Genomic DNA, 218,522 nt, shown 5'->3' on the forward strand with positions numbered 1-218,522 from the left:
ACTACGACACCGTCTCCGCCGAGGACGGCACCAGCTACAAGGTGCTGCCGCAGGGCGAGAACGCCTCCGCGATCCGGACGTTCGCCAACGAGAGCGCCGCCCAACAGTTCGTCGAGGAGGACGGCAGCGCCCAGATCGGCGGCGTCGGCTCGTTCCCGCGCGAGAGCGTGTCCGCGCTGGAGCACTACCGGCTCGTGAGCACCTCCGAGACCTCGGCGTACGCCTCCAGCCAGTACCAGCGGACGGTACTGCAGGAGTCGCAGTCGCTGGGGCTGCGCCCGTCGCTGCTGCAGCAGACGCAGCCGCAGTGGGTGAAGACGTTCGAGAAGGTGCCAGGCGCGACCGTCGAGGGCGACGGCGCCGACCCCAACGAGACGGTCACCGCGACCGTCGAGATGCGGGTACCCGAGGGCGGCTCCGGCGGCAACGCCTCGACGTTCACCTACGAGCAGCAGGTGACCGCGAACGAGGACGGCGAGTTCGAGTTCACCGTCCCGTACTCGACGGCCGGCTACGACGAGTACGGCCCCGAGAACGGCTACACCAACGTGAGCGTTCGCGCGACGGGCGCGTACACGGTCACCGGCGAGGCCGAGAGCAACGAGTCGGCGTACATCGTCCGCAACCAGGGGACGTTCAACGTGAGCGAGGGCGCCGTCAACGGCGACACCGACGAGACGGTGACGGTGACCCTCGATGAGGAAGTTCTGCGCGAGCCCGAGGGCGCGCAGAACGGCTCGGAGACGAACAACACGACCGACGGCTCCGACAACACGAGCTCGCTGCCAGCGGAGTTCGACTCGATCGAGGGCCTCGACACGGGGACCGACGACGGGTCGTCCGGCGACGCGGGTGACGGAACGCTGTCGGGAACGGACGCGGCGAGCGAGGCGGAACCGTCGGTCCGTGCCCCGATCCGCCGACCCGTCACGCCGTAGATGACGGACCCCGGCGGCGATGACGCGGTCGACGCGGCGGACGCGCAGGACGCGAGCGGATCGGCGGACGCGACGGATACGAGCGCGAGGGGCGACCCGAACGCGACAGCCGACGCGACCCTGATCGAACGCGACGAGGGACCGCTGGGAACGTACCTCAGAGGCCTCGCGATGGGGACCGCCGACGCCGTCCCCGGCGTCTCCGGCGGGACCATCGCGCTGATCACCGGGATCTACGACCGCCTCATCGCCGCGATCACGGCCGCCTCGCCGTCGCTCGCGCGCCGGGTGCTCGAGGGGCTGCTCGGCGACCGCGAGGAGCTGCGAGCAGTCTGGACCGACATCGACGGAACGTTCCTGCTCGCGCTCGGCGCCGGGATCGCCACCGCGATCCTCACCGTCACCCGAGTGTTACACGTCACGCTGGAGACGGTCCCCGTGCTCACGTACGGGTTCTTCTTCGGGCTCATCGGCGCGTCGGCGGTCGTGCTCAGGGGCGAGTTCCGCGTCGACACCGCCGGCCGGGCCGCCGCGGCCGTCGCGGGTGTGGCGCTCGCGTTCGTCGCCTCCGGGCGGGCCTCGGCCGCGCTCGGCGAGACCGCGCTCGCGACGTTCCTCGCGGGGGCGGTCGCGGTGAGCGCGATGATCCTCCCCGGGATCTCGGGGTCGCTCCTGCTGGTCATCCTCGGGCAGTACGACCGGATGACCGAGGCGCTGTCCGTGTTCGTCGACGCGCTGTTGGCGCTCGCGACCGGCGGGCCGACGGCGACGGTCGTCGAGACCGGCGTCCCGGTCGTCGCGTTCCTCGCGGGCGGCGTCGTCGGACTGTTGACCGTCGCCCACGCGGTGCGGGCGGCGCTTGCGGCCCGACGCGAGGCGACGCTCGCGTTTCTCATCGGTCTCATCGTGGGCGCGCTCCGGGCGCCGGTCGCCCGCGTCGGCGAGGAAGTGGCCGCGTGGACCGCCGCGGTCGGCGGCGAGTTCGTCGTCGCGGCCGCGGTCGGCGCGCTGCTGGTCGTCGGAATCGACCGCCTCGCCGGCGGCGTCGACCTGGACTGACCGAACTCCGGCGGCATCGACCCGGATCGAGCGGCCAGGTCGCGACCCGCGGGCGTTTTGTCCCGCCGTCGCCCAGCACCGATATGAGCGACGAGGCGACGAGTGCAACCGACGCGGAGGGGGGCGCGGACCCCGTTCGAGAGGTGACCGTCCGGGCGTCGGGCCACGAACACGTCAGCGCCGAACACGCGAGTACCTTCGAGGTGACGGGCGACGACTGGCTCACGCCCGCGGGCGACTGCATCCTGGCGGTGGAGGCGGACACGACCCCCGCGGACGTGCCGCGGTCGTTCGTCGAGGCGTGTCGCTCGCGCGAGGCGACGATCACCGCGGAGTTTCGCGCCGCCGACGCGACGGAAACCGTGACGGGTTACGGCCATCCCGACCTCACCTACGAGGGCGACCGGAGCATGGTCGGCCGGACGAGCGACTACGTCGACGAGCGGACGATCATGATCGGGGCCGACAAGGCCGCCGCGGGGTTCGACCGTCGACTCGTGACGGCACTGGAGCGGGGCGCGCCGCTGACGGTGACGCTGCGGGTCGACCCGTAGCGGAACGAAACCCGCCGACGGTCGCGGCCGAAGGGAGGGGAGTCGTCCGCGTCCCGTGTGAGGCAACGGTTCTTGTACGATGCCGCCCGAGGGCGGTTCATGAGCGACGACGAGCCGAGCGAGAACATCAGCGGCGGCGACGCCGGCGGCGGCAGCCCGGCCGCGTTCGGGGCGGCGGCGAACCCGGCCTCGCGCGCGGAGGCGGTCGTCGACGCCCTCGGCGACCTGTACTGGCGGAAGGCGTACGGCGGTCAGGACGCCTTCGAGTGTCTCGTCCGGACGATCCTCTCGCAGAACACCAGTGACAAGGCGAGCCAGCCGGCCCACGACGCGCTGATGGCGCGGTACGGGCCGGGCGGACCGGAGTGGAACGGCGATCTCGCGGCGTCACTCGCGGACGCCGCACGGGACGAGCTCGCCGAGACCATCTCCGGGGCGGGTCTGTACAACGTGAAATCCGAGCGGATACTGGCGCTCGCCGAGCGCGTCGTCGAGGAGTACGGCGGCGCCGACGGGTTCGACGCGTTCGTACGGGACGAGGACCCGAGGAGGATCCGCGAGACGCTGCTCGAAATGAACGGCGTCGGCCCCAAGACGGCGGACTGCGTCCTCCTGTTCGCCGGCGGCCGCGGCGGCGTCTTTCCCGTCGACACGCACGTCCACCGCATCTCGCGACGGATGGGGCTGGCTCCCGCCGGGGCCGACCACGAGGGCGTCCGCGAGGCGCTGGAGACGGGGGTGCCGGCCGGGAAGTGCGGCTTCGGCCATACCGCGATGATCCAGTTCGGGCGGGAGTACTGCACCGCCCGCGAGCCGGCGTGTCTGGAGGGACCCGAGGCCTGCCCGCTGTACGATCGCTGCGACCGTGTGGGTATCGACGAACTCGCGGGGGAGGCAGTCGACCCGAGCGAGGCCGTCGCCGACGAGTGAGAACGCGACGCCGTCGGCCGGACGGTTCTCACGCGAGTTCGGTCCGGATCGCCCGCTCGACCCGGTCGATCGCGTCCTGTACGCGCGGATACAGCGCCATCACGGACGAGTCGTCATAGCCGCCGAGATCGTCGCCGAACAGCACGTCGAGCGCCTCCTCCAGCGCCGCCGCCGCACGCGACAGCCGGTCGTTCGCGGACTCCGCATCGCCGCGCTCGGCGGTCACCGTCGCCGCGTCGACCGCCTCCAGCGCTGCTGAGAGCCGGTCGACGACCTCGTCGCCGCCGCGGTCCCGTCGAGCGAACTCGCTCGCCAGATCGAGCAGGGCCGACAGTTCCGCACGCAGCGTGCGCGCGAGACTCGCCTTCCCCGTCTCGATCCCCTCGCGGACCGCCTCGCCGTCGTCGCCGAAGTCGCCCGGAGTGACGCGGTACGACCCGGGGCGCCCCTCGCCATCGACGATCTCCACCGTGTACGCGCCGTCGCGGTGGACAGCGACGGCGAAGCGGTCGTCCTCCACCGGGGCTCCGTCGTAGACGACGCCGGCGTAGTCCTCGATGATTCGGATCTGCGCGATCCCGGTGGCGCTACGGCCGTCACCGCGGATCCAGCCGGCGTCCTCGTTCGCGACGACTGTCAGGTCGCCCGCCGAGCCGGCTCGGAGGAGTCCGCCGTCGTGGACGAACCCCGCCGCGAGCGGCGCGATCCCCGGCGCGTTCACGGTGAGTCGATGCTCGCCGGGCGCGACGTGCAGATAGCCGAACGTGCCGGCTCTCGTGACGGCCGCGACCGGGTCCTCGCTCGCGAGTTGGGTGCACAGCTCGACCGGCGGCCTTCCGAAGGAGACGGAGATCGAATCCGCGAGCGCGTCGCGCGCCCCCCGGCTCACTCGATCGAGCGCACCCTCGGCACCCGCACGGAGCAGCCGCACTCGACCGACGACGCGGTTTCGCAGTCCCGCCGGCGACGACCCGTCGATGTGCCGCCGGTGTGCGGGGTCGGTGACGTCCGCGAGGGGGTCGCGGAACCGCTCTTGCTCCCAGGGGATGCCGACCGACGTGATGTGGCTCGCGAGTCGGTCCTCCACGAAGCCGGGGATCGCGAACTCGAAGCTCAACTGCGGGCCGACGAAGTCGTCGATCGCGTCGGTGAGGACGTCGATCGGCTCGAGCGCGTAGGTGGCGTCTCCGTCGGTCGCGCTCTCCGGGTGCGTGAAGACGAGTCCGGGCACGCGAAGCGGCAGCGACTCCGGCGGTCGGGGAAGCCCGCGCCAGTCGGTCACGGTGACCGCCGCGTCGATGAACCCCTCCGGGCCGACCGAGAGATCCGGGTGGTCGTCGAGGCGGTGGCCGTCGAGTTCCGGCATGACGAACGGGAGTCGCGCTCCCTCGTCGCGCGGGAGGCCGTAGGCGAACCGCGTCAGGTCACCCGACGCGACGTCGACGAAGTCGTTCGACACGTCCGAGTTCCACCCGCCGCTCGCGAGTCGCTCGAACGTCGGGACGCGTCCGTTGACCTCGCTCGCGCTCGAGTGGGAGCCGACCTCCGCGAGGACGCCCGGGCGAGTGTCCCCCGAAAGATCCGGATCGAGGAACTCGTTGTTCGGGACCGACCGCGAATGCGCACTCGCCGACAGGAGCAGGGGCCGCCCGGACTCGCGGTCGACGAACACCTGCAACAGCTCCCAGTCGTGCCAGTGGAAGTTGACCGTGAACTGGTCGAACACCGAGTACTGCCAGTACTGGACCGCGTCGATGCCGTCCGCGGCCTCGACGACGTTGTAAAACACCGTCGGGGTCGGCGGCTCGCCCGTCTCAGCGAACGCGGCCGTGTACTCGTCGAGCGCGGTGAACCCGTCGACGACTCTGCCCTCGGCCGTCTCGACGACGTACGGGCGCGGATCGGTCGGGAACCACTTCTCTAGCCGCCCGTAGTAGAGGTCGGGCGCGTATCGACGGACCAGTGCGGCCGTTTCGTCGGGTAGAGTCTCCTCGGTCGGCGTCTCACCGGTCGGCGCCTCGGTCGCGTCCGCGGTCGGCGTCGAGGTCGCGAACGGCGTTTCGGCCGGCGTTTCGGCCGGCGGCGACCCGTCGGGACGCGTTGCGCCCCACGCGCCGGCGACCCCGGCGGCGCCGAGCACTCCCACACCAGCGATCCCGAGGAGGCGACGACGGCGCTCGTCGAGGCCGCTCCGCTCGGAGATATCGTCCGCGACGCCGTCCTCGGCGACGCGGTCGGGCGCGCTCGTCTCGTCGGTCGACTCCTCGACGGGCGGGTCGTCGTCCGCCCCTGGACCTGTAACCACGGCTGTTCTGCACAGTTCACGCCGGGAACCGGTATATGTCTGTCTGCGTCCCGTCCAGCTCGGAACTCGCAGCGAAGGTGCCAGTGGGACACTGAATCGACGGCGATCCCGGCGTCGGCGAGTCCGTCAGTCCACCGAGCACTCCGCCGCGGGAACGCCCTTTACGGCTGCCCTCGACTGCTCGTCGGTGGTCTCGTCGGAGATTCGCCGGGGGCCGCCGAGAGCATCGGCAGCGAGAGCGTGTCGTCGAACGCGAGCGCGAACCGCGGGAACGGGTCCGCGAGGAACGCCTCGGGGTCGTCGACGCCCGCAAGCGACACGAGGAGGGCAAACACGGCGTGTGTCAGGACCGGAGGCCTCACCGCATCGCTTCAGCGATCTGCGAGACACAGTCACCCGTGCTAGCTATTGGTCCAGCTGCTCCGGCTCGTGGCGTTCGATCCCCTCGATGAGGTACGTCGCGCTCGTGGGGGTCGTCGCGAGCGGGACGTCGTGGACGTCACAGACCCGTAACAACGCGGAGATGTCCGGCTCGTGCGGCTGGGCCGTTAGCGGGTCACGCAGGAAGACGATCCCGTGGCAGTCGCCGTTGGCGACCTCCGCGCCGATCTGCATGTCGCCGCCGAGCGGGCCGGAAGACTTCCGCTCGACGGTGAGGTCGGTCTCCTCGTTGAGGCGCTTGCCGGTCGTCCCAGTCGCAATCAGGTCGTGGGCGGCGAGCACCTCGGTGTACTCCCGGGCGAACTCGACGAGGGTGTCCTTCTGTTCGTCGTGGGCGATGAGCGCGAGGCGCATACCCGTTCCTCGACGGGACGGAACTTGAGTCCCGGCAGTGGTCAGTCGAGCTATCGTGAGCGTCTCACGACCGGTCCACGTGCGGGACCAGTCCGTGTTGTACCGCGAGTGAGGCCGAAGTTCTCGTGAGCGAAGCGAACGAGAGCACGGAGGGCGAGCGGAGCGAGCCCTCCGAAGGCCGAGCGAGCGGCCCTTTTGATCATGAACGGGTTTTGACGGGGGTCGAGCGCCCAAAGGGCGCGAGGCCCCCGTTAAAAGTGGTTCATTTGAATCGGAACGTCTCCAGGTTCTTCGGCGCGAACGTCCGCATGTTGTAGTCGTGATACAGCGCCGAGGAGAAGTCCTGCACGGAACGCTCGTCGCCGTGGACGCACAGCACCTTCTCCGGGCGCGGGTTCATCGTCTTCACGAAGTTCTCCAGCCCCTGGCGGTCGGCGTGCCCGGAGAAGCCGTCGACCGTCTCGACACCCATCCGGAGGGTGATCGTCGAGTCGCGGCTCTTGTTGCGCGGATCCTGCACGGGGATCTCCTCCCAGCCGTTCTGGATCCGGCGCCCCAGCGTCCCCTGTGCCTGGTAGCCCACGAAGGTGAGCTTCGACTGCTCTTCGGTGCCGAGGTGGCGCAGCCACGACATGATCGGGCCGCCGGTCATCATCCCGGAGGTAGAGAGAATGATGCAGGGGCCGCCGTCGGCGACCTCCCGGCGCTCGTCCTCGCCCCCGTCGATGTGATTGAACTGGTCGGCGAGGAAGGGGTTCTCGTCCTCGTGGAAGATGCGGTCGCGCAGTTCGTCGCGGAGGTACTCGGGGTAGGTGGTGTGGATCGCCGTCGCCTCCCAGATCATCCCGTCGAGGTGGACCGGCATCTCCGGGATCTTGTCGTTTCGCATCGCCTCCTCCAGCACCATCATGATCTCCTGGGAGCGCCCGACCGCGAACGCCGGGATCAACACCTTCCCGTCGTCCTCGTACGTCTCGTTGATCACGTCGACCAGTTTTTCCTCGGAGTCCTCCTGGTCGGTCTGGTAGTCGTTGCGACCGCCGTAGGTGGACTCCATCACGAGCGTCTCCACGCGCGGGAAGTCGTTGACCGCGCCGTTGAACAGGCGGGTGTCGTCGTAGTGGATGTCGCCGGAGAAGGCGACGTTGTAGAGGCCGTCGCCGATGTGGAAGTGCGAGACGGCCGACCCGAGGATGTGGCCCGCGTTGTGGAACGTGAGCTTCATATCGGGCGCGATGTCGGTCACGTCGCCGTACTCCAGCGGGATGGTGTGTTTGATCGCCTCGCGAACCTGTGCGGACTCGTAGGGGGGCGTGCGCCCCTCCTTGCTCGCCACGTCGAGGTAGTCGAGCGTGAGCAGCCCCATCAGGTCGCGCGTCGGCTCCGTGCAGTAGATCGGCCCGTCGTAGCCGTACTTGAACAGCAGCGGGATGAGCGCGGAGTGGTCGAGGTGGGCGTGCGTGAGCACGACCGCGTCGATGTTCTGTGCGCCCGCGCCCAGCGCCTCCGGCACCTGGAGATACGGCACCTCGCCTTCCGCGCCGGGCTTGTCGCCGCAGTCGACGAGGATCCGCGTCTCGGCGGTGTTGAGAATGAACGAGGCGCGCCCGACCTCGCGGCAGCAGCCGAGCGTGGTGATGCGGACCCACTGCTCGTCGGCCATCTCCTCGCGGTGGATGGTGCGGCCGACCCGCTCGAGGATGTCGCGGCGCTCCTCGCGCTCCTGTTTCAGGAAGTTGCGGACGTTCGAGACGGTGGAGGACTCGATCGGCGGCGTGCGGACGACCTCGGGCGTCCACCCCACCTCCTGGGTGATCTCCCGGAGGGTCGAGCCGCGGCGGCCGATGACCATGCCGGGCTTTTCGGCCTCGATGACGACCTCGCCGGTGTCCTCGTGGAAATCGAGGTCGGCGACGCCGGCGTCGTCGGGGATGATCTCCTGGATCTTCGCCTCCGCCTCGCTCGGCTCGGAGAGCACGTCCGGATGCGGCCGGATCGTGATACGCTTTCGGAGCTTGGAGGCGAGCTGTCGGACGAGGTCGCCGTCCTGGGCGAACTCTTTCGGATGGCGCGTGTACACCACCAGCTCCGGACCCTCGTACTTGACGTCGGTGACGGAGATGTCGTCGGGGATCTCCGATTCGATCTGTGCTTTCGTGTCGGCTAACTGCTTCTCGACTTGACTCATATGTGAGAGGATCGTCGCGGGTCCCGGAGGGCGCGGCTGTCGGACGCGACGCCCTCGGGTCGACTGTGAGTTGAAGACTGCATGCGTACGGGACGCTCCGTTGTAGCTGCCCTCGTGGGCGACGGAAAACCCGCTTATTACCCCGTATCCCCCGCGTGTTATAAAACCCTTCGCAAACCACTACCCGTGGTCGGTCCGAACGGACCCTATGCGACTCACGCCTGCGTCCGTGGCCGCCGAACGCGACCGCCTCCGCGAGCGCGCCGCCGCGGTCGTCCCCTTACTCAACGACACCCGGGCCGCGCTCGGCGAGTTGTTCGACACCGACGTCGACCCCGTCACCGACGAGCGGTACCGCCGGGAGGTGGACCGCGTGTTCGCCGACGGCGACCGCGCGGTCAACGTCGCCGCCCTCGCGGGGCTCCTGCGCGAGCTGGACGTGGAGGGCGACTATCCGGGCTTCGTCGTCGACGAGCTGCTCGGGCGGCGACTCGCATCGACTATCGCCGGCGGCCAGCCGCTCGCGCTGCTGGCGGAGGCGACGTTCCACTTCGCGGATACCCGGACACACGGCGGCCCCGACGACGCCGCGGGCGCGGACGACCTCGACGCCGCACTGGCGGCGGGCTTCCAGACCAGACTCCCGGGCTGGTCGTGGCGCGAGGGCGACAGTCCGTTCGCGGTGGAGCCACACGAGGACTAGGTCACCCCGTCGTGTGGATCAGCGTCACGAGGGGCTCCTCGTCGGGAGCGTCGTCGTCGGGGACCGCGACCGACTCGGGGTATCGCTCGAAGCCCGCCGACTCGTAGAACGGCACCAACCCCTCCCGGCAGAGGAGGACCGGGTTCACGTCGCCGAGGCGGTCGTGTGTGACGACCGCCTCGAGGAGAGCCCGACCGACGCCGTCGCCCCGGCGCTCCGTGGCGACGACGACGTCGTAGACGCGGGCGTAGTAGACGAAATCCGTGATGACGCGGGCGGCGGCGATCAACTCGTCGCCGTCGCGGAGCCCGAGCGCCAGGTCCGTGTTCGCCAGCGCGTGCGCCACGTCGTCGCGCTCGCGGTCGTCCCACCAGCCGTACTCCCGGTAGAGCGCGAGGAGATCGTCCGTGTCGTCGGCGGCGAGTTCGACTCGCGTGAGCGTCACAGCAGCGACTTCCGCGGCGCCGGTCGTAAGCGTTGGCGACGCCCGTCACCGGGTACCACGGCGGGGAAACGCACTTGTCGGCGGCGGCGATTCCGCCGAACGTGAACGCCGCACGTCGCTCCCGCGTCCCCGCTCGACCCCGCGGCGAGCGGCGCGTTCGCGCTCCGATTCCGCCGCGTGGCGGGTAGCCACGCATTCATTCTCGTTCCCTCCGCAGACACCGGCGACCGATCGCACCGAGTTTAAGACGGCAGTCCGATATCCACGAGTATGAGCGAACACGAGTCCGCCGACTCCGACGGCGACGACCAGGAGTTGGGGATCACGAAATCCAAGGAGTACGAGACCGGCGAATGGTACGCCGAGGTGGTCCAGAAGGCGCAGTTGGCGAACTACGCGCCCGAGGGGATGTCGGGGTTCATCATCACCCGGCCCCGCGGCTACGCGCTCTGGGAGCGCCTGCAGGGGTTCCTCGACGCGAAGTTCAAGGAGACCGGCGTGCAGAACGCCTACTTCCCGATGTTCATCCCCGAGTCGTACCTCGAGGCCGAGAAGGACATCGTCGAGGGGTTCGACCCCGAGGTCGCGTGGGTGACCCACGGCGGCCACGAGGAGCTCGACGAGCGCCTCGCGGTCCGTCCCACCTCCGAGTCGATCATCACGCCCTACATCAGCCAGTGGGTGCGCAGCCACCGCGACCTCCCCCTGCGAGTGAACCAGTGGTGCTCGGTCGTGCGCTGGGAGGCGACGGAGACGAAGCCGTTCTTCCGCACGAAGGAGTTCCTCTGGCAGGAGGGCCACACGGCTCACGCCGACCGCGACGACGCGTGGGACGAGACGCTGACCCGACTCGAGCAGTACGAGTCCGCATACCGGGACTTCCTCGCGATCCCCGTCCTTCGCGGACAGAAGCCCGACCACGACACGTTCCCCGGGGCGGACACCACCACGACGGTGGAGGCGCTGATGCCCGACGGCAAGTCCGTGCAGGGCGGCACCTCACACTACCTCGGAACGAGCTTCGCCGAGGCGTTCGACATCACCTTCTCCGGCGAGGACGAGGCGGAGCGGCTCGCTCACACGACCTCGTGGGGGTTCTCGTGGCGCGCGCTCGGCGCGCTGATCATGACCCACTCCGACGACCAGGGGCTCGTCTTGCCCCCGACCGTCGCGCCCACGCAGGTCGCGATCGTGCCCATCTGGCAGGAGGACACCAAAGACGAGGTGCTCGAGTACGCCGAGGGCGTCGCCGAAGAGCTGGAGGAGGCGGGGATCCGCGTCGAACTCGACGACCGCGACACGCGCAATCCCGGGTTCAAGTTCAACGAACACGAGCTCAACGGCGTTCCCGTGCGCTTCGAGATCGGCCCCTACGAGGTCGAGGACGACGAGGTCACCGTCGTCCATCGCCCCGACGGCGAGGAGACGACCGTCGACCGGAACGGCGTCGCCGAGGCGACCCGCGACCACCTCGACGAGGTGTACGCGAAACTGTACGCCGCCGCCGAGGAGAACCTCGCGGGCGAGGTGCGCGAGGCCGACTCGCGAAACGAGATCCTCGGCACCATCGGCCAGCACGGCGGCTACGTGAAAGCACCGTGGTGCGGCGACGAGGACTGCGAAGGGGAGATCAAAGACCAGATCGCCGCCGAGATCGTGATGGTCCCGTTCGAGGAGGACGACGACCGCCACGGCACCGATCACGACGACACCTGCGCCGTCTGCAACGACGACGCGACGCGGACCGCGTACTTCGCGAAGTCGTACTGAGGTCGCCGCCCCGTCGCCGCGATCGCCGCTCTCGGGGACTGTTCTCGCGACGGGACGCTCCTGTCGACCCACCGAACGATAACTCGGGATCGAGTCAGCGCACGCCCTCCGGCGATCGATATCGTTCACGGTCGTCCGAGAGGATACAGTCATCCTATAACATCCTAATATGGCAATAACACACCCTTAGCCGTTTAGGGTCAATCCTTTATTCGGGCCACGAGAACCGCCAGCCATGACTGAGCCGGACGCGTCGGCGCGCGTCGGGGGCCTGGCGGACCCCAATGACGAGCGCTCGAACTGTGGCGTGGGGGCCGTCGTCGACCTCGACGGCGGGCGATCGCACGAAGTAGTATCGGACGCGCTCGACCTGCTCGAGAACCTCGAGCATCGAGGGACGACGGGTGCAGAGCAGAACACCGGCGACGGCGCCGGCATCATGATCGAGCGGCCCGACGAGTTCTTCGAGGCCGTCGTCGGCGACCTCCCCGAGACGTACGCGGTGGGGTCGGTGTTCATGCCGACCGACGACGACGCCCGCGAGCAACTGGAGGCGCTGTTCGAGTCGACGCTCGCGGAGTACGACCTCGACGTGCTCGCGTGGCGCGACGTGCCCACCGACGCGGCGGAGGCGGACCTCGGCCGGACCGCGCTCGAAGCCGAGCCCGACGTCCGGCAGGTGTTCGTCGCGCCCGCGGAGGGCGCCGACCTCGACGAGGAGACGTTCGACCGACGGCTGTACGTCGCCCGACGTGCGGTGGAGTCGGCCGCCGAGGACCTCGCGGGCGAGCGGTTCTACGTCTGTTCGCTCGATCGCCGACGGGTCGTCTACAAGGGCCTGCTGAAGGCCGACCAGATCGACGCCTACTATCCCGACCTGCGCGACGAGCGCCTCGACTCGGGCGTCGCGCTCGTGCACGCACGCTTCTCGACGAACACGCTGGGCGCGTGGCATCTCGCGCACCCGTACCGCAACGTCGTCCACAACGGCGAGTTCAACACGATTCAAGGGAACGTCAACTGGATGCGCGCGCGCCAGTCGGACCTCGCGGACGGCGGCTTCGCCGACGAGGAACTCGACGCGGTGCGGCCGGTCATCTCCGACCCGAACCAGTCGGACACGGCCTCCGTCGACGAGACGCTCGACCTCCTGTTGCAAAGCGGGCGGGAGCTTCCGCACGCGCTGCGGATGATGATCCCCGAGGCGTACCGCAAGGACGACGCGATGAGCGAGGCCCGGCGCGACTTCTACGACTACCACGCCTCGCTGGTCGAGCCCTGGGACGGCCCCGCCCTCGTGATCGGCTTCGACGGCGACCGCGTCGCGGGCGTGCTCGACCGCAACGGGCTCCGGCCGTGCCGCTACGACGTGACGACCGACAACCGCCTCGTGATGGGCAGCGAGGTCGGCGCGCTCGAACACGACCCCAGCGAGGTGCGCGAGCGCGGGCGCCTCCGACCGGGCGAGACGTTCGTCGCCGACCGCACGGAGGGTCGCGTCCTCGACGACGAGGAGGTGTTCGCCGACCTCACCGACGACAAGTACGGCGAGTGGGTCGACGCCGAGCAGCGCGATCTCACGGACGTGACCGACGAGGCCGAGCCGAGCCCGGAGACGGGGCCGGACGACGACCTCCGCGCCAGGCAGGCCGCCTTCGGCTACACCACCGATCAGCTGAATCACCTCATCGGCCCGATGTCCGAACAGGGGAAAGACCCCGTCGGCTCGATGGGCGACGACACCCCGCTGTCGGTCCTCTCGGAGTTCGACCGCCCGCTGTTCACGTACTTCAAGCAGCTGTTCGCGCAGGTGTCGAACCCGCCGATCGACTACATCCGCGAGGAGCTGGTCACCTCCCTGGAGACGCGGCTGGGCCCCCAACGCAACCTCCTCGAGGAGACGCCCGAACACGCCCGCCAGGTCGTCCACGACTCGCCCGTCGTCACCGAGGCGGAGACGGCGACGCTCCGTGACCTGGGGACGGCGACCGACGGCGACCTCACCTCGGTCACGCTCGACATGACGTTCGACCCCGACGCGGACCTGGAAACCGCCGTCGAGGACCTCCGGGCGGCCGCGGCCGAGGCCGTCCGTGACGGCGCCGACGTGCTCGTGCTCTCGGACCGCGGGATGGGTCCCGATCGCCTGCACGTCCCGAGCCTGCTTGCGACGGGCGCGGTCCACCACCACCTCGTGCGCGAGGGACTGCGCGCGCGCGCCGGGCTCGTTGTCGAGTCGGGCGATCCCCGCGAGGTCCACCACGTGGCGTGTCTCGTCGGCTACGGCGCCGGCGCGGTGTGCCCGTACCTCGCGTACGACACGGTCCGCGACATCGTCGCCGGTCCCGACGGCGCCGACGAGGCGAAGGCGCTGCGGGCGTACCGCGACGCCGTAGAGATGGGGCTGCTGAAGACGATGGCGAAGATGGGCATCTCGACGGTCGAGTCCTACCAGGGCGCGCAGATCTTCGAGGCGGTCGGCCTGGGTTCGGATCTGGTGCGCGAGTACTTCGAGGGCACCGAGATCCGGACCGAGGGGATCGGCCTCCCCGAGATCGAGTCGGACCTGCGCGAGCGGTACGCCGTCGGCTTCGGCGACGATCCACAACTGGAGACGCAAGGGGAGTACGAGAACCGCTCCTCGGGCATCAAACACGGCTGGAACCCCCACTCGGTGAACGCGCTGCACACCGCCGTCCGGGAGGGCGACCGCGAGGCGTGGGACGAGTTCTCGGCGCAGGTGAACGACCCCGACACGCCCGCGGAACTGCGGAACCTCCTCGACATCGGCAACGAACGCGACCCGATCCCGGTCGATGAGGTGGAGCCGGTCGACGAGATCGCCAAGCGCTTCTCGACGGCCGCGATGAGCCTCGGGAGCCTCTCGCCCGAGCAACACGAGAACAACGCGATCGCGATGAACCGGATCGGGGCGAAGTCCAACACGGGCGAGGGCGGCGAGCCGCCCGAGCGCTTCGACACCGAACGGGGCTGCAGCGTCAAGCAGGTCGCGTCCGGGCGCTTCGGCGTCACCTCGAACTACCTCGCGACCGCCGAGGAGATCCAGATCAAGATGGCGCAAGGGTCCAAGCCCGGCGAGGGCGGCCATCTCCCCGGCGCGAAGGTGAACGAATACATCGCTCAGGTGCGCTACTCCACGCCCGGCGTCGGCCTCATCTCGCCGCCGCCGCTGCACGACATCTACTCCATCGAGGACCTGAAGCAGCTCATCTACGACCTGAAGGCCGCCAACCCCGAGGCCGACGTCAACGTGAAGCTCGTCTCGGAGGCGGGCATCGGCACCATCGCCGCCGGCGTCGCGAAGGCGGAGGCGGACGTGGTCCACATCTCCGGGCACTCCGGCGGGACGGGCGCGTCGCCGAAGACCTCGATCAAGAACGCGGGGCTGCCGTGGGAGCTGGGCGTCGCGGAGGCGAACCAGATGCTGCGGGCGACGGGCCTGCGCGACCGCATCACCGTCTCCGCGGACGGCGGGCTGAAGACCGGCCGCGACGTAGCCGTCGCCGCGCTGTTGGGCGCCGAGGAGTTCGCGTTCGGGACGGCCGCGCTCGTCTCCTCGGGCTGTGTGATGGCTCGACAGTGCCACCAGAACACCTGCCCGGTCGGCGTCGCCACCCAGCGCGAGGACCTGCGCGACCGGTTCCCCGGCGAGCCCGAGCACGTCATCAACTACATGCAGTTCATCGCGCAGGAACTGCGCGAGTACATGGCCGAGTTGGGCTTCACCTCGGTCGACGAGATGGTCGGCCGGGTCGACTGTCTCTCTCAACGCGAGGTCGACCACCCGAAGGCGAGCAAGCTCGACCTGTCGGCGCTCATCGCCGAGCCGAGCGACGACGGCCCGCGCCACAAGGTGCGCGAGCAGGACCACCCCGACCTGGCGGAGGCGCTCGACTGGGAGCTGCTCGACGAGCTCGGCGACAGCGTCGAGACGGGTGAGCCCGCCGCCCTCGCGGCCGACGTGGACAACACCGACCGCGCGATCGGCGCCACCCTGTCGAACCGCATCTCGCGAGCCCACGGGGAGGAGGGACTCCCCGCGGGCACGCTGGATCTCGACTTCCGCGGCGAGGCCGGCCAGTCGTTCGCCGCGTTCCTCGCGGCGGGCGTCGACGCCCACCTCGTCGGCGCCGCCAACGACTACGTCGGCAAGGGCCTGTCGGGCGGGACGGTCGTCGTCCAGACGCCCGAGGACGCCGCCTTCGAGCCCGACGAGAACGTCCTCATCGGCAACGTCGCGTTGTACGGCGCCACCGACGGCGAGGCGTACGTCAACGGCGTCGCCGGCGAGCGCTTCGCCGTACGAAACTCCGGCGTGAAGGCCGTCGTCGAGGGCGTCGGCGACCACGGCTGCGAGTACATGACCGGCGGCGTCGTCGCGGTACTGGGCGACGTGGGACGCAACTTCGCCGCGGGGATGTCCGGCGGCGTCGCGTACGTCCACGACCCGGACGACGAACTGCCCGCGAAGACGAACAAGGGGATGGTGAGCCTCTCCGAGGATCTGACCGACCAGGACGAGGCGATGGTGCGCCGCCTGGTCGAGAACCACCTCGAGCGCACCGACAGCGACCGCGCGCGCGAGTTGCTCGACGACTGGGAGTCGGTCGTCGGCGAGTTCACGCGCGTGCTTCCCGACGCCTACGCGGAGGTCATCGCGGAGGGTCGCGGCGACGACGTGCGCGAGCAGCTCCCCGACGCCGTCGAGGGCGGCGCCGCGACCGCGGAGTTCGGCGCGGGTGTCGTGGGCGACGACTGAGTCGGCTCGGACCTCCGGGAGAGCTATGCTTCCGGCTGTCGGGGTTCGGTTCGACCGAGCTCCCTCGTGGCTGCGACCGTACCAACGAGCGTGTTACGCCAGTTGTCCGGCTATCACTCCCGACAGCTTTGCCACTCCGTAGCAAGGAGCCCGTATAGCACACAGTCGTGGTACTGCCCGTCAACGAAGTCCTGTTCCCGCAGTCTCCCCTCCTCGACGAAGCCAACCTTCTCCACGAGCCGCTTCGATGCGTCGTTGAACTCGACGACCTCCGCGACGAACTTGTGAAGTCGGCGCTGTTTGAACCCGTACTCGACGAGGAGTTCGATCGCCTCGCTTCCGTACCCTTCGCCCCAGTTCGACGGGTGGATCCAGCAACTGGGTTCGGCGATACCTGCCGACGTGTCCTCGATCGAATACCCGACTAATCCGACGGCCTCCGTATCGACAGCGACGACGAAGCGAACGGCGGACGACGACTCCGGGTCGGCTGTGAAAAGCGAGCGTATCTCGTTCAGGGAGTACGGTCTGGACGGCTGCATCGTCTTCCGGATGTCCGGCGAGTTAACCGTCTCGTGAACGAACGAGATGTCCCCTTCCTCGACGGTGCAAAGGGACACCGATTCCCCCGACAGGAACGTCGGTCCTGGCATACCCAGCGTCGTCGATCGCCCGATATACCGGTTGCGATACGACCGCCACGACTTCGTCGACGGATCCGGACAAGACCGAACTTAACCCGGATGCCGCCCAACCCCGCCCATGGACAGCCTCAATCGCATGGCGGTGGAGCTGGTCGACGAGGCGCTCGATTTCGCCGACGAGCTCGAGCTCGCGGCCTACGAACTCGACTCCGGCGCGACGGTGGTCGACTTCGGCGTCGACGCCGACGGCGGCATCGAGGCGGGGATGTTGCTCGCGGAGATACAGACCGCCGGACTGGCGACCCTCCAGACCGGGATGGGTCGCGTCGACGGCTCGCCGACCCCCTACGTCGAGTTGACGACGGACCACCCGGGCGTCGCGCTGCTCGGCTCCCAGAAGGCCGGCTGGGAACTGGAGACGGAGCACTTCTCGGGGCTCGGCTCCGGGCCCGCCCGCGCGCTCGTCGGCGAGGAGCGGGAGTTCCAGGCGCTGGGCTACTACGACGAGTTCGATCTCACCGTCCTCTGCGTGGAGAGCGCGACGCTCCCCGACGACGAGGTGGTCGCCGAGGTCGCCGAGCGCGCGAACGTGAACGAGCAGGCGGTGTACCTTCCGACGACGGCCCTGGGCTCGACGGCGGGGAGCGTGACCGCGGCCGCGCGGGCCGCCGAACTCGCGGTCTTCCGGCTGTTCGAACTGGGGTACGACCTCGAGCAGATCAAGTCGGCCGCGGGCTCGGCCCCGGTTGCGCCCGTCAGCTACGACGAGACCGAGGCGATGGGCCGGACGAACGACGCGCTCGCGTACGGCGGCGAGGTCCACCTCACCGTCGCCGAGGACTTCGACCGGTTCGACGAGGTGCCCTCCAGCGCCGCTGCCGAGTTCGGCCGGCCGTTCGCGGAGGTGTTCGCCGAGGCGGACTACGACTTCTACGAACTGGACGAGTCCGTGTTCGCGCCCGCCGCGGTCACCGTCGACGTGCTCGACGGGCCGACGTACGCGCTCGGCGAGACCCGCGAGGACCTGCTCGCGGCGTCGTTCGACTACCGGTGATCGGTCGGCGGCGATGAAGTTCAAACTCGTTCCCGAACCGCCAGAAACGGTCGCGTTCGTCGCCGACGCGCAGGCGGCGGTGCCGCTGGTCCCCGGCAGCGAGGACGACTGCTGTGCCCGGCTGATGCGGCGGCTGGGCTTCCGCTCGCGTGACGTGGCCCGGACGTGGCTCACGTTCCTCCGCGCGCTCGGACTCGCCGAGGAGACCGACGACGGCTTCAAGCGACTCCGCGCGGACCCGACGCCGGAGCATCTGCGCGGGCAGTTCCTCGCGGGCGTGTACGGGGCCGGCGACGTTGCGGACGCGCTCCTCGCGGCCGGGCCGGCGGGCGACTCCGACGGGGACGCCGACGGCCTCACCGTCGACGAGGCGTTCGCGGCGTTCGTCGACCGCGTGCCGAACTGGGAGCGGTTCCGGACGAGCGACTGGGAGTCGGTGTGGCGCGAGCGCGTCGAGCGCCACCTGCGGTGGTTCGTGCTGCTCGATCTCGCGGAGGAACGGGACGGCGCGTACGCGGCGACGGGGGCCCTCCGGAACCTGCGCGACGACCGCGACCTCCGTGGCGACCGCAACGACCACGACGATCCTGACGATCACACCGAACGCGATGCGTGAGAACGTCGACCCGACGAGGCTCGCATCCCCGCTGGCCGACGCCACGGGAGTGACCTTCGACCTCGACGACACGCTCGTCTCCTATCGCCGGTCGCCCGGGGAGGTGCTCGCGGCCGCCTTCGCCGCCGTCGGCGTCGACCCGATCTTCCCCGTCGAGGCGTACTACGACCGCTTCGCCGAGTTCAACGACCGGACGGACTCAATGGCGCAACTCCGGACCGAGTGTTTCGCCGCGCTCTGCGAGGAGCGCGACCGAGACCCGGATCTCGGTCGCGTGGTGGCGGACGCGTTCGCCGACGAGCGCGACCACGCGAACGTGGCGTGGCGGCCGGGGGCGCGCGACCTGCTGGACGCGCTCGACGCCCGGGGCGTTCCCTACGCTGTCGTGACCAACGGGCCGCCGGACGCGCAGTCGGCGAAGGTCGGCGCGGTCGGCCTCGACGACCGCGCGGTCGACGTGGTGTTCGCCGGGCACGACGCCCCCGCGAAGCCCGACGTCGGCGCCTTCGAGGCCGGCCTCTCGGCTCTCGATACCCACCCCGGCGACGCGGTTCACGTCGGCGACTCGCCCGAGTCCGACGCCGCCGGGGCGATCGCGGCGGGGCTGAGGGCGGTCCTCGTCGGCGACCGCGGGCCGACACCGTCGGGAGCCGTGCGGGTGCCGTCGCTGGGTGCGCTGCTGGCTCCTGATCTCGTCGGCGACGACCCGAGGAACTGACGGCGGCTACTCGCCGGCTACTCGTCGGCGTAGGTCACGCCTGTGACGGTGCCGACGCCCTTGCTTTGGCCCTCCCGGAAGACGAACCGCTGGCCCGCCTCGACGAGGTACGGCTGGAACTTGAACCGGACCTCCGTCTCGCCGGTGTCTCCGGGAAGCAGCCGTCCGCCCTCCGGATGGAAGACGGCCGCCTCGCTGACGGTCTCCAGGTGGACGACCGGCTCGTACCCCTCCTGGATCCGGGTCGGGTGGTTGAGCACCATCACCTCCGCCTCGAACGATCGGACCGGTCGGGGGTCGCTCTCGCGCTCCACCAGCGCCATCCCGCGCTGGACCTCCGACTCGTTCACGCCCTTGAGCGCGATGCCGACGATCCGGCCCGCGCGGGCCCTGTCGACGCGGTGGTAGTGCATCTCGATGGAACGCACCTCCACCTCGCGGAACGAGCCGTCGGGCATCGGCCCGAGCAGCAGCTCGTCGCCCGCCTCCACCTCCCCCGAGCGGATCGTGCCGGAGGCGACCGCGCCGACGCCTTTCACGTCGTACGAGCGGTCGACGTACATCCGGAAGTCGCCGTCGGCGTCGTCCGCGCGCTTGGGGAGCCGCTCCAGCATCCGATCGAGTTCCGCCATCCCCTGCTCGGTCACCGCCGAGGTCCGTAACACGGGCACGACGCCGTCGCCGATCTCCTCGACGGCGGTGGCGACGCCGTGGCGATCCAGCAGGAGCGGGGTCTTGCCCACGTCCCGAAGCATCGACTCCACCTCCCGCTCGACCTCCAGCACGCGCTCTTCGGGCGGCGCGTCGACCTTGGTGATCGCGACGATCGTCGGCAGCTCCATCGCCAGCAGGATGCCGAGGTGTTCGCGGGTCGTCTTCGTCGGCCCGTCGTCGGCGGCGACCGTCAAGAGCCCGTAATCCAGCTTCTGGCCGACGAGCCCGCGGATCGTCGTTCGGAGCCACGGCTCGTGGCCGACGGTGTCGACGAACGAGACGAGGCGGTCGGCCTCCTCGACCACGCGCGCGCGGTCGGTCTTCCGGTCGGGGTTGTCCATGCGGACGGGACCGTCGTCGTCGAAGCCGTACACGCCGTAGCTGAGGTCCGCCGAGAGGCCGCGCTCCATCTCGTGTGGCTGCACGTCGAGATACGAGCGCGTGCCGCCCTCGCCGTCGTCCGCCTGTCCGGTGACGAGCGTGCCGACGAGCGTCGACTTGCCGTGGTCGACGTGGCCGGCAGTGCCGACGACGATGTGGTCGTCGTCGGCCTCGAAGGCGGCGCCCTCGCGGACGGTTGCGAGGCCGACCAGCCCGCCCTCCGTCTCGCCGGTCCCGGCGGCCCACGTCTCCACCTCGTGGATGTGCGCGTCAGCCTCCTCCGCGAGCAGGGAGAGCACGTCCATCGACTCCGAGAAGGCGGACGGCGCGATGCCGGCGATGCCGCCGTCGTCGGTGACGCCGACCACGTACAGCGCCTCGCCGTCGCCCGAGAGCACCCGGTGGCGAAGCTGTGCGGCCAGCGACTCCATGCGTCCCTCCGCGAGATGGATCTCCCGCGTGAGGCGGGTCTTGAACTCGATGTTCCCGCCCTCCTCCTCGCCGCGCTCGATGGTCCGTGTGAGCACGGCCCGGTCAGCGCCCATAGCCGTCGGGTAGCGGTGGGCGGGTATAACGGTTTTCACGCGTGTGTCACTCGATGTCACAATAGTCGGCGGGGCTCTCCGCGCCGACTGTCGGGCGGTCGCGTGAAGCCGAACCGGCGGGTCGCGTCAGTCGTCCTTGAGGGTCTCGTAGGCGCTGTTCACCCGCTTGAACTCCGCCTCGTCGCCGCCGGAGTCCGGGTGCGTCTCCTTCACGCGGTCGCGGTAGGCGGCTTTCAGTTCCGACTGGGAGGCGTCGGCGTCGACGCCGAGCGTCCGGCGTGCGTCGCCGGGCGGCATTCCGGAGTTCCCGGCCATCGCGGCACCTCCGGTCGGCCCGCGGCCACGCGTTCGCGCTCCCCCTCCGCCGCGGGGGCCGACGCGACCGCCGTCACCCATCCGGGCGCGGGCCTCTCGGGCGAACCGGGATTTCCCGCCCGGAGCGCCCTCGCCTGCGCGGGGATCCGCACGCCGCCCGGCCGCCCGCGAGCGCATGTCCTCCTTCAGTCGGCCGGACGCCTGGTACCAGAAGAAGTAGGCGGCCGCGCCGGTCGGGATCGTCGCGAGGATCACGAACGGCGAGTACGCGATCGTAAGCATCGCGAGGGTGGCCGTCAGGCCGGCGAGCACGGCGGCGATCCCGAGCAGGAGCACGTCGCGGTCCACACCCTCGATCGGCGGCGACGGACCGTAAACCCCTCGCCGTCGGTTCCCTGGAATCGGTGGAACCGCCAAACGTCCGGGCCCCGAACGAGCGGCCGAAGGCATCGATATGAGCGTCACCGGAGTCTGTCAGATCTGTGAGAGCGCGGCGGCGACCGTCTCGTGCGACCGCTGCGGCGCGACGGTCTGTCGGGACCACTACGACGCGGGTACCGGCTTCTGCGCCGACTGCGCCGCGGGAGCGGAGACGAGCTAATCGGGAGCGACGACCGCCCGATCGATCACCCCGGCGAGAGCGCGTCGGCAGCGGCGTCCCGAGCGCGAGGGTCAGTCGTCTCCGACTCCGCCCGCCCGTGTGAACCGTCGTCGCCCCGCTCCGTCTGGTTCACCAGCGCGTGCGCGGGAAGCTGAACCGTCACGGCGGTCCCGGTCGGGTCGCGGTCCTCGAAGGAGAGCTCCGCGCCGAGCAGTCGGGTTCCCCACCGGACCACCCACAGCCCGAGGCCACTCCCGTGGGACAGTGCCGTCTCTGTCTCCGAGCGGATCCCCCGGAGTTCGGCCTCGGGAATGCCCGGGCCGTCGTCGGCGACGACGAACCGGACGCCGTCGTCCTCGACGCGAACGGCGATCCGTATCGTCGCGCCGTCGCCGTGTTCGATCCCGTTCTCGACGAGGTTCGCGAGCACCACTCCGAGCACACGCTCCCGGACGACGAGCCGGAGGTCGGAGGCCACGTCGACGGCGACGTTCGCGTCGGGGGCCGACTCGCGGACGTCGCGGACGGCGTCGCGGCACACCTCGACGGCGGCGACCTCGCGGGGGTCGTCGTCGTCGTCGAGGACCTCCTCCACGTCCCGGGCCTTCTCGCCGAGCCGCTGGAGCGCCCGCCCCCGCCTGCCGATGGCGTCCGCGAGCGGCCTGTGGTCGTCGTCCACACGCTCGGTCAAGAGGTCCGCGTTGCCCACGACGACCGTCATGTCGTTGCGGAGGTTGTGCCTGAGGACGCGGTTGAGCACCTCGAGTCGCTGCCCGCGCGCCTCCCGGTCGGTCACGTCCGCGAACGTCACGGTGTAGCCGACGACGCGTCCGTGGTGGTCGTCGATGTCCGAGACCGTCGCCTCGTACACGTGATAGCCCGCGTCGGTCGTCTGCTCGATCCGCTGGGGACCCGGGTCGTCGAGGTCGACGTCGGCGACGTACGCGTCGAGCGGCTCGCCGGCGACGCGGTCTGCGGCACCGGACTCGCCCACACCGCCGCCGCAGCGGTCGCCCCGACCGTCGATCCCGAGCACCGCTCGGGCTGCGGAGTTGAACTCGATGAGCCGCCCGTCGGCGTTGACGACGACGAGCCCCACGCCCACGTCCTCGATGGCGGCTCGACGCCCGAGCACCTGCGTCGCCGGCAGCAGCCCCTGGAGCCTGAACCGGAAGAGGGCGAAGCCGAACAGGACCCCCGTGATCGCGAGGGTCAACGGCGTGAGATCAAGCGCCGGGAGCGGTGGGAGGAAGAACACCGCCTTCACGTGAGCCGCGAAGCTGACGGCCGCCCCGAGGATGAGCGCGATCCCCTGATCGCGGTAGAGGGCGCCCGAGGAGATGACCGGCCCCAGCAGGAACATCATTCCGGCGCCGATGACGACCCAGCCGAACGCGGCGTGGACGTAGAACCACACGCCCGGGTCGAACAGGACCGTCGCCGTCCCGAACGTCGGCGCGATCCGATAGTCGGTCCACATCAGCCCGTGTGACGGCGCCGTGGCCACGAGCAGGGTGGTGACGACCGGAACGACGGACATGGCCGCGATCAGCCGTCGGTCGACGTACTCGCCGCGCCCGGTGTACCCGAGCGCGAAGAACAGCCACGCGGGCGCGATGAGCGCCTTCCCGACCTCGAGTGGGATCTCGATCAGCTCACGCGTGCCGGGGTCGAGCGCCGTGAGCGCGAGCGCGTACGACAGCGACCAGACGGCGACCCCGGCCATCAGGAGCGCGAAGGAGGCCGCGCCCGGCTCGCCGCGGTTGCGCCAGGCGTACGTGCCGACGGCGACGGCGGTCCCGCCGGCGAGGAGGGCGAGGAACACGACCGCGACGCCCTCGGGTGTCATGGACCCCTCTCGCGGTCGGAGACGTAAATACGGTCCCCCCGCCGACGCCGGTTCGGACGGGCGATCTCGGGCCCGTCGACTCGTACCCCCTCAGGCGTCGCGGTGGCGGTTCAGCCGGTCGCGGAGGCGCTTGGCGGCCTGCCCCGACGCCTTCGCGAAGCTCTCACCGGCGTCCTCCCCCGCGAAGAGTATCCCCCGCGAGGAATTGACGAGGCCGACGCCGTCGGCGAGGCCGTGCTCGACGGCCGCCTCCGCGTCGCCGCCCTGCGCGCCGACGCCGGGAACGAGGAACGGCAGATCGGGGACCTCCTCGCGCAGTTCCTCCAGTTCCTCGGGCGCGGTCGCGCCCACGACGAGCCCGACGTTGCCGCGCTCGTTCCACAGGTCCGCCAGCGCGGCGACTCGGCGGTACAGCGGCTCGCCGGAGGCGAGCTCCAGGTCCTGCAGGTCCGACCCGCCCGGGTTGGAGGTGCGACAGAGGACGAACACGCCCTTGTCCGGCTTTGAGAGGAACGGCTCCAGCGAGTCGCGGCCCATGTACGGGTTCGCCGTGATCGCGTCGACGTGCTCAAGCAGCTCGGCGTACTTCCGGGCGGTGTTGCCGATATCGCCCCGCTTGGCGTCGAGCAGGACGGGAACGTCCTTGCCGTGGGCGTACGCGACCGTCTCCCGCAGACTGCGCCAGCCGTCGGCGTCCTCGTAGAAGGCGGCGTTGGGCTTGTAGCAGGCGGCGTACTCGTGGGTCGCGTCGATGATCCGACGGTTGAACGCCCACCGCGGGAGGTCCTTCTCCAGCAGGTGTTCGGGGATGCGGTCGATGTCGGCGTCGAGGCCCACCGAGACGACCGTGTCGCGGGCCTCGATGCGCTCGCGGAGGCGCTGGAAGAAGGCGTTGAGTTCTGTCATCGCCGGCGGTTCGACGCGGGGGAGCAAAACGGTTCCCGGTTCGGCCGACGCCGGAGCCACGCGGTTCGGGTCGTTCGTGACTCGCGTTGTCGCGTCCGGGGCAACAGGGTGTCGACGTGGGGTTCGGGGGGCCCCGTCAGTCCGCGGGCTCGGCCGACGGCGACGCCTCGGGGTCCGCGGGCGACACGCGCGCCAGCCGGCTCGCGTTCGCGGTGACGCCGACGGTCATGCCCGCGTCGCCCGCGAGGACGGCGAACCAGATGGGGACGAGGCCGAACGGCACCGCCGCGGCGAGAGCAACCTTCGCCGCGAGGCTGGTCCAGACGTTCTGGCGGATGACCGCGTTCGCGCGCTCGGCGAGCGTCCGGAGGTACGGCAGCGTCGAGAGGTCGTCCGCCAGCAGCGCCACGTCCGCGGTTTCGAGGGCGGTGTCGGTGCCGGCGGCGCCCATCGCGATCCCGACCGTCGCGGTCGCCAGCGCGGGCGCGTCGTTGACGCCGTCGCCGACCATCGCCACGCCGTCGTGCTCGTCGAGCAGTTCCTCGACGGCCGCGACCTTCTCGTCGGGGAGCAACTCCGCGCGCACCTCGTCGATCCCCACCTCGCGGCCCACCGCGCGGGCGGTCCGCTCGTTGTCGCCGGTGAGCATCACCGTGCGGGCGCCCGCCTCGCGGAGCCGCTCGATCGTGCGCTTCGCCTCGGGGCGGATCTCGTCGGCGACGGCGATGACACCCTCCAGATCGTCCTCCGCCCCGACGAGCACGACCGTCTTCCCCTCGGCCTGGAGCTCGGGGACCGTGTCCGAGAGGAGGTCGAGGCAGTTGTTGCGCTCGCAGATCGCGCGGGAGGTCCGGGTGACGACCCCGCCGTCGGTGGCGGCGTGGACGTGCGAGAGGTCGAAGCCCAGTTCCGAGAAGAGCCCGGGCTTGCCCGCGTAGTGGGGTGTCCCGTCGAGGCTCGCCCGCACGCCCTTCCCAGTCACCGCCTCGAAGTCGTCGACCGCGCGGTCGTCGACGCCGGCCGCCTCCGCACGCTCGACGATGGCGTCGCCGATGGGATGCTCCGAGCGGAGTTCGAGGCCGCGGGCGCAGCGGAGCACGTCCTCTTGGGAGTTGTCGCCCAGCGGAACCACGTCGGTGACGGTGAGCTCGCCCCTCGTCAGCGTGCCAGTCTTGTCGAAGGCGACCGCCTCCACGTCGCCCATGGCTTCCAGATGGGTGCCGCCCTTGATCAGGACGCCGTTGCGGGCGGCGGAGGTGATGCCGGAGACGACCGTCACCGGAGTGGAGATGACGAACGCGCACGGGCACGCCAGCACGAGGAGCGTGAGTCCGTAGAGAACGTACGTCTCCCACGCCGCGCCGACGGCCAGCGGGGGCCCGAGTGCGACGATCAGGGCGAAGCCGACGACCATCGGGGTGTAGTAGCCCGCGAAGCGCTCGACGAACTGCTCGCGCTCGGAGCGCTCGCCCTGGGCGGCCTCGACCATGTCGACGACCTGCGAGAGGGTGTCCTCGCCGGCTTCGGTCGTCACCTCGACCTCCAGGTAGCCGCCCTCGACGATGGTGCCGGCGAACACCTCGTCGCCGGACGCCTTGTCGACGGGGACCGACTCCCCGGTGACGGGCGCCTGGTTCACCGCGCTCGTCCCGTCGGTGACGGTGCCGTCGCGGGGGATCCGCTCGCCGGGCCTGACGACGACCGTCTCGCCGACGGCGACCGCGTCGGCCGGGACGACCTCCTCGTCGCCGTCGCGTACAACCGTCGCCTCCGTCGGCGACAGCTCCATCAGCTCGCGGAGGGAGTCGCGCGCGCGGTCCATCGCCGCTCCCTCCAGCAGTTCGGAGACGGAGAACAGCGTCGTCAGCGTCGCCGCCTCGAAGTACAGCGGTTCGTCGAAGCCGACGCCGGCGGCGACGGCGCCGAGGATGGCGACGCTCATCAGCAGGTCGATGTCGAGGCTGCGCCCCCGCAGCGAGTAGTAGCCGTTGCGGAAGACGGTGACGCCGCCGACGGCGACGGCCGCGAGGTACGCCAGGTCGCCGACGCGCACCGCGCGGCCGAACAGCTCGACCGCGAGGCCGGCATCCGCGGGCGCGAGGGGGTTCGCGAGCACCAACCCGATCCCGGTCAGCACGGCCGCGAGGTACGTCGCGTAGGCCCGTCGGCTCCGCCACACCGAGCGCTCGTCGCCGGCGGCGTCGCCGTCCTCGTCGAGCGACGTGGAGACGACCTCGTAGCCGGCCGACTCGACTGCCGAGACCAGGGCCGGGAGGGTCGTCGCGTCGGGGTCGAATCGGAGGAGCACCCGCCCGGTCGTCGGGTGGGCGTCGAGGTCGCGCACGCCCCGGACGCCCTCCAGCGCGCCCGTCACCTTGCCCGCACAGGAGGCACAGTCCATCTCCGGCACCGACAGCGTCACCGATTCGAGGTCGTCCTCGACGGCGTAGCCCGCGTCCTCGACGGCCGCGACGACCGCCTCGCGGTCGACGGTGCCGTCGGTGGCGACCGAGAGCCGCCCGATCGTCGGGTACGGGTCGACGTCGGCGACGCCCGCGACTCCGGAGACGCTCCCCTCCACCTTCGACGCACAGGAGGCACAGTCCATGTCCGGCACCGCGAGGTCGAACGAGGCGACGTCGTCCTCGTCGCCCTCGTCGGCGCCGGCCGCCGTCCCGGAGCCGTCGACGGGAAGGGCTCCGTCGACGGTATCGTCGTGAGTCATGGCCTGTTCGGCGGTAGCGCCCCCTCAGTTATTAACCTGACTGCCGCTAGCGGCCGTCAGATTGGTCGTTCTTACTAACGAGTCGAGGCTGAGTTATTATTCCGGGTCGCTCCGGGCGGGACGACCGAGCGCACGTTCGACGGCGTCGACCTTCTCGTCGGCACGCTGGCTGCGCGTCCGCTTGTCGTCGATCTTCAGGAACGTCGAGACGCGGTCGCCGTCGACCGCGTTGTGTGCGGCCGTCACGGCTGCCATGAGTTCCTCGATCTCGGCGGCCTCGATCACGGTTCCCATCGGGTTCGTCTCGTACTCGACGTCGAACTCGTCGAGCGCGGCGACGGCCTTCGCGACCTCGCCCGCCATACTCCCCTCGACGACCGGTGCGACGCTCAGTAGGGCGATGACTGTCACGACCGCGGGTTCGGCGTCCCCGAAGAAAAGCGATCCCCCGCGGGTCGCGACGGGGACGAACCGGAGCCGGCGGGAACCAGTGATATGGGTGTCGCTCGCGCGTCTACCGGGGGATGTTCGACACGTACGCCGTCAGGTCGGTCGTGGAGACGACGCCGACGACGCCGCTTTCCCCGTCGGTGACGGGCATGTGGTGGAACCGGTGGTCCAGCATCGTCGCGGCCACGTCCGCCAACGAGTCGCCGGGGTCGGCGGTGACGAGGTCGGTGCTCATGTACTCGGAGACGGGCGTCTGATCCTTCGGCTGTCGCTCCGCGACGATCTGCACGAAGTCGGTGTTGGTGAGGATGCCACGGAGCGTGCCGTCGTCGTCGACGACGATCACCGAGCCGATACCGCGCTCCATCATTCCCGTCGCGGCGTCCTCGACCAGCGCGTCGGGGGAAACGGTGTAGAGACTCTCGGACATCACCTGCGCGACGAACACGTCGTCTAGATCGTCCATTTGTATTCGGGGATCCGTCGGGGGCGGAATAAGCGTTGATGTCGCGGGACCCGGGAGACACCCGACCGCGGGACGGCCTCACGAGGCCCCGCCTCGTTCGTCGGTGGTCGTCCGAGCGGCTGCGCCGACGGGGAGGTGAATCACGACGAGACCGGCGCGATCGCGGCTCGCGAGGCGGTGTTCGGTGTGAACCTCGGCGACGGGGATCCGGCGGTACACCTTTTCGGCGGTCGCCCGTACTGAGGCCATGGCGATCGAAGCGACGTTCACCGCGACCTCCGGTGAGTTCCCGCTGGCTGCCGTCTTCTCGAAGTTTCCCGCCGCCGAGATCGAGTTGGATCGCGTCGTTCCGACGGACGAGTTCATCGTTCCGTACTTCTGGGTTCGGGAGGTCGAACTCGAGAAGATCTCGATGGAGAACGTCACGCACCCGGGCATCCACGACATTCGGGTGGTCGACAACGTGGACGGGGCGGCGTTCATCCGTATCGACTGGGACTTAGCGTACGAGAGCGTCCTAACGGCGATCATCGAAACCGACGTCAATCTGATCTCCGCGCTCGGGAAGGAGGACCGTTGGTCGTTCGAATTTCGGGCCGAGTCACGAGAGGCTCTGGCCGACTTCCAGTCGTACTGCCGAGCCCACGACGTTCCGCTCGAGCTCACGAAGCTTCACGCGCTCTCGCCGTTGGAATCGGGCCGGGAGTACGACCTGACCGACGCACAGCGCGAGGCGATGACGGTCGCGTACACGCTGGGGTATTATGATTCGCCGCGAGCGGCGACTCGTCGGGACGTCGCGAACGAACTCGGGATCTCGCCGCAGGCTGTCGGGGCTCGGCTGCAGAGAGGAACTCGACGGTTACTCTCGAGCACGCTCATGCGGGTTTCGGGGCAATAGTATATAAATACACTTCGAGCGAAACGGCCAGACACATCCTGCCGGCTCTCGTATTCGCAGTGTGAAACGCGTACTTAGAACCGACGAGGAACCCACAAACGAAACAGGACGAGCGACGGAACGCGGGTCGAGTCGGGACCTGACGGACACTGCGGTCATTGACGAGTTCGAGGAACACGGGGGACTCTACCGCGTGAAGTACGACACCGTTCAAGCGACGCCGAGTTTCGCAGTCGTCACGGTCGTCTCGCACATCACCGGGAGAGACTCGGTGGATCTCGACCCGTTGTACGAGAGCATCGATGGCGACGCATTGGATACGCTGTGTACCGCTGATGCGTCCTCGCTCACCCGACTGACTTTCCGGTATAGTGGATTCGAGATCACGGTCGGAACCGATGGCGTGATCGGGGTAGTGACGGGGTGAGTGGCTCAGCGATCGTTCACGTCGGGGTCCCGCCCGGGAGAACGAACCGGAGCGAACACCGAGCGAGATGCCCGTCGACCAAGACGGGGGCTCGGTCCGTCCATCCACAGGTTGATCTCGAGCCTCGAGCGGGACCGGCGATGCCGACCTCGTCGTCCCGACGAACGCGAACGGGTCAGCGAGTGTGAGACACCCGTCGTGTCGTGGGAGGTAGCGACCAACAGTCGACAGACTCACCGACCGGTGACGTGATCGATGCTGAAACTGTCCGCGAGAAACGCCGATGCACTGGCGGGGATTTGAACCCCGGTTGTGACCATGGCAAGGTCACGTGATACCACTACACTACCAGTGCGTACCTGCATCCGGGCGCCGTCTCCGGCTTTCTCCCGGTGCGCATTCACCACTAACGGCAGGGTCATATATAAATCCGTTCCTCCGGCGGCGCCGTGTGGGAACGTCCCGTGTGACCCGGACCCGCTTCGGATGACGCCACGTGGCACGTGAGTGGTTCGCACGTGAAACGCCGGTTGACGGGTGTGTGAAGCCGTGACGCCGGGGGGTGCGATTCAACACCCTTTTACGCCGCGGCTGAGGAAGGACATAGTACAGTCCGGTGCAGCGACAATGAACGGAACGACGCTCGACGTGCTCGTTCCGTCGTCGCTCGTCCGGGAGGCCGAGGACGGCCGCGAGGCCACGCGAAAACTCGGCTACGTCGCCCGCGCGGCGACGGTCTTCCGGGCGGACCGGTTGGTCGTCTTCCCCGACCGGGAAGGCGAACGTCGCAGAGGCGGCGAGTACGTCCGAACCGTGCTGGAGTACTGCGCGACCCCCGCCTACCTCCGGAAGGAGGTGTGGGAGAAACGCGACGAACTCCGGCACGCCGGCGTGCTCCCGCCGATGCGGCCCGCTCGCTCCGGCCCCGACGGGTCGGAACTACGAGAGGGAATCGTGACCGAGGTCGGACCTGAAGGCCGCGTTCGGGTCAATTGCGGAACGCAACACCCGATCTCCCTGCACGCGTCTCCCGGACGGGAGTACGCGGAGGGGGAGCGCGTCACCGTCAGGGTCTCTTCGAGAGAACCGGTCCGTGCCCGCCTCACCGACGACCCCGCACCGGGGTTTCGGGTGGCGGGCGCGGACTTAGAGGACGCCCTCGCCGCCGCCGAAACCGCGATCGCCACGTCGCGACACGGACGCGAACTGTCCGTGTCCGGCCTGGCGGACGTGCGTACACGCACGCGCGACACACACGTCGCCGTCGCGTTCGGCTCGCCCGGCAGGGGGCTCCCGGCCATCCTCGGCATGGACGCCGAGGATGTCCCGGTCGACCCCGACGCCACGGACGGCTCGGGGTTCGACCTCTGGCTCAACGCGATTCCGCGACAGGGAAGCGAGGTGGTGCGGACCGAAGAAGCGATCTTCGCCGCGCTCTCGCCGCTCACACTCACGGAGTAAGCCAAACACAATGCCACAACCAAGCAGACCACGCAAGGGTTCGCTGGGCTTCGGCCCGCGCAAGCGCGCGAGCAGCGAAGTCCCCCGCATTCGCTCGTGGCCCGAGGACGACGGCGCGGCCGGCGTCCAGGGCTTCGCGGGCTACAAGGCGGGCATGACCCACGTCGTGATGGTGAACGACGAATCCGACTCCCCGCGAGAGGGGATGGAGGAGTCCGTTCCCGTCACGGTCGTGGAGGTGCCCCCCATGCGGGCGGTCGCCCTGCGAGCCTACGAGAACACGCCGTACGGACAGAAGCCGGTCACCGAAGTGTGGGCCACCGAGTTCCACGATGAACTCGACCGCACGCTCGATCTGCCGGCCGAGAACACCTTCGAGGCGGACGCCGAGGAACTTCGCGAACTGGTCGACGACGGCGTCGTCGACGACCTCCGGTTCATCACGCACACCGAGCCGGCGAAGCTGTCGAACGTCCCCAAGAAGAAGCCCGACGTGATGGAGACGCGTGTCGGCGGCGCCTCGATGGACGAGCGCCTCGAGTACGCGCTCGATCTGGTCGAGGACGGCGGCGAACACGAGTTCGGCGACGTCTTCCGCGCCGGCGAGTACACCGACGTCTCCGGCATCACGAAGGGGAAGGGCACCCAGGGCCCCGTCAAGCGCTGGGGCGTTCAAAAGCGGAAAGGCAAACACGCGCGGCAGGGCTGGCGGCGCCGGATCGGTAACCTCGGCCCGTGGAACCCCTCGCGCGTTCGCTCGACGGTCCCCCAGCAGGGGCAGACCGGCTACCACCAGCGCACGGAGCTCAACAAGCGGCTCATCGGCTTCGGCGAGGGCGACGACGCCTCCGTCGACGGCGGCTTCAAGGGCTACGGCGAGGTGGACGGCCACTACGCGCTCGTGAAGGGCTCGCTGCCGGGCCCGTCCAAGCGCCTCCTGCGGCTCCGACCGGCTATCCGGCCGAACGACCAGCCGCGCCTCGACCCCGAGGTGCGCTACGTCTCCACCGAATCGAACCAAGGATAATGAAGGCAACAGTACGAGACCTGAACGGCGACGAGAGCGGGGAGATCGACCTCCCCGACGTCTTCGAGACGGAGTTCCGCTCGGATCTGATCCGGCGGTCCGTCGTCGCCGCGCAGGCAAACCGGAAACAGGCGTACGGCGCCGACGAGTTCGCCGGCCTCCGCACTCCCGCGGAGTCGTTCGGCTCCGGCCGCGGCATGGCCCACGTGCCCCGTTCGAACGGGCAGGGTCGCCGCGTCCCGCAGACCGTCAAGGGCCGCAAGGCCCACCCGCCGAAGGCCGAGAAGGACCAGACCAAGAAGGTGAACGACAAGGAGCGCAAGCTCGCGACGCGGTCGGCCATCGCGGCCACCGCAGACGCAGAGCTGGTCGCCGAGCGCGGCCACGCCTTCGACGAGACCACCGAGCTGCCGCTCGTCGTCTCCGACGAGTTCGAGGAGCTCGTCAAGACGAGGGAGGTCGTCTCCTTCCTCGAGGCCGTCGGCGTCGCCGACGACATCGAGCGCGCCGACGAGGGGCGCACGATCCGCGCCGGTCGCGGGACGACCCGCGGTCGCAAGACGCGCGAGCCCAAGTCGGTGCTGTTCGTCACCAGCGAGGAGCCGTCGAAGGCGGCGCGCAACCTCGCGGGCGCGGACGTGGCGACCGGTCGCGAGGTGAGCGTCGAGGACCTGGCGCCCGGGACGCACCCCGGTCGCCTGACCGTCTTCACCGAGAGCGCGCTGGAGGAGGTGGCCGAGCGATGACCTTCGTCGCACGCCACGCGAGCGACGAGGTCACGGCGGTCACCGGAGGTGACCGCAGATGAGTTCGGTCATCCACCACCCGCTCGTCACCGAGAAGGCGATGGACGAGATGGACTTCGAGAACAAGCTCCAGTTCATCGTCGACATCGACGCGGCCAAACCCGAGATCGCCGACGCCGTCGCCGCGCAGTTCGACGTGGGCGTCGAGTCGGTCCGGACACAGATCACGCCGCAGGGGACCAAGAAGGCGACCGTCGAACTCGACGAGGACAGCGACGCGCAGGAAGTCGCCTCCCGGATCGGGGTGTTCTGATAATGGGACGCAGAATTCAGGGACAACGACGCGGCCGCGGCGGCTCGACGTTCCGAGCGCCGTCGCACCGGTACAAATCGGACAAACAGCACAAGAAGATCGCGGAGGACGAAGCGGACACCGTCCACGGCGAGATCGTCGGCATCGAGCACGACCCCGCGCGGTCGGCGCCCATCGCGGACGTGAAGTTCGAGGACGGCGACCGCCGCCTCGTGCTCGCGCCCGAGGGCATCACCGTCGGCGAGACGCTGTCGGTCGGCGTCTCCGCGGAGATCAAGCCCGGCAACACGCTGCCCGTCTCGGAGATCCCCGAGGGGGTTCCCGTGTGCAACGTCGAGTCCAAGCCCGGCGACGGGGGCAAGTTCGCCCGCGCCTCCGGCGTCAACGCGACGCTGCTCACGCACGATCGCGACGTCGCGGTCGTCCAGCTCCCGTCCGGGGAAGTCAAGCGGCTCAACCCCGACTGCCGCGCGACCGTCGGCGTGGTCGCGGGCGGCGGTCGGACGGAGAAGCCGTTCGTGAAGGCCGGGAAGAAACACCACAAGATGCGCAGTCGCGGGACGAAGTACCCGCGCGTCCGTGGCGTCGCGATGAACGCCGTCGACCACCCGTTCGGTGGCGGCGGCCGCCAGCACCCCGGACAGCCGAAGTCCGTCTCGCGGAACGCTCCGCCGGGCCGGAAGGTCGGCGACATCGCCTCGAAGCGAACCGGTCGAGGTGGCGACAGATAACATGAGTTCGGAATACCGCACCGGTCGCGAGGGTGAGTTCACCTACCGCGGCCACACGCTCGACGAGCTGCAGGCCATGGAGCTCGACGAGGTCAAAGCACTGCTTCCCGCCCGCGCGCGGCGAACCATCGACCGAGGACTCGGGGTCCAGCAGCGGAAGCTGCTGGAGAGCGCCGAGGACGCCACGGCCGAGGAGACGGCGAACGATCCGCTCCGGACGCACGTCCGGGACATGCCGATCGTGCCGTCGTTCGTCGGACTCACGTTCGAAGTGTACGACGGAAGTCACTTCGAGCGCGTCGAGGTGGAGCCCGAGATGATCGGCCACTACCTGGGCGAGTTCAACCAGACTCGCAACTCCGTGGAACACGGTCAGGCCGGCATCGGCGCGACCCGGTCCTCGAAGTTCGTGCCCCTCAAGTAACAATGGGAATCAGCTACAGCGTCGACGCCGACCCGGAGACCACCGCCAAGGGGATGCTCCGCGAGCGGCAGATCAGCTTCAAGCACAGCAAGGCCATCGCCCGCGAACTGAACGGCGAGACGGTCGCCGACGCCGAGGAGTACCTGCATGCGGTCATCGACGGGGAGCGCTCCGTCCCGTTCCGCAAGCACAACACTGGCGTCGGTCACCGCTCGGACATCGACGGCTGGGACGCCGGCCGCTACCCCGAGAAGGCCTCCAAGGACTTCCTGAAGCTCCTTGAGAACGTCAGTAACAACGCCGACGAGCAGGGGTTCGACGGCGAGTCGATGACGATCAAACACGTCGCCGCCCACAAGGTCGGCGAGCAGCAGGGCCGCAAGCCCCGAGCGATGGGTCGCGCGAGCGCCTGGAACACCCCCCAAGTGGACGTCGAAATGATCATCGAGGAGGACACGTAACATGGCGGACGAGCACCAGTTCATCGAGGACGGGCTCCGGCGGAGCCAGATCAACGAGTTCTTCGAGGACGAGCTCGGTCGCGCCGGCTACGGCGGGATGGAGGTCGCGAAGACGCCCATGGGCACACAGATCGTGCTCAAAGCCGAGAAGCCCGGCATGGTGATCGGCAAGGGCGGGAAGAACATCCGCAAGGTGACCACCGAGCTCGAGGAGCGCTTCGACATGGACGACCCGCAGATCGACGTCCAGGAGGTCGACGAACCCGACCTCAACGCGAAGATCGTCGCGGACCGTCTCGCGAACGCGCTCGAGCGCGGCTGGTACTTCCGCCGCGCGGGCCACACGACCATCGACCGGATCATGGACGCGGGCGCGCTGGGCGCCGAGATCGTCCTCTCCGGAAAGGTCACGGGGGCCCGCTCGCGCGTGGAGAAGTTCAACCGCGGCTACATCAAGCACAACGGCGAGCCCGCCGAGGAGGTCGTCGACGAGGGCCAGGGCGTGGCCGTCATGAAGCTCGGCACCATCGGCGTGACCGTCAAGATCATCCCGCCGGGCGCGGTGCTGCCCGACGACTTCGAGATCGCCGAGGACGCCGACGCGCCCGAGGTCGAGCAGGCCGCCGCGTCCGGCGAGGGCGTCGAGGACCTGCTGGCCGACGTGGACGACGAGGCGGTTCCGGAGACGGAGCCCGACATCCCCGGCGGAGACGAGGACGTTCCCGAGGCCGACCCCGAGGACGTCATCGACGAGGACGTGGTCGAGGAGGTCATCGAGGCCGACGACACCGACGACGGCGACGCGGCGGAGACGGCCGAGCCGTCCGAGGCGGACGAGCCCGAGCTCGACGACCTCGACGAGGACGTCGAGTCGGAGGCCGAGGACCTCGTCGCGGAGATGGAGAGCGATGAGGACGACGAGCCGGGATCGGCAGACACGGACGACGCGGACGAGGAGGAGGAGTAACCGATGGCGATCCTTCACACCCAAGAGATCCGCGACATGACGCCCGCCGAGCGCGAGGCCGAACTCGAGGAGCTCGAGACCGAACTGCTCAACGCGAAGGCCGTGCAGGCGGCCGGCGGCGCCCCGGAGAACCCGGGGCGCGTCGGCGAGCTGAAGCGCACGATCGCGCGGACCAAGACGATTCAGCGCGAGGAAGGCGACCTGGACGACACCGACGAATAACATGGCACTCACCCCCGAAACGCTCACGCGACACGAACTCCGCGGCCTCCCGGTACGGGCGGTCGCCGCCGCCAGCGACGCCCACGTCGGGCTCGCGGGCGTCGTCGTGTCCGAGAGCATGCGCACCCTCACGGTGCGCACCGCTCGGGGGGACAAGCAGGTGCCGAAGGAGGGGACGACGTTCCGGTTCGTCCTCTCGACGCAGCATTCGGGAGACGGCGTGGGCCGCCGTCACACCGAGCCCAGCACGGGCGCGCCTCGCGAACGCGAGTCGTCGCCCGTCACATATGAAGCCGCGGGGGACCGCAAGGCCCCCGGGTCCGCGTTCGAACTTCCGTCGCTCGACTTCCCCACACTGGCCGGGAAGCGCGGGCAGTACGATACTACCGGGGTCACAGCCGGTCAGTCGGACGGTTGCGAGGACGCGGTCTCCGTTACGGTGGATGGGGCCAGACTGCTCTCACGACCCGCCTTCCGCACGGAACGTGCGGGTGATCACCAATGGCAATCGGACTGAACGTAACAGAACCGGAGGAGGCCTGCTCCGACGAGAACTGCCCGTTCCACGGATCGCTTTCCGTGCGCGGACAGACGCTCGAGGGGACGGTCGCCTCCACATCGATGGACAAGACGGTCGTCGTCGAGCGCGAATACGACGTATTCGTGCCGAAGTACGACCGGTATATGAAACGACGAAGCCGCGTGCCGGCGCACCTGTCGCCCTGCCTCGACGTCGAGGAGGGGGACCAGGTCCGCATCGCAGAGACGCGGCCGCTGTCGAAGACGAAGAGCCACGCAGTCGTCGAGACGCTCGACACCGAGGGTGATGCCTGATGGAGGCCCTGAAGGCCGACGTCACGCAGGGCCTGGAGAAGGGCTCCCTGATCGCGTGCGCCGACAACACTGGCGCGCGTGAGCTGAAGGTCATCTCCGTGTCGGGCTACTCGGGGACGAAGAATCGACACCCCAAAGCGGGCGTCGCCGACAAGGTCACCGTCTCGGTGACCAAGGGGACGCCGGAGATGCGACGCCAGGTGCTGGAGGCCGTCATCGTCCGCCAGCGCAAGGCCATCCGTCGACCCGACGGCACCCGCGTGAAGTTCGCGGACAACGCCGGCGTCGTCATCGACGACATGGAGGAGCCGCGCGGGACCGAGATCAAAGGTCCCATCGCGCGGGAAGTCGCCGAACGCTTCGGGAGCATCGCATCGACCGCGACTCAGATCGTATGAGCGAACAACCGCACAAACAGCGCACACGGACCCGAGACGCGCCGCTCCACGAGCGGCAGAAGTTCGTCCGCGCCACCCTCTCGGAGGAGCTTCGGGAGGCGTACGGCCAGCGGAACGTCCGCGTCAACGCGGGCGACACCGTCGAGGTCATGCGCGGCGACTTCGCGGGCGAGGAGGGCGAGGTCATCGAGGTGGATCTCCGGGCGTCGGTGATCCACGTCGAGGACGTCACCGTCGAGAAGGCCGACGGGGAGGAGACCCCGCGCCCGCTCGACACCTCGAACGTGCGTGTCGTCGACCTGGACCTCGAGGACGACCGCCGGGAGGCGCGTCTGGAGTCCGACGAGGAGGCAGCATAACATGAGTAACCACCAGAAGCGACTGTCGGCCCCGAACTCGTGGCCGATCGAGCGGAAGGAACAGACGTTCACCGTGAAGGCGGGCGCGGGCCCGCACGGCGAGTCCGGCGTCCCCCTCCTCATCGTCCTTCGGGACGTGTTGGGGTACGCCGACTCGCGCAAGGAGGCGCGCTACGCGCTCGATCACGGATCCGTGCTCGTCAACGGCAAGGCGGTCTCCGACGAGGCCCGCCCGGTCGGGATGTTCGACATCCTGGCCTTTGCCGAGCGCGAGGAGTACTACCGGGTGTTCCCCGGCGAGGGCGGCCGGCTCTCGCTGACACCCATCGACGAGGAGGCCGCCTCCTCGCGACTCGGGAAGGTCGACGGCAAGACGCAGGTCGCCGGCGGCGACTTCCAGTACACGCTGCACGACGGGACGACCCTCGTGAGCGACGACGGAAGCTACGCCGGCGGCGACTCGCTCGTCGTCGACAACGAGACAAAGGAGGTCGTCGCGCACTTCCCGTACGAGGAGGGCGCGCTCGTCACCGCCGTCGCCGGCGGACACGCCGGCGAGATCGGCACGATCGACGAGATCACCGTCACCGCCGGCTCCGGCGACAACGCCGTGCGGGTCGCACAGGACGACGGCGGCTTCGAGACGATCGAAGAGTACGTCGTGGTCATCGACGAGAACTTCACGGGCGACGCGGGAACCGCGTCGGAGACCCCGAGCGGCGGGAGCCGCGAGGGAGGTGACGACGAATGAGCGAGGCTGACGCGGACTTCCACGACATGCGCGAACCGCGCATCGAGAAGGTCGTCGTCCACATGGGCGTCGGTCAGGGTGGCCGCGAGCTCGCCAACGGCGAGGAGATCCTCGAGGAGATCACCGGACAGGAGACGGTTCGCACGACGGCCAAGCGCGCCATCGGCGAGTTCGAGATCCGACCCGGCGACCCCATCGGGGCGAAGGTCACCCTGCGCGGCGAGGACGCCGACGAGTTCCTCGAGACCGCGCTGGAGCTGGCCGATCTCTCCGTCTCGCAGTTCGACGACACGGGCAACGTGAGCTTCGGCGTCGCCGAGCACACGGAGTTCCCGAGCCAGGAGTACGACCCGCAGATCGGCATCTACGGGCTCGACGTCACCGTGACGCTCACGCGACCGGGCTACCGCGTCTCACAGCGGAACAAGGTCACTCGGTCGATCCCGAGCGGTCACCGGATGAGCGTCGACGACGCCGTCGCGTTCCTCGAACGCGAGTTCGACCTGGAGGTCACAGCATGAGCGACGCAGACACAGAAACGACCGGACCCGAGGAGACGGGCGAGCACGCCGCAAAGCGCACCGGCCAGGAGGTCTCGTGCCGGCGCTGCGAGCGCAAACAGGGGCTCGTCGGCAAGTACGACATCAACCTCTGTCGCCAGTGTTTCCGCGAGGTCGCCCGCGACATGGGCTTCCGGAAGTACCGATAACAATGGCAGGTAACGACCCCCTCTCCGACGCTCTCGCCGGACTCGACAACGCCGAGAACGTCGGTCATCTGGAATACACGGTCCAGCCCGCCTCGAACATCATCGGCTCCACGCTCGAAGTGCTGTACGACAGCGGCTACGTCGACGGCTTCGAGTTCGTGGACGACGGCCGAGCGGGAACGTTCGAGGTCGAACTGAAAGGCGCGATCAACGAGTGCGGCGCCGTCAAGCCGCGTTACTCCGTGGCCGCGGACGGCTACGAGAAGTGGGAGAAGCGGTTCCTCCCCGCGCGTGACTACGGCGCACTCATCGTGACCACGAGTCACGGCGTCATGAGCCACTACGAGGCCCGCGAACAGGGCATCGGTGGCCAGGTAATCGCATACGTCTACTGACAATGGCAGAACGAACAATCGAACTACCCGAGGACGTCTCCGCCGACCTCGACCACCTCGATCTCACGATCGAGGGGTCGAACGGCTCGGTGACGCGCCGCCTGTGGTACCCCGACGTGACCGTCTCCGCGGAGAGCGTCGACTCGTCGACGAACGAAGACGGCGAAGCCGTCGACGCCGTCGTCATCGCGTACCCGGACGACGCCGACCGCAAGACGAACGCGACCGTCGGTACCTTCGCGAGCCACGTGGACAACATGGTCCACGGGGTCACCGAGGGGTGGGAGTACGAGATGGAGATCTTCTACGCTCACTTCCCGATGGACGTGGACGTCGAGGGCGACGAAGTCGTCATCACGAACTTCCTCGGGGAAACGGCACCCCGCCGCGCGGCGATCCGCGGCGACACCGACGTACAGATCGACGGCGAGGAGCTCGTCTTGACCGGCCCGTCCAAGGAGGACGTCGGGCAGACGGCCGCCAGCATCGAACAGCTCACGCGCGTGACCGACAAGGACACGCGCATCTTCCAGGACGGCGTGTACGTCACGCGCACGCCCACGGGTGATGTCTAAATGAGCGACGACATCGAGTCGCTCGAGGACGTCTCCGGCGTCGGCCCGTCGAAGGCCGACGCGCTCCGCGAGGCCGGCTACGAGACCGTCGAGGACGTGAAGGCGGCCTCGCAGTCGGAGCTCGCGGAGGTCGACGGCGTCGGGAACGCCCTCGCGGCCCGCATCAAGGCGGACGTGGGCGAGCTCGAGGTCGACGAGGAGGCCGACGCGGAGATCGAAGACGAGGAGCCCGAGGCCGACGAGGAAGAGGCCGAGGACGTCGAGACGGAGCTGCGCCCGCGCGGTCACGCGGACAAGACGCCCGACCTCGACGACGAGCGCGCCCGCGCGCTCGCCAAGAAGCTCCGCGAGTCCACGCCGCAGTTCAACCGGCAGGACTACCACAAGAAAAAGCGGATCCCGACCTCGTGGCGCCGCCCGCGCGGCCAGCTGTCGAAGCAGCGCCGCGGCATGAAGGGCAAGGGCCCGAAGGTCGATGCGGGCTACCGCTCGCCGACGGCCGCACGGGGCCTGCACCCGAGCGGCTTCGAGGAGGTCCGCGTGTTCAACACGGACGACATCGAGGGCGTCGACCCGGCGACGCAGGCGGTGCGCATCGCCGCGACCGTCGGCGGTCGCAAGCGCGAGGCCATCGAGGACGAGTGTGAGGACCGCGAGATCCGCGTCCTCAACCCGACCTACGTGGAAGTGGAGGTTGACCAATGAGCGACCTGGCAGCACAGCGCCGGCTCGCGGCCGACGAACTCGACGTCGGCAAGAGCCGCGTGTGGCTCAACCCGGAGGCACAGGACGAGCTCGCGGACGCGATCACGCGTGAGGACATCCGCGAGCAGATCGAACAGGGCAACATCCGCGCCGAAGACGCCAAGGGGAACTCCCGCGGCCGGGCCCGCGAGCGCGACGAGAAGCGCTCGTACGGCCACCGCACCGGCGCCGGCTCCCGCAAGGGGAAAGCCGGCGGCCGACAGAACTCCAAGGACGACTGGATCGCGCGGATCCGCGCCCAGCGCGCACGCCTCAAGGAGCTCCGCGACGACGGGCCCCTGAACAGCACGCAGTACCGCGAGCTGTACAACAAGGCCTCGGGCGGATCCTTCGAGGACGTGCGACGACTCGACTCGTACATCGTGAACAACTACGACGTAACACTGGAGGACGACTGATGGCGACCGGACCACGCTACAAGGTACCGATGCGTCGCCGCCGGGAAGTCCGGACGGACTACCACCAGAGGTTGCGCCTGCTGAAATCCGGCAAGCCGCGCCTCGTCGCGCGCCTGTCGAACAAGCACGTCAGGGCGCAGCTGGTTTCCCCCGGCCCCGACGGCGACGAGACACACGCGGCCGCGTCCAGCGAGGACCTCGCGGAGTACGGCTGGGAGGCCCCGACGGCAAACCTCCCCAGCGCGTACCTGACGGGCTATCTCGCGGGACTGCGGGCGGTCGAGGCGGGCCTCGAGGAGGCCGTCCTCGACATCGGCCTGAACACCGCCACGCCCGGGAACAAGGCGTTCGCGGTGCAGGAAGGAGCGATCGACGCCGGGCTCGAGATCCCCCACAACGACAGCGTCCTCGCGGACTGGTCGCGTACTCGCGGCGAGCACATCGCCGAGTACGACGAGCAGCTCGAGGAGCCGCTGTACACCGGGGAGTTCGACGCGGCGGACCTGCCCGAGCACTTCGACGAGCTTCGGGAGACCCTGACGGAGGAATTCGACAATGAGTAGAAACGGCGGATGGGAGCCGCGCACGCGGCTCGGCCGGAAGGTACAGGAGGGCGACATCACCTCGATGGAGCAGGCGCTCAACTCGGGACTCCCGCTGAAGGAGTACCAGTTGGTCGACCAGCTCATTCCGGACCTGGAGGACGAGGTGCTGGACATCAACATGGTCCAGCGCATGACCGACTCCGGGCGTCGGGTGAAGTTCCGCTGTGTCGTCGCCATCGGCAACGGCGACGGCTATCTGGGGTACGCGCAAGGGCGCGACGACCAGGTCGGCGGCGCGATCCAGAAGGCCATCGAGGTGGCCAAGCTGAACATGATCAAGGTCGACCGCGGCTCGGGCTCGTGGGAGGACTCCGCCGGCGGAGTCAACTCGCTCACCCGGACGGCGACCGGCAAGGCCGGCTCCGTCGAGGTCGAGATCAAGCCCGCCCCGCAGGGGCTGGGCCTCGCGGCGGCGCCGACCGTCCGCAACATCCTCGAGCTCGCGGGCATCCAGGACGCCTGGACGTCCTCGACGGGGAACACGCGGACGACGGTCAACCTCGCGAAGGCGACGTTCAACGCCCTGCGGAACGCCTCCCAGGCGCGCACGCCCGACCGGGCGCGGCGCGTCCAGCGCGAAGCGGAGGGTGAGCACTGATGCAGGCGGTCGTCCAACTGCGCGGCGAGATCGACATGTCCGCCGCCCAGCGCGACACCCTGCAGATGCTCAACATCCACTCGATCAACCACTGCGCGCTGGTGCCCGAGGAGGACACCTACCGCGGGATGATCGCGAAGGTGAACGACTTCGTCGCCTTCGGCGAGCCCGACGTCGAGACGGTCGCGATGCTGCTCGCGCGTCGCGGCGAGCCCGACGAGGGCGACGCGGACATCGACGACGAGTGGGTCGCGGACAACACCGAGTACTCGGACGTCGAGTCGCTGGCCGAGGCACTGGTCGAGGAGGAGACGACCCTGCGCGAACAGGGGCTCTCCCCCGTGCTGCGGCTGCACGCTCCGCGCGGCGGTCACGACGGCATCAAGCACCCCGTGAAGGACGGCGGCGCGCTCGGTCGTCACGACGACATCGACACGCTCCTGGAGGCGATGCGATAATGACGAGCAAGAAACGACGCCAGCGCGGCTCGCGCACCCACGGCGGCGGCTCCCACAAGAACCGGCGCGGCGCCGGTCACCGGGGCGGCCGCGGGAACGCTGGTCGCAAGAAGCACGAACGGCAGCTGTACGGTCCGCTCGGCAAGTACGGCTTCAAGCGCCCGCAGGGCGTGCAGGACGAAGTCGTCGAGGTCTCCGTCCAGAAGCTGGACGAGGACGCCGCCCTCCTGGCGGCGGACGACCTCGCCGAGGCGGAGGGCGACGGCTACGCCCTCGACGCCCGCGACGTGGCCGAGGACGGCCACGAGGTGGACGTCGTGAAGGTACTCGGCGGCGGGCAGGTCCGCGGGGAACTGCACGTCACGGCCGACGCGTTCACCGCGGAGGCGCGCCGCCTCATCGAGGAGGCCGGTGGCTCCGCAGAACTGACGGAGCGCGCCGAGCAGGCGCAGGCCGACGCCGAGGCGTCCGAGGAGCAGTCCGACGCCGACAGCGACGACGAGTAGTCGCCGCCGTCACGACGGACCCCACGGGTTCCGACCACACTTCTTCACACACCGCGTCGCGAGCTGCGGGTGCGTCGTCTGGCCGCGAAAACGTGGACCCCGCCCGCGACGATGGAGCCGGTATCAGCCGTCGTCGGCGTCTCGCGGCGCGTTGTGCCCGCGGACCCAATCGAAGCGTTAAGGTGTGGTGGCCAACCAGATGCACGATATATGGGTTGGAAAGAGACCGCGGAACCCGTACTCACGCGGATGCCGACGGTCGAGCGTCCGGAGGGGCACGTCCCCTTCAAGCGGAAGCTCGCCTGGACGGCCGGCATCCTCGTGATGTACTTCTTCCTCACGAATATCACGATGTTCGGACTCGCGACGGGCGGGGCCGAGGGCGACTTCTACGGCCGGTTCCGATCGATCCTCGCGGGGTCGCAGGGGTCGATCCTCCAGCTGGGTATCGGCCCGATCGTCACGGCGTCGATCGTCCTCCAGTTGCTCGGCGGCGCCGACCTGCTCGGCCTCGACACGGACGACCCCCGCGACCAGATCCTGTACCAGGGGCTCCAGAAGCTGCTGGTGGTCGTGATGATCTGCCTGACGGGCCTGCCGATGGTGTTCGCCGGCAACTACCTGCCGGTCGACGGGCAGCTCGGAACGTCGCTGGGCATCGGCGCGGGCGGCATGCGGACGCTGCTGTTCGCGCAGATGTTCGTCGGCGGCGTCCTCATCCTGTTCATGGACGAGGTCATCTCCAAGTGGGGCGTCGGCTCCGGGATCGGCCTGTTCATCATCGCGGGCGTGAGCCAGCAGCTCGTCGCCGGGCTGTTCGCCGTGCCCGCGCTCGGCACCCAGGTGACCGGCTTCTTCCCCGCGTGGTACGGCATCATCACCGGGGGGATCGAGCTCGACCCGTTCGTCCAGTCGCTGCTGTTCGATCCGGGGAACATCCTCGCGCTGTTCACCACGGTGCTCATCTTCGGGATCGTCGTGTACACCGAGTCGGTGCGCGTCGAGATCCCGCTGAGTCACGCCCGCGTGAAGGGCGCCCGCGGTCGCTTCCCCGTGAAGCTCATCTACGCGTCCGTCCTCCCGATGATCCTCGTTCGCGCGCTGCAGGCGAACGTCCAGTTCCTCGGCCAGATCCTCAACAACTACGTGACTCTCCCGGCAGTCGTCGGCGTCTACTCGCAGGGCCAGCCCGTGAGCGGGCTGTTCTACTACCTCGCGCCGATCCAGTCGCGCGCCGACTGGATGTGGTTCTCGGGGGCGTTCACCGTCAGTGCCGAGCCGTGGCAGATCGTCCTCCGAGTGCTCGTCGATCTTACGTTCATGATCGTCGGCGGCGCCATCTTCGCCGTGTTCTGGGTCGAGACGACCGGCATGGGGCCGGAGTCGACGGCCAAGCAGATCCAGAACTCCGGGATGCAGATCCCCGGCTTCCGGAAGAACCCGCAGGTCATCGAGAAGGTCATGGAGCGATACATCCCGCAGGTGACCGTCATCGGCGGCGCGCTCGTCGGCCTGCTTGCGGTGCTTGCGAACATGCTCGGCACGCTCGGGGGCGTCTCCGGGACGGGGCTCCTGCTGACGGTGTCGATCACCTACAAGCTGTACGAGGAGATCGCCGAGGAGCAGCTCATGGAGATGCATCCGATGATGCGCCAGATGTTCGGCTCGGACTGATCGAGATCGACACTCGAGCGGGTCGAGACGGGTCGGTTCCGTTCGGTTCGAGGACGCTGATTTTCACCGTTCGCGGACGACCGCGGAGTTCGACGCGATACTGCTCGGAGCCCACCGGTCTTCGTTCGGTTCCGGAACGTGTCGTCGGACCGGGGCCGTGACCGCTACACACTCAAGTACCCGCGTCGTCACGACGGAGACATGCCTCCCTCGTCGTCACCGGCGCTTCCCTCCCTCGCAACGGTCAGTGACCGGTTCCTCGAGGGGGGACACGTCCGGGTCGAGGAACTCCTCGACGGGACGGTCGTAGGGATCGAACTCGGACGCGAGGGCCGTCTCCGACTCGCGTTTCCCGACACGTCGACCGACGGACGACCGGACGCCGCGTGGACCGCGGCGGACTCGGCGCCGCCGCGGTACGACTTCGCCGTACGATATCTGGAACGGCGGTTCGATCGGAACGCGTTACGGAGCGCCGTCGGCGACCCGACAGCGGTGACGGTCTGGGGGATCGCGGTCCACCGCCGACACCGGGGCTACGATTGGGACATCGCTCCGCCGGTGGTCGGGCTCGATATCGAGCATCCCGGGACGACGTTGCTGCCGCACGAGCTCGACCGGGCGTTCGACGGGCTCGGCCTCCCGACACCCCCGACGATCGATACGGAGGTACACGTTCGAGGGCTCTCCGCCGACGGCCTCGAGCCGCCGGAGACGCGCTGGGGCGAGGGGACCGCCCTCGGCGTTCTCTACCGGAAGAAGGGTGGCGGCCTGGCGACCACACGCGCGCCGGCGTATCGGGACGCGCCGCCGGAGCCCGAGCCGATCACCGAGTCGGCGGAGACGTACGCCGCGGAGATCGCTTCGCCCGAGACGATCGGGTCCGCGGCGACGGGCCTCGAGTCGGACGGGCGGTCGCCGACCGTGACGGCGCTCACCGACCGCGTCATGGACCGGACACTCCGGGATCGGTTCCTACAGATCACACACGGCGAGACGACGCTCGCCATCGACACGCTCCGGAGTGCCGTCGCCCGACGGGTGGCGGAGTTCGTCGGCTCGTCAGCGAACGAATAGCGTCAGCTAGTTGGCTCGTCCGTCTGCTGCGGTGGTTCGCGCTGTACCACGAGGACGGGACCGAGAAACCGGTCGGCGACTTGGTCCGCCGGTAGCCCGAACACGAACGTCGCCAGGGAGGGATCGGATTCGCCCATGACGACGGTATCGAACTCCTCGGCCGCCTCGACGATCGCGTCGAGTGCCCCCCGATCGCGGTCGACACGCGTCTCGATCCTCGCGGCGTCCATCCCCGAGTCCCGCAGCCGTCCCACCAGTCCATCGAGGAGTGTCTCGACGTCCTCGTCCGTTTCCTCGTCGTCCGCGACGTGGTACAGCGTCACCGATACATCCGTCTCCCCGAACAGGCCGGCGACGACACGGGCGAGGCGGTCGATGCCCACGGCACCACGGACGGCGACGAGGACGTCTTCGACCGGGCCGGTAGCGTTCGGGACGAGCGCGGCCAAACAGTCGTGTTCGGTCGTCGTCCGGTCGATCGTCTTCTGACCGTCGTGGGTGAACACGAGCCGTCGCTCGACGGTCGCTCCCGCCTCCTCGAGGATCGTTTCGTACTCGTCGAGCCGTTCGATGGCTCGGTCCTCGAACTGCATCTGTGCCTGTCCCGGTGCCGTTTGCTCCGGGATGACGTGATACCCCAGGAGGATGACGTGGGCGTTCGCGAGAAGGCCGGGAACACCCTCCGGGATCGATTCCCCCTCGAGCACGCGAATCGGGACGAGTATCGATGGACGGTCCGTCATGGTTAGATGTCCCCCTTGAGCGTGACGTCCCCAGCGTAATAACGGTACCAGAGGTACGACACGAGCATCACCACGACGCCGATGCCGATCGACGCGGGCTGCATGAACGCGATCAGGCCGAAGCTGGCGAGGGCACCCACGGCCGGGACCACCGGATAGCCCGGCACACGATAGCTGGGGGTGTACCACTCGGGATCCCGCCGTCGAAACACGATCAACGCGACACACATCAGTCCGTACATGATCAGATGGAGGAACGAGGCGACCTCCGCGAGCAGTTCGACCTGCCCGGTCGCGACGAGAACCAGGATCGGTCCGCCGGCGGAGAGCAACGCGACGTGTGGGGTGCCGTATCGGAGGTTGACCTCGCTCGCCTTTCTGGGAAGCAGTGCGTCACGGCTGAGTGCATACACCGCCCGCGAGGCACTGAGGATCGACGCGTTCGCGCTCGAGAACGTCGCCAACAGCCCGGCACCCAGGATCGCGACCGCGCCGGGCAACCCGAGGAAGTCACGCGCCACCTCGACCATGGCCGTTTCACCGAACTGTCCCAGCCGGTCGGCCCCGAACGCGCTGGTCGCGACGAAGATCGTCACGACGTAAAACACCGTGACGATCAGGACCGACCCGACCATCGCCAGCGGAAGGTTCCGACCCGGCTGTTTGATCTCGCCCGCGACGGTCGCGACCTGGGCGAACCCCAGATACGACGTGAACACGAGCGCCGCGGTCGTCAACACCGGGAAGTATCCTCGCGAAAAGAACTGTTCCGGAACGGTTCCACCGCCGAACACACCCACGGCGTCGAGAACACCGTACGAGAGAAAGCCCGTGAGCACCACGAGGAGGATCCCGACCACCACGTTCTGGATCTTCGCGGTGTTCTCCGTGCCGCCGATACTCAACGCCGTCAGTGCGGCGCCGAAGAGCAGCCCGATCCCGATGACGGGACTGAACGGGAGCGCGACACCGAGTTCGCTGAACACGGCGCTCGCGTAGTGACCGAGCCCGACCAGATAGAACGCGGAGGCGAACATCAGCCCCAACCACAGCCCCAGCCCGACGATCGCGCCGTAGGCGGTTCCCATCCCGCGGGAGATGAAGTAGTACCCGCCGCCGCTCCGGGGCATCGCCGTGGCCAGTTCCGAGGTCGGGAGCGCCACGAGCAACGCGATCAGCCCGCCGATCGCGAACGAGAGTGTGGCAGCCAGCCCCGCGTTGCTTGCCGCCAGCCCCGGGAACACGAAGATACCCGCGCCGATCATGGTCCCGATCCCGATCGCGAGCCCGCCGACCAGCCCGATCGTCCGCTCGAGTTCGACGTCGTCGTCGTGGACGGTCGTGTCATCGGTGACGGCCTCCGGCTCCGCGACGGGCACCTCGCCGGCGACGTTCTCGCCCGCCGGATCGACGTCTCCGGGCTGTTCAGTCATACGACACGAATTGTTTCAGCCATCAGATAAAACCGCCGGCCGGTCGGACGGCCGACTCGACAGCCGGGACAGTTCGGGGGGACGCAAACGACCGGTGGCCCGAAATCGCGCCGATCGGCGCTCCAGTGGTCGGATGTCGACGGCCTGCCCCACGGACTGTGGAGATGAACGGCCATTATACGTGACCGCGAACACGGTGGGCATAGAACCGACTCCATGGTCTCAACACTCGTGGTCATCGGACTCCTCGTCGCCGCGTTCGTGGGGTTCAACATCGGCGGCTCGTCGACTGGCGTCGCGTTCGGGCCGGCGGTGGGGAGCAAACTGGTCAGAAAGGCGACGGCGGCGGCACTGTTTAGCGTGTTCGCATTTCTCGGAGCGTGGACCGTCGGGCGCAACGTGATCGTGACGATGAGCGAAGGGATCGTCCCGGCCGCACAGTTCACCCCGGTGGCCGGCGTCGGCGTCCTGTTTTTCACCGGGCTCTCGCTGCTGGTTTCGAACGTCTACGGCGTCCCCGCCTCGACCTCGATGACGGCCGTGGGGGCGATCGTGGGACTCGGGCTCGCGACGGGGTCGCTCAACGAGGCGTTGATGTTCACCATCGTCTCGGCGTGGATCGTGGCTCCGCTCATCGGACTCGGGATCGGCGCCGTGATCGGCCGGTACGTCTATCCGCAACTCGACGCCCGGCTGTCGTTTACGCGCCTCGAGCGGCAGTTGCTACAGATCGACCGCTCGGGCCGGATCCCCGGCCTCCGATTCAACACGAACGCGTCGCCGCGTGACCTCGTCGGGTCGGCGTTGGTGCTCGGGATCGCCTGTTACATGGGATTCAGCGCGGGCGCCTCGAACGCAGCGAACGCGATCGCCCCGCTCGTGGGCAACGGCGCAGTGAGTATCGACCAGGGCGTGCTCCTCGCCGTCGCCGCCATCAGCCTCGGCGGGTTCACGATCGCGAGGCGCACCCTCGCGACGGTCGGCGACGGCATCACCGACCTCCCCATTCTGGCGGCCCTGATCGTCTCCACGGTGGGTGCGACGATCATCACCGTCCTCTCGTATTTCGGCATTCCGGCGAGCCTCGCGGTCAGCACGACCTGCTGCATCATCGGCTTGGGATGGGGACGGGCGAGTCGCGCGGTCACGCTCGCGGAGCTCGCCACGCCGCCGTCCGAGACGCAGCCGGGACCGGGGCTTACGACCGGTGCGCTCGCAGCGCCGTCGACCGGAGACGCGGAACCGGCGGGCCCGACTGTCGGCGACCTCGCGGCCGGAGAGACCCCGGAAACGGAACCGGCGGACCAGGGCGACGGGTCGCCGACAGTCCCCCCGATCGGCGAGGAGGACATCGAGGAACTGACTGCCGAGACCCTGTTCGACCCGGCGGCGACGACCCGGATCGTCGCGCTCTGGATCATCACGCCGTCGCTCTCGGTCGTCGGGTCGTACCTTCTGTTCGCTCTGCTGCTGTGAGGCGATCGCTCCCTCGGTGTCCGCGCCGGGCGAGTCGTTCCGGGAGCCTGAGACGGGGCTCGGGAACCGGTGCGGATCCGTCGGCTGCTCGTCGGACGAACGTTTAATCACCTCGTCTGTCAAAGTGGTCGACATGGCCGGTATCCCCGTTCGTGGAGGGCGCTGAGCGTGGCGGGACTCGTCTTCTGGGCGCTCGTCGTGCTGGCAACGCTCACCAGCCTCGCCACGGCGTGGGCGCTCGGCGCGAACAGCAACTCGCCGCCGTTCGCCCCGGCGATCGGTGCCAACGCCGTCTCGACGATGCGGGCGGCCTTTCTCATCGGCATCCTCGCGGCGCTGGGCGCACTCACCCAGGGCGGGGCGATCTCCGAGACGGTCGGGGCGGGGCTCATCAACGGCGTCCAGATAACGTCGCTGGCTGCGACGGCGGGCCTGCTGACCGCAACCGGGTTCATGATATTCGGCGTCTACAGCGGCTACCCGGTGCCGGCGGCGTTCGCGACGACCGGGGCGATGGTCGGCGTCGGACTCTCGCTCGGCGGCGACCCCGCGGTCGACACGTACCGTCGCATCGCGATCTTCTGGGTGCTCGTCCCCCCCGTTTCGGGCGGGCTCGCCTATCTCACCGCCACCCTCCTCCGACGCGACGATATCCCCGAGACCGTCGGGGTCCCGTTGCTCGCGGCGGTCGTCGGCGGCATCGTCGCAAACGTCCAACTGGGGGTCATCCCCTCGCCGCCGGAGGCGACCCAGAGCTCCATCGCGGGGTTCATCGCGCGACAGGTCGAGACGCCGACAGTCGCCGGGATCGACCCGCTCGCGGTGCTCGTGACGATCGCGGCCGCCGCGGCGGGCTTTCGGCTCATCCGTCGCCGGACCCAAGCGTCGACCGAGGACGGCATCCGGACGTTCCTGCTCATCCTCGGGAGCGTCGTCGCCTTCTCCAGCGGCGGCAGTCAGGTCGGGCTGGCGACCGGCCCGCTCGAGAACCTCTATCGGGCCGAGCTCGGGCTCCCCGGTATCGTCCTGTTGACGTTGGGCGCGACCGGCATCCTCGCGGGCGCGTGGATGGGTGCGCCCAAGCTGCTCCAGGCGACCTCCCGCGAGTACGCACAGCTGGGTGTCAGGCGCTCTATTGCCGCGCTGGTCCCCGGATTCATCATCGCACAAGTCGCCATCGCGCTGGGGATCCCCATCTCGTTCAACAACATCATCATCTCCGGCGTCATCGGCGGCGGGCTCGCGGGCGGTTCGGCCGGCGTCTCTCGCCGGAAGATCGGCGTGACGCTCGCGTTCTGGCTCATCACGCTCACCGCCTCGATCGCGATCGGGTTCGGACTGTACAAGGCCTTCGCCGCGGTGCTCGGTGGGTAAGCCGAGCCGGATCAGCGGACGACGGTCACCGTCACGGGGGCTTCCCCGACGACGCTCGTCGCCACGGTTCCGAGCAGCCGGCGGGCGATACCGCTCCGTTCGCCGCCGTGTCCTCCCATCACGACGTGGTCGACGTCGTGGGCGTCGACGTACTCGAGGATGGCCTCGGCCGGATCGCCGGTTTCCACCGCCGTGTCGATCGGCCGGTCGACCTCGTCGGCCCGTTCCTTCGCCCGTTCGACGACGCGATCGGCCCGGTCCCGTGCGCGCTCGCGACGATCCTCGCCGGGTTCGAGGACCCCACCCTCGCTCATCCCCGCGTCGATCGGCGTCACCACGTTCAGGACTGTCAGCCGACAGTCGAACTGTTCGAGCGCCTGTCCGAATGCGTCGTCAGCCAGCGGTGACCCGTCGAGCGGGACGAGAACGTGCGATGGCGCCATAGGACGGCTTGGACCCGCTTGCACATATCGACAGTGGTCGTCCGCCACACGAGTGGCGCGGAGACGGTCGGGGACGGACCCGTGCTCGCGCGACGAGAGCGCACCCTCGGGAGTTGTTGTGACAGACGAGAGTGAATTCCTCGGCGCCGTGAAGAGTTCCGTGAGTTTCCGGGCAGGACGCATACGTCCTCGGTGTGACGGGGGCCACAAGCGGCTCCTACGCGGATCAGTTCGCCCGACGACGACCGGAGATCGGCGGCGCCGTGTGCTCCTTGGCTTGCAGCGGACAGCCGCAGTGGCGTCCGGTGGGTCACATCGACACCCGTTCGGGGCCGACTCAGTGTAGGTCCACTGTACTTCGTGTATGGGTGGCGTTCCGGACGGGGACGTTCGGAGCCCAGTCCGTACGGTGGGGCTACGTGCGCCACCGTTGTGCGTAACAAACCGTCGGCGCGCGGAAGTACCGTTCGTCGGGTTCTCCCGACGCGTACCACGATGACAGCAAACGACTACGACATGGACGAACGGGTGGAGAGTATCGAGACGGCGGAGAACAGCGACGACGGCGGGTCCCGCAGGCGGTTCCTCAGTCGCTCGGCGATCGCCGGCGGCGCGCTGTTGACGCTCGGCGGCGGTGCGGGCCTCTCGCTGGCACAGGAGGACGACGAGGGGGACCCCGAGGAGGCCGAGGGGCCGCTGTTCGACGACGAGGCGGGAACCGACGTGGACGTGTTGAACTACGCGCTCACGCTCGAGCACCTGGAGAGCGCGTTCTACGGGATGGGGCTCGAGACGTTCGACGCGGGGGACCTCCTCGAGTCGGACGCGACGATCGTCTCCACCGAGGCGGACGCGGAGGTGCTGTACGGGAACCTGGAGACGATCGGCGAACAGGAGGCGGCCCACGTCGACCTGCTCACGCAGGTGATCGATCTGCTCGGCGGGACGCCCGTCGAGGAGGCGGAGTACGACTTCGGCGTCGAGGACGTCGCCGGGTTCATGTCGCTCGCGTCGACGCTGGAGAACACGGGCGTCGCCGCGTACGCGGGCGCGGCACCCGCGATCGAGAGCCCGGACCTCCTGCGTACCGCGCTCGGCGTCCACAGCGTCGAGGCCCGGCACGCGGCCGTCGTGACCGCCGCCGGCGGCGGCGACCCGTACCCGGACGCTGTCGACGACCCGGCCGCTCAGTCGGACGTGCTCGCGGCCGTCGGTCCGCTCATCGCCGAGGACGACGAGGAGGAGGAAGACGAGGCCGAGAACGGTGAAGAAGCCGAAGAGGGGGACGACGAGAACGGCACCGAAACTGGAACTCCGAACGGCACTGCGACCGGGACCCCGAACGGCACTGCGACCGGGACCCCGAACGGGAACTAACGGGTCGAGCGAGCGCTCCGATCCGACGCGGTACCCGCGGTCCTCCAGTCGCCGGTTCGGGTGGAGACGCGAGGGAATACCACGGACCGGACTCTCAGGCTCGATAATTCGAGCCGCACTGTGATATACTCGAACGTGCAACGGTTTCGCATGCACGCGAGCGACGATCTACCGAAGCTCCGGGAGCCGGACGCCCTCGAGAACCTCCCCGAGTTCGGGCTCCGGTACCTCTTCGACGACGGCTCGGACCCGAGTTCGGTGACCGTCTACGACCCGGAGCGCCTGGAGACGACGTGGATCACCGTCGACACCGACACGGCCGTGTCGCTGGAGGACGTCCGTTGATATCCTCCCCGCGCTAAAGCGCGAGGAGGACGTCCGGTAAGTCGACCCCCTGCTCGAATCGATCCGCCGCTCGAACCGTGCCGCGGGCTCGAACTGGCCTGCACAGCCGCGGACTGATCGCTCCGGCACGTGGAACCGCCACTCACGGCCGCAAGGGGAAGCGTTTACACCGATCTGGTCCGACCGACCGAATATGACCGACAGACGCACCAGCGGCGCGAACGATCCGTCCCGACCGCCCGGTCGTCGCGACAACCTCGCCGAACGCAACACCCCCGACGGAGGTATCGGCCGATGAGCGACCTGCTCTCGCGGGTCGTCGTCCCCGTCGCCTCCGACGCGGATGCGTCGGCCACGGCCGCCGCGATCGCCGCCCACGATGCCGAAGTGGGCGACGTGACGCTCGTGTACGTCGTCGAAAAGGCCGGCGGCGCCCCCGATAAGGCCGGCGTCGAGCAGCGCGAGGCGGCCGCCCGAGAGGCGTTCGACACCTTCGACGCCGCGCTGCCGAACGTGACTGTCGACCGCGAGATCGTCTACGACACCGACATCCTCGACGCTATCCTGTCGGTCGCCGCCGACGTTGATGCGACGGCGATCGTGTTCACGCCGCGCGACGGCGGCCGCTTCGTCCGGATGCTCACCGGCGACATCTCGCTGCGCCTGGTGACCGGCGCCGACCGGCCCGTGGTGAGCCTGCCGCGACCGGTCGACCACACCGACGAGTCGCCGGTGGACGAATGAGCGGCGACGAGGAACTCGCGAAGGACCTCGGTCCGCTCGCGGCACTGACCATCGGCGTCGGGACCATGATCGGCGCGGGGATCTTCGTCCTCCCGGGCGTCGCGATCAGCGAGGCCGGGTCTTTTGCCGTGATCTCGTTCGTGCTCGGCGGCGCCATCGCGATCCTGACGGCCTTCTCAGCCTCCGAGTTGGGGACGGCGATGCCGGTGTCGGGGGGTGCCTACTACTACGTGAATCAGGCGCTCGGTCCGATGTTCGGCTCCGTCGCCGGGTGGGCCAACTGGATGGGGCTGGCGTTCGCCTCGGCGTTCTACATGGTCGGGTTCGGCGAGTACGTCGTCAACATCTCCGGCGGGTCGATAGCGATCCCGTTCGTCGGGATCGCGATCCCCGTCGGCGTCAAGGCCGTCGCGCTCACGGGCGCGGCGCTGTTCGTCCTGATCAACTACGTCGGCGCCAAGGAGACCGGGCGCCTCCAGAACGTGATCGTCGTGCTCCTGGTGATCATTCTGACGGTGTTCACGATCGCGGGCACGCTCCGCGCGGACCCCGCGAACATCGCGGAGGGGACCGGCTTCGGGCCGATGCTCACGACGACCGGGCTCATCTTCGTCTCCTACCTCGGGTTCGTCCAGATCACCTCCGTCGCCGAGGAGATCAAAGACCCCGGGCGGAACCTCCCGCGGGCCGTCATCGGCTCGGTTGTCATCGTGACCGTCATCTACGCGCTCGTGCTCATCGTGATGAGCGCCGCCGTCGAGCAGGGGTTCATCGCGAACATCCCGGACGGCCAGATCGCGGTCGTCGAGGTGGCGCGGATCGTTCTCGGGCCCGCGGGGGCGATCGCGATGCTGATCGGCGGGCTGCTTGCGACCGCCTCCAGCGCGAACGCATCGATCCTCGCGTCATCGCGGATCAACTTCGCGATGGGCCGGGATCGGCTCGTCTCCCCGGACCTCAACGAGATCCACCCGCGGTTCGGAACTCCGTACCGTTCGATCGCCGTCACAGGCCTGCTCATCCTCCTGTTCATCGTCCTCGCGGACGTGAACACGCTCGCGACGCTCGGGTCGGTGCTCCACCTCGTCATCTACGCGCTGCTCAACGTCGCGCTGATCGTGTTCCGCGAGGCGAACGTCGAGGGGTACGAGCCGAGCTACACCGTGCCCCTCTACCCGGCCGTACCGGTGCTCGGCGCGATCGTCTCGCTCGCGCTCATCGTCTTCATCGAGCCGACGGTCGTGCTCATCGGCGGCGCCTTCGTCGCGTTCGCGCTGGTGTGGTACTTCGGCTACGCCCGCTCGCGCACGACCAGCGAGGGCGCGCTCGCGGACTACATCCGCTCGCAGTCCGACGCGATGCCGGACGCCGCCGTCGACGCGGCGGACGCAGTCGCCCCCGACGGCGGGGAGTACCGCGTGATGGTGCCGCTGGCGAACCCCGCCACCGAGGGCGCGCTCATCGAACTCGCCGCGCGGATCGCCCGGCAGCGCGGCGGAACCGTCGACGCCGTCCACATCGTCTCAGTTCCCGACCAGACCTCTCTGGAGTACGCCGCGGACAACGTCCGCAAGTTCGACGAGGGGAGCGACGAACTGCTCGAACGTGCACGCCTCGACGCCGAGGAGCTGGGCGTCCCGGTCGAGACGAGCACCATCGTCTCCCACCGCTCGTTCGAGGAGGTGTTCGACGCCGCCCGCACTCACGACGCCGACCTCGTCGTGATGGGCTGGGGGCCGGAGGGCCACGGCTCCCCCGGCCGCGTCGAGGGACGCGTCGACGAGCTCACGCGGGACCTGCCGTGTGACTTCCTCGTCCTCAAGGACCGCGACTTCGACCCCGAGCGCGTGCTCGTCCCGACCGCGGGCGGCCCGGACTCGGACCTGTCTGCGGAGATCGCGGGCTCCCTACGGGACGCGTACGGCTCGCAGGTCCGGCTGCTCCACGTCAACGACGACGTGGAAGAGGGCGAGACGTTCCTCGCGAGTTGGGCCGACGAGCACGACCTCGCTGACGCCGAGCAGGTCATCGAGTCCGGCGACGTGGAGGCGGCGATCCGACGCCAAAGCGAGGACTGCTCGCTGGTCGTCATCGGCGCCACCGAGCGCGGGATGCTCTCGCGGCTGGTCTCGGGGACGCTCGCGCTCGACGTGGTGAACGAGGTGGACGCGTCGGTGCTCCTGGCCGAGCGACCCAGCGACCGCGGGATCCTCGACCGGCTGTTCGGCCGCTAGCCGTCGGCGAGCACCGTCTCCACCGAAGACAACTGCGACCCCGGACCCGGACCGGCGCGGGTCCGGGTCCGACCCCGATCCCGGCAATCGCTCCGCCGAGGGGCAGCTACTTCCGATGACGCCCGGAGTTGCGATCGATGACCGACACGGACGCCTCCGGTTCGGGCCACCCTCCCGAGACGCCGCGGCGACCCGTCACCGACGAGCTTCACGGCGAGTCGATCACGGACCCGTACCGCTGGCTTGAGGGCGACGACGCCGAAGTCAGCGAGTGGACCGACGCACAGAACGAGTACGCCGAGACTGTCCTCGATACCCCGCACCGCGAGGCGCTGGCCGAGCGGTTCGAGTCGCTCGGGCGCGTCGGCCAGTACGGCCCCGTCACGCCCGCCGGCGACCGCCTGTTTCAGGAGGTGACGCACCCGGACGACGAACAGCCCGTGCTCTACGCGTACGACGACCCGGACGCCGTCGGCACCGACGAGGGGACCGTCCTCGTCGACCCGAACGAGTGGGCCGGCGACGGGACGGTCTCGATGGACTGGTTCGTCCCCGGTCCAGAGGGCGCGTGCATCGCGTACGGCGTCGCCGAGGGGGGCGACGAGCAGTACGACGTTCGGATCGTCGACGTGGCGACCGCCGAGGTCGTCGAGACGGTCGAGGGCGCCGGGCGTACCCAGGAGAACGGGTTCGCGTGGGTGGAGGCGGACGGCGAAGGAACCGACGACCGAGCAGCCACCCCCCGCGGCTTCTACTACGTCACCACCGGCGCGGCCGGCGACGACGAGAACTCCGACGCCGACGGGGGCGGCCGAGCCGACGGCCAACTCGACAAGGCGATCCGCTATCACGAGTTCGGCTCTCACGCGTCCCCCGCCGACGATCACGTCGTCGCCGACGATGTCGGTGAGACCACGTGGCCGACGCTCGCAACCGACGGCGACGCGCTGGTCGCCGGCTACGTCGAGGGGTGGGAGCGCTCGGACGTGTACGGCTATCGCGGCGACCCCACCGAGGCCGAGCTTCGATCGGTGCTCACCGGCGTCGACGCCGTGTTCACGCCGACGATCGACGGCGACCGCGACCGACTGTTGCTCGCGACCGACCACGACGCCGACTTCTCGCGTGTCCTCGCCGCGCCGCTGGACGCCGCCCTCGCCGGCGAGGCGGGCGAGCCCGGCGCGTACGACGAACTGATCCCCGAGACGGACGCCGTCCTCCGCGGGATCGAACTTGCGGACGAGCGGATCCTCGCCCACTATCACCGCGACGCCAGCTCCGAGCTCGCGGTCCTCGACGCCGACGGCGAGCGCGAGCGGACGGTCGAGCTCCCGGCGTTCCCGACGGTCGCGGGCGTCCACGGCGCCGGCGACGAGCCCGAGGCGTACCTGACGGTCCAGTCGTTCGCCGAGCCGCCCGCGGTCCGCCGCGTCGACCTCGACGACGGGACGACCGAGACGCTGTGTCGGCAGTCGACCACGGTCGAGTTCGACATCGAGGTGAGCCAGGAGTGGTTCGAGTCGGCCGACGGCACCGACGTGCCGGCGTTCGTCGTCCGCCGGAGCGACGTGGCGCCCGACGGCGACAACCCCGTGCTGCTCTCCGGCTACGGCGGCTTCCGGGTGAACCGCACGCCGACGTTCGACCGCTTCCGCCTGCCGTTCCTCGCCGCCGGCGGCGTGTTCGTGCTCGCGACGCTGCGCGGGGGCACCGAGTACGGCGAGCCGTGGCACGAGGCCGGTCGCCGGGGGAACAAACAGCGCGTGTTCGACGACGCGCTCGCGGTCGCCGACGGCATCGCCGAGGCCGGCTGGGCCGACCCCGACCGCATCGGCGTCGTCGGCGGCTCCAACGGCGGGCTGCTCGTCGGCGCGCTGATCACCCAGCGGCCCGAGCGCTGGGCGGCCGCGCTGTGTCACGTGCCGCTGCTCGATATGCTCCGGTTCCACCGCTTCCTGCTCGGAGCGTCGTGGACGACGGAGTACGGCCACCCCGAGGAGGACCCGGAGGCGTTCGCGTACATCCGCGAGTACTCGCCGTACCACAACGCCCCCGAGGCCGACTACCCCGCGACGATGTTCACGACCGCGCTCGGCGACACGCGCGTCCACCCGAGCCACGCGCGAAAGATGACCGCGCTCGTTCAGGAGCGCAACACCGGCGACGAGCCGGTGGTCCTCCGTGTCGAGGACGACGCCGGCCACGGCGTCGGCAAGCCAACGTCGATGCAGGTGCGCGAGAACAGCGAGCGGTGGGGGTTCGTGTTCGAGCGGTTGGGGATGGATACGGTCTAATCCCAGCGAATGTACTATTCGTCGGTGACGATCTCGTAGTCGCGTAGACGAAAGTCGGCATCGAGCACGTATCGCAGTTCGTCGCCCGCGAGAGAAAACGTACCCTCCACCCTCTGTGGCTCCCACTGAATGTCAGTCACCTCGTGATCCAGAATCTCCTGCCAGATGTACTCGTTCCACATGTCGATCCCACGCTCTTCGATGAAGGAATACACCGGCGGCGAAAGTATCAACACGGCCGCGATGTTCGCGTAGAGGAACCACGCGCATGACTCACATGCGGCGTGTACGTTGACTGGGGTCGAGGTCATACCGACCTCGTCGTAGAATTCCTCGGACTCGGCCAATCGAACGGTCGATCTCCCCGTACAGTACGGACAGATACCGTTGAACATGGAAAGGTAATCACGAGTCAGTTTTCTATTGAGAGCGTTCAGAAGCGTATCAGGTTCCGATTCGTCGATAGCGTTGGGCGCAACAGGGTACCTGAATTCGAGGTCACCACACGAGAGACAGCCGATGTGGCCTCTGGAATCCTCATACCACGCGTGTCGGGGCTCACCACAGCGGCACGTACCATCGATCTCGAACGGGTCGATCGACAGCGATTCCGACCGCACACGAGCCAGGATCGCCTGATACGCCCGGATCCCCGCGAGCGTCAGCGCGTACCCGCCCTCGCGCTCCTCGACGAACTCGTCGACGAGCTTCTGCAGGTGGTAGTTGAACTGCCCGTTATCTTCGACCCCCGTCGCCGCCTGTAACTCCGAGAACGCCAGCGTCGCGTACCCGCCCTCCCCGCTGGCCTCGCCGAGCGCCGAAATGATCCCGAGCCGCGTCTCGTTCGCCAACAACTCGAACGTCCGCCGCGACGCGTCGTCGTCCATCTGTCTGTACTGTTACATGGGAACGGATACGTGTTCCGCTCGTCATATCAGATCGATCGAGTGTACTGGGATTCACCTCTTGTCCGGCCTCACACACGTAGTGAACGGTGTTTCACCAAGTCGTTAAGTCGCTGTGAGACGATCGATCGTTTGCGTTGGAACGGAGGACCACAGTGCCTCTGACATGGACTCCCACTCCTCCGTTCCATCCGTCCCGTTCTACGACGTCGCGTCCGACGGCCCCCAGTGCCCGGAACCAGTAAGTCGCCCCCGAGTGTAGCCGCAGGTATGACAACCGACGAGTCGGCGCTGGCCCGGGAGCTGCGAGCCGACGGCATCGACGTCGCTGACGTTCGTCTCTCGCCGGAGCGCGTCGCCGTCGCCTACACGACGACGCTTCCCGCGGAGCGTCCGGCACACGGCGAGATGGGACGCGTCTGTAACACGGTGATCGACCTCGTCGAGGACGGCGATCTCGAACCCCTGCGCGTTGACGCCACCTCGCTGCGCTTCGAGAACGACGTGCAGGCGACGTGGCACGTCGAGGCCGAATGGCTCGACGAACTGACGGGCTACCGGATCTCCGAGGAGGAGTTCTCCGCGCGCGTGCTCGACACCGTCGAGACGGACCCCGAAGTCGATCGCGATGCCGACGCTCCGCACGCGATCGTCGTCGCGGACGACGAGCCCGGCCGGCCGGCCGGCGACGGAGGGAGTCAGTGAGCGCCCCGCTGGCGACCCCCGACCGGCCGCCGGCGCGGCGCGTGCGCGGGGAGCGCCCCTCCCGCGAGCGCTTCGCCACGCGTCGGCTCACGTTCACCGTCGACGGCGACGACTGCGTCGGGACGCTGTACCGCCCGCGCGACGTAGACGACCCCGACACGGTCGTGCTCGGCCACGGCTTCGCCGCCGAGGCCGACTTCGGGCTCGATCGGCTGGCCGAACACCTCGCGGACGTGGGCTATGCGGCGTTCGCGTTCGACTACCGCGGCTTCGGCGCCTCCGAGGGCGAGCCGCTGGTGCTCCCGACCCGCCAGATCGTCGACTGGGAGGCGGCCGTCGACCGCGTCCGCGGCGTCGACGACCTCGGCGACGGGATCGCGCTGTGGGGCGTCTCGCTGGGCGGCGGCCACGTAGTCAGCGTCGCCGCCGAGCGGTACGACGTTGACGCGGTCGTCGCGCGGACGCCGTTCGCCGACGGCCGGTCGCTGCTGCGGAGCAAGTCGCCGCGATACCTGCTTCGCGCGACCGCGGCGGGCGTTCGCGACCGTCTCGCCGGACTCGTCGGCCGGAGCCACGAGGCGAAGGTGTACGGTCGCCCCGGAGAGTTCGCGGCGCTGAACGAACCCGGCGCGCTCGACGGCTACGCCGCGCTGATCCCCCGCGACTCCACGTGGCAGAACGACACTCGCGCGCGGACGCTGCTGGCGCTCCCGCGGTACCGCCCCGTTACCGACGCGTCGGCGGTGACGTGTCCGGCCCTCGTCGTCGCCGGCACGGAGGATCGGGTCGTCCCCTACAAGTACGCCGACCGACTGGCCGACGAACTTCCAGACTCCTCGCTCGTCGCGCTCCCGATGGACCACTTCGACGCCTGGGCCGAGCGGTTCACCGAAGTGCTCGCCCACGAGGTGGCGTTCCTCGACGCCGCCTTCGAGCGACGGTAGGCGACCGATCCGGCCGGGGGGTGGTCGTGCCGGCCGATCGTATCCGAATACCATCCGGTCCGTACTACGTATTTATCTCCACGGACGACCTCTACCGGGTATGTTCACGAGATCGCTCGCCCTCGCAGTCGCAACGCTCCTCGTCGTGTCGGTCGCGATCGCGCCCGTCGCCGCACAGCCGGACCGCCCATCGTGGTCCGGCGAGGTGTTCACACAGCTCGAGACGGGCTTCGACCTGTACAACGACGCCAGCGGCGGGCTCGATCTCGGTCCGCTGGCGGGTCAGATCGAGAACAAGCGCGTGAACCTCTACGTGAGCGACGGCGGCGAAACCGCGGTCTACTCGTTCCGGATGACCGGCGACGGGACGGTCGTCGACCTCCGCGAGTCGGCACACGACGACGCGACGCTCCGGATGGAGACCGACCGCGAAACGATGTCGAACATCGCCGACGCCGAGGGCGGCGAGCAGGCGGCGAACCGCTTCGCCGACGCGGTCAGGAACGACGACATCGTCATCAAGGGCGAGCGCGGGAACGTCGTCGCACAGGTCACCTGGGGCGTTCTGAACGCGCTCAAGGGCCTCCTGATCTAGGCAGGTGACGCGCCGACCGAGCAGTCGAGCGCGGCGACCCTCGATCACGGCCGATACCGCGGTTACGGGTAGTTTTTCAGCGGCGCGGGGCACACGGACGGTATGACTGTCAGCGACGTGGTCGAACTGGAGGGCCACATCATCGACTCCGGCCTCATGGAGCGCGCGTTCACCGTCGTGATGGACCTCGGCGGCGAGTTCGACATCGAGGAGTTCGAGGTCGGGACGACCAAGACCAAGGAGTCGTACTGTCGGATGCGCGTGATCGCCGACGACGAGGAGAGCTTGAACCCGATCCTCCACGAACTGCACCAGTCGGGCGCGACGCTCGCGGCGCCGACGGACGCGACGCTGACGCCGGCGCCCGCGGACAACGTCGTCCCCGACGGCTTCTACTCGACGACCAACCACCCTACCGACGTTCGGATCGACGGCGAGTGGGTCGGGGTCGACGACATCGAGATGGACTGTGCGATCGTCGTGGACCGCGGCGGCGACGCGGTCACCGCCGAGACGAAGGTGCTCAACGGCATCGAGGCCGACGATCTCGTCGTCACCGGCGACGCCGGCATCCGGGTGAAGCCGCCCGAGCGCCCCCGCGACGCGTCGGGGCCGTTCGGCTTCATGCAGGGCGGCGTCTCCGCGGAGCGCCCCTCCGCGTCGCTCATCCGCGACATCGCCGAGGCGATCGCCGAGACGAAAGCCCAGGGCGGGAACGTCCTGTGCGTCGCCGGCCCGGCGGTGATCCACGCCGGGGGCGGCCCCGCGCTCGCGCGGCTCGTGCGCGAGGGATACGTCGACGCCGTCTCAGCGGGCAACGGCTTCGCCGTCCACGACATGGAGCGGTCGATGTACGGCACCAGTCTCGGGATGGACGTGGAGACGATGGAGCACCCGCGAAAGGGGCACAAACACCACATCTACACGATCAGCGAGGTGATCCGCGCGGGCGGGATCGAGGCCGCCGTCGAGGACGGGCTGATCACGGAGGGCGTCATGTACGAGTGCGTCGCCAACGACCGCGACTTCGTGCTCGCGGGCTCCATCCGCGACGACGGCCCGCTCCCGGACACGATCACCGACGCCGTCGAGGCGCAAAACGCCATCCGCGAACAGGCCCGCGACGCCGACTTGGTGCTCATGCTGTCGTCGCTGTTGCACTCCGTCGCCGTGGGGAACTGCCTCCCGTCGACGACGCGCACCGTCTGCGTCGACATCAACCCCGCCACGGTTACGCAACTGCTCGACCGCGGCTCCGCCCAGGCCGTCGGGATGGTCACCGACGTGGGGACGTTCGTGCCGATGCTCGCCGAGGAGCTGTTGGAGTAGTCACCGTTCCTCGGCCCGCTCGTCGGCGAGCAGGCCGAACCGCCTGATGTCGACGTGCTCGCCGTCGACGAACGCCTCCTCGCGGTGACGCCCCTCCTCGACGAAGCCCACCTTCTCCAACACCCGCGCGGAGGCGGGATTCGTCTCGTAGACGTTGGCGTACACCTTGTGGAACCGACGCGTCTCGAAGGCGTACGCGCACAGTTCGCGGGCGGCGTCGGTGGCGTAGCCGTTGCCCCAGCTGTCGGGCGCGAACTGGTACCCGAGTTCGACGCTGCCGAACGACTCGTTCGGTGCGTTCAGGCCGGCGATCCCGACGGGCTCGCCGTCGACGCACGCGAGGAGGTGCACCCCGCCGTCGTCGCCCGCCGACTCGATCCACTCGCGCTCGTCGCCTTCGCCCATCGGCGCCGTCATCGCGGTCCCGGCGCGAACCCGCGGATCGTTGACAAGCGACGCGAGGAACGCGGCGTCTTCCTCCTCGACCGTTCGCAACTCGACCGACTCGCCGCGACGGAACACGGGACCGGGCATACCGCAGCGATGACCGCGGCGACGCTTGAATCGTCCGCCACTGTGCGAACGTCCACCACGGACGGTCGAGCCTCGGCCCTACACAGTTTCCTGTGGGACGACGCGCAGCGGCAGGTTCGATCCGAGAAGGAGGTCCTGTGCGACGCTGCCGAAGACGACCTTCGCGGTGGGCGAGCGGTTTCGGACGCCGATGACGAACTCGTCGGCGTCCACGTCGTCGGCGTACGCGAGCACGTCCTCGGCCGGCGGGTTGCCACGCACGAACTGGTGTGTTTCGACCGTCACGCCGTCGACACCCTCGAGCGCGTCCGTCACAGCGTCGAGAGCCTCCTCGCCCTCCCTGACGTCCGCGGCGCTCGACTGGTCGCCGCCGTGCTGGGAGTTGATCGCGTGGACCGCGTCGCCGGCTGCCAGCCGGTCGCGGAGATACTCGCACAACACGTCGCTGGTTCGCACCGAGTTCGTCGCGAGGACGTACAACATGCGCAATGGCGCGACGGCGAGGCTGATAACCCTACCGACGGCGTGGGAGCGGGCGACCCCACAGCACAAAGGGTTTACGACGCCGCCGTGCAGTGCCGGCCGCATGTCACGAGAACGACGGCTGACCGCGGGTGCGGTCGCCGTGCTGCTCGTCGCCCTCCTCGGGGTCGCCGCGGGCCCCGGCGTCCTCGCAGACCCGGCCGCGGACGGTCCGGCCCGTCCCGGTTACGTCACCATCGCCGAGTCGCCGGCGATCGCTCCCGGGGAGGTCGACGGCGCGACGGCGACGCTGACGCTGCACACCCGGATCGGCCACCGCGGCAACCCCACGGACAACGTCTCCGTACGGTTTCGCGCATACGACGCCGAGTCCGGCCTCCTGACGACCGAGCGGACGGTCGCGTTGGACCAACTGACCGGGGACCGAAGCGTCCCGGTGAACGCGACGATCGAGGTGCCCCGCGAGGGCGGCTACGTCGTCGAGACGGTCGTCTTCCGCGACGGACAGGTCGTCGACCGCGACCGGACGCGCGTCTCCGGGCTGGAGGCGCTGGGCACGGCGGTCCGGTTCACCGAGAGCGAGGCGGTCCCGCCGCTGTCGGTGTCGGTCGCGTCCGTCGACCAGGGGGCGAATCGAACCACGCTGGCGGTCGCGGCGTCGCTGACGAACGGCGGTGCGGCGTCGAGCGAGGACCTGCGCGTCGAGGTCATCGTCCGGCAGGCCGAATCGAACCTCGTCGCCGGGCGCGAGTCGACGACCGTCGGCGGCATCGGCCCCGGCCGCACCGCCGACGCGACGACCGAGGTGACCGTCCCGAGCGACTACAACTACTACGTCGACGCGGCGGTGTACCGCGACGGCGTGCTCGTCGACACCGCCCGCTCGGTGGCGAACCTCGACCCGACCGAGACCATCTCGGCGAACGAGACCACCCGCGAGGTGGAGTTCGAGGTCGGCGACTTCGCCGGCGACGACGGAGCGGCCGACCGAGCGACCGAGGCGGCGGCCCGCACGGAGACCTCGACGGCGACGCCCGGGTTCGGCCCGGCGCTCGCGGTCGTGGCGCTGGCCGGCGCCGCGCTGCTTGCACGGAGGCGAACTCGACGATGACCGATGACACCGACGACACCACGACGACCGAACCGAGTGGAAGCGAGCCGGCGGCGTCGACCCGCGACGCCTCGGCCGGTGCAGACGCCGCCGCGGACCCGCCTTCGGAGGGCCGCGCGGGTGATACGTCGGCGGGGACGGGCGGCGACGCTCCCGCCAACGACCCCGACGGCGGTCGCTCGCGGGATGTCGTCAGATACGTGAACTACCTCGTGCTCGTCGCGCTGGTCGTGCTCGCGCTCGTCTCGGGGATCCAGTTCTACGGCGCCGTCTCCCGGACGATCAACCAGTGGGTCACCGCGGAGTACCGCTCGCTGTTCCACGGCGCGTTCAACCTCGCCGTGTTGCTGATCGCCGCCGCGGCCATCTCCCGGCAGGTCCGTCGGGTCACGTCGTGAGCGACTAGCTTCGCACCCAGTTCGGTACAGGACTCGGCAGAAGAGCCGTACACTTCTTTGGGGCCACCTACACTGGTGTGATGTTCCCTTTCATTCGTGTGTTTCGCGAGCACTCGGTCCGACTGTTCTCGTTCGAGTCGCTTCGATACGTGCCCGCAGTTCACTTCGACTGAATCCCCAGAAGGCTCTCGAATGGGCTGAACGAGTGTATCTGGGCACGTTCGGGGCAGTATCGCGCTCGGACCGACCACGTGGGCCAGTTTCGGCACCCGGGGGAGATCGAGCAGCCGGTGGCCCGACTCGCCCGTCCCCCGATCCCGGTGAGCGTCGGTCTCGGGCGCGACATCGAGGTCGTCGGGGGCCGTCGGCATGTACGAACTGCCGTAGTAGCGACGACCCTCCGCTCCGGTCGCGTACACGTCCCCGTGGACGACATCGTGTGTTTATTCTGTCATTCGCTCGGGGCAGTACGGCGCTCCTCCGAACGCATGACGCTATCGGGTAAAAGGATCTATTTACCAGCGGTCGCGGTCCGGAATCCGGGAGCGGGTCTGGAAGTCGAAAGGGTACGTTCCCGACGCTCTGGACCCCCTGCCCTGTAGCGCGGGGAGGATATCAACCGCCTAGAAAGTGCCAGATGTGTCCCCGTTCTTTCGGGGGATCGACTCCGGGGAGCTCGGCCAGCGCCGGCTGAATGGCGTTCCACCATCCCTCCGCAGTCTCGAACCCTGCGGGGTGGTCCGGGAAGACCTCCTTCAGGAAGTCCGATTTCTTCGCTTCCGGGTATACACGGAGATACTCGTAGGCGGCGACCAGTGCGTCTCGTCTCGCCTGTAGCGTCTCGCCCGTCCCCGGGAGGTCGACTTCCTCGACGGGTCCGCGGCCGAGTATGTCCTCCCCGTGCGCCTCCCGGTCGCTGTTGTCGATCGGCGTCCACCAGACCCGGCTTCGAGAACCGACCTTCCGCGTCTCGAGGATCCCCTCCTCGACGAGTTCGTTCAGCTTGTTGTGTGCCGTCCGGCGAGAGCAGTCGACCGCGTCCATGACGTCGCTGGCTGTCACCGGACGCGCGAGGTCGTCACGCCGTTCGAACACGTCGTGGACCTCGCTGACGGGGACACGGGAATCGCTCCGCGACCCGGAGCCGGACCCTGGAGGGACCGCCATCGTACGCTACGTCTGGTCCACGAGCCTCAAAAGTATTTGGTGGCCCGTTCGATGTCCGGACCACGAACTACAGACGTGTGTACCTGTGGCTGCTGGCGGCTCCAGGAGACCGTACCCGGTGGGACCGTAAGAGATATGATTGCACGTTGTTCATGCTAGATACGTTCCAGACTGTCGTCGGACCGTCGCGACGGCAGGCCGGTCCGGCCGGGCCGGAGAGGAGTCTGATCCCAGATGATGACACGATCTGACACGTATGACCGGTTCGCCGAGAGCGCGGGCGAGTACGGCGTCGAACTGACGCGGACGACCGCCGAATCGCTCCCCGGGACGATCGAATCCGTCATCACGACGCCCGTCGTCGGAGCCCCGTTACCGTGGGACGACTGTTCGCTTCCGGAACCCGTCCCAACGGATCCCTCCCCTGCCGAACTCGATGCGGCCGTGACCGGCGTCAGCGCCGCGTCGTTGGCCGTCGCCGACTACGGCAGCGTCGTCCTAGAAGCGACGCCGGGCGGGGGTGAGCCGGTCAGTCTCTTCCCGGACGAGCACGTGGTGGTCCTCCGGGAGGACGACATCGTCCCGGACATGGAGACGGCGTTCGAGTGGCTCGACGAGCAGTTCCGTGACACCGGCGGGTCGGCGATCGTCGCGACGGGCCCCTCCGCGACGGCGGACATGGGGTCGCTCGTCAAGGGTGCACACGGACCCAAGGAGGTCCACGCGGTAGTGGTGACATGAGTTCCGAGAGTCGGGCCGCCAAGGCCGCCCAGATCCGACACCTCCTGGACACGGAGGGCGACGCCGTCGCCACGAACACCCGCGGGTTCAATCGGGGGCGCTACGACTCGGTCGCCGACCTGGAGGAGTATCAGGGGCTCAAGGACGAGGCTCGCGCGATCAAGGAGGACGCCATCGAGCGCCTGCCCGAGCTGATCGACGAACTGACCGAGACGATCGAGGAAAACGGCGGGACCGTCTACATCGCCGACGACGCCGCCGACGCCAACGAGTACGTCGCCGAGGTCTGTGCCGAGCGGGACGCCGATCGGCTGGTCAAGAGCAAGTCGATGACGTCCGAGGAGATCGAGGTCAACGAGCATCTCGACCGCGAGGGCGTCGACGTCGTCGAGACCGACCTCGGCGAATGGGTCCTCCAGGTGGCCGAGGAGGCCCCGAGCCACATCGTCGCGCCCGCGATCCACAAGTCTCGCCAGGATATCGCCGACCTGTTCAACGAGCGCTTCGATCCCGACGAACCGCTCGAAACCGCCGAGGAGCTCACGATGTTCGCCCGCGAGAAGCTCCTGGCCCGGATCAAAGAGGCGGACGTGGGCATGACGGGCGCCAACTTCCTCGCCGCCGAGACGGGGACGATGGCGCTCGTGACCAGCGAGGGCAACGCCCGCAAGACCGTCACGGTCCCGGATACGCACATCGCGGTCGCGGGCGTCGAGAAGGTGATCCCGACCGTCGAGGACCTTCGGCCGTTCGTCGAGCTGATCGGTCGTTCGGGGACCGGCCAGGACATCACCAGCTACATCTCGCTGTTCACGCCGCCGATCGATTCCCCCGCTGTGGACTTCGATGACCCCGACACCCCGATCACCGACGGCGAGATCGATCGGGAGTTCCATCTCGTGCTCATCGACAACGGCCGCCTGTCGATGCGCGAGGACGACGACCTCCGGGAGACGCTGTACTGCATCCGGTGTTCGGCCTGTTCGAACACCTGTGCGAACTTCCAGTCGGTCGGCGGCCACGCCTTCGGCGGTGAGACGTACTCCGGCGGCATCGCCACCGGCTGGGAGGCCGGTATCGAGGGCCTGGACACCGCCGCGGAGTTCAACGACCTCTGTACCGGCTGCTCGCGCTGTGTCGAGGCCTGTCCCGTGGGGATCGACATCCCCTGGATCAACACCGTCGTCCGCGACCGGATCAACGAGACGGGCGACGACGGGTTCGACTTCCTCGTCGACGGGCTGACCCCCGACGCCGAAGACGAGTCGAGCCCCACGCTCCAGAAGCGAGTGTTCGGGAACTTCGAGACGCTGGCGAAACTCGGCAGCGCGACCGCGCCGGTGTCGAACTGGCTGGGCCGCTCCCGCCCGGTAGGGTGGCTGCTCGAGGAGTCGCTCGGCGTCGATCGTCGCCGGGAGCTCCCCGCGTTCCGGCGGGAGACCCTCGTCGAATGGGCCGACAGGCGTGACGAGACGACGCCGGCCGACCCGGAGCGCCGCGTCGCGCTGTACCCCGACGTCTACACGAACTACATGCTCGTCGAGCGCGGGAAAGCCGCCGTCAGGGCGCTGGAAGCGCTGGGCGTGGCGGTCGAGGTACCGGCCGCGCCGGGGACGGGACGGCCCCCACTCTCCCAGGGGATGATCGACACGGCCCGGGCCAAGGCCGAAGGCGTCGTCGAGGCACTGGAGCCTCACCTCGAACAGGGCCGCGACGTCGTGGTGATCGAACCCAGCGACCTCGCCATGTTCGCGACCGACTACGAACGCCTGCTCGAACCCGAGTCGCACCGGCGACTCGCGGACCACAGCTACGAACTGCTGGAGTACGTGTACGGGCTGTTAGAGAACGGTGGGAGCCCGGACGCGCTCTCGGTCGCCGACGGCGAGGAGCGCGTCGCCTATCACAGCCACTGCCAGCAACGGACCATGTCGCTGGAGGCCCACACCGTGGCGGTCTTCGAGGAGTGTGGCTACGACGTGACGACCAGCGACGTGGAGTGTTGTGGCATGGCCGGCAGTTTCGGCTACAAGACCCAGTACTACGACCTCTCGATGGACGTCGGTGAACCCCTCGCGGGCCAACTCCGCGACGCGGACGCCGACCACGTCGTCGCCAGCGGCACCTCCTGTACCGACCAGATCGGCGACCTGCTCGGCGTCGAGCCGCCCCACCCGATCGAACTGCTGGATCCGGGACGATAGGCGACCGGATCCGCTCGCCGGATGAGTGGGGCCCATCGCTCGGTTTCGAACCGACGCTCGAAGGTGGAGGAGTTCGGCGTCGAAGGCTCGCGAGCGGCAGCTCGGGGTCGAGGTTAGGCGACGACCAGCCAGCCGGCGAACACCGCCAGGCCCCCGAGCGCGGTGCTGGCGACGGCGTGGAGACGGAGCCGGTCCAACAGCGTGTGTGCGTCGCCCTCGTGGCTCAGCGACTCGTGGACCTCGCTCCCGATCTCACACTCCGGGAGGAAGTCCATCGCGACGTGGAGGAACACGCCGGTGGCGAAGCCGAACACGACGCCCCGGACCGCGCCCGAGGCGGGCAACGCGAGAAACGACGTGGCGACCGCGGCGACGCCGACGCCGGCCGCCGGCAGCAGGATCGCCGTCCAGTCGCCGCCGCGACCGGAGAACCGGCGGACGGCCGCGTAGCCGGCGGGACCCTTGTGCGAGATGATCGACAGCCCAAGCAGCAGCCCCAGGTCCGGCATGTTGCCGTAGATGATGCCGATGATCGCGCCGGCGCTCACGGCGTGCGCGGTCAGCTCCGCCAGCGACCGGTCCAGCGGGAGGTCCATGTGCGAGAGGCGGTGGCCGAGCGTGTGTGCGCCGTAGCCGACGAGCAGCCCGAGCGCGACGCCGAACCCGCCGTAGGCGGCGTGCTGGCCGATCGCCTGCGGCAGGAGGAAGACGGCCGCGCTCGTGATCATCGCGCCGGCGGCGAGCCCGTATCCCCACACGAGTGTCCCGGCGTGGGTGTCGGCCGTCCGCCCGGCGACCCACCCGGCGGCGGCCATCGCCCCGAACGCGATCCACGCGATCGCGAACAGCTTCGTCCGCCCCGTCGCGAGCGCGGACGCGGTCGCGGCCACCAGCGCCGCCGTGCTCGCGGCGCCGATCAGCCGGGTCCGAGCCCTGCGACGACGCTCGGTCCCGTCGGTAGTCAGATCGGCCATATTACTAACACACCGATTTCGGTTAATAACGGCTCCGATCGGCGGACAGGCCCCGGAACGGATCCGTTCGGGAACGGAGCCGTTCGGGAACGGAGCCGCTCAGGGGCGGACCGTCCGGCTCGCGCGTCCGGAGGCGCCTCGGGGATACGGGTCACGCTCGGCGGCGGGCTGGACGGTGCCGTCGGCCTCGACGGCGCGGACGACGACCTCGTGTTCGTCGTCGGCCTCGTACTCGTAGCGCCAGCCGCGCCAGGCGTCCCCGGCCGCGCCGCCGACGGCCTCGGCGTCGTCGGGGTCGGCGTCGGCCGGCGTCGGACCCGGGAGGCGGTCGGTGAGGTCCGCCTCCGACCAGGTGTCGCCGCCGTCGGTCGACACCTCGACGGCCGAAACGCCGCGGGTGCCCGCGTACGCGTGGCCGCCGACGGAGACCGTGCCGTCGGCGGTCTCGACGTGGTGGAGCTTCGCCACCGTCGAGACGGGGCCGGTGCCGTGCCAGCCGCGCTCCTCCCAGTAGCCCGTCGCCTCCTCCTCGAGGATCTCGATCTCCGTGAGCCATTTCACGTTGATCTCCCCCCAGTGACCCGGGATCAGCGCTCGGACCGGCGCGCCGTGCTGTCGCGGGAGCGGGCGCCCGTTCATCCCGTACGCGAGCAGTCCCTCCCTGAGCGCCGACAGCGGGAACTCCTCGTAGTAGTCGTCCGCGGCGCGCAACATGACACAGCAGCTGTCGGGACGAACGCCGGCTTCCTCGAGCAGGTCGGCGACGGGAATCCCTGTCCACACTGCGGTGTCGGCCTTCCGTCCGTTCACCTTGTCGCCCACGCACCGGAGGGTAACGAAGCGATGCTCGGCGGATCTGGATTCGACGGCGCCGAGGTCGACTTCGATCTCTTCCTCGACGGCGCCGGTGACCCGGAGCGACCACGTCTCGGGGTCGACCCGCGGGTCCGCGGCGTTCTTGTCCACCACGTAGAACGACTCCGAGACGAGCGGCTCCGCGCCCGCGAGGTCGAACGAGCGGTCCGCGGCGACGGCGAGCAGTCGCTCGACGAGCGGGTCGGGATCGACCGGTTCCGTCCCGTCGGAGTCGTTCCCTCCTCCACCGACTGCCCGCGCAAGCGGCCCGGCGCCCGCAAGTCCCACCGCCGTCGCCGCGACGCCCGCCGAGCGCAACAGCCCGCGGCGTGCCCGGGACACGTCGCCCGTTCCGGTCGCGACGCCGCCCGCGAGGCCCACGACCGCGGCGCCGAACGCGCCGCCGACGACGGCGGCGACCGGCGCGACCGACAGCAGGAACGCCGCCAGCGCCTGGAGCGTGCCGACGAGGAAGACGGCCTCCGCCCGTTCCCTGTCGGCGGTCCGACCGATCCGGCGGGCGAGCCACGCGAGCGCCGCGAACAGCGCCACCGAGAGCCCGGCCGCCCCGGCGACGAGCAAGGGCTGAGCCGTGCTTCCGAACCCTTGGATCCCGGCCGCCAGCGCCGCGTCGGGAAGCGCGAGCAACACGGTCTGGGCGATGCCGACGACGACCCACCGAGGGGAGAATCCGACGACGAGGAACGTCCCCGCCGTGACCGCGACGCCGGAGGCGACGGCGACGGCGAGCTCGGCGGCGGGCGTGACGCGACCGGACGAGCGAGCGCGACGGGCGTCCATTCGACTACGCAACGGCTCCCAGAGATAAAACGCGTGCGGCCGTCCCGCTCCGGACCTCGGGACCGAGCCGTCCGAGGTTCCGAACCGCTTTGTCGGAGGAGCACGAGGTCCGACCGATGAGCCACGGCGAAGAGGCGGTGAAACGGACGCGACCGTGCCCCTACTGCGGGGACTCGATGATGCACCGTCACTGCGAGTACATCTGTCCCCGGCACGGCGTCGTCTTCGACTGTTCGGACCCGTTCTATGGATGATCGCTTCGCCCGCGAGAGTGGCACTCGCGGGAGCGAAAACCGCAGGCCCGAGCCGGCACCAACTGTTATGGTGTCGGCCGCCGTACGGATCTCTACTCAGATGCGAGGACGGGACAGTGCTACCAGCGCGCGGGCTGCGCCGGGGCGACGATGGTAGACGACGACCAGATCGCCCGGAGCAAGCGCATCCAACAGCGCACGGGCAAGACCTTCCACTTCGCGACCCGGGTGCTACCCGAACGGGTGCGCGAGCCGACCTACGTGCTGTACGCGTTCTTCCGAGTCGCCGACGAGATCGTCGACGGCGCGGAGACGGGGCCGCCCGAGGAACAGCGCCGGGAGCTGGGTCGTCTCCGCGACGCCGCGCTCGGCCGCGAGGAGAGCGACGACGCCGTGCTCTCGGCGTTCGCCGAACTGTGCGACGAGCACGGCATCGCCGACGAGGACGTCGAGACGTTCATCGACGCGATGCGCTCGGACATCGACACCGACCGCTACGAGACGTACGAGGAACTCGAGGCGTACATGGACGGCTCCGCCTCGGCGGTGGGTCGAATGATGACGGCGGTGATGGACCCCGACGAGCCCGACGCCGCGCTCCCGCACGCGACGGCGCTGGGCGACGCGTTCCAGCTGTCGAACTTCCTGCGCGACGTGCGCGAGGACATCGTCGAGCTGGACCGGGTGTATCTCCCGCGGGAGACCCTGCGCGAGTACGGGGTCACCGAGGCGCAGCTCAAGCGCTTCGAGTTCGACGAGAACGTCGAGGCGGCGATGCGCCACGAACTACGCCGCGCGGAATCGCTGTACAAGGAGGGCGTCGCGGGCATCAAGTACCTCCCCGAGGACTGCCAGTTCGCCGTGTTGCTGGCGTCGGTGCTGTACGCCGAACACCACGCGCTCATCCGCGAGCGCGGCTTCGACACGCTCTCGGCGACGCCGGAGCTGAGCACGTACCGCAAGCTGAAGCTGTTCGTCAAGACGCGTTGGGCGTGGTTCCGGTGTAAGGACCCCGAAACGGTGTTCCGTCGCGTCTCCTGTGTCCCGTACGGCGACAGCGAGCCGAACCGCTCGGGCGCCGGCCACGGCGACCGGGTTCCCGCGCGCTGACGGTCGGTCCGTCGCTCGCGGGTCAGCCACACCTCGCTCCTCAGAACGCTTCCCTGAACAGCGACGCGTCGAACCGATCCGCCCGAGCCAGCCCGACGCCGATGCCGACCGCGACCGCGGCGGCGACGGAGTTCCAGAACCACAGGTTCACCCCGCCCCACAGCAGCACGAAGCTCACCATGTCGTCCAGCATGAACTCGCAGTCGGCGAGTCGTTCGCGCAGCGCCGCGCGGTCGAAGGCGGCGTCGAGCACGACGACGGCGACAGTGGCGGAGACGACCCAACCGGCGTAGTTCGAGAGCGGAACGCCGTAGAAGCCCGCCCCCGAGCGCACGCCGAGCGCGCCCGCGTTCGCGACGCCCTCGTACGCCCAGAAGCCGAGCGCGACGGCGCCCGGATCCAGCACCACGTCCATGACGAGCACGAGCGCGATCACCGCGAGCAGCCGCACCGCCGCGCGCTCCGCGCGCTCGCCGAGCAGGAGCAGGCTCAGAAGGTACGCGTTCGCCACGAGCGGGAGGAAGAAGACCGGCAGCCCCAGGGGGACGCCGCCCAGTTCCGGGCCGAGCGCGACGAGGTACTCGAACTCGCCGTAGGGCCACCCGGTCGTGATCCCCACGTACTCGATCCCGTAGGCGTACGCCGACAGCAGCCCGATCCCGGCGAGCTCGCGGCGACCGACCAGGGGCGCGAGTCCGACGACCAGCGGCGAGCGCATCACGAGCGTCCCCAACAGGATCATGCCGCCGTTGAACGCCAACGGCGAAAGCGGTGTGCCGGCGAACACGCCCTCCGCGCTGGCGACGAGCAACACCGCGCCCACGACGGGGAACACGACCGAGATGGTGAATCGGTTCTCGCGCACGAGCGCGTCGAGGCGTGCCTCCGCCTCGCGGCGGTCCGCGGGCATCGCCTCTCGAAGGGCGTCGACGCGTCCGGTTCCGGTCTCTGGGCTCACGGCAACACCGCCTCCGGGGGGACGATCCGCGTCAGCGCGCCCATCGTGAGCACGGCGCCGACGACGGTGTTGATCGCCGGGAACCACCAGTACGCGCGGTCGATCGCGACGCCCGCGAACCGAACGACGCCCACGAGAGCCGGGTACGCGAGCAGCACCGCGCCGATCCGCGGGTCGACCGCCGCGAACGCGCCCGCGGCGGCGAGCCAACAGGTCGCGCAGTACGCGAGCGTCCGCGACTCCCCGAGGGCGGTCGCGGTCGTCCGGATGCCGGCCGCGCGGTCCGGCTCGATGTCGGGAATCGCGGAGAACGTGTGCATCCCCATCGCCCACAGCCACGCGCCCGCAAGCGCCGCGGCCGGCGGGGCGGTTCCGGCGACCATCGCGTACCCGGCGGCGCCCGGAAGGACGTACAGCCCGTTCGACACCGAATCCAGCAGCGGCGTCGTCTTGAACCGCAGCGGCGGCGCCGAGTACCCCGCCCCGAGCACGAAGAACCCGGCGAGGTACGGCCACGCGACCCGCGGCGTGATCGCGAACGTCACCGCGCCCAGCGCCAGCGACGCGACGACGACCGCGGGGACGAGCCGGTCGCCCCCGTAGCGCACCTCCCGACCGTCCTTCTTCGGGTTGTCCTCGTCGACGTCGCGGTCGAACACGTCGTTGACGCCGTAGAGGAACAGGTTCGCCGGGAGCAGGAAGTAGCCGAACAGGAGGACGTTCTCGGGTGCGAACAGCCCCGGAACGGTCGTCGCGCCGAAGGCGACGCCGACGCCGATCGGCCCCGCGAGGTACAGCCAGAAGCGCGGGCGCGAGAGCTTCAAAAGGTAGCGTGCGCTCGCGACGGCGCTTGCGGGGCGGTCGGGCGCGTCGGTGTCCCCCGCGTCGGCGTCGCCCGAGTCGGCGGGGTCGACTGCGGTCGGCATGGGCGCTGTCAGGACGACTCGCCCATCGTCTCGGCCGTGAGCAGCCCCGAGATGAGACACATCGGGACGCCGATCCCCGGCGTCGTCGTCGACCCGGTGAAGTAGAGCCCGTCGACCTTCGAGGACTCGTGGCCGGGCCGGAACGGCGCCGTCTGGCGCAGCGTGTGTGCGAGCCCCAGCGCCGACCCCTTCATCGAGTTGTAGCGCCCCGCGAAGTCGTCGACGCAGAACTCCTCCTCGAAGACGATCCGATCGCGCAGGTCGACGCCGGTGTTCTCGGCGATGTCGTCCAGGATCTGCTGTCGGTACCGGCTCCGCAGTTCCGGCGTGTCCTCCAGTCCCGCCGCGATCGGGACGAGAACGAACAGGTTCGAGTGCCCCTCGGGAGCGACGGTGTCGTCGGTCTTCGAGGGGACACAGAGGTAGTAGGCGGGGTCGTCGGGCCAGGCGGGGTTCTCGAAGATCTGCTCGAAGTGGCCGTCCCAGTCGGTCGGGAGCACGAGCGTGTGGTGGGCGAGTTCCTCCACGTCACCCTCGACGCCCATGTACAGGAGGTACGCCGAGGGCGCGTACGTCCGCGACTCCCAGTACTCGGCGTCGTACTGGCGCTTGCGCGGCGCGAGCAGTTCCTGCTCGGTGTGGGCGTAGTCGGCGTCGCTGACGACGAGATCCGGGAAGTACGTCTCGCCCGACCCGGTGGAGATCGAACCCTCGGCTGAGGCGCCGCCGTCCGCGGCGGCGGTCCCGCCGAGCCCGTCCGCGGGGTTCGTGGCCGCCGTCTCAACCTTGAATCCGCCGCGTTGGCCCTTGATCGCGGTGACGGGCGCGTCGATCACGTACTCGACCCCCAACTCCGACCCCAACTCGACGATGCCGTCGACGACGGCACCGAGCCCGCCGTCGGGGTAGTAGACGCCGAGGTTGAAGTCGACGTGACTCATGAGGTTGTACAGCGCCGGCGTGTTGTGCGGCGATCCGCCGAGGAACACCAGCGTGTACTGCATGATCTGCTGGAGCTTCGGGTTGTCGAAGTACTCCTCGACGTGGTCCTGCATCGTTCCGATCAGCGACAGTCCCCACGAGTAGCGCAGCACGTCGGGGTCGACGAAGTCCGCGAGGTCGTCGCGGTGCTCGTACACGAAGTGCTCCATCCCGATCTCGTAGTTGCGCTCGGACTTGCGGAGGTAGTCGTCGAAGGCGTCGCCGGCGCCGGCCTCGTACGACTCGAACGTCTCGCGGTTCGCGTCCAAGTCGGGGACCATGTCGACCCGATCGCCGTCCTTGAAGAAGATCCGGTAATGCGGGTCGAGCCGCGACAGCGAGTAGTACTCCGACGGCTCCCGGCCGAAGTGGCCGAAGAACGTCTCGAACACGTCGGGCATCAGGTACCACGACGGCCCCATGTCGAAGCGGAAGCCGTCCGCCTCCAGCACGGCAGCGCGGCCGCCGAGCTGTTCGTTTTTCTCCAGGAGAGTCACGTCGGCGCCGGCGTCGGCCAGATAGCAGGCCGTCGAGAGCCCGCCGAAGCCGCCGCCGATCACGACCACGTCCTCGCCAGCCAACGAAGAGCGGTCACGGGGTTCGCGCATTAACCGTCTTACGGCGGGGAGGCGTATAAATATGGGCGCACGGGCGTCGCCACGATCGGCCCCTCGGTCGACCGCGTGCACCCGCCCGACAGATCGCCGCGGCCCGCAACCACTACCTCCCGCCGGCCCTTGGCGATCCCATGGACGGAACTACCGCGGTCGTCACCGGCGGAACGCGCGGCGTCGGGGGCGCCGTCGCCTCGGCGTTCGTCGAGGCCGGCGCCCACGTCGTCGTCTGCTCGCGCGACGGCGACACAGTCGAGGAGACGGTCGAGGAGCTCTCACGCACCGGCGACGCCTCGGGCCTCCGGGCGGACGTGCGCGACGAGTTCGACCTCGAACGCCTCATGGAGCACGCCGACCGCGCGGGCGAACGCGACGGGATCGACACCCTCGTCGCCAACGCGGGCGTCAACCACGGGGCGCCCGGCGAGATGCCGCTGGACGACGAGCCGTACAGCCGCTTCGACGACACGCTCCGCACGAACGTTCGCGGCGTGTTCGCGACGGTGCGGGAGGCCGTCCCGTACCTGACCGACGACGCGCGGGTCCTCGTCCCCTCGGGGTCGATCGCCCGCGACGCGAAGCCGGGCATGGGCGCGTACGCCGTCTCGAAGGCCGGCGCCGAGGCGGTCGTCCGGCAGGCGCACGCCGACCTGGACGCGACGGCGATGACGCTCGATCTGGGACTGGTCGACACAGCGCTCACGGGGAACCAGGGCGGCAGGGGGCCCGAAGAGATCGCGCCGATGTTCGTGTGGGCGGCGACCGACGCCGCCCCCGACGACCACGGCGGCACGGTCGTCGGACTCAGGGAGTGGAAGTCGGCGACGCGGTAGCGAATCGGCCCGAGAGCGAAGGGAACGAGACGGGCCGTGACGGTGCTGTCGCGCCGGTTACGACGTCGACGGCGACATCGAGATGTTGAGTCCCTTCTGGATGATCTGGGTGAACGCCATCGAGCACAGGAAGTACCAGATGATCCAGGTGGGCATGACGAACAGCGTGTCCGTCCACGTGACCTGGCCCGCGATGGGGAGGACGATCGGCTGGAGGTCGAGACCGGGCTGTCCCTCGGCGCCGCGGAAGCCGATCTTCCAGTACATCCACAGGAACGCCGGGATCGTCAGCACCATGATCCACACCATCGGGCGGAACTGCTCTTTGAACATGCCGAGCTGGTCGCCCATCGCCTCCATCTGCTCCTCCTGGATCGCGTCCATCGCCTCGTCGTCGCCGCGCTCTTTCGCCTCCTTGCGGCGCTCCTGGATGTCCTTCATCCGCTGTTGATAGGCGGCCATCCGGTCCATGTCCATCAGGTTCGCGCGCAGGAGCGTGGAGTACAGCCCGGTGAGCGTCGCGATAATCATGATGACCGCGTACAGCGGCAACAGGTCCTGCAGTGGGCCAAGCACTACGTCCATCGCCTCGCCGACGACGCTGCGAACCGGTCCGTACGAGTAGCCGACGAAGAACAACAGCGTCACGACGGCCGCGCCCTTGTCGTAGATGCTCCAGGTCGCCCCCTCTGAGTCGGGGATCTCGACGTCGCTTCCGCCGCTCGCGCCGTCGTCGTCGTCGGGCGCCTCGAGCCCGGCCTCGATCGCGTCGCGGTCGGCGAGCGCGAAGCCCGCCTCGCCGTCCTCGAGGAGCCCGCGCTCGATGAGGCGGCCCCACTGCCCGCTCGAGAGGTCCTCCCGGACGTCGATCCACCGGATCTCGCCGTCCTCCGCGCGTTCGAGGACGAGTTCGATCGCCTCGCGCATCTCGGACTCGGAGGCGAGCTCCCGAGTGCGCTTCTCGATTCGTGCCATTGCCACCGGCTAAGCGACAGCCACGTAAGAAGGTTGTACTCTCGGCGCGTCGTCAGCGGGGCGTCGCGATCGTCGTTGCGATCGCGGTCGTCGCCGCGAACGCTGGTCCCGCGAACCCGTCGTCAGCCCTCGACGACGTCGCTGAGGCTCTCGAACACGTCGTCGGGCGTCCCTTCGCCGGACACCTCGACGAGCACGCCCTCCTCGCGGTAGTGTCGGACGACCGGCTCGGTGTTCTCGCGGTAGACGCGCAGGCGCTCGTGGGCCGTCTCCTCGGTGTCGTCCTCGCGCTGAATCAGGTCGCCGCCGCACTCGTCGCACACGCCCGCCTCCTCGGGCTGGTCGAACTCCACGTGGTAGGTGGCGCCGCACTCGTCGCAGACCCGGCGGCCGGTGAGTCGGGCCAGCAGCTCCTCTTCGGGCACCTCGAAGAAGACCACGTGATCCAGCTCGGTCTCCTCGCTCAGGAACTCCGCCTGGTCGAGGTTGCGCGGGTAGCCGTCGAGGACGAAGCCGTCGGCGCTCTCCAGGGCGGCGACGACGATCTCGTTGACCACGGGGTCGGGGACGAGCTCGCCGGCGTCCATGAACTCGCCGGGCGTGCCGTACTCCGTCTCCATGTCTTTGTTCTGCCGGAGCGCGTCGCCGGTCGTGATGTGGTCCAGGCCGTACTCGTCGGCGAGTCGCGTCGCCTGGGTACCCTTGCCGGCGCCCGGCGGACCGAGCAGCAGGATTCGATGGTCTGCCATGTCTGCTCGCTCCGGGGCCACGGTGAAAGGCGTGCTGAATCCGGCGCGGTTCGCGGGGTCGAGTCCTCGCGGCGATCGGCGGGCGTCGGCAGTCGACGGTGGACGGTCGGCGTCTCGAGCGCCGAACGGGAGCGCCCGGTTTTTACGCCGGTTCGTCGTACGAACGAGCATGACCCGATTCGACGCCGACACGCCGGCCGGCCGGCGGAAGCTGTTCGCCGACGCCGTCACGGCCCACCGGGAACGCGGCAGCGCCTTCCTCACGGTCGAGGTGGAGCCCCCGCGCGAGGAGATCCAGTTCGGGGAGTCCGACGGCGAGACCGACTTCGAGGAGCCGGCAGACGACGAGGCCCACACCGAGGACGGAGAGACACCCGACGACGAGTCGGCCCCGCCGTGGATCCAGTTCGCCGAGAAGACGTTCAACCTCGACTGCACCGACGAGGAACTGGCGCGCCTGCACGACCTGCTCGACGACTACCCGGAGTTCCGGATCGAGGAACGGGAGACGCCCGAGGAGGCCGAGGGGACCAACGTCCGCATCTCGGCGCGGTCGGACGCGAACCGCCTCGCGGGCTTTCTCGACCGCGCGTTCGCGGCGGTGTACGACCGCCCCGACGACTACCGGGCGTGGGTCGTGCAGGTCTGAGGCGGGAGCGACGCCGACGAGTGCGACACCGAACCGCGACCGCTCGTTCGACGCCCGTCCCGCCTATTCGCGTTCGATGAGGAGGTACAGCACCACCACCGCGGCGGCGCCGAAGACGGAGACGAACAGCCCCGCCAACACCGTCGCCAGCGCCCACAGTGTCTCGTCGGTTCCGCGACGGGCCTTGGCGTCCTGATACACCCAGTAGGCCATCCCGACGGGGAGCAACAGCGAGAATATCAACAGGAGGATGAAGAACACGATCAGCAACTCGATGCCGCCGGGAATACCTCCGAACAGTGGAAGGGGGACCATACCCCGGCGATCAGACGCGATCAGCAAAACCGCGTCGGTGTCGGCCGTAGCTCAATCGCGGATGACGACGACGTAGTACACCGCGAACGCGACGAGGAACCCCACGAGGTTCAACAGCAGCGAGGCGAGCGCCATCGCGCCGGCCCACAGTTTCGGGGAGTCCGTCCGGCGACTCGTCGCGTCCTGATAGGTGAAGTAGCCGACGACGACGGCGACGATCACGTTCAGGAGGCCGAGGAACCCGGGATCGATCAGGCCGAACTGGAGCGGGAGCGCCGCCGCGGTCGCGACTGTAAGGTCCATGCCACCCGAGGCCGCCCCCGAGGGATAACTCCTCCGCCACCGCTCGTCGCGGCTCCTGTGCACTCACTCGTCGCGTTTGGTGTTCTCGTACCGTTCGCCGGCGTCTGGCACCGGATTGTCGCGGCCGGCGACGACGTACAGCACGGCGAGAACGAACAAGGCTGTCGTGCTGGTGACACCGACGAGGGCAGCGGCGGTCGGCCACGCGCGGGGATCGTCGCTGCGGAGCCCGGCGTCCCAGCCGACGAGGCCGGCGACGCAGGCTGTCGGAACGAGCCGAACGAGGAGCGTCCACGCGAGGTCGGGGCCGCCCGGGAGAGGCCCGAACAGGGGTGGGAGCGACGGGATACCTGGAAGGAGGCTCTCGACGGGGACCACGCTCCGAGACTCCTGACGGCGGACGAAAAACGGTTCGGCCGTCAGAACAGCGACTCGTCGGTGAGGTCCGCGGCGAGCACGAAGTCCGGTTCGTCGGAGACCGCCGTTCGCGTCGCGGCGGCGTCGGACACCCAGCGGACGCCCTCCGGGATCAAGATTCGGGTGTCGTCGACGCCGCGGGCGGCGGCGTCGCGGGCGATCGCGTCCGTCAGCGCGTCCAGTGCCTCGGTGTGGTCCCACGCGGCGACGTGATAGACGCCCCACGTCTCCTCGACGCCCTCCTCGTTCTCGCGGTCGTACGTGTACGCCAGCGCCGACATCGCTCGGGTGCCGCCGTCGACGACGACGAACAGGCCGTCGCGGTCGGCCGCGTCCCGGAGATCGGCGCGCGTCAGCTCCGAGCAGGCCCACGACTCCTCGTCGTCCATCGCGAGCCCGCGGAGGTGCTCGCGCGCGTCGCTGCGGCTCCAGTACGCCCACGCCGCGTCGGGGTCGGCGACCACGTCGAGCGCGGGGTCGGCGTCCGCGTCCGGGTCCGGCTGGAGCCAGCGGAACTCCGTCCCCGGGTCGAAGCCGACCGAGCGCGACTGGCCCAGCCCGGCGACGTTCCACGAGAACACCATGTTCCGGCAGACGACCGCGCCGCGGTCGCGCGCCCAGCGGAACGCCGCCCGCGACAGTTCCGGCGACAGATTCCGGCCGCGGTAGTCGGGGTTGACGCGCATCGCCTGCGCCCACGCCTCGGTGTCCGAGAGCATGACGCACTGGAGGACGCCCGCCACGTCGGCGCCGTCGTCCACGTCGACGACGAGCGTGCGCTGTCGCGGCCCGTCCGTGGCGACCATCTCGTCGAACACGTCCGGGAGGTAATCGCCGTGTCTGTCGCCCCACGTGTCGCGCGTGAAGCGGACGACGTGTTCGACGTCCGACTCGCGGGCCTGCCGGATCGCGAACTCGTGGTCGGGGTCGTCGCGGGCGAGTTCTCGTCCGGTCATCCCCACGGCTTCGACTCCTCGGTCAGTTCGCCAGCCAGGTCGCGTCCCATCGCGTCCTCGGCGTCGGCGACGTTCGCGAGCGCCCACAGCAGCTTCACCTTCGCCGTGCCGGGGAGGGTGTCGCCCGCCTCGACGACGCCGGCGTCGAGCAGGTCGCGGCCGGTGTCGTACACGCGGTCACAGACCCGCCCCTCCAGACACTGGCTCGTCATGACGACCGTGGTGCCGTCGTCGACGAGCTCCTCGAACCGCGGGATCAGGTCGGTGTGAACGTGTCCGAGGCCGGTCCCCTCGATCACGACGCCGGACTTCCCGTCGAGGTAGTCGAGCGCCGCGGGGTCCATGCCGGGCGTGAACTTCACCAGTTCCACGTCCTCGACGAGGTCGGGCGCGAGCTCGAGGTCCGCGCCGCCGCGGCGGGCGTACGTCTTTCCCTCGCGGTAGGACACGTCGACGCGGTCCTCGTGAGGGTCGTACTCGACCCGACCCAGCGGCGCGGCGCCGACGGTCTCGAAGGCGTCCCGGCGGGAGGTGTGGTTCTTGCGGACGCGCGTGCCGCGGTGGAGCGCGCAGTGGTCGTCCGAGGGCGTCCCGTGCATGCAGACCATCACCTCCGCGCAGTCGGACTTGGCGGCCTCGACGGCACAGACGGCGTTCATCACGTTGTCCGAGGAGGGACGGTCCGCCGAGCGCTGGCTGCCGGTGAACACGACCGGAACCGGCGTGTCGAGCATGAACGACAGCGCCGACGCGGAGTACTGCATCGTGTCGGTGCCGTGCATGACGACGACGCCGTCGGCGCCCGCCTCGATCTCCTCGCGGACAGCCTCGGCGAGGTCGGTCCATATCTCGGGGTTCATGTTCTCCGAGAGGATGTTGGCGACGACGCGGCCGCGGTAGTTCGCGCGACCGGCCAGGTCCGGCACGGCGCGGAGGACGTCCTCGGCGTCGAAGCGGGCGGTGACGGCGCCGGTGCGGTAGTCGACGGTGGAGGCGATGGTTCCGCCGGTGGAGATGAGCGCGACCGTCGGGAGGTCGTCGTCGAACTCGACGGCGGAGGCGTGGGCCTCGTCGTCGTCAGCGTCGGCGTCGACGGTTCGGGCGCCGCGCTCCAGCACCTCGACGGCGGCGTCGGCGCGGTCGACGCCGACGTTGTACCCGCCCTCCAGCTTGAGCACGAGGTGGTCCTCGTCGCTCGACGGCATCAACACGCCCTCGTCGGTGACGCCCGCGCGGTCGACGCGGACGCGGTCTCCGGGGCTCGGGGTCATACCCGGGGATAGCGGCCGGGGCGAACTTGAACCTGCCCGTCCGCGATTCGGGGACGGGCTCAAGCGGCGGGGCCGTGGACGTGCCGTGCGCCGAATTGCCACAGTCTTCGCCCGCGCGGGGCGGTCGCGTCCACCCGGAGCCGGCACAAGAGCCATGAGCGAGCGCCGCCCACGTGGAGGCATGTCGAAGAGTCTGGAGGAACTGCAGGAGCTCGCCGAACGCGACGGCGCCGGCGACCCGTCCACGGACTCGGCAGCGAACCCGTCCGACGGGGACGGCGATGTCGAGGGGGCCGACCGCGGGAGCGCCGACGGGGACTCGCGCGCGCTGCTGGGACGGACGCCGTTCTCGGCGAAGGGGTTTCTCCTCACGTTCGCCGTGCTCCTGACCGGACTGATCGCCGGATCCGCCGTGCCGCTGGTCGGCGGGCTCGCGCGGTACCTCGGGCTGTTCGCCGCCGCGTTCGCCCTCGGGCTGGGTCGCTCGCGGCGGGCGTATCTCGAGACCGCCGTGGCGGGCGCACTCGCGGCCGGCGGCGCGTTTCTCCTCGGGACGTTGACGACGGGAACGCTGCTCATCGGGACGAGCCTGCTTGCGGACTACGGGCTCCCGCTCGCGGGCGTCGGCGTCACGGTCGGCGTCCTCCTGTCGGTCGCGGGCGTGTACTTCGGGCGCGACCTCCGCGACGGCCTGCTGCGAGACATCTGAGTCCCGTCGTTGTCCCGGCGGCGCTTGTCGGACTGCTCGCGATCGATTGGTGACGGACACGAACGGCGTCCGTCGGGTGGCGCGACCGGTTCGTCGTCGCGAACGCTCGACGCTCACCCGACGAGCTGCCAGCGATCGGACTCGCGCGCGATCAGGTCCGCATCCGCGAGCCGCCGCAGCCCGTCCTCGACGGCCTCGGGGTCGGCGTCAACCTCGTCGACGACGGCTCGGTGTGAGCCGTCGGTCGACGTGACGGCCGCGAGAAGCTTCGCATAAAATCGGGAGTCGGCGTCAACGCCGAGTCGGTCGTTCACCCGGTCGAGGAGGTCGCTCATTCGCCCGTGGACCCACCGCTGTGCGAGCGAGAGCTCGTTCTCCAGGTCCTGTAGCTCGTCGAACTCGGCGGCCAGTTGGGCCAGATCCCCGCGGTCGTCGTCGACGCCGTCAGCGGCCGCGTCGCCGTTGACACCCGCGTCAGCGCCGTCGGCACCGCCGCCATCGCGGTCGCCGTCGGCCGACCGAAGCTCCAGGTCGATATGCATGTGGGGGCAGCTGCCCTGGATATCGAGGCTCGGGTTCGCGGGGTACGCGGACTTCGTGCCGAACCCGTGTCGGGAGACGTTCACCTCCAGGCGCACGTCCCGAGCGATGTGGAAGTACTTCCGCCGTCGGTCGTCGGTGTGGCTCTCGATGAGGCCCGCGTCCTCCAGTTTCCGCAGGTGGTCGATGACCGCCTTCGGCGACACGCCGAGGTACTCGCTGATCTCGGTGACGTAACACGGCTTGTGTGAGAGCAGCCGGAGGATACGCCGGCGGTTCTCGTTTCCGAGGAGATCGAGCAGTACCGCGGAGTCCATACACGCGAGGTAACTGCTCGCCGTATTTAAGGGCCGCGTCGCCGGTCGTCGCCATCGCCCGACGGCAGGACGGCGGCCGCGACCGCGACCGCGACGAATGTCGCCGCAATCGACCCCAGCGCGAGCGTCCAGCCGGGGTCGTACCGAACGGGCGGGTGGTTCGCGAGCGGGAGTCCCAGAAGGTAGCCGTAGTCGAAGAGGTCGTTCGCGAGCGCCAGCAGCGCGACGCCGCCCAGGATCGACCGCGAGGTGCGCCCGACGCGGGCGATCAACAGCGCCTCCGCGAGGAAGGCGGCGTGCGTGGCGAGGATCCCCCAGTACGCCCACAGCGAGTCGGCGTCGAAGCCGACGTACAGGTCCGCCGGGAGGTCGGGCCGGACGAACGGAACGTTGAGCGCGATGAACGTCCACAGGCCCGTCTTGACCAGCCAGACGACCGCCAGCGTCGACAGCACCGACAACAGCGTCGAGCGGGGCACCGACGACAGGCGGTAGCCGGCGAACGGAACCAGCGCCGCGAGCACGAGCGTCCCGAGCGCGACCGCCGCCGGCGAGTCGCCGTACAGCGGCCACAGGTACGTCGCAACCGCGGGCATCGTCTCCACGTAGTAGCGCACGCCGACGAGAAAGGCGAGCGCGTTGACGACGAGGAGCAGCCCGAGCGTGGCGGGCGTCGTGAGGTAGAACTCTGCGAGCGCCTCCGGGACGGGGTTGCGCGTCCGTTGCGCTTCGGTGTCGTCGACCACGGTCTCGCCGGAGCTTCGACCGCCGGCGGCTTAATCGGCCATGGTTCCGAGTATGTTTCCACGGGGGCAACGCGGCGGCGACGCGGAGCCACCGAGGCGGCGTTACGAGCCCACCCCGAATCCAGGCCGTCACGCACCGCCACGGCTAAGCCGCCGACGCGACACCACACGCCACACCCGAATGAGCCTCCTCGCCGACCTGACCGCCGACGACGGTCTCCCCGAACGTCCCGATCTCCCGTGGTACGTCGCGCCGCTCCCCCGCGCGGTCGAGAACCTCGGCCTCCGGCTCGCGTGGGTCGTCGTCGCCGTCAACCTCGTCGGCACCGCCTTCGGCTTCTGGTACTACGGGGTTCATCCGCTGCCGCTGTCGGACCCGCTGATCACCTGGCAGCTCGGCGGAACGCCGCCGAGCATGTGGGCGTTCGTCCCCGACTCGCCGGTCGCGACGCTGTTCATCGCGCTCGCGCTCGGCCTCTGGAAGCTCGGGCGGTCGGACGAGTACGTGAACGCGCTGGCCTTCTTCGGCTGCTGGAAGCTGGGGCTGTGGACGCCGTTCGTCCTCCTTGCGTTCGCCGACGGCTTCACGGCCGCCAACCCGCTCCCGATGTATCTGTTCCTCCTGTTCTCGCATCTCGCGATGACCGTCGAGGGCTTCCTTCTCTATCGGATCTCGGGGTTCCCGGTGCGCGCGGTCGCCGTCGCCGTCGCGTGGTACGGCCTCAACGACGTGGTCGACTACTTCATCCCCGTCGCCGGGACGCCCCACCACACGCTCATGCCCGGACAGGTGCTCCTCGAGTCGGGGATCGGCTTCACGCACCCGTCGCCGACCCACGAGATCGCCGCCGCCGGCGCGGTCGTCCTCACGCTCACGGCGACGTTCCTCGTGCTGGCGACGCGGGTGAAACTGCTCGAAGCGGGGACGCTCCGTCCCTGATTCCGACATCCAACTGACGGGGAAAGTCTATGCCTCGCGAGGGAGAGACTGCGGCCGTGAGCACACCCACCCTCTACCGCGCGATCGCCGACCTCCCGTTGACGATCGAGTCGGTGGCGCTTCGGCGACGCGCCCGCGACACCTCGTCGGGGTTCGAGCGCGTGAGCACGACGTTCAGGCTGCGCGGCGACGGCGAGCTCGGCCGCGGCGAGGACGTGACCTACGACGCCCCGGACCACGACGCGCTGTTCGCGAACCCCGAGCGCGACCCGCGGACGACCGCCGAGAGCGTGGACTTCGCGGACGCGTTCGTCGGCGACTGGACGTTCCGGGAGTTCTCGAACCGCCTCGACGACGTGAACCTGTTCCCGAAGGGCGAGCCCGATCGGAAGACCGGCCACCCGTATCGCCGTTGGGCCGTCGAGTCGGCCGCGACGGACCTGGCGCTGCGACAGTCCGACACCGACCTCGCGAGCATCCTCGGACGCGAGCGCGCCCCCGTCTCGTTCGCGGCGTCGACCCGTCTCGGGGACGGGGACGGGGATCCCCCCACGGCCGACCGCGTGACGGCCATCGCCGAGCGCGTCCCCGGGATCGGCTTCAAGCTCGACCCGACCGACGACTGGACCGACGAGGTGGTCGCGGATCTGCCGACCGAACAGGTCCGCGTGCTCGATCTGAAGGGGCTGTACGAGGGGACAGAGGTGGACCAGGAGCCGAGCGCCGAGTTCTACGAGTGGGTGCTGGAGTCGTTCCCGAACGCCGTCATCGAGGACCCCGCGATCACAGACGAGACGCGCGGCGTCTTCGAGGGGGAGGAGCATCGCGTCTCGTGGGACTACCCCGTCACCGGCGTCGCGAGCGTCGAGGACCTGCCGTGGGAGCCGGAGTGGCTCAACGTCAAACCCTCGCGGTTCGGGACGCTGGAGTCGCTGTCGGATACGCTCGAGTGGGCCCGCGAGCGCGACGTGACGATGTACGGCGGCGGGCAGTTCGAGCTAGGCGTCGGCCGCGACCAGCTGCACGCGCTGGCGTCGGTGTTCTACCCCGACGGCCCGAACGACGTGGCCCCCGGCGCGTTCAACGACCCCGCGGTGCCCGAGCGCCTGCCCGCGACGCCGCTCGCCCCGTCGGCGGCGCCGCGCGGGTTCGAGTTCTGAGACGGCGGGCCCTCGGACGGGTCGCATCCGCCCGGACGTCGTGTGCCGAGGGCTCGTTCGTAGTTCGAGACGGCTCCGCCGTCTCGTCATTACCAGACGCCGGAGGCGTCTGGTCAGCAGTCAGGTCCGTCGGACCTGACGGCATCACGAAAGGCGCTTCGCGCTTTCGAACGTTCGAGAATCGCACGCGATTTTCGAGCCAATCAGAACGCGAAGCGTTCCGATGACGACTTCGCTCACTCGCCCTCGCTGTCGGCGTGGGCGCGGACCCACAGCTCCCCGATCCGGGAGAGGCGGGTCCGGTAGGACTTCCCGTGGGACTCCTGTTCGATGTACCCCTTCCCGCCGGGGCCGAGGCGGTCGACGTTGTAGATGACCTTCGAGCGGAACGAGTCGGTGTACTCCTCGTTCAGCTCGGCCGCCAGCGCCTTCGCGAGCTCGCTGACCGACTCGAACTCGCCGTCCTCGCCGAGCTTGTACAGGATCACCTCCTCGAAGGGCTTCACGTTGGAGAAGGACGCGACCGGGAGCTCGATGATGTGTTTGCCGTCGACCTTCTTGGCGCCGATGGTCGTCCCGCGCTCGTCGAACTCCGCGAGCAGGTCCGTCGCCGTCGAGAGCCGCTCGCGGACGCGGTCGGCGTCGACCGCGTCGGCCGCGTCGGGGTCGACGCCGTCGCCCCCCTCGACGGCCGCCAGCATGGTTCGCAGGAGGTCGCGGTCCGCGCGAAGCTCCTCGGCCAACTCGGTTTCGAGGTACTTCTCGGGCGCGGTGTAGTAGGTGTGGATGCGGTCGCGGTCGGCCTGCCGCTCCAGCGTGACCGAGTGGGCCGCGGTCGCGAACGCGAACGAGACGGGCCGGGGCATCGAGGAGACGTTCACCCACACCTCCCGGCCCGCATCGAGCTCCTCGTTGATGAGATCGTACGCCTGCTCGAAGGCGGCGTCGTAGTCGTACACGTCGGCGATCGGCACGCGCTCGGTCTCGGCCCCGAGCAGGTTCCGAAAGTCCGTCTCCAGTTTCTGCGAGAGGTTCCGGGAGTACTCGACGTTCGCCTCGCTCCCGACGGCCCCCTCCAGCAGCACGACGCGGTCCACGTCGAACTGATCGCGGACGAGCGGCGCGATGAGTCGGTCGTAGTCGAAGCCGACCGGGACGACGTGCGTCTGCATGATCGGGCGATGGTCGGGTGACGGGAAAAGCGTGCCGTGGCGCGGTTCAGTCGGCCCCGACGCCGAACTTCTCGGCGTTCTCCGCGGGCGCGCTCGCGGTCACCGTCGACACCGCGACCGTCGCGACCAGCGACAGCAGCATGCACCACAGCGCGAAGTCCCACGTGAGGTACGTCGCCGGCAGCGGGAGGAACACGTGCGCGAGGTACGCGGCCTCGGCGCTCGCGACGCCCCCGATCATCCCCCACTCCGTCGTCCCGCGCCAGTACAGCGCCAGTATCAGGGGGATCGTGAGCTGTGCGTACCCGCCGAAGGCCGTGTCGCCCAGCGTGACGAGCACGTCCAGGCCCCCGCCGCCGCCGACGAGCAGCGACGCGAGGAACGTCGAGGCCGCGAAGACGGCGACGCCGACGCGGCCGATCCACCCCTCGCGCTCGTCGCTCGCGTCGGGCGCGACGAACGGCCGGTAGAGGTCGCGCGTGAAGTACGACGACCCCGACAGCAACATCGAGTCCGAGGAGGACATCATCGCCGCCAGCGCGCCGGCGATCACCAGCGCCGCGAACCACGCGGGCGTGTACTGGGTCAGTAGGAGCGGGAGGACGTTGCTCCCGTCGGGAACCTCGATCCCGAGGCCGACGGCCCACGATCCGAGCAGGAACGCCGGAACGAACAGCAGGAGGACGAGCACCGGCCACAGCGCGAACGAGCGCTTGAGCGTTTCGACGCGGTCGGCCATGAAGAACCGCTGGTTCACCTGCGGGAACGCGGCGACGCCGAAGGCGATGACGACCGCCTGCGCGATCATCCACTGCGGCGAGTACAGTCCGCCGCCCAGCGCCGCGAACTCGGGGGCGGCGTCGGTCATCCCCGCCGTCAGCGCCGAGACCCCGCCCGCCGTGGAGGCGATCCACGCGACCGCGAGCCAGATCACGCCGAGCATGAACACGCCCTGCAGCGTGTCCGTCCACGCGACCCCTCGCAGCCCCGACAGGCCGACGTACGCGATCATGAACACCGTGATCATCGCGGCGCCGGCCCAGTACGGCACCGCGCCGTCGGTCAGTCCCACCAGCGCCTGCCCGGCGCCGATCTGCTGGAGCATCACGTACGGGAACAGCCACAGGAGGCTCACGCCGGCGACGAGCCCGCGAAGCGCCGTCGAGTCGAAGCGGTCGCCGAGCATCTCCCCGAGGGTCACGTAGCCGTGCGCCTTCCCGACGAGCCACTGCTTGTACCCGATCGCGTACCACAACAGGGCGAACAGGATGCCGTCCATCAGCCCCATCACGAGGATCCACTCCGGGCCGGCCGAGAACGCGAGGTTGGGCCCCCCGAAGAACGTGAACGCCGACAGCAGCGTCGCGAACGTCGTGAACAGCAACACGACGGTCCCGACCGAGCGGGAGGCGAGGTAGTAGTCCTCGGCCGTGCGGTCGGTGAGCCGGTACGCAAACACGCCGATCGCGAGCGCGACCAGCAGATAGCCGACGACGACGCCCAGCGAGACGCCCAGATCAGCCACGCCGGATCACCTCCGCGTCGACGCCGCGGTCCCACGCGCCGCCGCGCGCGAACGCCGCGAACGCCACGCTCGCAAACGCCATCCAGCCGACGTGCCACCACAGCCACAGCGGCAGCCCCGCCACGACCGTCGCGTCGCCCCAGAGGAACCAGGGGACCGCGAGCGCGACGAGCAGCGCGAACGCCGCGACCCACAGCATATCGCTTCGAGTTCGCGTCATCACGCGGTGGTAGTCGTTCATACACAATGAATGTTGTCGAATTACCTCTCCGTACGCACTATCGAAGAGAAATTCTCTTCGATACGCCGGTCGGTACTGTCGCGTCCCTTCCGTCCGCGGTCGAGTCGTATCGTGTCGGGAGGGGACCGACTGGAAGGAGGCAACCGACGGGGGGTCGTCGCCGTCGGCGCGCCCGCTACCCCCGGCTTTATTCGCCGTGCAGCCCTGCGATCCGTCGATGGAATACGTGCAGGAGCGCGTCGCCACGCTCCACGCGTTCGGCGAGGGGGCACCCGACGCGCCGGCGGACCGGGCGGCCGTCGTCGTGCCGATGACCGAACGCGAGTACGCGGGGCTCGCGGCCGAGCGCGTGCTCTCGGAGCTTTCGGCGCTCGATCCCGCGAAGGTGATCGTTCCGCTGCGCGCCCCCGCCGACCGCGTCGGCGCCTTCCGCGAGTGGCTCGACGGCTTCGACCTCCCGCTGGAGACGCTGTGGTGCGACGGCCCCCGCGTGTCGAACCTGCTCGACGACGCCGGACTCGCCGGCGAGCGCGGGAAAGGGCGGGACGTGTGGCTGGCGCTGGGACGGGCGCTGGAGGAGGAGTACGTCGTCGTCCACGACGCCGACACGAAGTCGTATTCGCGGGAGTACGTCCGGCGGCTGCTGTTCCCCCTGGCGAACGGGTTCGACTTCGCGAAGGGGTACTACGCCCGCGTCGAGAACGGGCAGCTGTACGGGCGCCTCTTCCGGCTGTTCTACACCCCGCTGGTGCGCGCGCTTCGCGATTCGGCCCCCGACTCGGAGTTCCTCGAGTACATGGCGGCGTTCCGCTACGCGCTCGCGGGCGAGTTCGCCGCGACCGGGGACGTCGTCGCCGCGATGCCGGTCCAGCGCACGTGGGGGCTCGAGGTCGGCACGCTCGCGGCCGCCTACGACGCGGTCGGCGTCGACGGCGCCGCGCAGGTCGATCTCGGCAGCTACGAGCACGACCACCGGGCGGTCTCGGGACCGACCGGGCTCTCGGACATGAGCCGGTCGGTCGGCGCCGCGTTGTTGCGCGCGGCCGAGGAGCACGGTGTCGACCCCGACTACGACGCCTTGCCGGACGCGTACCGCGCGGCCGCCGAGTCGTACGTCGACCGCTACGCCGCCGACGCCGCGTTCAACGGGCTCTCCTACGATCGGGGCGGCGAGCGCGACCAAGTGCGGACGTACGCCGCGTCGATCGCGCCGCCGGGTCCGGACACGCGGCTACCCCCGTGGGAGGCGGTCGACCTGTCGCCCGCGGACGTAGCCGCCGCGGCGACGGCGGACGCGCGCGACGCCGCGAACGGCGAAGTGCCCGACGGCGACTGAACGTGTTCGGGTCGACGGCGACAGACCGCCACGTCCGACACGACCGCACGGTTGAAGCCGGACGGGCGACCATACCGAGTATGGACTTCGAGCGCGCTCGTCGGTACACTCCCGTCGAGGTGACGGACGCCGAGCGACGCGCCGCGGTGCTGGCGCCGGTCGTCGACCGCGGCGGCGCGCCGCACATCCTCTTCACGAAGCGGGCCGACCACCTCGGGAGCCACCCCGGCCAGATGAGCTTCCCCGGCGGCGGGGTCGAACCCCAGGACACCGACCTCACCGCGACGGCGCTGCGGGAGGCGAACGAGGAGATCGGCCTGCGGCCCGAGGAGGCCGACGTCGTCAGCCGTATCGACGACATCCGGACCGTCTCGGAGTACGCGGTCACGCCGTTCGTCGGCACCGCGCCCGACCGGGCGTACGTCCCCAGCGACGACGAGGTCGCCGAGATCGCGATCCTCCCCGTCTCGGAGCTGACCGCCCGCGAGAACTACGAGTCCGAGCGCCGCGATCACCCCTACTACGGCGAGATCCGGCTCCACTTCTTCCGTGTCGACGGCTACACCGTCTGGGGGGCGACCGGTCGCATGCTCGTCCAACTGCTCGAACTCCTCACAGACTGGGAGATGCCGCCGGACGTCGACCGCGTCGTCGGTCCGGACGCCGACCTCCCGGTGTGACCGCGGTCGAGTGACCCCCCTCAGACGTAGCTGAGAACGACGAGCGCGAGGAAGAACAGTCCCAACGCGCCCGCCAGTACGAGGATGGAGACGACGCGGCTCGACTGGACGACGCTCCGGCCGCCGTCGTCGGTGTCCACGAGGAGGTTGCTGATGTTCACACGGTCGGTAGGCGGCAGGCGCACAAGTACCCGGCGCCGCTCACGCGTAGCTCACGACGACGAGTACGAGGAAGAACAGCAGGAGGACGCCCGCGAGCACGGCCGACGCCTTCACCCAGCCGTCGACGCTCCCGAAGCGGTCCGTGATCGAACGCGCTCCGCTCGCGACGGTCGGACCGCGATCGGCGCCGCCCGCGTCGGACATGCCGCTGTCGTGTTCGTCCGAACGAAAGAATCCTCGGACGGACGGGGTCGATACTGACGACAACACCACGCTTATTCCCGCGAGCGTGCTCACGTGGAGTATGGCCGCACAGGCGATGGATCGCGTTCCGCGACGGTCCTAGTTCTCTCTCGACGACACCGCTGCCGCGATCGACTCCGTCGACGCGACGGCAGTCACCTCGTTCGACCGGTCCGACCGGTCCCGCCGATCCGGTAGACTCGGCCGGCGCGAACGATCTCGCCGAATCGATCGACTTCGCCAACCAAACTCACCGCTCCTACCGATGACACTTACCGCATCCGAAGCCGCCGACAGCGTCGCCGCCCGAACAGAACTCGACGGGATCGCGCTCAAGCCGACCGAGTGCGACGTGTCCGTCGCCGCCGACCTCCCGGTCGATCTCGTGTGCCTCGACTACGAGGGCCGCGAGGCGCTGCCGGGCGCCGACGCGCTCGCGGCGCTCGCGGGATCGGTCGATCTCCGGGTGACGACGCCCGTTCGCGCCGACGGGTTCGACCCCCGCGGCGACGACTCGCTGGTCGCGACGCTGCCCGACGCCGCCGAGCGCGTGCTCGTGGCGGGCCACGGCGCGTACCTCTCGGATGCAGAGCGCAAGCGCGCGGTCGCGCCCCGCCTCGGCGACGCGGCGACCGCCGTCCGCGAGGCCGGGGGAACGCCGTGGGTCGGCACCGAGGGGGTAGCGCGGCTCGCGCTCGCGGCGGGCGGGGTCCAGTACGATCTGCTCTCTCGGTCGACCGAGCGCGACGTCCGGGGCCTGCGGGCGGCGGGCTTCGACGGCGACGTGGCCGTGTACGCGCCCGTGGTCCCCACGGACGACGAGGACGCCGTCCTCGACGCCGTGGGCGCGTACACGGCGCGCCGCAAGCCCGTCCGCGATGCGCTCCCCGAGGGCGCCGAGACCGACTCCGGGGCGACGGGGCGCGCCCGAGAAGTGCTCTCGGCGGCGGTGCGCGACTTCGCGCTCGTCGGCGACCCCGAGACGGTCGGCGAGCGCGTACGCGGCCTGAAGGCCGTCGGCGTCGACCACGTCGTCGGCTACCCTGCCGCCGGCGTCGACACCCTGCGGTAAGCCGCGGCGCAGCCCGCCGGTCCGCACCCGAACGCCTACGTCCTCCCGAACGAACCGCCCGGTATGCGACTGCTCCACGAGGAGACGACGACGAGCGCGGGCGAGGCGGTCGACGACGGCGTCGAGGTGGCGATCCTGCCGACCGGTTCGGTCGAACAGCACGGGCCGGCGCTCCCCTTGGGAACCGACTTCCTCGCGGCCGAGGCCGTCGCGCGGGGGATCGACCGCGACGACGCCGTGGTGCTGCCGACCGTCCCGGTGGGCGTCTCCGCGCACCACCGCCAGTTCGACGGGACGCTGTGGGCCGAGCCCGAGACGTTCGAGGACTACGTCGGCGAGATCGCGGCGTCAGTCGCCAGCCACGGCGTCCGAAAGCTCGTGTTCTGCAACGGACACGGCGGGAACAGCGACGCCCTCCGCCGGGCGGCCCGACGGCTCCGCGGCGATGGGATCGCGTACGCCGCGCCGTGGAACTGGTGGTCGAGCCTCGACGGCCTCGACGAGGACCTGTTCGACCAGTCCGGGATCGGGCACGCCGACGCGATGGAGACGAGCATGGTCGCCCACCTCGCGGGCGACCTCGTGCGCGAGGGGCTGCTGGAGGAGGCCGAGGCCGGCGCCGCCGACTCGTGGGGGAAGTCGGTCCACGGCGCGGCGGTCGGCTTCGACACCGCCGACTTCTCGGAGTCGGGCGCGGTCGGGACGCCGACCGAGGGCACCGCGGAGAAGGGCCGGAAGCTGTTCGAGCAGGCCACCGATGAACTCGACGCGCTCGTCGGCTGGCTGGCCGAGCAGCCGTTCGACGCGCTCACCCCGGAGCCGCACCGCTGATGGCCGGGAGCGATCACGGCGCCGGACCCGGCGACGGCATGCGCGTCGCGGTCGTCGGCGGCGGCGCCGTCGGCGTCACCGCGGCGTACGACCTGGCGGTCGCCGGCGCAGAAGTGACGCTGTTCGAGAAGGGCGCGATAGGCTCGGGCGCCTCGGGCCGCGCCGCCGGGGTCCTCTACGACGCCTACGCCGAGGACGTCGACGCCGAGATCGGTGCCCGCGCGCTGGAGCGCTTCCGGACCCTCTCGGGCACCGGGGAGTTCGCGTTCACCGACTGTCCGTACGTGATGCTCGCGCGCGAGGGCGACGACGACCTCGCGGAGGCGATCCGCGGCGCGGCCGAGCGGATGCGCGTCCACGACCGCGAGGTGGAGACCGTCGACCGCGACGAGTTGGGGGAGCGGTTCCCGCGCCTCCGCGTCGACGACGTGGACGTCGCGGCCGTCGCGCACAACGCCGGCTGGACCGCCCCCGGGAGCTACGTGACCACGGTCGCCGACCTCGCCGCGTCCGCGGGCGCCGAGATCCGAACCGACAGCGAGGTCGCGGTGTCGACGGCGCCACCGGGCGTGGCCGTCGCCGACGAGGCCCCCGTGAGGCGGCGGTTCGACGCCCTCGTCGTCGCCGCGGGCGCGCACACGAAGCGACTGCTCGCTGACGCCGGGATCGCGGTCCCGCTGAAGCCCTACCGCGTGCAGGCGCTCGTCTCCGGGCGCACGTTCGACGGGCCGATGTGGTACGACGCCTCGGCGGGCGTGTACGCGCGCCCGCACCCCGCGGGCCTGCTCGCCGGCGACGGCACCGTCCCGGTCGAGGCCGACCCGGACGAGTGGGACCGCGACGCCGACGGCTGGTTCCTCGCGGACGTGAGCGGGACGCTCCGCGACCGGGCGGGCCACGATCCGGACGTGGAGCGCGCGTGGGCCGGGCTGTGCACGGCGACACCCGACGGCGACCCCCTGCTCGGCGAGGTCGCGGACGATGTCTTCGTCGCCGCCGGCTGGCAGGGCCACGGGTTCATGCGCGCGCCGGCGACGGGGGAGGCGATCGCACGGCAGGTGCTCGGCGAGCGCGAGGGCGTTCCGGGGTTCGATCCCGGGCGCTTCGACGGCGACGAGGCGTTCGAGATCAGCGAGGGGATGGCCGTCGACACGGACGCGGACGACGGATCGGAGAAGCGGGACTGAGCGGCGGTCGGGAACGACTACTTCTCGTCGGCGTCGTCGGCGTCCGTCTCGGCGTTCGCGTCGGACTCAGCGTCCGCGTCCTCCGCGTCCGCTCCGTCGGCTTCGATGTCCCCGTCCTCCTCCATGTCCAACTGGACCGGCTCGTCCTCGGTGGCTTCGCCGGCCTCCGCGTCGGCCTCGCCTTCCTCGACGGCGACGGAGTCGCCGGCGGCCTTGGGAACGCGAACGCGGAGCGTGCCGTGGTCGGTGAGCGTCGATGTGGCCTCCTCGGGCTCGACGGCGGCGCCCGGGGGAAGCTCCGCGCGGCCGTCGAGCGCGAGCCCGCGGCCGGGGAAGCGCATGTCGAACCCCTCGTGGAAGTCGCGGAAGCGGTCGATCCGGACCTCGACGGCGCCCTCGTTGAACCGGACCTGCACGTCGCTCCGCTCGGCGCCCGGAGCGTCGAAGACGACGAGGAACGCGTCCGCCGACTCCAGCACGTCGTACGCGAGCGGCGACTTCTCCTGTACCGCCGCGACGCCGCGTCCGACACGGTCGAGCACCGTGTTCACGGCGGACTCTCCGACGTCCTTCAGTCGGTCGGCGCCGTCGGCGAACTGGTCTCGTTCGGGCATGGTTACAGTTCGATCTCCTCCAGGCAGTCGGTTCCCCCGCACAGCGGGCACGACAGGTCGGCGACCGTGTGGTCGTCGGCGATGTCGTAGGTGTAGTGGTTCTCGAACATGTCGAGCTCGCAGTTCTCGCTGGTACACTTGACTTCCTTGGTGGCGGGCATACCTCGACTTGGGTCGCACGCGGCATAAACGACGTGGGGCGGGCGTGGGGTTCCGGTAGCTCGATCCGGCCCCCCAGGGGCCGCCGCGGCTCGGACGGTCGCTCCGAGCCGCCGCCGCTTTTGCACGTCGCACCCGTTCGAACGGTCGTGTCTCGGATTCCCGACGCGAACGCGGTGTACGGCGTCGACCTCAGCGCCGCCGCATCGAACGCGGGCGCCGACACCTGGGTCGCGCGCTGTGTCGTCGACGGCGACGCGCTCGTCGTCGAGAAGTTGGCGTCCGCCGCCGAGTTCCTCGACCTCGACTCGACCGCCCGCGACGACGTGCTTCCGGCGCTTGCCGCGCACCTCGGCGGCGTCGACGGCCCCGCAGTCGCGGGGGTCGACGTGCCGTTCAGCCTCCCGGCGTGGGTGCTCGGTGACCGCACGTGGCGCGAGTTCGTGACGGCGACGCCTGAGGAGTGGGGCGTGCTCGACGGTGTCGACGGCCCGCGCGACCTGTACGACGCGGTGCGTGAGGCGGCCGACCCCGACGACGGACGCCCGCTCCGCCGCGCGACCGACGACGCTCACGGCGGACAGGACCCCGCCGGATTCCGGATCAAAACGCAGACCTACTACGGCATCTCCGTGCTGCTCCGGCGACTGATCGAGCACGAGGGCGTGTGCGTCCCGCCGGCGTTGCCCGCCTCCACGGTCGACGGCGCCGCCGACTCGCCGCCCCGCCTCGCCGTACTGGAGACGTATCCCGCGTCGGTGTTCGACCGCCTCGACGGCGCCGGGAGAACCGGCTACAAGGGGACCCAACGCCGGCACGTCGAGGCGCGCCGTCGGAACGTCGCGGCGCTCGTCGCCGACGGCGTTGGCTTCGCCGACGACGCCGCCCGCGACTGCGCGGTCGCGACCGACGACGCCCTCGATGCGGTCGCGGCGGCGTACGCCGCCGCCCGGAACTACAGGACGGCGCTCGATCCGGACGACGACGCGGATGCGCGCGACCGACTGGAAGCGCGGATATTCGCCTGAGGCTGCGTTCCGAGTGGATATCGGAGACCCAACACAACACTGAATAGCTCGGCCGTTCGATATCATGCGGGGTGACACCAATGCGCACGAGACGGCGGGAACACGAGCGGGAGCGGCGCGCCCGGGAGGCGGCCGACCGGGAGGAACGACGGGACGTCGACGCGACGGTGGCGGACCCGCCGCGGACGGTCGACGACCTGCTCGACGTACTGGCCGACGGCGACGGCGTGACCTACGAGGAGGCCGCGCTCGTCGGGGGGATCGAGGAGGAAGCCGGCGGGTTCGAGGCGGACGGCGACGGGCGGACCCGCGGCGGCTGGTGACTCGGGAGTGCCGCGCCCGCGAGGACGAGCGATCGACGACCTCTGGGGGGTGGACCCGGATCGACGGAGCGCGATCCCGAACGCTCGGGGAGCGTCTCCGGACTCCCGGGGAACGACCCCGGACCGCACGGCTTTAGCCGCTCGGCCCGCCAGTGACGGCCATGACCGCGCCGGATCCGAACGACCTCTCCGTCACGATCGTCGACGGCTACGTGGACGAGCCGGCGCACTTCGGCGTCCCGCCCTACATCTCGACGTACCCGCGCTTCACCGCCGGTGCGCTCGTCGACGCCGGCGTCCCCGAGTCGAACGTCACCTACCACACCATCGACGAGTTGCGCGACGAGCGTCACAAGTGGGCTGACGTGGCCGACGCCGACCTCATGATCTACGTCGGCGGGATGACCGTCCCCGGGAAGTACGTCGGCGGGACCCCCGCCGAGCCCGACGAGGTGCGCGAACTCGCGTGGACCGCCGACGGCGTCACCCTGCTTGGCGGCCCGGTCCGCTTCGGCGTCGGCGACGAGAACGCCGGCGCACAGGAGATGGAGCGCGACGACCTCGACTACGACTTCGTCGCCATGGGCGACGTGGAGGCGGCCGCCTTCGACATCGTCGAGAGTGGGCTGGAGGGGTTCGGCAACCGCATCCGCGACTACGACGAGGTGTCCCGCTGGTCGACCATGGGCGCGTTCGTCGTCGAGCAGCACCCCAACCACCCCGACTACCTCATCGCGGAGCTGGAGACCTCCCGCGGGTGCGCCTACCGCTGTTCGTTCTGCACGGAGCCGCTGTACGGCGACCCCGACTTCCGGACCGCGCCGGACGTGGTCTCGGAGGTCGACGCGCTCTCCGACCACGGCGTCCGCCACTTCCGGCTCGGGCGACAGGCGGACATCCTCGCGTTCGGCGGCGACGGCGAGGCGCCCAATCCCGACGCGTTGCGGCAGCTGTACGGCGGGATCCGCGAGGTAGCCCCGGACCTACGCACGCTCCACCTCGACAACATGAACCCCGTGACGATCACCGACTACCCCGAGCCCTCGCGGGAGGCCATCGAGGTGATCGCGCGGCACAACACCCCCGGCGACACGGCCGCGTTCGGCCTCGAATCGGCCGACCCCGAGGTCCGCGAGAAGAACAACCTTCTCGTCAGCGCCGAGGAGTGTCTGGAGGCCGTCCGGGTCGTCAACGAGGCCGGGGGCTGGCGCCCCGGCGAGACCCCGGCCGACGCGCCGAGCTTCGGCGACTCGGCCCCGCGGCGACTTCCCAAGCTCCTGCCCGGGATCAATCTGGTCCACGGGCTGGAGGGCGAGACCAGCGAGACGTTCGAGCACAACAAGGACTTCCTCGATTCCGTGATGGACGCGGGGCTCATGCTCCGCCGGGTGAACGTCAGGCAGGTGATGGCGTTCGAGGGCACCGAGATGGCCGAGACGGGCGCGCGCCTCGCCCGCGAGCACAAGAAGGAGTTCCGGGCGTACAAACGCGAGGTGCGCGAGACGGTCGACCGCCCGATGCTGGAGCGCGTGATGCCCACGGGAACCGTCCTCCCGGACGTGTACCTGGAGTACCACGAGGACGGCACCACCTTCGGTCGACAGCTCGGCACCTACCCGATCCTCGTCGGCATTCCCGGCGAGCGCGAACTGGGCCGAACCGTCGACGTGGCCGTCGTCGACTGGGGCTACCGCTCGGTGACGGGCGTGCCGTATCCCCTCGACCTGAACGGCGCCTCGATGGACGAACTGACCGCGATCCCGGGAATCGCCAAGGGAACTGCGGGCGACCTGGTCGTGAATCGCCCGTACGCGAGCGCCGCCGACGCCGCCGAGATCGCCGGCACCGACGTCGACCTGACCCGCTTCGCCGACGCCGGCGTCCCCGGCGTCGACGCCGACGCGGAGTACCCCGGAGCGCCGGCGCCGGGGAGCGCGGACTGATGAGCGGGTCACAGGGCGGCGGCGGGGCCGGCACGCACGTCGACCGCTTCTCGATCCCCGTCGACACTCGCGCACCGGGCGGGACGACGAACGCGTACGTCGTCGGGACCGACGAGACGCTGCTCGTCGACCCGGCGGCCCGCACCGACACGCTGGACACCGTCGTCCGCGAGAAGGTCGCCGACCACGTCGCGGTCACGCACACCCACCCGGACCACGTCGGCGCGGTCGCGGCGTACGCCGCCGAGACGGACGCGACCGTCTGGGCGCGACGGGGGTACGAGGAGCGCTTCGCCGACGCGACCGGCGTCACCCCCGACCGCACGTTCGTCGCCGGCGACCGCGTCGGTCCGGCGACGGCCGTCGACCTCCCCGGCCACGCCCCCGACGGGGTCGGGTTCCGGACCCGGAACGGCGTCGTCTGCGGCGACGTGGCCGTCGCCGAGGGGAGCGTCGTCGTCGCGGCGCCCGAGGGGGACATGCGCGCGTACCTCACGACGCTCCGTCGCCTCCACGCCCGCGATCCGCCCGCGCTGTTTCCCGGGCACGGCCCCCGGATCGACGACCCGCGGGGCGTGTGCGCCCGACTGATCGACCACCGGCTCGCCCGCGAGCGCGCCGTGCTCGCGGCGGTTCGAGGCGGCGCGGCCGATCCGGACGAGGTGCTGGAGGCGGCCTACGAGAAGGACCTCACGGGCGTCAGCGATCTCGCTCGCGCGACGGTGCGAGCGCACGTCGAGAAGTTGGCGCACGAACGGCGCGTGCGCTGGGAGGCGTCGACGGGGACGGTCGAAGCCGCCGGCGAGTGAGTATCGCCGCGGGGGTCGGCGGTTGTCGGCTTAGCGGGCGTCGTCGAGCGCGACGAGGCAGTCGGCGTCGACCGAGAGCCACGTCGTCACGAGATCGGCATCGTCGGCGTCCTCGGGGTACAGCGTACACCGGTCCGGCTCGCCGTCGTGGCGAACCACCGCCGCTCGGAGGCCCGAGGGGGCCGAGAAGCGGGGGTCGGGCGTGCGCACGTCCTCGGGTGACCGGTCGGATGCGGCCGACATACTCGTGTCAAACCGGCGAACATACTTAAACCTCGCTAAGACAGGATCGGGCCGATACCGAGCAGTACCGAGGACTCGAGAGCTGTCAGATCCCGACGGGCCGCCCGACGACGTTTTGTCCGTGAGGGCCCCACGACGGAACGTGCAGCCGTTAGAGGACGAACTGGAGCGCGCGCGGGCCCTCGAGGTGGACGAGTTGGCCGACGCCGTGGAGGCGATCGGCTTCGAGTGCACGCGCTGTGGAGCGTGCTGCAAGAGCGAGGCCGACGACCCTCACACCGCGACCGTGTTCCCGGACGAGGTGCGGCGGCTCCAAGCCGCGAGCGTCGCGGACACGTCCGCCGGCGACGAGAGCGGCGAGGGCGACGACGGCGACGCCCGCGACTGGCGCGACGTGGCCCGTCCGATGCCGTACGGACTGACCGAGGGCGACGAGGGGCCGGAGGGGGAGACGTTCGAGTGGGCGCTGCAGACGGATTCCTGTGGCGACTGCGTGTTTTACGAGGCGCCGGAGGCGCCTCCCGAAGACGGCGAAGCCGTCGGAGCCGACGACGGCGTCGGCGCCTGCGGCGTCCACGCCGACCGGCCGCTCATCTGCGAGACGTACCCGTTCTCGGTCGACCTCGGCGGCACGAGCCAGCCGATGGGGGAGGTGGTCGACAGCGTCGCGCTGGGAGCACAACGGGAAGCCCGTGGAGTCGACGACGTCGACGGAACCGTCCGCGCCCACGAGTGTGAGGGACTCGGCCGCGACATCGACCGCGGGGACGCCGAGTCGCTGGCGGCCGCGCTGAAGGAGCGAGCGGTTCGCGAACTGGCGGAGGCGATCGGCGTCCGCGACGCCTACGAGCCCGTGTCCGCGGACCCGGGGGAAGTCGTCGTTCACGACTCGGAGGGGACCAAGCGTCCAGACGGGAGCCGGACCGACGAGGGACGCGACTGACGGGGGAATCGTGGCGCAACCGGCCAGGGGATCGGTTCACCGCGCGGACGGACACGGGGGTCGGGTCGCTCCCGTGCGGCGGTAGCTATATGTCACATCGCCCGAACGTGCCGGTGGAGGAATATATCCGTGGAAATCTCCGACGAGCTCATCTGTCTGTTCAGCGCGGACGTCCGCGAGGACGGCGACCGATACACGATCGAGATCCCGAAGCGCGAGGTCGACTCCGGGTCGGTGGCCCCCGGCGACGTGTACCGCGTGGCGCTCATCGAGCGCGACGGGGCCGACGGCGGCGGGGACGACGCCGACGCGACGGGGGCGACCGCGACCGTCGACGGGCCGCAACCGCCGGTCGAGCGCGGCGAGATCCGCTACGTCGAGATAGAGGACCTCGGGAAGCAGGGCGACGGGATCGCCCGCGTCGAGCGCGGGTACGTGATCATCGTCCCCGACACCGAGGTCGGCGAGCGCGTGAAAATCGAGGTCAGCGAAGTGAAGTCGAACTTCGCCGTCGGCGAAGTCATCGACGACGAGTGACCACGCCGCCGGGTACTATTTCAGCACGACTGACGAGCGGCTGCGCCGCCGGCGCGGACGTGGTCGATCGTCCTCGTTATCGCCGTCTGTAGACGATCCCGGCGATGACCGCCAGCGACCCGACGAGCGCCGCGAGCGCGTACTCCGGCGTGTCGATGCCGCCGCCGAGCCCCTGCCGCTCGACGGTGACGCTCATCGGCTCGGAGGTGTCGAAGCGGTGCGCGTAGCCGTCGCCGTACACGACCACCTGCAGCCCGTGGTCCCCGGGCGTGCTCGCGTCGACCGACTGCGTGACCGACAGCGTCTCGCCGGGCGCCAGCGACTGTTTGCGCAGTTCGTAGGAGTTCGTCTCGTTGTCGGGACTCACGACGTTGAGGACGACGATCGCCGTCGTACGCTCCTCGCCGGTGTTCTCGACAGTTACCGACAGCTCCGTCGACTCCCCGGCGGTCAGGGTCTCCCCGTCGAGCGACGCCTCGGTGAGACACACCTGTTGGTTCCCGTTCGACTGACACGACGCCGCCTGTGCGCCGACCGTTCCCCCGACGGCCGGACCCACGAGCAGGGCCGCGATGACCAGTACGACTGCGCCGCGAACGACCGCGCTCCGCGCTCCCATACCCGCATTCGGTTCGGGATCCGACCTAAACCCTCGCCCGCGGCTATCGAAGTTGAGACCGTGCCGGCGCGGACCGCGCGGTCGCCTCACCTGACGACCGTCACCGGAACCGGGGCGTTGCGGACGACGGCCTCCGCGACGCTGCCGAGCACGATCCGCGAGATCCCGCCTCGACCGTGGCTTCCCACCACGATGTGGTCTGCGTCGTGGTCGCCCGCGTACTCCACGATGGCGGCCGCGGGCTTGCCGACGGCGGTGTCGGTCTCCACCGAACCGTCGACGTCGAGCGACTCGGCGGCGTCCGCCAGCAGCGCTTCCGCGTCGGACTTGCGGCGCTCGTACCACTGCTCGGCGCCGCTGGGGATCCCCGCGCCGGCCGCGTGTCCCGCCTCCGCCGGGTCGATAACGGTCACCAAGAGCAGATCGGCGTCGCCCCACTCGTCCGCCGCGAACGAGAGTGCGGCGCTCGCCTGCTCGGAATCGTCCACGCCGATCACGATGCGTTCAGTCATACCCGGACGATCCCGGTGCGACGAGAAAAAGGTCCTCCCGGCGGCGACGGAACCGCCGGTCGAGCGCGGGCACACGCGGTACGTGCGGCGAACCGCGGTTCGCCTCCCCGCCGACGGTTACTCTCCGTGACGGGTGAGACAGATCGGCAGCCCCGTCACCTCGACCGGCTCGGAGTTGTCCGGGGAGTAGACGACCTGCTGGCCCTTCTCCATGTACGGGACCTTCCTCGCGAGCGACGGCGGGATGTTGACCGACGAGATCGCCTCCTCGTCGCCGAGGTTGAGTACGAGCCGGGTGTTCACCTGCTTGAACACGGGGTCGGCGATGTCCTGCGGGTCCTGCGTGACGAGGAACAGCCCGAGTCGCTCCTTGCGCCCCTGCTTGGCCGCCTCGGTGAACGTCGAAACCACCTGGCGTGCCTGGACGTTGTCGGCCCCCGAAAGGAAGTTGTGCGCCTCGTCCATGCCGAGCACGAGCGGCGTCTCGTCGATGCGGGCGCTCCGCGGCGAGTTCGAGAGCTTGTCGTCGACGAGCATCGCCGACACCGCGAGCACGAACATCTCCTTGGCGCGCGCCGACGAGAGGTGGTACGTGGGCACGACCGTCAGCCCGCCGGGGCGCACGAGCGTCGTGTCCAGCTCCGTGATCGGCTTGGCGTCCTGATCGAACACGCCGGAGGGAACGCCCCGCACGCGTCGCTTCACCGCGTCGAACGTCGCCTCGTGGACCCGGCCGGTCTCGTCGAGCTCCTCCTTCAACGCCGGGTCGTCGAGGAAGTTCAGGAACTGCTGGTAGGTGCCGCCGTCGTAGTTGCGGAAGAAGCGGTTGATGAGCGTGAGCAGCGCGGGGTACTGGTTCTCGTTGAGCGAGGCGCCGGCGACGAGCCACGGCATGTCGTACTCGTCGACGACCGAGAACGGGATCGTGAACTCGACCTGCTCGGCGCGGTGGCCCCGGCCGGGGTAGGTGACGCCCGCCTCCGTCGGCACGAGCGCGACGGTGTCGTCGTGGCCGCCGTAGGCGATGTTCTCGCGCTCCAGCCGCCGCGCCCACTCACCGTCGAGGGCGGGGTTGTCGTCGTGCATCTGGGCGTACTCGTCCTGCGGGTCGAACATCACGACCGCCGCGCGCGCGTCGCGCCCGTCGTCGGTCTCGTAGGTCCGGCCGAGGTACTGCCGGAGGACGTTCTTCGCGCCGTGGGTCTTCCCCGACCCCGTGCCGCCTGCGACGAGCGTGTGCCGGAACACCAGCGGGTCGCCGTCCGCGTAGTCGTCCTTCAGCCGGTAGTCGACCGTCGGCGGCTCGGCCGCGGTCCGGACCGTCTCGCCGCCGACCGAGAGGTGACCCAGAAAGACGCCCTCCTCCGGGATCGCGAGTCCGGTTTTGATCTGCTCGGCGTCGCTGGCCTGGCGGACGAGCGCGCCCGGCTTGGGAACCCGATCGACCATCCGGCGCTTGAGGTCGTCGCCTTCGGAGAACAGGACGGCCACCGGCGACAGCTCCGCGATGTACTTGTAGTCAGCCTCGGTGAAGTCGCCGGGGCCCGTCCGCATCCGCCGTCGCGCGGTCAGCTCCGTCGCGTCGTCGGTGCGGAACTCCTGGTCGTATTCGAGCGCCGTGATCCGGCAGAACAGCTGCTCTCCGTCGGGGTACGGGACGAGCAGGTATTTCCCGATCCTGACGTCCTCTCGGTTGCCGGCGGTGACGAACGCCTTCAGGCTCGTCTCGTCGTCGTCCTCGGCCACGCGCAGCCCCTGCGCGACCGAGACTGTCCCGATGCCGTCGGCGGTGGCCGCCTCCGCGGCGTCCATCGCGTACCGGGCGAACCCGGAATCCGCGTCGTCCGGCGCGTCGGGGTCGGCAGCGCCGGCGCCCGACTCGACGCCCGCGTCCGCCTCGCTGTCGCCGCCGGCGGTCGCGTCGGCGTCGCCCGTCCGCCCCTCGGCGTCGTCGCCGGCGGCCCCCCTGTCCCCGCCGGTCGCGTCGTCGAATCGCCCGGGGTCCTCGAAGTCGCCGAGGTTCGGCTCTCCGGCGTCTGTCATGTCACGTCCTGTGGGGCGCGGGGTGAAAACCGTATCCGTCGCCCGCCGCGGTCTGCGGCTCCGCCCGGATCGACCGGTTGCCTGGCCCGCCGCGGTCGGTTCCATCGTCCGATGCGACCGCTTTTCCGACTCGGTCGGCTACCTTCGGATATGTTACTGGTCCGCGGGAGCGGCGGCGGCACGGCGCTCACCGGCACGATCTACGAGCGCGGCGAGGAGGCGCCGTCGTTCAAGGGCGCGCCCGACGAGGACGCGCCCTACGTGTGGGTGTGCGACGCGTTCTACGAGGTCGAGTCCGGCGGCTCGGAGCTGGTCGTCGACGGCGACCCCATCCGCGTCGCCTTCGAGTCGCCGACGCCCCGCGGCTTCGACACCCGCGAGCAGGCGGTCGCCGCCGCCGAGGAGCACGTCCGCACGCAGTTCGCCCGCGTCGGCGTTCCCGAAGCCGACGTGGAGATCGACGTCGAGAAGACGGATCCGTAGCGGATCGAGCCGCTCACTCGCTCACGTCGTTCGCTCCGCTCACGCCTCGCCGGTTTTTGGACGGCTCGGCACGGAGACCTCGCCGTCGTGATCCGAGCCGTTCGCTCCGTTCACGACTCGCCGGTTTTTGGACGGCTCGGCACGGAGACCTCGCCGTCGTGATCCGAGTCGCTCACTCGGTCACTCCGTTCGCTCCGTTCGCGACTCGCCGTCCCCCCACCGGACGTCGTCGTACGTCCGTAGCTGTTCCGCGCCGAACCGCTCCTCGAACTTCCGGCGCAGCGCCTCCGTCTCGCCGACGCCGATCCGGGCCAGCTCGTCGGCCTTCGCGACCGGCGTCGGCGGCCCGGCCTCCGCGGCGACCTCAGAGACGACCTGCCGGGTGAGCCGATCGCGCGTCTCCGGATCGCGCGTGAACGCCGCCGGCGCCTCCACCTTGAACAGCACGTCCTCGCGGGGTTCGTACACGTGCATGTACGTCACCTCGTACCGCTCGGGGGCCGCGGTTCGCTCGACGCCGAGCGCGTCGCCGTCGCTCGCCAGCGGCGCGTCGGAGCCCCCCCGCGACCGCAGCCACGAGGTGAACGTGATCGCGTCGTCCGCGCGGTCGCCGTCCGGACGCCGCTCAAGCAGCCGGGTGAACAGCGCGGCGTCGTCGGGCCACGGCGCCTCCACACCCTTGCGGTCGAGCGTCCGAGTGACGTACCCCGAGGTCGGGTTCTTCACGAAGCCAAGCACGGGCACGTCGCGCTCGATGCACGACTCCACGAGCCGGACGTACGTCCGGACGGCCTCCCGAACCGTCTCGCCGTGGGCGACCTCTCGAAGCTCGCTGTCGCGGGTCGCCCAGTTCAGCAGGCGCTTGGGGTACAGCGGCCCGTCGAGCACGAGGAGGTCCGACACCTCGCCGCGTTCGAGATGCTTGCGGGCGTGGTGTGACTCCGCCAGCGACAGCGCCAGTTCGTGGACCATCTCGTCGGCGAACCGGCGGCTCCGGGGCACCTTGAGCACCCGACGCTCGGAGTTGCCGTCATCGTACGGCATCCAGCCGTCGGGCACGTCGGGGAAGAACACCGTCGCGTCGTTGGCGTGAACCGTGACGACGATCGAGCGCGCGCGGTGGAGGTCGAGATCCGTCGGCTCGGCGCCCATCGCCGCCTGCGCCACGTCGAGCACGAGCCCGTTCTTGAACGACGTGGGGTTCAGCGTGCCGGAGTCGACGCCGTGGCTCGTCGCGAAGGGCCGGTCCGCGAGCGCGGCGTCCTCGACGGGCGTCCGTCGGAGTTCGTGGTCGCCGAGCGCCTCCAGCACGACCCGCCCGTCGTCGTGGAGCGGGTCGAGCCACTCCCCCCAGGCCGTGCCCGCGAGGTCGTCGTGGTCGGCGTCGTCGACCCCGTCGGCGATGGCCGAGGCGAGGTACGCGATGGTGTCGACGTGTACGGGGTCCAGCGTCACGCCCGAACGCGGGCGCCGGCGGCGCAAAAGCGGTGCGGTCGGCGCCGTGGCGGGACCCCGTCGGCGCCGCTGTCTTCATACCCTCCCGTGCCCATCTCCCGCTCGTGATACGCGCGGTCGGATTCGACCTCGACGACACGCTCGCCGTCCCCGAGCGCTCGCGGACCCGGCTGCTTGCGGACGCGCTCGACGCCGGCGGCGCCCCGGAGTTGACCGGCGCCGTCGACCGGGCGGCGTACCTCGACGCCCACGCCAACCACCGCACTGCGGACAGCAGAGTGCCCGTCTTCGCGGAGCTGCTCGACCCCCACGACGTCGAGGCGGACCCTGTCGCCCTCGCGGACGCCTACCGCGAGGCAGTGACGACCGCGCTCGTCCCGGTTCCCGGCGTACGCGACCTCGTCGCGGACCTGCGCGAGACGTACCGCGTCGGCCTGCTCACTAACGGTCCGGTGCGCGCGCAGTCGGCGAAGCTCGACTATCTCGGCTGGTGGGACGCGTTCGACACCGTCCACATCTCCGGCGACCTCCCGGCCGGAAAGCCCGACAGGCGCGCGTTCGCGGCGCTGCTCGACGGGCTCGGAAGCGACCCGTCGGAGACGGCGTTCGTCGGCGACCATCCGGAGGAGGACATCCGGGGCGCCGCCGCGGCGGGGCTACAGACCGTCCACGTCCTCGGCGAGAACGACGATCCAGCACCCGAGGCCGACGAAACGGTCGCACGCGACCGGCTGGCCGCGGAGCTTCCGGGGATCCTTCGGGGCCTGTGAGGGCCGTGGACCGTTCGGCGGTCGCTCCGGCCGCGTTACGCCGAGTTCCTCACGACCGCACGAAACACGGGGAGCACCCGCTTCACCTGCGCGCCGTCCTCGACGAACACGACGGTCCGCGGGGGTGAGACCGCCTTCGGGCGAACGCGTAGGCCGGCGTCCTCCGCGGCCGAGGCCGCGGCGTCGGGCGCGGCGACGAACTCGACGCGCACGCGGTCCGGGTGGAGGGACACCTCCGCGATCGGGCGCTCAGAACTCGACGCGTCGCCGACATCGACCCGGACGCGATACGCGAGCGCCCCCTGGGTCGTCGGCTCCACGTCCGGATCGGCATCGCTCACGCCCACTTCCGCGAGGCTGTCGTGGTCGCCGACGAGCTCGGAGGCGAGCAGCTGCGCGATACGGACCCCGTCGGTCGTTCGGTCGGCGACCATCACGGCCCCTCCGCGTCGTCGCCGGCGGCGTCCCCGCCCTCCGACCCGAAGTCGTCACCGACCAGCAACTCCTCGCGTGCCGCATCGGCGACAGCGTCAAGCTCGACGCCGCGCTCGCGCGCGACGAGCACCGCAGCCGTCTCCAGCGTCACGCCGACCTCGCGCTGCCTGCGGTTCGCGGCGGCGACGGCCTCGCGCTTCTCCGTCCCCTCGGCGACGATCGCGTCGAGCGCCCGCTCGAACGTCGACTGTTCCCGGAGGATCGACTCGTCGGGGACGAAATCGGCGGGAACGTGCACCTCCGCGGGGTCGAACGCAGCTACTAGATCGCCGCCGTCCTCGGTGAGCAGCCCCCTCGCCGTCGCGATGTCGACGAGGCGCTTCGCCTGGTCGGGGGAGAACCAGTCGCGGTCGAGCGAGAGCGCGACGACGAACTTCCCTTCGCCCATCCGGTCGGTGCCCGCGCCGCGAAACGGCGCGGCGACGGCGGCCTCCAGCGTCATACCAGTCGGTTCGCCGCCTGCACCAAAAGCCGCTCGTTGCGAGACGCTCGCGCTGGTGAGGGGAATCGAACCGTGGGAAAACGGGGGGAGACGACCCGATTACGCGAACGCGAGCGAGTCGTCGGCGTCGGTTCCCTCGGCCTGGGAGGTCTTCTCCCAGGCGCTGCGGAAGTCCGTCATCGTGATCTCGGTGCGGTCCTCGCGGATCGCGAACATGCCGGCCTCGGTGCAGACGGCCTTCACGTCCGCGCCGGAGGCGCCCTCGGTGAGCTCCGCAAGCTCCGCGAAGTCCACGTCGTCGGCGACGTTCATGTCGCGAGTGTGGATCTTGAAGATGAGCTCGCGGCCCTCGGCCTCCGGCTTGGGTACCTCGATGAGCCGGTCGAAGCGACCCGGACGGAGGATCGCCGGGTCGAGCATGTCGAAGCGGTTCGTCGCCGCGATGATGCGGATCTCGCCGCGCTCGTCGAAGCCGTCCATCTCGGCGAGCAGCTGCATCATCGTGCGCTGGACCTCGGCGTCGCCGGAGGTCTTCGAGTCCGTGCGCTTGGAGGCGATGGCGTCGATCTCGTCGATGAAGATGACCGCCGGCTCGTTCTCGCGGGCGACCTCGAACAGGTCGCGCACGAGCTTCGCCCCCTCGCCGATGAACTTGTGGACCAGCTCGGAGCCGGCCATCTTGATGAACGTCGCGTCGGTCTGGTTCGCGACGGCCTTCGCGAGCATCGTCTTCCCCGTGCCGGGCGGCCCGTGGAGCAGGACGCCGCTGGGCGGCTGGATGCCCACCTCGGTGAACATCTCCGGGCTCTTCAGCGGCATCTCGACGGTCTCGCGCACCTCGTTCATCTGCTCGTCGAGCCCGCCGATGTCCTCGTAGGTGACCTCGGGCGAGTGCTCGACCTGCATGACGCGGGCGCGCACGTCCGTCTCCTTCTCCAGCTTCTTCACCACCGACAGGGAGTTGTTGACGGCGACGCGGTCGTCCGGGTCGAGGTCCTCGCGCATCTCGTCGGTGACCTCGGTCAGCGCCTCCTGATTGTTGCCGTGCTGTTTGATCACGACGCCGTCGCCCGTCAGCTCCTGTACCGTCGCGACGAACAGCGGCGACTGCTTGAGCTTCTTGTTCTCGTGGGTAAGCCGCTCGAGCTTCTGCTGGTACTTGTTGTTCTCCGCGTTCGCGTCCAGGAGCTTGTCGCGCATCTCCTCGTTTTGCCCCTCGAGAACGTCGAGGCGCTCCTGGAGGGCCTCGATCTTCTCCTGCTGCGACGTCGCTTCCTCCTCGTACGGGAGGTCGACGTCGTCAACGGTGTCAGTCATCGCCGAAACTAGGGCGGTGAGTACTAAGAGACTTCGGGTCGGGGTGACGATCGTGAGAATTGAATGTTCAAAAGTAATATCTTAGATAGAAACTATTAACAAGCGGCATCGCATGTGTCGAGACAGCATGAGCGCATCCGACGCCGAGGCCGTCGCCGACGACGCCTCGATCGATCGATGGGAACGCGTCCGCGACCTGCCGCCGAGCGCGAAGCTGGTCGCGAAGGTGCTGGACTACGAGGACACGTTGAGCCAAAGCGAGCTCGCCGAGGAGACGCTGCTCCCGCCGCGGACCGTCCGCTACGCGCTGACTCGGCTGGAGGACGCGGACGCGGTCGAGTCTCGGTTCTCCTTCACCGACGCGCGCAAGCGGCTCTACACGCTGGACTTGTAGGCACTCCCCGCTGGATCTGTTGGCCGACCGCCCACGGGTCCGTTCACCCGTTCACAGCGTCGATTCCTCCCTCACGTCCACCCCGTGAAGCAGTTCGGCGATCGCCTCGACCCCGTCGACCAGCCGCGGGCTCGGCTGGTTCAACAGCGAGTCGTCGATCACGTGAACCGCGGGATCGATGTCCCAACCGCGGTCGGCGAGCGGCTCGGATCCGGGTTCGCGGTCGGTGCCACACCAGTGGAGCACCGCGTGGTCCGGATCCGCGCGCTCGACCGCCGCGGCGTCGACCTCCCGCGATCGCTGGCCCGCCGGGACGAACGGACAGCGCCCGCCGGCGGCGGCGACGGCGTCGGGAACCCAGTTGCCGGCGGCCATCGGGGGCTCGCCCCACTCCTCGGCGTAGACCACCGGACGCTCCGCCGGGTCCTCGGGAACCGCCGCTCGAACCCGGTCGACGCGGTCGCGCAGGTCGCTCGTGAGTCGCCTGCCCGCGTCCTCGCGGCCGACCGCCGCCCCCACGTCCGCGACGTATCCAAACACGTCCGCCAGTCGGGTCGGCTCGGCGTGAACGACCTCGAGTCCCCGGTCCCGTAGCGCGTCGGCGGTCTCCCGCTGCAGCGGGTCGCACGTCAACACGACCGTCGGCTCCAGCCGCTCGACGCCGTCGAGGTCCGGGTTCGGCCAGCCGCCGACGACCGACGGCCGCGACCCCGCGTCCGACCGATCGCAGGCGTGGGTCACCCCCACGAGCACCTCGGTCGCGTTCAACGCCGCGACCGTCGCCGTCGCGCTCGGCGCCAGCGAGACGATCCGCTCGGTCACCATCGCGGAACGTTCACCATCGATACAGTGTGAGACTCGCTCACATAAATAGCTCCCGTCGGGCGGTTTCGAGATCACGTGACGGCGTAGCACTGTCGTCGCGACACCGTTTGTTTTTTGTACTGATCGCGCTTCCGTTTGGCACAGAGTCACCCGGGGTTTTTTGTATCCCCTTTCGGGCTCCCGCCCCCTCAGACGCAATGAGCGAGAACACACACACCCGACGCCGACCCGCCGGGCGCGAACGACGAACAGCACACGAACACCAGGACGAATCCGAGCAGGAGGAGCAGTCGGGCGACGAGCTCGCGTGCCCCGAGTGCTCGGGGAACGTCATCACCGACGAGGAGCACGGCGAGACGGTCTGTGAGGAGTGCGGCCTCGTTATCGACGAGGACTCCGTCGACCGTGGCCCCGAGTGGCGCGCGTTCGACGCCGCCGAGAAGGACCAGAAGTCCCGCGTCGGCGCCCCCACGACGAACACGATGCACGACAAGGGGCTGTCGACCAACATCGACTGGCGCGACCAGGACGCCTACGGCCGCTCGCTGGGCGCCCGCCAGCGCCAGAAGATGCGCCGCCTGCGCAAGTGGAACGAGCGGTTCCGCACGCGCGACTCCAAGGAGCGAAATCTCAAGCAAGCGCTCGGGGAGATCGACCGGATGGCCTCGGCGCTGGGGCTCCCGGACAACGTCCGCGAGACCGCTTCGGTCATCTACCGCCGCGCGCTCGACGAGGACCTCCTCCCGGGCCGCTCCATCGAGGGCGTCTCCACCTCCTGCGTGTACGCCGCCGCCCGTATGGCCGGCGTCCCGCGCAGCCTCGACGAGATCGCGGAGGTCTCCCGCGTCGGCAAAGACGAGGTCGCGCGCACGTACCGCTACGTGGTGCGCGAGCTGAAGCTGGAAGTCAAGCCCGCCGACCCCGAGCAGTACGTCCCACGGTTCGCCTCCTCGCTGGAACTGTCCGACGAGTCGGAGATGCGCGCGAAGCAGCTCCTGCGGAACGCGAAGGACAAGGGCGTCCACTCGGGCAAGTCGCCGGTCGGTCTCGCGGCCGCGGCCGTCTACGCCGCCGCGCTGCTCACCAACGAGAAGACGACGCAGGCGGCCGTCTCGGAGATCGCGGACATCTCCGAGGTCACGATCCGCAACCGCTACCACGAACTGCTCGAGGCCGAGGACGGCCTCGTCGCGTAACGCCGCCCGCCGGCTCGCGACCACCCACGGTTTTGCGTGTCGCCGACCTTCGCCGACCATGAGCGACGCGTTCGCCGTCGACCTCGACTCGTTCTCGCTGTGTGCGAGCACCGCCGACCTCTCGGGGGAGCCGGTCGCCCGCGAGCACGCCGACCTGATCGAGTTCCGGATGGACCTCGCCGACGAGCCGCTGGCCGCCCTCGCCGACTACGACGGCGATCTCCCGTTGCTCGTGACGAACCGCCCGCGCTGGGAGGGCGGGGAAACCGCCCCGTACGGTCGGCTCGATGCCCTCGCTGCGGCGGTCGAGCACGAGGCAGTCGCCGCCGTCGACGTCGAACTGGCGACGCTGCGCGGCCGACCGGCGGGGACGAATGAGGTCGACGCGGCGGAACTGACCGCACACGCCCGCGAGCACGGGGCCGCGGTCGTCGCGTCGGTCCACGACTTCGACCGGACACCCGCGCCGGAGACGCTCGACGGCCTGCTCCGCGCGGCGGCAGGCGCCGGCGACGTGGGGAAGTTGGCGGTCACCGCGCGGACGACCGGGGAGGCGCTCGACCTGCTGGCGGCGACCCACCGCGCGACGATCCGCGGCGACCGCGTGGCGACGATGGCGATGGGCGAGCACGGGAGCCACACGCGCGCCGTCGCGCCGGTGTACGGCTCGCGGCTCGGCTACGCCCCCATCGACGCCGCCGACGCGACCGCGCCGGGCCAGTACGATCTCGCGACGCTTCGGCGGCTCGTCGACGACCTCCGGTGACCCGGTCGGCCGGCGACCGAGACGACGCGCGGCCGTCGTCGGGCGGACGCCCGTCTGACGGCCCGCACGAAGGTTGATACCGGTGGGACGGCTGTTACGGCGCATGCAACGCCGACCCGTCGTCGCGGCGGCGCTGGCGGTCGTCCCCGCGCTCGGGCACGCGTACCTGCGCCGATGGAGCCGCGCTGTCGCATGGCTGTCGCTGCTGGTCGGCTCGGCGCTCGTGTTTGCGGGGCTGTCCGGGGGCGGGGTCGGCGACCCGCTGGCGTCGGTGGGGATCTCGACGGCGGCGCTCCCGACCGCGGCGGCCGGCCCGGCGGCGCTCGTCGTCCCGCTGGGCGTCGTCATCGCGCTGTCGGCGGCCGACGCGTACGTTCTCGCCAGGAGAGAGGGCCGACAGGGCGTCCTCACGTGTCCGCGGTGCGGCCGCGGCGTCGACCTGTCGCTGCACTTCTGTTGGTACTGCTCGGTGGAGTTCGAGTACGTCGAACGGTAGGCGTGTCGCGGTGCGTGGTGGGGGGTCGCCCGCCCGCGCGGCGGCTTACTGCTCGATGATCGACTCCTCGACGGCCTCGCCGAAGTGGCGGGCCACGTCCTCGTAGTAGACGAGCACCTCGTCGCCCTCCGCGAGGTCGGTGACGGCTTTCCGCCCCGCGGTGGTCGCGACCTTCACCGTCTCGGCGTTCTGGATCAGCGTCTCGACGCGGTCGACCTCCCCCGACTCCGTCTCGACCTTAGCCTGCACGCGGAACATGGGACGCTTCTCGATCTTCACGCGGCCGACGACGGCCTCGCGGGTCTTCCCGTCGGTGTCGAGCAGCTGCACCTCGTCGCCCGAGCGCAGCTCCGAGAGGTACTTGGTGCCGCCGTCGGGCGTGCGCACGTACGCGTGGACGGCGCCGGCGTTGACGCGGAACGGTCTGGAGGCGACGTACGGCGAGTCGGCCGTCTCGGCGTGGACGAAGAACAGCCCGCGCGACATCGACCCGACGAGCATCCCCTCGTCGTGGTCCATCATCGTGCCGGTGTCGACGCAGACGCGGTCGGCCGAGCCCGTGCGCTCGATGGCGGTGACGGTCGCGGTCGTGAGATCGAGCGTCTCCCGGTCGGCCTCGTCGCGGACCTCCACGGTCTCGCGGATCTCGTCGGGGTCGTCCGTGTCCAGCAGGACGCCCTCCGCGCCGAGTTCGAGCGTCTCGAAGGCGGTGCGCGCCTCCTCGGCGGTCGTCGCGCCGGCGACGAGGGTGGTGTCGTCGCCGATCCGGGCGATGAGGTTCTCGAGGGGAATGATCTCCCAGTTCTCGCTGGCGACGACGACGAACTCCGCGTCGCGGGCGGCGGCCTCGGCGAACGCCTCGTACTCCTCGTCGAAGATGCGGACGAACGCGCCCTGCGCGCGGTTGTCGTCGCGGCGGAGCGTCGAGAGGTCCGCGGAGCCGGAGAAGTCGGCGGGAAGATCGACCGTGCCGTCGCCCTCGCCGTTCTTGCCGACGATGTAGGCGTCCGCGACCGCCTCGTCGCCGGACTCGGCGTCGTCGATCACGTCGACGTCGGCGTCCGAGCGGAACGCCGCGACGTTCACGTCGCCCAACTCGCGCACCTTCGCCACGTCGCGCTCGTCGACGAGCACCCAGTCGACGCCGGCCTCGAGGCCCGCGGTGATCCGTTCGCGTCGCGTGTTCCAGTCGCCCACGTCGCCGTCGGCGCGGATCCAGACGGACCGCGTTCGTGTCATTGTCGGTCGCTATCGCGGACGGCGCTTCAAGTTGGCGGATACGGTGACGACGGCGGCGGAACCGCACACCGAACGGTCCCCGTCGGCCGCCGCGTCGCTCCGGGGGTCATCGCGGGACGGAGGGCGCAGGGGAAACTGACAGAACAGCCGCTTCGATGCCTCGCTACAGCCCCGACGCCGACAGCGCGTCCTCCGCGTCGGCGTCGTCGTGGACGACGGCCGACACCGCCGCGGTCATCGCCTCCGGGTCGTCGTGCTGGAAGATGGTGCGCCCCATCGAGACGCCGGCGCCGCCGGCGTCCATCGCGCCGCGAACGTTCTCCAGGGTCCGGCGGTCGCCCGACGGGGAGCCTCCGGCGATGATGACCGGCAGGCGCGTCGACTCACAGACGTGCTCGAAGCTCGCGGCGTCGCCGGAGTAGGCGGTCTTCACCACGTCGGCGCCGCACTCCTCGGCCAGTCGGACGGCGTGCCCGAGGTACTCGGCGTCGTGCTCGGGGTCGTCGCCCTCCAGGTTCGCGCCGCGGGCGTACGCCATCGCGAGGACGGGCACGCCGTAGTCGCCGGCCTCCTCGCACAGTTCCGAGAGGAACGTCATCTGTTCGGGCTCGTAGTCGGAGCCGACGTTGATGTGCATCGAGACGGCGTCGGCGCCCGCGCGGATGGCGGCCTTCACGGTGCCCGTGGGTCGTTTGTCGTTGCTCTCGGGACCGACCGACGTGGAGGCGTTCAGGTGGACGACGTAGCCCGCGCCGTTCAGGTTCGCGTGAACGCGGGGGGCGATCCCCTTCTGGGTGAGCACCGCGTCGGCGCCGCCGCTCGTCACGGCGTCGATGGTCGACTCGATGTCCTTCAGGCCCGTCACCGCGCCGAGGGTGATGCCGTGGTCCATCGGTACCATGAGAATTCGGTCGTCCGTGGAGATGCGATCCAGTCGTGCGGCGAGTCCGGCGTGTTCCATTGGTGTGGTATGGCGTGATCGGGCCTAAATGGCTTGCGAACGGCTCAATCGGAAGTACCTTCGGGTGCCGGCGTCCGTCGCCCGTATCCGTCGACGGCACCCTGCTTCAGTTCGCGCGCCTTCGTTTCGAGGCGAGCCGCGGTCTCCTCGGTCGGTTCGTCCCGCTCGTGGCCCTCGGCCACGATGTCGACGAGCGCGGATCCGACGATGATACCGTCGGCGCCCGCCTCGACGATCGTCGCGGCCTGCTCGCCCGAGGAGATGCCGAACCCGACCGCCTTCGGGAGGTCCACGTCCGAGAGCCGCGCGAGCGACTCGCCCGTCCGGTCGGACACCGACGACGACGCCCCGGTGACGCCCAGTCGCGCCTGCACGTAGAGGTACCCCGAGGACACCTCGACCAGCTGGTCCAGCCGCTCCTCGTCGGTCGTCGGCGCGACGATGGAGATCAGGTGGAGGCCGAACTCGTCGCACGCCTCCCGGAGGGGCCCGGCCTCCTCGGCCGGGAGGTCGGGAACGACGAACCCGGAGATGCCGACGGAGGCCGCCTTCTCGACGAACGGCCGCGGTCCCTTGCTCGCGGGTCGTTCCTCCCCGTCGTCGCGCGGCTTCGCCGCTCGACTGTTCGCGGAGCTTCGCTCCGCGCTACTCGCATCCGAGACGCTTCGCGCCTCGCTTTCCCCGTACTGGTAGATCAGGTTGTAGTACGTCATGCACACGAGCGGCACGTCGACGTCCACCTCCTCCACGAACTCGAAGAAGCGCGTCGGTGTCATACCCGACTCCAGCGCGCGCACGACGGCGTTCTGGATCGTCGGCCCCTCGGCGATGGGCTCGGAGAATGGGAGTCCGAGCTCGATCACGTCGGCGCCGCCCTCGGCGAGCGCCTCGACGTACGCCAGCGACGACTCGTAGTCCGGGTCGCCGACGGCGAGATAGGGGACGAACGCCGGGCCGTCGGCGAACGCGGCGGCGACACGGTCGGACGCTCCATCGTCGCTCATCGCAGTCCCCCCTCGAACATCGACATGTCCGGCGCGTTCGGGATGTCCCGTTTCGTGGTCTCCTCGATGGCCGTGTCGAGGTCCTTGTCGCCGCGCCCGGAGACGTTGATCACGGTCACGTCGCCGAGTTCGTCGTGGTGCTCGTGGAGGTAGCCGAACGCGTGGGCCGTCTCCAACGCCGGGATGATCCCCTCCTCTTGGGAGAGCCGGTGGAACCCTTCCAGCGCCGCGTCGTCGTCGACGTTCACCGGGGTGACGCGCCCCTCGTCGACGAGGTGCGCGAGCTCCGGTCCGACGCCGGCGTAGTCGAGGCCGGAGGAGACGGAGTGGCTCTCGACGATCTGGCCGTCGTGATCCTGCAGGAGCTTCGTGCGCGCGCCGTGGAGCACGCCCTCGCTTCCGGTCGACAGCGACGCGGAGTTGGGCGCGACGCCCTCCTCGGCGTCCACCGCGAGCGAGGAGCCGCCGGCCTCGACGGCGAACAGGTCGACCGCCTCGTCGCCGATGAAGTTGTGGAACGTGCCCATCGTGTTCGATCCGCCGCCCGCGCAGGCGACGACCGAGTCGGGCAGGGCTCCGGTCCGGTCGACGATCTGTTCGCGCGCCTCCTCCGAGATGAGCGACTGGAAGTCGCGCACCATCCGCGGGAACGGGTGCGGGCCGACGACGCTGCCGATGACGTAGTGGGTGTCCTCGACGTTCGTCGCCCAGTCGCGCATCGTCTCGGAGATGGCCTCCTTCAGCGTCCCGCGACCCGTCGTCACCGGTGTGACCGCCGACCCGTTGATCTTCATCCGGAAGACGTTCGGCCGCTGGCGGTTGATGTCGCGCTCGCCCATGTACACCTCGCAGGGCATGTCGAGGTGGGCCGCCGCCATCGCGGTCGCGGTGCCGTGCTGCCCGGCGCCGGTCTCGGCGATGATTCGCTCCTTGCCCATGTACTTCGCGAGCAGGACCTGCCCGAGCGCGTTGTTCAGCTTGTGTGCGCCGCCGTGGAGCAGGTCCTCGCGCTTGAGGTACACCTCGGTGTCGTAGCGCTCGGAGAGCCGGTCCGCCCGCTGGAGCGGGGTGGGTCGCCCGCCGAACTCGCGGATGCGCCGGCGGAACTCGTCCATGAAGCCGCCCTCGTTGTTGAGGACGTACCGCTCGTAGGCGTCCGTCAGCTCCCCGATCGCGGGCATCAGCGCCTCGGGCACGTACTGACCCCCGTAGCGGCCGAACTTCCCGTCGCCGGCGGAGACGTGGTCCCCGTCGCCGCCGTCGCGGCCGTTCTCGCGGGTCGCCTTGCTTCCCGCTCGATCCGAGGCCTCGCTCCGCTCGCCCTCGCTGCTCATAGCTCCCCCTCGGACTCCGCGGCCGTAAACCGACGGGTGTTGGCAGAAACGTCGCCGCCGGTGCCGGCCTCGTCGCTCCCCTCGGCGTCCATGATCGCCGAACCGATGAGCAGGCCGTCCGCGCCCGCCTCGCGCATCCGCCGCGCGTCCGCGGGCGTCGTGATCCCCGATTCGGCGATCAGCGTCACGCGGTCGGGCGCCTCCGGAGCGAGCGTCTCGAACGTCGAGAGATCGACCTCCAGCTTCCCGAGGTCACGATTGTTGACGCCGACTAGGTCCGCGCCGGCCGCGAGCGCCGCCGCGAGCTCCTCGCGGGTGTGCACCTCGACGAGCGGCTGGAAGCCGCGGTCGCGGGCGGCCGCCACGAGCTCCGCGAGGTCGTCCTCGACGAACCGCGCGATGAGCAGCACTGCGTCCGCCTCGGTGGCGTCCAGTTGGTCCTCGCGGACGAGGAAGTCCTTGCGGAGGACCGGCACGTCGACCGCCTCGCGAACGCGCCGGAGGGTCTCGACGGAGCCGTCGAAGTGCTCCGGCTCGGTCAGCACCGACAGCGCCGCCGCGCCGCCCTCGACCATCGCCGCCGCGAGCTCGACCGGGTCGTCGCGACGCGCGCCGTCGGTCGTCGGACTCGTCGGCTTCACCTCGGCGATCACCGGTACTCGTCCGTCGGCTTCGGCGGCCGCGAACGCCCCCGGCAACGATCGCGCGTCGACCGACACCCGCTCGTCGCCGCCGGACCGCTCGGCCGCGGCCTCGAGGATCGAGCGCACCGCCGGCGCGAGGTCCTCGGCTTGTGTGTTCATCTATGTACATCGGTGGGCTCTTTCGTTCAAAAGTGTTGCGTCGGCGCGGTTCCGGAGCGGACGTCATCGGTGCCGCGGTCGCTCTCGGGGGGCGTCAGCGACCGCCCAGGCCGGGATTGAAGCGGCCTCGTCGCGTTCGCTCGGACATGACTGCGACCATCGGCGGCGGCCCGGGCGACACCGGCGTGTTCGGGCGCCAGTACGACGCGATCGACCGGGCGGTAGAACTGGGGACCGCGAGCGGGCGACTCATCTCCGTCTCGTTCCCCGAGACGCTCCCGTCGGACGCCGACGGCGAGCACCCGCTGTTGGACCGCGTTCACGAATACCTCGACGGCGCCGAGGACGACTTCGCCGACGTCGAGGTCGCCATCACCGTCCCGACCGACCAGCGGTCGGTGCTGGAGTCCGTTCGGAACGTTCCGTACGGCGAATCGGTCGATATCGAACGGATCGTGAAGATGACCGGCGGCCTCGACCACGAGGAAGACGAGGATCTGCGAACAGCTCGGGAGGCACTGCGCGCGAACCCGGTGCCGCTCGTCGTTCCGGATCACCGCGTCCGGAACGCCGAGGGGGCGACGCCCGAGACGGTGGCCGCTCGCCTGAGAGATATCGAGGGCGTCAGGTCGGTCTGACGGGAAATCGATCGGACGGTCGACCGCTATCGACCGTACGCGCGGACGAGATAGTACGCGACGGCGATGAGAAACAGCGCCTCTCCCGCGGTTTCGAGGGGGGTGACGCCGACCGCGACGCCGCCGATCTTCGCGCCCGCCGCGAGCCCGAACAGCCCGGCGTTCGAGAGCGCGCCGGCCTCGGTGGGCGCGCTGTGCAGCCACATCGTTCGGTGGCTCGCGAGGACACCGACCGCCAGCATCGCCGCTCCGACCGCCATGTTCGCGGGAACCTGGCCACGGACCCACCCACCGATGCCCGCGACGACGGCGGCGCAGGCGAGAAACACCGCCGCGCCCGCCGACAGGCCTGCCTTCCGGTTCGACGCGTACATACCGCATGACGGGAGCGGGACGTAGGTAAGCGTGGCGTCGCCGTCCGCCGATCGTCAGCCGTCCGTCCGACGTGTGGGTGGCTGTCGTCGTCACCGGTCAGGGGCCGAGCGTTGGACGATGGGCTACCGGCGGACGCCGAGGGCGGCGAGGTCGAACTCGTGTACGACGAGCGTGAGCGCGTTCACCACGTAGTGTGCGACGGCGACGAGCGCGAAGCTGTCGGTGAGGACGAACGCCCCCGCGAGCACGAATCCGAGCAGGCCCGTGGCGACGATCCCGGCACGTCCCTGGGCGCCGTGTCCGAGCGCGAACGTGACCGAGGAGCCGCCCGCGAGCACCCACGGCCACGGGTCGGTCCCGACGACCGTCGCCGGGAGCCACGCCGGCGCGTCGAATCCCGCCGAGAGCGCGCCGACCAGGGCCGCGCGAAAGAGGAACTCCTCGAACAGCGCGACGATCGGAAGCACGGCGAGGAGCAACACCGCCCATCCGACGGCGGTGTCGGGCGCGAGCGCGCCCCGGAGGGCCTCGTTCACCTCGACGCCGGCCCACTCCGCGATCCGACCGGCCGCCTCGCTGGCGAGCCACAGCGCCACACCGAGCCCGACGCCGAGCGCAACGTCCGTCGCCGTCGCGACCGGGACGAGCCCCAGCGCCGCCGCGGGCACGTCGGCCCACACCGCGGCGGCGACGAGCATCGCGCCGAACAGCCCCTGCGAGAGCGCGACGTTCGCCAGCAGCGCACCCGGCGACATCGTCGCCCGCGTCTCCGCGGCGGCGACGGGACTGCGTTCGGGCGTGGAGAGGCTCGAGTCCGTCCCGCTGACGGACTGATACCGCGACGGCGCCGCGGGCGCTGCGTCCTCCGGTCCCCACCTGAGGTCTTCGTCCCCGTCACCGTCGCCGCCGACACGCTCGCGGCGGTCGAGCTGTGGCGTCGAGGAGAACTGCGCGGCCGAAAGCCGCGCGAGACCGAGCAACAGGATCAGGACGACGCCCGTCAGGCCGGCGAACGCCGTCCAGCGCGTCACGTCGGGTCGCTACTGCGGGCTGGGGCTGGTCGGGCCGGCGCCGGCGCCCTCGCCGGTTTTCTCCAGCGCGGAGCCGGTGATGCTCTTGAGGCGCGCGACGAGCGAGTCCTTCTCGGGCTCGCCCTCCAGCGCGATGTCGAGCACCTCCGAGATGTGCGACACCGGGATGATGTCGACCATCTCCTTGTACTCGTCCTCGATCATCACGTCCTGCTCGTTGGCCTTCGGGATGATGACCGTGTCACAGCCGGACTTGGCGGCCGCCTCGATCTTGTGGGTGACGCCCCCGACCGGGAGCACGTCGCCCCGGACCGACAGCGAGCCCGTCATCGCGAGGTTCTGGTCGACGCCCATCTCCTCCAAGGCGGAGATGACGGCGGTCGCGACCGTGATGGACGCGGAGTCGCCGTCGACGCCCTGCTGACCGGTCTGGATGAACTGGATGTGGATGTCCTTCTCGGTGATGTCCTCGTCGGAGAACTTCTTGATGATCGCCGAGACGTTCTGGACGGACTCCTCGGCCATCTCCTGGAGTTGACCGGTGGCGATCACCTGGCCGGGCCCCTGCGAGGGCGTGACCTCGGCCATGACCGGAAGCATGATCCCCGAGTCCTGCCCCATGACGGCCAGTCCGTTCACGCGGCCGACCTGGTAGCCGTCGGCGACCTGGAGCTCGTAGTCCTTGCGCCGCTCGATGTAATCGTCGGCGAGCTGCTGCTCGATGGAGCGCGAGCGGCCCTTCGCCTGGAGCACGTGGTCGCGAGTGACCCGGTCGGCGTCCTCGCCGCGGGCGATGTCGCCCGAGACGCGGACCAGCCCGCCGAGGTTCCGCAGCTCCAGGGTGAGGTGGCCCTTCCGACCGGCGCGGCGGCGCGCGGTGAGGATGACCTCCTCGATTGCCTCCTGGCTGAACGCCGGCAGACGGCCGTCCTTGGCGACCTCCTGGGCCACGAAGCGGGCGTACTTGCGGCGCATCTCCGGGGTGTCGTCGATGGTGTCGTCCATGTACACCTCGTAGCCGTACCCCTTGATGCGCGAGCGCAGCGCCGGGTGCATGTTCTCCATCGCGTCGAGGTTCCCCGCCGCGATCATGATGAAGTCCGTCGGGACCGGCTCCGTCTGGACCATCGCGCCCGAGGAGCGCTCGGACTGCCCGGTGATGGAGAACTCGCCCTCCTGGATCGCCGTCATCAGCTTCTGCTGGGAGCGGATGTCGAGGGTGTTGATCTCGTCGACGAAGAGGACGCCCTTGTTCGCCTTGTGGATGGCGCCGGCCTCGACGCGGTCGTGGCTTGGCGTCTCCATCCCGCCCGACTGGAACGGGTCGTGGCGCACGTCGCCCAGCAGCGCGCCGGCGTGGGCGCCGGTTGCGTCCTCGAACGGCGCCGACTTCTCGTCGGCGTTGTTGACGAGGAGGTTCGGGATCATCGAGTCGCTGCCGCGCGAGCCGTAGCGGAACGCGAGGTAGATGATACCGGCCGCGAGGATGCCCAGCAGGATGTTGCTCACGACGAGCAGCGAGTAGCCCAGCACCACCGCGATGATGATCCACATGAGGAAGCTGCGCATCTGGTTGCGCTTTCTGGCTTCCTCCTTGTGGGCCTCGACGATCTGTTCGCCCTTGCCCGAGGGGACCGTCCGCACCTTGGGGTTGTTGCCGTCGTCGGGGTTGTGATACACGAGCACGTCCTGCAGCTCCTCTTTGGGGAGCAGCTCGGACATCGCCTTCGCGAGCATCGACTTGCCCGTCCCGGGCGAGCCGATCATCATCACGTGGCGCCGCTGTTTGGCGGCTTTCATCACCACGTCGCGGGCGTGCTCTTGCCCGATCACCTGGTCGACCAGACGATCGGGGACCTCGATGTCGTCCGTCGAGTCGATCAGGAGGCCGCCGAGGAGGTGGTCGTCCGCGATCTCCTCGTCGATCTCGGCGTCGATCTCGACGTCGCTCCCGAGGTCGTCGATGTCGGCGTCCTGATCGGAAGGATCGTTGGAGGCACCGACCGACCGGCCGCCGGTCGTGCCGCCGGACCGCCCGCCGTCGACCCCGTTCGACTCGGGGTCGCGATCCGTAGGGGCGTCCTCCGGATCCAGGACATCACCGCCGTCCCGGCTGTCGTTTCGATCGTTGCTCATAGAATCGTCGCTACCGTGAAACAGGGTCCGTCGATTCATATACTTTCTCCCCCTGTGAGCCGCGCCCACCCGAACGCGAACCGGCGATAGCGGCGCTGAAACCGGCGCTCGGAGACGCCCGCGTCACTCGCCGGGCTTTTAAACTCGCCGCGAGATACGTCCACGCATGCGGGGGTTCTACATCGGGCGGTTCCAGCCGTACCACAACGGCCACCACCACATGGTCGAGGAGATCGCCGACGAGGTGGACGAACTCGTCTTAGGCATCGGCTCCGCGGGCGACTCACACACCCAACGAAACCCGTTCACCGCCGGCGAGCGCGTCATGATGGTGACGAAAGCGCTGGCGGATCTGGACGTGACCACCTACGTGGTTCCGATCGAGGACCTGGAGCGCAACTCGGTGTGGGTGAGCCACGTCCGGTCAATGTCGCCGAAGTTCGACGTGGCGTACTCGAACAATCCCCTCGTGGTCCGCCTGTTCGAGGAGGCCGGCGTCGAGGTGCGCTCCTCCCCGATGTTCCGGCGCGAGGTACTGGAGGGAAGCGAGCTCCGCCAGCGCATGATCCGCGGCGACGGCTGGGAGGAGCTCGTCCCCGCCGAGGTGGCCGAGACGATCGCCGAGATCGACGGCGTCGACCGCATCCGACAGGTGTCGTCCTCCGACGCCAACGGATCGGGTGACTCCCTCGATTTCGACCACGAGAGCTCGTCGGCCGACCCGGCGTGATCCCCCGATGCTGACGCTCGCCTCCGACTTCGGCTCGCCGTACCCCGCCGCGATGAAAGGTGTGCTCAGATCGCATGGTATCACGGACCTCGTCGACGTGGCCCACGACCTCCCGCAGGGCGACCCCCGCGCGGCCGCGTTCTGGCTCCGCTTCGTCCTCCCGGAGTTCCCCCCGGGCGTTCACCTCGTCGTCGTCGATCCCGGCGTCGGCACCGACCGCGCGGCCGTCTGCGTCCGCGCCGGCGACCACGCGCTCGTCGGCCCCGACAACGGCTGCCTGCTCCCGCCGGCGAGGGCGCTGGCCGACGCTAGCGTCGCCCCCGACACCGATCCCGCGGAGGCGATCGAGGTGTTCGCGGTCGAGGACGACGACCCGCGATCCAGCACGTTTCACGGACGCGACGTGTTCGCGCCGGCGGCCGCCCGCGTCCACGAGGCCGGCGTCGACGGGATCGGGTCGCTCGACGGGTTCGTCCCGGTCGACGACTACGACGACTACGCGATCCCGACCGCGTGGGTGGAAGCCGAGACGGCCGCCGGCGAGGTGCTCGTCGTCGACGACTTCGGCAACGCCGTCACGAACGTCCCCGGCTCGTTCCTCGACGGCCGCGTCGGCGAGCCGATCGCCGTCGAGACCGCCGCCGGGACCCGAGCGGTGCCCGTCGTCGAGACGTTCGCCGACGTGGACAAACACGACCCGCTGGTCACCGTCGGCAGCCACGGCTTCGTCGAGTGTGACGCGAACCAGGGGCGCGGCGACGAAGCGTTCGATCTGGCGCCGGGGCGGGCCGTGACCCTCTCGTTCGAGGAGGCCGTCGCGGCGACGGTCCCGACGGACTGACCCGTGGGCGTCGTCTCCGCCGCCGCCGCGGTCGCCGCGATGAACCTCGTCGGACTGCTGGCGTTCGCGGTCGCGGGCTCGCTCAAGGGCGCCGACGCGGACCTCGACCCGTTCGGCGTCGCGACGCTGGGCGTCCTCACCGCGCTCGGCGGCGGCACCATCCGCGACGTGCTCGTCGGCCGCGTCCCCGCCGCGCTCCGCTCGACGGGCGACGTGCTCGTCGTCCTCGCGGGCGTCGGCGTCGGCCTCCTCGTCGCGTGGGCGCTGTCCGGGGGAACCGGCCGTGTCCGCGACCACCCGGCGTTCCTCGTCGCCGACGCCGTCGGGCTCGCCGCCTTCGCCGCCTCCGGCGCGGCCGTCGGCGCCGACGCCGGCCTCTCGGCGTTCGGTATCGTCGTCACCGCGACGCTCACCGGCGTCGGCGGCGGCTCCCTGTCGGACCTGTTACTCGCGAGGGTTCCCGTCGTGCTCCGGGAGGACGTCTACGCGACGCCCGCGCTGCTCGGCGGCGTCGCCTACGTCGTCGCCGCGGCGGTCGGGGTTCGCGGCGCGACGGCGACGCTCGGCGTCGCAGTCGGCGTGTTCGCCCTCCGAGTTGTCGCGGTACGGCGCGGGTGGTCGCTGCCGAGGGTCTGATTCGGCGCTCGAGTGAACCACTGGAGGCGATTCACGGGGTCCTTCGCGCGTCCACGGCGCGCGTTCGTGCCTGACCGCCACGTCCGACCGTCACGCGCCCGTCCGCCAGGCGGTTCGATCGCGCACCCGGAGACTGCAACACTCAAGTCGAGCGCGTCGTTGAGGAGTGATAGATGCTGGAGTTGGAGCACGGGTTCCGCGCGGTCGACGTGCACGCCCGCCTCGATCCCGACGACGGAGCGGTTGTCGCCTCCCGCGGGCGCGACATCTCCCCCGAGCGGCTCCAGCGCGAGATGCACCAGGCGGGCGTCGTGCAGTCGGCGGTCGCGCCGGGGCCGCGCCCGGCGGGCGAGGGGTACCTCCGCGCAAACAACGCCGTCGCACGCCTCTCGGTCGACCGACCGTTCCGCGCGATGGCCCGGCTGAACGGTCCCCGCGATCCCGGCGACTCCGCGGTCTCCCGGCTGCGAAACCTCACCGCCGCTCCCGCGGATCACCACACCGACCCCGGCGACGTGGAGCAGTACGCCTACGACAGCCGCCTCCACGGCTTCGTGCTCGACCCGGTGAACGACGGACTCCCCACGGAGGCGACGCTCGAACAGATCGCGGCCGCCGACGAGCCCGTGCTCGTGCACGCCGGACGCGGCTATCCGCCCGACGCCGTCGCCGAGACGGTGCTGTCGTACGGCTTCCCGACGATCCTCTCGTCGTTCGGCGGCTACCCGCTCGATCGGGCGCTGATGGACGAGGCGCTGGAGCTGTTGGACTCCTACGACGACCTCTACCTCGACACGGCGTTCGTTCGGTTCCGGGACGTCCTCGAACGCGGCCTGCTGGAGCATCCCGACCGCGTCCTGTTCGGCTCGGGCGCGCCCGACACCCATCCCGACGTGGGCGTGATGGAGGTGCTCACGCTCGACGTGCCCGAGGACCTGCTCGACCGCGCGCTCTCGAAGAACGCCGCGCGCGTCATCGAGGGACTGGCGCCCGGCGCCGACGCCTGACTCCGGATCGACCGCTGGTCGCTTCTGTTCCCGTATAACCGCCTAGTCCGTTCGTCGGTCGTACCGCGCGACGGCCCGGTCGGCACGCGCGGTGACACCGTTCGGGTTCCGCTTCGGGGAGCGATCGCGCGCACGAGCGACGAGCCCGTCCGACGCGCCCGCGGAGATCCCCGCGACCACGTCGCGCCCGTTTCGCACCCACGAGGTGGGGGTCGCGTCGCCGCCGAGCACGTCACGCATCGCGCCCGCGGCGTCGCCGGCGGCGTGGCCGATCGTCCGGCGCAACACCGTCGGGCGAATCCCGTAGTTCTTCGTGAGCCGGTACGCGAGCGCTCGATACTTCCACCCGAGATCGCGGCGCTCGATCCCCCCGTCGGTGGCCTCCGTGCGGCGTCGAGCCGCGACAGCGGCGCTCCAGGTCACGTCCACGTCCATCCCCGCGAGGCGGTGTGCGGCGTCGCGGGCGCCGCCGGTCTCGAGGTACTCGTCGAAGCCGTCCAACTCCTCCAGCACGGGCCGCGCGAGGACGACGTTGCGGCCGTTGAAGTACGACACCTCCCGGTCGGCGATGCGTCGACGCTCCAGCCCGTCGCTGGTCGCGCCGCCGCGCACCGTCCGCCGAAGCGGTCCGGTGACGACGGACGCACCCTCGGCGAACGCCTCGTCGACGGCCTCGCGCCACCCCGGCTCCGGCTCGTAGTCGTAGCCGAGGAACGCGACCGCGTCCCCGTCGGCCACCTCGAGGCCCGCGTTGCGGGCGACGTTCACGTTGCGCGCCGCGATCTCGACGAGGACGTCCACGTCGTCGCGGTCGCGAACCATCCCGGTCGTCCCGTCGGCGGAGGGGCCGTTCACGACGATCACCTCCACGTCCGGCGCGACGGCCGCCAGCGCGTCGAGGGCGGTCGCCAGCCTCTCCCGACCGTTGAGTGTCGGGACGACCACCGAGAGCTCCATAGCTCACGGTAGGAAGTCGGAGACTTAAAAGGGGGGATTCCGACCGGTGTCCGAACCGAACGCACGGTCGTCGGCGACGGCCGCAAGCGGCCGCCGAAGCGTTCGAACGGGGGCGCTCCGGGTGTGCGTCGACCGATCAGCGGTTCAGGTAGTAGACCTGCTTGCGCGCGTCCTTGAACGAGTAGCGCGAGCCGACGAGCCCCTGCTCTTCCAGCCGGTTGAGCGCGTAGCGTACGGTGCGGTCGGGGAGCAGCGACTCCTCGGCCAGTTGGCCCTGCGAGAGCGGCGCGTCGCCCTCGAGAACCTTGGCGACGAGCTTCGCGCTCGGCGGCAGATCGCTGAGGAGATCGCGATATTCGGTGTCGGTGAGCGCGTCTGCGGCGTCCGGGTCCGCGGTACTGGTGCTCATACCCGTCCGGAGTTCGAGGGTGGTGGTAAAGGTTGCCTCAATACAAGCCCAACTCGTGCATATCCCTTATACGTATTATATCATGCCGTCGATTCGAGCGATATCGGCCTCTTCAGCCCGACTCGTGCGCGAGAACGTCGGATTCCGGTTTGCCGGCGTCGGACGACCGGACGATCGACCTCGGAAACGAGTCAGCGGACAGTATACTACACGACGACACGTTTGGCCGGTGTCTGGTCACGGCCGTCTGCTTCATCGGTCACGATCTCGTCCGGTTGGATCGGCGTGTTCGACGCCAACGACCAAGTGGATCCCGGGCGAGGAACGCACGTGATTCCCGAGTCGCACGTCGACATCTTCGAGTCGGAGTCGTTCGCTCACCTCTCCACGGTCATGCCCGACGGCACGCCCCAGGTCACGCCGGTGTGGGTCGACCACGAGGACCGCGAGTACGTGCTCGTGAACACCGCCCGCGGGCGCCGCAAGGAACGAAACATCCGGAACAACCCGAAGGTCGGGCTCTCCGTCACCGACCCCGACGACCCGTACCGCTACGTGTCGGTCATGGGCGAGGCCGAACTCACGGAGGAAGGTGCCGTCGAACACATCGACGAACTGGCGAAGCGCTACTTCGACGTCGACGAGTACCCCCACCACGGCGAGGAGTCCGGACCGCGCGTCATCGTCCGCATTCCGACGGAGAAGATCACCACCAGCGGATGAGCGATCCGGCGATCGCGAATCCGAGTCCGATCGACCCCGAGGGGCGAGGCCGGCAGACTGCACCCCGGTCGTCGGGGTATCAGTATCGTTTTACCGCTCGCCCGAGCATCCCGAGGTAGTGTGAAGGGCCAGGAGTGGTACCAGGCCGACTCGGTCGCCGAGGAGTACGACGACAAGCGGTTCTCGAAGGGCGGACGACTCATCGACCGCCGCGAGAAGCGTGCCGTACTCGAGGCGCTCGGGCCGGTCGAGGACGAGCGTGTGCTCGAGATCGCCTGCGGCACCGGACGGTTCACCGTGATGCTCGCCGAGCGGGGCGCCGACATCGTCGGCCTCGACATCTCCGACGCGATGCTGGCGCAGGGTCGCGAGAAGGCGCGCCGAGCCGGCCTGGAGTCGACCGTCGAGTTCATGCGTGGCGACGCCGCCCGGCTGCCGTTCCCCGACGATCACTTCGACGCCGTGTTCGCGATGCGCTTTTTCCACCTCGCGGACACGCCCGCGAAGTTCCTCGCGGAGATGGCGCGCGTCTCGAAGGACGTCGTCTTCTTCGACACGTTCCGCGGATCCTCCTTCCGCGTGCTGTACAACTGGGCGTTGCCGATGGGCTCGCGACTGTACGGGCGAGAGGAGGTCGATCGGCTCGTCGACGGCGCCGGCCTGCGTCTCCGCCGCGCCGATCACGACTTCGTGTTCCCGTACGGCTTCTACCGCGAGGTTCCCAACGCCGTCGCCGACCCGTTCTGGTCGCTCGATCGGACCATCGGAGGCAACGCGATCGGGGAGAAACTCTCGTCGGTCTCCTACTGGACCGCCGAGGTCTGAGACGCGCGATCGGCGGCGGATTCCTCGGTTCGAACGACCAGCTGCCGCCGTCCGTTACTCGTTCGTCGGCACGGACACCACCGGCACGTCAGTCGCATCCCGTACGTTGCTCGCCAGATTCGACGGGGAGAACAACCGCGTGAGCCCGCTCCGGTCCGGCTCGGCGACGACGACGAGGTCGACGTCGTTGCCGTCGGCGTACACGCCGATCTCCTCGGCCGGCGTGCCGTAGCGGAGTCGTTTGCGTACCGGGAGGTCCGCCGCTCGACCGGCGTCGCCGACGGCGTCGAGCGCCGTCTCCGCCTCGTCCTCGCGCCGCTCGACGACCATGTCCCAGTGGTCCACCGACGCGTCCATCGGGACGACCGACAGCGCGTCCAACTCCGCGCCGTGTGCGGCCGCCAACGAGACTGCTACCTCGTGTACCCGTTCGTTCGTATCGTCGTCGACCGCGAGAAGCACGCGGTCGAACCCGCCGACCGGTGACGCACTCGATTCGACCGCCCGCTCGTCCGCCGTGTCGATACTCGAACTCGTAGTTGCCATTACGACACCGATATGGCTCTATAGGCAAATATTTGTCCATTTTTGTTCGGAAGAACTCGTTGGTATAGACTACTATAGACTGTATACAGGATGAACGTCCAATACATTGCCGACGTCCGTGATAGATCGGGGTTCGGAATCGCCGGGGTGACATGTCGGCTGCCACGACGGAGGCATGTTCGCCGAGGAAGGTGCGGGGCAGACGGTCCGGGAGGGGCGCGCGGCGACCGTTCCCGTCGGTCGGCGGCGGCGACCGAGGACCGCTCCGTCGTGAAATCGGGCCGTCAGAAGATGTTCGCCTGTCGATACACCGAGATCCCGTCGTCCATGATCTCGTAGGGCTTCGTCTCGCGCGAGTGGTTGGCGTCGCGGATCTTCTGGATCTCGATCGCGAGACGGGTCTCCCGGAAGTCCGACGGGCGCACGTACCGGAGGACGAACACCGCGTCGGTGAGGTACTCCACGATGCCGTGGCGGGAGGCGAAGGCGTTCTCCTCGGAGGCCTCGCTCGTCAGCATCGTCGTCACGCCCGCCTCCTTCAGCGAACGCGCGAAGTCGAACACCTCCGAGCGGCGCTTGCTCGGGTGGTCGTACATCATCTCAAGCAGGGAGACGGAGTCGAGCACGAGGCGGTCGGCCCCGAACTCGGTGACGAGCCGGGAGATGTCGTCTCGGATGGAGTCCAGCGAGTTCGCCATCTCGATGGGGTCCATCGCGACGACCGCGAGGCGGTCCGCCTCGGCGTGCCGGCGGAACTCCCAGCCCTTCTCCTCGGCCGTCGAGAGGATCGCCTCGCGCGACTCCTCCAGCGTGATGTAGATGCCGTTGCCGCCGTCCTCCAGCACCTCGTTGAGGAACTGGAGCGCGAACGTCGTCTTTCCGGTTCCCGCGCTCCCGATGACGGCCATCAGCGACCGCTCGGGAATGCCGCCGAGGATCATCTCGTCGAGCCCCTCGATACCGAGGTCGATGCGAGGGATGTTCGACTCGAACTCCTCCTCGTCGAAGTCGGGGGAGCCGCCGCCGGGCTCGCCGCCACCGAACCCGCCCTCGAAATCGCCGCCGAAGTCCCCGAATCCGCCGTCGAAGTCGTCGCCGCCGCCTCCTCCCGGCCCGTCGGTTCCGGGTGCACCCTGCATCGCCGCGCCGAAATCGTCGCCGAACGGATCGTCCGCGGGACCGCCGTCCCCGTCGGCGGGAGCGGGATCGGGAGCCACGTCCCCGTCCGGATCTTCGCTCACGCCGCCGAAGGGGTCGGCGTCGTGCGGCGTGTCCGGCTCCGCCGACCGCTCCGATCCCGCGTCGCCAGTCGATCGATCCGGAGTCTCGCCGTCGGCGCCGTCGTCGACGCCGCCGCTCCCGTCGGGGCCGCCGAACTCGTCGCCGCCGAACTCGTCGCCGCCGGTAGTGTCGGGCTCCCCCGCGTCGTCGGCCGCCTCGTCGAAGTCACCGCCGACGCCGGCGCCGAACGAGCCGTCGTCGATATCGTCGAACCCCTCCTCGGTCGATGCGAATCCGGAATCGACCGGGCGATCGCTCGGTTCCGCGTCCCCGTGCTCGTCGTCGGACGCGTCCTCGCCGCGCTGTCGTTCGTCGTTCGCCCCGTCGTTGGGGGCGTCAGTGGCGTCCTCGCCGTCGTCCGCTCCGGCATCGCCGTCGTCCTGCTCGGCCTCACGGAGCGCGCGTTCGAACCAATCGTCGTCGCTCACAGTCGATCCCCCCCGCGAGTCCGACCGACCGACGCCCGCCGTAGCTGGTCGCAGGCACCGTGCGCCGCCGTCGGCCGTACGGTCATCGTCGTTCCGGAGACGGTCCGCGGACATGAATGTTCCCCAGCGGGCCGTCGGATCCGCGCGCGGGCGGTGGGCCGCTGTCGGATGGCTTTTTGCCCGGGGACGGCGACGTGCGCGTATGGAAGTCGGGATCGTCGCCCAGAAGGGGAACAACCGCGCGGCGTTCCTCGCCGAGGAGCTGCGCGACAGGCTCCACGAGGTCGACGTGCGCGTCGTCGTCGACGAGGCGACCGCCGACACGCTCGATCTCGACGGGGTCCCCGTCGCCGCGATGGACGGCGTCGACCTCGTCGTCTCCGTCGGCGGCGACGGGACGTTCCTGTTCGCGGCCCGCGGCGCCGGCGACGTCCCGATACTCGGCGTGAACCTCGGCGAGGTGGGATTCCTCAACGCCGTCGCCCCCGATGAGGCCGTCGACACCGTGCTCGCGGAAGTCGCCGCCTTTCGCGACGACGGGATGCGGGTCCGCGAGGCACCCCGTATCGCCGCCAGCTGTGACGGCTGGCGCTCGGAACCGGCGGCCAACGAGGTCGTCGTCCAGGGCGGTCGCCGGGGCCGCGGCGGCGGCGTCGGCTACGAGGTTCGCGTCGACGGCTCGCTGTACTCCGGCGGCCACGCCGACGGCGTGCTCGTCGCGACCCCGACCGGGTCGACCGCGTACAACCTCTCGGAGGGCGGCCCCCTCGTCCACCCGTCGGTCGACGGCCTGGTCGTCACCGAGATGTGCGCCGAAGGGGGGATGCCGCCGCTGCTTGCGGACCCCGACGCCGCGGTGAGCGTCACGCTCACTGACGCTGACGAGGCGGTCGTCATCACCGACGGCCGGGGACAGCGCACCCTCGACGTACCCACGGACGTGACCGTCGCGGCGACCGAACCGCCGGTCAGGATCGCCGGCCCCTCCTCGGACTTCTTCGAGGCGCTCGGGAAACTGCAGTAACCAGTATCGGCCGGAACAGCCCCGACCGTTCCGGTTCACGCGTCGCGCAAGTCCGCCAGCGCCCGCGATCGGATCGCCGCGGCGGCGACCTCGTCCGCGCGCTTCACGACCTCGGCCTCCAGCGTCGCGGGCTCCACGCTCGTTCGTCCGGTGTGCGAGAGCACGATGTGCGACAGTTCGACCGGCAGCCCGGCCGCCTCACAGACGTGGACGCCGACGTACGGGTGTCCGAGGAGGTCGTAGTAGTCGGTGCCATGCGAGCCGCCGTCGTCGTGCGCTGTGTCTCCGGCGGAGTCTCCGGTGCCGTCGCCGTGGGCGGCGTCCTCGGGGGAGAACTCGTACAGCTTGCTGATGTCATGGACGAGCGCGCCGGCGACGACGAGGTCACGGTCGAGCCCGAGGTCCGGTCGACGGTCGAGCAGCCCGTCAGCGAGCGCCGTCGCCAGCGCGGCCACGTCGGTGACGTGCTCGACGTTCGTCTCGTCGGGGAGCCCGAGGCGCGCCTGCTCGTCCGAGAGCCACGGGACTGCCCGGAGGTCGTCCCACTCGGTCTCGGCAAGCGCGAGCGCATACGCGTCGCGAACGCCGGCACGAAGGCCGGGATCCTCGATCCCGTCGTACGACGGGAACACGTCGCCGAGATCCGCAGGTAGCGGAGCCGAACCGTCCGGAGCGCCCGCAGGGCCGGTCGAGTCGTCGCTCATGTGCGGTCGTACGCGGGAGACGGTGAAAAAACGGCCCACGGTCCGCGGTCCACGGCTACGGCCGACTGGCCGCGGCGTTCCTCGCGCGCCGCAGTCGTCGCGGCTCAGTCGTCCGCGCGTCCCCACGCCTCCAAGCGACGGGGGCGCTCCGAGACCGAGAGCACGTCGAGGTCCTCGCCGCGGGAGGCGAGCGCCTCCAGCGACGCCTCGACGGACTCGGTCGTCGAGAGGTACGCGACTTCCTCGGTGACGGCCGCGCGCAGCGCGTCGACCTCGTCGGAGATCAGCAGGTCAACGTCGCCGCGGCGCAGCGCCCCCTCGATGTCGCCGATGGGCTCGATATCGTAGTACTCCTCCAGCCCCGCGCGAAGGTGCTCGTACTCCTCGGCCCCCTTCAGCGGGAGCGTGTCGCCGACTGTCTCGAGGGCGACCGTGCCGCCGTCGGGGAGCCGCTGGCCGGCGGCGTCGAGCGCCTTCCCGTAGGCGACGCCGAAGTCACTCGCCGTGCCCATCACCTCGCCCGTCGACTTCATCTCGGGACCGAGGCGCGGGTCCGAGTTCGGCAGACGGTCGAACGGGAGGACGACCTCCTTCACGGAGAAGTGCTCGGGGACGGCCTCGTCGACGTCCATGTCGGCCAGCGACTCGCCGGCCATCACGCGCGCGGCGAGCTTCGCGATCGGGACGCCCGTCGCCTTCGAGACGAACGGGACCGTGCGCGAGGAGCGCGGGTTCGCCTCCAGCACGTACACCTCGCCGTCACGGACGGCCAGTTGGACGTTCATGAGACCGACCGTATCGAGCGCGTCGGCGATCTCCTCGGTCACCTCGCGAACGCGCGTCATCGTCTCGGCGTCCAGCGAGCGCGGCGGGATGACGCACGCGGAATCACCCGAGTGGACGCCCGCGGCCTCGACGTGCTCCATCACGCCGCCGACGAGCACGTCCTCGCCGTCGGAGACGGCGTCGACGTCGAGTTCGATCGCGTCCGCGAGGAACTCGTCGACGAGGATCGGCTTGTCCGGGGAGACGCGGACAGCCTCCTCGATGTACTCCTTCAGCTCCGCGTCGTCGTCGACGACGCGCATCGCGCGACCGCCGAGGACGTAGCTCGGGCGGACCAGTACCGGGTAGCCCAGTTCCCGAGCGAGATCCAGCGCCTCCGCCTCGCTGGTGGCGCTGCCGCCCTCAGGCTGGGCGATGCCGCGCTCGTCCATGAGGCGGTTGAACCGGTCGCGGTCCTCCGCCAGGTCCATCGCCTCGACCGAGGTACCCATGATGTCGCAGTCGACGCCGCGGCGCTCCAGTTCGTCGCGCAGCGGCTCGCCGATGTCGACGGAGGTCTGCCCGCCGAACTGGATCATCACGCCGTCGGCGGCGGTGGCCTCGATCACGTCGGCGACCTCCTCGGCGGTGATGGGCTCGAAGAACAGCCCGTCGGAGGTGTCGTAGTCGGTGGACACCGTCTCGGGGTTGTTGTTGACGACGTGCGCCTCGATGCCCTGTTCGCGCAGCGCGCGCACCGCGTGGACCGAGCAGTAGTCGAACTCGACGCCCTGCCCGATGCGGATGGGACCGCCGCCCACGACGACCACGCTCTCGGCGTCGCGGTCGACACGGAGTTCACCGCCCGCGGCCTCGCCCTCGTAGGGACCGGAGAACCACTCCGGCTTGCGCGAGGAGTAGTAGTACGGCGTCGACGCCTGGAACTCGCCGGCGCAGGTGTCGACCTGCTTGTACGTCCGGCCGGGGACGTTCGCCTCGACCTGACCGACCCCGGCGCGGGCGGCCGAGACAGGGACCCCGTCGTCGGTGGTCTCGATGCCGGCGGCGCCGGCGGCGGCCGCCTCCGTCGCCTCCGCGGTGCGCCACGCGCCGCGCGTCTCGGGCAGCCACGTGAGGCTGCTGTCCTCGAAGACGTTGCCCGCGAGCGCCGAGATCTCCGCGTTCGTGAAGCCGGCGGTCGCCGCGGGCGTGAACTCGCCGTCGACGACCTCCTTGCTCGCCTCGACGATGCGGGCGAACCGCTCGACGTACCACTCGTAGATGCCCGTCGCCTCGACGACCTCCTCGACCGAGAAGCCGCGTTCGAACGCCTCGAACATCGCGTACGGCCGGTCGGGGCTGGGACGGACGAGGTACTCCTCGCGCAGTTCCTCTTCCTCCAGGTCGCCGAAATCGACGGCGGGGTCGTAGTCGGAGGAGCGAAGCGCCTTCAGGAGGCTCTCCTCGAAGGTCCGGCCGATCGCCATCGCCTCGCCGGTCGACTTCATCGCCGTCGAGAGCGTGAAGTCGGTGTCGTCGAACTTGTCGATGGGCCAGCGCGGCACCTTCGTGACGACGTAGTCGATGGCGGGCTCGAAGGCGGCGGTCGTCTCGCCGGTGATCTCGTTGGTGATCTCGTGGAGGCGCTTGCCGAGCGCGACCTTCGCGGTGACGCGGGCGATGGGGTAGCCCGTCGCCTTCGAGGCCAGCGCCGACGAGCGCGAGACGCGCGGGTTCACCTCGACGACACGGTACTCGCCGCCGGGGGTGCCGTCGTCGTGCCACGCGAACTGGATGTTACACCCGCCCTGAATACCGAGGTCGCGGATCACTTCGAGCGCGGCGTCGCGCATCTCCTGGTGGCCGTCGTCGGGGATGACCTGCGAGGGCGTGACGACGGTGGACTCGCCCGTGTGGATCCCCATCGGGTCGAGGTTCTCCATGTTGCAGATGATGACACAGGAGTCGTCCGCGTCGCGCATCACCTCGTACTCCAGTTCGACCCACCCGGAGATGGACTCGGTGATGAGCACCTCCGAGTTGCGCGAGAGACGCAGCCCCTTCCGCACGCGGTCGATCAGCTCCTCCATGTCGTCGACGACGCCCGACCCGCTCCCCCCGAGGGTGTAGGTCGTGCGCGCGATGACAGGGAGCCCGCCGACGGCGTCGACGGCGTCCTCGACGCGCTCGCGCAGGTCGGCCTCGGTCAACTGGGCCACCTCCTCGCCCTCGTCGAGCGAGATGGTCGTCGAGGCGGGGACCGGCTGGCCCAACTCCTCCATCCGCTGGCGGAACAGGTCGCGGTCCTCGGTCGCGTAGATGGTGTCCAGCGGCGTACCCATGATATCCACGTCGTACTCCTCGAGCACGCCTTCCTCGGCCAGCTCGGCGGTGACGTTGAGGCCGGTCTGACCGCCGAGGCCGGCGATGACGCCGTCCGGCTCCTCCGTCGCGATGACCTCGGAGATGGCCTCGACCGTGATCGGCTCGATGTACACCTTGTCCGCCATCTCCGGGTCCGTCATGATCGTCGCCGGGTTGGAGTTGACGAGGACGACTCGCGCGCCCTCCTCCTGCAGCGCGCGACACGCCTGCGCGCCGGAGTAGTCGAACTCTGCCGCCTGTCCGATCTGGATGGGCCCGCTGCCGATGAGGAGGATAGTGCGGTCCTCCCCGTCGGTGTCCTGACTCATTACCGCTACCGAGTGCGCTCATCGTAATAAGGACCACGACTTGTGCCGATTTTCGCAGCGACGTTACGAAATTCGTAATGCGACGGTGTGTCACACCGCGCTGCACGGACGCACTCCTGGTCGCCGTCGCGATCGAGTCCGTACCCGAGACCGAAACGAAACCGCCGCTCGCGGGGTCAGACGTACACGTCGTCGGCGTCGAGGTCGCGCTCCGCGCGGTACTGGTCGACGAACTCCGCCACGTCGAACTGCAGCATCTTCTCCTCGAACTGCGTCATCGCGGTCGAGTCGTCGGCGTGACTCACCGCGTGCTCCATCAGCTCGATCACCAACTCGACGATGGTCTCGTGGAGGCGCCGGGAGTCGAACTCGGTCACCCACAGCATCGAGTACCCCATGTCGGGATTCTCGCTGGCGTCGACGGCCGTCACCCGTTCGGGGAACTCCTCCAGCACGACGCCCATCAGGTGCGGGGTGCCGAACTCGGGCATCTCCTCGCTGGTCGTCTCGACGGCCTCCCGCAGCGTCGTCACGAGGAACTCCGGGAGGAAGCGCTCGGGCGGGTTCACGTCGGTGACGACGCCGTGGCTCGCCCCGCACGCGCAGTCGTACTCGCGCATGCCGAGGTCGAACACCGACATCGGCCGCGTCTCGCCGCACGGCAACTCGACGGCGTCGTCCCCGCCTCCGGGGACGCGCGGTTCGCTCATACCCGTCGTTGGCGCCCGCGTGGGTTAAAAATCGCGTTCGGCGACGCGGGCCATCCACAAGCGACTTGCCACGCCGTCGCGCACGCACCGACATGATCGCTATCGTCGGCGGCGGTATCGCGGGGTTGGCCGCCGCGCGTCGCCTGCGCGCGAACGGGCGCGAGGTGACGGTGTACGAGGCCGGCGGGGAGGACGCGCTGGGGGGACTCGCGCGCACCTACGGGACCGCGGGCGACGACATCGAGCAGTTCTACCACCACCTCTCGAAGTCCGAGGAGACGATCGTCGAGTTGGCCGAGGAACTGGGACTGGGCGACCGCCTGGAGTGGCTCGTCGGAAAGAACGCGTACTACGTCGACGGCGTCGTCCACCCGCTGGACACCCCGTGGCAGATCCTCGCGTACCCGCACATGAGCGTGTACGACAAGTTCCGCCTCGGGATGCTCACCCTCGAGATCGACGTTCGCGGCGGGATCCCCTCGTTCGACACGTACGACGACCTCGCGGACTTCGAGGACGTGCCGATCAGGGACTTCCTGCTGGATCACACCTCCCGCGGCGTCTACGAGAACTTCTTCGAGCCGCTGCTGGACGCGAAGTTCGGCTCGCGAAAGGACGACGTGAGCGCGGCGTGGCTGCTCGGTCGGGTGAAGTTCCGCGGCGAGCGCGACCTGCTTCGCGGGGAGATCCTCGGCTACTTCGACGGCGGCTTCGCGCCCGTCATCGACGCACTGATCGACGACGTAGGACGCGAGCACATCGAGACGAACGCGCGTGTCGTCGACCTCGACACCGACGATGTCGGCGGCAACCTCGGCGGCGACGGGGGAGGAGACGGGGATATGATCGGGGACGGGAACGCCGGCACTGTCTCCACGATCACCGTCGAACAGGACGGCGAGACGCGAACGGAGGCCGTCGACGGCGTCGTCGTCGCGACGATGCCGAACGTGCTGGAGGAGCTCACCGGCTACGGCTGCGACATCGACTTCCAGGGCGCCGTCTGTGCGGTCGCGACCATGGACGAGCCGCTGACGGACACCTACTGGCTCAACATCGGCCACGACGCCCCGTTCGGGGCGCTCATCGAGCACACCAACTTCGTGCCGCCAGAGCGCTACGGCGGCGACCACCTCCTGTACGTCGCAAGCTACGTCCAGTCGCCCGACGAGTGGCTCTGGGACGCGAGCGACGCGGAGGTGGAAGAGCGCTGGCTCGACCACGTCGAGGAACTGTTCCCGAACTTCTCGCGCGACTCGGTCTCACAGTTCCGCATCGCTCGCGCGCCGCGGGCGGCGCCCGTCTACGAGCGCGGCTATCTCGACATGGTCGTTCCCTACGACCTCGCGGACGAGGTCGCCGACGGGCTGTACTACGCGGGAATGGCCAGCGAGGCGCAGTACCCCGAACGGAGCCTGAACGGCGGGGTCGTCGCGGGCTACGAGTGTGCCGACCGGATCCTCGGGAACTGATCGGTTCCGAAACCTCTCCGCCGTGTGGGCGCGCGACGGTCCCCGTCCGTATGGCCGTCGCTCACGCCTGTACGCACACGGCGATAACCGGAAGAACTGCGGTGCGGTCGTGGACGCGCCGCGAACGGCGAGCGGGCGCTATCGGGTTCGATCGATGCGTCCGAGCCAGTTTGGGGACCCGCTTACGCGAGGTCGCGGATGCGCTCGACGACCTCCTCGGCGAACTCCGAGGTGGCGAGCTTCGTGGCGCCCTCGCGCTGCCGCTCGAGGTCGTAGGTGACGCGACCCTCGCTGATCTGCTGCTCGACGGCGTCGCGGACGAGGTCAGCGGCGTCGTTCCAACCGAGGTACTCGAGCATCTCGCGGCCCGAGAGGATCATCGCGGTCGGGTTGACCTTGTCCTCGCCGGCGTACTTGGGGGCGGAGCCGTGGACGGGCTCGGCCAGCGCCATGCCGTCGCCGTAGTTGACGCCGGGGGCGATGCCGAGGCCGCCGATCTGGGCGCCGGCGGCGTCGGACATGTAGTCGCCGTTGAGGTTCATCGTCGCGATGACGTCGTACTCGTCGGTCCGCGTGAGGATCTGCTGGAGCATGTTGTCGGCGATGCGGTCTTTGACAACCACGGTTCCCTCGGGCTGCTCGCCGTCGTGCTCGTCCCACAGCTGGTCCTCGGTGATGACGTCCTCGCCGTACTCCTCTTCGGCCAGTTCGTAGCCCCAGTCACGGAACGCGCCCTCGGTGAACTTCATGATGTTCCCCTTGTGGACGAGCGTGACCGAGTCGCGGTCGTCGTTGTTCACGGCGTAGTCGATGGCCTGGCGGATGAGGCGCTTTGAGCCGAACTCCGAGATGGGCTTGACGCCGATGCCGACCGGACCGTCGTGAATGGTCGAATCGAAGCCCATGTCGTCCTCGACGAACTCGCGGACCTCCTCGACCTCGTCGGTGCCGGCCTCCCACTCGATGCCGGCGTACACGTCCTCGGTGTTCTCCCGGAACGTGATCATGTCCATCTCCTCGGGGTTCTTGACCGGCGACGGGACGCCGTCGAGATAGTACGTCGGCCGGACGTTGGCGTACAGGTCGAGCGTCTTCCGCAGGGCGACGTTGAGCGAGCGGAAGCCGGATCCGACGGGCGTCGTCAGCGGTCCCTTGATGCCGACGCGGAACTCGCGGAACGCCTCGACGGTCTCCTCGGGGAGGTTCTCGTCGTACTTCTCGCGGGCGGACGCGCCGGCGTATACGCGCATCCACGCGATGGAACGGCCCGTCTCCTCGGCGGCCGCGTCCAGTACCGTCTGGGCCGCGGGGCCCACGTCGGTACCGATCCCGTCGCCGTGGATGATCGGGATGATCGGGTCGTCGGGAACGTCGAGTTCGCCGGTTTCCTCGTCGGCGAGGGTGATGACCTCGCCGTCCTCGGGACGTTCGGCAATGTCGTAGCTCATAGCACGTTCGCGTTCCGACGGCGCGCGAAAAAGCCTGCCGTTCTCCGTCTCCGCCCCGATCCGCCGGAGGGCGCGCCGGTCCGACCTCCGGTTATTTGTCCGACCGGGACGTGTCACGACCGTGAACTGCCTGTTCGTCGGCGCTGGCGCCGTCGCGCGTCGGTACGCCGCCGGCCTCGCGGACTCGCCGCTGTCGCTGACGGCCGTCTGTGACCTCGACCGCGACCGAGCGGAGTCGTTCGCCGACGCCGTCGTCGACGGCGCCCGCCACGCGGACGACGACGGCACCGACGCCGCCCAGCTCCGCGACACGCCCGCCGTCTATTCCGACCTCGACGCGATGCTCGACGCCGAGTCGGCCCCGATCGTCGTGAACCTCACGAGCCACGCCGCCCACGCGCAGGTGACCCGGACCTGCCTGGAGGCGGGGAGACACGTCTTCTCCGAGAAGCCGCTGGCGCTCGATCCCGCGGCGGCCGACGACCTTCTCGCGCTCGCTCGCGATCGCGACCTCGCGCTCGGTTGTGCGCCGATCGCCCCCGACTGCGACGCTCAGTGCCACGCGCGGACGCTCCTGTCGGACGGCCGCCTCGGCGACGTGGGGCTCGTATACGCGACGGCCCACGTCGGCCGCGTGACCGAGTGGCACGAGCGACCCGACTCCTTCCTCTCGGTCGGCCCGCTGTTCGACGGCGCGGTGTACCCGCTGTCGGTCCTCGTCGACTGGTTCGGCCCGGTCGCGCGGGTTCGTTCGGCGGACGCCGTCGACGCCTGGCCCGAGCGCGAGGAGCGACGGCCGGAGGCGCCCGCGCACGTCGAGGCGACCGTCGAGTTCGTCGACGGGCCGGTCGTCTCCCTGCGCGCGAGCCTGTACGCCGACCACCGCAGCCGCGAGTTCTACTCGCTGGAGTGTCACGGGGACGACGGCACCCTCTATCTGGCCGACGCCGGCGCGATGGCCGCCGACCGCGACGCGGTCCGGGTCCGCGGCGGCGACCGCGACTCGGTGTCCGCGCCGCAGCCGCGCCCGCGACGCGAGCGCTCGCACCTCGACGGCCCCGAACGGCTCGCCCGGGCGGTCGACCGCGGCGACCGTCCGCGAGCGTCGGCGCGGCGCGCGGCACACGTCGTCGCCGTCTGCGCCGCGATCGAGGCGGAGGCGACCGAACCGGAGACGACAGCTTCGGACGGGACGGGCCGTGCGATCGGCGGCATCGACACGAGCGGAACGAACGACCGCGACCTCGCCGCCCCCGTCGGTGTCGGTTCGCGATCGGCTCCGACCGTCCGACCGCCCGGCTCCGGGGTGCCCGACGGCGCCGCGCTCCGTCTGCCCCCGGTGGGATTCGGCTGCTCGCGCTACCGGGACGGCGAGTACGTCGACCGGGTCGAGTCGATCGGAACCGCGCTCGACGCGGGGTACCGCCTGCTCGACTCGGCGGAGCTGTACGGCAACGAGTCGCGGATCGGCGACCTGCTCGCGTCGCCGGGGACGCCCGATCGCGAGGGCCTGTTCCTCCTCGGGAAGGCGTGGAACACGAACCACAGCCACCTCCGGGAGGCGTGCGAGGGGTCGCTCTCGGAGCTGGGCGTCGACGCGTTCGACTGCTACGCGCTCCACTGGCCCGACGCCTGGGCGTATCAGGGACCCCTCCGCGAACTGGCCGAGCGCCCGGTCGACGAACAGGAAGCGCTGACGTTCCCGACCGACGACAGGGGGGAGCGTGCGACCGCCGACCGCGACCTCGCGGACACGTGGCGCGACCTCGCCGCGCTCCGCGAGGACGGGCTCGCCCGAACCATCGGCATCTGCAACGTCGACCTGGACGGTCTGCGTGACCTCGTCGCCGAGACGGGTATCCGGCCGGCGCTGGTGCAGGTGGAGCGGCATCCGTACGCGCCGAAGGCGGACCTCGTCGACTGGTGTCACGAGCGAGGGATCCGGGTGGTCGCACACTCGCCGCTGTCGGCGCCGGGGCTGCTGGAGGACTCCCTCGTCACCGCGGTCGCCGAGGAGGCGGACGCGACGCCCGCAGAGGCCGTCCTCGCGTGGAACGTCGCCGCCGGCGTCGTCCCCATCCCCGCAAGTACGGACCCCGACCACGTCGTCTCGAACCTCGCGGCCGCGCGAGTCGAACTGACCACCGACCAGCGCGCGCGCCTCGACACGCTCGCCGACCCCGACTTCGAACGATGATCCCTGGCCCGGTCGCCGTCGCGACCGTGTTCGCGATCGCACTCACGATCGGCGCCGGAGCGATAACCGCCGGTTTCGGGTCCGAAACCGCCGGCGCGTGGGTGGTTCCGGCGGCCGTCGTCGTCGCCTGGGAGAGCGTGTTCTTCTTCCGTCGAACCGGGCTGAATCACCCGCCGGACGACCCTGACGCGCTCGCCGACGAGATCGGCGTCGCGAACGCGGTGACGCTCGGGCGGGGGCTGCTGTACGCCGGCGTCGCCGGGTTCGTCCTGACCGGGCCGCTCGCGGGACCGTGGGCGTGGGCGCCGGCGCTGTTATACGGGTCGGGCGCGGCGCTGGATGCCGTCGACGGCGCGCTCGCGCGCCGACTCGGTCGTCAGACCGTCCTCGGGGAGAAGCTGGACATGGGGATCGACACCCTCGGGTTCCTCGTCGCGCCGCTGGCGGGGGTCGCGTGGGGTCGGATCCCGATCTGGTACCTGACGCTGTCGGTCGCGCGCTACCTGTTCAAACTGGGTCGCTGGCGCCGCGGTCGGCGCGATCTTCCCGTGTACGACCTCCCGTCGAGTCGGGTCCGTCGGCCGCTGGCAGGGGTCCAGATGGCGTTCATCGCCGTCGCGCTCGCGCCCGTGCTCCCGGCCTCGGTGGTCGCCGTGATCGCCGGCGTCGTCGTCGTCCCCTCGCTCGCGGTGTTCGTGCGCGACTACCTCGTCGTCGCGGGGCACCTCGGGGACAGCGATGACGATGCCAGAGAACCCGGCGGCGACGGGAGAGAGGACACGGGCGACGAGGGGCCGGCGAGCGCGAGCGACGTGGCCGGCGCCGGCGACGACTGACCGACCGTCTTCGTGCCCCTTCGCCGCGCCGGTTCCCGTGGATTGATGCGGGGCGGCGCCGCCGGGACTCCCATGCGAGTCATCTGCCACGGCGGCGCCGGCGGCGTCCCCGACGAACCGGAACCCCGACAGGCGGTCCTCGACGACGCCGCCGAGACCGGCGCGGACGAGTCGACCGTCGTCGACGCGGTCGTCTCGGCGGTCGAGGTGCTGGAGGAGTCGCCGCGCTTCAACGCCGGCTACGGCGGCGCGGTCCAGTCCGACGGCGTCGTCCGAACCGACGCGGGGATCATGACCGAGGAGCGCGAGGCCGGCGCCGTCGCGTCGATGCCGGGCGTCGCGAACGCGGCCGCGGTCGCGCGCGTCGTCATGGAGGAGACGCCCCACGTGTTCGTCTCGGGCGTCCACGCGGTCGACCTCGCCGACGACTTCGGGGTCGAGGTCGAGCGCGAACTGCTGACCGACGACGGACGCGACGACTACGAGGACGCCGACCCGCCGGCGCACGACGGCGGACCGCAGGCCCACCTGGAGTGGTTAGAGGAGAAGTTCGGCGGCCACGACACGGTCGGCGCGGTCGCACACGATCCCGGGGCGGACACCTTCGCGGCGTGCACCTCCACCGGCGGGCGCACGTTCGCGCTCGCGGGCCGCGTCGGCGACGTGCCACAGATCGGCTCGGGGTTCTTCTGTGCGCCCGCGGGCGGCGCCAGCGCCACCGGCGCCGGCGAGGACATCGCGAAGGCGACGCTCACGCGACGGGCGGTCCGCCACCTGGAGGACGGGCTGGACGCGCAGGCCGCGGCCGACCGCGCGATCGCGGAGTTCGGCGAGCTGACCGGCTCCTCGGCGGGCGTCATCGTCCTCGACGGGGCGGGCGCGGGGTCGGCGTACAACTCCGAGGGGATGCAAACGAGCGTCGCGACCGACGAGTAGCAGGCTGCGTTCGGTCGTTCGCCCCGTTTGCCTCGGTTCTACGCGACTTCGACCGCGAACAGCAGCGCGTTGTGGACGCCCGGGCCCAGCCCGACGGCCGTCACGAGCGCGAGCAGCGCGTGGCCGTAGCGTGGCTCCTCGCGCACCGTCGGCGCGACGGCGACGACGACCAGACACGCGACCGCGAGCTTCACCAGCACGAACAGCCAGCCGGCACCCAGCGCGTCCGCCGTGGGCAGGCCGGCAGCGAACTCGATGATCAGCCGGGAGGCGGGCGTTCGTTCCCCGAACCCGAGCAGGTCGATCCCGACGGCGGTCGTGACGCCGTCGATGCCGTGGGCGGCGACCGCGAGCAGTCCAGCACGGCCGGCGATCCGGACCGACTCGCGGACGTGGTACAGGAGCACTCCGACGCCGACGCCGAGGGCGGCGCCGCCGACGAGTCCGGCGGCGGGGAGCAGGGGAGAGAGGGTTCCGTTCGAGAGCCCGTGGTCGACGACGCCGGCGACCGTCGGGACGAGCGCGAGCGTGCCGGCGAGGCCGAGCGCGAGGGCGTCGTCGCCGGCGCGGTCGACGGAGAGCGCCGCGAGCCACACGGTCCCCGCGACCGCCGCGGTCGTGAGGTACGCGCTCGGCGTGCCGAACAGTGGCATGACGGCAGCCGGAAGCGCGCCGAGGGCGTACAGGACGTGGCCGGCGGCGCCGACGCACATCCACGGCACCAGCGCGAGCACGTGGCGGCCGCCGAAGTCGGGGTCGCGCCGCCGGAGGCCGAGACCGACGGCCGCGAGCGCGGCCGCGAGCGCGAGAAGGTACGGCAGCGGCGGCAGCCCGAAGCCGGCCGGGAGCAACTGCCCCGGGAGCGCGGGCCGGCGGATGAGGGCGAGAGCGTCCATGCCCGTGGGGGCACGCCGGCAGGTGAAAGCGTTGGGGAAATCGACGCGCCCGCGACGGATCGGACCGACACAGTTAGGCGCCTCGTCCGACCCGGTGGAGGCGTGTACCCGCTCGTTCGCGCCCTCCTCGCGCTCGCTGTGGCACCCGTGACCCTCGCCCTCTCGTTCGTCATCGCTCCGGATCCGACCGGAGTGACGCCGGTCCTCGTCGGGGTCGGGGGATCGATCCTCGGCGTCCCGATCGCCTACCGCGCGCTCGCTCGCGCCGAGGCGTGACCGGCGAGTCGCGATCGCCGACACTCGGTAGCTTTTCCGGGCGTCGCGTCGGAGTGACGGGCATGACCGACGACGCCGACGCTGCCGACGGGTTCGACGCACACGCCATCGACGACCCCGCGTCGCTCCCGTTCGCGGCGTTCGCCGCGACGATCGACCACACCGTGCTCGGCCCGGAGACGACGCTCGCGGACGTGGAGCGCGTCCTCGACGAGGCGGAGGAGGACGGCATGAACGCCTGCATTCCCCCGTGTTACGTCGCCGAAGCCGTCGAGTACGCCCCCGACGTGACGATCGCGACGGTGGTCGGCTTCCCGCACGGACACCACACCCCGGCGGCCAAGCGCGCCGAGGCGGAGGACGCCTGGCGCGCGGGCGCCGACGAACTCGATCTGGTGATCAACGTCGGCCGCCTGAAGGCGGGCGACGACGACGCCGTCCGCGGGGAGATCGCCGAGGTCGTCGCGGCGGTCCCCCTTCCGGTGAAGGTGATCGTCGAGACCGCGCTGCTCACCGACGAGGAGAAGCGGCGTGCGTGTGCTGCCGCCCGCGACGCCGACGCCGCGATAGTGAAGACCTCAACCGGGTTCGCAGATGGGGGCGCCACCGTCGCCGACGTGGAGCTGATGAGCGAGTACCTCCCCGTGAAAGCCAGCGGCGGCGTCGGCAGCTACGAGGAGGCGATCGCGATGCTGGAGGCGGGCGCCGTCCGCATCGGCGCCTCGTCGGGCGTCGCCATCGTCGACGGCCACCCGGACGCCTGAGCGTCCTCAACACCCGCGGGCGTGACCGCGGTGGCGCCGGCGATCACTCCAACACGACGACACCGGAGGAGCCGTCGAGGTCGTCGGACGCGACGACGAGCGCCCCGTCCCCGATCGCGAGGGTTCTGACGGGAAGCTCGCGGCGCCACCGCTCCACGTCCGCCCGGTAGGGGCCGACGCCGACGCCGCCGCCGAGCGCGTACGCCCGGAGCGCCCCGCCGACGCCGGCGTACAGCGTGTCGCCCGCGGCGACCGCCGGGGACACCGGAGCGACGCGGTCGACGGCGACGCGCCACCGCCGCGTGCCGTCGGCGGCGCCGAACGCCGAGACGCCCTCCGAGCCCGCGCCGGCGACGAGCCCGCCGGCGTGCACGAGCGCGTCGGTCACCGTCGGCGCGTCCGGCGCGTGCCACTCCGTGCGTCCGGCCGCGGCGCCAGTCGCGAGTCGGGCGATCCCGCCCCCGAAGGTGGCCGCGTACACCGACCCGGGCGCCGCCGTCAGCGCGCGGACGGTTCCGGGGAGCTTGCGGCGCCACAGCGGGACGCCCCGGTGGTCGCCCGCCTCGGTCTCGACGACGTGTAGCTCGTACGCCTCGCCGCCGGTGGTCCCGACGTAGATCCGGTCGTCGCGCGCCGCGAGCGAGTAGACGCCGGTGAACGCCTCGAACGTCCAGCGGGGCTCCCCGGTTCGGGGCGCCAGCGACGCGACTCGCCCGTCCGTGTCGCCGACGATCACCGCGTCGGCGGCGGGCGCGGGCAGCGGCGCGGCCGCGAAGTCGCCGCTCGTCTCGACGCGCCAGCGCATCTCGCCGGTGTCGGCCTCGAAGGCGTACACGAGCGGCTCCGAACGACTCGACGCGTACGCGACGCCGTCGGCGACCGCGACGCCGTACGGCCGGATCGGAACGTGCCAGCGCTCGTCGCCGTCGCGCAGGCGCAGCGCGTGCAGGCCGTCCTCGGCGGGGACGAACACCGTCCCGTCGGCGACGACGACCCGTCCGACCGCCGGTCCCGTCTCCGCGCGCCAGCGCTCGGTGGGCGGCGTGCGCGGCGCGACGGCGTCGGGAACGTAACTCCGCGCGCGCGGGCCGTGCCCCGGGAGCGGCCACTCCGTGTTCGACTCGCGCCCGGGTGAGAAGTTCGTGCCGCGGGAGCCGCCCCCGGCGCAGCCCGCCAACCCCGCGGCTCCGACGGCTGCGAGCCCGGAGAGGAGCCGGCGGCGAGAGGGCATCGGTTCGCCGGATCCTTCGACGGACGGCGTATATCCGTTTCCCATCCGACGGGCGGTACCGATCGAACGGGACGTCCCCCGAGCCGCACGCTCACCTCGAATCCCACACTCACTCTGGACCGCACCCCTTAACCTCGCGCGCGGGTAGATCCGTTCACGCGAATGGCGACGTACCACATCGAGACCTACGGCTGCACGTCCAACCGGGGTGAGAGCCGCGAGATCGAGCGCCGGCTCCGCGACGGCGGCCACCGCCCCGTGGACGGGCCGGCCGAGGCGGACGTGGCCATCCTCAACACCTGTACGGTCGTCGAGAAGACCGAGCGCAACATGCTGCGTCGGGCCGAGGAGCTGTCCGAGGAGACGGCCGACCTCATCGTCACCGGCTGCATGGCGCTCGCGCAGGGCGAACAGTTCGCCGAGGCGGACGTGGACGCGCGGGTGCTCCACTGGGAGGACGTCCCCACGGCCGTCATGAACGGGGAATGCCCGACTGCGACGGAGGGGACCGCCCCCGTCCTCGACGGGGAGGTCGGCATTCTCCCCATCGCCCGCGGCTGCATGAGCAACTGCTCGTACTGTATCACGAAGTTCGCGACCGGCCGGATCGACTCCCCGCCGGTCGCGGAGAACGTCGAGAAGGCACGGGCGCTCGTCCACGCCGGCGCCACCGAGATCCGCGTCACCGGGCAGGACACCGGCGTGTACGGCTGGGACGAGGACGAGCGGAAGCTCCCCGAGCTGCTCGACCGCGTCTGCGACATCGACGGCGAGTTCCGCGTGCGCGTCGGGATGGCGAATCCCGGCGGGATCCACGGCATCCGCGAGGAACTGGCGGACGTGTTCGCCCGCAACGAGAAGCTGTACGACTTCATCCACCTCCCGGTGCAGTCCGGCAGCGACGAGGTGCTGGAGGAGATGCGCCGACAACACCGCGTCGAAGAGTTCCTCGAGATCGTCGAGACGTTCGACGAGCGCCTCGACGAGTGGACCCTCTCGACGGACTTCATCGTCGGCTTCCCCACCGAGACCGACCACGACCACGAGCAGTCGATGGCGCTGCTGCGGGAGATCCGCCCCGAGAAGGTGAACGTCACCCGGTTCTCCAAGCGCCCGGGCACCGAGGCGGCCGACCTGAAGGGGCTTGGCGGCCAGACGAAGAAGGACCGCTCGAAGGAGATGAGCGCGACCAAACGCGAGATCGTCGGCGAGGCGTACGAGTCGATGGTCGGCTCCCGACGCCGCGTGCTCGTCGTCGAGGAGGGCACCGGCGACTCCGTGAAGTGTCGCGACGGCGCCTATCGCCAGGTGATCGTCCAGCACGCCGACGACTACGGCGTCGAACCCGGCGAGTTCCTCGACGTGGAGGTCACCGGACAGAACACGATGTACGCCTTCGGCGAGCCGGTCTGACGCGGCGAACGCCGGCCGCACTCCCATGTCTCGGACGGTCTGGCCGGTTCCACCCGAAGACTGATTCGTTCCCGCCCGTACCTCCGGTCGTGATCCGCGCCCTTCGACAGGCTCTCCGCGACGCCGCGAGCACGGCGCTGGCGGTGGCTCTCGTCGCGGCGCTGCTGTTCGCCGTCGGCGGCGTGTGGCCGCCGATGGTGGCCGTCCAGTCGGGCAGCATGGAGCCGCACATGGAGCGGGGCGACCTGGTCGTCGTCTCCGAGCCGGCCCGCTTCGGCGCCGACGGCACGGCGGCCGGCGTTCGAACCGCCCGCGAGGCGCCGCCCGAAAGCCGGACGTTCGGCGCGCGCGGCGACGTGATCGTGTTCTCATCGCCCGCGCTGCCCGGGACGCCGATCATCCACCGAGCGCACGTCCACGTCGAGCGCGGGGAGAACTGGTACGACGAGGCGAACCCCGAGTATCTTCCGGCCGGCGTCGACTCCTGTGCGGAGTTGACTCGCTGTCCGGCGCCACGGACTGGGTTCATCACCAAGGGCGACGCAAACGGACGCTACGACCAGGTGAACGGCAACTCCCCGATCGTCACCGCAGACCGGATCCGAGCGGAGGCACGCGTCAAGATCCCGCTGCTCGGCCACGTCCGGCTCGCGCTCACCGGCGCCTGAGACCTCGGGTGCCCTCGGAAACGCTCGGGAACACTCGGGGGAGTATCCGGACGCACGGGCGCAGCCGACACCGGTGACGGCGACGGGCCTCCCACCCGGATTGCCGCCGGGTTGATGCCCGATGACAACGTGTTGATACTCATGGGCTCGCCTCGCCGAGAGGGCCTGGCGAACGACCTGGGCGCCGCACGGACCGAGCGCACGCTCCGGGACGTTCTCCACGAGATCCCGGTCGACGCGCTCGTTCCGGCGGGGTGGCGCGTCGGCACCGAGGTGGTACAGTTCCGGGAGCGGCTCCCCGCCGACGGCGTCACGCTCCGCCACCCGGACTACCCGCGCGATCTCGTGATCTCCGAGGCGGGTGCCGGCGACGGCGAGGCGCTCGCGGTCCACGAGCGCGACCGCGTCGTCGGGCGTCGGACCGCAGTCGCGGGGGTTTCGACGATCGACGACGACCGCGGGGAGTTGACGGCGGCGATCCGTGCGGCGAGCCGGCTGGCCGCGCGCATCGAGACGGGCGTCTCGGGCGAGACGACCGTCGACCGGGCGGATCCGTCGGTGTCGCTGTCGGGCGACGACGGTCGGCAGGTGAACGTCTACTGACCGCGCGACTCGAGGGCGGAACCGAGTCGCAGCACCTACCGATCGGCGGCGTCGGGCGGACGGACGTCCGGGTCGGTGCCGCCGGCTTCCTCGGCGGCGATCCGCGCGTCGTCGGCCTCCTTCCACTCGCCGAGCTCTTTCGGGTCCACGTGCACGAACACGTCGTCGACGGCGGCGATCGCCCGGATCGACTCGACCACCTCGGTCTCGATGTCGTGGGCGTCGAACAGCGAGCGCTCGCCCTCGACCTCGATGTGGAGGCTCACGTCGACCTCGGGGCCGACGTAGTGGGCGACCACGTCGTGAGCGCCCCGGACCTCCGGATGTGAAAGCGCCCGGTCGAGGATCTCCACGCGCAGATCCTCCGGCGGCGCCGCGCCGACCAGATAGCCGACGTTGTCGCGGACGATCTCATACCCCGTGTAGAGGATGCCGACGGAGACGGCCACCGCCGCGAGCGGGTCGAGCATCGGATATCCCGCTGCCGCCCCGAGGACACCGATCAGCGCCGCGAACGCGGTGAGCGTGTCGTTGCGGTTGTCGAGGGCGGTCGCGACCAGCGCCGGTGACTCTCGGCGTCGACCGACGCGCACGCAGTAGCGGTACAGGAGGAGTTTCACCGCCCCCGTGGCGACGAGCACCCCGACCGCGAGGGGACCGCCGGTGACGGTTCGCGGCGGGCCGGTCGAAAGCAGCGCCGTGATACCGGAGTAGGCGACGGCGATCCCCGCGACGAACACCCCGGCGGCGACGAACAGCGAGACGAACGGCTCGATACGTTCGTGGCCGTGGGGGTGCTCGAAGTCCGGGGGTTGGGTCGTGAGAAACAGTCCGGCGACCACGACCGCGGAGTAGGCCACGTCCGCGATCGAGTTCACCGCCTCCGACCCCACGGCGAGGCTCCCGGTCACGTACCAGACGACCGCCTTCGCGACCGCCAACAGCAGGTTGGCGATGAGAATGACGACGCCGACCCGACGGACGGTCGCGCGGCGGTCCATACCGGCAGTGGGATCGCGGGCGATGAAAAGCGCTCCGCACCGTGGGCCGGGACGGAGCGGAGACGTGAAGCCCCCGTGGCGACGACGCCGAGATCGGAGGGGCTACGCGGACGAGGACGACTCGCGGATCTGGTTGAGCGCCGGGACCAACACCCAGAACGTCAACGCCCCGAGGATCGCCGTCCAGAAGAACACGTCGTTGAGAAAGATACTGACGGCGTCGAAGACGGTGTTCGGCTCGGGGGGCGCCGCGATCAGCTGTCGGGGGCTCTCGAACGAGGGCGTCCGGTACCAGCCCGCGAGCACCATCCACGCGAGGCCCGCGCCGCAGAACAGCCCGAGGCCCTTGATAAACTCGTCTGCCATTGTCCTACACTTCGTCGTCGTCGTCTTGAGCGTTTCCGTTCTCCACGCCCATCCCGGCCGCTCGAAACCGCGACCCGAGCACGTACACGCCGGCGCCGAACGCGATCGACCCCAGGCCGACGAGCGAGAACAGCGCCGTCAGGACGGTCTCCGGGGGGACGATCCCGACGACGCCCGCGGCGGCCACCACGAACCGCCGCGTCAGCGACACCTGCAGGGTCGCCGCGTCGAGCATGACGAACCCGAGAACGACCGCGACGACCGCCGCCAGCGTCGAGTACGCGGTGACTCGCTTGTACAACGCGATCGGGACGACCACGTCGCGGGCGCGACCCTCGCCGCTCGCGACCGGCGCGTCGGGCTCGGACGTGTCGTCTCGTGTGGTCGCGGCGTCGGCACTCGCCGTCGTCCCCGGCGGACCGTCGTCGGACGCGGCCGCGGTCTCTCTTCCGGGGGACGTGTCGCTCATATGTTCTGGGAGGGGCTCGACGGTACTATGTCCTGCGGCATCGCCCGTGCGAGAGTCGATCGGCGGGGCGGTGCCCTGAACGAGGGGGCCGCTCACGGCACTCACGAAGCAGTGGCGGTGGGAACGGAACGGGCCGGTACCCCTGTGCGGCCGCGAGATCGGGGAAAATCGCAAAGAAGAGCCGGATCCGACGCGCCCGAGGGCGTCTACTTCGGGGGACGCAGGCGGTAGTACCGACGGTTGAGGTCGTACATGTACCCCTCCCGCATCGTCTTCAGCACCGCGTAGGTGATCGCGGCGACGACCGGCGGGACGAGGAACGTCAGGTCGAACAGCAGGTGGATGTCCATCGGCATGAGGTTCTTCACCGACAGCATCGACAGCGTGAACGCGAGGGTCACGCCGAACATGCCGACGGCCGCCCAGAACGGCTGCTCGACGGGCCGGCGCGCGCTCCCCTTGTTGATGAAGGGAACGACGGTGATCGCGCCGACGATGACACCGTTGGCGAGCACGCCGTACGTCCGGTCGGCCATCAGCTTCTGGCCGCCGAGGATGGCCAACTCGGGGTTGAGCGGGCCGAGCTTGAGCAGGCCGAACGACCAGTAGAGGTACCAGTCGGGCAGGATGATCGCCGGCGTGGAGTTGGGGTTCGCCGGCGCGCCGATGTGCGGCGGCAGCGTCGCCGACAGGAACATGATCATCCCGACGAAGAAGCTGGTGAGCGCGAGGTTGCGAACCGTCTCGTGGGGCCACGTCGGGAACGCGAGCACGTCGCGCTCGACGTAGTCGGACTCGCGGCGCAGCGACTCGTCCTCGCTGCGCGCTCGCTCGAAGTACTCGTAGGTCAGCCGGGAGAGCCCCTCGGTGCGCTCCTTCCGCTCGCGCCACGTCGGGGTCTCGTCGTCCGGCGCGACGATACCGGTACCGCCGCCGTCCGTCCGTGGTTCGTCGTCCGTGTTGGTGTTGTCGTCAGTCATTGGTGTATTAGTGCGGCTCCGCGATGCCCTGCACCCACACGATGCCGATGTGGATCGCGATGAGCGTCGTCACCACGAACGGGAGCAGGAACACGTGCAGGATGTACATGCGCTGCAGCGTCGCCTGGCTCAGCGAGAACCCGCCGAACAGGAGCTGCGCGACCCATTCGCCGATGAGCGGGATCGAGAGGCTCATCTCGACGCCGATCTGGCCGGCCCAGAACGCCAGCTGGTCCCACGGCAGGAGGTATCCGGAGTAGCCGAACACCATCGTCAGCGAGATGAGCACGATGCCGAGCAGCCAGTTCAGCTCGCGCGGCTCCTTGTACGCGCCCGTGAAGTAGACGCGCAGCATGTGTAGGAAGACCGCGGCGGTCATCACCTGCGCGGACCATCGGTGGATGGACCGCAGCATGAAGCCGAACTGGAGGTCGCGCATGATGAACGCGATCTGGCTGTACGCGATCGACGCCTCGCCCGGGCCCGCCGAGCCGACCGCCGGGACGTAGTAGAATCCCAGTAGCGCGCCCGATATCGCCGCGACGACGTACGCGAGCGTACTGAAGAAGCCCAGCGTGTACAGCGCGTACCAGTACCAGAACTTGTTGTCCAGGTCGTACTGCTCCGTGTGCGACTTCGGCATCTGGAGGTTCGACCGGTAGTACAGCGACTCCAGCAGTTCGAGGTAATCGACGATGCGGAGACGCTTGTCGACCCAGATGAGCGCGGTGAGGAACGTCGCCTCCACCGGCGTGAGGTCCTTGCTCTCGAGCCAGTTCTTGTGGTCGTACTCGTCTTTCTTTTCCAGACTCATCGTCTCACCGTTTGTAGTAGGGATAGACGGCGCGTTTCACCTGCTCCCACGCGTCGCCGCCGAGCGTCTCACCGTCCACGTCGTCCCCGCGGATGTACAGGTCCTCCCACTTGCGACGCCGTTTCTTCACGATCACGACGTCCGGGAGGAACTCCTTGCGGTACAGCGCCAGGATGAACGCCAGGTCGATGAATATCACCGCGAGGATGCCGCCGAGGAACATGTTCCCCGTGTCCGAGAGGCCCCAGCCGTTGACGAGGCCGTAGGTGAACATGAACACGAACACGACCTCCACGACCGTCAGGAGGACGATCGCGATGGCCGCGGCGGTGCTCTCGCGCGCCGGTTCGTAGCGGTGGATATCGCCGTAGGTTGATCCGGTACTTGACATCGGTTACCTCCCCGTCCCCGTGTGTGCGGACTCCCCGTACTTCACCAGGTAGAACGTGAATATCACGCTCATGATGATGCCGAGGATGGTCGCCGCGCCGACCCAGTGGGCCTGGATGGCGACGCCCAGATCGTGCAGTTCCTTCGGACCGCCGCCGCCGCCGCCGGTGGACACGGTCGGAACGTCGCCGCCGACGGCGATGGCGCCGAGCATCCCCAGCGCCTTGTGCGGCTGGCAGAAGTACTTGTAGATCCCGCCGGTGTCGAACGTGACCGAAAACGAGAAGCCCTCGTCCTCGAGCGGTTCGTGGCCGGACACGCCCGCGTCGGAGGGTTGCTCCTCGAACAGCACGTTGTGGCCCCCGGAGGCCCACTCGAACGTGACGGTCGTCCCGGTGTCGATCCACAGGTCCGTCGGCAGGTACGCGAGGCCCCCGCCGCCGCCGACCTCGACGGTCACCTCGGACTCGCCGCGGGCGTCGAGGTACTCGCCGCCTTTGGCGCCGTCGGTGTAGCCGCCGAAGTCGGGCCGTTGGCCGCCGCCGCCCTCCTGGGCCGCGGCGGTGCCGGCCGTCGCGGTCGCGCCCGCCCCGATGGCGGCCGTCGCACCGCCGGCCTGTCGCATAAAGTCCCGCCTCTTCATGGGTGTTTGAGGGTCGGGGTTGGGCGCGCATAAACCCACCGACCTCTCGGCCGGCGCGTTGCCCATACAACGGCCCGCTATCCGTCGGTTTCGGGGCCGCTCGGGTCTGCGGACGCGCCGACGGACTCCCCGGCGTCGTCCCCGGGTGACACGCTCGTGTCGAGGGACCGGGATCCCTCGCCACGGGCGGCCGCGAGCGCCTCCTCGGCGACCTCCTCGAACGGAACGAACTCGGCGTCCTCGCCCGGGTCGGTGATACCGGCCGCGCGGAGTCGGTCCCGGTACTCCTCGGCGCGGAACCGGTCGGACAGCCTGGCGTTCGCGACCAACCCGAACAACAGCACTCCCAAGATGAGGAAGAACCCGCCCATGACGGGCGCGACGATCGTCTCGACGCCCAGGAACAGCCACGCGACGAACAGCCCCAGTCCGCCGAGGATCTGCATCGCCGCGACCGCCTGGATCATCAGGTTCCCGAACTCGCCGGTCCCTCCCTCGACCTCCTCGGGCGTCGGAAGCTCGTACGCCTCGGGCGGGTCGCGGACCTCGTAGGAGTCCATCGAACACAGCGCCACGGTCGGTTTCACGTCCCTGAGCACCGTCCCCTCCCCCTCGACGCTGCCGTCCTCGTAGACGACCGCCCATCCCTCGTCGGAGTAGGCCACCACCGACGGCGGGTCGGTACGCCGGTCGAGCACCGCGAACACCTCCCGGGACGCGATCTGGTTTCGCAGGTCCCGTTCGACGCGGTCGAGCAGATTCCGCCCCGTGATCCACGCGTCCGGGTCGAACGCCGCGTTCCACTCCTCGGCGGTCATCTCGGCCATGTCGGCCGGGCCGAAGTCGTCGAAGTCGTACTTCTCCTCGACTTCGGCGCGAAGCGCCTCGATGGAATCGTCGGCGGCCCCGTCGTCCGCCGATCCGGAATCGACGGCGCGCGCACCCGTCGGCTCGTCCGAGGCGTCGGTCATCCTCCGGACGTCGGTGCTGTAGGCGCATAAGCGCCGCGACGTTCGGCGGCGAGCGAGGCGAGCGAGCGTCGCCGCCGCGAGGATGCGCCCGCCGTCGGAGGGCTTAGGGAGTCCCCGCCCCGAGAGCCGGACGGATGGTCTCCGATGCGACGACGGCGACGGCGGCCGCGGCGATGGTGACCGCGAGTCTGCCGTTTTACCTCTACGGGGCGTGGATCATGGTCGGACGAGACCAGGACCACGTCACCTGGGATCGACTCATGCGCCACCTTCGGATCATCGTCCCGGGGTTGGTGCTCAACACGATCCCCGTCGCCCTCTGGATGGCGCCGCGGCTGCTCGACCAGTTCGGCGGCGTCGCCGCGCTGCACGCGTTTCTCGGCCTGCAGGCGTACGCGCTGCTCGCGTTCGGGCTGACCGGCATCGTCCGGATCTTCCAGGTGAAGCGCGACGCCGACCTCTACGACCTCGAGGACCCCAACACGAGCCTCAACGACCTCCACGAGAACATGGCCGCCTGGCGCGGGCGCCTGCGGATCGGCGTGTTCGGGTACGTGCTGTTCTGGCTGTTCGCGTACGTCGTCGGACTGTACCGCTACTACGGACTGTACATCGCGTGAGACGATAGCGAGGCGGAGTCGTCTCGTCGCTCCGTCACACGCCGCCACGGGTGCTTCAAGTCGGCCGAAGCCGACGGCCGTTCGGTTCGACCGCGAAAGTCACCACGGCTCGCCGCTGGCGAGGTCGACGTCGGCGTCGGCCCGTTCGGACGGGCAGATATCCGCGAGCACGCAGTCGTCGCAGTCGGGACTTCTGGCCGTGCAGGTCGCCCGCCCGTGGCTGATGAGCAGGTGGGTGAGCATCCGCCAGTCCGGTTCGGGAACGATATCGACGAGGGCCGTCTCGATCGCTTCGGGACGCTCCTCCTCGGTGATCCCGAGGCGCCGCGAGATGCGCCGGACGTGTGTGTCGACGACGATCCCCTCGGTCACGTCGTGCGCGTGCTGGAGGACGACGTTCGCCGTCTTCCGACCGACGCCGGGGAGGTCGGTCAGCTCGCTCATCGTGTCGGGGACCTCGCCGTCGTGCTCAGCGACGAGGATCTCGCCGATCCCCTTCAGGTAGCCGGCCTTGTTGTTGTGGAAGGTGATCCCGTAGATGTCCTCCGCGAGCTCCTCCTCGCTCGCACCGGCGTAGTCCTCCGGGGTGCGATATTTCTCGAACAGGTCCACACAGACCTCGTTCACCCGCTCGTCGGTGCACTGTGCCGAGAGGACGACCGCGACGAGCAGCTCCAGCTCCGTCGAGAAGTTCAGCGAGATGTCCGTGTCGGGGTACTCCTCGTAGAGCCGATCGAGCACCTCGACGACCTGCGCCTCGCGCGAATCCAGCGGCGTTCCCATAGTCTCTTCTGCGGTGCCGCGGGCTTCAACGGTTCGGACCCGGGCGACCGACCGTGGCGCCGCCGGCGGGTATCGACGGACGTCACGGACGCCGCGGCGCCCCCGCCGTCGAGGGGAACGACTTAGTCGAGCCCCCCGAATCGAGGGACATGAACATCGATCTCGGCTCCCTCGATCACGAGTCGTTTCGCGCGGCCGCCGGCACCGTCGCCGGCTACGGTGCGATCCTCGCAGTCATGACGCTCCTGTTGTTCGGCGTTCCGTACCTCCTGTTCAGTCTCTGAGCGTCACCGTTTTGACGGTCCCGGCGAAGTGACCGGTATGGACCGCCAGCAGCTGCTCGCGTTGTTTCTCGTCGGCCTGATGGTGTTCTCGTCGTTCGCGTACGCCGTGTCGTTCCTCTGACTCGACTCAGTACAGCGGCTCCGGCTCGTCGTCCTCGACGGGCTCGACGCCGAGCGCGTCGGCGATCGCCTGCAGTTCCGGCTTCGAGAAACTCCCGGTGTCGGCCCCGTCGTTCGTCTCGGCGATCCCGACGGCAACCCTCACCGCCGCGCGGGTCGCCTCGTTCGTCGACCGGTGGCGTGCGGGGACGTCGAGCGCGTCCGCGACCGCCGCCAGCTCCTCTTTGGTGAACGTCGCGGTCGTCTCGCGCTTGAACCGGCCGACGCCGTCCCGGATGCCGTTGCGGATGTCGTGAACGGTGAGTGTCATGGCGGGAGATCGACCCGAGCGGTCAAAACGTCGCCGGCAACGGACGCGACGACGAGCGGTCACGTTCCACGCGATGTTTCCGAACCGGGACGACGGGACGTAACCGGCCGGTTCGGCGCACGGTGTCGAAGCGATCGCGTCAGCGGGGGTCGGACGGGACGTCCTCCGCGTTCGCCCCGGCGGTCCGCCGGGTCATCGTGATCCGTGGGCCCGCTCGTCGTCGCCGACGCGCGACCCCTCGATCACCGACGCCCGTCCGGTTCGGTCGGCTCGTAGACGTGGACCCAGCCGTCGCTCCCGATGTTGACGAGGTACTCGGCGTATCGGAACTCGACGCGCGCCGTCCCGTCCCGAGTCCCCGCGTTCGTGTCGGACCCGAAGAACGCCCGTTCGATCCCGTCGGCGTCGATGACGTCGTACAGCGGGGGTGTCAGTTCCGTCGGGTCGCCGTCACCGATGGCGAACGCGATCGCCGTCGCGAGTTCGCTCTCGCCGCCGGGTTCGTACAGCCGTCGCGCGACGTGGTTCCAGCGGACGGCTTGACCGAGCGTCGGCGTGTTGGGGGTCCCGGGACCTCTCTCAGCCATCCGTCTCACCGACCGGGGTACCCGGTGGGACCGAACTGCCGGTCGTCAACCGCCGAAACGCGGGGCCCATCACCGGGCGGCTCCGTCGAGAAGCGAGAGCACGCTCTGTTCGAGTTCGTCCATGTCGGGCGTCTCGTACGCGTCTTCCGTCTGCCACTTGTAGCAGATGTCGTGGGACTCGTCGAGCGTTACGAGCGCTCGTTTCGGAACGTCCCGGTGGTAGTCCCACTCGTCGTACATCACGTCGAACTGCTCGATTACCTCCCCCTGAGTGTCACTCAGGAGCGGAAAAGAGAGGTTGTACTCCTCAATGAACCGCTTGTGAGCGTAACACGAGTCCCGGGAGATGCCGAGTACGTCGACGTTCTCAGTGAAGGAGAGCCACTCGGCGTCGCGAAATCCGCAGATCTCCGCGGTACAGACGGGACTGAAATCGAACGGATAGAACACGAGCACCGCCGCCCCGCCGGCCGTGTGGTCGCTCAACCGGTACTCGCTGATCTCGTCGCCCTCCGTGCCCGGCAACGAGAAATCGAGGCTTAACTCGGTAGATCTGCTCATACCGTATCCCCGTTTCACCGGACCATGCCCCTGTGGGATGGCCCACAAGGCTATTTATATCTCTTATGAATACTGATACGATGTCTCTCGGAATCCAGTTACTACCCGACTCGTGATTCGTCCGGGGACGTCGGGTAACGCCAGTACAAAAACAGTCTCCGATGGAGCGTCGTAGCCCCGAGAATAGTCCCGGGCGGATTCGAACCGCCGTCGAGGGCTCCAAAGGCCCTCATGATTGGCCACTACACCACGGGACTGCGTACTCGCCCGTACTGGACCGACGTACAATAGGATTGCCTTCCGCACTCGTCGACCTCGCCCGACGACCGACGGTATCCGATCGGCCATCTGGCTCCCCTTAGGCTTCGGGGACAGACGGCTCGCACTCACAGCTAGCGAAGCGAAAGCCCACCCGTGTACTCCCGCCGAGTCGCCGAGACGGGACACGTTCGATCGAGGAGGCGGCGCACCCGCGCGGTCAGTCGGCCGGGTTCTCCGACTCGACTTCCGCGAGGTACTTGCAGGCGTCCGTCTCGGCGTCGAAGCAGTCGGGACACTCCGAGGAGCGGTCGATGATTGTGTCGAGGCGCTCGGCGACGGTGTCGTCGATGACCGCCTCCAGCGAGCGCGCCTCCGCGCGGAACTCCTCGACCTCGAGGACGTTCGCGAGGAACCGCTCGATGATGCAGTAGTTCGACAGCGCCTCGCGGGCCCGGACGATCCCCTCGTCGGTGAGCGAGACGCCCTTGTACTTCTCGTGTTCGGCGAGGCCGCGCCCCTCGAGTTTGCCGATCATCTCGTTGGCGGAGGCGGGGCTCACGTCGAGCGCGTCCGCGACCGCGCCCGTCGAGGCGGGGCCGTCCTCCATCTCCTGGACGAGATAGATGGCTTTCAGGTACTGATCTGCCGTGTTCATCGTTATCGCCGCTCCATGATCTCCGTTACCTCCTCGACGCCCGCTTCCTCCTCCGCGCGGATCCCCCGGAGCGTGTCGAGCACCCGGTCGCGGTCGACGGAGAACGACGAGTCGCTCCCCTCGATCGCCTCGATGAGGTCGTCGTAGAACTTGTAGGCCGTCTCCTCGTTACACAGCTGGTCGTACAGCACGCCGTCGAAGTCCTCCGGCTTCGTCTTCCCGTACTGCGCCTCGACGAGCGCCTCGATCTCCTCGTAGGAGACGGACTCGGCGTCGAGTTCGCCGATGAGCGCCTCGAGCCGGTCGCGGTGGTCGGCCGACTCCTCGGCCGCGTGCCGCAACAACGCCTCGATCTCGGCGTCGCCGTCGCCGACCATCTCACGGTGGTGCTGGGTCGACCGCGCCTCCACGACCTCCTCGAGCACCACGCCGATCTGGAGGAGCCGGGCGAGCTGGTGATCGGAGGTGACCCGCTGTCCCACGCTCACGGGCGATCACCCGTCGGCGTGACGGCGAGGGCCCCGTCGCCGATCGGTTCCACGGTCATCGATTGGGCGTCGGAGGACAGCGACCGTAAGCCTTCCCCTCGCCCTCCGCGGGTGCCGCCACCTCCCGAAGCCCGCACCGTCCCGACGCCGAACGCTCAAGCCGGCCGGCGTCCAACGGCCCCCGATGGCAGCCCCGAGCGACGAGCAGTCGGCGACGACGACCCCGGCCAGCGACCGCCGCGAACGGGTGGCGCTCGCGCTCGTCGTGTACGCCGTGTTGCTCGCGCAGACGCTCGTGTATCCCGGCGTCGACCTGCTCACGGCCGAGTTCGGCGGACGCGGCGTCGCCGGGCCGACGCTGTTTCTCGCCGTCGAGTTCGCCGCCTTCGCGCTGTTTGCCGGCCCCTGGGGGACGCTCTCCGACCGGCTCGGCGAGCGGCGCCGGCTGGTCGCGGTCGCGGCCGGCGGCGGCGCGGCCGGCTACCTCGCGCTCGCGGCCGTCGCCGGCGGCGGACCGTCCTTCCTGGCGGCGCTGCTGCTGCGGGGGATCCAAGGTGCGATGACCGTCGGCGCGCTCTCGCTCGCGATCTCGGCGCTCGCGGACCGCTCGGGCGGCAACGGGCGGAACATGGGCGTCGCCGGCATCGCGATCGGTCTCGGGACCGCGACCGGCGCGCCGCTGGGCGGCCAGCTGTTCGAGATCGGCGCGACCGTCCCGCTGTACGCCGCCGCCGGACTGCTCGGCATCGCCGCGGCGGGGTCGCTCGCGATCCCCGATAGGCCGCCGGCTCCGACGCGAGCGACGGGGGACGGTCCGACCGCCGACGCCGCCACCGATGCCGCCGCCGGCGACGATGGCAGCCACCCCGACCACGGCGGACTGACGGCGCTGCTCTCGGGTCTGCGGGATAGACGCGAGCTCGCCGTCCCGTACGCGTTCGCGTTCGCCGACCGCCTCGTCGCCGGCTTCTTCGCGCTCGTGGGAACGCTGTACTTCCGCGAGGCGTTCGGGCTCGGACCCGGGGCGACGGGGCTGCTGCTGGCGGCGTTTTTCGCGCCGTTCGCGCTGCTGCAGTACCCGTTCGGCCTGCTCTCGGACCGGATCGGCCGGGTTGTTCCCATCGGTGCCGGGTCGGCCGTCTTCGGCCTCGCCGTGATCGCGGTCGGCTTCGCGCCGTCGGTGCCGGCGGTCGCCGCGACGATGGTCGTCGTGGGCGTGCTCGGCGCGCTGATGGCGCCGGCGACGCTCGCGCTCGTCGTCGACCTGGGGGGCGAGGACGGCCGCGGCGCCGCAGTCGCGGGGTTCAACGCCGCCGGCAGCCTTGGCTTCCTCGCGGGGTCGCTGGTCGGGGGCGCCGTCGCCGCCGAGTTCGGCTTCGCCGCCGCGTTCGTCGTCGCCGGCGGGAGCGAGTTCCTCCTCGCGGTGGCGACGCTGCCGGCGCTGGTCCGGCTGGGTCGCCGGAGCGGACGGACGGCGGTGTTCAGCGGCGGCGACTGAGCCGGACAGTAACTGAGCGGCGGCGGCGACTGAGCCGGGCGACGACCACGTCGGACGACGACAGTGGCCGGCGGCGGCGTTCGGCAGGCAAGGCTGATGCCCGAGGCCGTCGACCGTCCACGTAACCGATGCCAGACCGCGAGTACGACGTCGTCCTCTGGGGCGCCACCGGGTTCACCGGCCGGCTCGTCGCCGAGTACCTCGCCGACAGCTACGGCGCGAGCGACCTCGACTGGGCGCTGGCCGGGCGCAGCGAGGAGCGACTCGCCGGCGTCCGCGACGAGTTGGCCGCCCGCGACGACGCCCTCGCCTCGCTCGACCTCCTCACGGGCGACGCGTTGGACCGCGAGAGCCTCGATCGGATCGCGGCACGCACCGCAGTGGTCTGCACGACCGTCGGTCCCTACGCGAAATACGGCTCCGACCTCGTCGCCGCCTGCGTCGAACACGGGACGAACTACTGCGACCTCTCGGGCGAAGTCCACTGGATGCGCCGGACGATCGACGAACACCACGAGCGTGCTCGCGAGACCGGCGCGCGGATCGTCCACGGCTGTGGCTTCGACTCGGTGCCGAGCGACCTCGGCACGCTGTTGCTCCAGACGCACGCAGACGAGGAGTTCGGGACCTCCTGCGACGAGGTGCGCGGGTTGGTCTCGATCCGCGGCGGCGCCTTCAGCGGCGGCACGATCGCGAGCATGGTCGAACTGTACGAGGCCGCGGCCGAGGACCGCGAGGTCCGTCGCCTCCTCGCCGACCCGCGTGCGCTCGACCCGCCGGAGAGCCGCGACGCACCGGCCGAGCGGCCACAGCGCGGGGTACACTACGACCGCGACGCCGACGCGTGGACCGCGCCGTTCGTCATGGCCCGGATCAACGAGCCGGTCGTCAGTCGCTCGAACGCGCTCCTCGGGTACGCCTGGGGGCACACCTTCCGCTACGGCGAGGCGCTCGGGACGGGAGACGGCGTCGGCGGCCTCGCCCGTGCCGTCGCGCTCGCCGCCGGACAGGGACTGCTCGCGGGCGCCCTCTCGGTCGGCCCGATTCGCGAGGCGCTCGACCGCCACGTCCTGCCCGACCCCGGCGACGGCCCCGATGCGGAGACGATCGAGGGAAGTTCCTTCGAGGTCCGCCTCCGAGGGACGGGCGCCTCCGACGGTCATCCCGGCGGCTTCGCCGTCGAGGCAACCGTCCGCGGCGACCGCGATCCCGGATACGGCTCGACGTGCCGGATGCTCGGCGAGTCGGCGGTGTGTCTCGCCAGAGGCGAGGTCGACTCCCCCCATGACGGCGGCGTGCTCACCCCGGCCTCGGGGATCGGCCTGCCGTTGATCGACCGGCTGGAGGGAACCGGCGTGTCGTTCGAGGTTGAGACGGTCGAGGACGGCGACTGACTCGACGGCCCCGTGGCTCGGAGGGAGTCGTCGTCGGTCGCGAAAACGCCGGGCGGGTTCGAATCTGGGCCGCGAGTGTCGCGAACGCCTCAGTCGAGGCGCGCGACGATCAGGTCGTCGATGTCCTCGCGGAGCTCGTCGACCTCGACCTCCTCGAGGACGGGCACGAAGAAGCCCTCCACGAGCATGTTGCGCGCGGTGTTCTCCGAGATGGCGCGGGAGGTCATGTAGAACAGGTCCTCCGCGTCCACCTGCCCGACCGTCGCCGAGTGTGACGCCTCGGTGTCGTGGTTGTGGATGATGAGCTTCGGCGAGGCGTCGGCCTCCGAGTCGTCGCTCAACATCAGCGTGTTCTCGCGCTGGTAGGAGCTGGTGTCCCACGCGTCGCGGCCGACGTCCTGCACGCCCTCGTACACCGAGCGCGCCTCGTCGTCGAGCACGCCGCGGGTCACCAAGTCCGCGGTGGTGTGCTCGCCGTTGTGCCACACGCGGGCGTTGATGTCGAAGTGCTGGTCGTCGTGGCCGAAGAAGGCGCCGACGATCTTCGTCTCCGAGGAGTCGCCGTTCAGCTCCGTCTCGATGTCCGAGCGGGTGAGCCGGGAGCCGATGTTCCCCTCGATCCAGTCGATCGTGGCGTACCTGTCCGCGTCGCCGCGCTTCAGCGTGAAGTCGTACACGTCCTCGTCGAGGTCCTGAAGCGAGCCGTACTGGACGTACGCGTTCTCGCCCGTGACGACCTCCACGAGATTGCTGAAGTAGCGGTCTCCGTCGACGGCCGAGCCGTTGGAGATCCGCTCGAGGATCGTCGCGGAGGCGTTGTCCTCGGCGACGACGAGCGTGTGGCTGAACAGCGAGGTGCTGTTCATCTCGGCGCGCACCTTCACGTCCTCGGCGTCGACGCCCTCGGGGACGTAGATGACCGTGCCCGTGGTGAACAGCGCCGTCGACAGCGCGGTGAGGTAGTTCGTCTGCGGGTCGGTGACCGAGCCGAAGTGCTCCTCCAGCAGCTCGGGGTGCTCCTCGAGCGCGGTCTCGAAGTCGAGGACCTTCGCGCCCTCCGCCGAGACGCGCTCGGTCTCGTCGCGCTGGTCGAGGGGGTCGACGATCGACTCGTAGTCGAGGCCCTCGAGGTTCGTCCAGCGGCGACCGGGCGTCTCGATGACGCTCGGCATGTCCAGTTCGTCCAGCGCCGACAGCGCCTCGAGGCGCGTCCGAAGGAGCCAGTCCGGTTCGTCGCGCTCCTCGGAGATGGTTCTCACCGTCTCCTCGGAGATGCTTGCGGGTAGCTGTGTGCTCATTATGTGTGGTGAATGGGTGGTGACGGAGCGCCGGGGGTTACCCGAGCGAGCCCTCCATCTCCAGTTCGACGAGCCGGTTGAGCTCGACGGCGTACTCGATGGGCAGTTCCTCCGTGATCGGCTCGATGAAGCCCGAGACGATCATCTGCTTGGCGTCGTCGTCGTCGAGGCCGCGCGACTGCAGGTAGAACACGTCCTCGTCGCCGATCTTCCCGACGGTCGCCTCGTGAGCCACGTCGACCTTCGACTCGTTGATCTCCATGTACGGCATGGTGTCGGAGGTCGACTCGTTGTCGAACATCAGCGCGTCACACTCGACGGCCGTCGAGGAGTTCTCGGCGCCGTCGGCGATGTGGACGAGGCCGCGGTAGTTGGTGCGGCCGCCGTCCTTCGAGATCGACTTCGACTCGATGGTCGACTTCGTGTCCGGCGCGTTGTGGTACACCTTCGCGCCGGTGTCGATGTTCTGGCCCTCGCCGGCGAATGCGATGGTGATGTGGTTGTCGGAGGCGCCGCGCCCCTTCAGGATCGTCGAGGGGTACAGCATCGTCGCCTTCGACCCCATCGACCCCGAGATCCACTCCATGCGCCCGCCTTTCTCGGCGATAGCGCGCTTCGTGTTCAGGTTGTACGTGTTCTTCGACCAGTTCTGCACCGTCGAGTACTGAACGTGCGCGTCCTCGTCCACGAAGACCTCGACGCCGCCGCAATGCAGATTGAACTTCGAGTACTTCGGGGCGGAACAGCCCTCGATGTAGTGGACTTCGGAGTTCTCCTCGGCGATGATGAGCGTGTGCTCGAACTGACCCATCCCCTCGGAGTTCATCCGGAAGTACGCCTGCACCGGCATGTCCACAGTGGTGTTCTCGGGGATGTACACGAACGAGCCGCCCGACCAGATCGCGCCGTGAAGCGCCGCGAACTTGTTGTCGCTCGGCGGGACGCACTTCGTCATGAAGTGCTCGCGGACGAGCTCCTCGTGCTCTTGGACGGCCTCGTCCATGTTACAGAAGATGACGCCCTTCTCCTCCCAACGCTCCTGCATGTTCTGGTAGACGACCTCCGACTCGTACTGCGCGCCGACGCCCGAAAGCGCGTTCTTCTCGGCTTCGGGGATGCCCAGCTTGTCGAAGGTGTCTTTGATCTCGTCGGGGAGCTCCGTCCAGTCGTCGACGCCCGCGCGGACGTCCACGTCGGGGCGGATGTACGGGACGATCTCGTCGACGTCGACCTCGCTCAGGTCCGGCTGACCCGGCCAGTCGGTCGGCATCGGCATCTCCTGGAACTGCTCGAGAGCGCGAAGGCGCCGCTCCAGCATCCACTCGGGCTCGTCCTTGTCCTCGGAGATCGCGTGGATCGTCTCCTCGGTGAGTCCCTTCTCCGCCGCGAACGCCGACTTCTCCTCCTTCTTGAAGTCGAAGCGGTCCTCAGTGTCGGTCTCCTTCAGGTGGTTCTGTTCTGAACTCATGTGTGGATAGTGTTTACGAGTGTATACTCATTAGCCTGTTCAGTAACCACCATTGGTTACGCCGCCTCGTAGACTTCCTCGCGGACCCAGTCGTACCCCTTGTCCTCGAGTTCCTCGGCGAGCTCGGCGCCGCCGGATTTGGCGATCTTCCCGTCGATCATCACGTGGACGTGATCCGGCTCGACGTAGTCGAGGATGCGCTGGTAGTGGGTGATCTGGAGGATGCCGGTGTCCTGCTCGTCGCGGAGGGCGTTGATACCCTTCGAGACGTCCTGCAGGCGGTCGATGTCCAGCCCGGAGTCGATCTCGTCGAGCACGGCGATCGATGGCTCGAGGATCGCGGCCTGCAGCACCTCGTTTTGCTTCTTCTCGCCGCCGGAGAAGCCGGCGTTGAGGTAGCGCTCGGCGAACTTCTCGTCCATGTCGAGCAGCTCCATCTTCTCTTTCAGGAGCTGCTGGAACTCGGCGACGCCGACGTCGCCGTCGTCGGTGGGCCCCTCCATCGGGGAGGTGTCGTAGCCCGAGTCGTCCTCGGCGTCGGCGTCGGCCTCCTCGTCGGCCTCCTCCTCGAAGAGCTCCTCGCGCTCGTCGAGCTTGGCGTTGAGCGCCTGTCGGAGGAAGTTCACCATCGTCACGCCCTCGATCTCGGCCGGATACTGGAACCCGAGGAAGATGCCGAGCGCCGCGCGCTCGTTGGGTTCGAGATCGAGCAGCTCCCAGGTGAGGTCATCCTCGTCGAGCTCGGCGTCGATGTCCTCGACGTCGGCCTCGGAGAGCGTCAGCGTCACTGACCCGCCGGAGACCTCGTAGGCCGGGTGACCCGCGATTACCTTCGCTGTCGTCGACTTTCCGGACCCGTTCGGACCCATCAGGGCGTGGATCTCGCCGTTGTTCACTACGAGGTCGACGCCCCGGAGGATCTCTTCGCCCGTCTCTGCGACCTCCGCCTGGAGATTTTCGAGTTCGAGTGTGGCCATGTTCGTGGATACGCCTCTACGGGTGAATGGGGTCGTTCGACCCATGAAGGTTTCGCATCCACACGCGTGTGGTTCTCACGAAGAAAAAATCATTTTTCGTATCCGAAAGCAACCCGGGAGTGGGTGCCGCGATCGCGTCACATGAAGCTGCCGAGTCCGGTCTGTTCTTGCCCGCTTTTGACCTCCTCCCAGGACATTCCGAGCGCCTCGATGATGCGAGCGATCGGGCCCTTGAGCGTCTTGTCCAGCATCTTGTCCCAGTCGACCGCGAACTCCTCGGGCACCTCGTCGGCGTACTCGAAGCAGATCACGTCCGGGTCGCGCTTGAACTCGCCGTACAGAGGGTCGGTCTGCGGGTCGAGTCCGCGTTCGTTCTCCATGCGGGCCCAGAAGTCCGGGTGAACCTTCTCCAAGTAGAGGCGCTTGGGCTTGGACCCGCGCTGGAAGTTCGTGCCCAGCATGAGGTTCGCGTACTTCGCCCCTCGAACCTGGGCGGTGTCGGTGTCGTAGCTCTCCAGACGCTTGCCGATGCCGCCGGGGATCCCCACTTCGTCGAGGTCGGCGTCGCCGTCGAGGAAGTTCTGGATCTCTTCGTGCAGGTAGTCGGTGATCTCCTCGGTGTCCTCCCCGTGGACGATCATCTCGATGACGCGCTTTTGCACGCGCTTGGTGACGGGTGCGATGTCCGAGCGCTTGTACTCGAAGCCGGTGATGTCGATGTCGTCGACGTCCTTGCCCTCCTTCCAGACGATGTGGCCGGCGTAGCGCTTCTTCTTGCCCGCCTGGAAGAATCTGCGATACAGCTTCTCGAACTCGATCTCGAACCGGTGCTCCTCGGCGTCGAGCTCCTCGCTCGCGAAGTCGTCGTAGCGGCCGTTGATATGCTCCTCGACGTCCTCGGAGAGCCGGATCACGGCCGCGATCCGAAGCAGTTCGCGGTCGGACATGTCGGGGTGCGCCGCCGCCATCCCCTCGGAGACACTCGCGTCCTCGACGTCCTCCGTCGAAACGTCATCTAGACTTAACATAACCGAATCGGTGTCCCCGTATGTCACATCTCTATTTAGTTCGTTCACCGCCTGTTCGGTGAACTCGATGACGCGTCGCCCCATCGCCGTGATGGCGGCGGCGTTCTCCTTGTCGTACAGACGGAAGCGGTCCCATCCCGAGACGCCGTACAGCGACTGCCCGACGAACTGGAACGTCCCGTTTCGACCCGCGAGGAGCGTGTGATTGTCCGCGACGGTGACACAGTACACACCGTTCTCTGCGGAGCTACGGTCGCTGCTGCGGTGCATCCTGAGCGTGTTCTTGGAGCTCTCGGTGCAGTAGATCCGCCAGGATCCGCTGTCACGATTGTAGTTCGTGGTCAGTCCGAGGTGGGCACAGAGGCGGAGCACGTCGTCGCGGAGTCGCTCGCTCGACGTGGTGTAGCGCCACGAACTCCCCGACTGGCGGTCGCCGTCTCCGGCGATGAGCGTGTCGAGGAACCGCCGTTTCTGCTCCCCGTTGGTCTCGAAAACGAGGTCGGGGATCCGCTTCTCGAAGCTGTTCTCGCCGCACAGTTCCTCGAGCGCCTCGCCGAGGAGCTTCGACGTGAACTGGTAGCCACGCTCGTCGACGTACGTATCGAACCCCATCCGTTCGAGGAGGTCGCCGATCGCGGCGTGGTCGGACTGGCCGCCGTCGGGGGCCGCGGTCTGCGCTATCTTGACCGTCGTCGCGGAGCCACGCAGGTTATCTCCGAACGCCTTCTCCTCGGAGGTGTAGACGTTCCCTTCCGTGATGTACCACGCCAACAGATCGAGGAAGTCGTCCCCGTCGTACGTCCGCGGGATCCACTTCCGATTCGGCTCGCTGTGGACGGAGAACTCCGAACAGACGGAGTCCAGGTACTCCCGGTGTTGCTCGAACTCCTCGGCCGAGAACACGTAGCCGGTCGTACCGAGGTCGTTCCTGACGACCTTCCTCGGGTAGTATCCGAGCTCGGCCGCGAGCGTGTGGCCGTGAACCTCGTTGTTCGCCCACACCTCGTACTCGCCGTCGAGCAGGCGCGTGAGGTCGACCTCGTCGACGTCTTCCCCATCCGGGCCCGACCAGTCGTGGGGGAGCTGATAGTTCGTCGCGCGATCGAGGTCGCCGGCCTCGACGAATCGATAGTCGTCCTCGTCCCACGAGATGCCGTTCGACTCGTCTTTCCTGACGAGCATCCGGTGGTTGGGCGTGACGCGGAAGTCGATCTTGTCCGTCTCGATGTCGACCAGCTCGTCGTCGTAGTCGGGATACGCGTGCGTCTCGACGACCGGCTTGGATTCCATCTCCATCGTCTCCGGGTCGAGCGAGTACACCTCGTCGCCGACGTCGAGGTCGGTGATATCGCGGACGCCGTCCGGCGTGACGACTTCGGTGTCCGGGGTGAAGCAGTTCATGATAACCTTCGTCGCGGCCTGCTGCCGGTCGTACTGCTCGTACGCGTCCGACCCGGGGTCGTGGTCGTCGCGCTCGCCCTTCAGGCGCTCGCGCTCGGTGAGCAGTTCGTCGACCATCTCGCGCATCATCCCGTCGGGCTCCTTGCGGAACCGCGTGCCGTTTGGCGCCCGGTACGTCTCGCCGTCGAAGGACTCGGGGTCGTCGACGATCGTCTCGGGGCTGGCGTTGATCGTCACCATGCACATCGGGTAGAGGCTCTTCAGGTCGAGCACCGACACCATCTCCTCGACGCCGGAGATCGGCTCGAAGACGGCGCCGCCCTCGAACTCCTCGCTCGCCTGTTGTCCCTTCGTCGGGAGGACGAACTGGCCGAAGGCGTTGTGCAGGACGTACATGTCGACCGCGTCGCCGGGGGTCGGCGCGTCCTCGAGCTGACAGCCGACGAACTTGCGCGCGTCGTCCCAGAACGCCACGATGTTTTGCTTGCGGTCGATCTCGACGCACAGCTCCACGTCGCGGACGTTGTACTTCAGCAGGCGCTCGGGCTCCTGCTCCCACAGGTCGCCGATATCGCCCGTGTACCGTTCCTTCCCGACGTCGAGTTCGAGTTCGCCGACCGCGTCGAGGCGGTACGACTCCAGCTCGGAGAACTGCGTGCGCTGGTAGGCGTACAGGAGGTCGAAGACGACACGGCCCTTCACGTCTGGACCGCCCCAGCCGGAGCGCCACGTCTCGTTCACACGGGAGAGACGGTCGGGAGAGAGGTCGTACTCGCTGGCGCCGTCGAGCACCTCACAACGGTCCATGAAGTACGGCGCGTCGAAGTCCTCGAAGTTCCAGCCCGTGAGCACGTCCGGGTCCGTCTCATCGATGTACGAGACGAACGCGTCGAGCATGGCGTCCTCGTCGGCGAACGTCCGTACCTCGATGTCACTGTCGGCCCCGCCGATCTGCTCGTAACCGTCGAGCGCGGCGGGAGCGTCGACACCGCCGACGGGCGCGTCGTACAGCCACGCGACGTACTCGTCGCGATAGGAGTCGTGGGAGGTGAGACAGACGATCGGCTCTTCGCCGTCCTCGGGGAAGCCGTTGCGGTCGTCGACCTCGATGTCGAAGGTGTTCACCCGGATATCCGCCTCGACATCCGCCGGTTCGAGGTGGTCGGGCGTCACCTGCAGTCGGCCTCGGCCCTCGCCCTCGCGCGCGTCCAGTCGGCGTTCCTCGACGCGTACCCCCGAGGTGACGCCGTGATCGATGAGAAAGCGGTTCGGGAACAGGATGTCCGCCTCGTACGTGCGCTCGAAGTCGTCGCGGATCTGGCCGACGTCCCGCGGCGTGCGCGCGACGACCTTCGACACGGGTTCGCCGCGGATGGACTCGAAGCGCTCGCCGTCCGGTCCCGTTTCACGAGTATCGAGGATCACGTCGTACTCCTCCGAGAGGGTCCGCCCCTCGATGTCGGCCGTCGGGACGTAGAAGTACGGCTCCGTTCCGAGCAAGCGGACGTGTTCGGGCTCGTTGTCGGCGGTCCGGCCGAACACGTGAACGACCGGGTACTCCTCGGCACCGGTGCCCTCGACGGTGTAGTCGACCGCGGTGACCATGAGCTCGACCGTCCCCTCGGAGTCGGGAACGACGATGTCCTCTCGGTCGACGACCGCGCTCACGTGTCCCTGCCCAGTGCCCGCGACGTGCGCCGCCTCCTCGTCGGGGCGGTCCCCGTGGCCGTTCCCGTCGTCGGCGTCCCCGCCGCCGGCGAACCGGTCGAGGCCCGACTGCGAATCGCTCATTGCCTGGCCTTTGCCGTTCGCCGGTAAAAACCTCCCTTTCGGGCACAGATCGGCCCAGTCGGCCGACCGACGCCACCGCGCCCGACGGAAGGACGCTCACCATTCGACCCGGTACTCTCGCGGTACTCGGTGTCGACGCGCCCCGATATGGCGCGATCTCTCCGTCGCGGCGACGCTGGCGAGGACCACCGCCACGGAAAGGCATATACCGTGTCATTGCATACCACGCTTCGGAGATGACCCACGCATCCGATATCCCGTTGGAGCGCTCGGGCACGAGCCCGGACGAGGCCGTCGAGACGGTCGAGGCGTACGAGGACGACGGGCGAACGGTGTTCTACGACGCGGAGAACCCGCTCGCGTGGGTGGAGGCGAGCGAGGCAGTCACGCTCGCGGACGCGACGTGACCCCCGATACCCGCTGACTACGTCGATCGCGCCGACTACGTAGTCTGACAACCCTTTTCCCGGTTGTTCGCCAACCGAGTTCCGTGTTCGACGAGGACGACGACGGGGAGCTGTTCGACCTCGAACGGCAGGCCGGCGAGGCCGAGGAGCGCGGCCCCCACGTCGACATCCCGTCGGTCGACGACCCGTCGGAATCGCTGCCCGACCCGTCGACGGTCGACCCCGCCATCCAGCAACCGTTCCTCGCGGCGGTCCTGTACGCCAACGTCGCGCTCCTTGGCATCTCACTGGGACTGATGCTCGTCGGCTTCCGCGGCGACTTGCGAGTAGGCGGTGCGGCGATCGTGATCGGCGCCCTCGCGGCCGTCCGCGTGTATCAGACGGTTCGCGCGTTCGAACAGCGTGACCGAGATGGGGACCGCGATGGACCCGAGGATCGGGACGACGAAGAGGACGCTCCCGCCGCAGTGAACGACACTCCCGCCGCTGCCGACGGCGTCACCGCCGGCGGCGACGGGAGTTCCGATCCCGGGGACACCTGACTACCGGCAGCGACATCGACACCGCCGACCGCCGACCGCCGGCACCGACACCTCTTTTCGCGCACGTCCGCTTTCGTCGGCCATGCAGTCGGTTCGGGACGCGGACGGAACGCGGTATCTGCTCGTCAAGCGATCGTCGGAGTCGAGTCTCGTTCGCGATCCGGCGACCGGCGAGGAGCGCTACGTCCCGACGGACGACCTCCGATCGGACGGGGAGTCACCGCTGTCGGCCGCCGCGGGCGGGCTCCCCGCCGAACTGCGCGGGGCGGTGCTGGCGTGTCGCGACGAGCGCGCGCTCGGACTGCTCGTGGAGTTCGCCGATCGCGGCGCGCTGTCGGTGCGGTCGCTGTTGGACGCCTACGACCTGTGTGAATCGGACCTCCACGGCCTGCTCGGGGAGTTTCGCGCGGCGGGACTGATCGCGGAGACGACCGTCGCCGGCGAGCGCGGCTACGAGCCGACCGACGAGGCGCTGGAAGTCGTTGCGCGGTTTCGGGACTGACTCCCGCCGGTTTCGAGCCTGCGCGGGAACACGTGATCAGTCGTCCGCGTGCTCGGCGTCGCGCGACGGGATCTCGACCGACGACAGCGACGGGTCGGCCAGCCGCTCGACCGTCGACCGGTTCGACGTGGGGTTCTTCTCGACGCGCACGAGCTCGTCCGCGGCGCCGACGAGTTCGTCGTCGTGGCTGACGATCAGGATCTGGCGGACGCCGAAGCCGCGCATCTCGTCGATCAGGTCCGTCAGCCGCGAGACATGCCCCGAGTCGAGGAACACCGTCGGCTCGTCGAGAATCAGCGGCGGCGTCGGCGCCGCGCCCTCGATCCCCTCCGCGAGCAGGCGGTAGATCGCACAGCGCAACGAGAGGTTGAACAGCGCGCGTTCGCCGCCCGAGAGCTGTTCGGGGTCCAGCGGCTCGCCGTCCTTCTGGTAGACGGTGAGCTCGTACTCGTTGTCCAGCTCGATGTGCGAGTAGGCGTCGTTGCCGTACACCAGCTCGAACGTCTCGTTGAGCATCCGTTCGAGGCTCTCCACGTTCGCCCGCCGAAGCTCCGCCCGGAGGTCGCCGTACATCGCCTCCAGGTCCCGCGTCTCCTCGTGGATCGCGTCCAACTCCGCGGCCCGATCCGCCAGCGCGTCGCGGCGCTCGCGCAGCGCCTCCAGCTCCTCGAGTTCGTTCTCGACGGCGCCGATCCGGCTCGTGAGATCGTCGCGTCGGTCCCGGAGGTCGGTCAGCGCGTCGTCCACCTTCTCGATGTACTCTTCGGCGTTCTCGAGCCGTTCGCGGGCCGACTCGACGCGCTCGTCGTCGAACGCCTCCCGGAGCTCGTCGCGGCGCTCGCGCTTCGTCGCGAGGAACTCCCGGCGCTCGTCGTTGCGGTCGGCGATGTCCGCACGCTTCTCCGTCAGGCGCTCGATCTCGTCGTCCGCGTCGACTATCTCCTCGCGCGTGGCCTCGACGGCGTCCAGTCGGTCGCGAGCGGTCTCGATCTCGTCGAGGTCCTCCTCGAGCGCCGCCGCGTCCGCCCGGGCGTCCTCGGCCTCCTCGGCCTTCCGATCGCTGACCTCGCGTTTCTCGGTCGCCTGTGACTCCAGGTCGTCGGCCGCCTCGCGCAGTTCGGCGGCACGCTCGCTCGCCTGCTCTATTTCGGCCTCCTTCTCCTCGATGCCGTCCTCGATCAGTTCCCGCGTATCCCCGATCTGCCCGAGCCGGCTCTCCGCCTCGAGGAGTTCCTCGGCGCGGTCGAGCTTCTCCTCGAGATCCGTCTCGCGCTCGGTCAGGTCCGCGAGGTCCGCCTCCAGCTCCTCGAGGTGTTCGCGCTCGTCGTCGAGGGCGTCCACGTGTGGGGAGCCGTCGACCGGCTGGCCGCACTCGGGACACTTCCCCGCCGCCAGCAGCTCCTCCGCCTCCTCGACGCTCGACCGGGCGGCGCTCGCCTCGTTGCTCGTCTCGCGGACCTCCGCGCGCACCGCCTCCAGTTCCTCTCGGACGGACTCGCGATGGGCGGACGCCTCGCCGACCGCGACGGGGGCGTCCTCGAACGTCGCACGGAGCTCCTCGCGCTCCGTCTCCAGCTCCGCGAGCGACTCCTCGCGCTCGGCGAGCGTCTCCGCGGCCGCCTCGGCGTCCTCGTCGAGCTCCGCCGCGCGAGTGCGCTTCTCGTCGGCGCGCTCGGCGGCGTCCTCGGCCGTCTCCGCGAGGGTCTCCGACTGGTTCGTGAGGGCGTTCGCCTCCGAGCGCGCCTCGCGAAGCTCCTCGCGGAGGTCGGCCTCGCGGTCGTCGAGCTGCTCGCGGCGCGCCTCGAGCGTCTCCGGGTCGGCGTCGTCGACGGCGACCGCCGAGAGCCGTTCCTCGAGGGTCGCCTCGGCGTCGTCGACGCGGTCGCGGAGGTCGGCGATCCGATCGCCGATCCGCTCCCGTTCGGCCTCGTCCTCGCGGATCGTCGCCTCCAGGTCCTCGATGTCCGACTCCAGCTCCGTCAGCTCCTCGCGGCGTTCCTCGTACTCGTCGAGCACGTCACGAGCGTTCTCGCGCGTGGACGCCGCCTTCTCGCGTTGCGCCTCGTAGTTCTCGATCTTCTCGTTCACCTCCGCGAGCGTCGACTCCAGCGAGTTGAGGCGGCCGTGCAGGTCGCGGTCCTCCTTCTCGGCCACCTGTTCCTCGACGCTCTCCAGCGCGCCCCGCGTCGTCGAGCGCACGTCCTCGACGCCGAGTCGGGCGTCGCCGGCGCGCTCGCGGTACTCCTCCAGCGTGCCGAGCTGGAGGAGGTCGTCGATCATGTCCTGGCGCTCGGTCGGCGTGGCGTTGATCAACTTGTTCACCTCGCCCTGGCGGACGTACGCGCAGTTGACGAACGCCTCCGCGTCCATGCGCAGCAGGTCCGAGACGAACGCCCGCACGTCCGTCGCGCCGTCGCGGTGGACCGACTCGTCGTCCGATTCCAGGGTACACGTCGTCGTCTGGATCTGTTCGCCGTAGCGTTTCAGCTCCCGGCGCACGTGGTACGACAGGCCGTCGTGGCTGAACCACAGTTCGACCTCGCTCTCCTCGGCGCCGTTGGTCACGACGTCCGCCAGCGTGCCGTCGAGCGCCTTCGAGCCGTACAGCGCGAAGAAGCACGCCTCCAACAACGAGGACTTTCCGCTGCCGTTGAGCCCGTGAATGACCGTCACGCCGTCCGAGAGGCGGAGGTCGGTGTCGGCGTACGGCTTGAAGTTCCGCAGGCGGAGGCGGTCGAAGATCACCGCGAATCACCCAGCGTGAGCTGTCCGTCGTCGTCCGAACCTTGCGGGCTCCCCGCTCCCTCCGCGTCGCCCGCGCCGTCGTCCTCATCCGCATCGTCGCCCGCGCCGTCGTCCTCATCCGCATCGTCGCCCGCGCCGTCGTCCTCATCCGCATCGTCGCCCGCGCCGTCGTCCCCGTCGAACCGCGCCTCGATCCGTCGGTTCACCTCCTCGCGGACGTTCGAGTCCGGGAGGTCGCCGCGGACCACGTCGTCGACCTCGCGGGCCGCGTCGGACAGGTCGAGGTCGCCGATCCGCTCGCGAACCGCCTCGTCGGGGTCGGTGAAGCTCACCGACAGCTCCGCCTCCGTCTCGACCTCGCGGCGGTCGGTGACGCGAGCGATGAGCGCGCCCCGCTCGGCGGCGAACTCCTCGACGGCCGCCGGCGCGATCGGCTCGCCGTCGCCGGTGATCCGGACGATGACGACCGCGTCCGCCACGTCGCGCTCGCGGACGCGGTCGCGGACGCGGTCGAGCCCCTCGCCCTCGCCGAGTTCCACGTCGACGAAGACGAACGGACGCGTCTCCAGCGTGCGCCGGCGGATGTCGACAGGGTCGTCGCCGTCGGCGGCGTCCGCCCCGAGGCGAACGAGGTTGTAGCCGCGGGGGTCGCGCTCGGTCGCGGAGGCGCGCTCGGTCGACCCGCAGTAGGTCACCCACGCGCCCTCGACCTGCGCGGTGTCGGCCGCGTGGTTGTCCCCGAGCAGGACCGCGTCGAAGTCCACGGTCGACTCGCGCAGCACCGCCTCGGTGTCCCAGTCGGCGTACGCGAACGGCTCGAACAGCCCGTGGCTCACCAACACCGCGACGTCGGCGTCGTGGGGTGCGAACTCGTACTCGAGGGCGTCGCGCCGGCTCTCGGGGACGTGATCGAGGCCGTAGAACGCCGTGTCGCCGATCACGGTGGGCTCGTCGCCCAGTCGGGTCGCCAGCCCCATCGACTCGAACAGGTCGAGCCACTGGCCCCCGCGCGTGGACTCGTGGTTGCCGACGACCGCGAGGAACGGGATGTCGGCGTCGTCCAGCGTCCGGAGCGCGGAGAGCACGCCGAGCAGGTCCGGGAGGTCCGGACGACGGTCGTGGAACAGGTCGCCGGCGTGGACGACCGCGTCAGGGTCGTCGCCGGACTGCGTCCGGCCGCTCGCGGAGCTTTGCTCCGCGCTGTCGGCGTCGACCGCGTCGGCGACGACACGCTCGAAGGCGTCGAGGAAGTCCGCTCGCCGCTCGGGCGAGTGGTACTGGCGGTACCCGATATGGGTGTCGCCGGTGTGGATAACCCGCGTCATCAGTTGTCTCCCGGTTGTTCCGCCGCCGGCATATGCCTATCGCGAGCGGGGTGAAAGTGGTCCGCGGGATCTGCGGGACCCTCAACGTCGACGGAGCCCGCAGGGTCCACGGATCCTGCGGGAACCGCGTCCCGGTACGCCGCCCGATAGCGTTCGATCGCCTCGACGACCGCACGAGCACGGCGAGCCAACGCCGGATCGGTGACCGCCTCCGCGACCGTCTCCGTCCGACGGAAGCCGTCGTCGTCCGCGAACGCCGCCGCAGTCCCGACGGTCGCCAGCGCCCGTTCCGCCTCGGCGACGAGGTCGCGCTGTGCGTCAGTCGCCTCCGGGGTCGAGCCGCCGCCGTCGCCGGCGCCACGGGGCGAGTCGGTTGCCAACGCTCGAAGCGCCTCGCGGACCCGCTCGGCGGAGGGAGCCTGTCCGGCCATCGACGCTACTGGTGCCGGCATCGTATTTCAACCCTCGTGGACGTTCCCCGTCGCGGAAGGCAAGACACACCTACGGCCGTGCGAACCCGTGTGTATGCGGATCGGCGTCGGCTCCGGCAATCCAGTGAAGCGCGCGGCGACCGAACGGGCGGTGGCGGGCACGGACGGCTTCGGCGACGGCGCGGTCGTCGAGGCGTGCCCCGTCCCGTCGGGCGTGTCCGAGCAGCCGTTCGGACACGACGAGACCCGGACGGGCGCGGCCAACCGGGCGACCGCGGTGCTCGATACGACCGCCGAGGCGTACGATCTCGGCGTCGGGATCGAGGGCGGCGTCGCGGAGTACGAGGGCGGTGACGGACTCTTTCTCGTGATGTGGGCGGCCGTCGCCGACGGCGATCGCGTCGGGGTCGGTACCGGTCCGAGCCTCGCGTTGCCCGGAGGCATCGCGGCGCGCGTCCGCGACGGCGAGGAACTCGGGCCGGTGATGGACGACGTGCTCGGGGAGTCGGACGTGGCAGAAAAGCAGGGCGCCGCGGGCGCGCTCACCGGCGGCCGTGTCGACCGGACCGACGCGCTCCGGACCGCCGTGGCGGGCGCGCTCGGCCCGTTCGTGACGGACCTGTACTGAACGGACTGCACGCACCGGCAGCGCGAACCCTCGGTGGGGGCGCTCAGTCGCCGTCGGTCGCCAACTCGGTCCCGTCGCGCTCGGCCTCCTCGTCCAGTTCCGCCGTCTCGTCGACGGCGTCGGTGAGCGAGACGTTGAAGCCGATCATCGACGCGACGCCGCCGACGACGGTGACGGCGTTCTTGACGGCGTGGTCCAGGACGGCGGCGGCGAACGCAACCGCCGCGGGCACGCCGCCGAGACCGACGACGAGCGCGGTGAAGGCGGCCTCGTACAGCCCGATACCGCCGGGCGACAGCGGGAGCACCTTCGCGAGGTTGCCGACGGAGACGGCGAAGAAGCCGACGACGACGAGCTGTGCGAGCGTCATGGCGTCCGTCGCCGCGGGGAACGCCGACAGCACGAGCAGCGCCGTCACCACGTCGAGCGTCCACACGAGCACGGAGACGCCGCCGACGCGGGCGAACGACGCGCGCGTGCCCGCCACCGTCTGCACGCCCGCGGCGAACTCCTCGATCACGCCGGCGACGTAGTCGACGTACGAGTCCGAGGAGAACCGCGAGACCACGTCCCGGACGTAGTTGCGATCGCTGCGGGCGGTCGCGACGATGAACAGGAGGCTCGCGACAGCGGCGACGCCGACGAGGGCGGCGACGCGAACGGCCGTCGAGACGGCCCCGGCGGAGACGCCCGGGACGTTCCCGGACACCGCCGTCGCGACCGCGCCGGCGCCGTCGGTGACGAGCAGCCCCGTCAGCACCGCGCCCGCCATCGCGGTGATCGTGAGCAGGTCGAACACCCGCTCGGCCGCCAGCGAGGCGAACCCGGTCGGGTACGGGATCCCGCGTCGGGCCTTCACCACGTACGCGCGCACCGCGTCGCCGGCGCGGGCCGGGAACACGAGGTTGCCGGTCTGACTGATGAACACCGCGCCCGTGAGGAAGCCAAGGCGCTCGCGGTAGCCGAGTTCCTCGAGGATGTCCCGGTAGCGCAGCCCGCGCAGCGGCCACGAGACGAGGTACACGAGCGTGGCGGCGGCGACCGGGACCGGATCTGCGCCCTCGAACGCCGACAGCACCGCCGACGGGTCGAGGTACACCGTCATCAGCGCGAGCGCGGCGACCGTGAGAACCGCCCCGGCCGCGACGGTCCGCGTGCGGGTGATCCGCGGCGACACCGACAGCTGCCACCACAGCCTGACGACCTGACTCCCCATCCCGAACACGTCGCGCACGAGGTCGACCTTCGAGTCGCCCTTCGGCTCCCAGTCGACGGGGAACTCCGCCACCCGCAGGCCGCGTCGCTGGGCGCGGACCAGCAGTTCCGTGTCCCAGAACCAGTGATCGTCCTCGACGGCGTCGTGCAGTTCCTCGAACGCCTCCCGCGAGAGCGCCTTGAACCCGCACTGGTGGTCCCGGAGGTCCGAGCGGAGCACGGTCCGCACGAGCAGGTTGAACCCGCGCGAGGGGACGCCGCGCTTCGCGGGTCGGTCGGCCTCGTCGCCGGGGATCCAGCGCGACCCCGTCGCCACGTCGTACCCCTCGCGGTCGATCTTCGCCACCAGTTCCTCCAGGTGGCGCATGTCCGTCGCGAGGTCCGTGTCGAAGTAGACGAGCGTGTCGCCGGCCGCGCGCTCGAACGCGAACACCAGGGCGCCGCCGCGACCCAATCGGCGATCGCTGTGGAAGTGCTTCACCCGGTCGTCCTCACGAGCGAGGCGGTCGGCTATCTCGGGGGTTCGGTCGTCACAGCCATCCTCGGCGACGATCACCTCGAACGCATCGGCCGAGAGGAACCCCTCCAGCGTCTCGACGGTCGTCCGGACGGTCCCCTCGATGGTCGCCGCCTCGTTGTACGCGGGGAGGACGACGCTGACGCGGGTCCGGTCGGCGCCGGTACCGTCGGCGCCGTCGGGATCGGAACCGGGGCCATCGACCGGACTACTCATTACCTCCTCGGTGGCCGGCCGCCGGGTAAGAACCTTCTGTCATTCCAGCGGCTCGCCGGCGTGTTAGGCGACCGTACCGACGCGGCCGACCCGGACCGCCGATCGCGGTCGTGTTCGCTCGCTGATCGACGGACGCCACCGTGTTAACCCCACGTACCAAACCCCCTTTGAGTCGATAGCCCGTAGGCAGTGATATGAGCGCGACGAGCACCGTCGAGTCGACCGACACCGGGGACACCGCGACCGGCGAGTCGACTATCGACCTCACGGATAAGCAACACCGGATCCTCGCATACCTCCGCGAACACGCCGCAGAGCAGACGTACTTCAAGTCCCGGCTCATCGCCGAGGAGTTGGGCCTGTCCGCAAAGGAGGTCGGCGCCAACATGTCGGCGATCGTCGACGCCGCCGTCGAGGTCGACGTGGAGAAGTGGGGCTACTCCTCGGGAACGACCTGGATGGTCACCCGGTAGCAGGCGCGCGAGGCCGGCGCGTGAGGCCCGAACTGTTCACTCGAAGCCGAGTTTACTCCGTAGCCCTTTATATCCGTGCGCGTGACCTCCGGGTAAGACTATGCGACGAGCCAAGATCGTCTGTACGCTCGGTCCCGCCTCCGACGACCGAGCCACGATACGGGCGCTCGCCGACGCCGGGATGTCCGTCGCCAGGCTCAACGCGAGCCACGGCGACACCGACCACCGCGGCGAGGTCGTCGACCGCATCCGCGCGGTCGACGACGCCACCGACGCGCCGCTCGCGGCGATGCTCGACCTCCAGGGCCCCGAGATCCGGACCGCCGAGATCGACGAGCCGATCGAGGTCACGACGGCCTCCGAGGTGCTGTTCGTCGAGGACGACACGGCGACGCCCGAGCGGATCGGCGTGACCCACGCGATCACCGAAACCGAGCCGGGCGACCGCGTGCTCCTCGACGACGGTCGGATCGAGGCGACCGTGACCGCGATGACCGACGAGGGCGTCCGTGCTCGGATCGACTCCGGCGGCGAACTCGGCTCGCGCAAGGGGGTCAACATCCCCGGCGTCGACCTCGGACTGCCGACGATCACCGAGGCCGACGAGCGCGAACTCGACCTCGTCACGGACCACGACGTGGACTTCGTCGCCGCCTCGTTCATCGGCGACGCCGGCGACGTGTACGCGGTCTCGGACGCGCTGGAGGAGCGCGGCGCGGGCGACGTCCCCGTCATCGCGAAGATCGAGCGCGCGGATGCCGTCGAGAATCTCGACGGGATCGTCGACGCCGCCTACGGCGTCATGGTCGCCCGCGGCGACCTCGGCGTCGAGTGTCCGCTGGAGGACGTCCCGATGGTGCAGAAACGCATCATCCGCAAGTGCATGGACACCGGCACCCCCGTTATCACCGCGACGGAGATGCTCGACTCGATGGTCCACTCGCGACGCCCGACGCGCGCGGAGGCGTCGGACGTGGCGAACGCGGTGCTCGACGGCACCGACGCGGTCATGCTGTCGGGCGAGACGGCGATCGGCGACCATCCGGTTCGCGTCGTCGAGACGATGGACCGGATCGTCAGCCGGATCGAGGCCAGCGACGAGTACGCCGAGACGCGCGAGGACCGGGTCCCGCTGGCGCAGACCGGATCGAGAACGGAGCCGCTGGCGCGCTCGGCGCGCTTCCTGGCCCGTGATACAGATGCGGCCGCCGTCGTCGCCGCCTCCGAGTCCGGCTACACCGCCCGCAAGACGGCGAAGTTCCGACCGGCGGTGCCCGTCGTCGCGACGACGCCCAGCGACCGCGTTCGCCGTCAGCTCGCGCTCTCGTGGGGGGTCCAACCGATCTCCGCCGACTACCACAGCAGCATCGAGGAGGTGATGGACTCGGCCGTGTCGGCCGCCCTCGAGACCGGCGCCGCGGAGTCGGGCGACACGATCGTCGTCCTCTCGGGCATGATGACCGAGTTGGAGGGAACGAACACGACGAACACGCTGAAGCTCCACGTCGCGGCCGAGACGATCGCCACCGGTCGCCACGTGGTCGGCGGCCGCGTCTCCGGTCCCCTCCGCCGGCTCCCCGACGGCGACCTCGCCGGCGTGCCGGACGGAACGATCGCGTACCTCCCGGCCCGGTTCGACGCCGAGTTCACCGGCGACACCGGGAAGCTGGCGGGTATCATCGACGCCCGTCCGGGCATGACCGGCTACCCCGCGCTCGTCGCCCGCGAGATCGGCATCCCGATGGTCTCCGGCGCGCCGCTGGCCGACGACGTGACCGACGACACCACGGTGACGGTCGACGCCGAGCGCGGCGTCGTCTACGAGGGCGACGTGATCGGTCACACACGGCGGCGCTGACTGCTTCCGCCCGCGCCCCCGACACCTCTTTACCACCGCGCCGGCTAGGCCGGTTCATGTCGGACGACCCCCGCACCGACGCCGCCGCCGGATCGGACGCCGACTCGGACGACGAGTGGCGCTTCGGCATCGACGAGGTCGGCCCCGAGGCGGAGGCCGCGCGCGAAGCCGCACGCAACCCGCCGATCGAACCGGAGTCGATCGACGCCGAAAACGCGCTGTTCGTCGCAGCGGGCGTCCTCGGGACGCTCCTGTTGGTGTTCTCGGTGACGCTTTAACCCCGCCGGCCCCAAGACCAGTCCATGCTGCTTCAGTCGGGCCTCCTCACCCCCGAAACCCTCCCGTTGTTGCTTGTGGCCGCCGGGCTCGTGCTCTCGATCGCCGAGGCCGTCGCCCCCGGCGCACAGTTCATCGTCATCGGGGTGGCGCTCCTTGCGGCCGGGCTCGTGGGACTCGCGCTCGGCCCCCTCGCGGGCCCGTTCGTGCTCGGCCTGCTGGTGCTCGTGTTCGGCGCGCTGGCGTTCTACGGCTATCGCGAGTTCGATCTGTACGGCGGCAAAGGACAGGCGCAGACCTCCGATTCTCGGTCGCTTCGGCGGTCGAACGCCCGCGTCACCGAGACCGTCACGCCCACCGGAGGCGAGGTGAAACTGGACGAGGGAGGGTTCAGCCCGTACTACTCCGCGCGGTCGGTGGACGGGGAGATCCCCGTCGGCACCGAGGTCATGGTCGTCGACCCCGGCGGCGGCAACGTCCTCACCGTCGAGTCGTTGGAGGGAGGCGTCGACGACATCGATCGGGAGCTGGCGAAGGGACGGCGCGATGGAGCGCCGTCGGACGGAAGCGTCGACGCGGACGACAGGGACCTCGGCGACGTGGACGACAGGGCGCGCGACGACGCCGACACGGAACCAGAACCGGAGCGGGAGTGAACCCCCGTCGGCGGGTTCGAGAGTGACAGCGGGGGAACGCTTTAAGCCTCGACGGCCGAACCGATAGCTATGGTCCTCCCACTGCAGTTCCTCGGACTCGGGCCGGCGGTGATCGGGCTGCTGTTCCTGATCGTCGCGATCGTCGCCGTCTACCAAGCGATCGTCATCGTCGACGCGTACGAGAAGAAGGCCCTCACCGTGTTCGGCGAGTACCGGAAGCTGCTCGAACCGGGTATCAACATCGTCCCGCCGTTCGTCTCCCGGACGTACACCTTCGATATGCGTACGCAGACGCTCGACGTGCCGCGTCAGGAGGCGATCACGCGCGACAACTCGCCGGTGACCGCCGACGCCGTCGTCTACATCAAGGTGATGGACGCGAAGAAGGCGTTCCTCGAGGTCGAGGACTACAAGGTCGCCGTCTCCAACCTCGCGCAGACGACGCTGCGCGCGGTGCTGGGCGACATGGAGCTCGACGACACGCTGAACAAGCGCCAAGAGATCAACGCCCGCATCCGCAAGGAACTGGACGAGCCCACCGACGAGTGGGGGATCCGCGTCGAGTCCGTCGAGGTCCGGGAGGTCAACCCCTCGAAGGACGTCCAGCAGGCGATGGAGCAGCAGACCTCCGCCGAGCGCCGTCGCCGCGCCATGATCCTCGAGGCGCAGGGTGAGCGGCGCTCCGCCGTCGAGTCCGCCGAGGGTGAAAAGCAGTCGAACATCATCCGCGCGCAGGGTGAAAAGCAGAGCCAGATCCTGGAGGCGCAGGGTGACGCCATCTCGACGGTCCTCCGCGCGAAGTCCGCCGAGTCGATGGGCGAGCGCGCCATCATCGACAAGGGGATGGAGACGCTGGAGCGCATCGGCCAAGGCGACTCCACGACGTTCGTTCTCCCCCAGGAGCTCACGAGCCTCGTCGGCCGCTACGGCAAGCAGCTGACCGGCTCCGACGTGCAGGACACCGAGGGGCTCGACTCGCTCGACTTCGACGCGGAGACCCGCGAGATGCTCGGGCTCGACGACATCGAGGACATCCTCGGCGAGATCGACGAGGCCGCCCAGATGGACACTGAGGCGCTCGAACAGGAGGCGGCCGCGGTGAAGGAGGGCGACATCGGCGGCACCATCAAATCCGCCGACGAGGTCGTCGCCGAGGCCGACGACGAGGACGAGGACTCGGACGGCGAGTCGGCCGCGCCCGAACCCGAGGCGGAACCCGAAACGGAGTAGTCGACGCCGCCGAGACTGGCTCGGATTCGCCGGCTGTCCGCTTGTTGCAGGCTCGCTATCGGTCGTTCGCCGGGTTGTCACCGTCTGCCACAACGACACCCTTTTGCCCACAACCTCGCTACGATGCGGTGTGACACGCGAGGTCGATACGGACAAGCGCGCCACCCTTCGGCGCTTCGCCGCGCTGGGGGCCGCGACGCCGCTTGCGGCCAGTGCTCGCGCGAGCGCGGCCGACGGCGACGCCGACGAGTCGGCCCCCCGCGACGCGATCCGCGGCTACCTCGCGACGACGCCCGGCGCCCACTTCTCGAAGCTCCGGGACGACCTCTCGCTGGCGACCGGCGAGACCCAACACCACCTCAAGCGGCTGGAGTCGGCCGACGCGGTCGTCTCACAGAAGGACGGCGACTACCGCCGGTACTTCCCCGCGGGGCGGTTTTCGGCGTTCGAGCGCCGTGCCCTCGGCTATCTCCGACGCGAGACTCCGCGGGGGATGATCCTCGGGTTGCTTCGGGACCCCGACGCCTCCGGTGCGGACTTAGCGCGCGCGCTCGACGTGTCGCGGCCGACGATCTCGACGTACGCGGGCGAACTCGCGGACGCCGGGGTGCTTCGGACCGACGACGGCTACCGCGTCGCCCGTCCGGAAGCCGTCATCGCGCTCGTCGTCCGCTATGCGGACTCCTTCGGACCCGGCGCGGTCGCCTTCGCCGACGACGCCGCGAGCTACATCAGCTACGACGGTTGAGCGGCCCGGTCGGGGACGACGCTCACTCAGCCCCTCCCAGCGACGCGAGCAGCTCGTCGGTCGTCGAAAGCGTCGCGAACTCCCCTCGCAGGTGCGCCAGCACCGTCCGGTGAACCGTTTCGGGGTCGAGCCGCGCTCCGTCCGGGCCGGTCCGTTCGTCTACGCGGTCGTGACCGGCCGATACTGGCTCTTTCGCGGTCGGATCGGGACGAAGACCGGTGACCGCTCGTCCGACTCGCGTCGTGTCCGACGGGCGAACGTGGGCGTTCTGTCGGATACAGCCGCCGTACGACAGGTATTTCCATCCGCCGGTGCTTATATACTCGTCGACGGTTCCAGCCGTCATCACATCACCATCACACCCCACGGAGGGGACATCACATGGACGATTCAGCCAAATATCTCATCCACGCCAGAATCACGGCCGACGGCGTCGTCGAACGGAGCGACGTCGTCGGCGCCGTGTTCGGACAGACGGAGGGCCTGCTCGGCGACGAGCTCGACCTCCGCGATCTTCAACAGTCGTCGAAGATCGGCCGAATAGACGTACAGATCGACAGCCAGAACGGCCAGAGCTTCGGCGAGATCACCATCGCCTCCGGCCTCGACAAGGTGGAGACCTCCATTCTCGCGGCCAGCCTCGAGGCGATCACGCGCGTCGGCCCCTGCGAGGCACGCGTCGAGGTGGCCGACATCGAGGACATGCGCTCGGCCAAGCGCCGGGAGGTCGTCGAGCGCGCGAAGGAACTGCTCACGTCCTCGTTCGACGAGTCGGTCATGGACTCCACCGAGATCCTCTCGGAGGTCCGCGAGGCCAATCGCGTCGAGCGCATCGACGAGTACCGGGGCCTCCCGGCGGGCCCCCGCGTCCACGACTCCGACGCTATCGTCGTCGTCGAGGGGCGCGCGGACGTGCTCACGCTGTTGAAGTACGGCATCAAGAACGGCGTCGCCGTCGAAGGGACGAACGTCCCGGACGCCGTCGCCGACCTCACGGCCGAGCGCACGGTCACCGCGTTCCTCGACGGCGACCGCGGCGGCGAGCTCATCCTGAAGGAGCTCGCGCAGGTGGGCGACGTCGACTACGCCGCGTTCGCGCCCGAGGGGCGGTCGGTCGAGGACCTCTCGCGCCACGAGCTGATGGCCGCGCTGCGCGAGAAGGCGCCGTTCGAGTCGCTCGACCTCGACGCCTCCGCGGGCGACCGCGACGACGCCGCCGACCTCGGCGTCGCCGCCACCGACGGGAGCGCCACGCCCGCGCCTGACGCCGATCCGTCTGCCGGGGATGAGTCGCCGGCGACCGCGACGACTCCCGACACCCCGAGCACGCCCGAGGGGCCCGCCGACAGCGACAATCTCGGCGACGAGTCCGACACCGACGACGCCGGCGAAGCTGACACACCCGACGACACTGACGCTGCCGCCGTCGACGTCGACACCGACGACGCCGGCGCTGCGACGGACGCGTCCGAGAACGGGGCCGACGCCGTGAATACGGATGTCACGGAGACGGACGCCGCGGACACGGCCGCTGCGGACACGGAGGCCGCGGGGGAGACCGAAAACGCCGCCGACGACAGGGACCGTCCGCGGTCGCTACAAGCCCACGTCGCGGCGGTCGTCGCCGAGGACTCGAACCGTGCGCGCCTGCTGGACGCCGACTGCGGCGTCGTCGAGGAGGTGCCGGCGGCGGACGTGTTCGACGCCGTCTCCGGTACCGACGGGTCGCCGGTCGCGCTCGTGCTCGACGGGGAGTTGAGCCAGCGCGTGCTCGACGTGGCCGCCCAGCGCGGGATCGACCAGATCGTCGCCGAATCGGAGGGCGAATACGTGAAGCGACCCGCGAGCGTCCGCGTCGTGACCGCCGACCGACTGCTGTCGGCGTAGAGAACGACGCCCCGACGCGCCCGCTGTCCGTTCGCCGCCTACTCGTCGGCGCCGTCCGCCTCGACCAGCAGCGACTCGCCCGTCATCGCCTCCGGCTGTGTGACGCCCACGAGCGCCAGCAGCGTCGGGGCGATATCGATCAGTGACCCGCCCTCGCGGACGACCATGCCGCCGTCGGCCCCCGCCGGCGTGACTGAAACGAACGGTACCGGCGCGAACGTGTGCGCCGTGTGGGGGTCTTCGGGGGTCCCCATGTCGTCGGCGTTGCCGTGGTCCGCCGTGACGAGCAGGTGCCCGCCGGCCGCACGGACGGCCTCGGCGAGTCGTCCGAGTTCTCGGTCGACCGCCTCCACGGCGGCGACGGCGGCGTCGAAGTCGCCGGTGTGGCCGACCATGTCCGGGTTCGCGTAGTTGAGCACGAGCACGTCCGGGTCCTCTCTCCCGATCAGGTCGATCGCGGCGTCGGTGAGCTCTCCGGCGCTCATCGCCGGCGTCTCGTCGTACGTGGGCACGTCGGGGCTCTCGAGTATCCGGCGCGACTCGCCGTCGAACTCCACCTCGCGGCCGCCGTTGAGGAAGTAGGTGACGTGGGCGTACTTCTCGGACTCGGCCATCCGTAGCTGTGTCAGGCCGGCCGCCGACAGCACCTCGCCGAGAGTGTCCTCGGGCTGGACCGGCGGGAACGCGACCGGGAGGCCGAACTCCTCGTCGTACTCGGTCATCGTCACGAGTTCGATGTCGGGCGGACTCGTCTCGATCCCCTCAGCCTCCCAGTCGGCGGGGGCGACATCCGCGAGCATCCGCGTGAGCTGGCGGGCTCGGTCGGCCCGGAAGTTGAAGAACACGACGCCGTCGCCGTCCTCGATCCCCGGCTCGCCGTCGACGACGGTCGCCTCCACGAACTCGTCGGTGTCGCCGCGTTCGTAACTCGCCCCGACGGCGTCGACGGCGGAGGCGGCGGCGTGGTCGGCCTCCCGGTTCACGATCGCGTCGTACGCGTCCGCCGTGCGCTCCCAGTTCCGGTCGCGGTCCATCGCGTGGTAGCGCCCGCAGACGGTGGCGGCGTCGCCGGTACCCCGGTCGACGACGTGCGCCTCCAGCTTTGCGAGGAAGTCGCGGCCGGACTTCGGCGCGGTGTCGCGGCCGTCGGTAACGGCGTGGGTGACGGCCTCGATACCGCGGTCGGCGGCGGCGTCGATCAGCGCGTGTAGGTGCGCCTGATCGCTGTGGACCCCGCCGTCGCTGACGAGCCCGAGGAGATGAACGCGGCCGCCGGTCGCCTCGGCGTGGTCGAACGCCCGCTCGATGGCGGTGCCCTCGACGAACTCGCCGGCCTCGATCGCGTCGTTGATCCGGGTGTACTCCTGATAGACGGTGCGGCCGGCGCCGATGTTCATGTGGCCGACCTCGGAGTTACCCATCTGGTCGTCCGGCAGTCCCACGTCGCGGCCCCAGGCGGTGAGCGTCCCGAACGCGCCCGCCTCGCGGAGCCGATCGAAGTTCGGTGTGTCGGCGGCTTTCACCGCGTCGCGTCTGTCGTGATCGCCGAGACCCCAGCCGTCGAGGATGACGAGCGCCGCTCTCATTGGTTCGTGATTCGTGGGCGGCGTGTTGACTGCGTCGGTTCCCGAGATCATCGGAACGCGGTATCGTCGGAAACTCGGTCAGGATCGGTCCGTCACAGTTCCCGAAAGCCCACGCGGGGGCTTTCGAGATCGTCCACGCCGTATCGGCCGTCGCCGTGCCGGCATCACGCCGAACCGATCAAGATGATCGCCCGAAGGCAGATATACCCGGAGAGACAATCCGCCGCACGGTAATGATCCTCGTCCTCCCGGTCGACCTCGACGACGACCTCGGCCGCAAGACCGGCGTCCGCACGCCGGTCATCGGTCGGGACGCCGTCGAGGAGGCGGCGGTGCAGCTCGCCACCGCGGACCCGGAGGACTCCGACGTGAACGTCCTGTTTCAGGCGATCAACGCCTACGAGGACCTCCGCGCCGACCCGACCGTCGACGAGGAGGTCGCCGTCGCGGCCGTCACCGGCGTCAACGAGGGCGAGGTGAAGGCGAACCGCGCCGTCGGCGAGGAGATCGACACCGTCCTCGCGGCGCTGTCGACCGGCGAGGAGGTCCGCGCCATCGTGATCACCGACGGCGCGCAGGACGAATCGGTGCTCCCGGTGATCCGCTCGCGCGTCCCGCTGGACGGCGTCCGCCGCGTGGTCGTCCGGCAGGCGCAGGACCTCGAGTCGATCTACTACACGATGAAGCAGGTGCTGTCGGACCCGGAGACCAGAGGGACGATCCTCATTCCGCTGGGCGTGCTCCTGCTCGTGTACCCACTCTCGGTGATCGCGGGGATACTGAAGCTTCCCGGGGCCGTCGTGTTCGGCTCGATCTCCACGCTGTTGGGGCTGTACTCGCTGTGGCGGGGGCTCGGGCTGGAGGAGACCGTCGACGGAGTCGCCGAGCGCGTCCGCACCAGCCTGTACGCCGGGCGCGTCACGATCGTCACCTACCTCGTCGCCGCGGCGCTGCTCGTCATCGGCGGGGTTCAGGGCTTCGACGCCCTAGGGGCCGTCGAGACCGCCGGGGGAACCGGGGGGGAAGGCGTCTCGATCACCCAGCGGTTGGCGGTGTTCGTCCACGCGTCCGTCCAGTGGGCCGCCGCCGCCGGTATCACGTCCTCGCTGGGGCAGGTGACCGACGAATACCTCTCCGAGCGGTTCCGCTGGCGGTATCTGAACGCGCCGTTCTACGTGGTCGCGATCGCGATCGTGTTGTACGGACTGTCCGGATACTTCCTCCCGAGTCTCCCCTCGGCCGGGACGGCGCCGCTGTCGCTCGCGAGGCTCGCGCTCGCGCTCACCGCCGGAACGCTGATCGGCGTCCTCTCGACGCTGACGTTCGCGGTCGCGGAGTCACGGTTCCCGCAAGCGCCCGACACCGACGGGGACCGCGAGGGCGAGACAGGCGCGATCTGACGGCGGCGGCCCGAGACCGGCGCTCTCCGGGCCGATCCGGACGGACCGCGGCCGGATACGCGCCTTTTTTGAGGGACGATTCGGTAGAAGGGGCTATGTCTGCGGCATCGGACTCGTACGATATCGTCGTCGTCGGCGCGGGCACGGCGGGAGCCTTCGCCGCCTCGACGGCCGCCAGCGAGGGCCTCGACGTCGTCGTCCTCGAGCGAAAGCCCGAGGAGGAAGCCGGCCACATCGCCTGCGGCGACGCGATCAAGGGGAAATCGACGTTCCCGGAGGTCATCGACCTCGACTACCTCCGCGAAGAGTCGTTCACAAACCAGCGCATCCAACGTGCGGTGTTCGAGAACCCCAAGACCGGGGAGGAGCTCGACGTCCCATTCGGACAGGCGGGCGCGGTGGTCGACCGCAAGCGGTACGGCGAAGTGATCCTCGAGGAGACCGAGCGCGCCGGCGCCGACATCCACTACGACACCGTCGTCCAAGACGTGCTCCAGGACGACGACGGACGGGTTATCGGCGTGCGCGCCAAGCGGAACGGCGACACCCTCACCTACGAGGCGGAGCTCACCGTCGACGCCGCGGGCGCGCTGTCGATCCTCCAGGACAAGGGCGACTTCGGCGACGCGAGCTTCGACACGAACGTCTCGTACTCGCAGTTCTGCTCGGCGTACCGCGAGGTCGTCGAGGTGCCGGAACCCGTCGACTACGAGGACGCCATCGTGTTCAAGCCGACCGAGGAGCTGGGCTATCTCTGGTACTTCCCGCGGACGGGCACCGAGATCAACGCCGGGCTCGGGTTCCAGATGACGGAGCCGCCGATGAAGCTCGTGGAGGTGCTCAAACGCGACATGAGCCGCCGCCCGGAGTTCGAGGGCGCGACCGTGAAGGACAAGCTCGGGGCCTCGCTTCCGACCCGGCGACCGTACGACTCGGCGGTCGCGGACGGCTTCGTCGCCGTCGGCGACGCCGCGGGTCACGTCAACCCCACCACCGGCGGCGGGATCCCCGGCGCCGCGAAGTCCGCCCACTGGGCGGTCAAGCGCGCGATCGACGCCGTCGTCGAGGGCGACGCGACCGAGGAGCGGCTGTGGCGCTACAACCACGACGTGATGACCGACTTCGGGAAGCGCTTCGCCGCGATGGACGTGTACAACATCTGGGGGACGGCCCACGACGTCGACGAACTCACCGACATCGTCACCGCGCTCCCGGCCCAGCAGTTGTTGAACGCGATGACGAAGGGGGAGACCTCGATGAGCCTGCGGCTGAAGCTGAAGACGGTGTTCGAGACGTACGGCCACTGGGACACGCTACGGGAGCTGTACAGGGTCCGCGGCATCGCCGGCGAGCTGAAGGACCACTACGGCCGCTACCCGGAGCGACCGGGCGCGTTCGCCGGCTGGCAGGAGCGCCGCGACTCGCTCATGGACGACCTGTACGCGGTCTCCGGCGCGGACCCGAAGTACTGACGCCGCGCGGGGCCCGCCGTAGTCGTGCCGTGATCGCTTCCCCCGATATCTTCCGCCGGCGAGGACCGGATCCCTCGCACCCGACAACTCCGTACCGTATGGGTTTTAAGCGCCGACGCAGAAGCACCTGTCAAGAGGAGATTCCGCTATGGAGATGCCACGCCGGATGAACACGTACTGTCCGCACTGCAACGCCCACCACGAACACGAGGTCGAGAAGGTTCGAACCGGTCGCCAGACCGGCATGAAGTGGACCGACCGCCAGCAGGCCCGCGGCACGTCCACGATCGGGAACTCCGGCAAGTTCTCGAAGGTGCCCGGCGGCGACAAGCCGACCAAGAAGACCCACCTCAAGTACCGCTGCGGCGACTGCGGCAAGGCCCACATGCGCGAGGGATGGCGCGCCGGTCGCCTCCGGTTCCAGGAGTAACGATGGCGGGAAGCTTCTTCCGCGTCACGTGCCCGGACTGCGAGAACGAACAGGTCGTCTTCGGCAAGGCCGCAAGCGAGGTCAACTGCGCCGTCTGCGGGACGACGCTCGCGCGCCCCACCGGCGGGGACGCAGAGTTCGCCGGCGAGGTCGTCGAGACCGTCGAAGCGCGATAACGGCGCTCTCACCGCTCACCGTTCTCACCGTCAACGCTTTCGCCCGCTCCGGAGCGCCTGCTCCGTCGGTCAGGCGTTCGTCCGTCCGCGGCCGTGTCTCGGCCCCATCGATTGACAAACGGTATTAGGCTCGGTCGGGTATGCTCGCGTATGAAATTCACCGGCTGGCCCGAGCAGGGCGAACTCGTCGTGGGCGAGATCGACGAGATCGCGGACTTCGGCGTGTTCGTCGACCTCGACGAGTACGAGGACAAGCGCGGACTGTGCCACGTCTCGGAGGTCGCCTCCGGGTGGATCAAGAACATCCGCGACCACGTGAACGTCGGCGACCGCGTCGTCGCGAAGGTGCTCGACGTCGATAGATCGAGCCAGCAGATCGACCTGTCGATCAAGGACGTCAACGATCACCAGCGCTCGGACAAGATCCAGGAGTGGAAAAACGAGCGCAAGGCCGACAACTGGATGGGTATCGCCTTCGGCGAGGACGTCGACGACGACACCTACACCGCCGTCGCCGAGGCGCTGTACGCCGAGTTCGAGTCGATGTACGAGGGCTTCGAGGCCGCGGCGATCCACGGCAAGGAGGCGCTTGCGGACACCGACCTCAGCGACGAGCAGGTGACGGCCATCGTCGATGCGGCCCGCGAGAACGTCTCGGTGCCGTACGTCACCGTCACGGGCTACGTCGACCTGGAGTCGCCGGGCCACGACGGCGTCGACGACGTGCGCGAGGCGCTGGAGGCCGCCGAGGGCAACGGCGAGGTCCCCGATGAGATCGAACTCGACGTGTCGTACGTCGGCTCCCCGGAGTACCGCATCCGCGTTCGCGCGCCCGACTACAAGGTCGCCGAGACCGAACTGGAGACGTCCGCCGAGCGCGCCCGCAAGACGATCGAGGCGGCGGGCGGCACCGGTCGCTTCCACCGCGAGCGCGAAACCGAGGACGAGTAACCCGCGGCCGACGACACGTGAAGTCCGACATCCGGGTGTGCTCGGCGTGGGAGACGGATCACGAACGCCCCGTCTACACCCTCGGCGACGCCTGCCCCGAGTGCGGCGCGGACGCGGTCAACTCCGCGCCCGCGCCGTTCAACCCCGAGGACCCGTACGGGGAGTACCGGCGGCGCGCGCGTGTTCGGGACCGCGACGGCGACGCTGACGGCGACGACAGCCGTGACGGAAACCCCGACGACCACGTCGACCCCAATGGCGACGGCGACGACCACGGCGACCGCGACGACCGATAACGGCGACGCGAGTTTCCGACACGACAACGAACCCGACCAGCCGCGCGCGCGTGCACACCGTGCAGACAGCCACGGTGACACTCGTCCGACCCACGGGTGGAGCTGGAAGGGGGCTTCCGCGGTCGTCATCCCGGTAGCGGATGAGTCGACGAACGTGTTGCCCGGCGAGCGAACCGCCACGCCAGCGGATCGAGCCGACGCGTCTTTACCTCCCCCGCCCGCCACCAACGAGCATGGACGATATCGACATCGAGATCGTGAGCGATCCCGATCTCACCGACCCCGTCTTCATCGAGGGGCTTCCGGGCGTCGGCCACGTGGGCAAGCTCGTCGCCGAGCACCTCGTCGAGGAGTTCGACGGCGAGCTCGTCAGGCGCGTGTACACGACCGACTTCCCGCCGCAGGTGACAGTCGACGACGACGGCGTCGCCGAGCTGACGCACGCGGAGTTCCACCACGTCGACGCCGACGGGCAGGACCTCGTCGTGCTGACCGGCGACCACCAGGCCGCCAGCAACGAGGGGCACTACACCTTGACAACGGCGTTTCTCGACATCGCCGAGGAGTTCGGCTGCGAGCGCGCGTTCGCGCTCGGTGGCGTTCCCACGGGCGAGCTCATCGAGGACGACGAGTACGACGTGCTCGCGGCGCGGACCGACGACACCGACCGCGAGGAGCTGGAGGCCGCAGGCGTCGAGTTCCGCGAGAACGAACCCGCCGGCGGCATCGTCGGCGTTTCCGGACTGGTACTCGGGCTCGGCGCGCGGCGCGGCCTCCCGGCGGCGTGCCTGATGGGCGAGACCTCCGGCTACCTCGTCGACCCCAAGAGCGCGCAGGCCGTGCTCGAAGTGCTCCAGAACCTGCTCGACATCGAGGTCGACTTCTCGGACCTGGAAGAGCGGGCCGAGGAGATGGAGGAGGTCGTCGGCAAGATCCAGGAGATGCAGGGCGGCGGCGGCGGAATGCCCAGCGAGGACGAACTGCGCTACATCGGCTGACTGCGGACGGATTGACCGCGGACGAGTTGACCGCACACGGGCCGACGACGTACGGGTCGAGCGCCGTCGCGGCGACGACGAGACACACCCGCATACCGGCAGTCCGCGCGCCTGCCACAACGCCTTTTCGCGCGAGCCGCGTCCGATCGGTCGATGACAGACCAGCAGTCCGTCGACCCCGACGACGTCCCGTCCGCAAACGGCATGCCCATGCTCGGGCTCGGCACCTGGGAGAACACCGACCCCGAAGCGTGCCGCACCGCGGTCGCGACGGCCCTGGAGATGGGGTATCGCCACGTCGACACCGCCCAGATCTACGGCAACGAGGCGGAGGTGGGCGACGGCATCGAACGCGCCGATGTCGACCGCGAGGACGTCTTCCTCGCGAGTAAGGTGTGGATCGACAACCTCGCGCCCGCGGACGTGCGACGAACGACCGAGGAGAGCCTCGACCGGCTCGGCGTCGACGCCGTCGATCTCATGTACGTCCACTGGCCGGCCCGCGAGTACGACGCCGAGGAGACGCTGAACGCGTTCAACGAGCTGTACGACGACGGCCTGATCGAGCGGATCGGGATCTCCAACTTCGAGCCCGAACAGGTCGCCGAGGCCGTCGAGATCAGCGACGCGCCGATCGTCGCGAACCAGTTCGAGTGCCACCCGCTGCTCCAGCAGGAGGCGCTTCGAGAGGCGTGCGCCGACCACGACGTGGAGGTCGTCGCGTACTCGCCGCTGGCGCGGGGGCAGGTGTTCGACGTGCCGGAGCTGAGCGAGATCGCGGAGAAGCACGGCGCCAGCGAGGCGCAGGTGAGCCTCGCGTGGCTGCGCGAGAAGGGCGTCACCGCCATCCCGAAGGCGACGAGCGAGGCGCACATCCGCGACAACTGGGAGTCGGTCGCGCTGGATCTCGACGACGAGGACGTGGCGACGATCGACGACATCGACCGCGAGGACCGACGCGTCGACCCCGGGTTCGCGCCCTGGAACTGAGGGCAGCGACGGCGACCCCGCGGGCGGTCCCACGCTCGGTCGCGGACGAATCGCCCGACTGATACGAGAGGGGCGCGAACGAAACCTTCAATCGGCGGCCGCCGGATCGCACGCTCGATGGAGCAACGTTCCACGGGGCTGTTGGGTGCCGTCCGGATCGACATCGCCAGGCTCCACGCCACGTGGATGGAGCTGGCGTTCCCCCGCCAGCTCGACCCCGGCAGGGTCGTCGGGAAGTGGACGCCGGAGACGACACTCCAGACGGCCACGTACTACCTCTGGGCGGGGCTCGGCGTCCCGCTGGTCGCCGTCGGCTATCCGCTGTTGCTGTTCGGCTTCGCCGCACGCGCCTACGTCACGAGGGTCGACTCGGCGGCCACGCGGCTGGGCCTCGTCGGCGTCGTGCTCCTCTCGCTTGTCGCGTGGGGTGCACTCACCGTCGCCGCCTGGGTCAGGGAGTTCTCGACCGGCGGCCTGCTCGCCGTCGGCGCCGCCGGCGCCGTCGCGACCGTCGCCGCGGCCGTCGCCGTCGGCGCCTCCCGCCTCGGCGGTCGCGGAACGAGCGTCCTGATCGCGTACCCCGCCGCCGTGACCGCGTTTCTCCTCCCGCCAGTCGTCGCGGCGCTGTACTCGCCCGCGCTGGCGGACGTTGTCTTCCCGAACACCACGTCGCTCGCGGTGTGGCTTCTCGATGGCCCCCTCGCAGTCGGCGGCCTCGGCGATCTCATCCGCGAGCGCTTCGACCTCCGCGGAACCGCCTACGTCCTCATGTGGGTCGGAATCTCCGTGCCGGTCGGCTGGCTGTTCGGGCTGCTCGTCGCGCTCGCGGACGTGGTCCGACCCAAGCGCGACGCCGGAACCAGCACGCGAATCTGACACGGCGAGTACCGCGCGACCGGGCGATAGGTCGAACCGGACGGTCGCCACGACCGTCGGTCGACGATCCCGCTCAGCCGCCGTCGCCGCGGTTTCCGCCGATGCTCGCGTCGCCGGTCGATCCGGAGCCGGTCTCGTCGATGACCTCGTCGAGGGTTTCGTCGGAGACGCTGGCGGCGACCCGGACCCCGACGAGCGCGAGCGCGATGCCGCCGACGATGAACACCGCGAGGCGCTCGGTCGGCGACAGCGCGTAGCCGAGGAGGACGAGCGGCTCCTTGCCCGCCTCCTGTTCGAGGAAGTAGCCCGCGAAACCGCGAAACAGCAGTCCGACCGCGAGCACGCCGAAGGGGAGGTTCAGATACGGCGTCCGGACGCCCTCGTCGCGGATGAGCTCGTCGAGCAGTCGGCCGAACGACGCCGTCAGGGCCGCCAGCGCCAGCCACGGCACCGCGGCGTACGTGAACTGCAGGCCGGCCACGAACTCCGCGCCCGCGACGGGCGACGCCGAGAGGACGCCCAGGAAGACGCCGACGATCGAGAGCCCGAGCGCGGCGACGTACGTCACGACCGACACCTGGCCGGAGTACAGCGCCTCGCGGGCGTGGTCGGGGGCCGACTCGACGACCTCGTCCATTCCCATCCCGTAGTACAGCAGCGTCGCACCGAGGAGGGTCGTCACCGCCGCAACCGCGATGGCGGGCGAGAAATACACGAGCAACGCCGGGAGGATGAGTAGCCCGACCCCGATCGGGACGAGGACGGTCTCGCGGAGCTCCTCGTCGGCCATGAACTGCTTGAGGAGGTAGTACGTCGACTCCAGGTCGCGCGCCTGCCGGACGACGACGCGGTCGACCGCGTCGACGGGCAGCCGCGACTCGACCATCGGGACCGCGCGCTCGTCGGCGGCGGAGTCGATGACCACGACCGCGGAGTCGAACTCGTCGGTCGCGAGCACGTCGTCGAGCTGGCGCGCGAGCGCGCGGTCGGCGCGGACGGCGGAGTCGCCCGCGCCGGAGACGACCGCGACGGCGACCTCCTCGCCCTCGTCGGAGAGGTCGCGAGCGACCCGAAGCGACTCCAGCAGCGAGTTTACGCCGGCGTCCTCGGGGTCAGCGAGGCCCAGATCCGTCACGAGCGACCGGACCGCCTCCCAGCCCACGACCGGGGTGTCGACGCCGGCCTTCCGGCCGACGTCGTTCGAACGGTCCACACACAGGACCAGCGTCGTCACGTACGCATCGAGGTACCCCCGGGTCAAAAAGGCCACCCCGTACGGTGGCGGGCCGGACGCCCCGCTGTCGCACTGGGGTGGGATCTCGGTGGTGGCAACGCGGCCTCGCCCTCCTACCGCCGGAACCGGACGTCGATCCCCCCGGGCGCGCCCTCGCCGGGGAACGCGCTCGCGACGCCCGCCCCGAAGGCGTACGCCGTCGCGGCGGCGCCGCCGCGGAGGCGACCCATGAGCCCTCTACTGGGCGTGAACTCCTCGACGACGGCCTCGCTCCCGCTCAACTCCTCGATCCGGTCGAGCACGGCCTCGCGGTCGCCGAGCCCGTCGACGAGCCCGCGCTCGTGAGCCTCCGTCCCGAGGAACACCCGTGCTTCCGTCTCGCGGACCGCCTCCTCGTCCATATCGCGGCCCTCGGCGACCTGTTCGACGAACTGGTCGTAGTAGTCGTCGACGATGCCCTGGAGATAGGCTCGTTCGTCCGGCGAGATCTCCTTCAGCGGGAGCCCGGCGTCCTTGTACTCGCCGGCGGTGAACTGCTCGTAGCTGACGCCGAGGCGGTCGGCGAGTTCGTGGACGTTCGGCCGCGACCCGATGACGCCGATGGAGCCGACGACGCTCCCCTCGCGCGCCCACAGCTCGTCACAGCCGATCGCGATCGCGTAGCCGCCGCTGGCGCAGGTGTCGGTCGCGTAGCCGACGGTCGGCCCGTCGAAGCGCTCGGCGGCCAGCCGGATGTCCTCGCTGGGGACGATCTGCCCGCCCGGCGTGTTGAGCTTCACCAACAGCGCCTCGGCGTTCGGGTCCTCGTCCGCGCGCTCGATCTGTTCGACGACCTCGTCGGCCCCGGGGGATCCGGGCGACGGCGGAAACCCGCTCGCGTCGCCGTCGCGGGTGATCGGCCCCTCGACGGCGACCTCCGCGACGGTGTAGTTCGCGAACCGCGAGGCCAGCGTCGCCCCGGCGACCTTGAGCGCCACCGCGACGACGAGGACCGTGAGCACGACGCCGATCAGCTCGGCGAGGTCCCCGGGGAGGATCACGAACAACACGTACCCGACGACCGCCGCGAGCACGGCGGCGACGGCGAGGACGGCCACGCTGGCGACCGACCGCTTCGTGGACGATGTCATACCTCCCGCTTCGACCGGAGCGGGAATAAGATCCGGTGACTCGCCGAGGGCGACGGCTACGAGCGTGGGGAAACTGCAGAATCGTCAAACCGCGATTCGGACCGTCAGAGCGTCGAGTTCCGTGCTCAGAGAAGCCCGGTCTTCTGGAGCTTCATCAGGTCCTCGGTGTCGAGGGTTTCGCCTTCCTTGAACTTCTGGTAGATCTCCTCGGCTTCCTCGCGCTCCTCCTCCATCTTGGCCTCGCGCTCCTCCTTCTTCTCTTCCTCCTCCTCTTTGTCCAGTTCGCGCAGGCGCTTCTGGACGCGGACGAAGTCCTCGTGGTGCTGGTCGGCCGACTCCTGTGCCTCCACGAACAGCTCGTGCATGGCGTCCGCCTCGTCGCGGATCTCGTCGGCCTCCCGGTAGGCCTCGATCATCTGGTTGTGGTGCTCCTGGGCCTCGTCGGCCAGCTCCGTCACCTTCTGGTGGTGCGTGGACGCCTCCGAGCGGACCTCCTCGGCCTCCTCGATGAGCTCCTCCAGCTCGCCGCTCTGGTCGACCTTGCCCTTCTTCTCGGCGAGCTTCTCGCGCTTGTTCTCGATCTTCTCGATGAGTTCGCGCTCCTCGTCGGTGCCGAGGACTTCGGTCTGCTGTTTGAACTCGAGGTCCTCGATCTCCTCTTTGAGCTCCTCGATGGACTTGCCCGAGCCGAGCTCGAGGTCCTGTTTCATCTCCTCGACCTCGTCGAACAGCTCGTTCGCCTCGGCGTTGAGTTCGTTGCGCGACTCCTTGTGCTCCTGCACCTGCTCGTTGAGCTCGTCCCGCGACTCGCGGTGTTCCTGCGCCTCGTCGACCTTCTCGCGAGTCTTCGCGTTCAGGTCGTCGCGCTTGGACGCGCGCTCGGACGCCATCTGGTTGAGCTCGTTACGTCGATCACGGAGCTGACCGGCCTTCTTGATCAGTTGCCCCTTCGAATCGTTCTCCAACTCCTCCTCGGAGAGGGAGACGTTTCGTTGTTCATCCAACTGATCGAGACCGTATTCTTCGAGAACTTCCTCTTTCGTTACCATGGTTCGTTACCTCGACACCATACTGCTTCGGACTGAGCGGACGCTCCGCGGCTTCCTGCGTCCGTCTGGGGGTGAAAACACCGTGTCATTCAGCGATCGATGCCACCACGCCCGAAGGCGTTCTGGTAGATGTACATATACGGTTTCCGTATATAACTCCTTCGCTGTTTCGCGCCGAAAACGCGTGATACGGACCCTCACACGCCCGAGAACGTGTGATCCGCTCACACAGCGATGCTCGTTCGACCGATCCGCCAGTGTCTGACCGGGTAGTTTCCGACTCGGCCGGAATCGGACGGGCGATTGCGGATCCGGCACCGCGGCAGCCACCCAGTCAGACCTCGCGGTACGAACCCAGTCGAGTGCCGTCGAGGAGGTACGCCTCCCCGTCGGCGAGTCCGGCGGGGAGAAACGGCGCGAGAAAGCCCTGTCCCTCGACGTTCACCCACGTGCCGCCGGAGCGGTCGTTGAACGCCGGGAACACCACCAGCTCCGGATCGTGCCACTCGACGCCGGCGCCCGCGAGATCCGCCTCGACGTCGAACGTCTCCCGCGCGAGCGGCCCACGCAGCCACGCCTTCTCCGCGCGCGCGCCGCCGACGGCGTCCTCGAGTCTGACGGCGACGTGCTCGTGGCCCATGCAGATCACGTCGGCCCCGAGCACCGCGGGCGCCGGCCACGTGTGGCCGTGGAGCACGCCAACGTCGCCGAGACGGGCGCCGCCGGCCGCGGTCACGTCGAGACGGTCGCCGAACGACTCGGCGATCCCCGTGTCGTGGTTGCCGAGCGCGAGCGTTACGGGGACGCCGACCGCCGACAGCAGCGCCTCCAGCTCCTCGGTCTCGGCGTCGCCGGCCCCGCCGATCCGGTGGCTCAGGTCGCCGAGGACGACGAGCCGGTCGGCCCCGGTGCGCGCGAGCAGGTCGAGCAGACGCCCCCGTCGCTCGTCGCCGGCGCTGTCGAGCTCGATGCCGCGCTCGTAGCGGAGACCGGCCTCGATGCCGGCGTGGTAGTCCGCGACGAGCAGTCCGGTCTCGTCACCCAGGTCGGCGACGGCGGCGGGCGCGTCGGGCACCGGCTCGACGAGCGGGTGCGACCGCCGGTCGGGAGCCGCGCCGCGGTCCGCGCCGTCGGCCATCAGATGGGCTTGAGCGTTCCGTCGCCCGGCTCGTAGCACTTCCCGCTCATCAGCGCCTCCTGGATGGCGTCCTCGGCGTCGCCGGGGTCGGTCCCGTGGCGCTCGACCGCCGCCGCGACGACCGCATCGTGGTCCACACCGTCACCGTCGTCCAGATCGGTCATCACCGCGACCACGGCGTCCTCGAGGTCGATATCGGCGTCTTCGACGTCGTCAGTGCTGTCGGACGCAGCGGTACCGGTGCTATCGGACGGAGTGGCGTCGGACACGGCGTCAGCGTCGGCGACGGTGTCGCCGTCGTCCGCTTCCGGCTCCGCCGGCTCGTTCAGCTCCGCGGAAGCGGCGTCGACGTCGTCGTCGGGGTCCGGCGTCTCGATGCCGGACTCGCCCGCGTCGGGGACCTCGCTCCCGGTGGAGAACTCGACGCCGTGTTCCTCCTCGACCTCGCGACGCTCCTCCTCGGAGAGCGCGTCCTCGAAGTCCTCGGGGTCGACATCGGTGTCCGCGGTGTCGTCCCCGCCCGCGTCGAACTCGCCGAGGGCGTCCGTCTCGTCGAGCGCGCCCCCGTCGTCGGTCGCGCCCTGCTCGCCGCCGGCGTCGAACTCCCCGAGGCCGCCGTCCGCGTCGTCGAAGTCGCCGAGGTCGTCGCCGGCGGCGTTCGCGGGCTCTCGCTCCGCCTCCTCGCTCCCGTCGACGTCCGCTTCGCCGGCCGGCTCCGTCGACGCCCCAGTCGACCCGGCGGCCGTGGTGTCGGTCGCGGCCGAGTCGTCCTCGCCGGCCTCGTCAGCGGTGTCCGCGGTGTCCGCGGACTCGACAGGCGCTGGCTCGGCGTCCGCGCCAGGGTCGGCCTCCGCGACGTCGACATCGTCGTCGGTCGGCTCGGCCGCCTCAGCCGGTTCGCCGGCCTCGTCGGCGTCGCCCGCGCCGGCCGCGTCGGATACCGGCTCGGGCGCGCTCGCGCCTTCGAAGTCGAACGGGAGTTCGGGGAGCCGACCAAGGTCGGCGCCGCCGCGGTCGCCGGGGTCGGCCGCGAGCGGACGGACTTCCTCGCGCTCGTCGGCGACGACTTCGAGCGCGTCGACCGCGAGCGTCCGAACGGCCTCCAGGTACTCGGTTCCCGTGTCGTAGTGGTCGATCGCCAGCGGGACCCCGGCGGCCTGCGCCGTCGGCACGCCCGCGTCCTCGAGGCGGGCGCGGAGCCGGTCGCCGCGCTCGTCCATCGCGAGCGCCGCCGCGAACACCGCGACCCGCCGGAGCGTCGCCTCGGCGGCGGAGACGACCCAGCGATCGCGGGTGTCGGCGTCGACGGTCGCGAAGCTCTCCGGGCGCACGGAGGTGTACACTGTCTCGGAGTCCTCCGGCTGGAACGTCCGGGCCTTCCCCGTGAGCGCGACGAACGCCGGCGGCGTCGTCCGGTCGAGGAACGCCGCCTCGTCGGGCTGGTACTGGCCGGCGTACGTGACGAACGCGCCGGTCGGATCGACGACACGACCGCGCAGCGTCTGCTCGTTTATCGACTCGACCTCGGTGAGCACGCCGACCGCGAACAGGCGGTTGACGCGCAGGCCCGTGGGGGTGACGACGTAGTTGGGCGCGCGCTCCTCGTCGCTCTCGGAGTGGTCGAGGTCGGCGTCGTCGAACTCGGCGGCGAACACCCGGTGGGCGACCTCGCGGTTCCCCGGTCCGGGGTCGCTCCCGTCGTCGCCCTCGTCGCTGGCGCTCACACGGACCACCCCATGTGGTCCGTGTGGGTTCGACGTGAATCGTCGTAACTCACGCGCCCACCTCCTCGAGGAGGCCGGCCGCGCGCGCGGCGGGGTCGTCGTCGTTCGCCGCGAACTCCGTCGCGTCGAGGTTCGCGCCGTACTCGTCGACCGAGAGGTGACCGCGCACGCGGAACTCCCGCCCTACGAGCGTCTCGGCGATGTCGTCGGCGACGACGTCCCTGCTCATCGCGTCGCGGGCGGCCTCCAGCGCGTCCTCGAGGGTGCCGCCGTAGATCTCCTCGGTGAGGTCGCGGTCGAGGATCGCGGTGACGGTCGCGGTGCCGTCGTCGAGGATCGCCTTGATCCGGAGGTCGTCCTCGGGGTCGACCTGTCCGTGGCTTCGACACTGGCCGTTCTGGACGAGGCGGCCACACTCGGGACAGCGCTCGATAAGTCCCGACCCGTCGCGGACCTCCAGCACGTTGCCGAGCACCTCCACGTCGTACATCCCGCCGGAGGTGACGGCCTCGCCGATGCTGACGCGGGGAGCCTCGTCGCTCACCTCGACGCTCGCGGGCGAGGTCTCGGTGAACTCGGTGAGGTTCACCGAGGGGACGCCGCGGAACTCCCGGACGTACACGTCCTCCATGCGGAGTTCGGCGCCCTCGACGACTTCCTCGCGGGCCTGCCAGTCGGTGAACGGAAGCCGGGCGGTCTCGTCGCCGAGCACCCCGGAGTGGATCGTCGTCTCGCCGTCGCGGCCGTCGATAGTGCGCTGTTCGAGTTCGAGCACCTTCGCCTCGACCGTGCGGCCGCGGTCGCCGGCCGAGAGGTCGACGAGGTCGCGGTCGCCGCCCACCTCGTACGGAACGTCGAGCGTTTCCCCTTCCATCGCGACCGACGAGGACTCTCCGAGGTTGAGTTCGGGCTCGCCCTCCCACTCGCGGACGCTCGCGTTGCCGATCGTGACGGTGTCGCCCGGCTCGAAGCCGAAGTCCTGCCAGGCGGTGTAGCTGATCGTCCCGGTCTCGTCCGCGAGTTCCCCCTCCCGGATGACCGTGTCGTCGCCCTGATACCGGATCGAGCGCCTCCCGACGGTCAGCACGCGCGCGGTGACGGTGACGTTGCCCGATTCGGGGCGCACGTCCGCGATGTCGACCGCCGACGGCGAGGCGTCGCCGCCGCCCCCGCCGCCGTACTTGCGGCGGACCGACTGCTTCGCCTCGTCGATGGGGACGCTGTACTCCAAGAGGTTCTCCAAGTCGCGCTTGACCTCCGCTTTGTCCTCGCCGAGAGCGGAGGCGAGCTCCTCGGCGTGTGTGTCGATGTCCATGTGTTCCGTCCCGGTCTACCTCCCGACTCCTGTTAAACTCTCCGCGCGCTCGCGTTGCGGACGGAGGGTTCCGGCGGGGCGCTCGTCGGCGACGTGCGGATCGACGACCGATCACGGGAGCCCCGTCGACCGGGAGCCGTCCGCGATCACCCTCCTTCGAGCCGTTCCGTGCGGCCTTCCTCACTCCTCGTCCGCGTCCAGTCGCGCTTGCCACTCCTGCACCTTCGCCATCAGCTCGACCGGCGGCGTCTCGTTCACGTTCGTCTCGCGCAGCGCCGCGAGCACGTCCTCGATCGCCGGGTCGATCCCGGCCTCGGTGGGTTCGGTCGCGGATCCGGCGTCGACGGTGGCCGGTTCGGTCGCGGATTCCGCGGCGTCGTCCGGAGCTTCCTCACCCGCCTCCGTCGTCGCGACGGCGGGTCCGTTGCCCGCGGGGGCGTCCGGTCGCTTCCCGTTCGACCCGTCGGCGTTCGCCGCGAACTCGCCCGCCGAGAGATCGAAGACCGCCTGCTTCGTCTCCGCGCCGTCGGCGCTGTCGCCGCCGCCATCGCCGCCCTTCGCCTCGATCGCCTTCTCCTCGCGCAGGCGGTCGAGCACCTCGTCGGCGCGGCCCACGACGGGACCCGGGACGCCCGCCAAGTCGGCCACGTGGACGCCGTAGCTGCGGTCGGTCGACCCCTCGCGCACGCGCCGCAGGAAGGTCACGTCGCCGTCGCGCTCCTCGGCAGTGCGGGACGAAGTCCCGCTTGAAGACGGCGAACTCGGTTCGCCGTCGACCGCGACGTGGACGTTCGCGACCCGCGGGAGGTGTTCGGCGAGCGCGGTCAGCTCGTGGTAGTGGGTCGCGAACAGCGTCTTCGCGCGCACCTCGTTGTGGAGGTACTCGGTGGCCGCCCACGCGATGGAGATGCCGTCGTACGTCGCGGTCCCCCTGCCGACCTCGTCGAGGATGACCAGCGAGTCCTCCGTGGCCGAGTGGAGGATGTTCGACAGCTCCTGCATCTCGACCATGAAGGTGGAGCGCCCCTGCGCGAGTTCGTCGAGCGCGCCGACGCGGGTGTAGACGCCGTCGACCAGCGGAAGGGTCGCGGAGTCGGCGGGGACGAAGCTCCCGGTCTGTGCCAGCAGCGCGATCAGCGCGCACTGGCGCATGTACGTCGACTTCCCGCTCATGTTCGGCCCGGTGACGATGAGGAACCCGCGCTCGCGGTCCATGTGCAGGTCGTTCGGGACGAAGTCGGTCGTCTGCTCGACCACCGGATGCCGCCCGGCCTCGATCCGGAGCTCGTCGCCGTCGGTGAACGCCGGGCGCGTCCAGTCGTTCGTCGCGGCGTGGTGCCCCAGCGCGGCGAGCACGTCCAGCTCCGCGAGCGCGCGACCCACGTCCTGCAGCAGTTCGGCCGCCGCGGCGACCCGCTCGCGGACCTCCTCGAAGATCCGGCGTTCGAGTTCCTCGCGGCGCTCCTCCATGCGGAGGACGGCCCGTTCTCGCTCCTCCAGTTCCTCGGTGACGAACCGCTTGGAGTTCTTCAGCGTCTTGATCTCGCGGTAGTGCTCGGGCACCTGTCCGGCGACGGACTTGCCGACCTGGATGTAGTAGCCGTCCGTCTTGTTGCGGTCGACCGAGACGTGACTCAGGCCGTGCTGGCGCTTCTCGCGCTCGGCGAGGGTGTCCAGCCACTCGACGGCCTCCTCGTACTCCGCCACTAACTCGTCCAGCTGCTCGTCGTAGCCGCGGGCGATGACGCCGCCGTCGCCGCCGATACTCCCCGGCGGCTCCGCGGCGATAGCCTCGCTCAGTTCGTCGTGGAGGTCGCGGGCAGCTCCCTGGTCGGGCCGGGCGAGCACGTCCGGCACCGGCGAGTCCGCGAGGGCGGTGCCGTCGATGGCGGCGGCCAGTTCCGGGAGCCGTTCCAGCGCCGAACGGACGGCGACCAGTTCCCGCGGCCCCGCGGAGCCGCTCGTCGCACGGGCCGCGAGCCGTTCGAGGTCGGCGGTGCCGTCGAGCGTGTCGAGCAGCCGGTCCCTGGCGAGGGCGGCGCTCGCGAACGCCTCGACCGCTCTCCCGCGGCGCTCCAGCTCCGAACGGTCGCGCCGGGGTCGCGTGAGCCACTCGCGGAGCAGCCGGGTGCCGGCCGCCGTCTCGGTGTGATCGAGCGTGTCGAGCAGCGTCCCGGTCGACTCGCCCCGCATCGTCTCGACGAGTTCGAGGTTGCGCTGGGTCGTCGCGTCGAGCGCGACGCGGCCGCCGGCGTCCAGTCCGCCCAGCCTCGTCATCGACGCGAGGACGCCCGCGCCCGTCTCGTCGACGTAGTGGAGGACGGCGCCGGCGGCCGCGACCGCGGGGTCGGCGTCGAGCCCGACCGCCGCCAGCGCCTGCGTCCCGAACTGCTCGCCGAGGCGGTGGCGGGCGCGGCCGGGCGCGAACGCCTCCGCCTCGTGAAGGGTGAGCCGGGCGTCGGTCGACTCCCGGAGGTCGGCGAGCCGGGCGTCGTCCTCGCGAACGCCCGGCCCCGGAAGGAGCTCCACGGGCGCGAAGCGGTGGAGTTCCCCGCGCACGTCGTCCAGTTCCGCGAACGCCGCGGCGTGGAATCGGCCGGTCGTCACCTCCGCGAACGCGACGCCCCAGGCGTCGCCGTCGGCGCCGTCGTCGTGCTCGACGGCCGCGAGGTAGCGCGCCTCGGCGCCGTCGGGGTCGACGACGGTGCCCGGGGAGACGACGCGCTCGATCTCGCGGGCGTGGCCGTCGTCGGTCTCGTACTGTTCGGCGACGGCGACGCGGTAGCCGCGCTCGACGAGCGCCTTCAGGTACGGCGTCAGCTCCGACAGCGGGACGCCCGCCATCGGGTACGAGGAGCCGTGGCTCGACTTCTGGGAGACCTTGAGGTCCAACTCGTCGGCGACGAGCTCGGCGTCGTCGTCGAAGAACTCGTAGAAGTCGCCGCACTGCATCGCGAGCACGTCCGCGTCCGTGGACTCCTTCAGCGAGAGGAACTCGCCCACGATGCCGCCGGCGTCGGTCGTCATTGTCCGGTAGGAGGTGGTGCCGTGTCCGGGTAAAACGCTACGGGTCAGGTCCGACTAGTACGGGTCCGGTCCGACCGGCGTACGAGGCCGCCGCGGCCCGGGGCGACGCCCCTACCCGACGCCCGCGGAGAAGCGGCGACGGTCCGTACTGCGTTGCGGCGGGCGCTTCTACGTTTCGCCTCCGAGCCAGCGTCGTTCCTGCCGGCTTCGATCGCGCACGGTCCGTCAGACCCCGGGGATACCGAGCGCGGAGAAGCCGCCGAAGCCGACCGCCGCCAGGAGCGACAACACCAGCGAGGCCGCGAGCCACCCGACCAGCGCGATCCCGGCCGCGGTGATCCAGCCGCCGTTGTAGCGCCACTTGATCACCGCGAGGTACGCGAGATACGTGAGCACGGTCCCGAGCAGCGGCAGCCAGCCGAACAGCACCGAGACGACGAGCCACGCCAGCGCGCCGATAACGGCGGTCCAGACGGCGTGCTCGTAGCTCCGGGCGTCCGACAGCAACAGCGCGCCGGCGTAGATGCCGATGCCGCCCACCAGCGCACTGACGACGAACACGATGACTGAGTCGATGACTGCGACCATACTTCGCCTCCGTCGCCCACCGGGGAAAGTGCGGTGACGATTTCGGTCCGTCGAGAGCTACGGGTTCGACTCCTCGCGGTCGGTGGCGCCGTCGGCCGCGTCCGGGGCCTCGGGGTCGCCCCAGTGGAGCCGCGTCGTACACCACGGACAGAAGTCGAGGTCGGCGTCGAGGTCCTTCCCACAGTTGGGGCACGCCGGCGCCTCGGCGGTGTCGCTCGGTTCGCGACCCGGCGTTCCGGCGCCGCTCGTGCCGACGCCGGGTCGAGACGCGCTGTCCGCGCCGGGCGCCCCGTCGACGTCGTCCGCGACGGCCGCAGGTCTCGCGGGACGGACGCCCGCGTTCTCGCCGGTCTCCCGGGCGAGCAGGTACGCGTCGACCGCGCTGGCGGCGACGACGATCACCGGCGGCAGCGCCTCGACCGGGTTCGCTATCTGAGCGCCCGTGTTGAGCGCCTCGATGACGTCCGGCGGGACCAACAGCAGGATCGCCGCGAACGTCGCCGCGAACCACCCGAACCCGCGGAGCCATCGCCGGAGATACGCGTGGCCCAGCCCGGTGACCGCGAGCGCGAGCAGAACTGCGAGCCACGGCCGCTTGCGACCCGTCGGGCCGCCGAGACGGGGGAGATTCATACCACAAATCGGGGGACGCACCCGTGAAAAACCCGCCGGTGGGCGCCCGAACTCACCGTCGGAAGCGACTCCGTCGAGAACCACGATCCACCGGGAGCGACGAACACAAACCCGTGGCTGGTCTTGATCACTCCATGAGCACAGGTGACGCTGCCCCGACCGACGACGCGACCGACCGACGACCGGTCACGGTCTACTCCGATTTCGTCTGTCCGTTCTGCTATCTCGGACGGGCGTCGCTGCGGCAGTACCGCGACGACCGCGCGGAGCGCGACCTTCCCGAGGTCGACGTGGAGTGGCAGTTCTTCGACCTCCGCGGACACAAGCGCGGCCCCGACGGCGAGATCCGCGACGACGTCGACGACGGCAAAGACGAGGACTACTACGATCAGGTCCGGGAGAACGTCGAACGCCTGCGCGAGGAGTACGACGCCGACGGGATGCTCGAGTTCGACGAGGTCCACGACGCGGACTCGTGGGACGCACAGCAGGCCGCGCTGTACGTGAAAGGGTCGTACGACCGCGACACGTTCCGGGCGTTCTACGACGCCGTCCTCGAAGCCCACTGGGAGGACGGGCGCGAGATCGACGATCTGAACACCCTCGTCGAGCTGGCCGAGTCGGTCGGCGTCGACGGCGAGGAGATCCGCGACGCCGTCGACGACGGGACGCTGGCCGAGGAGCTGGAGGCGCAGTTCGAGGCGGCCCGCGAGCGCGGCGTCACGGGCGTGCCGACGTTCGTCGCCGACGGCCACGCCGCCCGCGGGGCGGTGCCGCCGGCGCAGCTCCGGCGGCTGCTCGAGGGGAACTGACGGCGCGAGCGCAAACGCAGTTGCGGTCGATCCGCCCACGGCCGCGATATCGGGAGGCGGACCACAACGCTATTTGTGTCCGTGGCCCCACCCTCGGATGTGAGCGACGACGGTACGGACGGCGGGGCCGACCTCGGCGTCCTCCGACACAAGCGCGACGCGACGCGGTATCGGATCCTCGTCGAGATCGCCGAGCGTCAGCCCGCGGTGAGCCAGCGCGAGATCGCCGACGCCATCGGGGTCACCGCGCAGGCCGTCTCCGAACACCTCGGCGACCTGGCGGAGGGCGGCTTCGTCGACCGCGAGGGGCGCGGCCGCTACCGCGTCACCAAGGAGGGCGTCGACTGGCTCATCTCCCGTACCGACGAACTCAGCGAGTACCTCGATCACGTCACCAGCGACGTGCTCGGCGACGTGGAAGTCGAGACCGCCCTCGCCGACGGCCCCGTGGAGGAGGGCGACCGCGTGGGGCTGTCGATGCGCGACGGCGTCCTCCACGCACACAGCGTCGCGGAGGGAGACGGAGACGACGACGCGGGGGCCGCCGTCTCCGGTTCCGACGGCACCGACCGCACCGACGGCGCCACCGCGGTCGCGGTCACGGCGGCCGACACCAGGCAGGACGTCGGCGTCGCGGAGTTCGACGGCGTCGTCGACTACGAGTTGGGCGCCGTCACGGCCGTCGTCGTCCCGGCGGTCCGCGACGGCGGAAGCCGCACGGTCGACCCGTCCCGCCTGCGCGGGTTCGCGGCCGACGCCGACCTCGTCGTCGCCGCCGGAACGGAGGCGATCGCCGCCGTCAGACGGCTCGACCGGGAGCCGGACGTGCGCTTCGGCACGGTCGACGCCGTCCGCGAGGCCGCCATGCGCGGGCTCGACGTGCTGCTCGTCGTCGCCGCCGGTCGACTCTCCGCGCACACCGACGGCCTCCGCGAGACCGCCGTCGGCTACGAGGTCGTCGACACGTCCCGCGAGTCGTGAGCCGCGAGGGCCTGATTCTCAATAATGATTCTCGCGGCCGTACGTTGAAGTAGCGACTTTCGGAGATCGAGATATGCGCACCGAGACCGCCGTCCGGATTCGCCTGGGCCTGGTGACCGCAGCGGTGCTCGCGGCGACGACGCTGGCCGCGCTCGGACTGACCAGCATCGCGCTGTGAGTCACGTGCCCGCCACCGACGTGACCGACTACTGCTGTGGCAGTTCTTCGCCCTGCGGGACGCCCTGTGCCGCCACCGTCTCGCCGGTCATGTAGCTCGCCGCGTCGCTCGCGAGGAACCGAGCGATATCCGCGATCTCCTCGCTCGTGCCGATCCGGCGGTCCACGTCGCCGCGGTCGACCTCGTCGGCGGAGACGCCCATCTGTTGCTCGACGCCCGGCGTCGCCACGAACCCCGGAGCGATGCAGTTGACCCGCACGTCTCGGCCGGCCCACTCGAGCGCGAGCGTCTCGGTGAGGTTGATCACGCCCGCCTTCGCGGCGCCGTAGTGGCTCATGTACTCGGCGGCCCGTTGCCCGGCGACGCTCGCGAGGTTGACGACCGCGCCGCCGCCGTCGGCGAGGTGCTCGCCCGCCGCCTGCGTGCAGTGGACGGTGCCGTGGAGGTTGATGTCGACGACGGTCTCCCAGCCGTTCGCGGAGATGTCCTCGAACGGCGCCATGAAGGAGGCGCCCGCGTTGTTCACGAGCACGTCGATCCCTCCGAACTCCTCGACCGTGGCCTCGACGAGCGCGTCGACGGCGTCGCGGTCGGTCACGTCGCACTCGACGGCGAGACAGCGGCCGTGCCCGTCCGCCGACTCCGCGGCCTCGTTGATCCCCTCGGCGACGGGGTCGACGTTCCCCTGCTCGCGCGAGCAGACGACCACGTCGGCGCCGTCGGTCGCGAACTCCTCGGCGATCGCCCGGCCGATCCCGCTGGAGGCGCCGGTGATCACCGCGGTGGAGTCGGCGAGCGAGAAGCGCTCGGCGAGGCGGGACGCGGCGTCGTCGCCGGCGTCGGTCACGCCGTCCACCCCGTGATCTGCGTCGGGTTCGTGGGCGTCCGCGTGGTGTGCATCGTCGAACCGTCCCGAGGCGGGGATTCGAACATCGGCCGCGACTCGGGCGGCGCGTCACATCAATCCCGGGGGCGGCGGGGACCGCGACCCGGACGGGCCCTCAGAACACCTGATCGGAGATGATGTTCTTCTGGATCTCGGAGGTGCCCTCGTAGATCTTCGTGATGCGCGCGTCGCGGTAGAAGCGCTCGGCGGGATGGTCGGTGACGAAGCCGGCGCCGCCGTGGACCTGGATCCCCTCGTCGGCGACCTCGACGGCGCGCTCGGAGGCGAACAGCTTCGCCATCGACGCGAACTTCGCGGCCAGTTGGTCGTTTCCGTCGGCGTCGACGACCGAGGCCGCGCGGTAGGTGAGCGACCGGGCCGCCTCGACGTTCGTGGCCATCTCGGCCACCTTGTGGGAGATCGCCTGGTACTCTTTGATCTGCTGGCCGCCCTGTTCGCGCTCCTCGGCGTACTCGATCGCCGCATCGAGCGCGCCCTGTGCGGCGCCGACCGCCTGTGCCGCCACGGAGGTGCGGCCGCCCGCGAAGAACGCCATCAGCTGGTAGAACCCCTGGTCGACCGCGCCGATCACGTTCTCCTCGGGGACGCGCACGTCGTCGAGACGGATCTCCGCCAGATCGGACGCGCGGATGCCGAGCTTGTTGTCGATCTTCGTCGGCTCGAACCCCTCGCGGTCGGCCTCCACGAGGAACGCGGTGATCCCTCGGTGTCGCTCGCCGGGCGAGGTCTTCGCCATCACGACCGCCACGTCGGCGATCGTTCCGTTGGTGATCCACATCTTGTCGCCGTTGAGCACCCACTCGCCCGCCTCCTCGTCGTGTTCCGCGCGGGTCTCGATGCCCGCCACGTCGGAGCCGTGGGCCGGCTCGGAGATGCACGAGCAGGTCGCGGCGTCGCCGGCGGCGACCTTCGGGAGCCACTCCTCTTTCATCCACTCGTCGCCGAACTCCTGGATCATCGTGGTGCCGAATCCCCGCGAGCCGATGGCCGACCCGATTCCCGGGTCCGCACGCCACAGCTCCTCGGTCACGACGACGGAGGTCAACAGGTCCATCCCCGCGCCGCCGTACTCCTCGGGGATCGTCGGCGCCACGAGGTCGTACTGCGCGGCCTCCTCGACGAGGTCGTCCGGATACTCGCGCGACTCGTCGTGCTCGCGCGCGACGGGGCGGATCTCGTTTTCGCCGAACTCTCGCACCACGTCGCGGACCGCCTCCTGTTCGCTCGAAAGCTGGAACGACATGGCGGCCGTAAACTTTCCACTCGTAAATAATTCCCGCCGACTCCGGTCGCGATGGACCCGCGGCGAACGACTTCGGGAACCGGGTACCGTGGACCGGTCAGTCGTCGAGGAACGCGCCCAACTCCTCGCGATACCCCTCGGTCCGGTCGTGGGTGACCCAGTGGTAGGCGTCGTCGAGCCCGACGACCTCGGCGTCGCCGGCGACGGCGTCCGCGAGTCGGTCGGCGTTGTCGATCGGCTGGAGCACGTCGTCGGCGCCCCACAGACACAGCGTCTCGGCGGTTATCGCGCCGTAGTCGATGGACGTCGTGTGGTTGGTGTTCGTCGCGACGGCCGCCCGCGCCAGCGCCGTCCGGCCGCCCTCACGGGCCCACGGCGCCCGCATTCCGGCGACGAACCTCGGGTCCGCCTCGCCGTGGGCGCCCTCGTCGAACAGGAACGACAGCTTCTCCTCGAACTCGTCGTCGTCCCACCCCTCGACGACGCCGGGGACGCCCAGGGAGTTGATGAACTCGACCGGCCACGAGTCGAAGCAGGCGGCGTTCGACACCGCCAGCTTCCGCACGTGCCGGGGACGCGCGGCGGCGTAGCGGAGCGCGACCCCGCCGCCGATGTCGTGGGCGACGAGGTCGACCTCGTCGGACGCCGACTCCGCGACGAGATCGGCGAGGACGCTCGTCTGGGCTCGGACCGACCGGTCGAAGTCGTCGCTTCGCTGGGAGTTGCCGTAGCCGACGAGGTCGGGCGCGATCACGTGGCGGTCCTCCGCGATCGCGGGGGCGATCCCCCGCCAGAGGAACGACCACGTCGGGATACCGTGAAGGAAGATCACCGGCGGCCCCCGGTTGTCGCGCCCGGCCTCGTAGTACGCCACGTCGAGTTCGCGCCCGTCGACGACCGCCGTCGTCGTCGACTGGGCGGCCGTCCACGCCTCGTGATCCGCGTCGAGTGCGACCATGGCAGTTCCGTCGCTCGGGGGGAACAAAAATCGGGGCGTCGGTCCGCGGCCGTCGCCACGCCGGGCCTCGGCGGGCGCCGAGCCGCCCTCGCGGACCTACTTGCCCGGCTCGCCGTATCTGGTGACGTTCTCGAGCTCCGACTCGTCCACGTCGGCGAAGGCGTCGCGGGCGATGACGCGCCGGTGGACCTCGTCGGCGCCGTCGATGATCCGGAACTGCCGGACCGACTCGTAGAAGTCGCCGATCGGGAGGTCCTTCCCGATCCCGTTGCCCCCACACAGCTGGAGCGCGGTGTCGACGATCTCCTGTACCGTGTTGGCGGCGAACGTCTTGCTCATCGCCACCTGCACCCGCCCTTCCTCGCCGCGGTCGATCCGGTCGGCCGCGTCGCGAACCATCGTCCGCACGGCGTGGAGTTCGGTCTCGGCGTCGGCCACGTCGTGACGGACGGCCTGTTTGTCGGCGATCGGCCCGCCGAACGCCTCCCGCTCGCTCGTGTACGCCTTCGCCACGTCGAGCGCGCGCTCGGCCATGCCCGCAAAGCGCATGCAGTGGGTGAGCCGCGCGGGGCCGAGCCGCTGTTGGGCGTGGGCGAACCCCTGGTTCAGAGTCCCGAGCAGGTTCTCCTCGGGGACGCGCACGCCGTCGTACTCGATCTCCGCGTGGCCGACGCCGGTCACCTCGCCGCCCACGTGGGGAACGTCGCGGACGACGTTCACGCCGGGCGTGTCGGCGGGGACGAGGAACAGCGACGTGCCCTCGTACGGGTGCGCGTCGGGGTCGGTGCGGGCCATCACGATCAGCACGTCCGCCTCGGTGCCCCCGGTGGTCCACCACTTGTGGCCGTCGATGACCCACTCGTCGCCCTCCTTTTCGGCGCTGGTGCGGATCATCTTCGGGTCCGAGCCGCCGCCCTGCATCGGCTCGGTCATCGAGAACCCCGAGGAGATCTCGCCGGCGACGAGCGGGCGGAGCCACCGCTCCTGCTGCTCGTCGGTGCCCAGCAGCTCCAGGGTGTGCATGTTGCCCTCGTCGGGCGCGTCGACGCGGCAGGCGGCCGCACCCAGCAGCGACCGCCCGGCCTGCTCGAACATGGGGAGCACGTCCCGGAAGTCCATCCCCATGCCGCCGAACTCCTCGCCGATCTGCGGGCAGAACACGTCGTATGCGCGGGCCGCCTCCCGGAGGTCGGCGAGCTGCTCGTCGCTCACGGGGCCGTTCCCGAGCACCTCCCGCTCCACCGGGATGACTTCCTCCTCGACGAACTCGCGCGTCCGCTCGGCGAGCGCGTCCGCCGCCTCGCTGTCGTCGTACTCCATACCGAGAGGACCGACCGCCGGGGCAAAACAGTACCCCCGAAGGACCGCCGGAACCGCACGGCGTGGACGCGGTCGGTCCCCGACCCCCGGCGTTTTTCGTTCGGGGTGTGCAACCAATCTGCATGTCCGACGACTCCGAGGCGTACGTCAGCCGCCTCGTCGACCCGCCCGCGCTGCGCGAGCGCCTCGCCGCCGAGTTAGGGCCGGTCGACGAGTTCGACGTGCGCCGCCACGCGGAGGGCCACTCCAACGAGACGCTGTTCGTCACCTACGGCGACCGCGGACTGGTCGTTCGGCGGCCGCCGCCCGGCGAGACCGCCGAGACGGCCCACGACGTGCTCCGGGAGTACCGCGTGCTTGACGCGCTGCAGGCCACCGCCGTACCGGTGCCCGAGACGGTGCTCGCGTGCGACGACCACGACGTGCTCGGCTCGGAGTTCTACGTGATGGGGCGGACCGCGGGCGACGTGCTCCGCGACGACGAGCCCGAGCGCTTCGCCGCGCCCGAGCACCGCCGCCGCGTCGGCGAGGAACTCGTCGACACCCTCGCCGCGATCCACGCGGTCGACCCCGAGGCGGTCGGCCTCGGCGACTTCGGCCGCCCCGAAGGGTTCACCGAGCGCCAGGTGAATCGGTGGGCGAAACAGTTCCAGTGGGCGTTCGAGGTGACCGCCGAGGACCGCGAGGTCCCCGAGATCGCCGAGGTGACCGAGTGGCTGCGGGACAACTGCCCCGCCGACCACGAGCACGCGCTCGTTCACGGGGATTACAAGCTCGACAACGTCATGTTCGCGCCGGGGACGCCCCCGGAGCTGGTCGCCGTCCTCGACTGGGAGCTGTCGGCGCTTGGCGACCCGCTCACGGATCTGGGCTGGATGCTCTCCTTCTGGCGCGACCCGGGCGACCCGGCGCCGGCGACGCCCGAGCTGACCTCGACGTTCATGGAGCGCGACGGGTACCCAAGCCGTCGGGATCTCGTCGCGCGCTACGAGGACGCGTCCGGGATCGAGTACGAGCACGACCGCTTCTACCGCACGCTCGCGGTGTACAAGCTCGCCGCGCTGGGCGAGATGTTCTACCGCCGGTATCTGGAGGGCAACAGCGACGACCCGCTGTACCCGACGATGGAGACGCGGGTGCCGGCGCTCGCCGAGCGGTGCCTGCGGATCGTCGACGGCGAGGAGCCGCTGTAGTCCGACGTCGGAATGCCATCCGCGCCGGTTCGTCCGCGGAGCCGTGTGCCGTCGTGACACGCGTCCGCCACGCGAACTAAGTCGACGGCGACCCTACGACGGAACATGACTCTCCGATCGAAGCTCACCTCGACCGCGAAGTACGTCGCGCTCGGCGCGGGCGCCAGCGTCGCCGCGACGCGCGCGCTGCGCGCGAAGGCGGGCGAACTCGAACCGCCCCTGGACGGCCGTCAGCGTCGCTACCGCTGGCGCGGGATGGACGTGGCCTACACCGAAGCCGGCGACGAGGACGACGGGACGCTCGTCCTCCTCCACGGGATCAACGCCGCCGGCTCCGCGGGCGAGTGGCGCGAGGTGTTCGACGCCCTCGCCGCGGAGTACCACGTCGTCGCCCCGGACCTCCCCGGGTTCGGTCGCTCGGATCGGCCGCCGCTGCGCTACTCGGCGGCGCTGTACGAGGACTTCGTCCGCGACTTCCTCGCGGAGTACGACGAGCCGCGCGTCGTCGCCTCGTCGCTGACGGCGGCGTACGTCGTCGGCGTCGCCGAAGACCTCGATCTCGCCGATCTCACCCTCGTGTGTCCGACCGCGATCGCCGGCCCCGAGCCACCCAAGACCGCCGTCCGCGAGCTGATCCGGGCGCCGATCGTCGGCGACGCGGTCTTCGGACTGCTGGCGTCGAAGCCCTCGATCGCCTACTTCAACGCCGATCACGGCTACTGGGACCCCGAGAAGGCCGGCGAGGAGTGGCAGGCGTACGAATGGCGCACGACGCATCAGAAGAACGCCCGCTTCGCTCCCGCGTCGTTCGTCTCCGGGTTCCTGAACAGCGAGGTGGACCTCGCGGGCGCGCTCGCGGCCCTCGACGCGCCGACGACGATCGTGTGGGGACGCGAGGCCGACCTCCCGCCGCTGTCGGAGGGCCGGGACCTCGCGGACGCGGCCGGCTGCGAGCTGGTCGTGTTCGACGACGCGATGTTGCTCCCGCACGTCGAGTTCGGCGACCAGTTCGTCGGCGTCGTCGCGGGCGAGCGACCCGACGAGACGGTGACGATCGAGCAGGACGAGCGGGCGTGAGAAGTAAGAAGTAACCGACCGGCGAAAACGGAGCTCCGTCGTCGAGTCCGATCCCCTCAGGCCGGCCGGAACACGATCAGCCGGTTCCCGGTGGCGTCGTTTCGCTCCACGTCGGGACGGACGGCGGTTCCGATCTCGACTTCCTCGGCCGACAGATCGCGGACGATGCCGGTGAGACGGACCGAGCCGAACCCGACGACCGCCGTGACGTACGGCGGCTCCTCGCCGAAGCCGGAGGGCGCGACGTGAACCTCCGAGAACGTCGCGACCTCCCCCGTCTCCGGCAGCGGCTCCTCGGAGAGGTCGGTGCTCCCACAGTCGGGACACACGCGCCGCGGCGGGAGCGAGCCGTGACCGTTCGCACACTCGATGAAGTACCCGCCGTCCGCGAGCGCGTCCGCCCACTCGTCGTACCCGGTGTTCGCCGGTGGGTCGGGATCCGATTCGCTCATTCGGCCAC

Annotated in this window: 229 protein-coding genes, 2 tRNA genes and 1 pseudogene (2 of these 232 cut by a window edge); 123 read left to right on the forward strand and 109 right to left on the reverse strand. The window is 69.8% G+C overall.

Annotation, left to right across the window (positions count from 1 at the left end):
* From K6T25_RS02065 to K6T25_RS02080, 4 genes are all read left to right on the forward strand, one after another.
* Nucleotides 1-938 carry the 3' portion of an oligosaccharyl transferase, archaeosortase A system-associated gene (locus K6T25_RS02065; RefSeq protein ID WP_222916069.1) on the forward strand. Its footprint begins 2,443 nt before the window's first position, so 938 of the gene's 3,381 nt are visible here — the last part of the coding sequence; its start codon lies off the left edge, out of view; it ends in the stop codon at nt 936-938.
* Between the two features lie 171 nt (nt 939-1,109).
* Nucleotides 1,110-1,997, forward strand: a complete 888-nt coding sequence (locus tag K6T25_RS02070) for a DUF368 domain-containing protein (RefSeq protein WP_222917813.1) — start codon at nt 1,110-1,112, stop codon at nt 1,995-1,997.
* A gap of 83 nt (nt 1,998-2,080) precedes the next feature.
* Nucleotides 2,081-2,551, forward strand: a complete 471-nt coding sequence (locus K6T25_RS02075; RefSeq protein WP_222916071.1) for a DUF371 domain-containing protein — start codon at nt 2,081-2,083, stop codon at nt 2,549-2,551.
* A gap of 99 nt (nt 2,552-2,650) precedes the next feature.
* Nucleotides 2,651-3,481: an endonuclease III domain-containing protein gene (locus K6T25_RS02080; RefSeq protein WP_222916073.1), complete on the forward strand. Its 831-nt coding sequence runs from the start codon at nt 2,651-2,653 to the stop codon at nt 3,479-3,481.
* A gap of 28 nt (nt 3,482-3,509) precedes the next feature.
* Here the strand turns inward: K6T25_RS02080 and K6T25_RS02085 are convergent, their stop codons facing one another.
* From K6T25_RS02085 to K6T25_RS02100, 4 genes are all read right to left on the reverse strand, one after another.
* On the reverse strand, nt 3,510-5,786 hold the full coding sequence (locus tag K6T25_RS02085) for a hypothetical protein (RefSeq protein ID WP_222916075.1): 2,277 nt from the start codon (nt 5,784-5,786) through the stop codon (nt 3,510-3,512).
* Between the two features lie 161 nt (nt 5,787-5,947).
* Nucleotides 5,948-6,121 carry a DUF7332 family protein gene (locus K6T25_RS02090; protein ID WP_222916077.1) on the reverse strand — a complete coding sequence of 58 codons (174 nt, stop codon included), beginning with the start codon at nt 6,119-6,121 and terminating at the stop codon, nt 5,948-5,950.
* A gap of 70 nt (nt 6,122-6,191) precedes the next feature.
* Entirely contained in the window at nt 6,192-6,581 is a 390-nt protein-coding gene (locus tag K6T25_RS02095) for a methylglyoxal synthase (protein WP_222916079.1), read from the reverse strand.
* 262 nt (nt 6,582-6,843) lie between these two features.
* The gene (locus K6T25_RS02100) at nt 6,844-8,769 is read right to left on the reverse strand and encodes a beta-CASP ribonuclease aCPSF1 (RefSeq protein ID WP_222916081.1); all 1,926 of its coding nucleotides are present in this window, start codon (nt 8,767-8,769) and stop codon (nt 6,844-6,846) included.
* Nucleotides 8,770-8,977: 208 nt separating this feature from the next.
* Between K6T25_RS02100 and K6T25_RS02105 the strand changes: the two genes are divergently transcribed.
* Entirely contained in the window at nt 8,978-9,472 is a 495-nt protein-coding gene (locus K6T25_RS02105; protein ID WP_222916083.1) for a DUF7984 family protein, read from the forward strand.
* 1 nt (nt 9,473) lies between these two features.
* On the opposite strand, the gene K6T25_RS02110 is transcribed toward K6T25_RS02105, so the two are convergent.
* The gene (locus K6T25_RS02110; RefSeq protein ID WP_222916085.1) at nt 9,474-9,917 is read right to left on the reverse strand and encodes a GNAT family N-acetyltransferase; all 444 of its coding nucleotides are present in this window, start codon (nt 9,915-9,917) and stop codon (nt 9,474-9,476) included.
* A gap of 270 nt (nt 9,918-10,187) precedes the next feature.
* Here K6T25_RS02110 and proS point away from each other — a divergent pair, with 270 nt between their 5' ends.
* Together proS and gltB are read left to right on the forward strand one after the other, a co-directional pair.
* A complete protein-coding gene (proS, locus tag K6T25_RS02115) occupies nt 10,188-11,687 on the forward strand; it encodes a proline--tRNA ligase (RefSeq protein WP_222916087.1) in 1,500 nt (499 codons plus the stop codon).
* A 235-nt stretch (nt 11,688-11,922) separates the two neighbouring features.
* The gene (gene gltB, locus K6T25_RS02120; protein WP_222916089.1) at nt 11,923-16,467 is read left to right on the forward strand and encodes a glutamate synthase large subunit; all 4,545 of its coding nucleotides are present in this window, start codon (nt 11,923-11,925) and stop codon (nt 16,465-16,467) included.
* Between the two features lie 113 nt (nt 16,468-16,580).
* Here the strand turns inward: gltB and K6T25_RS02125 are convergent, their stop codons facing one another.
* Entirely contained in the window at nt 16,581-17,120 is a 540-nt protein-coding gene (locus K6T25_RS02125; RefSeq protein ID WP_222916091.1) for a GNAT family N-acetyltransferase, read from the reverse strand.
* Nucleotides 17,121-17,229: 109 nt separating this feature from the next.
* On the opposite strand from K6T25_RS02125, the gene mch reads away from it, so the two are divergent.
* From mch to K6T25_RS02140, 3 genes are read left to right on the forward strand one after another with little or no spacing between them, the layout of a single operon-like run.
* Entirely contained in the window at nt 17,230-18,165 is a 936-nt protein-coding gene (mch, locus tag K6T25_RS02130) for a methenyltetrahydromethanopterin cyclohydrolase (protein ID WP_222916093.1), read from the forward strand.
* A gap of 13 nt (nt 18,166-18,178) precedes the next feature.
* On the forward strand, nt 18,179-18,781 hold the full coding sequence (locus K6T25_RS02135; RefSeq protein WP_225917783.1) for a double winged helix-containing putative transcriptional regulator: 603 nt from the start codon (nt 18,179-18,181) through the stop codon (nt 18,779-18,781).
* Nucleotides 18,726-19,499 carry an HAD family hydrolase gene (locus tag K6T25_RS02140; protein WP_222916095.1) on the forward strand — a complete coding sequence of 258 codons (774 nt, stop codon included), beginning with the start codon at nt 18,726-18,728 and terminating at the stop codon, nt 19,497-19,499. Before K6T25_RS02135 ends, K6T25_RS02140 begins: the two co-directional genes overlap by 56 nt.
* A 17-nt stretch (nt 19,500-19,516) precedes the next feature.
* On the opposite strand, the gene K6T25_RS02145 is transcribed toward K6T25_RS02140, so the two are convergent.
* The gene (locus K6T25_RS02145) at nt 19,517-21,139 is read right to left on the reverse strand and encodes a GTPBP1 family GTP-binding protein (protein WP_222916097.1); all 1,623 of its coding nucleotides are present in this window, start codon (nt 21,137-21,139) and stop codon (nt 19,517-19,519) included.
* A 126-nt stretch (nt 21,140-21,265) separates the two neighbouring features.
* The gene (locus tag K6T25_RS02150) at nt 21,266-21,802 is read right to left on the reverse strand and encodes a J domain-containing protein (RefSeq protein WP_222916099.1); all 537 of its coding nucleotides are present in this window, start codon (nt 21,800-21,802) and stop codon (nt 21,266-21,268) included.
* A gap of 106 nt (nt 21,803-21,908) precedes the next feature.
* Here K6T25_RS02150 and K6T25_RS02155 point away from each other — a divergent pair, with 106 nt between their 5' ends.
* Nucleotides 21,909-22,055, forward strand: a complete 147-nt coding sequence (locus tag K6T25_RS02155; protein WP_222916101.1) for a hypothetical protein — start codon at nt 21,909-21,911, stop codon at nt 22,053-22,055.
* A 25-nt stretch (nt 22,056-22,080) separates the two neighbouring features.
* Here the strand turns inward: K6T25_RS02155 and K6T25_RS02160 are convergent, their stop codons facing one another.
* From K6T25_RS02160 to K6T25_RS02180, 5 genes are all read right to left on the reverse strand, one after another.
* Entirely contained in the window at nt 22,081-23,904 is a 1,824-nt protein-coding gene (locus tag K6T25_RS02160) for a sensor histidine kinase (RefSeq protein ID WP_222916103.1), read from the reverse strand.
* 90 nt (nt 23,905-23,994) lie between these two features.
* Complete coding sequence (gene pyrF, locus K6T25_RS02165; protein WP_222916105.1) at nt 23,995-24,810, reverse strand: orotidine-5'-phosphate decarboxylase; 816 nt, start codon at nt 24,808-24,810, stop codon at nt 23,995-23,997.
* A 136-nt stretch (nt 24,811-24,946) separates the two neighbouring features.
* The gene (locus K6T25_RS02170) at nt 24,947-27,535 is read right to left on the reverse strand and encodes a heavy metal translocating P-type ATPase (protein WP_222916107.1); all 2,589 of its coding nucleotides are present in this window, start codon (nt 27,533-27,535) and stop codon (nt 24,947-24,949) included.
* Nucleotides 27,536-27,631: 96 nt separating this feature from the next.
* Entirely contained in the window at nt 27,632-27,946 is a 315-nt protein-coding gene (locus tag K6T25_RS02175; RefSeq protein ID WP_222916109.1) for an MTH1187 family thiamine-binding protein, read from the reverse strand.
* A gap of 103 nt (nt 27,947-28,049) precedes the next feature.
* Nucleotides 28,050-28,451: a CBS domain-containing protein gene (locus K6T25_RS02180; RefSeq protein ID WP_222916111.1), complete on the reverse strand. Its 402-nt coding sequence runs from the start codon at nt 28,449-28,451 to the stop codon at nt 28,050-28,052.
* 247 nt (nt 28,452-28,698) lie between these two features.
* Between K6T25_RS02180 and K6T25_RS02185 the strand changes: the two genes are divergently transcribed.
* Together K6T25_RS02185 and K6T25_RS02190 are read left to right on the forward strand one after the other, a co-directional pair.
* A complete protein-coding gene (locus K6T25_RS02185) occupies nt 28,699-29,352 on the forward strand; it encodes a helix-turn-helix domain-containing protein (protein ID WP_222916113.1) in 654 nt (217 codons plus the stop codon).
* A gap of 61 nt (nt 29,353-29,413) precedes the next feature.
* Complete coding sequence (locus K6T25_RS02190) at nt 29,414-29,779, forward strand: HalOD1 output domain-containing protein (protein WP_222916115.1); 366 nt, start codon at nt 29,414-29,416, stop codon at nt 29,777-29,779.
* Between the two features lie 284 nt (nt 29,780-30,063).
* On the opposite strand, the gene K6T25_RS02195 is transcribed toward K6T25_RS02190, so the two are convergent.
* Nucleotides 30,064-30,134: transfer RNA gene (locus K6T25_RS02195), tRNA-Gly, on the reverse strand.
* Between the two features lie 272 nt (nt 30,135-30,406).
* Between K6T25_RS02195 and K6T25_RS02200 the strand changes: the two genes are divergently transcribed.
* The 26 genes from K6T25_RS02200 to K6T25_RS02325 all read left to right on the forward strand — a co-directional run bounded on the left by K6T25_RS02200 (nt 30,407) and on the right by K6T25_RS02325 (nt 46,233).
* Nucleotides 30,407-31,240 (forward strand): RNA methyltransferase, encoded by an 834-nt coding sequence (locus K6T25_RS02200; protein ID WP_222916117.1) that lies wholly within the window; start codon nt 30,407-30,409, stop codon nt 31,238-31,240.
* 10 nt (nt 31,241-31,250) lie between these two features.
* Nucleotides 31,251-32,267 (forward strand): 50S ribosomal protein L3, encoded by a 1,017-nt coding sequence (locus K6T25_RS02205; protein ID WP_222916118.1) that lies wholly within the window; start codon nt 31,251-31,253, stop codon nt 32,265-32,267.
* Nucleotides 32,267-33,013: a 50S ribosomal protein L4 gene (gene rpl4p / locus K6T25_RS02210; protein ID WP_222916120.1), complete on the forward strand. Its 747-nt coding sequence runs from the start codon at nt 32,267-32,269 to the stop codon at nt 33,011-33,013. The genes K6T25_RS02205 and rpl4p overlap by 1 nt, the downstream gene beginning before the upstream one ends.
* 58 nt (nt 33,014-33,071) lie before the next feature.
* Nucleotides 33,072-33,326, forward strand: a complete 255-nt coding sequence (locus K6T25_RS02215; protein ID WP_222916122.1) for a 50S ribosomal protein L23 — start codon at nt 33,072-33,074, stop codon at nt 33,324-33,326.
* A gap of 2 nt (nt 33,327-33,328) precedes the next feature.
* Nucleotides 33,329-34,057: a 50S ribosomal protein L2 gene (locus K6T25_RS02220; protein ID WP_222916124.1), complete on the forward strand. Its 729-nt coding sequence runs from the start codon at nt 33,329-33,331 to the stop codon at nt 34,055-34,057.
* A gap of 1 nt (nt 34,058) precedes the next feature.
* The gene (locus K6T25_RS02225; protein ID WP_222916126.1) at nt 34,059-34,481 is read left to right on the forward strand and encodes a 30S ribosomal protein S19; all 423 of its coding nucleotides are present in this window, start codon (nt 34,059-34,061) and stop codon (nt 34,479-34,481) included.
* Between the two features lie 2 nt (nt 34,482-34,483).
* Nucleotides 34,484-34,942 carry a 50S ribosomal protein L22 gene (locus K6T25_RS02230; protein ID WP_222916128.1) on the forward strand — a complete coding sequence of 153 codons (459 nt, stop codon included), beginning with the start codon at nt 34,484-34,486 and terminating at the stop codon, nt 34,940-34,942.
* Nucleotide 34,943: 1 nt separating this feature from the next.
* Nucleotides 34,944-35,909, forward strand: coding sequence for a 30S ribosomal protein S3 (locus tag K6T25_RS02235; RefSeq protein WP_222916130.1), 966 nt, complete (start codon nt 34,944-34,946; stop codon nt 35,907-35,909).
* 3 nt (nt 35,910-35,912) lie between these two features.
* A complete protein-coding gene (rpmC, locus tag K6T25_RS02240) occupies nt 35,913-36,131 on the forward strand; it encodes a 50S ribosomal protein L29 (RefSeq protein ID WP_222916132.1) in 219 nt (72 codons plus the stop codon).
* 1 nt (nt 36,132) lies between these two features.
* Nucleotides 36,133-36,648 carry a ribonuclease P protein subunit gene (locus K6T25_RS02245; protein ID WP_222916134.1) on the forward strand — a complete coding sequence of 172 codons (516 nt, stop codon included), beginning with the start codon at nt 36,133-36,135 and terminating at the stop codon, nt 36,646-36,648.
* The gene (locus tag K6T25_RS02250) at nt 36,633-36,965 is read left to right on the forward strand and encodes a 30S ribosomal protein S17 (RefSeq protein WP_222916136.1); all 333 of its coding nucleotides are present in this window, start codon (nt 36,633-36,635) and stop codon (nt 36,963-36,965) included. The genes K6T25_RS02245 and K6T25_RS02250 overlap by 16 nt, the downstream gene beginning before the upstream one ends.
* On the forward strand, nt 36,965-37,363 hold the full coding sequence (locus tag K6T25_RS02255; protein ID WP_222916138.1) for a 50S ribosomal protein L14: 399 nt from the start codon (nt 36,965-36,967) through the stop codon (nt 37,361-37,363). The genes K6T25_RS02250 and K6T25_RS02255 overlap by 1 nt, the downstream gene beginning before the upstream one ends.
* The gene (gene rplX, locus K6T25_RS02260; RefSeq protein ID WP_222916140.1) at nt 37,360-37,722 is read left to right on the forward strand and encodes a 50S ribosomal protein L24; all 363 of its coding nucleotides are present in this window, start codon (nt 37,360-37,362) and stop codon (nt 37,720-37,722) included. The genes K6T25_RS02255 and rplX overlap by 4 nt, the downstream gene beginning before the upstream one ends.
* A gap of 1 nt (nt 37,723) precedes the next feature.
* Nucleotides 37,724-38,473: a 30S ribosomal protein S4e gene (locus tag K6T25_RS02265; protein WP_222916142.1), complete on the forward strand. Its 750-nt coding sequence runs from the start codon at nt 37,724-37,726 to the stop codon at nt 38,471-38,473.
* Complete coding sequence (locus K6T25_RS02270) at nt 38,470-38,994, forward strand: 50S ribosomal protein L5 (RefSeq protein WP_222916144.1); 525 nt, start codon at nt 38,470-38,472, stop codon at nt 38,992-38,994. Before K6T25_RS02265 ends, K6T25_RS02270 begins: the two co-directional genes overlap by 4 nt.
* Complete coding sequence (locus K6T25_RS02275) at nt 38,991-39,182, forward strand: 30S ribosomal protein S14 (RefSeq protein WP_222916146.1); 192 nt, start codon at nt 38,991-38,993, stop codon at nt 39,180-39,182. The genes K6T25_RS02270 and K6T25_RS02275 overlap by 4 nt, the downstream gene beginning before the upstream one ends.
* Nucleotides 39,183-39,184: 2 nt before the next feature.
* On the forward strand, nt 39,185-39,577 hold the full coding sequence (locus K6T25_RS02280) for a 30S ribosomal protein S8 (protein WP_222916148.1): 393 nt from the start codon (nt 39,185-39,187) through the stop codon (nt 39,575-39,577).
* A gap of 2 nt (nt 39,578-39,579) precedes the next feature.
* The gene (locus tag K6T25_RS02285; RefSeq protein WP_222916150.1) at nt 39,580-40,152 is read left to right on the forward strand and encodes a 50S ribosomal protein L6; all 573 of its coding nucleotides are present in this window, start codon (nt 39,580-39,582) and stop codon (nt 40,150-40,152) included.
* Nucleotides 40,153-40,857: a 50S ribosomal protein L32e gene (locus K6T25_RS02290; protein WP_222916152.1), complete on the forward strand. Its 705-nt coding sequence runs from the start codon at nt 40,153-40,155 to the stop codon at nt 40,855-40,857.
* A complete protein-coding gene (locus K6T25_RS02295) occupies nt 40,854-41,315 on the forward strand; it encodes a 50S ribosomal protein L19e (RefSeq protein WP_222916154.1) in 462 nt (153 codons plus the stop codon). The genes K6T25_RS02290 and K6T25_RS02295 overlap by 4 nt, the downstream gene beginning before the upstream one ends.
* Entirely contained in the window at nt 41,315-41,878 is a 564-nt protein-coding gene (locus K6T25_RS02300) for a 50S ribosomal protein L18 (RefSeq protein WP_222916156.1), read from the forward strand. The genes K6T25_RS02295 and K6T25_RS02300 overlap by 1 nt, the downstream gene beginning before the upstream one ends.
* Complete coding sequence (locus K6T25_RS02305; protein WP_222916158.1) at nt 41,871-42,518, forward strand: 30S ribosomal protein S5; 648 nt, start codon at nt 41,871-41,873, stop codon at nt 42,516-42,518. The genes K6T25_RS02300 and K6T25_RS02305 overlap by 8 nt, the downstream gene beginning before the upstream one ends.
* Entirely contained in the window at nt 42,518-42,976 is a 459-nt protein-coding gene (locus tag K6T25_RS02310) for a 50S ribosomal protein L30 (protein ID WP_222916160.1), read from the forward strand. The genes K6T25_RS02305 and K6T25_RS02310 overlap by 1 nt, the downstream gene beginning before the upstream one ends.
* On the forward strand, nt 42,976-43,482 hold the full coding sequence (locus tag K6T25_RS02315; protein ID WP_222916162.1) for an uL15m family ribosomal protein: 507 nt from the start codon (nt 42,976-42,978) through the stop codon (nt 43,480-43,482). The genes K6T25_RS02310 and K6T25_RS02315 overlap by 1 nt, the downstream gene beginning before the upstream one ends.
* A 210-nt stretch (nt 43,483-43,692) precedes the next feature.
* A complete protein-coding gene (secY, locus tag K6T25_RS02320) occupies nt 43,693-45,156 on the forward strand; it encodes a preprotein translocase subunit SecY (protein ID WP_222916164.1) in 1,464 nt (487 codons plus the stop codon).
* 201 nt (nt 45,157-45,357) lie between these two features.
* A complete protein-coding gene (locus tag K6T25_RS02325) occupies nt 45,358-46,233 on the forward strand; it encodes a hypothetical protein (protein WP_222916166.1) in 876 nt (291 codons plus the stop codon).
* Between the two features lie 2 nt (nt 46,234-46,235).
* Here K6T25_RS02325 and K6T25_RS02330 read toward each other — a convergent pair whose 3' ends face one another.
* Together K6T25_RS02330 and K6T25_RS02335 are read right to left on the reverse strand one after the other, a co-directional pair.
* Nucleotides 46,236-46,976 (reverse strand): universal stress protein, encoded by a 741-nt coding sequence (locus tag K6T25_RS02330; protein WP_222916168.1) that lies wholly within the window; start codon nt 46,974-46,976, stop codon nt 46,236-46,238.
* Between the two features lie 2 nt (nt 46,977-46,978).
* Nucleotides 46,979-48,409 (reverse strand): APC family permease, encoded by a 1,431-nt coding sequence (locus tag K6T25_RS02335; RefSeq protein ID WP_222916170.1) that lies wholly within the window; start codon nt 48,407-48,409, stop codon nt 46,979-46,981.
* Between the two features lie 216 nt (nt 48,410-48,625).
* Here K6T25_RS02335 and K6T25_RS02340 point away from each other — a divergent pair, with 216 nt between their 5' ends.
* Nucleotides 48,626-49,885, forward strand: a complete 1,260-nt coding sequence (locus tag K6T25_RS02340; protein WP_222916172.1) for an inorganic phosphate transporter — start codon at nt 48,626-48,628, stop codon at nt 49,883-49,885.
* Between the two features lie 168 nt (nt 49,886-50,053).
* Nucleotides 50,054-51,259, forward strand: a complete 1,206-nt coding sequence (locus K6T25_RS02345; RefSeq protein ID WP_222916174.1) for an inorganic phosphate transporter — start codon at nt 50,054-50,056, stop codon at nt 51,257-51,259.
* A gap of 11 nt (nt 51,260-51,270) precedes the next feature.
* On the opposite strand, the gene K6T25_RS02350 is transcribed toward K6T25_RS02345, so the two are convergent.
* A complete protein-coding gene (locus K6T25_RS02350; protein WP_222916176.1) occupies nt 51,271-51,702 on the reverse strand; it encodes a universal stress protein in 432 nt (143 codons plus the stop codon).
* Between the two features lie 495 nt (nt 51,703-52,197).
* On the opposite strand from K6T25_RS02350, the gene K6T25_RS02355 reads away from it, so the two are divergent.
* The 5 genes from K6T25_RS02355 to K6T25_RS02375 all read left to right on the forward strand — a co-directional run bounded on the left by K6T25_RS02355 (nt 52,198) and on the right by K6T25_RS02375 (nt 58,696).
* Nucleotides 52,198-53,079 (forward strand): ferritin-like domain-containing protein, encoded by an 882-nt coding sequence (locus tag K6T25_RS02355; protein ID WP_225917784.1) that lies wholly within the window; start codon nt 52,198-52,200, stop codon nt 53,077-53,079.
* A gap of 150 nt (nt 53,080-53,229) precedes the next feature.
* Nucleotides 53,230-53,424 (forward strand): DUF7511 domain-containing protein, encoded by a 195-nt coding sequence (locus K6T25_RS02360; protein ID WP_222916178.1) that lies wholly within the window; start codon nt 53,230-53,232, stop codon nt 53,422-53,424.
* Nucleotides 53,425-53,718: 294 nt separating this feature from the next.
* Nucleotides 53,719-54,168, forward strand: a complete 450-nt coding sequence (locus K6T25_RS02365; protein WP_222916180.1) for a universal stress protein — start codon at nt 53,719-53,721, stop codon at nt 54,166-54,168.
* Nucleotides 54,165-56,402, forward strand: a complete 2,238-nt coding sequence (locus K6T25_RS02370; protein WP_222916182.1) for an amino acid permease — start codon at nt 54,165-54,167, stop codon at nt 56,400-56,402. The genes K6T25_RS02365 and K6T25_RS02370 overlap by 4 nt, the downstream gene beginning before the upstream one ends.
* A 137-nt stretch (nt 56,403-56,539) precedes the next feature.
* The gene (locus K6T25_RS02375) at nt 56,540-58,696 is read left to right on the forward strand and encodes a prolyl oligopeptidase family serine peptidase (protein ID WP_222916184.1); all 2,157 of its coding nucleotides are present in this window, start codon (nt 56,540-56,542) and stop codon (nt 58,694-58,696) included.
* 14 nt (nt 58,697-58,710) lie between these two features.
* Here K6T25_RS02375 and K6T25_RS02380 read toward each other — a convergent pair whose 3' ends face one another.
* Nucleotides 58,711-59,583 (reverse strand): winged helix-turn-helix domain-containing protein, encoded by an 873-nt coding sequence (locus K6T25_RS02380; RefSeq protein WP_222916186.1) that lies wholly within the window; start codon nt 59,581-59,583, stop codon nt 58,711-58,713.
* Nucleotides 59,584-59,871: 288 nt separating this feature from the next.
* Here K6T25_RS02380 and K6T25_RS02385 point away from each other — a divergent pair, with 288 nt between their 5' ends.
* From K6T25_RS02385 to K6T25_RS02400, 4 genes are all read left to right on the forward strand, one after another.
* On the forward strand, nt 59,872-60,306 hold the full coding sequence (locus K6T25_RS02385; RefSeq protein ID WP_222916188.1) for a DUF8159 domain-containing protein: 435 nt from the start codon (nt 59,872-59,874) through the stop codon (nt 60,304-60,306).
* The gene (locus tag K6T25_RS02390) at nt 60,303-61,250 is read left to right on the forward strand and encodes an alpha/beta hydrolase (RefSeq protein WP_222916190.1); all 948 of its coding nucleotides are present in this window, start codon (nt 60,303-60,305) and stop codon (nt 61,248-61,250) included. Before K6T25_RS02385 ends, K6T25_RS02390 begins: the two co-directional genes overlap by 4 nt.
* 100 nt (nt 61,251-61,350) lie before the next feature.
* Complete coding sequence (locus K6T25_RS02395; protein ID WP_222916192.1) at nt 61,351-61,845, forward strand: hypothetical protein; 495 nt, start codon at nt 61,351-61,353, stop codon at nt 61,843-61,845.
* A 102-nt stretch (nt 61,846-61,947) separates the two neighbouring features.
* Nucleotides 61,948-63,174 (forward strand): ornithine cyclodeaminase, nickel-pincer nucleotide-dependent, encoded by a 1,227-nt coding sequence (locus K6T25_RS02400; protein WP_222916194.1) that lies wholly within the window; start codon nt 61,948-61,950, stop codon nt 63,172-63,174.
* Here the strand turns inward: K6T25_RS02400 and K6T25_RS02405 are convergent, their stop codons facing one another.
* Both K6T25_RS02405 and K6T25_RS02410 read right to left on the reverse strand, forming a co-directional pair.
* Nucleotides 63,175-63,708 (reverse strand): GNAT family N-acetyltransferase, encoded by a 534-nt coding sequence (locus K6T25_RS02405; RefSeq protein ID WP_222916195.1) that lies wholly within the window; start codon nt 63,706-63,708, stop codon nt 63,175-63,177.
* Nucleotides 63,709-63,786: 78 nt separating this feature from the next.
* Nucleotides 63,787-64,191, reverse strand: a complete 405-nt coding sequence (locus K6T25_RS02410) for a universal stress protein (RefSeq protein WP_222916198.1) — start codon at nt 64,189-64,191, stop codon at nt 63,787-63,789.
* Nucleotides 64,192-64,294: 103 nt separating this feature from the next.
* Here K6T25_RS02410 and K6T25_RS02415 point away from each other — a divergent pair, with 103 nt between their 5' ends.
* Together K6T25_RS02415 and K6T25_RS02420 are read left to right on the forward strand one after the other, a co-directional pair.
* Entirely contained in the window at nt 64,295-65,302 is a 1,008-nt protein-coding gene (locus K6T25_RS02415; RefSeq protein ID WP_222916200.1) for a DUF7490 domain-containing protein, read from the forward strand.
* Nucleotides 65,299-65,700 carry a DUF8060 family membrane protein gene (locus K6T25_RS02420; RefSeq protein ID WP_222916202.1) on the forward strand — a complete coding sequence of 134 codons (402 nt, stop codon included), beginning with the start codon at nt 65,299-65,301 and terminating at the stop codon, nt 65,698-65,700. The genes K6T25_RS02415 and K6T25_RS02420 overlap by 4 nt, the downstream gene beginning before the upstream one ends.
* Before the next feature lie 615 nt (nt 65,701-66,315).
* On the opposite strand, the gene K6T25_RS02425 is transcribed toward K6T25_RS02420, so the two are convergent.
* Nucleotides 66,316-66,867 carry a helix-turn-helix domain-containing protein gene (locus K6T25_RS02425; RefSeq protein ID WP_222916204.1) on the reverse strand — a complete coding sequence of 184 codons (552 nt, stop codon included), beginning with the start codon at nt 66,865-66,867 and terminating at the stop codon, nt 66,316-66,318.
* Nucleotides 66,868-67,101: 234 nt separating this feature from the next.
* Here K6T25_RS02425 and K6T25_RS02430 point away from each other — a divergent pair, with 234 nt between their 5' ends.
* Together K6T25_RS02430 and K6T25_RS02435 are read left to right on the forward strand one after the other, a co-directional pair.
* Entirely contained in the window at nt 67,102-67,608 is a 507-nt protein-coding gene (locus K6T25_RS02430) for a LutC/YkgG family protein (protein WP_240009222.1), read from the forward strand.
* Nucleotides 67,605-69,812, forward strand: a complete 2,208-nt coding sequence (locus tag K6T25_RS02435; protein ID WP_222916205.1) for an LUD domain-containing protein — start codon at nt 67,605-67,607, stop codon at nt 69,810-69,812. Before K6T25_RS02430 ends, K6T25_RS02435 begins: the two co-directional genes overlap by 4 nt.
* Nucleotides 69,813-69,925: 113 nt before the next feature.
* Here the strand turns inward: K6T25_RS02435 and K6T25_RS02440 are convergent, their stop codons facing one another.
* Together K6T25_RS02440 and K6T25_RS02445 are read right to left on the reverse strand one after the other, a co-directional pair.
* A complete protein-coding gene (locus K6T25_RS02440) occupies nt 69,926-70,786 on the reverse strand; it encodes a ZIP family metal transporter (protein ID WP_222916206.1) in 861 nt (286 codons plus the stop codon).
* Between the two features lie 99 nt (nt 70,787-70,885).
* Complete coding sequence (locus K6T25_RS02445) at nt 70,886-72,442, reverse strand: molybdopterin-dependent oxidoreductase (RefSeq protein ID WP_222916207.1); 1,557 nt, start codon at nt 72,440-72,442, stop codon at nt 70,886-70,888.
* A 116-nt stretch (nt 72,443-72,558) separates the two neighbouring features.
* Here K6T25_RS02445 and K6T25_RS02450 point away from each other — a divergent pair, with 116 nt between their 5' ends.
* Nucleotides 72,559-72,696, forward strand: coding sequence for an HVO_2523 family zinc finger protein (locus K6T25_RS02450; RefSeq protein ID WP_222916208.1), 138 nt, complete (start codon nt 72,559-72,561; stop codon nt 72,694-72,696).
* Between the two features lie 150 nt (nt 72,697-72,846).
* Nucleotides 72,847-73,806 (forward strand): phytoene/squalene synthase family protein, encoded by a 960-nt coding sequence (locus tag K6T25_RS02455; protein WP_222916209.1) that lies wholly within the window; start codon nt 72,847-72,849, stop codon nt 73,804-73,806.
* Nucleotides 73,807-73,846: 40 nt separating this feature from the next.
* Here the strand turns inward: K6T25_RS02455 and cruF are convergent, their stop codons facing one another.
* Genes cruF through K6T25_RS02470 form a run of 3 tightly spaced genes read right to left on the reverse strand, consistent with a single transcriptional unit; the run spans nt 73,847 to nt 77,279 of the window.
* A complete protein-coding gene (gene cruF, locus K6T25_RS02460) occupies nt 73,847-74,716 on the reverse strand; it encodes a bisanhydrobacterioruberin hydratase (protein WP_222917819.1) in 870 nt (289 codons plus the stop codon).
* A gap of 44 nt (nt 74,717-74,760) precedes the next feature.
* Entirely contained in the window at nt 74,761-75,690 is a 930-nt protein-coding gene (locus K6T25_RS02465; RefSeq protein WP_222916210.1) for a prenyltransferase, read from the reverse strand.
* 8 nt (nt 75,691-75,698) lie between these two features.
* A complete protein-coding gene (locus K6T25_RS02470) occupies nt 75,699-77,279 on the reverse strand; it encodes a phytoene desaturase family protein (RefSeq protein WP_222916211.1) in 1,581 nt (526 codons plus the stop codon).
* Between the two features lie 140 nt (nt 77,280-77,419).
* On the opposite strand from K6T25_RS02470, the gene K6T25_RS02475 reads away from it, so the two are divergent.
* Nucleotides 77,420-78,118, forward strand: coding sequence for an SDR family oxidoreductase (locus K6T25_RS02475; protein WP_222916213.1), 699 nt, complete (start codon nt 77,420-77,422; stop codon nt 78,116-78,118).
* A 57-nt stretch (nt 78,119-78,175) separates the two neighbouring features.
* Here K6T25_RS02475 and K6T25_RS02480 read toward each other — a convergent pair whose 3' ends face one another.
* Nucleotides 78,176-79,093, reverse strand: coding sequence for a DUF106 domain-containing protein (locus tag K6T25_RS02480; protein ID WP_222916215.1), 918 nt, complete (start codon nt 79,091-79,093; stop codon nt 78,176-78,178).
* A gap of 122 nt (nt 79,094-79,215) precedes the next feature.
* On the reverse strand, nt 79,216-79,842 hold the full coding sequence (locus tag K6T25_RS02485) for an adenylate kinase (RefSeq protein WP_240009223.1): 627 nt from the start codon (nt 79,840-79,842) through the stop codon (nt 79,216-79,218).
* Between the two features lie 169 nt (nt 79,843-80,011).
* On the opposite strand from K6T25_RS02485, the gene K6T25_RS02490 reads away from it, so the two are divergent.
* Entirely contained in the window at nt 80,012-80,491 is a 480-nt protein-coding gene (locus K6T25_RS02490; protein WP_222916219.1) for a DUF7975 family protein, read from the forward strand.
* A 63-nt stretch (nt 80,492-80,554) separates the two neighbouring features.
* Here K6T25_RS02490 and K6T25_RS02495 read toward each other — a convergent pair whose 3' ends face one another.
* From K6T25_RS02495 to gatD, 5 genes are all read right to left on the reverse strand, one after another.
* Nucleotides 80,555-80,806, reverse strand: a complete 252-nt coding sequence (locus tag K6T25_RS02495; RefSeq protein ID WP_222916221.1) for a hypothetical protein — start codon at nt 80,804-80,806, stop codon at nt 80,555-80,557.
* 51 nt (nt 80,807-80,857) lie between these two features.
* Nucleotides 80,858-81,109 carry a hypothetical protein gene (locus K6T25_RS02500; RefSeq protein ID WP_222916223.1) on the reverse strand — a complete coding sequence of 84 codons (252 nt, stop codon included), beginning with the start codon at nt 81,107-81,109 and terminating at the stop codon, nt 80,858-80,860.
* Nucleotides 81,110-81,172: 63 nt separating this feature from the next.
* Nucleotides 81,173-81,487 carry a hypothetical protein gene (locus K6T25_RS02505; RefSeq protein WP_222916225.1) on the reverse strand — a complete coding sequence of 105 codons (315 nt, stop codon included), beginning with the start codon at nt 81,485-81,487 and terminating at the stop codon, nt 81,173-81,175.
* A gap of 41 nt (nt 81,488-81,528) precedes the next feature.
* Nucleotides 81,529-82,482 (reverse strand): GNAT family N-acetyltransferase, encoded by a 954-nt coding sequence (locus tag K6T25_RS02510; protein ID WP_222916227.1) that lies wholly within the window; start codon nt 82,480-82,482, stop codon nt 81,529-81,531.
* Nucleotides 82,479-83,753: a Glu-tRNA(Gln) amidotransferase subunit GatD gene (gene gatD, locus K6T25_RS02515; protein WP_222916229.1), complete on the reverse strand. Its 1,275-nt coding sequence runs from the start codon at nt 83,751-83,753 to the stop codon at nt 82,479-82,481. The genes K6T25_RS02510 and gatD overlap by 4 nt, the downstream gene beginning before the upstream one ends.
* A 181-nt stretch (nt 83,754-83,934) precedes the next feature.
* Here gatD and K6T25_RS02520 point away from each other — a divergent pair, with 181 nt between their 5' ends.
* Nucleotides 83,935-84,462, forward strand: coding sequence for a hypothetical protein (locus K6T25_RS02520; protein WP_222916231.1), 528 nt, complete (start codon nt 83,935-83,937; stop codon nt 84,460-84,462).
* A gap of 113 nt (nt 84,463-84,575) precedes the next feature.
* On the opposite strand, the gene K6T25_RS02525 is transcribed toward K6T25_RS02520, so the two are convergent.
* Together K6T25_RS02525 and K6T25_RS02530 are read right to left on the reverse strand one after the other, a co-directional pair.
* Entirely contained in the window at nt 84,576-85,319 is a 744-nt protein-coding gene (locus K6T25_RS02525) for an ArsR/SmtB family transcription factor (RefSeq protein WP_222916233.1), read from the reverse strand.
* A gap of 26 nt (nt 85,320-85,345) precedes the next feature.
* The gene (locus K6T25_RS02530; RefSeq protein ID WP_222916235.1) at nt 85,346-86,065 is read right to left on the reverse strand and encodes a DUF1405 domain-containing protein; all 720 of its coding nucleotides are present in this window, start codon (nt 86,063-86,065) and stop codon (nt 85,346-85,348) included.
* Between the two features lie 181 nt (nt 86,066-86,246).
* Between K6T25_RS02530 and K6T25_RS02535 the strand changes: the two genes are divergently transcribed.
* Complete coding sequence (locus tag K6T25_RS02535) at nt 86,247-87,005, forward strand: DUF1405 domain-containing protein (RefSeq protein WP_222916237.1); 759 nt, start codon at nt 86,247-86,249, stop codon at nt 87,003-87,005.
* 56 nt (nt 87,006-87,061) lie between these two features.
* Nucleotides 87,062-88,165: an enolase-like domain-containing protein gene (locus tag K6T25_RS02540; RefSeq protein WP_225917786.1), complete on the forward strand. Its 1,104-nt coding sequence runs from the start codon at nt 87,062-87,064 to the stop codon at nt 88,163-88,165.
* A 236-nt stretch (nt 88,166-88,401) separates the two neighbouring features.
* Here K6T25_RS02540 and K6T25_RS02545 read toward each other — a convergent pair whose 3' ends face one another.
* The 3 genes from K6T25_RS02545 to K6T25_RS02555 are packed head-to-tail and all read right to left on the reverse strand — an operon-like array spanning nt 88,402 to nt 91,082.
* Nucleotides 88,402-89,337, reverse strand: coding sequence for an HFX_2341 family transcriptional regulator (locus tag K6T25_RS02545; protein ID WP_222916241.1), 936 nt, complete (start codon nt 89,335-89,337; stop codon nt 88,402-88,404).
* Nucleotides 89,338-89,383: 46 nt separating this feature from the next.
* Nucleotides 89,384-90,862 (reverse strand): sodium:solute symporter family protein, encoded by a 1,479-nt coding sequence (locus K6T25_RS02550; protein ID WP_222916243.1) that lies wholly within the window; start codon nt 90,860-90,862, stop codon nt 89,384-89,386.
* A complete protein-coding gene (locus K6T25_RS02555; RefSeq protein WP_222917821.1) occupies nt 90,855-91,082 on the reverse strand; it encodes a DUF3311 domain-containing protein in 228 nt (75 codons plus the stop codon). The genes K6T25_RS02550 and K6T25_RS02555 overlap by 8 nt, the downstream gene beginning before the upstream one ends.
* Before the next feature lie 238 nt (nt 91,083-91,320).
* Between K6T25_RS02555 and K6T25_RS02560 the strand changes: the two genes are divergently transcribed.
* Together K6T25_RS02560 and K6T25_RS02565 are read left to right on the forward strand one after the other, a co-directional pair.
* Nucleotides 91,321-92,439 (forward strand): glycosyltransferase family protein, encoded by a 1,119-nt coding sequence (locus K6T25_RS02560; RefSeq protein ID WP_222916245.1) that lies wholly within the window; start codon nt 91,321-91,323, stop codon nt 92,437-92,439.
* An 80-nt stretch (nt 92,440-92,519) separates the two neighbouring features.
* Entirely contained in the window at nt 92,520-93,119 is a 600-nt protein-coding gene (locus K6T25_RS02565; protein ID WP_222916247.1) for an NUDIX hydrolase, read from the forward strand.
* A gap of 20 nt (nt 93,120-93,139) precedes the next feature.
* Here K6T25_RS02565 and K6T25_RS02570 read toward each other — a convergent pair whose 3' ends face one another.
* Both K6T25_RS02570 and K6T25_RS02575 read right to left on the reverse strand, forming a co-directional pair.
* Nucleotides 93,140-93,280: a hypothetical protein gene (locus K6T25_RS02570; protein WP_222916249.1), complete on the reverse strand. Its 141-nt coding sequence runs from the start codon at nt 93,278-93,280 to the stop codon at nt 93,140-93,142.
* Between the two features lie 40 nt (nt 93,281-93,320).
* A complete protein-coding gene (locus K6T25_RS02575; RefSeq protein WP_222916251.1) occupies nt 93,321-93,485 on the reverse strand; it encodes a hypothetical protein in 165 nt (54 codons plus the stop codon).
* A gap of 304 nt (nt 93,486-93,789) precedes the next feature.
* Here K6T25_RS02575 and K6T25_RS02580 point away from each other — a divergent pair, with 304 nt between their 5' ends.
* The 3 genes from K6T25_RS02580 to K6T25_RS02590 all read left to right on the forward strand — a co-directional run bounded on the left by K6T25_RS02580 (nt 93,790) and on the right by K6T25_RS02590 (nt 96,614).
* Entirely contained in the window at nt 93,790-94,596 is an 807-nt protein-coding gene (locus K6T25_RS02580; protein WP_222916253.1) for an LLM class flavin-dependent oxidoreductase, read from the forward strand.
* Nucleotides 94,597-94,659: 63 nt separating this feature from the next.
* Nucleotides 94,660-95,427: a creatininase family protein gene (locus K6T25_RS02585; RefSeq protein WP_222916256.1), complete on the forward strand. Its 768-nt coding sequence runs from the start codon at nt 94,660-94,662 to the stop codon at nt 95,425-95,427.
* Nucleotides 95,427-96,614, forward strand: coding sequence for an NAD(P)/FAD-dependent oxidoreductase (locus tag K6T25_RS02590; protein WP_225917787.1), 1,188 nt, complete (start codon nt 95,427-95,429; stop codon nt 96,612-96,614). The genes K6T25_RS02585 and K6T25_RS02590 overlap by 1 nt, the downstream gene beginning before the upstream one ends.
* Before the next feature lie 17 nt (nt 96,615-96,631).
* On the opposite strand, the gene K6T25_RS02595 is transcribed toward K6T25_RS02590, so the two are convergent.
* Both K6T25_RS02595 and K6T25_RS02600 read right to left on the reverse strand, forming a co-directional pair.
* Nucleotides 96,632-97,228, reverse strand: a complete 597-nt coding sequence (locus K6T25_RS02595) for an Hsp20/alpha crystallin family protein (RefSeq protein WP_222916258.1) — start codon at nt 97,226-97,228, stop codon at nt 96,632-96,634.
* A 2-nt stretch (nt 97,229-97,230) separates the two neighbouring features.
* Nucleotides 97,231-97,389 (reverse strand): DUF7559 family protein, encoded by a 159-nt coding sequence (locus K6T25_RS02600; RefSeq protein WP_201289543.1) that lies wholly within the window; start codon nt 97,387-97,389, stop codon nt 97,231-97,233.
* A 147-nt stretch (nt 97,390-97,536) separates the two neighbouring features.
* Between K6T25_RS02600 and K6T25_RS02605 the strand changes: the two genes are divergently transcribed.
* The 4 genes from K6T25_RS02605 (at nt 97,537) to K6T25_RS02620 (ending at nt 101,490) form a co-directional block, all read left to right on the forward strand.
* Nucleotides 97,537-98,415 (forward strand): DUF429 domain-containing protein, encoded by an 879-nt coding sequence (locus tag K6T25_RS02605; RefSeq protein WP_222916260.1) that lies wholly within the window; start codon nt 97,537-97,539, stop codon nt 98,413-98,415.
* Between the two features lie 80 nt (nt 98,416-98,495).
* The gene (locus tag K6T25_RS02610) at nt 98,496-98,738 is read left to right on the forward strand and encodes a hypothetical protein (protein ID WP_222916262.1); all 243 of its coding nucleotides are present in this window, start codon (nt 98,496-98,498) and stop codon (nt 98,736-98,738) included.
* A gap of 161 nt (nt 98,739-98,899) precedes the next feature.
* Entirely contained in the window at nt 98,900-100,681 is a 1,782-nt protein-coding gene (locus K6T25_RS02615) for a radical SAM protein (RefSeq protein WP_222916264.1), read from the forward strand.
* Complete coding sequence (locus K6T25_RS02620) at nt 100,681-101,490, forward strand: MBL fold metallo-hydrolase (RefSeq protein WP_222916266.1); 810 nt, start codon at nt 100,681-100,683, stop codon at nt 101,488-101,490. The genes K6T25_RS02615 and K6T25_RS02620 overlap by 1 nt, the downstream gene beginning before the upstream one ends.
* 30 nt (nt 101,491-101,520) lie before the next feature.
* On the opposite strand, the gene K6T25_RS02625 is transcribed toward K6T25_RS02620, so the two are convergent.
* Nucleotides 101,521-101,733, reverse strand: coding sequence for a DUF7511 domain-containing protein (locus K6T25_RS02625; protein ID WP_222916268.1), 213 nt, complete (start codon nt 101,731-101,733; stop codon nt 101,521-101,523).
* A gap of 142 nt (nt 101,734-101,875) precedes the next feature.
* Between K6T25_RS02625 and K6T25_RS02630 the strand changes: the two genes are divergently transcribed.
* Nucleotides 101,876-102,676, forward strand: a complete 801-nt coding sequence (locus K6T25_RS02630) for a YkgJ family cysteine cluster protein (RefSeq protein WP_222916270.1) — start codon at nt 101,876-101,878, stop codon at nt 102,674-102,676.
* A 129-nt stretch (nt 102,677-102,805) separates the two neighbouring features.
* Nucleotides 102,806-103,213: a TRAM domain-containing protein gene (locus K6T25_RS02635; RefSeq protein WP_222916272.1), complete on the forward strand. Its 408-nt coding sequence runs from the start codon at nt 102,806-102,808 to the stop codon at nt 103,211-103,213.
* 76 nt (nt 103,214-103,289) lie between these two features.
* Here the strand turns inward: K6T25_RS02635 and K6T25_RS02640 are convergent, their stop codons facing one another.
* The 3 genes from K6T25_RS02640 to K6T25_RS02650 all read right to left on the reverse strand — a co-directional run bounded on the left by K6T25_RS02640 (nt 103,290) and on the right by K6T25_RS02650 (nt 106,387).
* On the reverse strand, nt 103,290-103,832 hold the full coding sequence (locus K6T25_RS02640; protein WP_222916274.1) for a DUF1616 domain-containing protein: 543 nt from the start codon (nt 103,830-103,832) through the stop codon (nt 103,290-103,292).
* Nucleotides 103,833-103,918: 86 nt separating this feature from the next.
* Nucleotides 103,919-104,344, reverse strand: coding sequence for a universal stress protein (locus tag K6T25_RS02645; protein ID WP_222916276.1), 426 nt, complete (start codon nt 104,342-104,344; stop codon nt 103,919-103,921).
* Between the two features lie 117 nt (nt 104,345-104,461).
* A complete protein-coding gene (locus K6T25_RS02650) occupies nt 104,462-106,387 on the reverse strand; it encodes an ATP-binding protein (RefSeq protein WP_222916278.1) in 1,926 nt (641 codons plus the stop codon).
* Nucleotides 106,388-106,537: 150 nt separating this feature from the next.
* Between K6T25_RS02650 and K6T25_RS02655 the strand changes: the two genes are divergently transcribed.
* Nucleotides 106,538-106,870, forward strand: coding sequence for a DUF7113 family protein (locus tag K6T25_RS02655; protein WP_222916280.1), 333 nt, complete (start codon nt 106,538-106,540; stop codon nt 106,868-106,870).
* A 180-nt stretch (nt 106,871-107,050) separates the two neighbouring features.
* Here the strand turns inward: K6T25_RS02655 and K6T25_RS02660 are convergent, their stop codons facing one another.
* Nucleotides 107,051-108,325 carry a DNA double-strand break repair nuclease NurA gene (locus tag K6T25_RS02660; protein ID WP_222916282.1) on the reverse strand — a complete coding sequence of 425 codons (1,275 nt, stop codon included), beginning with the start codon at nt 108,323-108,325 and terminating at the stop codon, nt 107,051-107,053.
* 104 nt (nt 108,326-108,429) lie between these two features.
* Here K6T25_RS02660 and K6T25_RS02665 point away from each other — a divergent pair, with 104 nt between their 5' ends.
* The gene (locus K6T25_RS02665) at nt 108,430-109,095 is read left to right on the forward strand and encodes an HAD family hydrolase (protein WP_225917788.1); all 666 of its coding nucleotides are present in this window, start codon (nt 108,430-108,432) and stop codon (nt 109,093-109,095) included.
* A gap of 35 nt (nt 109,096-109,130) precedes the next feature.
* Here K6T25_RS02665 and K6T25_RS02670 read toward each other — a convergent pair whose 3' ends face one another.
* From K6T25_RS02670 to pan1, 3 genes are all read right to left on the reverse strand, one after another.
* Nucleotides 109,131-109,529 carry a DUF7993 family protein gene (locus tag K6T25_RS02670; protein WP_222916284.1) on the reverse strand — a complete coding sequence of 133 codons (399 nt, stop codon included), beginning with the start codon at nt 109,527-109,529 and terminating at the stop codon, nt 109,131-109,133.
* Nucleotides 109,529-110,032 carry a DUF2240 family protein gene (locus tag K6T25_RS02675; RefSeq protein WP_222916286.1) on the reverse strand — a complete coding sequence of 168 codons (504 nt, stop codon included), beginning with the start codon at nt 110,030-110,032 and terminating at the stop codon, nt 109,529-109,531. The genes K6T25_RS02670 and K6T25_RS02675 overlap by 1 nt, the downstream gene beginning before the upstream one ends.
* Nucleotides 110,033-110,131: 99 nt before the next feature.
* Nucleotides 110,132-111,349, reverse strand: coding sequence for a proteasome-activating nucleotidase Pan1 (gene pan1, locus K6T25_RS02680; protein WP_222916288.1), 1,218 nt, complete (start codon nt 111,347-111,349; stop codon nt 110,132-110,134).
* A gap of 127 nt (nt 111,350-111,476) precedes the next feature.
* On the opposite strand from pan1, the gene K6T25_RS02685 reads away from it, so the two are divergent.
* Entirely contained in the window at nt 111,477-111,743 is a 267-nt protein-coding gene (locus tag K6T25_RS02685; RefSeq protein WP_222916290.1) for a MarR family transcriptional regulator, read from the forward strand.
* Between the two features lie 51 nt (nt 111,744-111,794).
* Here the strand turns inward: K6T25_RS02685 and K6T25_RS02690 are convergent, their stop codons facing one another.
* A complete protein-coding gene (locus tag K6T25_RS02690; RefSeq protein ID WP_222916292.1) occupies nt 111,795-112,568 on the reverse strand; it encodes a helical backbone metal receptor in 774 nt (257 codons plus the stop codon).
* A 197-nt stretch (nt 112,569-112,765) separates the two neighbouring features.
* On the opposite strand from K6T25_RS02690, the gene K6T25_RS02695 reads away from it, so the two are divergent.
* The 3 genes from K6T25_RS02695 (at nt 112,766) to K6T25_RS02705 (ending at nt 115,026) form a co-directional block, all read left to right on the forward strand.
* Nucleotides 112,766-113,764 (forward strand): transcription initiation factor IIB, encoded by a 999-nt coding sequence (locus tag K6T25_RS02695; protein ID WP_222916294.1) that lies wholly within the window; start codon nt 112,766-112,768, stop codon nt 113,762-113,764.
* A gap of 58 nt (nt 113,765-113,822) precedes the next feature.
* Nucleotides 113,823-114,530, forward strand: coding sequence for a type I 3-dehydroquinate dehydratase (locus K6T25_RS02700; protein ID WP_222916296.1), 708 nt, complete (start codon nt 113,823-113,825; stop codon nt 114,528-114,530).
* A 103-nt stretch (nt 114,531-114,633) separates the two neighbouring features.
* Nucleotides 114,634-115,026 (forward strand): DUF7575 domain-containing protein, encoded by a 393-nt coding sequence (locus K6T25_RS02705; RefSeq protein ID WP_222916298.1) that lies wholly within the window; start codon nt 114,634-114,636, stop codon nt 115,024-115,026.
* 45 nt (nt 115,027-115,071) lie between these two features.
* Here the strand turns inward: K6T25_RS02705 and K6T25_RS02710 are convergent, their stop codons facing one another.
* The 5 genes from K6T25_RS02710 to trpC form a co-directional block, all read right to left on the reverse strand.
* Entirely contained in the window at nt 115,072-116,265 is a 1,194-nt protein-coding gene (locus K6T25_RS02710; protein WP_222916300.1) for a 3-dehydroquinate synthase II, read from the reverse strand.
* A 163-nt stretch (nt 116,266-116,428) separates the two neighbouring features.
* Nucleotides 116,429-117,226: a 2-amino-3,7-dideoxy-D-threo-hept-6-ulosonate synthase gene (locus K6T25_RS02715; RefSeq protein WP_222916302.1), complete on the reverse strand. Its 798-nt coding sequence runs from the start codon at nt 117,224-117,226 to the stop codon at nt 116,429-116,431.
* A gap of 44 nt (nt 117,227-117,270) precedes the next feature.
* Nucleotides 117,271-118,230, reverse strand: a complete 960-nt coding sequence (trpA, locus tag K6T25_RS02720; protein ID WP_222916304.1) for a tryptophan synthase subunit alpha — start codon at nt 118,228-118,230, stop codon at nt 117,271-117,273.
* Entirely contained in the window at nt 118,227-119,564 is a 1,338-nt protein-coding gene (gene trpB, locus K6T25_RS02725) for a tryptophan synthase subunit beta (RefSeq protein ID WP_222916306.1), read from the reverse strand. Before trpB ends, trpA begins: the two co-directional genes overlap by 4 nt.
* Nucleotides 119,561-120,367 carry an indole-3-glycerol phosphate synthase gene (trpC, locus tag K6T25_RS02730; RefSeq protein ID WP_240009224.1) on the reverse strand — a complete coding sequence of 269 codons (807 nt, stop codon included), beginning with the start codon at nt 120,365-120,367 and terminating at the stop codon, nt 119,561-119,563. Before trpC ends, trpB begins: the two co-directional genes overlap by 4 nt.
* Nucleotides 120,368-120,513: 146 nt before the next feature.
* Here trpC and K6T25_RS02735 point away from each other — a divergent pair, with 146 nt between their 5' ends.
* Nucleotides 120,514-121,005: an MGMT family protein gene (locus K6T25_RS02735; protein WP_222916308.1), complete on the forward strand. Its 492-nt coding sequence runs from the start codon at nt 120,514-120,516 to the stop codon at nt 121,003-121,005.
* 26 nt (nt 121,006-121,031) lie between these two features.
* On the opposite strand, the gene K6T25_RS02740 is transcribed toward K6T25_RS02735, so the two are convergent.
* From K6T25_RS02740 to lonB, 3 genes are all read right to left on the reverse strand, one after another.
* A complete protein-coding gene (locus K6T25_RS02740; protein WP_222916310.1) occupies nt 121,032-121,379 on the reverse strand; it encodes a hypothetical protein in 348 nt (115 codons plus the stop codon).
* 123 nt (nt 121,380-121,502) lie between these two features.
* Nucleotides 121,503-122,411, reverse strand: coding sequence for a CPBP family intramembrane glutamic endopeptidase (locus tag K6T25_RS02745; RefSeq protein ID WP_222916312.1), 909 nt, complete (start codon nt 122,409-122,411; stop codon nt 121,503-121,505).
* Nucleotides 122,412-122,420: 9 nt separating this feature from the next.
* Nucleotides 122,421-124,547 (reverse strand): ATP-dependent protease LonB, encoded by a 2,127-nt coding sequence (gene lonB / locus K6T25_RS02750; RefSeq protein ID WP_222916314.1) that lies wholly within the window; start codon nt 124,545-124,547, stop codon nt 122,421-122,423.
* Between the two features lie 166 nt (nt 124,548-124,713).
* On the opposite strand from lonB, the gene K6T25_RS02755 reads away from it, so the two are divergent.
* The 4 genes from K6T25_RS02755 (at nt 124,714) to K6T25_RS02770 (ending at nt 127,761) form a co-directional block, all read left to right on the forward strand.
* Nucleotides 124,714-125,277, forward strand: coding sequence for a nicotinamide-nucleotide adenylyltransferase (locus K6T25_RS02755; RefSeq protein ID WP_222916315.1), 564 nt, complete (start codon nt 124,714-124,716; stop codon nt 125,275-125,277).
* Between the two features lie 7 nt (nt 125,278-125,284).
* Complete coding sequence (locus tag K6T25_RS02760) at nt 125,285-126,118, forward strand: SAM hydrolase/SAM-dependent halogenase family protein (RefSeq protein ID WP_222916316.1); 834 nt, start codon at nt 125,285-125,287, stop codon at nt 126,116-126,118.
* A 39-nt stretch (nt 126,119-126,157) separates the two neighbouring features.
* A complete protein-coding gene (locus K6T25_RS02765) occupies nt 126,158-126,754 on the forward strand; it encodes a trimeric intracellular cation channel family protein (protein WP_222917826.1) in 597 nt (198 codons plus the stop codon).
* A 173-nt stretch (nt 126,755-126,927) separates the two neighbouring features.
* Nucleotides 126,928-127,761, forward strand: a complete 834-nt coding sequence (locus K6T25_RS02770) for an amidohydrolase family protein (protein WP_222916317.1) — start codon at nt 126,928-126,930, stop codon at nt 127,759-127,761.
* A 42-nt stretch (nt 127,762-127,803) separates the two neighbouring features.
* Here the strand turns inward: K6T25_RS02770 and K6T25_RS02775 are convergent, their stop codons facing one another.
* The gene (locus K6T25_RS02775) at nt 127,804-128,718 is read right to left on the reverse strand and encodes a glycosyltransferase family 2 protein (RefSeq protein ID WP_222916318.1); all 915 of its coding nucleotides are present in this window, start codon (nt 128,716-128,718) and stop codon (nt 127,804-127,806) included.
* A gap of 136 nt (nt 128,719-128,854) precedes the next feature.
* A complete protein-coding gene (locus K6T25_RS02780; protein ID WP_222607189.1) occupies nt 128,855-129,127 on the reverse strand; it encodes a MarR family transcriptional regulator in 273 nt (90 codons plus the stop codon).
* Nucleotides 129,128-129,457: 330 nt separating this feature from the next.
* Between K6T25_RS02780 and K6T25_RS02785 the strand changes: the two genes are divergently transcribed.
* Nucleotides 129,458-129,850: a PPOX class F420-dependent oxidoreductase gene (locus K6T25_RS02785; RefSeq protein ID WP_222916319.1), complete on the forward strand. Its 393-nt coding sequence runs from the start codon at nt 129,458-129,460 to the stop codon at nt 129,848-129,850.
* A gap of 120 nt (nt 129,851-129,970) precedes the next feature.
* A complete protein-coding gene (locus tag K6T25_RS02790) occupies nt 129,971-130,675 on the forward strand; it encodes a class I SAM-dependent methyltransferase (protein WP_222916320.1) in 705 nt (234 codons plus the stop codon).
* 54 nt (nt 130,676-130,729) lie between these two features.
* On the opposite strand, the gene K6T25_RS02795 is transcribed toward K6T25_RS02790, so the two are convergent.
* Both K6T25_RS02795 and K6T25_RS02800 read right to left on the reverse strand, forming a co-directional pair.
* Nucleotides 130,730-131,221 carry a universal stress protein gene (locus K6T25_RS02795; RefSeq protein WP_222916321.1) on the reverse strand — a complete coding sequence of 164 codons (492 nt, stop codon included), beginning with the start codon at nt 131,219-131,221 and terminating at the stop codon, nt 130,730-130,732.
* A gap of 284 nt (nt 131,222-131,505) precedes the next feature.
* Entirely contained in the window at nt 131,506-132,930 is a 1,425-nt protein-coding gene (locus K6T25_RS02800) for a KaiC domain-containing protein (protein WP_225917789.1), read from the reverse strand.
* Between the two features lie 202 nt (nt 132,931-133,132).
* On the opposite strand from K6T25_RS02800, the gene K6T25_RS02805 reads away from it, so the two are divergent.
* The gene (locus K6T25_RS02805) at nt 133,133-133,954 is read left to right on the forward strand and encodes an NAD(+)/NADH kinase (RefSeq protein ID WP_222916325.1); all 822 of its coding nucleotides are present in this window, start codon (nt 133,133-133,135) and stop codon (nt 133,952-133,954) included.
* Between the two features lie 35 nt (nt 133,955-133,989).
* On the opposite strand, the gene K6T25_RS02810 is transcribed toward K6T25_RS02805, so the two are convergent.
* The 3 genes from K6T25_RS02810 to K6T25_RS02820 all read right to left on the reverse strand — a co-directional run bounded on the left by K6T25_RS02810 (nt 133,990) and on the right by K6T25_RS02820 (nt 138,826).
* Entirely contained in the window at nt 133,990-134,658 is a 669-nt protein-coding gene (locus K6T25_RS02810) for an HD domain-containing protein (protein ID WP_222916327.1), read from the reverse strand.
* Nucleotides 134,659-134,762: 104 nt separating this feature from the next.
* Nucleotides 134,763-138,116, reverse strand: a complete 3,354-nt coding sequence (gene carB / locus K6T25_RS02815) for a carbamoyl-phosphate synthase large subunit (protein WP_222916329.1) — start codon at nt 138,114-138,116, stop codon at nt 134,763-134,765.
* Nucleotides 138,117-138,292: 176 nt separating this feature from the next.
* A complete protein-coding gene (locus K6T25_RS02820; protein WP_222916331.1) occupies nt 138,293-138,826 on the reverse strand; it encodes a DUF5815 family protein in 534 nt (177 codons plus the stop codon).
* A 92-nt stretch (nt 138,827-138,918) separates the two neighbouring features.
* Here K6T25_RS02820 and K6T25_RS02825 point away from each other — a divergent pair, with 92 nt between their 5' ends.
* A complete protein-coding gene (locus tag K6T25_RS02825) occupies nt 138,919-140,298 on the forward strand; it encodes an NAD(P)/FAD-dependent oxidoreductase (RefSeq protein ID WP_222916333.1) in 1,380 nt (459 codons plus the stop codon).
* 182 nt (nt 140,299-140,480) lie between these two features.
* Here K6T25_RS02825 and icd read toward each other — a convergent pair whose 3' ends face one another.
* Nucleotides 140,481-141,746 (reverse strand): isocitrate dehydrogenase (NADP(+)), encoded by a 1,266-nt coding sequence (gene icd, locus K6T25_RS02830; protein WP_222916335.1) that lies wholly within the window; start codon nt 141,744-141,746, stop codon nt 140,481-140,483.
* Between the two features lie 121 nt (nt 141,747-141,867).
* On the opposite strand from icd, the gene K6T25_RS02835 reads away from it, so the two are divergent.
* The 3 genes from K6T25_RS02835 to K6T25_RS02845 all read left to right on the forward strand — a co-directional run bounded on the left by K6T25_RS02835 (nt 141,868) and on the right by K6T25_RS02845 (nt 145,715).
* Complete coding sequence (locus tag K6T25_RS02835) at nt 141,868-143,943, forward strand: aldo/keto reductase (RefSeq protein WP_222916337.1); 2,076 nt, start codon at nt 141,868-141,870, stop codon at nt 143,941-143,943.
* Nucleotides 143,940-144,779 carry a CDP-alcohol phosphatidyltransferase family protein gene (locus tag K6T25_RS02840; protein ID WP_222916339.1) on the forward strand — a complete coding sequence of 280 codons (840 nt, stop codon included), beginning with the start codon at nt 143,940-143,942 and terminating at the stop codon, nt 144,777-144,779. The genes K6T25_RS02835 and K6T25_RS02840 overlap by 4 nt, the downstream gene beginning before the upstream one ends.
* Nucleotides 144,780-144,851: 72 nt before the next feature.
* Nucleotides 144,852-145,715 carry an isoaspartyl peptidase/L-asparaginase gene (locus K6T25_RS02845; RefSeq protein WP_222916341.1) on the forward strand — a complete coding sequence of 288 codons (864 nt, stop codon included), beginning with the start codon at nt 144,852-144,854 and terminating at the stop codon, nt 145,713-145,715.
* A gap of 38 nt (nt 145,716-145,753) precedes the next feature.
* Here K6T25_RS02845 and K6T25_RS02850 read toward each other — a convergent pair whose 3' ends face one another.
* Entirely contained in the window at nt 145,754-146,611 is an 858-nt protein-coding gene (locus tag K6T25_RS02850; RefSeq protein ID WP_222916343.1) for a DUF63 family protein, read from the reverse strand.
* A gap of 102 nt (nt 146,612-146,713) precedes the next feature.
* Here K6T25_RS02850 and K6T25_RS02855 point away from each other — a divergent pair, with 102 nt between their 5' ends.
* Nucleotides 146,714-146,887, forward strand: coding sequence for a hypothetical protein (locus tag K6T25_RS02855; protein WP_222916345.1), 174 nt, complete (start codon nt 146,714-146,716; stop codon nt 146,885-146,887).
* Nucleotides 146,888-146,949: 62 nt separating this feature from the next.
* Nucleotides 146,950-147,651 (forward strand): deoxyribose-phosphate aldolase, encoded by a 702-nt coding sequence (gene deoC, locus K6T25_RS02860; RefSeq protein ID WP_222916347.1) that lies wholly within the window; start codon nt 146,950-146,952, stop codon nt 147,649-147,651.
* Between the two features lie 43 nt (nt 147,652-147,694).
* On the opposite strand, the gene K6T25_RS02865 is transcribed toward deoC, so the two are convergent.
* The gene (locus tag K6T25_RS02865; protein WP_222916349.1) at nt 147,695-148,882 is read right to left on the reverse strand and encodes an outer membrane protein assembly factor BamB family protein; all 1,188 of its coding nucleotides are present in this window, start codon (nt 148,880-148,882) and stop codon (nt 147,695-147,697) included.
* Nucleotides 148,883-149,044: 162 nt separating this feature from the next.
* Between K6T25_RS02865 and K6T25_RS02870 the strand changes: the two genes are divergently transcribed.
* The 3 genes from K6T25_RS02870 to K6T25_RS02880 all read left to right on the forward strand — a co-directional run bounded on the left by K6T25_RS02870 (nt 149,045) and on the right by K6T25_RS02880 (nt 151,566).
* Nucleotides 149,045-150,295 (forward strand): tRNA (N(6)-L-threonylcarbamoyladenosine(37)-C(2))-methylthiotransferase, encoded by a 1,251-nt coding sequence (locus tag K6T25_RS02870; protein WP_222916351.1) that lies wholly within the window; start codon nt 149,045-149,047, stop codon nt 150,293-150,295.
* An 89-nt stretch (nt 150,296-150,384) separates the two neighbouring features.
* A complete protein-coding gene (locus K6T25_RS02875; protein WP_225917790.1) occupies nt 150,385-150,963 on the forward strand; it encodes a S26 family signal peptidase in 579 nt (192 codons plus the stop codon).
* A 141-nt stretch (nt 150,964-151,104) separates the two neighbouring features.
* Nucleotides 151,105-151,566 (forward strand): hypothetical protein, encoded by a 462-nt coding sequence (locus tag K6T25_RS02880; protein WP_222916353.1) that lies wholly within the window; start codon nt 151,105-151,107, stop codon nt 151,564-151,566.
* A gap of 35 nt (nt 151,567-151,601) precedes the next feature.
* Here K6T25_RS02880 and K6T25_RS02885 read toward each other — a convergent pair whose 3' ends face one another.
* The 8 genes from K6T25_RS02885 to K6T25_RS02920 form a co-directional block, all read right to left on the reverse strand.
* Nucleotides 151,602-152,567, reverse strand: coding sequence for a cation diffusion facilitator family transporter (locus K6T25_RS02885; RefSeq protein ID WP_222916355.1), 966 nt, complete (start codon nt 152,565-152,567; stop codon nt 151,602-151,604).
* Between the two features lie 102 nt (nt 152,568-152,669).
* Nucleotides 152,670-152,933 (reverse strand): DUF7314 family protein, encoded by a 264-nt coding sequence (locus tag K6T25_RS02890; protein ID WP_222916357.1) that lies wholly within the window; start codon nt 152,931-152,933, stop codon nt 152,670-152,672.
* 4 nt (nt 152,934-152,937) lie between these two features.
* A complete protein-coding gene (locus K6T25_RS02895) occupies nt 152,938-153,402 on the reverse strand; it encodes a DUF7315 family membrane protein (RefSeq protein ID WP_225917791.1) in 465 nt (154 codons plus the stop codon).
* 206 nt (nt 153,403-153,608) lie between these two features.
* A complete protein-coding gene (locus K6T25_RS02900) occupies nt 153,609-154,382 on the reverse strand; it encodes a cytochrome b family protein (RefSeq protein ID WP_222916359.1) in 774 nt (257 codons plus the stop codon).
* Between the two features lie 7 nt (nt 154,383-154,389).
* Nucleotides 154,390-155,196 (reverse strand): cytochrome b, encoded by an 807-nt coding sequence (locus K6T25_RS02905; protein WP_222916361.1) that lies wholly within the window; start codon nt 155,194-155,196, stop codon nt 154,390-154,392.
* Nucleotides 155,197-155,200: 4 nt separating this feature from the next.
* Nucleotides 155,201-155,587: a DUF7318 family protein gene (locus K6T25_RS02910; RefSeq protein ID WP_222916363.1), complete on the reverse strand. Its 387-nt coding sequence runs from the start codon at nt 155,585-155,587 to the stop codon at nt 155,201-155,203.
* Nucleotides 155,588-155,590: 3 nt separating this feature from the next.
* Nucleotides 155,591-156,229 (reverse strand): plastocyanin/azurin family copper-binding protein, encoded by a 639-nt coding sequence (locus K6T25_RS02915; RefSeq protein WP_222916365.1) that lies wholly within the window; start codon nt 156,227-156,229, stop codon nt 155,591-155,593.
* 77 nt (nt 156,230-156,306) lie between these two features.
* Nucleotides 156,307-157,200, reverse strand: a complete 894-nt coding sequence (locus tag K6T25_RS02920) for a DUF7319 domain-containing protein (RefSeq protein ID WP_222916367.1) — start codon at nt 157,198-157,200, stop codon at nt 156,307-156,309.
* A 134-nt stretch (nt 157,201-157,334) separates the two neighbouring features.
* On the opposite strand from K6T25_RS02920, the gene K6T25_RS02925 reads away from it, so the two are divergent.
* Nucleotides 157,335-157,820, forward strand: a complete 486-nt coding sequence (locus K6T25_RS02925; protein WP_222916369.1) for a DUF7321 family protein — start codon at nt 157,335-157,337, stop codon at nt 157,818-157,820.
* Between the two features lie 99 nt (nt 157,821-157,919).
* Here K6T25_RS02925 and nth read toward each other — a convergent pair whose 3' ends face one another.
* Nucleotides 157,920-158,603, reverse strand: a complete 684-nt coding sequence (gene nth, locus K6T25_RS02930) for an endonuclease III (protein ID WP_222916370.1) — start codon at nt 158,601-158,603, stop codon at nt 157,920-157,922.
* 149 nt (nt 158,604-158,752) lie between these two features.
* Between nth and K6T25_RS15655 the strand changes: the two genes are divergently transcribed.
* Nucleotides 158,753-158,887, forward strand: coding sequence for a hypothetical protein (locus K6T25_RS15655; protein WP_275671158.1), 135 nt, complete (start codon nt 158,753-158,755; stop codon nt 158,885-158,887).
* Nucleotides 158,888-159,014: 127 nt separating this feature from the next.
* Here K6T25_RS15655 and K6T25_RS02935 read toward each other — a convergent pair whose 3' ends face one another.
* The 6 genes from K6T25_RS02935 to K6T25_RS02960 all read right to left on the reverse strand — a co-directional run bounded on the left by K6T25_RS02935 (nt 159,015) and on the right by K6T25_RS02960 (nt 161,869).
* On the reverse strand, nt 159,015-159,317 hold the full coding sequence (locus tag K6T25_RS02935; RefSeq protein ID WP_222916372.1) for a hypothetical protein: 303 nt from the start codon (nt 159,315-159,317) through the stop codon (nt 159,015-159,017).
* A 242-nt stretch (nt 159,318-159,559) separates the two neighbouring features.
* Nucleotides 159,560-159,787, reverse strand: a complete 228-nt coding sequence (locus tag K6T25_RS02940) for a HalOD1 output domain-containing protein (RefSeq protein ID WP_425600886.1) — start codon at nt 159,785-159,787, stop codon at nt 159,560-159,562.
* Nucleotides 159,788-159,973: 186 nt separating this feature from the next.
* Nucleotides 159,974-160,465: a redoxin domain-containing protein gene (locus K6T25_RS02945; RefSeq protein ID WP_222916376.1), complete on the reverse strand. Its 492-nt coding sequence runs from the start codon at nt 160,463-160,465 to the stop codon at nt 159,974-159,976.
* A gap of 184 nt (nt 160,466-160,649) precedes the next feature.
* Nucleotides 160,650-160,722 (reverse strand) — tRNA-Gln (locus K6T25_RS02950).
* 221 nt (nt 160,723-160,943) lie between these two features.
* Nucleotides 160,944-161,381 carry a metal-dependent transcriptional regulator gene (locus tag K6T25_RS02955; RefSeq protein ID WP_222916378.1) on the reverse strand — a complete coding sequence of 146 codons (438 nt, stop codon included), beginning with the start codon at nt 161,379-161,381 and terminating at the stop codon, nt 160,944-160,946.
* 2 nt (nt 161,382-161,383) lie between these two features.
* Entirely contained in the window at nt 161,384-161,869 is a 486-nt protein-coding gene (locus tag K6T25_RS02960; protein WP_222916380.1) for a ferritin-like domain-containing protein, read from the reverse strand.
* Between the two features lie 184 nt (nt 161,870-162,053).
* On the opposite strand from K6T25_RS02960, the gene K6T25_RS02965 reads away from it, so the two are divergent.
* Nucleotides 162,054-163,367, forward strand: a complete 1,314-nt coding sequence (locus tag K6T25_RS02965; RefSeq protein WP_222916382.1) for an MFS transporter — start codon at nt 162,054-162,056, stop codon at nt 163,365-163,367.
* Nucleotides 163,368-163,495: 128 nt separating this feature from the next.
* Nucleotides 163,496-164,761, forward strand: a complete 1,266-nt coding sequence (locus K6T25_RS02970; RefSeq protein WP_222916384.1) for a saccharopine dehydrogenase family protein — start codon at nt 163,496-163,498, stop codon at nt 164,759-164,761.
* A gap of 89 nt (nt 164,762-164,850) precedes the next feature.
* Here the strand turns inward: K6T25_RS02970 and sufD are convergent, their stop codons facing one another.
* The 4 genes from sufD to K6T25_RS02990 form a co-directional block, all read right to left on the reverse strand.
* Nucleotides 164,851-166,059 carry a Fe-S cluster assembly protein SufD gene (gene sufD / locus K6T25_RS02975; RefSeq protein ID WP_222916386.1) on the reverse strand — a complete coding sequence of 403 codons (1,209 nt, stop codon included), beginning with the start codon at nt 166,057-166,059 and terminating at the stop codon, nt 164,851-164,853.
* A gap of 37 nt (nt 166,060-166,096) precedes the next feature.
* Complete coding sequence (sufB, locus tag K6T25_RS02980; protein ID WP_222916387.1) at nt 166,097-167,527, reverse strand: Fe-S cluster assembly protein SufB; 1,431 nt, start codon at nt 167,525-167,527, stop codon at nt 166,097-166,099.
* Nucleotides 167,528-167,583: 56 nt separating this feature from the next.
* Nucleotides 167,584-168,504, reverse strand: a complete 921-nt coding sequence (locus K6T25_RS02985) for an ABC transporter ATP-binding protein (protein ID WP_222916388.1) — start codon at nt 168,502-168,504, stop codon at nt 167,584-167,586.
* A 137-nt stretch (nt 168,505-168,641) separates the two neighbouring features.
* Nucleotides 168,642-172,724 (reverse strand): DNA polymerase domain-containing protein, encoded by a 4,083-nt coding sequence (locus K6T25_RS02990; protein ID WP_222916389.1) that lies wholly within the window; start codon nt 172,722-172,724, stop codon nt 168,642-168,644.
* A 236-nt stretch (nt 172,725-172,960) separates the two neighbouring features.
* Here K6T25_RS02990 and K6T25_RS02995 point away from each other — a divergent pair, with 236 nt between their 5' ends.
* The 3 genes from K6T25_RS02995 (at nt 172,961) to K6T25_RS03005 (ending at nt 174,175) form a co-directional block, all read left to right on the forward strand.
* The gene (locus K6T25_RS02995) at nt 172,961-173,131 is read left to right on the forward strand and encodes a DUF7331 family protein (RefSeq protein ID WP_222916390.1); all 171 of its coding nucleotides are present in this window, start codon (nt 172,961-172,963) and stop codon (nt 173,129-173,131) included.
* An 83-nt stretch (nt 173,132-173,214) separates the two neighbouring features.
* Nucleotides 173,215-173,673 (forward strand): DUF7322 domain-containing protein, encoded by a 459-nt coding sequence (locus K6T25_RS03000; RefSeq protein ID WP_222916391.1) that lies wholly within the window; start codon nt 173,215-173,217, stop codon nt 173,671-173,673.
* A gap of 82 nt (nt 173,674-173,755) precedes the next feature.
* Nucleotides 173,756-174,175, forward strand: coding sequence for a DUF7346 family protein (locus K6T25_RS03005; protein WP_222916392.1), 420 nt, complete (start codon nt 173,756-173,758; stop codon nt 174,173-174,175).
* Between the two features lie 36 nt (nt 174,176-174,211).
* On the opposite strand, the gene rad50 is transcribed toward K6T25_RS03005, so the two are convergent.
* Genes rad50 through K6T25_RS03020 form a run of 3 tightly spaced genes read right to left on the reverse strand, consistent with a single transcriptional unit; the run spans nt 174,212 to nt 178,697 of the window.
* Nucleotides 174,212-176,920, reverse strand: a complete 2,709-nt coding sequence (rad50, locus tag K6T25_RS03010) for a DNA double-strand break repair ATPase Rad50 (protein ID WP_222916394.1) — start codon at nt 176,918-176,920, stop codon at nt 174,212-174,214.
* Nucleotides 176,917-178,245, reverse strand: a complete 1,329-nt coding sequence (mre11, locus tag K6T25_RS03015; RefSeq protein ID WP_222916396.1) for a DNA double-strand break repair protein Mre11 — start codon at nt 178,243-178,245, stop codon at nt 176,917-176,919. The genes rad50 and mre11 overlap by 4 nt, the downstream gene beginning before the upstream one ends.
* On the reverse strand, nt 178,245-178,697 hold the full coding sequence (locus tag K6T25_RS03020) for a DUF7966 family protein (protein ID WP_222916398.1): 453 nt from the start codon (nt 178,695-178,697) through the stop codon (nt 178,245-178,247). Before K6T25_RS03020 ends, mre11 begins: the two co-directional genes overlap by 1 nt.
* Before the next feature lie 73 nt (nt 178,698-178,770).
* Here K6T25_RS03020 and yjjX point away from each other — a divergent pair, with 73 nt between their 5' ends.
* Entirely contained in the window at nt 178,771-179,304 is a 534-nt protein-coding gene (gene yjjX / locus K6T25_RS03025; RefSeq protein ID WP_222916400.1) for an inosine/xanthosine triphosphatase, read from the forward strand.
* 43 nt (nt 179,305-179,347) lie between these two features.
* On the opposite strand, the gene K6T25_RS03030 is transcribed toward yjjX, so the two are convergent.
* A complete protein-coding gene (locus K6T25_RS03030) occupies nt 179,348-181,252 on the reverse strand; it encodes a flippase-like domain-containing protein (RefSeq protein ID WP_222916401.1) in 1,905 nt (634 codons plus the stop codon).
* Between the two features lie 194 nt (nt 181,253-181,446).
* Here K6T25_RS03030 and K6T25_RS03035 point away from each other — a divergent pair, with 194 nt between their 5' ends.
* From K6T25_RS03035 to K6T25_RS03060, 6 genes are all read left to right on the forward strand, one after another.
* Nucleotides 181,447-181,725, forward strand: coding sequence for a DUF7123 family protein (locus tag K6T25_RS03035; protein ID WP_222916403.1), 279 nt, complete (start codon nt 181,447-181,449; stop codon nt 181,723-181,725).
* Nucleotides 181,726-181,825: 100 nt separating this feature from the next.
* Complete coding sequence (gene pyk / locus K6T25_RS03040) at nt 181,826-183,583, forward strand: pyruvate kinase (RefSeq protein WP_222916405.1); 1,758 nt, start codon at nt 181,826-181,828, stop codon at nt 183,581-183,583.
* Between the two features lie 56 nt (nt 183,584-183,639).
* Nucleotides 183,640-183,861, forward strand: a complete 222-nt coding sequence (locus K6T25_RS03045; protein ID WP_222916406.1) for a DUF7312 domain-containing protein — start codon at nt 183,640-183,642, stop codon at nt 183,859-183,861.
* 24 nt (nt 183,862-183,885) lie between these two features.
* Nucleotides 183,886-184,515, forward strand: coding sequence for an NfeD family protein (locus K6T25_RS03050; RefSeq protein ID WP_222916407.1), 630 nt, complete (start codon nt 183,886-183,888; stop codon nt 184,513-184,515).
* A gap of 69 nt (nt 184,516-184,584) precedes the next feature.
* Nucleotides 184,585-185,745: an SPFH domain-containing protein gene (locus K6T25_RS03055; protein ID WP_222916409.1), complete on the forward strand. Its 1,161-nt coding sequence runs from the start codon at nt 184,585-184,587 to the stop codon at nt 185,743-185,745.
* Nucleotides 185,746-185,875: 130 nt separating this feature from the next.
* Nucleotides 185,876-186,493 (forward strand): winged helix-turn-helix transcriptional regulator, encoded by a 618-nt coding sequence (locus K6T25_RS03060; RefSeq protein ID WP_222916410.1) that lies wholly within the window; start codon nt 185,876-185,878, stop codon nt 186,491-186,493.
* Between the two features lie 22 nt (nt 186,494-186,515).
* On the opposite strand, the gene K6T25_RS15745 is transcribed toward K6T25_RS03060, so the two are convergent.
* A complete protein-coding gene (locus tag K6T25_RS15745) occupies nt 186,516-186,839 on the reverse strand; it encodes a hypothetical protein (RefSeq protein WP_222916414.1) in 324 nt (107 codons plus the stop codon).
* Nucleotides 186,840-186,874: 35 nt separating this feature from the next.
* On the opposite strand from K6T25_RS15745, the gene dnaG reads away from it, so the two are divergent.
* Entirely contained in the window at nt 186,875-188,380 is a 1,506-nt protein-coding gene (gene dnaG / locus K6T25_RS03070; protein WP_222916415.1) for a DNA primase DnaG, read from the forward strand.
* 38 nt (nt 188,381-188,418) lie between these two features.
* Here the strand turns inward: dnaG and gpmI are convergent, their stop codons facing one another.
* Nucleotides 188,419-189,966, reverse strand: coding sequence for a 2,3-bisphosphoglycerate-independent phosphoglycerate mutase (gpmI, locus tag K6T25_RS03075; RefSeq protein ID WP_222916417.1), 1,548 nt, complete (start codon nt 189,964-189,966; stop codon nt 188,419-188,421).
* A 233-nt stretch (nt 189,967-190,199) separates the two neighbouring features.
* On the opposite strand from gpmI, the gene K6T25_RS03080 reads away from it, so the two are divergent.
* The 9 genes and pseudogenes from K6T25_RS03080 to K6T25_RS03120 all read left to right on the forward strand — a co-directional run bounded on the left by K6T25_RS03080 (nt 190,200) and on the right by K6T25_RS03120 (nt 197,555).
* Entirely contained in the window at nt 190,200-191,366 is a 1,167-nt protein-coding gene (locus K6T25_RS03080; protein ID WP_222916419.1) for a DUF373 family protein, read from the forward strand.
* Between the two features lie 95 nt (nt 191,367-191,461).
* Entirely contained in the window at nt 191,462-192,838 is a 1,377-nt protein-coding gene (locus tag K6T25_RS03085; protein WP_222916420.1) for a geranylgeranyl reductase family protein, read from the forward strand.
* A gap of 148 nt (nt 192,839-192,986) precedes the next feature.
* Complete coding sequence (locus tag K6T25_RS03090) at nt 192,987-193,268, forward strand: 50S ribosomal protein L44e (protein WP_222916422.1); 282 nt, start codon at nt 192,987-192,989, stop codon at nt 193,266-193,268.
* Between the two features lie 2 nt (nt 193,269-193,270).
* Nucleotides 193,271-193,444: a 30S ribosomal protein S27e gene (locus K6T25_RS03095; protein WP_222607126.1), complete on the forward strand. Its 174-nt coding sequence runs from the start codon at nt 193,271-193,273 to the stop codon at nt 193,442-193,444.
* A gap of 150 nt (nt 193,445-193,594) precedes the next feature.
* Nucleotides 193,595-194,395 carry a translation initiation factor IF-2 subunit alpha gene (locus K6T25_RS03100; RefSeq protein ID WP_222916423.1) on the forward strand — a complete coding sequence of 267 codons (801 nt, stop codon included), beginning with the start codon at nt 193,595-193,597 and terminating at the stop codon, nt 194,393-194,395.
* 17 nt (nt 194,396-194,412) lie between these two features.
* Nucleotides 194,413-194,592: pseudogene (locus K6T25_RS15510) on the forward strand (RNA-protein complex protein Nop10); the annotation flags it as partial.
* A gap of 332 nt (nt 194,593-194,924) precedes the next feature.
* Nucleotides 194,925-195,689 (forward strand): proteasome assembly chaperone family protein, encoded by a 765-nt coding sequence (locus tag K6T25_RS03110; protein WP_222916427.1) that lies wholly within the window; start codon nt 194,925-194,927, stop codon nt 195,687-195,689.
* Between the two features lie 153 nt (nt 195,690-195,842).
* The gene (locus K6T25_RS03115; RefSeq protein WP_345778228.1) at nt 195,843-196,679 is read left to right on the forward strand and encodes an aldo/keto reductase; all 837 of its coding nucleotides are present in this window, start codon (nt 195,843-195,845) and stop codon (nt 196,677-196,679) included.
* Nucleotides 196,680-196,796: 117 nt separating this feature from the next.
* Entirely contained in the window at nt 196,797-197,555 is a 759-nt protein-coding gene (locus tag K6T25_RS03120) for a hypothetical protein (RefSeq protein WP_225917792.1), read from the forward strand.
* 73 nt (nt 197,556-197,628) lie between these two features.
* On the opposite strand, the gene K6T25_RS03125 is transcribed toward K6T25_RS03120, so the two are convergent.
* From K6T25_RS03125 to K6T25_RS03165, 9 genes are all read right to left on the reverse strand, one after another.
* Nucleotides 197,629-198,789 carry a DUF373 family protein gene (locus K6T25_RS03125; protein WP_222916429.1) on the reverse strand — a complete coding sequence of 387 codons (1,161 nt, stop codon included), beginning with the start codon at nt 198,787-198,789 and terminating at the stop codon, nt 197,629-197,631.
* A 113-nt stretch (nt 198,790-198,902) separates the two neighbouring features.
* Entirely contained in the window at nt 198,903-199,919 is a 1,017-nt protein-coding gene (sppA, locus tag K6T25_RS03130) for a signal peptide peptidase SppA (RefSeq protein WP_222916431.1), read from the reverse strand.
* Between the two features lie 125 nt (nt 199,920-200,044).
* Nucleotides 200,045-200,968: a coiled-coil protein gene (locus tag K6T25_RS03135; protein ID WP_222916433.1), complete on the reverse strand. Its 924-nt coding sequence runs from the start codon at nt 200,966-200,968 to the stop codon at nt 200,045-200,047.
* A 334-nt stretch (nt 200,969-201,302) separates the two neighbouring features.
* Nucleotides 201,303-202,106 (reverse strand): metallophosphoesterase, encoded by an 804-nt coding sequence (locus tag K6T25_RS03140; RefSeq protein WP_222916435.1) that lies wholly within the window; start codon nt 202,104-202,106, stop codon nt 201,303-201,305.
* Nucleotides 202,106-203,830 carry a hypothetical protein gene (locus tag K6T25_RS03145; RefSeq protein ID WP_222916437.1) on the reverse strand — a complete coding sequence of 575 codons (1,725 nt, stop codon included), beginning with the start codon at nt 203,828-203,830 and terminating at the stop codon, nt 202,106-202,108. Before K6T25_RS03145 ends, K6T25_RS03140 begins: the two co-directional genes overlap by 1 nt.
* 49 nt (nt 203,831-203,879) lie before the next feature.
* Nucleotides 203,880-205,145: a Single-stranded DNA binding protein gene (locus K6T25_RS03150; protein WP_222916439.1), complete on the reverse strand. Its 1,266-nt coding sequence runs from the start codon at nt 205,143-205,145 to the stop codon at nt 203,880-203,882.
* Nucleotides 205,146-205,325: 180 nt separating this feature from the next.
* Nucleotides 205,326-208,172, reverse strand: a complete 2,847-nt coding sequence (gene mutS / locus K6T25_RS03155; protein WP_222916441.1) for a DNA mismatch repair protein MutS — start codon at nt 208,170-208,172, stop codon at nt 205,326-205,328.
* A gap of 225 nt (nt 208,173-208,397) precedes the next feature.
* Nucleotides 208,398-208,760, reverse strand: coding sequence for a hypothetical protein (locus tag K6T25_RS03160; RefSeq protein WP_222916442.1), 363 nt, complete (start codon nt 208,758-208,760; stop codon nt 208,398-208,400).
* 57 nt (nt 208,761-208,817) lie between these two features.
* Complete coding sequence (locus K6T25_RS03165) at nt 208,818-209,393, reverse strand: zinc ribbon domain-containing protein (RefSeq protein ID WP_225917793.1); 576 nt, start codon at nt 209,391-209,393, stop codon at nt 208,818-208,820.
* Between the two features lie 134 nt (nt 209,394-209,527).
* Between K6T25_RS03165 and K6T25_RS03170 the strand changes: the two genes are divergently transcribed.
* Complete coding sequence (locus K6T25_RS03170; protein ID WP_222916443.1) at nt 209,528-210,205, forward strand: DsbA family oxidoreductase; 678 nt, start codon at nt 209,528-209,530, stop codon at nt 210,203-210,205.
* A gap of 99 nt (nt 210,206-210,304) precedes the next feature.
* The gene (locus tag K6T25_RS03175) at nt 210,305-211,186 is read left to right on the forward strand and encodes a DUF7839 domain-containing protein (RefSeq protein ID WP_222916445.1); all 882 of its coding nucleotides are present in this window, start codon (nt 210,305-210,307) and stop codon (nt 211,184-211,186) included.
* Between the two features lie 206 nt (nt 211,187-211,392).
* Here the strand turns inward: K6T25_RS03175 and K6T25_RS03180 are convergent, their stop codons facing one another.
* The 4 genes from K6T25_RS03180 to K6T25_RS03195 form a co-directional block, all read right to left on the reverse strand.
* A complete protein-coding gene (locus K6T25_RS03180) occupies nt 211,393-212,211 on the reverse strand; it encodes an SDR family NAD(P)-dependent oxidoreductase (RefSeq protein ID WP_222916446.1) in 819 nt (272 codons plus the stop codon).
* A gap of 154 nt (nt 212,212-212,365) precedes the next feature.
* Complete coding sequence (locus K6T25_RS03185; protein WP_222916447.1) at nt 212,366-213,514, reverse strand: acyl-CoA dehydrogenase family protein; 1,149 nt, start codon at nt 213,512-213,514, stop codon at nt 212,366-212,368.
* A gap of 97 nt (nt 213,515-213,611) precedes the next feature.
* Nucleotides 213,612-214,472, reverse strand: coding sequence for an alpha/beta fold hydrolase (locus tag K6T25_RS03190; protein WP_222916448.1), 861 nt, complete (start codon nt 214,470-214,472; stop codon nt 213,612-213,614).
* 96 nt (nt 214,473-214,568) lie between these two features.
* The gene (locus tag K6T25_RS03195) at nt 214,569-215,792 is read right to left on the reverse strand and encodes an acyl-CoA dehydrogenase family protein (RefSeq protein WP_222916449.1); all 1,224 of its coding nucleotides are present in this window, start codon (nt 215,790-215,792) and stop codon (nt 214,569-214,571) included.
* A 122-nt stretch (nt 215,793-215,914) separates the two neighbouring features.
* On the opposite strand from K6T25_RS03195, the gene K6T25_RS03200 reads away from it, so the two are divergent.
* Nucleotides 215,915-216,985: a phosphotransferase family protein gene (locus K6T25_RS03200; protein WP_222916450.1), complete on the forward strand. Its 1,071-nt coding sequence runs from the start codon at nt 215,915-215,917 to the stop codon at nt 216,983-216,985.
* A 105-nt stretch (nt 216,986-217,090) separates the two neighbouring features.
* On the forward strand, nt 217,091-218,062 hold the full coding sequence (locus tag K6T25_RS03205) for an alpha/beta fold hydrolase (protein ID WP_222916451.1): 972 nt from the start codon (nt 217,091-217,093) through the stop codon (nt 218,060-218,062).
* 56 nt (nt 218,063-218,118) lie between these two features.
* Here the strand turns inward: K6T25_RS03205 and K6T25_RS03210 are convergent, their stop codons facing one another.
* Together K6T25_RS03210 and K6T25_RS03215 are read right to left on the reverse strand one after the other, a co-directional pair.
* Nucleotides 218,119-218,514 (reverse strand): Zn-ribbon domain-containing OB-fold protein, encoded by a 396-nt coding sequence (locus K6T25_RS03210; protein WP_222916453.1) that lies wholly within the window; start codon nt 218,512-218,514, stop codon nt 218,119-218,121.
* Nucleotides 218,511-218,522, reverse strand: the final stretch of a protein-coding gene (locus tag K6T25_RS03215; RefSeq protein ID WP_222916454.1) for a thiolase domain-containing protein. 1,155 nt of this gene lie beyond the right edge of the window; only the last 12 of its 1,167 coding nucleotides appear in the window; the start codon falls outside the window, past its right edge — the gene reads right to left on this strand; its stop codon occupies nt 218,511-218,513. The genes K6T25_RS03210 and K6T25_RS03215 overlap by 4 nt, the downstream gene beginning before the upstream one ends.

The organism is Halobaculum rubrum, assembly GCF_019880225.1.
GTDB lineage: Archaea > Halobacteriota > Halobacteria > Halobacteriales > Haloferacaceae > Halobaculum > Halobaculum rubrum.

What these genes read in the sequence shown, in the direction of transcription:
- K6T25_RS02100 (WP_222916081.1), bottom strand. Translation starts at nt 8,769, where the DNA reads ATGAGTCAAGTCGAGAAGCAGTTAGCCGACACGAAAGCACAGATCGAA.
- K6T25_RS02310 (WP_222916160.1), top strand. Translation starts at nt 42,518, where the DNA reads ATGCAGGCGGTCGTCCAACTGCGCGGCGAGATCGACATGTCCGCCGCC.
- K6T25_RS02915 (WP_222916365.1), bottom strand. Translation starts at nt 156,229, where the DNA reads ATGAAGAGGCGGGACTTTATGCGACAGGCCGGCGGTGCGACGGCCGCC.
- K6T25_RS02585 (WP_222916256.1), top strand. Translation starts at nt 94,660, where the DNA reads ATGCGACTGCTCCACGAGGAGACGACGACGAGCGCGGGCGAGGCGGTC.
- carB (WP_222916329.1), bottom strand. Translation starts at nt 138,116, where the DNA reads ATGAGTCAGGACACCGACGGGGAGGACCGCACTATCCTCCTCATCGGC.
- K6T25_RS02270 (WP_222916144.1), top strand. Translation starts at nt 38,470, where the DNA reads ATGAGCGAGGCTGACGCGGACTTCCACGACATGCGCGAACCGCGCATC.
- K6T25_RS02825 (WP_222916333.1), top strand. Translation starts at nt 138,919, where the DNA reads ATGATCGCTATCGTCGGCGGCGGTATCGCGGGGTTGGCCGCCGCGCGT.
- K6T25_RS02350 (WP_222916176.1), bottom strand. Translation starts at nt 51,702, where the DNA reads ATGGCGCCATCGCACGTTCTCGTCCCGCTCGACGGGTCACCGCTGGCT.
- mre11 (WP_222916396.1), bottom strand. Translation starts at nt 178,245, where the DNA reads ATGACGCGGGTTATCCACACCGGCGACACCCATATCGGGTACCGCCAG.
- K6T25_RS02105 (WP_222916083.1), top strand. Translation starts at nt 8,978, where the DNA reads ATGCGACTCACGCCTGCGTCCGTGGCCGCCGAACGCGACCGCCTCCGC.
- K6T25_RS02280 (WP_222916148.1), top strand. Translation starts at nt 39,185, where the DNA reads ATGGCAGGTAACGACCCCCTCTCCGACGCTCTCGCCGGACTCGACAAC.
- K6T25_RS03050 (WP_222916407.1), top strand. Translation starts at nt 183,886, where the DNA reads ATGCTGCTTCAGTCGGGCCTCCTCACCCCCGAAACCCTCCCGTTGTTG.
- rplX (WP_222916140.1), top strand. Translation starts at nt 37,360, where the DNA reads ATGAGCGAACAACCGCACAAACAGCGCACACGGACCCGAGACGCGCCG.
- K6T25_RS02965 (WP_222916382.1), top strand. Translation starts at nt 162,054, where the DNA reads ATGGCAGCCCCGAGCGACGAGCAGTCGGCGACGACGACCCCGGCCAGC.
- K6T25_RS02245 (WP_222916134.1), top strand. Translation starts at nt 36,133, where the DNA reads ATGGCACTCACCCCCGAAACGCTCACGCGACACGAACTCCGCGGCCTC.
- K6T25_RS02080 (WP_222916073.1), top strand. Translation starts at nt 2,651, where the DNA reads ATGAGCGACGACGAGCCGAGCGAGAACATCAGCGGCGGCGACGCCGGC.
- K6T25_RS02645 (WP_222916276.1), bottom strand. Translation starts at nt 104,344, where the DNA reads ATGACTGAACGCATCGTGATCGGCGTGGACGATTCCGAGCAGGCGAGC.
- K6T25_RS02740 (WP_222916310.1), bottom strand. Translation starts at nt 121,379, where the DNA reads ATGTACGCGTCGAACCGGAAGGCAGGCCTGTCGGCGGGCGCGGCGGTG.
- K6T25_RS02410 (WP_222916198.1), bottom strand. Translation starts at nt 64,191, where the DNA reads ATGTTGTACGTCCTCGCGACGAACTCGGTGCGAACCAGCGACGTGTTG.
- K6T25_RS03020 (WP_222916398.1), bottom strand. Translation starts at nt 178,697, where the DNA reads ATGCCGGCACCAGTAGCGTCGATGGCCGGACAGGCTCCCTCCGCCGAG.
- K6T25_RS02325 (WP_222916166.1), top strand. Translation starts at nt 45,358, where the DNA reads ATGCCTCCCTCGTCGTCACCGGCGCTTCCCTCCCTCGCAACGGTCAGT.
- K6T25_RS02385 (WP_222916188.1), top strand. Translation starts at nt 59,872, where the DNA reads ATGACAACCGACGAGTCGGCGCTGGCCCGGGAGCTGCGAGCCGACGGC.
- K6T25_RS03205 (WP_222916451.1), top strand. Translation starts at nt 217,091, where the DNA reads ATGACTCTCCGATCGAAGCTCACCTCGACCGCGAAGTACGTCGCGCTC.
- K6T25_RS02670 (WP_222916284.1), bottom strand. Translation starts at nt 109,529, where the DNA reads ATGGTCGCCGACCGAACGACCGACGGGGTCCGTATCGCGCAGCTGCTC.
- K6T25_RS03120 (WP_225917792.1), top strand. Translation starts at nt 196,797, where the DNA reads ATGGAGCAACGTTCCACGGGGCTGTTGGGTGCCGTCCGGATCGACATC.
- K6T25_RS02970 (WP_222916384.1), top strand. Translation starts at nt 163,496, where the DNA reads ATGCCAGACCGCGAGTACGACGTCGTCCTCTGGGGCGCCACCGGGTTC.
- pyk (WP_222916405.1), top strand. Translation starts at nt 181,826, where the DNA reads ATGCGACGAGCCAAGATCGTCTGTACGCTCGGTCCCGCCTCCGACGAC.
- K6T25_RS02275 (WP_222916146.1), top strand. Translation starts at nt 38,991, where the DNA reads ATGAGCGACGCAGACACAGAAACGACCGGACCCGAGGAGACGGGCGAG.
- K6T25_RS02675 (WP_222916286.1), bottom strand. Translation starts at nt 110,032, where the DNA reads ATGACGCTGGAGGCCGCCGTCGCCGCGCCGTTTCGCGGCGCGGGCACC.
- K6T25_RS02075 (WP_222916071.1), top strand. Translation starts at nt 2,081, where the DNA reads ATGAGCGACGAGGCGACGAGTGCAACCGACGCGGAGGGGGGCGCGGAC.
- secY (WP_222916164.1), top strand. Translation starts at nt 43,693, where the DNA reads ATGGGTTGGAAAGAGACCGCGGAACCCGTACTCACGCGGATGCCGACG.
- K6T25_RS02340 (WP_222916172.1), top strand. Translation starts at nt 48,626, where the DNA reads ATGGTCTCAACACTCGTGGTCATCGGACTCCTCGTCGCCGCGTTCGTG.
- K6T25_RS03195 (WP_222916449.1), bottom strand. Translation starts at nt 215,792, where the DNA reads ATGGAGTACGACGACAGCGAGGCGGCGGACGCGCTCGCCGAGCGGACG.
- nth (WP_222916370.1), bottom strand. Translation starts at nt 158,603, where the DNA reads ATGGGAACGCCGCTGGATTCGCGCGAGGCGCAGGTCGTCGAGGTGCTC.
- K6T25_RS03045 (WP_222916406.1), top strand. Translation starts at nt 183,640, where the DNA reads ATGTCGGACGACCCCCGCACCGACGCCGCCGCCGGATCGGACGCCGAC.
- K6T25_RS03135 (WP_222916433.1), bottom strand. Translation starts at nt 200,968, where the DNA reads ATGGTAACGAAAGAGGAAGTTCTCGAAGAATACGGTCTCGATCAGTTG.
- K6T25_RS02795 (WP_222916321.1), bottom strand. Translation starts at nt 131,221, where the DNA reads ATGGCAACTACGAGTTCGAGTATCGACACGGCGGACGAGCGGGCGGTC.
- K6T25_RS02770 (WP_222916317.1), top strand. Translation starts at nt 126,928, where the DNA reads ATGCTGGAGTTGGAGCACGGGTTCCGCGCGGTCGACGTGCACGCCCGC.
- K6T25_RS02625 (WP_222916268.1), bottom strand. Translation starts at nt 101,733, where the DNA reads ATGTCGGCCGCATCCGACCGGTCACCCGAGGACGTGCGCACGCCCGAC.
- K6T25_RS02765 (WP_222917826.1), top strand. Translation starts at nt 126,158, where the DNA reads ATGAACCTCGTCGGACTGCTGGCGTTCGCGGTCGCGGGCTCGCTCAAG.
- K6T25_RS02360 (WP_222916178.1), top strand. Translation starts at nt 53,230, where the DNA reads ATGCACGCGAGCGACGATCTACCGAAGCTCCGGGAGCCGGACGCCCTC.
- K6T25_RS02600 (WP_201289543.1), bottom strand. Translation starts at nt 97,389, where the DNA reads ATGCCCGCCACCAAGGAAGTCAAGTGTACCAGCGAGAACTGCGAGCTC.
- K6T25_RS03095 (WP_222607126.1), top strand. Translation starts at nt 193,271, where the DNA reads ATGGCGGGAAGCTTCTTCCGCGTCACGTGCCCGGACTGCGAGAACGAA.
- K6T25_RS02330 (WP_222916168.1), bottom strand. Translation starts at nt 46,976, where the DNA reads ATGACGGACCGTCCATCGATACTCGTCCCGATTCGCGTGCTCGAGGGG.
- K6T25_RS02215 (WP_222916122.1), top strand. Translation starts at nt 33,072, where the DNA reads ATGAGTTCGGTCATCCACCACCCGCTCGTCACCGAGAAGGCGATGGAC.
- K6T25_RS02990 (WP_222916389.1), bottom strand. Translation starts at nt 172,724, where the DNA reads ATGAGCGATTCGCAGTCGGGCCTCGACCGGTTCGCCGGCGGCGGGGAC.
- K6T25_RS02265 (WP_222916142.1), top strand. Translation starts at nt 37,724, where the DNA reads ATGAGTAACCACCAGAAGCGACTGTCGGCCCCGAACTCGTGGCCGATC.
- K6T25_RS02760 (WP_222916316.1), top strand. Translation starts at nt 125,285, where the DNA reads ATGCTGACGCTCGCCTCCGACTTCGGCTCGCCGTACCCCGCCGCGATG.
- K6T25_RS02615 (WP_222916264.1), top strand. Translation starts at nt 98,900, where the DNA reads ATGACCGCGCCGGATCCGAACGACCTCTCCGTCACGATCGTCGACGGC.
- K6T25_RS02355 (WP_225917784.1), top strand. Translation starts at nt 52,198, where the DNA reads ATGACAGCAAACGACTACGACATGGACGAACGGGTGGAGAGTATCGAG.
- K6T25_RS02380 (WP_222916186.1), bottom strand. Translation starts at nt 59,583, where the DNA reads ATGGACGACGACGCGTCGCGGCGGACGTTCGAGTTGTTGGCGAACGAG.
- K6T25_RS03085 (WP_222916420.1), top strand. Translation starts at nt 191,462, where the DNA reads ATGTCTGCGGCATCGGACTCGTACGATATCGTCGTCGTCGGCGCGGGC.
- K6T25_RS03090 (WP_222916422.1), top strand. Translation starts at nt 192,987, where the DNA reads ATGGAGATGCCACGCCGGATGAACACGTACTGTCCGCACTGCAACGCC.
- K6T25_RS02435 (WP_222916205.1), top strand. Translation starts at nt 67,605, where the DNA reads ATGAGTTCCGAGAGTCGGGCCGCCAAGGCCGCCCAGATCCGACACCTC.
- sufB (WP_222916387.1), bottom strand. Translation starts at nt 167,527, where the DNA reads ATGAGTTCAGAACAGAACCACCTGAAGGAGACCGACACTGAGGACCGC.
- K6T25_RS03100 (WP_222916423.1), top strand. Translation starts at nt 193,595, where the DNA reads ATGAAATTCACCGGCTGGCCCGAGCAGGGCGAACTCGTCGTGGGCGAG.
- K6T25_RS02220 (WP_222916124.1), top strand. Translation starts at nt 33,329, where the DNA reads ATGGGACGCAGAATTCAGGGACAACGACGCGGCCGCGGCGGCTCGACG.
- pan1 (WP_222916288.1), bottom strand. Translation starts at nt 111,349, where the DNA reads ATGACTGACACCGTTGACGACGTCGACCTCCCGTACGAGGAGGAAGCG.
- K6T25_RS03190 (WP_222916448.1), bottom strand. Translation starts at nt 214,472, where the DNA reads ATGGTCGCACTCGACGCGGATCACGAGGCGTGGACGGCCGCCCAGTCG.
- K6T25_RS02895 (WP_225917791.1), bottom strand. Translation starts at nt 153,402, where the DNA reads ATGAGCGACACGTCCCCCGGAAGAGAGACCGCGGCCGCGTCCGACGAC.
- K6T25_RS03165 (WP_225917793.1), bottom strand. Translation starts at nt 209,393, where the DNA reads ATGAATCTCCCCCGTCTCGGCGGCCCGACGGGTCGCAAGCGGCCGTGG.
- K6T25_RS02300 (WP_222916156.1), top strand. Translation starts at nt 41,315, where the DNA reads ATGGCGACCGGACCACGCTACAAGGTACCGATGCGTCGCCGCCGGGAA.
- sufD (WP_222916386.1), bottom strand. Translation starts at nt 166,059, where the DNA reads ATGAGCACACAGCTACCCGCAAGCATCTCCGAGGAGACGGTGAGAACC.
- K6T25_RS02155 (WP_222916101.1), top strand. Translation starts at nt 21,909, where the DNA reads ATGAGCGTCACCGGAGTCTGTCAGATCTGTGAGAGCGCGGCGGCGACC.
- cruF (WP_222917819.1), bottom strand. Translation starts at nt 74,716, where the DNA reads ATGCCCGCGGACCGCCGCGAGGCGGAGGCACGCCTCGACGCGCTCGTG.
- K6T25_RS02775 (WP_222916318.1), bottom strand. Translation starts at nt 128,718, where the DNA reads ATGGAGCTCTCGGTGGTCGTCCCGACACTCAACGGTCGGGAGAGGCTG.
- K6T25_RS03030 (WP_222916401.1), bottom strand. Translation starts at nt 181,252, where the DNA reads ATGAGTAGTCCGGTCGATGGCCCCGGTTCCGATCCCGACGGCGCCGAC.
- K6T25_RS02565 (WP_222916247.1), top strand. Translation starts at nt 92,520, where the DNA reads ATGGACTTCGAGCGCGCTCGTCGGTACACTCCCGTCGAGGTGACGGAC.
- K6T25_RS02095 (WP_222916079.1), bottom strand. Translation starts at nt 6,581, where the DNA reads ATGCGCCTCGCGCTCATCGCCCACGACGAACAGAAGGACACCCTCGTC.
- K6T25_RS02170 (WP_222916107.1), bottom strand. Translation starts at nt 27,535, where the DNA reads ATGACTCACGACGATACCGTCGACGGAGCCCTTCCCGTCGACGGCTCC.
- K6T25_RS02395 (WP_222916192.1), top strand. Translation starts at nt 61,351, where the DNA reads ATGTTCACGAGATCGCTCGCCCTCGCAGTCGCAACGCTCCTCGTCGTG.
- icd (WP_222916335.1), bottom strand. Translation starts at nt 141,746, where the DNA reads ATGAGCTACGACATTGCCGAACGTCCCGAGGACGGCGAGGTCATCACC.
- K6T25_RS02850 (WP_222916343.1), bottom strand. Translation starts at nt 146,611, where the DNA reads ATGGACGCTCTCGCCCTCATCCGCCGGCCCGCGCTCCCGGGGCAGTTG.
- K6T25_RS02125 (WP_222916091.1), bottom strand. Translation starts at nt 17,120, where the DNA reads ATGCCAGGACCGACGTTCCTGTCGGGGGAATCGGTGTCCCTTTGCACC.
- K6T25_RS02735 (WP_222916308.1), top strand. Translation starts at nt 120,514, where the DNA reads ATGACTGCGACCATCGGCGGCGGCCCGGGCGACACCGGCGTGTTCGGG.
- K6T25_RS02710 (WP_222916300.1), bottom strand. Translation starts at nt 116,265, where the DNA reads ATGACACGAACGCGGTCCGTCTGGATCCGCGCCGACGGCGACGTGGGC.
- sppA (WP_222916431.1), bottom strand. Translation starts at nt 199,919, where the DNA reads ATGACATCGTCCACGAAGCGGTCGGTCGCCAGCGTGGCCGTCCTCGCC.
- K6T25_RS03140 (WP_222916435.1), bottom strand. Translation starts at nt 202,106, where the DNA reads ATGGCCGACGGCGCGGACCGCGGCGCGGCTCCCGACCGGCGGTCGCAC.
- K6T25_RS02705 (WP_222916298.1), top strand. Translation starts at nt 114,634, where the DNA reads ATGCAACGCCGACCCGTCGTCGCGGCGGCGCTGGCGGTCGTCCCCGCG.
- K6T25_RS02370 (WP_222916182.1), top strand. Translation starts at nt 54,165, where the DNA reads ATGAGCGGCGACGAGGAACTCGCGAAGGACCTCGGTCCGCTCGCGGCA.
- K6T25_RS02715 (WP_222916302.1), bottom strand. Translation starts at nt 117,226, where the DNA reads ATGGAACACGCCGGACTCGCCGCACGACTGGATCGCATCTCCACGGAC.
- K6T25_RS02500 (WP_222916223.1), bottom strand. Translation starts at nt 81,109, where the DNA reads ATGGACCTTACAGTCGCGACCGCGGCGGCGCTCCCGCTCCAGTTCGGC.
- K6T25_RS02235 (WP_222916130.1), top strand. Translation starts at nt 34,944, where the DNA reads ATGGCGGACGAGCACCAGTTCATCGAGGACGGGCTCCGGCGGAGCCAG.
- K6T25_RS03150 (WP_222916439.1), bottom strand. Translation starts at nt 205,145, where the DNA reads ATGGACATCGACACACACGCCGAGGAGCTCGCCTCCGCTCTCGGCGAG.
- K6T25_RS02595 (WP_222916258.1), bottom strand. Translation starts at nt 97,228, where the DNA reads ATGCCCGAACGAGACCAGTTCGCCGACGGCGCCGACCGACTGAAGGAC.
- K6T25_RS02135 (WP_225917783.1), top strand. Translation starts at nt 18,179, where the DNA reads ATGAAGTTCAAACTCGTTCCCGAACCGCCAGAAACGGTCGCGTTCGTC.
- K6T25_RS02755 (WP_222916315.1), top strand. Translation starts at nt 124,714, where the DNA reads ATGCGGGGGTTCTACATCGGGCGGTTCCAGCCGTACCACAACGGCCAC.
- deoC (WP_222916347.1), top strand. Translation starts at nt 146,950, where the DNA reads ATGACCGACGACGCCGACGCTGCCGACGGGTTCGACGCACACGCCATC.
- K6T25_RS02445 (WP_222916207.1), bottom strand. Translation starts at nt 72,442, where the DNA reads ATGGACGCCCGTCGCGCTCGCTCGTCCGGTCGCGTCACGCCCGCCGCC.
- gatD (WP_222916229.1), bottom strand. Translation starts at nt 83,753, where the DNA reads ATGACCCCGAGCCCCGGAGACCGCGTCCGCGTCGACCGCGCGGGCGTC.
- gltB (WP_222916089.1), top strand. Translation starts at nt 11,923, where the DNA reads ATGACTGAGCCGGACGCGTCGGCGCGCGTCGGGGGCCTGGCGGACCCC.
- K6T25_RS15745 (WP_222916414.1), bottom strand. Translation starts at nt 186,839, where the DNA reads ATGACGGCTGGAACCGTCGACGAGTATATAAGCACCGGCGGATGGAAA.
- gpmI (WP_222916417.1), bottom strand. Translation starts at nt 189,966, where the DNA reads ATGAGAGCGGCGCTCGTCATCCTCGACGGCTGGGGTCTCGGCGATCAC.
- K6T25_RS02865 (WP_222916349.1), bottom strand. Translation starts at nt 148,882, where the DNA reads ATGCCCTCTCGCCGCCGGCTCCTCTCCGGGCTCGCAGCCGTCGGAGCC.
- K6T25_RS02655 (WP_222916280.1), top strand. Translation starts at nt 106,538, where the DNA reads ATGTTACTGGTCCGCGGGAGCGGCGGCGGCACGGCGCTCACCGGCACG.
- K6T25_RS02650 (WP_222916278.1), bottom strand. Translation starts at nt 106,387, where the DNA reads ATGACAGACGCCGGAGAGCCGAACCTCGGCGACTTCGAGGACCCCGGG.
- K6T25_RS02580 (WP_222916253.1), top strand. Translation starts at nt 93,790, where the DNA reads ATGACACTTACCGCATCCGAAGCCGCCGACAGCGTCGCCGCCCGAACA.
- K6T25_RS02205 (WP_222916118.1), top strand. Translation starts at nt 31,251, where the DNA reads ATGCCACAACCAAGCAGACCACGCAAGGGTTCGCTGGGCTTCGGCCCG.
- K6T25_RS02910 (WP_222916363.1), bottom strand. Translation starts at nt 155,587, where the DNA reads ATGTCAAGTACCGGATCAACCTACGGCGATATCCACCGCTACGAACCG.
- K6T25_RS02415 (WP_222916200.1), top strand. Translation starts at nt 64,295, where the DNA reads ATGTCACGAGAACGACGGCTGACCGCGGGTGCGGTCGCCGTGCTGCTC.
- K6T25_RS03210 (WP_222916453.1), bottom strand. Translation starts at nt 218,514, where the DNA reads ATGAGCGAATCGGATCCCGACCCACCGGCGAACACCGGGTACGACGAG.
- K6T25_RS02955 (WP_222916378.1), bottom strand. Translation starts at nt 161,381, where the DNA reads ATGAACACGGCAGATCAGTACCTGAAAGCCATCTATCTCGTCCAGGAG.
- K6T25_RS02780 (WP_222607189.1), bottom strand. Translation starts at nt 129,127, where the DNA reads ATGAGCACCAGTACCGCGGACCCGGACGCCGCAGACGCGCTCACCGAC.
- K6T25_RS02510 (WP_222916227.1), bottom strand. Translation starts at nt 82,482, where the DNA reads ATGACCGGACGAGAACTCGCCCGCGACGACCCCGACCACGAGTTCGCG.
- K6T25_RS02520 (WP_222916231.1), top strand. Translation starts at nt 83,935, where the DNA reads ATGTCGAAGAGTCTGGAGGAACTGCAGGAGCTCGCCGAACGCGACGGC.
- K6T25_RS02160 (WP_222916103.1), bottom strand. Translation starts at nt 23,904, where the DNA reads ATGACACCCGAGGGCGTCGCGGTCGTGTTCCTCGCCCTCCTCGCCGGC.
- K6T25_RS02475 (WP_222916213.1), top strand. Translation starts at nt 77,420, where the DNA reads ATGGACGGAACTACCGCGGTCGTCACCGGCGGAACGCGCGGCGTCGGG.
- K6T25_RS02250 (WP_222916136.1), top strand. Translation starts at nt 36,633, where the DNA reads ATGGCAATCGGACTGAACGTAACAGAACCGGAGGAGGCCTGCTCCGAC.
- trpB (WP_222916306.1), bottom strand. Translation starts at nt 119,564, where the DNA reads ATGAGCAGCGAGGGCGAGCGGAGCGAGGCCTCGGATCGAGCGGGAAGC.
- K6T25_RS02200 (WP_222916117.1), top strand. Translation starts at nt 30,407, where the DNA reads ATGAACGGAACGACGCTCGACGTGCTCGTTCCGTCGTCGCTCGTCCGG.
- K6T25_RS03110 (WP_222916427.1), top strand. Translation starts at nt 194,925, where the DNA reads ATGGACGATATCGACATCGAGATCGTGAGCGATCCCGATCTCACCGAC.
- K6T25_RS02575 (WP_222916251.1), bottom strand. Translation starts at nt 93,485, where the DNA reads ATGTCCGACGCGGGCGGCGCCGATCGCGGTCCGACCGTCGCGAGCGGA.
- K6T25_RS02405 (WP_222916195.1), bottom strand. Translation starts at nt 63,708, where the DNA reads ATGCCCGGTCCCGTGTTCCGTCGCGGCGAGTCGGTCGAGTTGCGAACG.
- K6T25_RS03035 (WP_222916403.1), top strand. Translation starts at nt 181,447, where the DNA reads ATGAGCGCGACGAGCACCGTCGAGTCGACCGACACCGGGGACACCGCG.
- K6T25_RS02610 (WP_222916262.1), top strand. Translation starts at nt 98,496, where the DNA reads ATGCGCACGAGACGGCGGGAACACGAGCGGGAGCGGCGCGCCCGGGAG.
- K6T25_RS03200 (WP_222916450.1), top strand. Translation starts at nt 215,915, where the DNA reads ATGTCCGACGACTCCGAGGCGTACGTCAGCCGCCTCGTCGACCCGCCC.
- K6T25_RS02590 (WP_225917787.1), top strand. Translation starts at nt 95,427, where the DNA reads ATGGCCGGGAGCGATCACGGCGCCGGACCCGGCGACGGCATGCGCGTC.
- mutS (WP_222916441.1), bottom strand. Translation starts at nt 208,172, where the DNA reads ATGACGACCGACGCCGGCGGCATCGTGGGCGAGTTCCTCTCGCTGAAG.
- K6T25_RS02490 (WP_222916219.1), top strand. Translation starts at nt 80,012, where the DNA reads ATGACCCGATTCGACGCCGACACGCCGGCCGGCCGGCGGAAGCTGTTC.
- K6T25_RS02440 (WP_222916206.1), bottom strand. Translation starts at nt 70,786, where the DNA reads ATGGCCGATCTGACTACCGACGGGACCGAGCGTCGTCGCAGGGCTCGG.
- K6T25_RS02305 (WP_222916158.1), top strand. Translation starts at nt 41,871, where the DNA reads ATGAGTAGAAACGGCGGATGGGAGCCGCGCACGCGGCTCGGCCGGAAG.
- K6T25_RS02985 (WP_222916388.1), bottom strand. Translation starts at nt 168,504, where the DNA reads ATGGCCACACTCGAACTCGAAAATCTCCAGGCGGAGGTCGCAGAGACG.
- K6T25_RS02545 (WP_222916241.1), bottom strand. Translation starts at nt 89,337, where the DNA reads ATGCAGACGCACGTCGTCCCGGTCGGCTTCGACTACGACCGACTCATC.
- K6T25_RS02900 (WP_222916359.1), bottom strand. Translation starts at nt 154,382, where the DNA reads ATGACTGACGACAACACCAACACGGACGACGAACCACGGACGGACGGC.
- K6T25_RS02640 (WP_222916274.1), bottom strand. Translation starts at nt 103,832, where the DNA reads ATGGGAGCGCGGAGCGCGGTCGTTCGCGGCGCAGTCGTACTGGTCATC.
- K6T25_RS02285 (WP_222916150.1), top strand. Translation starts at nt 39,580, where the DNA reads ATGGCAGAACGAACAATCGAACTACCCGAGGACGTCTCCGCCGACCTC.
- K6T25_RS02925 (WP_222916369.1), top strand. Translation starts at nt 157,335, where the DNA reads ATGGTCTCCGATGCGACGACGGCGACGGCGGCCGCGGCGATGGTGACC.
- pyrF (WP_222916105.1), bottom strand. Translation starts at nt 24,810, where the DNA reads ATGACAGAACTCAACGCCTTCTTCCAGCGCCTCCGCGAGCGCATCGAG.
- K6T25_RS03080 (WP_222916419.1), top strand. Translation starts at nt 190,200, where the DNA reads ATGATCCTCGTCCTCCCGGTCGACCTCGACGACGACCTCGGCCGCAAG.
- K6T25_RS02880 (WP_222916353.1), top strand. Translation starts at nt 151,105, where the DNA reads ATGGGCTCGCCTCGCCGAGAGGGCCTGGCGAACGACCTGGGCGCCGCA.
- K6T25_RS02425 (WP_222916204.1), bottom strand. Translation starts at nt 66,867, where the DNA reads ATGGCGGTCCCTCCAGGGTCCGGCTCCGGGTCGCGGAGCGATTCCCGT.
- K6T25_RS02315 (WP_222916162.1), top strand. Translation starts at nt 42,976, where the DNA reads ATGACGAGCAAGAAACGACGCCAGCGCGGCTCGCGCACCCACGGCGGC.
- K6T25_RS02375 (WP_222916184.1), top strand. Translation starts at nt 56,540, where the DNA reads ATGACCGACACGGACGCCTCCGGTTCGGGCCACCCTCCCGAGACGCCG.
- K6T25_RS15655 (WP_275671158.1), top strand. Translation starts at nt 158,753, where the DNA reads ATGAACATCGATCTCGGCTCCCTCGATCACGAGTCGTTTCGCGCGGCC.
- K6T25_RS02430 (WP_240009222.1), top strand. Translation starts at nt 67,102, where the DNA reads ATGATGACACGATCTGACACGTATGACCGGTTCGCCGAGAGCGCGGGC.
- K6T25_RS02620 (WP_222916266.1), top strand. Translation starts at nt 100,681, where the DNA reads ATGAGCGGGTCACAGGGCGGCGGCGGGGCCGGCACGCACGTCGACCGC.
- K6T25_RS02290 (WP_222916152.1), top strand. Translation starts at nt 40,153, where the DNA reads ATGAGCGACGACATCGAGTCGCTCGAGGACGTCTCCGGCGTCGGCCCG.
- K6T25_RS02255 (WP_222916138.1), top strand. Translation starts at nt 36,965, where the DNA reads ATGGAGGCCCTGAAGGCCGACGTCACGCAGGGCCTGGAGAAGGGCTCC.
- K6T25_RS02805 (WP_222916325.1), top strand. Translation starts at nt 133,133, where the DNA reads ATGGAAGTCGGGATCGTCGCCCAGAAGGGGAACAACCGCGCGGCGTTC.
- K6T25_RS02905 (WP_222916361.1), bottom strand. Translation starts at nt 155,196, where the DNA reads ATGAGTCTGGAAAAGAAAGACGAGTACGACCACAAGAACTGGCTCGAG.
- K6T25_RS02525 (WP_222916233.1), bottom strand. Translation starts at nt 85,319, where the DNA reads ATGGACTCCGCGGTACTGCTCGATCTCCTCGGAAACGAGAACCGCCGG.
- trpA (WP_222916304.1), bottom strand. Translation starts at nt 118,230, where the DNA reads ATGAGCGACGATGGAGCGTCCGACCGTGTCGCCGCCGCGTTCGCCGAC.
- K6T25_RS02185 (WP_222916113.1), top strand. Translation starts at nt 28,699, where the DNA reads ATGGCGATCGAAGCGACGTTCACCGCGACCTCCGGTGAGTTCCCGCTG.
- K6T25_RS02455 (WP_222916209.1), top strand. Translation starts at nt 72,847, where the DNA reads ATGGTAGACGACGACCAGATCGCCCGGAGCAAGCGCATCCAACAGCGC.
- K6T25_RS02485 (WP_240009223.1), bottom strand. Translation starts at nt 79,842, where the DNA reads ATGGCAGACCATCGAATCCTGCTGCTCGGTCCGCCGGGCGCCGGCAAG.
- K6T25_RS02555 (WP_222917821.1), bottom strand. Translation starts at nt 91,082, where the DNA reads ATGACGCGAACTCGAAGCGATATGCTGTGGGTCGCGGCGTTCGCGCTG.
- K6T25_RS03160 (WP_222916442.1), bottom strand. Translation starts at nt 208,760, where the DNA reads ATGGTCGCAGTCATCGACTCAGTCATCGTGTTCGTCGTCAGTGCGCTG.
- proS (WP_222916087.1), top strand. Translation starts at nt 10,188, where the DNA reads ATGAGCGAACACGAGTCCGCCGACTCCGACGGCGACGACCAGGAGTTG.
- mch (WP_222916093.1), top strand. Translation starts at nt 17,230, where the DNA reads ATGGACAGCCTCAATCGCATGGCGGTGGAGCTGGTCGACGAGGCGCTC.
- K6T25_RS02840 (WP_222916339.1), top strand. Translation starts at nt 143,940, where the DNA reads ATGATCCCTGGCCCGGTCGCCGTCGCGACCGTGTTCGCGATCGCACTC.
- K6T25_RS02685 (WP_222916290.1), top strand. Translation starts at nt 111,477, where the DNA reads ATGAGCGCATCCGACGCCGAGGCCGTCGCCGACGACGCCTCGATCGAT.
- K6T25_RS02845 (WP_222916341.1), top strand. Translation starts at nt 144,852, where the DNA reads ATGCGAGTCATCTGCCACGGCGGCGCCGGCGGCGTCCCCGACGAACCG.
- rpl4p (WP_222916120.1), top strand. Translation starts at nt 32,267, where the DNA reads ATGAAGGCAACAGTACGAGACCTGAACGGCGACGAGAGCGGGGAGATC.
- K6T25_RS02810 (WP_222916327.1), bottom strand. Translation starts at nt 134,658, where the DNA reads ATGAGCGACGACTCGACCGGCCCTGCGGGCGCTCCGGACGGTTCGGCT.
- K6T25_RS02420 (WP_222916202.1), top strand. Translation starts at nt 65,299, where the DNA reads ATGACCGATGACACCGACGACACCACGACGACCGAACCGAGTGGAAGC.
- K6T25_RS02400 (WP_222916194.1), top strand. Translation starts at nt 61,948, where the DNA reads ATGACTGTCAGCGACGTGGTCGAACTGGAGGGCCACATCATCGACTCC.
- rpmC (WP_222916132.1), top strand. Translation starts at nt 35,913, where the DNA reads ATGGCGATCCTTCACACCCAAGAGATCCGCGACATGACGCCCGCCGAG.
- K6T25_RS02870 (WP_222916351.1), top strand. Translation starts at nt 149,045, where the DNA reads ATGGCGACGTACCACATCGAGACCTACGGCTGCACGTCCAACCGGGGT.
- K6T25_RS02180 (WP_222916111.1), bottom strand. Translation starts at nt 28,451, where the DNA reads ATGGACGATCTAGACGACGTGTTCGTCGCGCAGGTGATGTCCGAGAGT.
- K6T25_RS02695 (WP_222916294.1), top strand. Translation starts at nt 112,766, where the DNA reads ATGAGCGAGAACACACACACCCGACGCCGACCCGCCGGGCGCGAACGA.
- K6T25_RS02535 (WP_222916237.1), top strand. Translation starts at nt 86,247, where the DNA reads ATGAGCCTCCTCGCCGACCTGACCGCCGACGACGGTCTCCCCGAACGT.
- K6T25_RS03185 (WP_222916447.1), bottom strand. Translation starts at nt 213,514, where the DNA reads ATGTCGTTCCAGCTTTCGAGCGAACAGGAGGCGGTCCGCGACGTGGTG.
- K6T25_RS02480 (WP_222916215.1), bottom strand. Translation starts at nt 79,093, where the DNA reads ATGGCACGAATCGAGAAGCGCACTCGGGAGCTCGCCTCCGAGTCCGAG.
- K6T25_RS02230 (WP_222916128.1), top strand. Translation starts at nt 34,484, where the DNA reads ATGGGAATCAGCTACAGCGTCGACGCCGACCCGGAGACCACCGCCAAG.
- K6T25_RS02690 (WP_222916292.1), bottom strand. Translation starts at nt 112,568, where the DNA reads ATGGTGACCGAGCGGATCGTCTCGCTGGCGCCGAGCGCGACGGCGACG.
- K6T25_RS02560 (WP_222916245.1), top strand. Translation starts at nt 91,321, where the DNA reads ATGGAATACGTGCAGGAGCGCGTCGCCACGCTCCACGCGTTCGGCGAG.
- lonB (WP_222916314.1), bottom strand. Translation starts at nt 124,547, where the DNA reads ATGAGCAACGATCGAAACGACAGCCGGGACGGCGGTGATGTCCTGGAT.
- K6T25_RS02700 (WP_222916296.1), top strand. Translation starts at nt 113,823, where the DNA reads ATGAGCGACGCGTTCGCCGTCGACCTCGACTCGTTCTCGCTGTGTGCG.
- K6T25_RS02885 (WP_222916355.1), bottom strand. Translation starts at nt 152,567, where the DNA reads ATGGACCGCCGCGCGACCGTCCGTCGGGTCGGCGTCGTCATTCTCATC.
- K6T25_RS02995 (WP_222916390.1), top strand. Translation starts at nt 172,961, where the DNA reads ATGACCCACGCATCCGATATCCCGTTGGAGCGCTCGGGCACGAGCCCG.
- K6T25_RS02820 (WP_222916331.1), bottom strand. Translation starts at nt 138,826, where the DNA reads ATGAGCGAACCGCGCGTCCCCGGAGGCGGGGACGACGCCGTCGAGTTG.
- K6T25_RS03115 (WP_345778228.1), top strand. Translation starts at nt 195,843, where the DNA reads ATGACAGACCAGCAGTCCGTCGACCCCGACGACGTCCCGTCCGCAAAC.
- K6T25_RS02335 (WP_222916170.1), bottom strand. Translation starts at nt 48,409, where the DNA reads ATGACTGAACAGCCCGGAGACGTCGATCCGGCGGGCGAGAACGTCGCC.
- K6T25_RS02470 (WP_222916211.1), bottom strand. Translation starts at nt 77,279, where the DNA reads ATGCGCGAACCCCGTGACCGCTCTTCGTTGGCTGGCGAGGACGTGGTC.
- K6T25_RS02450 (WP_222916208.1), top strand. Translation starts at nt 72,559, where the DNA reads ATGAGCCACGGCGAAGAGGCGGTGAAACGGACGCGACCGTGCCCCTAC.
- K6T25_RS02890 (WP_222916357.1), bottom strand. Translation starts at nt 152,933, where the DNA reads ATGGCAGACGAGTTTATCAAGGGCCTCGGGCTGTTCTGCGGCGCGGGC.
- K6T25_RS02935 (WP_222916372.1), bottom strand. Translation starts at nt 159,317, where the DNA reads ATGACACTCACCGTTCACGACATCCGCAACGGCATCCGGGACGGCGTC.
- dnaG (WP_222916415.1), top strand. Translation starts at nt 186,875, where the DNA reads ATGGACGATTCAGCCAAATATCTCATCCACGCCAGAATCACGGCCGAC.
- K6T25_RS02495 (WP_222916221.1), bottom strand. Translation starts at nt 80,806, where the DNA reads ATGGTCCCCCTTCCACTGTTCGGAGGTATTCCCGGCGGCATCGAGTTG.
- K6T25_RS02465 (WP_222916210.1), bottom strand. Translation starts at nt 75,690, where the DNA reads ATGCCGACCGCAGTCGACCCCGCCGACTCGGGCGACGCCGACGCGGGG.
- K6T25_RS02145 (WP_222916097.1), bottom strand. Translation starts at nt 21,139, where the DNA reads ATGGGCGCTGACCGGGCCGTGCTCACACGGACCATCGAGCGCGGCGAG.
- trpC (WP_240009224.1), bottom strand. Translation starts at nt 120,367, where the DNA reads ATGAACACACAAGCCGAGGACCTCGCGCCGGCGGTGCGCTCGATCCTC.
- K6T25_RS02365 (WP_222916180.1), top strand. Translation starts at nt 53,719, where the DNA reads ATGAGCGACCTGCTCTCGCGGGTCGTCGTCCCCGTCGCCTCCGACGCG.
- K6T25_RS03170 (WP_222916443.1), top strand. Translation starts at nt 209,528, where the DNA reads ATGAGCACAGGTGACGCTGCCCCGACCGACGACGCGACCGACCGACGA.
- yjjX (WP_222916400.1), top strand. Translation starts at nt 178,771, where the DNA reads ATGCGGATCGGCGTCGGCTCCGGCAATCCAGTGAAGCGCGCGGCGACC.
- K6T25_RS02225 (WP_222916126.1), top strand. Translation starts at nt 34,059, where the DNA reads ATGAGTTCGGAATACCGCACCGGTCGCGAGGGTGAGTTCACCTACCGC.
- K6T25_RS02945 (WP_222916376.1), bottom strand. Translation starts at nt 160,465, where the DNA reads ATGAGCAGATCTACCGAGTTAAGCCTCGATTTCTCGTTGCCGGGCACG.
- K6T25_RS03005 (WP_222916392.1), top strand. Translation starts at nt 173,756, where the DNA reads ATGCAGTCGGTTCGGGACGCGGACGGAACGCGGTATCTGCTCGTCAAG.
- K6T25_RS02295 (WP_222916154.1), top strand. Translation starts at nt 40,854, where the DNA reads ATGAGCGACCTGGCAGCACAGCGCCGGCTCGCGGCCGACGAACTCGAC.
- K6T25_RS02070 (WP_222917813.1), top strand. Translation starts at nt 1,110, where the DNA reads ATGGGGACCGCCGACGCCGTCCCCGGCGTCTCCGGCGGGACCATCGCG.
- K6T25_RS02920 (WP_222916367.1), bottom strand. Translation starts at nt 157,200, where the DNA reads ATGACCGACGCCTCGGACGAGCCGACGGGTGCGCGCGCCGTCGATTCC.
- K6T25_RS03055 (WP_222916409.1), top strand. Translation starts at nt 184,585, where the DNA reads ATGGTCCTCCCACTGCAGTTCCTCGGACTCGGGCCGGCGGTGATCGGG.